At 63.3% G+C, this 230,686-nt stretch carries 208 protein-coding genes, 6 tRNA genes, 1 other RNA gene and 3 pseudogenes (2 of these 218 cut by a window edge); 107 read left to right on the plus strand and 111 right to left on the minus strand.

Translation table 11 applies throughout. From position 1 onward, the window contains the following. The 4 genes from AB0I57_RS11025 to rfbA all read right to left on the minus strand — a co-directional run. Nucleotides 1–3,471, minus strand: the start of a protein-coding gene (locus AB0I57_RS11025) for an amino acid adenylation domain-containing protein (protein ID WP_358334235.1). 5,064 nt of this gene lie to the left of the window's left edge; the window shows 3,471 of its 8,535 coding nt (coding positions 1–3,471); the start codon lies at nt 3,469–3,471; the stop codon falls past the left edge of the window. Between the two features lie 881 nt (nt 3,472–4,352). Next, complete coding sequence (locus AB0I57_RS11030; RefSeq protein ID WP_358334238.1) at nt 4,353–4,715, minus strand: CD225/dispanin family protein; 363 nt, start codon at nt 4,713–4,715, stop codon at nt 4,353–4,355. Between the two features lie 153 nt (nt 4,716–4,868). Further along, a complete protein-coding gene (gene rfbC / locus AB0I57_RS11035; RefSeq protein WP_358334241.1) occupies nt 4,869–5,453 on the minus strand; it encodes a dTDP-4-dehydrorhamnose 3,5-epimerase in 585 nt (194 codons plus the stop codon). A gap of 1 nt (nt 5,454) precedes the next feature. Continuing rightward, complete coding sequence (gene rfbA / locus AB0I57_RS11040) at nt 5,455–6,330, minus strand: glucose-1-phosphate thymidylyltransferase RfbA (protein ID WP_358334243.1); 876 nt, start codon at nt 6,328–6,330, stop codon at nt 5,455–5,457. Nucleotides 6,331–6,394: 64 nt separating this feature from the next. Between rfbA and rfbB the strand changes: the two genes are divergently transcribed. Continuing rightward, entirely contained in the window at nt 6,395–7,399 is a 1,005-nt protein-coding gene (gene rfbB / locus AB0I57_RS11045; protein ID WP_358334246.1) for a dTDP-glucose 4,6-dehydratase, read from the plus strand. 16 nt (nt 7,400–7,415) lie between these two features. Here the strand turns inward: rfbB and AB0I57_RS11050 are convergent, their stop codons facing one another. Next, nucleotides 7,416–8,348: a lysylphosphatidylglycerol synthase transmembrane domain-containing protein gene (locus AB0I57_RS11050; protein WP_358334904.1), complete on the minus strand. Its 933-nt coding sequence runs from the start codon at nt 8,346–8,348 to the stop codon at nt 7,416–7,418. A gap of 344 nt (nt 8,349–8,692) precedes the next feature. On the opposite strand from AB0I57_RS11050, the gene AB0I57_RS11055 reads away from it, so the two are divergent. The 6 genes from AB0I57_RS11055 (at nt 8,693) to AB0I57_RS11080 (ending at nt 14,155) form a co-directional block, all read left to right on the plus strand. Next, the gene (locus AB0I57_RS11055; RefSeq protein WP_358334249.1) at nt 8,693–10,195 is read left to right on the plus strand and encodes a SulP family inorganic anion transporter; all 1,503 of its coding nucleotides are present in this window, start codon (nt 8,693–8,695) and stop codon (nt 10,193–10,195) included. Between the two features lie 181 nt (nt 10,196–10,376). Beyond that, the gene (locus AB0I57_RS11060) at nt 10,377–10,649 is read left to right on the plus strand and encodes a hypothetical protein (protein ID WP_358334252.1); all 273 of its coding nucleotides are present in this window, start codon (nt 10,377–10,379) and stop codon (nt 10,647–10,649) included. Continuing rightward, a complete protein-coding gene (locus AB0I57_RS11065) occupies nt 10,646–11,599 on the plus strand; it encodes an ABC transporter ATP-binding protein (RefSeq protein ID WP_358334255.1) in 954 nt (317 codons plus the stop codon). The genes AB0I57_RS11060 and AB0I57_RS11065 overlap by 4 nt, the downstream gene beginning before the upstream one ends. Continuing rightward, nucleotides 11,596–12,399: an ABC transporter permease gene (locus AB0I57_RS11070; protein ID WP_358334258.1), complete on the plus strand. Its 804-nt coding sequence runs from the start codon at nt 11,596–11,598 to the stop codon at nt 12,397–12,399. The genes AB0I57_RS11065 and AB0I57_RS11070 overlap by 4 nt, the downstream gene beginning before the upstream one ends. Next, nucleotides 12,396–13,538 (plus strand): histidine kinase, encoded by a 1,143-nt coding sequence (locus tag AB0I57_RS11075; protein WP_358334261.1) that lies wholly within the window; start codon nt 12,396–12,398, stop codon nt 13,536–13,538. Before AB0I57_RS11070 ends, AB0I57_RS11075 begins: the two co-directional genes overlap by 4 nt. Next, the gene (locus tag AB0I57_RS11080; protein WP_358334264.1) at nt 13,535–14,155 is read left to right on the plus strand and encodes a response regulator transcription factor; all 621 of its coding nucleotides are present in this window, start codon (nt 13,535–13,537) and stop codon (nt 14,153–14,155) included. Before AB0I57_RS11075 ends, AB0I57_RS11080 begins: the two co-directional genes overlap by 4 nt. Nucleotides 14,156–14,257: 102 nt before the next feature. Here AB0I57_RS11080 and AB0I57_RS11085 read toward each other — a convergent pair whose 3' ends face one another. The 4 genes from AB0I57_RS11085 to AB0I57_RS11100 form a co-directional block, all read right to left on the minus strand. Further along, nucleotides 14,258–15,298: a DUF4236 domain-containing protein gene (locus tag AB0I57_RS11085; RefSeq protein ID WP_358334267.1), complete on the minus strand. Its 1,041-nt coding sequence runs from the start codon at nt 15,296–15,298 to the stop codon at nt 14,258–14,260. A 10-nt stretch (nt 15,299–15,308) separates the two neighbouring features. Beyond that, entirely contained in the window at nt 15,309–15,920 is a 612-nt protein-coding gene (locus tag AB0I57_RS11090; protein WP_358334270.1) for a TerD family protein, read from the minus strand. Nucleotides 15,921–16,517: 597 nt separating this feature from the next. After that, nucleotides 16,518–17,582, minus strand: coding sequence for a beta-propeller fold lactonase family protein (locus tag AB0I57_RS11095; protein ID WP_358334273.1), 1,065 nt, complete (start codon nt 17,580–17,582; stop codon nt 16,518–16,520). A gap of 234 nt (nt 17,583–17,816) precedes the next feature. Continuing rightward, a complete protein-coding gene (locus tag AB0I57_RS11100; RefSeq protein ID WP_358334276.1) occupies nt 17,817–18,542 on the minus strand; it encodes a DapH/DapD/GlmU-related protein in 726 nt (241 codons plus the stop codon). A gap of 125 nt (nt 18,543–18,667) precedes the next feature. On the opposite strand from AB0I57_RS11100, the gene AB0I57_RS11105 reads away from it, so the two are divergent. After that, nucleotides 18,668–19,768: a DegT/DnrJ/EryC1/StrS family aminotransferase gene (locus AB0I57_RS11105; RefSeq protein WP_358334279.1), complete on the plus strand. Its 1,101-nt coding sequence runs from the start codon at nt 18,668–18,670 to the stop codon at nt 19,766–19,768. Further along, entirely contained in the window at nt 19,768–20,733 is a 966-nt protein-coding gene (locus AB0I57_RS11110; RefSeq protein ID WP_358334282.1) for a Gfo/Idh/MocA family oxidoreductase, read from the plus strand. Before AB0I57_RS11105 ends, AB0I57_RS11110 begins: the two co-directional genes overlap by 1 nt. Here AB0I57_RS11110 and AB0I57_RS11115 read toward each other — a convergent pair. Beyond that, entirely contained in the window at nt 20,723–21,676 is a 954-nt protein-coding gene (locus AB0I57_RS11115) for an NAD(P)/FAD-dependent oxidoreductase (protein ID WP_358334284.1), read from the minus strand. The two genes, AB0I57_RS11110 and AB0I57_RS11115, sit on opposite strands and share 11 nt — an antisense overlap. A gap of 92 nt (nt 21,677–21,768) precedes the next feature. Here AB0I57_RS11115 and AB0I57_RS11120 point away from each other — a divergent pair, with 92 nt between their 5' ends. Further along, the gene (locus AB0I57_RS11120) at nt 21,769–22,371 is read left to right on the plus strand and encodes an XRE family transcriptional regulator (protein WP_358334287.1); all 603 of its coding nucleotides are present in this window, start codon (nt 21,769–21,771) and stop codon (nt 22,369–22,371) included. Here the strand turns inward: AB0I57_RS11120 and AB0I57_RS11125 are convergent. Further along, the gene (locus AB0I57_RS11125; protein WP_358334289.1) at nt 22,301–24,553 is read right to left on the minus strand and encodes a hypothetical protein; all 2,253 of its coding nucleotides are present in this window, start codon (nt 24,551–24,553) and stop codon (nt 22,301–22,303) included. The two genes, AB0I57_RS11120 and AB0I57_RS11125, sit on opposite strands and share 71 nt — an antisense overlap. Nucleotides 24,554–24,620: 67 nt before the next feature. Here AB0I57_RS11125 and AB0I57_RS11130 point away from each other — a divergent pair, with 67 nt between their 5' ends. Together AB0I57_RS11130 and AB0I57_RS11135 are read left to right on the plus strand one after the other, a co-directional pair. Then, nucleotides 24,621–25,424 carry a glycosyltransferase gene (locus AB0I57_RS11130; protein WP_358334292.1) on the plus strand — a complete coding sequence of 268 codons (804 nt, stop codon included), beginning with the start codon at nt 24,621–24,623 and terminating at the stop codon, nt 25,422–25,424. A gap of 82 nt (nt 25,425–25,506) precedes the next feature. After that, on the plus strand, nt 25,507–27,396 hold the full coding sequence (locus AB0I57_RS11135; RefSeq protein WP_358334295.1) for a glycosyltransferase: 1,890 nt from the start codon (nt 25,507–25,509) through the stop codon (nt 27,394–27,396). Nucleotides 27,397–27,432: 36 nt separating this feature from the next. On the opposite strand, the gene AB0I57_RS11140 is transcribed toward AB0I57_RS11135, so the two are convergent. The 5 genes from AB0I57_RS11140 to AB0I57_RS11160 form a co-directional block, all read right to left on the minus strand. Further along, the gene (locus AB0I57_RS11140; protein WP_358334298.1) at nt 27,433–28,311 is read right to left on the minus strand and encodes a class I SAM-dependent methyltransferase; all 879 of its coding nucleotides are present in this window, start codon (nt 28,309–28,311) and stop codon (nt 27,433–27,435) included. Nucleotides 28,312–28,784: 473 nt separating this feature from the next. Further along, on the minus strand, nt 28,785–29,693 hold the full coding sequence (locus AB0I57_RS11145; RefSeq protein WP_358334301.1) for a glycosyltransferase family 2 protein: 909 nt from the start codon (nt 29,691–29,693) through the stop codon (nt 28,785–28,787). Beyond that, nucleotides 29,690–30,568 carry an ABC transporter ATP-binding protein gene (locus AB0I57_RS11150; RefSeq protein WP_358334304.1) on the minus strand — a complete coding sequence of 293 codons (879 nt, stop codon included), beginning with the start codon at nt 30,566–30,568 and terminating at the stop codon, nt 29,690–29,692. The genes AB0I57_RS11145 and AB0I57_RS11150 overlap by 4 nt, the downstream gene beginning before the upstream one ends. A 40-nt stretch (nt 30,569–30,608) precedes the next feature. Next, entirely contained in the window at nt 30,609–31,481 is an 873-nt protein-coding gene (locus tag AB0I57_RS11155) for an ABC transporter permease (protein WP_358334306.1), read from the minus strand. 37 nt (nt 31,482–31,518) lie between these two features. Continuing rightward, entirely contained in the window at nt 31,519–32,100 is a 582-nt protein-coding gene (locus AB0I57_RS11160; protein WP_358334309.1) for a bacterial proteasome activator family protein, read from the minus strand. A 250-nt stretch (nt 32,101–32,350) separates the two neighbouring features. Between AB0I57_RS11160 and AB0I57_RS11165 the strand changes: the two genes are divergently transcribed. Beyond that, entirely contained in the window at nt 32,351–33,553 is a 1,203-nt protein-coding gene (locus tag AB0I57_RS11165) for a cysteine desulfurase-like protein (RefSeq protein ID WP_358334312.1), read from the plus strand. Between the two features lie 22 nt (nt 33,554–33,575). Here AB0I57_RS11165 and AB0I57_RS11170 read toward each other — a convergent pair whose 3' ends face one another. Beyond that, on the minus strand, nt 33,576–34,571 hold the full coding sequence (locus AB0I57_RS11170; protein WP_358334315.1) for an NAD(P)H-quinone oxidoreductase: 996 nt from the start codon (nt 34,569–34,571) through the stop codon (nt 33,576–33,578). 121 nt (nt 34,572–34,692) lie between these two features. Between AB0I57_RS11170 and AB0I57_RS11175 the strand changes: the two genes are divergently transcribed. Both AB0I57_RS11175 and AB0I57_RS11180 read left to right on the plus strand, forming a co-directional pair. Further along, nucleotides 34,693–35,175 carry a MarR family transcriptional regulator gene (locus tag AB0I57_RS11175; RefSeq protein WP_358334318.1) on the plus strand — a complete coding sequence of 161 codons (483 nt, stop codon included), beginning with the start codon at nt 34,693–34,695 and terminating at the stop codon, nt 35,173–35,175. A gap of 42 nt (nt 35,176–35,217) precedes the next feature. Continuing rightward, nucleotides 35,218–35,302 (plus strand) — tRNA-Ser (locus AB0I57_RS11180). Nucleotides 35,303–35,415: 113 nt separating this feature from the next. Here the strand turns inward: AB0I57_RS11180 and AB0I57_RS11185 are convergent. The 6 genes from AB0I57_RS11185 to AB0I57_RS11210 form a co-directional block, all read right to left on the minus strand. Then, entirely contained in the window at nt 35,416–36,198 is a 783-nt protein-coding gene (locus AB0I57_RS11185; RefSeq protein ID WP_358334321.1) for a tyrosine-type recombinase/integrase, read from the minus strand. 132 nt (nt 36,199–36,330) lie between these two features. Further along, nucleotides 36,331–36,540 carry a hypothetical protein gene (locus AB0I57_RS11190; RefSeq protein WP_358334324.1) on the minus strand — a complete coding sequence of 70 codons (210 nt, stop codon included), beginning with the start codon at nt 36,538–36,540 and terminating at the stop codon, nt 36,331–36,333. 62 nt (nt 36,541–36,602) lie between these two features. Further along, on the minus strand, nt 36,603–37,109 hold the full coding sequence (locus AB0I57_RS11195; protein ID WP_358334327.1) for a hypothetical protein: 507 nt from the start codon (nt 37,107–37,109) through the stop codon (nt 36,603–36,605). A 93-nt stretch (nt 37,110–37,202) separates the two neighbouring features. Continuing rightward, nucleotides 37,203–37,745, minus strand: coding sequence for a hypothetical protein (locus AB0I57_RS11200; protein ID WP_358334330.1), 543 nt, complete (start codon nt 37,743–37,745; stop codon nt 37,203–37,205). Between the two features lie 227 nt (nt 37,746–37,972). Continuing rightward, nucleotides 37,973–38,191: a hypothetical protein gene (locus tag AB0I57_RS11205; RefSeq protein ID WP_358334333.1), complete on the minus strand. Its 219-nt coding sequence runs from the start codon at nt 38,189–38,191 to the stop codon at nt 37,973–37,975. Nucleotides 38,192–38,810: 619 nt separating this feature from the next. After that, the gene (locus AB0I57_RS11210; RefSeq protein WP_358334336.1) at nt 38,811–39,200 is read right to left on the minus strand and encodes a hypothetical protein; all 390 of its coding nucleotides are present in this window, start codon (nt 39,198–39,200) and stop codon (nt 38,811–38,813) included. 272 nt (nt 39,201–39,472) lie between these two features. On the opposite strand from AB0I57_RS11210, the gene AB0I57_RS11215 reads away from it, so the two are divergent. The 5 genes and pseudogenes from AB0I57_RS11215 to AB0I57_RS11235 form a co-directional block, all read left to right on the plus strand. Then, nucleotides 39,473–40,177, plus strand: a complete 705-nt coding sequence (locus AB0I57_RS11215) for a TetR family transcriptional regulator (protein WP_358334339.1) — start codon at nt 39,473–39,475, stop codon at nt 40,175–40,177. Further along, entirely contained in the window at nt 40,104–40,685 is a 582-nt protein-coding gene (locus tag AB0I57_RS11220) for a class I SAM-dependent methyltransferase (RefSeq protein WP_358334342.1), read from the plus strand. Before AB0I57_RS11215 ends, AB0I57_RS11220 begins: the two co-directional genes overlap by 74 nt. 49 nt (nt 40,686–40,734) lie before the next feature. Further along, nucleotides 40,735–41,460 (plus strand): class I SAM-dependent methyltransferase, encoded by a 726-nt coding sequence (locus tag AB0I57_RS11225; protein ID WP_358334907.1) that lies wholly within the window; start codon nt 40,735–40,737, stop codon nt 41,458–41,460. A gap of 123 nt (nt 41,461–41,583) precedes the next feature. After that, nucleotides 41,584–42,333, plus strand: coding sequence for a class I SAM-dependent methyltransferase (locus AB0I57_RS11230; protein ID WP_358334346.1), 750 nt, complete (start codon nt 41,584–41,586; stop codon nt 42,331–42,333). Nucleotides 42,334–42,387: 54 nt separating this feature from the next. After that, nucleotides 42,388–43,185, plus strand: a pseudogene (locus tag AB0I57_RS11235) (deiodinase-like protein); the annotation flags it as partial. A 189-nt stretch (nt 43,186–43,374) separates the two neighbouring features. On the opposite strand, the gene AB0I57_RS11240 reads toward AB0I57_RS11235, so the two are convergent. Both AB0I57_RS11240 and AB0I57_RS11245 read right to left on the minus strand, forming a co-directional pair. Then, nucleotides 43,375–44,244, minus strand: coding sequence for a hypothetical protein (locus AB0I57_RS11240; RefSeq protein ID WP_358334349.1), 870 nt, complete (start codon nt 44,242–44,244; stop codon nt 43,375–43,377). Continuing rightward, nucleotides 44,241–45,239: a hypothetical protein gene (locus AB0I57_RS11245; RefSeq protein WP_358334351.1), complete on the minus strand. Its 999-nt coding sequence runs from the start codon at nt 45,237–45,239 to the stop codon at nt 44,241–44,243. The genes AB0I57_RS11240 and AB0I57_RS11245 overlap by 4 nt, the downstream gene beginning before the upstream one ends. Nucleotides 45,240–45,537: 298 nt before the next feature. Between AB0I57_RS11245 and AB0I57_RS11250 the strand changes: the two genes are divergently transcribed. After that, complete coding sequence (locus AB0I57_RS11250; protein ID WP_358334354.1) at nt 45,538–45,798, plus strand: putative quinol monooxygenase; 261 nt, start codon at nt 45,538–45,540, stop codon at nt 45,796–45,798. Between the two features lie 145 nt (nt 45,799–45,943). On the opposite strand, the gene AB0I57_RS11255 is transcribed toward AB0I57_RS11250, so the two are convergent. From AB0I57_RS11255 to AB0I57_RS11265, 3 genes and pseudogenes are all read right to left on the minus strand, one after another. After that, nucleotides 45,944–46,573, minus strand: coding sequence for a hypothetical protein (locus AB0I57_RS11255; protein ID WP_358334357.1), 630 nt, complete (start codon nt 46,571–46,573; stop codon nt 45,944–45,946). 344 nt (nt 46,574–46,917) lie between these two features. Further along, complete coding sequence (locus tag AB0I57_RS11260) at nt 46,918–47,709, minus strand: VOC family protein (protein ID WP_358334361.1); 792 nt, start codon at nt 47,707–47,709, stop codon at nt 46,918–46,920. 24 nt (nt 47,710–47,733) lie between these two features. Next, nucleotides 47,734–49,028, minus strand: a pseudogene (locus AB0I57_RS11265) (TIGR03086 family metal-binding protein). A gap of 164 nt (nt 49,029–49,192) precedes the next feature. Here AB0I57_RS11265 and AB0I57_RS11270 point away from each other — a divergent pair. Further along, on the plus strand, nt 49,193–50,194 hold the full coding sequence (locus AB0I57_RS11270) for an alpha/beta hydrolase family protein (RefSeq protein ID WP_358334364.1): 1,002 nt from the start codon (nt 49,193–49,195) through the stop codon (nt 50,192–50,194). 7 nt (nt 50,195–50,201) lie between these two features. On the opposite strand, the gene hisC is transcribed toward AB0I57_RS11270, so the two are convergent. Further along, on the minus strand, nt 50,202–51,278 hold the full coding sequence (gene hisC, locus AB0I57_RS11275) for a histidinol-phosphate transaminase (protein ID WP_358334367.1): 1,077 nt from the start codon (nt 51,276–51,278) through the stop codon (nt 50,202–50,204). A 61-nt stretch (nt 51,279–51,339) separates the two neighbouring features. Here hisC and AB0I57_RS11280 point away from each other — a divergent pair, with 61 nt between their 5' ends. The 4 genes from AB0I57_RS11280 (at nt 51,340) to AB0I57_RS11295 (ending at nt 52,588) form a co-directional block, all read left to right on the plus strand. Continuing rightward, nucleotides 51,340–52,065, plus strand: a complete 726-nt coding sequence (locus tag AB0I57_RS11280) for a dienelactone hydrolase family protein (RefSeq protein ID WP_358334370.1) — start codon at nt 51,340–51,342, stop codon at nt 52,063–52,065. A 95-nt stretch (nt 52,066–52,160) separates the two neighbouring features. Next, nucleotides 52,161–52,252: transfer RNA gene (locus tag AB0I57_RS11285), tRNA-Ser, on the plus strand. Between the two features lie 41 nt (nt 52,253–52,293). Continuing rightward, nucleotides 52,294–52,366: transfer RNA gene (locus tag AB0I57_RS11290), tRNA-Arg, on the plus strand. 54 nt (nt 52,367–52,420) lie between these two features. Then, nucleotides 52,421–52,588, plus strand: a complete 168-nt coding sequence (locus tag AB0I57_RS11295; protein WP_358334373.1) for a helix-turn-helix domain-containing protein — start codon at nt 52,421–52,423, stop codon at nt 52,586–52,588. 57 nt (nt 52,589–52,645) lie between these two features. On the opposite strand, the gene AB0I57_RS11300 is transcribed toward AB0I57_RS11295, so the two are convergent. The 3 genes from AB0I57_RS11300 to AB0I57_RS11310 all read right to left on the minus strand — a co-directional run bounded on the left by AB0I57_RS11300 (nt 52,646) and on the right by AB0I57_RS11310 (nt 54,885). Then, on the minus strand, nt 52,646–53,095 hold the full coding sequence (locus tag AB0I57_RS11300; protein WP_358334376.1) for a hypothetical protein: 450 nt from the start codon (nt 53,093–53,095) through the stop codon (nt 52,646–52,648). A 969-nt stretch (nt 53,096–54,064) separates the two neighbouring features. After that, nucleotides 54,065–54,286: a hypothetical protein gene (locus AB0I57_RS11305; protein ID WP_358334379.1), complete on the minus strand. Its 222-nt coding sequence runs from the start codon at nt 54,284–54,286 to the stop codon at nt 54,065–54,067. 56 nt (nt 54,287–54,342) lie between these two features. Further along, entirely contained in the window at nt 54,343–54,885 is a 543-nt protein-coding gene (locus AB0I57_RS11310; RefSeq protein ID WP_358334382.1) for a hypothetical protein, read from the minus strand. A gap of 822 nt (nt 54,886–55,707) precedes the next feature. On the opposite strand from AB0I57_RS11310, the gene AB0I57_RS11315 reads away from it, so the two are divergent. After that, nucleotides 55,708–56,487 carry a hypothetical protein gene (locus AB0I57_RS11315; protein ID WP_358334385.1) on the plus strand — a complete coding sequence of 260 codons (780 nt, stop codon included), beginning with the start codon at nt 55,708–55,710 and terminating at the stop codon, nt 56,485–56,487. Nucleotides 56,488–56,982: 495 nt separating this feature from the next. Next, complete coding sequence (locus AB0I57_RS11320; RefSeq protein WP_358334388.1) at nt 56,983–58,164, plus strand: cytochrome P450; 1,182 nt, start codon at nt 56,983–56,985, stop codon at nt 58,162–58,164. A 75-nt stretch (nt 58,165–58,239) separates the two neighbouring features. Here AB0I57_RS11320 and AB0I57_RS11325 read toward each other — a convergent pair whose 3' ends face one another. Next, nucleotides 58,240–58,455 (minus strand): hypothetical protein, encoded by a 216-nt coding sequence (locus AB0I57_RS11325; RefSeq protein ID WP_358334391.1) that lies wholly within the window; start codon nt 58,453–58,455, stop codon nt 58,240–58,242. A gap of 164 nt (nt 58,456–58,619) precedes the next feature. Here AB0I57_RS11325 and AB0I57_RS11330 point away from each other — a divergent pair, with 164 nt between their 5' ends. Then, nucleotides 58,620–59,090: a VOC family protein gene (locus AB0I57_RS11330; RefSeq protein ID WP_358334394.1), complete on the plus strand. Its 471-nt coding sequence runs from the start codon at nt 58,620–58,622 to the stop codon at nt 59,088–59,090. A gap of 104 nt (nt 59,091–59,194) precedes the next feature. On the opposite strand, the gene AB0I57_RS11335 is transcribed toward AB0I57_RS11330, so the two are convergent. Further along, the gene (locus AB0I57_RS11335) at nt 59,195–59,560 is read right to left on the minus strand and encodes a nuclear transport factor 2 family protein (RefSeq protein ID WP_358334397.1); all 366 of its coding nucleotides are present in this window, start codon (nt 59,558–59,560) and stop codon (nt 59,195–59,197) included. Between the two features lie 97 nt (nt 59,561–59,657). On the opposite strand from AB0I57_RS11335, the gene AB0I57_RS11340 reads away from it, so the two are divergent. The 4 genes from AB0I57_RS11340 to AB0I57_RS11355 all read left to right on the plus strand — a co-directional run bounded on the left by AB0I57_RS11340 (nt 59,658) and on the right by AB0I57_RS11355 (nt 64,872). Then, the gene (locus AB0I57_RS11340) at nt 59,658–60,554 is read left to right on the plus strand and encodes a LysR family transcriptional regulator (protein ID WP_358334400.1); all 897 of its coding nucleotides are present in this window, start codon (nt 59,658–59,660) and stop codon (nt 60,552–60,554) included. A 161-nt stretch (nt 60,555–60,715) separates the two neighbouring features. Then, nucleotides 60,716–61,972, plus strand: a complete 1,257-nt coding sequence (locus tag AB0I57_RS11345; RefSeq protein WP_358334403.1) for a cation:proton antiporter — start codon at nt 60,716–60,718, stop codon at nt 61,970–61,972. Continuing rightward, nucleotides 61,969–63,525: an MFS transporter gene (locus AB0I57_RS11350; protein ID WP_358334406.1), complete on the plus strand. Its 1,557-nt coding sequence runs from the start codon at nt 61,969–61,971 to the stop codon at nt 63,523–63,525. The genes AB0I57_RS11345 and AB0I57_RS11350 overlap by 4 nt, the downstream gene beginning before the upstream one ends. Nucleotides 63,526–63,600: 75 nt before the next feature. After that, nucleotides 63,601–64,872: a serine hydrolase domain-containing protein gene (locus tag AB0I57_RS11355; protein ID WP_358334409.1), complete on the plus strand. Its 1,272-nt coding sequence runs from the start codon at nt 63,601–63,603 to the stop codon at nt 64,870–64,872. A 46-nt stretch (nt 64,873–64,918) separates the two neighbouring features. Here AB0I57_RS11355 and AB0I57_RS11360 read toward each other — a convergent pair whose 3' ends face one another. The 4 genes from AB0I57_RS11360 to dcm all read right to left on the minus strand — a co-directional run bounded on the left by AB0I57_RS11360 (nt 64,919) and on the right by dcm (nt 67,608). Then, nucleotides 64,919–65,575, minus strand: a complete 657-nt coding sequence (locus AB0I57_RS11360; protein WP_358334412.1) for a methyltransferase domain-containing protein — start codon at nt 65,573–65,575, stop codon at nt 64,919–64,921. Nucleotides 65,576–65,638: 63 nt separating this feature from the next. Next, nucleotides 65,639–65,905, minus strand: a complete 267-nt coding sequence (locus AB0I57_RS11365; protein ID WP_358334414.1) for a hypothetical protein — start codon at nt 65,903–65,905, stop codon at nt 65,639–65,641. Between the two features lie 111 nt (nt 65,906–66,016). Beyond that, nucleotides 66,017–66,436 (minus strand): DNA mismatch endonuclease Vsr, encoded by a 420-nt coding sequence (gene vsr / locus AB0I57_RS11370; protein ID WP_358334417.1) that lies wholly within the window; start codon nt 66,434–66,436, stop codon nt 66,017–66,019. Between the two features lie 26 nt (nt 66,437–66,462). Further along, nucleotides 66,463–67,608 carry a DNA (cytosine-5-)-methyltransferase gene (gene dcm / locus AB0I57_RS11375; RefSeq protein WP_358334910.1) on the minus strand — a complete coding sequence of 382 codons (1,146 nt, stop codon included), beginning with the start codon at nt 67,606–67,608 and terminating at the stop codon, nt 66,463–66,465. A gap of 256 nt (nt 67,609–67,864) precedes the next feature. On the opposite strand from dcm, the gene AB0I57_RS11380 reads away from it, so the two are divergent. Continuing rightward, nucleotides 67,865–68,452 carry a putative glycolipid-binding domain-containing protein gene (locus tag AB0I57_RS11380; protein WP_358334419.1) on the plus strand — a complete coding sequence of 196 codons (588 nt, stop codon included), beginning with the start codon at nt 67,865–67,867 and terminating at the stop codon, nt 68,450–68,452. Between the two features lie 50 nt (nt 68,453–68,502). Here AB0I57_RS11380 and AB0I57_RS11385 read toward each other — a convergent pair whose 3' ends face one another. Next, complete coding sequence (locus tag AB0I57_RS11385) at nt 68,503–69,471, minus strand: prephenate dehydrogenase (protein ID WP_358334913.1); 969 nt, start codon at nt 69,469–69,471, stop codon at nt 68,503–68,505. 49 nt (nt 69,472–69,520) lie between these two features. Between AB0I57_RS11385 and AB0I57_RS11390 the strand changes: the two genes are divergently transcribed. After that, nucleotides 69,521–70,060, plus strand: coding sequence for a tRNA adenosine deaminase-associated protein (locus AB0I57_RS11390; protein WP_358334422.1), 540 nt, complete (start codon nt 69,521–69,523; stop codon nt 70,058–70,060). An 8-nt stretch (nt 70,061–70,068) separates the two neighbouring features. Next, nucleotides 70,069–70,527 (plus strand): nucleoside deaminase, encoded by a 459-nt coding sequence (locus tag AB0I57_RS11395; protein WP_358334425.1) that lies wholly within the window; start codon nt 70,069–70,071, stop codon nt 70,525–70,527. 91 nt (nt 70,528–70,618) lie between these two features. Here the strand turns inward: AB0I57_RS11395 and AB0I57_RS11400 are convergent, their stop codons facing one another. Continuing rightward, nucleotides 70,619–71,131: a hypothetical protein gene (locus AB0I57_RS11400; protein ID WP_358334428.1), complete on the minus strand. Its 513-nt coding sequence runs from the start codon at nt 71,129–71,131 to the stop codon at nt 70,619–70,621. Nucleotides 71,132–71,313: 182 nt separating this feature from the next. Then, a complete protein-coding gene (locus tag AB0I57_RS11405) occupies nt 71,314–74,031 on the minus strand; it encodes an HAD-IC family P-type ATPase (protein ID WP_358334430.1) in 2,718 nt (905 codons plus the stop codon). 357 nt (nt 74,032–74,388) lie between these two features. Between AB0I57_RS11405 and AB0I57_RS11410 the strand changes: the two genes are divergently transcribed. The 3 genes from AB0I57_RS11410 (at nt 74,389) to AB0I57_RS11420 (ending at nt 75,241) form a co-directional block, all read left to right on the plus strand. Further along, a tRNA-Ser gene (locus tag AB0I57_RS11410) sits at nt 74,389–74,479 on the plus strand. A 226-nt stretch (nt 74,480–74,705) separates the two neighbouring features. Further along, nucleotides 74,706–74,939, plus strand: a complete 234-nt coding sequence (locus AB0I57_RS11415) for a hypothetical protein (protein WP_358334432.1) — start codon at nt 74,706–74,708, stop codon at nt 74,937–74,939. 80 nt (nt 74,940–75,019) lie between these two features. After that, a complete protein-coding gene (locus tag AB0I57_RS11420) occupies nt 75,020–75,241 on the plus strand; it encodes a hypothetical protein (RefSeq protein WP_358334435.1) in 222 nt (73 codons plus the stop codon). A gap of 82 nt (nt 75,242–75,323) precedes the next feature. Here the strand turns inward: AB0I57_RS11420 and AB0I57_RS11425 are convergent, their stop codons facing one another. After that, entirely contained in the window at nt 75,324–75,686 is a 363-nt protein-coding gene (locus AB0I57_RS11425; RefSeq protein ID WP_358334438.1) for a hypothetical protein, read from the minus strand. A gap of 105 nt (nt 75,687–75,791) precedes the next feature. On the opposite strand from AB0I57_RS11425, the gene AB0I57_RS11430 reads away from it, so the two are divergent. Together AB0I57_RS11430 and AB0I57_RS11435 are read left to right on the plus strand one after the other, a co-directional pair. Next, nucleotides 75,792–76,061, plus strand: coding sequence for a hypothetical protein (locus AB0I57_RS11430; RefSeq protein ID WP_358334440.1), 270 nt, complete (start codon nt 75,792–75,794; stop codon nt 76,059–76,061). 25 nt (nt 76,062–76,086) lie between these two features. Beyond that, entirely contained in the window at nt 76,087–76,272 is a 186-nt protein-coding gene (locus tag AB0I57_RS11435; protein ID WP_358334443.1) for a hypothetical protein, read from the plus strand. 214 nt (nt 76,273–76,486) lie between these two features. Here AB0I57_RS11435 and AB0I57_RS11440 read toward each other — a convergent pair whose 3' ends face one another. Beyond that, on the minus strand, nt 76,487–77,011 hold the full coding sequence (locus tag AB0I57_RS11440; protein WP_358334445.1) for a hypothetical protein: 525 nt from the start codon (nt 77,009–77,011) through the stop codon (nt 76,487–76,489). Nucleotides 77,012–77,283: 272 nt separating this feature from the next. Here AB0I57_RS11440 and AB0I57_RS11445 point away from each other — a divergent pair, with 272 nt between their 5' ends. After that, entirely contained in the window at nt 77,284–77,550 is a 267-nt protein-coding gene (locus tag AB0I57_RS11445) for a hypothetical protein (RefSeq protein ID WP_358334448.1), read from the plus strand. 617 nt (nt 77,551–78,167) lie between these two features. Here AB0I57_RS11445 and AB0I57_RS11450 read toward each other — a convergent pair. The 3 genes and pseudogenes from AB0I57_RS11450 to AB0I57_RS11460 all read right to left on the minus strand — a co-directional run. After that, nucleotides 78,168–78,368: pseudogene (locus AB0I57_RS11450) on the minus strand (hypothetical protein); the annotation flags it as partial. Nucleotides 78,369–78,476: 108 nt separating this feature from the next. Continuing rightward, a complete protein-coding gene (locus tag AB0I57_RS11455) occupies nt 78,477–78,764 on the minus strand; it encodes a hypothetical protein (protein WP_358334450.1) in 288 nt (95 codons plus the stop codon). 110 nt (nt 78,765–78,874) lie between these two features. Further along, a complete protein-coding gene (locus AB0I57_RS11460) occupies nt 78,875–79,618 on the minus strand; it encodes a potassium channel family protein (protein ID WP_358334453.1) in 744 nt (247 codons plus the stop codon). 127 nt (nt 79,619–79,745) lie between these two features. Between AB0I57_RS11460 and AB0I57_RS11465 the strand changes: the two genes are divergently transcribed. Beyond that, the gene (locus AB0I57_RS11465; RefSeq protein WP_358334456.1) at nt 79,746–80,429 is read left to right on the plus strand and encodes a YceI family protein; all 684 of its coding nucleotides are present in this window, start codon (nt 79,746–79,748) and stop codon (nt 80,427–80,429) included. Nucleotides 80,430–80,498: 69 nt separating this feature from the next. On the opposite strand, the gene AB0I57_RS11470 is transcribed toward AB0I57_RS11465, so the two are convergent. From AB0I57_RS11470 to AB0I57_RS11480, 3 genes are all read right to left on the minus strand, one after another. Beyond that, nucleotides 80,499–81,275 carry an IclR family transcriptional regulator gene (locus AB0I57_RS11470; RefSeq protein ID WP_358334459.1) on the minus strand — a complete coding sequence of 259 codons (777 nt, stop codon included), beginning with the start codon at nt 81,273–81,275 and terminating at the stop codon, nt 80,499–80,501. Between the two features lie 235 nt (nt 81,276–81,510). Continuing rightward, nucleotides 81,511–82,326, minus strand: a complete 816-nt coding sequence (locus AB0I57_RS11475) for a methyltransferase domain-containing protein (RefSeq protein WP_358334462.1) — start codon at nt 82,324–82,326, stop codon at nt 81,511–81,513. Nucleotides 82,327–82,398: 72 nt separating this feature from the next. Beyond that, nucleotides 82,399–83,214, minus strand: a complete 816-nt coding sequence (locus AB0I57_RS11480; RefSeq protein WP_358334465.1) for a methyltransferase domain-containing protein — start codon at nt 83,212–83,214, stop codon at nt 82,399–82,401. Nucleotides 83,215–83,334: 120 nt separating this feature from the next. Between AB0I57_RS11480 and AB0I57_RS11485 the strand changes: the two genes are divergently transcribed. From AB0I57_RS11485 to tgt, 5 genes are all read left to right on the plus strand, one after another. Then, the gene (locus tag AB0I57_RS11485) at nt 83,335–83,937 is read left to right on the plus strand and encodes a TetR/AcrR family transcriptional regulator (protein ID WP_358334468.1); all 603 of its coding nucleotides are present in this window, start codon (nt 83,335–83,337) and stop codon (nt 83,935–83,937) included. Between the two features lie 51 nt (nt 83,938–83,988). After that, nucleotides 83,989–86,343 carry an MMPL family transporter gene (locus AB0I57_RS11490; protein ID WP_358334471.1) on the plus strand — a complete coding sequence of 785 codons (2,355 nt, stop codon included), beginning with the start codon at nt 83,989–83,991 and terminating at the stop codon, nt 86,341–86,343. Nucleotides 86,344–86,519: 176 nt separating this feature from the next. Beyond that, on the plus strand, nt 86,520–88,253 hold the full coding sequence (locus AB0I57_RS11495; RefSeq protein WP_358334474.1) for an ABC transporter ATP-binding protein: 1,734 nt from the start codon (nt 86,520–86,522) through the stop codon (nt 88,251–88,253). Continuing rightward, complete coding sequence (locus tag AB0I57_RS11500) at nt 88,250–90,223, plus strand: ABC transporter ATP-binding protein (RefSeq protein WP_358334477.1); 1,974 nt, start codon at nt 88,250–88,252, stop codon at nt 90,221–90,223. The genes AB0I57_RS11495 and AB0I57_RS11500 overlap by 4 nt, the downstream gene beginning before the upstream one ends. 106 nt (nt 90,224–90,329) lie before the next feature. Then, complete coding sequence (tgt, locus tag AB0I57_RS11505) at nt 90,330–91,574, plus strand: tRNA guanosine(34) transglycosylase Tgt (protein WP_358334480.1); 1,245 nt, start codon at nt 90,330–90,332, stop codon at nt 91,572–91,574. A 36-nt stretch (nt 91,575–91,610) separates the two neighbouring features. Here tgt and AB0I57_RS11510 read toward each other — a convergent pair whose 3' ends face one another. From AB0I57_RS11510 to AB0I57_RS11530, 5 genes are all read right to left on the minus strand, one after another. Continuing rightward, nucleotides 91,611–92,339 (minus strand): queuosine precursor transporter, encoded by a 729-nt coding sequence (locus AB0I57_RS11510; protein ID WP_358334483.1) that lies wholly within the window; start codon nt 92,337–92,339, stop codon nt 91,611–91,613. Between the two features lie 123 nt (nt 92,340–92,462). Next, complete coding sequence (locus AB0I57_RS11515) at nt 92,463–93,113, minus strand: RDD family protein (RefSeq protein WP_358334486.1); 651 nt, start codon at nt 93,111–93,113, stop codon at nt 92,463–92,465. 143 nt (nt 93,114–93,256) lie between these two features. Beyond that, nucleotides 93,257–94,189: a hypothetical protein gene (locus tag AB0I57_RS11520; RefSeq protein WP_358334489.1), complete on the minus strand. Its 933-nt coding sequence runs from the start codon at nt 94,187–94,189 to the stop codon at nt 93,257–93,259. A gap of 144 nt (nt 94,190–94,333) precedes the next feature. Then, nucleotides 94,334–95,278, minus strand: a complete 945-nt coding sequence (gluQRS, locus tag AB0I57_RS11525; protein WP_358334491.1) for a tRNA glutamyl-Q(34) synthetase GluQRS — start codon at nt 95,276–95,278, stop codon at nt 94,334–94,336. Between the two features lie 11 nt (nt 95,279–95,289). Continuing rightward, nucleotides 95,290–95,898, minus strand: coding sequence for a TetR/AcrR family transcriptional regulator (locus AB0I57_RS11530; RefSeq protein ID WP_358334494.1), 609 nt, complete (start codon nt 95,896–95,898; stop codon nt 95,290–95,292). Between the two features lie 218 nt (nt 95,899–96,116). Between AB0I57_RS11530 and AB0I57_RS11535 the strand changes: the two genes are divergently transcribed. Beyond that, on the plus strand, nt 96,117–96,623 hold the full coding sequence (locus tag AB0I57_RS11535; RefSeq protein WP_358334496.1) for a hypothetical protein: 507 nt from the start codon (nt 96,117–96,119) through the stop codon (nt 96,621–96,623). 140 nt (nt 96,624–96,763) lie between these two features. Here AB0I57_RS11535 and AB0I57_RS11540 read toward each other — a convergent pair whose 3' ends face one another. The 3 genes from AB0I57_RS11540 to AB0I57_RS11550 all read right to left on the minus strand — a co-directional run bounded on the left by AB0I57_RS11540 (nt 96,764) and on the right by AB0I57_RS11550 (nt 99,173). Continuing rightward, entirely contained in the window at nt 96,764–97,825 is a 1,062-nt protein-coding gene (locus AB0I57_RS11540; RefSeq protein ID WP_358334499.1) for a YncE family protein, read from the minus strand. Nucleotides 97,826–98,535: 710 nt separating this feature from the next. Continuing rightward, nucleotides 98,536–98,620 (minus strand) — tRNA-Ser (locus tag AB0I57_RS11545). A gap of 58 nt (nt 98,621–98,678) precedes the next feature. Then, a complete protein-coding gene (locus AB0I57_RS11550; protein ID WP_358334502.1) occupies nt 98,679–99,173 on the minus strand; it encodes a hypothetical protein in 495 nt (164 codons plus the stop codon). 140 nt (nt 99,174–99,313) lie between these two features. On the opposite strand from AB0I57_RS11550, the gene ffs reads away from it, so the two are divergent. Continuing rightward, an RNA gene (gene ffs / locus AB0I57_RS11555) (signal recognition particle sRNA small type) lies at nt 99,314–99,408 on the plus strand. Between the two features lie 45 nt (nt 99,409–99,453). Continuing rightward, a complete protein-coding gene (locus AB0I57_RS11560; RefSeq protein WP_358334505.1) occupies nt 99,454–100,752 on the plus strand; it encodes an aminotransferase class I/II-fold pyridoxal phosphate-dependent enzyme in 1,299 nt (432 codons plus the stop codon). A 66-nt stretch (nt 100,753–100,818) separates the two neighbouring features. Here AB0I57_RS11560 and AB0I57_RS11565 read toward each other — a convergent pair whose 3' ends face one another. Further along, nucleotides 100,819–101,166 carry a DUF202 domain-containing protein gene (locus tag AB0I57_RS11565; RefSeq protein WP_358334508.1) on the minus strand — a complete coding sequence of 116 codons (348 nt, stop codon included), beginning with the start codon at nt 101,164–101,166 and terminating at the stop codon, nt 100,819–100,821. Nucleotides 101,167–101,249: 83 nt separating this feature from the next. Continuing rightward, nucleotides 101,250–104,150 (minus strand): sulfatase-like hydrolase/transferase, encoded by a 2,901-nt coding sequence (locus AB0I57_RS11570; RefSeq protein ID WP_358334511.1) that lies wholly within the window; start codon nt 104,148–104,150, stop codon nt 101,250–101,252. A 290-nt stretch (nt 104,151–104,440) separates the two neighbouring features. Here AB0I57_RS11570 and AB0I57_RS11575 point away from each other — a divergent pair, with 290 nt between their 5' ends. Further along, entirely contained in the window at nt 104,441–104,851 is a 411-nt protein-coding gene (locus tag AB0I57_RS11575) for a hypothetical protein (protein WP_358334514.1), read from the plus strand. A gap of 36 nt (nt 104,852–104,887) precedes the next feature. Continuing rightward, the gene (locus AB0I57_RS11580) at nt 104,888–106,249 is read left to right on the plus strand and encodes a hypothetical protein (RefSeq protein WP_358334516.1); all 1,362 of its coding nucleotides are present in this window, start codon (nt 104,888–104,890) and stop codon (nt 106,247–106,249) included. Nucleotides 106,250–106,300: 51 nt separating this feature from the next. Here AB0I57_RS11580 and AB0I57_RS11585 read toward each other — a convergent pair whose 3' ends face one another. Then, complete coding sequence (locus AB0I57_RS11585) at nt 106,301–106,762, minus strand: PaaI family thioesterase (protein ID WP_358334519.1); 462 nt, start codon at nt 106,760–106,762, stop codon at nt 106,301–106,303. 262 nt (nt 106,763–107,024) lie between these two features. Here AB0I57_RS11585 and AB0I57_RS11590 point away from each other — a divergent pair, with 262 nt between their 5' ends. Continuing rightward, the gene (locus AB0I57_RS11590; RefSeq protein WP_358334522.1) at nt 107,025–109,301 is read left to right on the plus strand and encodes an arylsulfatase; all 2,277 of its coding nucleotides are present in this window, start codon (nt 107,025–107,027) and stop codon (nt 109,299–109,301) included. Between the two features lie 101 nt (nt 109,302–109,402). Further along, on the plus strand, nt 109,403–109,981 hold the full coding sequence (locus tag AB0I57_RS11595; protein ID WP_358334525.1) for an HhH-GPD-type base excision DNA repair protein: 579 nt from the start codon (nt 109,403–109,405) through the stop codon (nt 109,979–109,981). A 144-nt stretch (nt 109,982–110,125) separates the two neighbouring features. Here AB0I57_RS11595 and AB0I57_RS11600 read toward each other — a convergent pair whose 3' ends face one another. From AB0I57_RS11600 to AB0I57_RS11610, 3 genes are all read right to left on the minus strand, one after another. Beyond that, entirely contained in the window at nt 110,126–110,320 is a 195-nt protein-coding gene (locus tag AB0I57_RS11600) for a hypothetical protein (RefSeq protein WP_358334528.1), read from the minus strand. A 523-nt stretch (nt 110,321–110,843) separates the two neighbouring features. Then, a complete protein-coding gene (locus AB0I57_RS11605) occupies nt 110,844–111,275 on the minus strand; it encodes a hypothetical protein (protein WP_358334530.1) in 432 nt (143 codons plus the stop codon). A 176-nt stretch (nt 111,276–111,451) separates the two neighbouring features. Beyond that, complete coding sequence (locus tag AB0I57_RS11610; RefSeq protein WP_358334533.1) at nt 111,452–111,988, minus strand: hypothetical protein; 537 nt, start codon at nt 111,986–111,988, stop codon at nt 111,452–111,454. A 283-nt stretch (nt 111,989–112,271) separates the two neighbouring features. Here AB0I57_RS11610 and AB0I57_RS11615 point away from each other — a divergent pair, with 283 nt between their 5' ends. From AB0I57_RS11615 to AB0I57_RS11645, 7 genes are all read left to right on the plus strand, one after another. Then, nucleotides 112,272–113,618 carry a TerD family protein gene (locus AB0I57_RS11615; protein ID WP_358334535.1) on the plus strand — a complete coding sequence of 449 codons (1,347 nt, stop codon included), beginning with the start codon at nt 112,272–112,274 and terminating at the stop codon, nt 113,616–113,618. A 76-nt stretch (nt 113,619–113,694) separates the two neighbouring features. Continuing rightward, nucleotides 113,695–114,150, plus strand: a complete 456-nt coding sequence (locus AB0I57_RS11620; protein WP_358334538.1) for a TerB family tellurite resistance protein — start codon at nt 113,695–113,697, stop codon at nt 114,148–114,150. Nucleotides 114,151–114,229: 79 nt separating this feature from the next. After that, on the plus strand, nt 114,230–114,805 hold the full coding sequence (locus AB0I57_RS11625; RefSeq protein ID WP_358334540.1) for a TerD family protein: 576 nt from the start codon (nt 114,230–114,232) through the stop codon (nt 114,803–114,805). 239 nt (nt 114,806–115,044) lie between these two features. Further along, nucleotides 115,045–116,235 carry a TerD family protein gene (locus AB0I57_RS11630; protein ID WP_358334543.1) on the plus strand — a complete coding sequence of 397 codons (1,191 nt, stop codon included), beginning with the start codon at nt 115,045–115,047 and terminating at the stop codon, nt 116,233–116,235. 22 nt (nt 116,236–116,257) lie between these two features. Continuing rightward, nucleotides 116,258–117,802: a TerD family protein gene (locus AB0I57_RS11635; RefSeq protein ID WP_358334546.1), complete on the plus strand. Its 1,545-nt coding sequence runs from the start codon at nt 116,258–116,260 to the stop codon at nt 117,800–117,802. A gap of 126 nt (nt 117,803–117,928) precedes the next feature. After that, nucleotides 117,929–118,423: a hypothetical protein gene (locus AB0I57_RS11640; RefSeq protein WP_358334549.1), complete on the plus strand. Its 495-nt coding sequence runs from the start codon at nt 117,929–117,931 to the stop codon at nt 118,421–118,423. Between the two features lie 103 nt (nt 118,424–118,526). Next, nucleotides 118,527–119,276, plus strand: coding sequence for a class I SAM-dependent methyltransferase (locus tag AB0I57_RS11645; RefSeq protein ID WP_358334552.1), 750 nt, complete (start codon nt 118,527–118,529; stop codon nt 119,274–119,276). A 146-nt stretch (nt 119,277–119,422) separates the two neighbouring features. Here AB0I57_RS11645 and AB0I57_RS11650 read toward each other — a convergent pair whose 3' ends face one another. Continuing rightward, the gene (locus AB0I57_RS11650) at nt 119,423–120,769 is read right to left on the minus strand and encodes an ammonium transporter (protein WP_358334555.1); all 1,347 of its coding nucleotides are present in this window, start codon (nt 120,767–120,769) and stop codon (nt 119,423–119,425) included. Nucleotides 120,770–120,969: 200 nt separating this feature from the next. Here AB0I57_RS11650 and AB0I57_RS11655 point away from each other — a divergent pair, with 200 nt between their 5' ends. The 3 genes from AB0I57_RS11655 (at nt 120,970) to AB0I57_RS11665 (ending at nt 126,805) form a co-directional block, all read left to right on the plus strand. Then, on the plus strand, nt 120,970–123,123 hold the full coding sequence (locus AB0I57_RS11655; RefSeq protein ID WP_358334558.1) for a DNA polymerase III subunit gamma and tau: 2,154 nt from the start codon (nt 120,970–120,972) through the stop codon (nt 123,121–123,123). Between the two features lie 135 nt (nt 123,124–123,258). After that, entirely contained in the window at nt 123,259–124,911 is a 1,653-nt protein-coding gene (locus AB0I57_RS11660; RefSeq protein WP_358334561.1) for a GMC family oxidoreductase N-terminal domain-containing protein, read from the plus strand. Between the two features lie 241 nt (nt 124,912–125,152). Further along, entirely contained in the window at nt 125,153–126,805 is a 1,653-nt protein-coding gene (locus tag AB0I57_RS11665; RefSeq protein ID WP_358334563.1) for a GMC family oxidoreductase N-terminal domain-containing protein, read from the plus strand. Nucleotides 126,806–126,887: 82 nt separating this feature from the next. Here the strand turns inward: AB0I57_RS11665 and AB0I57_RS11670 are convergent, their stop codons facing one another. Next, complete coding sequence (locus tag AB0I57_RS11670) at nt 126,888–127,331, minus strand: hypothetical protein (protein WP_358334566.1); 444 nt, start codon at nt 127,329–127,331, stop codon at nt 126,888–126,890. A gap of 303 nt (nt 127,332–127,634) precedes the next feature. Here AB0I57_RS11670 and AB0I57_RS11675 point away from each other — a divergent pair, with 303 nt between their 5' ends. Both AB0I57_RS11675 and AB0I57_RS11680 read left to right on the plus strand, forming a co-directional pair. After that, nucleotides 127,635–128,849 (plus strand): acetyl-CoA C-acetyltransferase, encoded by a 1,215-nt coding sequence (locus AB0I57_RS11675; RefSeq protein ID WP_358334569.1) that lies wholly within the window; start codon nt 127,635–127,637, stop codon nt 128,847–128,849. Nucleotides 128,850–128,893: 44 nt separating this feature from the next. Further along, complete coding sequence (locus AB0I57_RS11680) at nt 128,894–131,035, plus strand: 3-hydroxyacyl-CoA dehydrogenase NAD-binding domain-containing protein (RefSeq protein WP_358334572.1); 2,142 nt, start codon at nt 128,894–128,896, stop codon at nt 131,033–131,035. 172 nt (nt 131,036–131,207) lie between these two features. On the opposite strand, the gene AB0I57_RS11685 is transcribed toward AB0I57_RS11680, so the two are convergent. Both AB0I57_RS11685 and AB0I57_RS11690 read right to left on the minus strand, forming a co-directional pair. Further along, nucleotides 131,208–132,509: a class I SAM-dependent methyltransferase gene (locus tag AB0I57_RS11685; protein ID WP_358334574.1), complete on the minus strand. Its 1,302-nt coding sequence runs from the start codon at nt 132,507–132,509 to the stop codon at nt 131,208–131,210. Next, entirely contained in the window at nt 132,506–133,957 is a 1,452-nt protein-coding gene (locus tag AB0I57_RS11690; protein WP_358334916.1) for an FAD-binding oxidoreductase, read from the minus strand. The genes AB0I57_RS11685 and AB0I57_RS11690 overlap by 4 nt, the downstream gene beginning before the upstream one ends. Nucleotides 133,958–134,202: 245 nt before the next feature. Here AB0I57_RS11690 and AB0I57_RS11695 point away from each other — a divergent pair, with 245 nt between their 5' ends. From AB0I57_RS11695 to AB0I57_RS11715, 5 genes are all read left to right on the plus strand, one after another. Next, entirely contained in the window at nt 134,203–134,637 is a 435-nt protein-coding gene (locus AB0I57_RS11695; protein ID WP_358334576.1) for an SRPBCC family protein, read from the plus strand. A gap of 73 nt (nt 134,638–134,710) precedes the next feature. After that, complete coding sequence (locus AB0I57_RS11700) at nt 134,711–135,028, plus strand: YbaB/EbfC family nucleoid-associated protein (RefSeq protein ID WP_358334578.1); 318 nt, start codon at nt 134,711–134,713, stop codon at nt 135,026–135,028. 9 nt (nt 135,029–135,037) lie between these two features. Beyond that, nucleotides 135,038–135,646 (plus strand): recombination mediator RecR, encoded by a 609-nt coding sequence (gene recR / locus AB0I57_RS11705; RefSeq protein ID WP_358334580.1) that lies wholly within the window; start codon nt 135,038–135,040, stop codon nt 135,644–135,646. Beyond that, entirely contained in the window at nt 135,646–136,230 is a 585-nt protein-coding gene (locus tag AB0I57_RS11710) for a TetR family transcriptional regulator (protein WP_358334583.1), read from the plus strand. The genes recR and AB0I57_RS11710 overlap by 1 nt, the downstream gene beginning before the upstream one ends. A gap of 131 nt (nt 136,231–136,361) precedes the next feature. Next, nucleotides 136,362–137,768, plus strand: a complete 1,407-nt coding sequence (locus AB0I57_RS11715) for an MFS transporter (protein WP_358334919.1) — start codon at nt 136,362–136,364, stop codon at nt 137,766–137,768. 50 nt (nt 137,769–137,818) lie between these two features. On the opposite strand, the gene AB0I57_RS11720 is transcribed toward AB0I57_RS11715, so the two are convergent. The 4 genes from AB0I57_RS11720 to AB0I57_RS11735 form a co-directional block, all read right to left on the minus strand. Further along, nucleotides 137,819–139,111 carry an MFS transporter gene (locus AB0I57_RS11720; protein WP_358334586.1) on the minus strand — a complete coding sequence of 431 codons (1,293 nt, stop codon included), beginning with the start codon at nt 139,109–139,111 and terminating at the stop codon, nt 137,819–137,821. Continuing rightward, nucleotides 139,108–140,220: a PLP-dependent cysteine synthase family protein gene (locus AB0I57_RS11725; RefSeq protein WP_358334589.1), complete on the minus strand. Its 1,113-nt coding sequence runs from the start codon at nt 140,218–140,220 to the stop codon at nt 139,108–139,110. Before AB0I57_RS11725 ends, AB0I57_RS11720 begins: the two co-directional genes overlap by 4 nt. Nucleotides 140,221–140,323: 103 nt before the next feature. Continuing rightward, the gene (locus AB0I57_RS11730; RefSeq protein ID WP_358334592.1) at nt 140,324–140,746 is read right to left on the minus strand and encodes a hypothetical protein; all 423 of its coding nucleotides are present in this window, start codon (nt 140,744–140,746) and stop codon (nt 140,324–140,326) included. 197 nt (nt 140,747–140,943) lie between these two features. Continuing rightward, nucleotides 140,944–141,342, minus strand: a complete 399-nt coding sequence (locus tag AB0I57_RS11735) for a Rid family hydrolase (RefSeq protein WP_358334595.1) — start codon at nt 141,340–141,342, stop codon at nt 140,944–140,946. Between the two features lie 102 nt (nt 141,343–141,444). On the opposite strand from AB0I57_RS11735, the gene AB0I57_RS11740 reads away from it, so the two are divergent. Beyond that, nucleotides 141,445–142,416 carry a WYL domain-containing protein gene (locus AB0I57_RS11740; RefSeq protein WP_358334598.1) on the plus strand — a complete coding sequence of 324 codons (972 nt, stop codon included), beginning with the start codon at nt 141,445–141,447 and terminating at the stop codon, nt 142,414–142,416. A 264-nt stretch (nt 142,417–142,680) separates the two neighbouring features. Here AB0I57_RS11740 and AB0I57_RS11745 read toward each other — a convergent pair whose 3' ends face one another. The 5 genes from AB0I57_RS11745 to AB0I57_RS11765 all read right to left on the minus strand — a co-directional run bounded on the left by AB0I57_RS11745 (nt 142,681) and on the right by AB0I57_RS11765 (nt 146,469). Beyond that, nucleotides 142,681–143,007, minus strand: a complete 327-nt coding sequence (locus tag AB0I57_RS11745; RefSeq protein WP_358334601.1) for a metalloregulator ArsR/SmtB family transcription factor — start codon at nt 143,005–143,007, stop codon at nt 142,681–142,683. Nucleotides 143,008–143,009: 2 nt separating this feature from the next. Beyond that, the gene (locus tag AB0I57_RS11750; RefSeq protein WP_358334604.1) at nt 143,010–143,456 is read right to left on the minus strand and encodes an SRPBCC family protein; all 447 of its coding nucleotides are present in this window, start codon (nt 143,454–143,456) and stop codon (nt 143,010–143,012) included. Between the two features lie 113 nt (nt 143,457–143,569). Next, nucleotides 143,570–144,280, minus strand: coding sequence for a glutamine amidotransferase (locus AB0I57_RS11755; RefSeq protein WP_358334607.1), 711 nt, complete (start codon nt 144,278–144,280; stop codon nt 143,570–143,572). Continuing rightward, complete coding sequence (locus AB0I57_RS11760; RefSeq protein WP_358334922.1) at nt 144,273–145,484, minus strand: MurT ligase domain-containing protein; 1,212 nt, start codon at nt 145,482–145,484, stop codon at nt 144,273–144,275. Before AB0I57_RS11760 ends, AB0I57_RS11755 begins: the two co-directional genes overlap by 8 nt. After that, nucleotides 145,366–146,469 (minus strand): EamA family transporter, encoded by a 1,104-nt coding sequence (locus AB0I57_RS11765; RefSeq protein ID WP_358334610.1) that lies wholly within the window; start codon nt 146,467–146,469, stop codon nt 145,366–145,368. Before AB0I57_RS11765 ends, AB0I57_RS11760 begins: the two co-directional genes overlap by 119 nt. Nucleotides 146,470–146,541: 72 nt before the next feature. On the opposite strand from AB0I57_RS11765, the gene AB0I57_RS11770 reads away from it, so the two are divergent. Then, on the plus strand, nt 146,542–147,435 hold the full coding sequence (locus AB0I57_RS11770) for a LysR family transcriptional regulator (protein ID WP_358334613.1): 894 nt from the start codon (nt 146,542–146,544) through the stop codon (nt 147,433–147,435). A gap of 13 nt (nt 147,436–147,448) precedes the next feature. Here AB0I57_RS11770 and AB0I57_RS11775 read toward each other — a convergent pair whose 3' ends face one another. From AB0I57_RS11775 to leuA, 3 genes are all read right to left on the minus strand, one after another. Further along, on the minus strand, nt 147,449–147,826 hold the full coding sequence (locus AB0I57_RS11775) for an SHOCT domain-containing protein (protein WP_358334616.1): 378 nt from the start codon (nt 147,824–147,826) through the stop codon (nt 147,449–147,451). 165 nt (nt 147,827–147,991) lie between these two features. After that, a complete protein-coding gene (locus tag AB0I57_RS11780) occupies nt 147,992–153,490 on the minus strand; it encodes a biotin carboxylase N-terminal domain-containing protein (RefSeq protein ID WP_358334925.1) in 5,499 nt (1,832 codons plus the stop codon). A 524-nt stretch (nt 153,491–154,014) separates the two neighbouring features. After that, a complete protein-coding gene (gene leuA, locus AB0I57_RS11785) occupies nt 154,015–155,823 on the minus strand; it encodes a 2-isopropylmalate synthase (RefSeq protein WP_358334620.1) in 1,809 nt (602 codons plus the stop codon). 370 nt (nt 155,824–156,193) lie between these two features. Between leuA and AB0I57_RS11790 the strand changes: the two genes are divergently transcribed. After that, nucleotides 156,194–156,544 carry a hypothetical protein gene (locus tag AB0I57_RS11790; protein ID WP_358334623.1) on the plus strand — a complete coding sequence of 117 codons (351 nt, stop codon included), beginning with the start codon at nt 156,194–156,196 and terminating at the stop codon, nt 156,542–156,544. A 36-nt stretch (nt 156,545–156,580) separates the two neighbouring features. Here the strand turns inward: AB0I57_RS11790 and AB0I57_RS11795 are convergent, their stop codons facing one another. Further along, nucleotides 156,581–157,546: a pirin family protein gene (locus AB0I57_RS11795; RefSeq protein ID WP_358334626.1), complete on the minus strand. Its 966-nt coding sequence runs from the start codon at nt 157,544–157,546 to the stop codon at nt 156,581–156,583. Between the two features lie 1,402 nt (nt 157,547–158,948). Between AB0I57_RS11795 and AB0I57_RS11800 the strand changes: the two genes are divergently transcribed. After that, on the plus strand, nt 158,949–159,248 hold the full coding sequence (locus tag AB0I57_RS11800; protein WP_358334629.1) for a DUF4193 domain-containing protein: 300 nt from the start codon (nt 158,949–158,951) through the stop codon (nt 159,246–159,248). A gap of 145 nt (nt 159,249–159,393) precedes the next feature. On the opposite strand, the gene AB0I57_RS11805 is transcribed toward AB0I57_RS11800, so the two are convergent. Then, nucleotides 159,394–161,031 carry an acyl-CoA dehydrogenase family protein gene (locus AB0I57_RS11805; RefSeq protein ID WP_358334632.1) on the minus strand — a complete coding sequence of 546 codons (1,638 nt, stop codon included), beginning with the start codon at nt 161,029–161,031 and terminating at the stop codon, nt 159,394–159,396. Then, complete coding sequence (locus AB0I57_RS11810) at nt 161,015–161,758, minus strand: TetR family transcriptional regulator (RefSeq protein WP_358334635.1); 744 nt, start codon at nt 161,756–161,758, stop codon at nt 161,015–161,017. Before AB0I57_RS11810 ends, AB0I57_RS11805 begins: the two co-directional genes overlap by 17 nt. A gap of 76 nt (nt 161,759–161,834) precedes the next feature. Between AB0I57_RS11810 and AB0I57_RS11815 the strand changes: the two genes are divergently transcribed. Continuing rightward, nucleotides 161,835–162,605 carry a crotonase/enoyl-CoA hydratase family protein gene (locus tag AB0I57_RS11815; RefSeq protein WP_358334638.1) on the plus strand — a complete coding sequence of 257 codons (771 nt, stop codon included), beginning with the start codon at nt 161,835–161,837 and terminating at the stop codon, nt 162,603–162,605. A 10-nt stretch (nt 162,606–162,615) separates the two neighbouring features. Here AB0I57_RS11815 and AB0I57_RS11820 read toward each other — a convergent pair whose 3' ends face one another. The 5 genes from AB0I57_RS11820 to AB0I57_RS11840 form a co-directional block, all read right to left on the minus strand. After that, entirely contained in the window at nt 162,616–163,329 is a 714-nt protein-coding gene (locus tag AB0I57_RS11820) for a hypothetical protein (protein WP_358334641.1), read from the minus strand. 210 nt (nt 163,330–163,539) lie between these two features. After that, nucleotides 163,540–164,208, minus strand: coding sequence for a DUF2064 domain-containing protein (locus AB0I57_RS11825; protein WP_358334644.1), 669 nt, complete (start codon nt 164,206–164,208; stop codon nt 163,540–163,542). Beyond that, nucleotides 164,205–164,879, minus strand: a complete 675-nt coding sequence (locus AB0I57_RS11830; protein ID WP_358334647.1) for a glycosyltransferase family 2 protein — start codon at nt 164,877–164,879, stop codon at nt 164,205–164,207. The genes AB0I57_RS11825 and AB0I57_RS11830 overlap by 4 nt, the downstream gene beginning before the upstream one ends. Beyond that, nucleotides 164,872–165,939 carry an NAD-dependent epimerase/dehydratase family protein gene (locus AB0I57_RS11835; RefSeq protein WP_358334650.1) on the minus strand — a complete coding sequence of 356 codons (1,068 nt, stop codon included), beginning with the start codon at nt 165,937–165,939 and terminating at the stop codon, nt 164,872–164,874. The genes AB0I57_RS11830 and AB0I57_RS11835 overlap by 8 nt, the downstream gene beginning before the upstream one ends. After that, nucleotides 165,936–166,742, minus strand: a complete 807-nt coding sequence (locus tag AB0I57_RS11840) for an S-methyl-5'-thioadenosine phosphorylase (RefSeq protein ID WP_358334652.1) — start codon at nt 166,740–166,742, stop codon at nt 165,936–165,938. The genes AB0I57_RS11835 and AB0I57_RS11840 overlap by 4 nt, the downstream gene beginning before the upstream one ends. Before the next feature lie 19 nt (nt 166,743–166,761). On the opposite strand from AB0I57_RS11840, the gene AB0I57_RS11845 reads away from it, so the two are divergent. Continuing rightward, entirely contained in the window at nt 166,762–168,174 is a 1,413-nt protein-coding gene (locus AB0I57_RS11845; protein ID WP_358334928.1) for a hypothetical protein, read from the plus strand. 221 nt (nt 168,175–168,395) lie between these two features. Further along, nucleotides 168,396–168,731: a WhiB family transcriptional regulator gene (locus AB0I57_RS11850; RefSeq protein ID WP_358334654.1), complete on the plus strand. Its 336-nt coding sequence runs from the start codon at nt 168,396–168,398 to the stop codon at nt 168,729–168,731. A gap of 17 nt (nt 168,732–168,748) precedes the next feature. Here AB0I57_RS11850 and AB0I57_RS11855 read toward each other — a convergent pair whose 3' ends face one another. The 3 genes from AB0I57_RS11855 to AB0I57_RS11865 all read right to left on the minus strand — a co-directional run bounded on the left by AB0I57_RS11855 (nt 168,749) and on the right by AB0I57_RS11865 (nt 173,860). After that, nucleotides 168,749–169,003, minus strand: coding sequence for a hypothetical protein (locus AB0I57_RS11855; protein ID WP_358334657.1), 255 nt, complete (start codon nt 169,001–169,003; stop codon nt 168,749–168,751). Between the two features lie 83 nt (nt 169,004–169,086). Next, nucleotides 169,087–171,732, minus strand: coding sequence for a LuxR C-terminal-related transcriptional regulator (locus tag AB0I57_RS11860; RefSeq protein WP_358334660.1), 2,646 nt, complete (start codon nt 171,730–171,732; stop codon nt 169,087–169,089). A 319-nt stretch (nt 171,733–172,051) separates the two neighbouring features. Beyond that, nucleotides 172,052–173,860, minus strand: a complete 1,809-nt coding sequence (locus AB0I57_RS11865; protein ID WP_358334662.1) for an alkyl sulfatase dimerization domain-containing protein — start codon at nt 173,858–173,860, stop codon at nt 172,052–172,054. Between the two features lie 231 nt (nt 173,861–174,091). Here AB0I57_RS11865 and AB0I57_RS11870 point away from each other — a divergent pair, with 231 nt between their 5' ends. Both AB0I57_RS11870 and AB0I57_RS11875 read left to right on the plus strand, forming a co-directional pair. Further along, nucleotides 174,092–174,523, plus strand: a complete 432-nt coding sequence (locus AB0I57_RS11870; RefSeq protein ID WP_358334931.1) for a hypothetical protein — start codon at nt 174,092–174,094, stop codon at nt 174,521–174,523. 160 nt (nt 174,524–174,683) lie between these two features. Beyond that, nucleotides 174,684–175,724, plus strand: coding sequence for a DUF3089 domain-containing protein (locus tag AB0I57_RS11875; protein ID WP_358334664.1), 1,041 nt, complete (start codon nt 174,684–174,686; stop codon nt 175,722–175,724). Between the two features lie 43 nt (nt 175,725–175,767). Here the strand turns inward: AB0I57_RS11875 and AB0I57_RS11880 are convergent, their stop codons facing one another. After that, nucleotides 175,768–175,989 carry a helix-turn-helix domain-containing protein gene (locus AB0I57_RS11880; protein ID WP_358334934.1) on the minus strand — a complete coding sequence of 74 codons (222 nt, stop codon included), beginning with the start codon at nt 175,987–175,989 and terminating at the stop codon, nt 175,768–175,770. Between the two features lie 182 nt (nt 175,990–176,171). Here AB0I57_RS11880 and AB0I57_RS11885 point away from each other — a divergent pair, with 182 nt between their 5' ends. The 3 genes from AB0I57_RS11885 (at nt 176,172) to AB0I57_RS11895 (ending at nt 181,182) form a co-directional block, all read left to right on the plus strand. Continuing rightward, the gene (locus tag AB0I57_RS11885) at nt 176,172–177,158 is read left to right on the plus strand and encodes a hypothetical protein (protein WP_358334945.1); all 987 of its coding nucleotides are present in this window, start codon (nt 176,172–176,174) and stop codon (nt 177,156–177,158) included. A gap of 323 nt (nt 177,159–177,481) precedes the next feature. Continuing rightward, complete coding sequence (gene ppk2, locus AB0I57_RS11890) at nt 177,482–178,324, plus strand: polyphosphate kinase 2 (protein ID WP_358334666.1); 843 nt, start codon at nt 177,482–177,484, stop codon at nt 178,322–178,324. A 29-nt stretch (nt 178,325–178,353) separates the two neighbouring features. After that, nucleotides 178,354–181,182 carry a cation-translocating P-type ATPase gene (locus AB0I57_RS11895; RefSeq protein ID WP_358334669.1) on the plus strand — a complete coding sequence of 943 codons (2,829 nt, stop codon included), beginning with the start codon at nt 178,354–178,356 and terminating at the stop codon, nt 181,180–181,182. Between the two features lie 245 nt (nt 181,183–181,427). Here the strand turns inward: AB0I57_RS11895 and AB0I57_RS11900 are convergent, their stop codons facing one another. After that, nucleotides 181,428–181,637: a hypothetical protein gene (locus AB0I57_RS11900; RefSeq protein ID WP_358334672.1), complete on the minus strand. Its 210-nt coding sequence runs from the start codon at nt 181,635–181,637 to the stop codon at nt 181,428–181,430. Nucleotides 181,638–181,859: 222 nt separating this feature from the next. Here AB0I57_RS11900 and AB0I57_RS11905 point away from each other — a divergent pair, with 222 nt between their 5' ends. Next, a complete protein-coding gene (locus AB0I57_RS11905; protein ID WP_358334675.1) occupies nt 181,860–182,060 on the plus strand; it encodes a hypothetical protein in 201 nt (66 codons plus the stop codon). Here the strand turns inward: AB0I57_RS11905 and AB0I57_RS11910 are convergent. Together AB0I57_RS11910 and AB0I57_RS11915 are read right to left on the minus strand one after the other, a co-directional pair. Then, a complete protein-coding gene (locus tag AB0I57_RS11910) occupies nt 182,053–182,424 on the minus strand; it encodes a DUF4345 family protein (protein ID WP_127947558.1) in 372 nt (123 codons plus the stop codon). The genes AB0I57_RS11905 and AB0I57_RS11910 overlap by 8 nt on opposite strands. 8 nt (nt 182,425–182,432) lie before the next feature. Then, nucleotides 182,433–182,789, minus strand: coding sequence for an alpha/beta fold hydrolase (locus AB0I57_RS11915; RefSeq protein WP_358334678.1), 357 nt, complete (start codon nt 182,787–182,789; stop codon nt 182,433–182,435). 373 nt (nt 182,790–183,162) lie between these two features. Here AB0I57_RS11915 and AB0I57_RS11920 point away from each other — a divergent pair, with 373 nt between their 5' ends. The 4 genes from AB0I57_RS11920 (at nt 183,163) to AB0I57_RS11935 (ending at nt 187,660) form a co-directional block, all read left to right on the plus strand. Next, nucleotides 183,163–184,428, plus strand: a complete 1,266-nt coding sequence (locus AB0I57_RS11920) for an aspartate kinase (protein WP_358334681.1) — start codon at nt 183,163–183,165, stop codon at nt 184,426–184,428. A gap of 8 nt (nt 184,429–184,436) precedes the next feature. Continuing rightward, on the plus strand, nt 184,437–185,468 hold the full coding sequence (locus AB0I57_RS11925; protein ID WP_358334685.1) for an aspartate-semialdehyde dehydrogenase: 1,032 nt from the start codon (nt 184,437–184,439) through the stop codon (nt 185,466–185,468). Nucleotides 185,469–185,541: 73 nt separating this feature from the next. After that, nucleotides 185,542–186,204, plus strand: a complete 663-nt coding sequence (locus AB0I57_RS11930) for a GAP family protein (protein ID WP_358334688.1) — start codon at nt 185,542–185,544, stop codon at nt 186,202–186,204. Nucleotides 186,205–187,351: 1,147 nt separating this feature from the next. After that, a complete protein-coding gene (locus AB0I57_RS11935) occupies nt 187,352–187,660 on the plus strand; it encodes a hypothetical protein (protein ID WP_358334691.1) in 309 nt (102 codons plus the stop codon). An 89-nt stretch (nt 187,661–187,749) separates the two neighbouring features. Here AB0I57_RS11935 and AB0I57_RS11940 read toward each other — a convergent pair whose 3' ends face one another. Beyond that, nucleotides 187,750–188,688 carry a formylglycine-generating enzyme family protein gene (locus AB0I57_RS11940; RefSeq protein ID WP_358334694.1) on the minus strand — a complete coding sequence of 313 codons (939 nt, stop codon included), beginning with the start codon at nt 188,686–188,688 and terminating at the stop codon, nt 187,750–187,752. A 133-nt stretch (nt 188,689–188,821) separates the two neighbouring features. Here AB0I57_RS11940 and AB0I57_RS11945 point away from each other — a divergent pair, with 133 nt between their 5' ends. From AB0I57_RS11945 to AB0I57_RS11965, 5 genes are all read left to right on the plus strand, one after another. Continuing rightward, complete coding sequence (locus AB0I57_RS11945; RefSeq protein ID WP_358334697.1) at nt 188,822–190,612, plus strand: multicopper oxidase domain-containing protein; 1,791 nt, start codon at nt 188,822–188,824, stop codon at nt 190,610–190,612. Nucleotides 190,613–190,797: 185 nt separating this feature from the next. Further along, the gene (locus AB0I57_RS11950; protein ID WP_358334700.1) at nt 190,798–191,088 is read left to right on the plus strand and encodes a hypothetical protein; all 291 of its coding nucleotides are present in this window, start codon (nt 190,798–190,800) and stop codon (nt 191,086–191,088) included. A 171-nt stretch (nt 191,089–191,259) separates the two neighbouring features. Continuing rightward, on the plus strand, nt 191,260–192,762 hold the full coding sequence (locus AB0I57_RS11955; RefSeq protein WP_358334703.1) for an NAD(P)/FAD-dependent oxidoreductase: 1,503 nt from the start codon (nt 191,260–191,262) through the stop codon (nt 192,760–192,762). 568 nt (nt 192,763–193,330) lie between these two features. Then, nucleotides 193,331–194,134, plus strand: a complete 804-nt coding sequence (locus AB0I57_RS11960; protein WP_358334936.1) for a metal-dependent hydrolase — start codon at nt 193,331–193,333, stop codon at nt 194,132–194,134. 104 nt (nt 194,135–194,238) lie between these two features. Continuing rightward, a complete protein-coding gene (locus AB0I57_RS11965; RefSeq protein ID WP_358334706.1) occupies nt 194,239–194,721 on the plus strand; it encodes an adenosine-specific kinase in 483 nt (160 codons plus the stop codon). 27 nt (nt 194,722–194,748) lie between these two features. Here the strand turns inward: AB0I57_RS11965 and AB0I57_RS11970 are convergent, their stop codons facing one another. Both AB0I57_RS11970 and AB0I57_RS11975 read right to left on the minus strand, forming a co-directional pair. Continuing rightward, nucleotides 194,749–195,123 (minus strand): PH domain-containing protein, encoded by a 375-nt coding sequence (locus tag AB0I57_RS11970; protein WP_358334709.1) that lies wholly within the window; start codon nt 195,121–195,123, stop codon nt 194,749–194,751. A gap of 63 nt (nt 195,124–195,186) precedes the next feature. Next, entirely contained in the window at nt 195,187–196,437 is a 1,251-nt protein-coding gene (locus tag AB0I57_RS11975) for a serine/threonine-protein kinase (protein WP_358334712.1), read from the minus strand. A gap of 465 nt (nt 196,438–196,902) precedes the next feature. Between AB0I57_RS11975 and AB0I57_RS11980 the strand changes: the two genes are divergently transcribed. After that, nucleotides 196,903–207,588 (plus strand): SDR family NAD(P)-dependent oxidoreductase, encoded by a 10,686-nt coding sequence (locus tag AB0I57_RS11980; protein ID WP_358334715.1) that lies wholly within the window; start codon nt 196,903–196,905, stop codon nt 207,586–207,588. A gap of 304 nt (nt 207,589–207,892) precedes the next feature. Here the strand turns inward: AB0I57_RS11980 and AB0I57_RS11985 are convergent, their stop codons facing one another. The 3 genes from AB0I57_RS11985 to AB0I57_RS11995 form a co-directional block, all read right to left on the minus strand. Then, nucleotides 207,893–208,780: a nucleoside hydrolase gene (locus AB0I57_RS11985; RefSeq protein WP_358334718.1), complete on the minus strand. Its 888-nt coding sequence runs from the start codon at nt 208,778–208,780 to the stop codon at nt 207,893–207,895. A 44-nt stretch (nt 208,781–208,824) separates the two neighbouring features. Further along, nucleotides 208,825–209,709: a haloalkane dehalogenase gene (locus AB0I57_RS11990; RefSeq protein WP_358334721.1), complete on the minus strand. Its 885-nt coding sequence runs from the start codon at nt 209,707–209,709 to the stop codon at nt 208,825–208,827. Nucleotides 209,710–209,788: 79 nt separating this feature from the next. After that, a complete protein-coding gene (locus AB0I57_RS11995) occupies nt 209,789–210,667 on the minus strand; it encodes a haloalkane dehalogenase (RefSeq protein ID WP_358334724.1) in 879 nt (292 codons plus the stop codon). A gap of 718 nt (nt 210,668–211,385) precedes the next feature. Here AB0I57_RS11995 and AB0I57_RS12000 point away from each other — a divergent pair. Beyond that, nucleotides 211,386–211,715 carry a hypothetical protein gene (locus AB0I57_RS12000; RefSeq protein ID WP_358334727.1) on the plus strand — a complete coding sequence of 110 codons (330 nt, stop codon included), beginning with the start codon at nt 211,386–211,388 and terminating at the stop codon, nt 211,713–211,715. Nucleotides 211,716–211,850: 135 nt separating this feature from the next. On the opposite strand, the gene AB0I57_RS12005 is transcribed toward AB0I57_RS12000, so the two are convergent. Next, a tRNA-Pro gene (locus AB0I57_RS12005) sits at nt 211,851–211,927 on the minus strand. Between the two features lie 53 nt (nt 211,928–211,980). Then, complete coding sequence (locus tag AB0I57_RS12010; protein WP_358334730.1) at nt 211,981–212,952, minus strand: metallophosphoesterase; 972 nt, start codon at nt 212,950–212,952, stop codon at nt 211,981–211,983. A gap of 99 nt (nt 212,953–213,051) precedes the next feature. Between AB0I57_RS12010 and AB0I57_RS12015 the strand changes: the two genes are divergently transcribed. Next, the gene (locus tag AB0I57_RS12015; protein WP_358334733.1) at nt 213,052–213,519 is read left to right on the plus strand and encodes a GatB/YqeY domain-containing protein; all 468 of its coding nucleotides are present in this window, start codon (nt 213,052–213,054) and stop codon (nt 213,517–213,519) included. Between the two features lie 60 nt (nt 213,520–213,579). Here AB0I57_RS12015 and AB0I57_RS12020 read toward each other — a convergent pair whose 3' ends face one another. Beyond that, nucleotides 213,580–215,937 carry a transglycosylase domain-containing protein gene (locus AB0I57_RS12020; RefSeq protein WP_358334939.1) on the minus strand — a complete coding sequence of 786 codons (2,358 nt, stop codon included), beginning with the start codon at nt 215,935–215,937 and terminating at the stop codon, nt 213,580–213,582. A 260-nt stretch (nt 215,938–216,197) separates the two neighbouring features. On the opposite strand from AB0I57_RS12020, the gene AB0I57_RS12025 reads away from it, so the two are divergent. Further along, a complete protein-coding gene (locus tag AB0I57_RS12025) occupies nt 216,198–216,521 on the plus strand; it encodes a WhiB family transcriptional regulator (RefSeq protein ID WP_005248496.1) in 324 nt (107 codons plus the stop codon). A gap of 64 nt (nt 216,522–216,585) precedes the next feature. Here the strand turns inward: AB0I57_RS12025 and AB0I57_RS12030 are convergent, their stop codons facing one another. Continuing rightward, complete coding sequence (locus AB0I57_RS12030) at nt 216,586–217,728, minus strand: ArsA family ATPase (RefSeq protein ID WP_358334736.1); 1,143 nt, start codon at nt 217,726–217,728, stop codon at nt 216,586–216,588. Beyond that, entirely contained in the window at nt 217,725–218,798 is a 1,074-nt protein-coding gene (locus AB0I57_RS12035) for an ArsA-related P-loop ATPase (RefSeq protein ID WP_358334739.1), read from the minus strand. The genes AB0I57_RS12030 and AB0I57_RS12035 overlap by 4 nt, the downstream gene beginning before the upstream one ends. Here AB0I57_RS12035 and AB0I57_RS12040 point away from each other — a divergent pair. The 4 genes from AB0I57_RS12040 (at nt 218,797) to AB0I57_RS12055 (ending at nt 220,567) form a co-directional block, all read left to right on the plus strand. Then, nucleotides 218,797–218,961, plus strand: a complete 165-nt coding sequence (locus tag AB0I57_RS12040) for a DUF4177 domain-containing protein (protein WP_358334742.1) — start codon at nt 218,797–218,799, stop codon at nt 218,959–218,961. The genes AB0I57_RS12035 and AB0I57_RS12040 overlap by 2 nt on opposite strands. Before the next feature lie 5 nt (nt 218,962–218,966). Beyond that, nucleotides 218,967–219,443 carry a RidA family protein gene (locus AB0I57_RS12045; RefSeq protein WP_358334745.1) on the plus strand — a complete coding sequence of 159 codons (477 nt, stop codon included), beginning with the start codon at nt 218,967–218,969 and terminating at the stop codon, nt 219,441–219,443. Between the two features lie 4 nt (nt 219,444–219,447). Continuing rightward, complete coding sequence (locus AB0I57_RS12050) at nt 219,448–220,260, plus strand: MBL fold metallo-hydrolase (RefSeq protein WP_358334748.1); 813 nt, start codon at nt 219,448–219,450, stop codon at nt 220,258–220,260. Nucleotides 220,261–220,396: 136 nt separating this feature from the next. Further along, entirely contained in the window at nt 220,397–220,567 is a 171-nt protein-coding gene (locus tag AB0I57_RS12055; RefSeq protein ID WP_358334753.1) for a zinc transporter permease, read from the plus strand. A 69-nt stretch (nt 220,568–220,636) separates the two neighbouring features. Here AB0I57_RS12055 and AB0I57_RS12060 read toward each other — a convergent pair whose 3' ends face one another. Together AB0I57_RS12060 and AB0I57_RS12065 are read right to left on the minus strand one after the other, a co-directional pair. Further along, the gene (locus AB0I57_RS12060) at nt 220,637–221,311 is read right to left on the minus strand and encodes a Crp/Fnr family transcriptional regulator (RefSeq protein ID WP_358334756.1); all 675 of its coding nucleotides are present in this window, start codon (nt 221,309–221,311) and stop codon (nt 220,637–220,639) included. Between the two features lie 210 nt (nt 221,312–221,521). Continuing rightward, complete coding sequence (locus AB0I57_RS12065) at nt 221,522–221,782, minus strand: hypothetical protein (protein ID WP_358334758.1); 261 nt, start codon at nt 221,780–221,782, stop codon at nt 221,522–221,524. 81 nt (nt 221,783–221,863) lie between these two features. Here AB0I57_RS12065 and nth point away from each other — a divergent pair, with 81 nt between their 5' ends. Genes nth through AB0I57_RS12085 form a run of 4 tightly spaced genes read left to right on the plus strand, consistent with a single transcriptional unit; the run spans nt 221,864 to nt 225,257 of the window. Continuing rightward, on the plus strand, nt 221,864–222,649 hold the full coding sequence (gene nth / locus AB0I57_RS12070; RefSeq protein ID WP_358334761.1) for an endonuclease III: 786 nt from the start codon (nt 221,864–221,866) through the stop codon (nt 222,647–222,649). Between the two features lie 12 nt (nt 222,650–222,661). Beyond that, nucleotides 222,662–223,324, plus strand: coding sequence for a TlpA disulfide reductase family protein (locus AB0I57_RS12075; protein ID WP_358334764.1), 663 nt, complete (start codon nt 222,662–222,664; stop codon nt 223,322–223,324). Continuing rightward, entirely contained in the window at nt 223,321–224,070 is a 750-nt protein-coding gene (locus tag AB0I57_RS12080; RefSeq protein WP_358334767.1) for a CoA pyrophosphatase, read from the plus strand. The genes AB0I57_RS12075 and AB0I57_RS12080 overlap by 4 nt, the downstream gene beginning before the upstream one ends. After that, entirely contained in the window at nt 224,067–225,257 is a 1,191-nt protein-coding gene (locus tag AB0I57_RS12085) for a MarP family serine protease (protein WP_358334770.1), read from the plus strand. The genes AB0I57_RS12080 and AB0I57_RS12085 overlap by 4 nt, the downstream gene beginning before the upstream one ends. A gap of 8 nt (nt 225,258–225,265) precedes the next feature. On the opposite strand, the gene AB0I57_RS12090 is transcribed toward AB0I57_RS12085, so the two are convergent. Genes AB0I57_RS12090 through nhaA form a run of 3 tightly spaced genes read right to left on the minus strand, consistent with a single transcriptional unit; the run spans nt 225,266 to nt 227,970 of the window. Beyond that, nucleotides 225,266–226,204 (minus strand): alpha/beta hydrolase, encoded by a 939-nt coding sequence (locus tag AB0I57_RS12090; protein ID WP_358334773.1) that lies wholly within the window; start codon nt 226,202–226,204, stop codon nt 225,266–225,268. Between the two features lie 9 nt (nt 226,205–226,213). Continuing rightward, the gene (locus tag AB0I57_RS12095; RefSeq protein WP_358334775.1) at nt 226,214–226,738 is read right to left on the minus strand and encodes a phage holin family protein; all 525 of its coding nucleotides are present in this window, start codon (nt 226,736–226,738) and stop codon (nt 226,214–226,216) included. Then, nucleotides 226,735–227,970, minus strand: coding sequence for a Na+/H+ antiporter NhaA (nhaA, locus tag AB0I57_RS12100; RefSeq protein WP_358334778.1), 1,236 nt, complete (start codon nt 227,968–227,970; stop codon nt 226,735–226,737). Before nhaA ends, AB0I57_RS12095 begins: the two co-directional genes overlap by 4 nt. A 178-nt stretch (nt 227,971–228,148) precedes the next feature. Here nhaA and AB0I57_RS12105 point away from each other — a divergent pair, with 178 nt between their 5' ends. Beyond that, nucleotides 228,149–229,534, plus strand: coding sequence for an MFS transporter (locus AB0I57_RS12105; protein ID WP_358334781.1), 1,386 nt, complete (start codon nt 228,149–228,151; stop codon nt 229,532–229,534). Between the two features lie 115 nt (nt 229,535–229,649). On the opposite strand, the gene acs is transcribed toward AB0I57_RS12105, so the two are convergent. Beyond that, nucleotides 229,650–230,686, minus strand: the 3' portion of a protein-coding gene (gene acs / locus AB0I57_RS12110; protein WP_358334784.1) for an acetate--CoA ligase. The gene runs 898 nt beyond the window's last position; only the last 1,037 of its 1,935 coding nucleotides appear in the window; the start codon falls outside the window, past its right edge; the stop codon is at nt 229,650–229,652.

Here is a 230,686-nt window from a genome sequence, read left to right on the forward strand (position 1 = left end):
TGTGTGTTGGTGCAGGTGGATACCCGTGACGAAGTCCTCGAGTGTGGCCAGGTTGCGGATGTCGCCGATGAACAGTGCCCCACCAGGTGTCAGTAACCGCATCGCCTGGGTGAGTACGTCGATCAGGTAGGCGGCATTGGGGAAGTACTGGATCACCGAGTTGATCACGATGGTGTCGAATGTGCCGGCCGGGAGGGTGTCGGTCTCGTCGGCGGACAGGGCGTACAAGTGCACCCGGTCGACCCAGGGGGCGTGGTGTGTGGTCAACCGAGCGTGCAGATGAGCGATAGTGGACTCGGAAAAGTCTGTTCCCCAGTAGGATTCGCAGTCTGGTGCAAGGTGGGAGAGCAGCAGACCCGATCCGACGCCGATCTCGAGGATGCGGGTTGGCGACAGTTCCCGGATCCGGGCCACCCTCGCCCAGCGCCACCGCCGCATCTGGTCGACGGGGATGGGCAGGCCGGTGTAGCTGTTGCTCCAGCCACGGAAGTCGTCCCCGAAACCGGTGCCGACAACCAGGTCATTGGAATGTTCATCGGGGTGGCCCGAATAGAGGTCTTCGGATACGTGGTGCCAATGGGTGATGAGTTCGGATTCGCTGTCCTGGTCGTGGGTCAGGGATACCTGGGGGTCGAGGACGACGTATCCGACGAGTTGGAAGTCGGTGCCGAGGGTGTCGGGTTCGTCGCCGGTGGCCGGGTGGTGGTCGGAGGCGGTTTTGGTGGGGCGGGCGATCACCGCGGCCTGGGTGACGGCGGGGTGGGAGGCCAAGGCGGCCTCGACTTCGCCGGGTTCGACTCGGAATCCGCGGATCTTGACCTGCTTGTCGGCCCGCCCGGCGAATTCGATCACCCCTGCGGTTGTCCACCGCACCAGGTCGCCGGTGCGGTAGAGGCGGGTGCCTGTGCCGTATGGGTTGGCCACGAATCTTTCCGCGGTCAATCCGGGCCGTCGGCGGTAGCCGCGGGCGAGTTGGGTGCCTGCGATGTACAACTCGCCGATCACCCCGACCGGGACCGGGTGTAGTCCGGCATCGAGGGCGAACACCTGCACGTTGGTGTTCGGTGTCCCGATCGGTACACCCACCCCGGTGGTGTGCGCGGAGACGTCGTTGGGCGCGGAAGGGGCGGGGAGGCTGTAGGTGGTGGCGCATACCGTGGTTTCGGTCGGCCCGTACGCGTTGATCAACGCCACGTCCGGGTAGTGCTGGGCGAAGCGTGCGGCGACGTCGGCTCGCAATACCTCTCCGGCGGTGACGATGCGCGTGAGGTGGGTGCCGAGGCGTTCGGTCATGTCCCCGGTGTCCTCGCCGGTGTTCTCTATTAGGACATTGAGCAGGGCGGTGGTGACGAAGAGGGTATCGACGTGCTCGGTGGCCACCACCTCGCTGAGGGTGGTCGGGTCGAATCGGCCCTCCGGGGCAATCACCACTTCGGTGTCGCTGAGTAGTGCGGACCAGATCTCGTATACGGAGGCGTCGAACGCGATCGACGAGTGCAGCATCAGCCGGGTGCCGGGTCCCTCCGGCCAACCGTAATATGCCAGGTTGGTGAGGTTGTGGTGGGTGACGGCAACGCCTTTGGGGATTCCGGTGGATCCGGAGGTGTAGATCAGGTAGGCGAGGTTGTCCGGGTGTAGGGGTGTGGTGCGGTCGGCGTCGGTGGGGTCGATGTTGTGGTCATCGGTGTCATCGAGGTCGGTGGTGTCGGTGTACATGCGGGGCAGGTCGCTGGGGGGCAGTGTGGTGTCGGTTTCGGTGTCGGTGAGCAGGAGTTCGGGGCGGGCGTCGGCGAGGATGAATCCGGTGCGGGCGCTGGGGTAGTTGGGGTCGATGGGTAGGTACGCGGCTCCGGTTTTGATCACGGCGAGCAGGGCGATGATCAGGTCCGCGGTTCTGGGTAGCGCGACGGCGACGATCTGGTCGGGGCCGATGCCGGTGTGGATCAGGTGCCAGGCCCACCGGTTGGCGGTGGCGTTCAGTTGGGCGTATGTCAGGGGTTGGTCGCCGTAGACGAGGGCGACCTGGTCCGGGTGTTGGTGGGCTTGGTGTTCGAAGAGGGCGGGCACCGTCGACCCAAGTATCGGCGCGTCGATGGTGGAGTGGTGGGCTCCGGCGTGGATGTTGTTCCATTCGTGGAAGAGTTGGTGGCGCTCGTGCTCGTCGAGGAGGTCGAGGACGGTGAGCCGCTCAACCCCGTCCATGGCCACAACGCGTACCAAGCCCTCGAGGCGTTCGAGAAGTTTCGCGACATCCGCGTCGGTGTACCGTTCGGCGTCCGCCTCGATCTCCACACCGATGCACTGATCACGTTCACCGCAAGTGAAAATGATGGAAAGATCGCGCACTGACCCGAAATGGACCAGACGATAGGAAGCATCGGCTTCGCCGACCCTCAGATCCGCATTGAATGTAATCACGTCGAGGGACAGCCCGAAGAGCGGCGCGGAATAGTTTGTGTTCTCACCGCTTCGCATCCATTCCATGCGAAATCTCTGGTGCGGCAGGGCGATCTTCAACGCATCTGAGACGGCGGCCACCACATCTCCGAAACGCTCGAAGTTACCGTTGTCGACGGAGATCGGGATCACGTTGGATGTCATGGTTGGCGCGCGAAGGGAGTCGGGGTGTGGTCGACCCGTTACCGGAAGGCCGAAGGGGATTGCCGCACTCCCAGACATGCGTTGACCGAACAGATAGCCAAAAGCGATCAGGGTGGAGGCGAGAGAAAACCCCACCCGGTCGCTCAGATTATGAACGGCCGAGGACATGGAAGCGGAAAAGTCTGTACGTCCATGTGTTACTGCATTGGCGACGGTGGGCCACTGTCCCGATAGTGTCACGGGTGCTGGGAGACTACGCGTCCTGGTCTCCCAGAATTCTCGGTCCCGGGCAATCTCGTCGGATCGTTCGTATTCGGAGTCCAACTCCGCTATCCGCTCGAGCGGAACGAACCATTCGGGCGGATGGGGAACGGAGTCGGTGAACGAGTTGTACAGTTCGGCTATTCTCGAAAAAACCAACGACGCGCCGAATCCATCCAATGCGATCTGGTGAAACGATACGAATAGTAACGTGCATTCACGACTTATCGTGATGAGGTCGAAATTCACAGCGAAATCGTCGGCCAGAAAACTGTGCCGATTCAGCCTGTGCACCATCCACGCTTCGGCGGCTTGAAACGGATCCGCTTCCATGGACAGATCGACATACTCGATACCTAATTTCCGTGTGTCGTGAATGATCTGGTCAATCGAATTGAGCCCGGTCCGAAAACTGGACCGCAAAGCCTCGGACTCCGTGACAACTTGACCTATTGAGGCTGTAAGTTTCTCTCGATCGATGAGCGACCGTATTTCAACGTATTCTCCGATGTTGAAGTTCGTCGATTCGGGATCAAAAAGCTCCGAAAACCAGATGCCGAGTTGGGCGCTCGTCAGTTGCAGAGTACGAAAGCCGCCGGTCGCCGTCATTTCCCCACTCCTGTTCTTCACTACCCGTTCTGCAGAGACTGGAACGAGTCAACTGGTTCTTCGGCCTGGGGTCTTCTCGATGGCGGTACGCGGCAGAACACCGCCGTCATCGCGCTCCATTACCAGATAGTCGCGCCTGTCGAGTGTCCTCATCGAAGGCTCGATCACGTGCCGGTTTTGTCGAAGGCCGTCCAAATCGCCCTTCCATAAACATGTTTGTTATGTTTCCTGTTGCGCAAGACCAACGCGGCCATTTCGTAGGTAACAAAGGTTTGTCGGCGAGGCCGATCATTTCTAATGTGAAACACTCCTCCGAGTGTTATCTCAGATTGTCGAACTGTCAACCACAGCAATTGGTTAATGAGTGAACAGTTAATTTCTGAATAGTTAATTGGTGAACAGTTAATTGGTGAACAGTCAATTCCCGAATAGTTAATTCGTGTACGGCAGAGATATGGCGGTAGCTATAGCTACCGCCATACTGAGCTAGCCATTGAGGGGTTGGTTCACCGACTCGATCCACTACCGGGGCGCGCAGCACCGACCTGCTGGCGTTCGAGCATCGCCGTGATCACTGTCCCCGATCTTCGGGTTCGCCGGCGCTCACGTGATCGGCCCTGTCGCCGGCGCACACCGGGTACAGTTCGAACACCCAAAGAGAACCTCTCGTTCTAGGTGCAGTGTCCAAAGGCATAGTGTCCGAACAGATCCGACACCCAACTGCTTTCCGAGGCATGCCGACGGCACCCGGGTGGTACCAGTGATTCACGCTCGGTGGAGCCCAGACCGTGGCAATGAGGACGTAGGGTGCGATCAGGAGGGTGTCCAGGTGGTTCCTTCGGGCTTCTCGTCACGCACCGATTCCCAGCGGCGAGGCCGGTTCAGTCCCAACGCCATCTCCGCATGCCGCCGTCGTCACCGTTCGCGAGCAGGACGATGAGCCCGATCGCATACAGCACCAGGAACAGCAGCAGGAGCCCGCCGAAGATCCACAGGGAGATCTGTCCGAGTCGGCGAGCGCGGTTCGACGCGTCCTGCGCGCCGGCCGCATCACCGCTGGCCCACAGCGGGTACACGTTGAACGCATGGTTGAAGGCCGAGAACGCTAGCGGCCAGAAGAAGATGAGCGAGGCGACCGCCCAGCCGGCGTTGCTCGGGGGCCGCAGCGCACCGGTGGGACCGGCTGGGGGCGGGGGCGATTCCATTGGCTGGTTCGGTGCCGGACCATTGGTAGGGGAGGACATTGCAGTACTCCTGACGTAGGCTTTGCGCAGTTCACAATACGTTTCGCTACAAAGATCACCTGAGATTCAGCCTACTTCAGTTCCTGTGCGCTCGAGCGCCGATCGTGTTGATCTTGCCGAGCCCGGCGCACTCTCGGCGGAACCGGAGTTCGATCAGCCGAAGCTCGGCAACACGCCTGCGTCCAATGCCTGTGCCAGAGACGGTGCGGCTGAGTCCTTCTCGGACAGCTGGAAGGTCAGCGTGTTGCCGTCCCGGCCTATCGTGGGCCAGTCGATTGCAAGGTCGGGATCCAGTGGGTGGATATCGTGATCGAGCGCGGGGGTGTATTCGATCGAACACAGGTACATCACGGTGGATGCGTCCTCGAGTGACAGGATCGCGTGACCGAGCCCTTCGGGAAGGTAGACCGCGCGCCGCTCGATGTCGTCGATGAGCACCGAATCCCACTGGCCGAATGTCGGCGACCCGACCCGCAGATCGACGACGACGTCGAGGAATGCGCCCTTCACACATGTCACGTATTTCGCTTGGCCGGGCGGACTCTCGGTGAAGTGGATGCCTCGCAGGACCCCGGCGGCCGAGACCGAGCAGTTGGCCTGCGCGAGATCGAGGTTGTGCCCGACGGCTGCCTCGAACTTGGAACCCTTGAACCATTCGAGGAACACGCCGCGGTCGTCGCCGAACTGCCGCGGCGTGATCTCCCAGGCGCCGGGGACTTTCAGTTCCCGATATTCCACGTCACCAGTCCTTGCCGAGTTCGAGGAGTTCAAGAAGGTATTCACCATACCCAGACTTTCCGAGAGCGTCTGCACGGGAACATAATTCGTCGTCAGTAATGTATCCGCGTCGCCATGCGACCTCTTCGGGAACACCGATCTTCAATCCCTGTCGGTGCTCGAGGGTGCGCACGAAATTCGATGCCTCCAGCAGGGAATCGACTGTGCCGGTGTCGAGCCAGGCGGTTCCGCGAGGCAGTACTTCGACTTTCAAGCGCCCGGCCTGCAGGTACGCCCGGTTGACGTCGGTGATCTCGTATTCGCCTCGGTCCGACGGCGCCAGCGAGCGAGCAATCGACACGACGTCGTTGTCGTAGAAGTAGAGGCCGGGAACGGAGAAGTGCGACTTCGGGGTTGCGGGCTTCTCCTCGATGGAAATCGCCCTGCCGGTGTCGTCGAATTCGACCACACCGTAAGAACTGGGATCAGACACCCGATAGGCGAACACGGCACCGCCGTCGATGTTCTCGAAGCGGTTGAGCCTCGAACCGAGCCCCGGGCCGTAGAAGATGTTGTCGCCGAGTATCAGGGATACCGACTCATTGCCGATGTGGTCGGCACCGAGCGTGAATGCCTGCGCCAGACCCTTCGGCTCCTCTTGCACCACGTACGTGAGGTTCACCCCGAACTGGGAACCATCCCCGAGCAACATACGAAACTGTTCGGAATCGTGGGGTGTGGTGATGATGAGGATGTTCCTGATGCCGGCCAGCATGAGGGTGGACAGCGGGTAGTAGATCATCGGCTTGTCGTAGACCGGGACCAGCTGCTTGCTCACCGCGAGAGTGATCGGGTGAAGCCGGGACCCGGTGCCGCCCGCCAGGATGATTCCGCGCATACGAGCAGTGTTCCAGTGTTCGTTGCGGATAGAAACTCGCGACGCGCTACTAGGCTGGGTACACATGAGGCTTCTCGTGACGGGCGGCGCCGGGTTCATCGGTGCGAACTTCGTGCACCAGACGATCGCTGAACGCCCCGACGTCCAGGTGACAGTGCTCGACGCACTGACATACGCAGGCAACCGCAACTCGCTCGAACCGGTGGCGAACCGCATCGAGTTCGTACACGGCGATGTGGCCGATGTCGCGTTGGTCGATCGTTTGGCCCAGCGTTCTGATGCTGTGGTCCACTTCGCCGCCGAGTCGCACAACGACAATTCGCTGGCAGATCCGACGCCATTCGTGCACACGAACGTGATGGGCACGTTCTCGCTGCTCCAGGCGGTGCGCGCACACGACCTCCGTTACCACCACATCTCCACCGACGAGGTGTATGGAGATCTCGAACTCGACGACCCCGAGCGGTTCACCGAGTCGACGGCATACAGCCCGTCGAGTCCCTACTCGGCGACCAAGGCTTCTAGCGATCTGCTGGTGCGAGCTTGGGCGCGGTCGTTCGGTGTCCGTGCCACATTGTCGAACTGTTCCAACAACTACGGCCCGTATCAGCACGTGGAGAAGTTCATTCCGCGTCAGATCACCAACCTGATCGACGGAGTGCGTCCGCGGTTGTACGGCAACGGACGGAATGTGCGTGACTGGATTCACGTCGACGATCACAACTCCGCGGTGTGGACGATCCTCGAGAAGGGGAGCATCGGCGAGACGTACCTTATCGGCGCGGACGGCGAGGTCGACAACCGAACAGTCGTCGAAACACTTCTGGAACTGTTCGGCCGCCCCGCCGACGACTTCGACTTCGTCACCGACCGGCCGGGCCATGACATGCGTTATGCGATCGACCCGACGCGTCTGCGCACCGAGTTGGGTTGGAAGCCGCGATACGTGGATTTTCGCAGCGGGCTCGACGCGACAGTGCAGTGGTACCGCGAGAACGAATCCTGGTGGCGTGCGCAGAAAGAGCCCGTGGAGAAGGGGTATGCGGCCACGGAATCCGTGATCAGCTGAGCCCGCGTGGCCGCGGCTATGACGCAGTAGGTACCCGCGAGCTCTCGTGGACCAGCGCGTTGCGCAGCACCCGCGACCCGGAGAGGGCGGCGACGAATCCCGCGAACACCTCGCACAGCGTGAAGACCAGGCGCGAAGCCAGGGCAAGACCGAGTGCGACGCCGCTGTCCATGAACGGGGAGAGCGCGGCAACGATGACGGCCTCGCGCACTCCGATTCCGGACGGCGCGATGACAACTAGCACGCCGGCGAACATACCGAGCGCGAGAGCGCCGATGCACTGCACGAGGGTGCCCATCTCGAACCCCGCTGTACTGGACGCCAGCAGCCACAGGTGGATTCCGTAGAGCACCCAACTGACGGCGCACCAGCCCAAGGCCAGCGCGATCTTGTGCAGGGTCAACTGCCTCTGCAGCGGTGCGCGGCGCAGAATCCGCAGCGCCAGGTTCACCAGGCGGGTGAGGACGGGCGGGTAGCAACAGACGAGGGCGACCGGAACGAGCACGATCACCGCGACCGCAGCGAACGTGCTGATCTGAAACAGGGCAGGCAGTGCGAGCAGGCCCACGACCAGTGCCGACGTGATACTCAGACCGACGGTGACGAGCACCGCGACGAATCCGTTGGCCCGTGACACACCGGCCCGACGCACGAGTTCGGTTTGCAGGACGAAGGCCCACACGCTGCCGGGAAGATACTTGCCGAGTTGGCCGACCAGATAGCACCGGGCAGCGTCGAACGCGGGTATCGGGTGCTCGAGGGCACCGAGTGCGTGCTGCCACGCGCGTACCGCAGCGCCCATCCCGAGGAAGATGAACACGGCGGAGCCAGCGAGCGCCCACCAGTTCAGGTTCGTGATCGTGTCCCGAACCTCGCTCCACTGCGACTTCACCGCGACGCCGACGGCCACGACTATTGCGAGAGTGACGAGACCGCGCACCGCATTCATCAGAACTGCTCGGCCGCTGCGAGATGGTGTGGACCGCGTCTCTACGCTCACAATCGACCACCCCTCACGTCAGGGCGCTGCGAGGTGCAGTGCCCTTCCGACGATAGCAATCATCGAGCGTTGATCCGGTGAGTGGAACTCTTCTCCGACGGGAGGGTAGAGTCGCTCGGTCGAAAGGGAACACCAAGTCCCGCCCTGTGTGCGGGCCGGCGAAGTGCGGCGCACTGTCGTGAGCACTCTCGGGTCGTACTGCCGACCCCGACAATTCCCAGTCTGCGGCGCAGCGTAGCGACGCGCGAACATCCAGCGGTATCGGCGTCCCACGCCACTTGAACGGAGCTCTTATGTCAGTAGATCACCCCGACACGCTTTCCGACGAAGGGTCGGTGCGTGCCGCACTGAGATCTCCGCGCAGGCTGAGAACCGAGATACTTGCCGGTCTTGTGGTGGCCCTTGCGCTCATTCCGGAGGCGATTTCGTTCTCCATCATCGCGGGTGTCGACCCCCGAGTGGGGTTGTTCGCCTCCTTCACTATGGCGGTGACCATCGCTTTCGTTGGCGGGCGTAGGGCGATGATCTCGGCCGCAACTGGGGCGATAGCTCTGGTGGTGGCACCGCTGGCAAGGGACTATGGCCTGGACTATCTCATCGCCGCAGTGTTGCTCGCCGGGGTACTGCAGATCGCCCTGAGCCTGCTCGGCGTCGCGAAACTGATGCGGTTCATCCCCCGCAGCGTCATGACCGGATTCGTCAACGCCCTCGCCATCCTGATCTTCACTGCGCAGTTGCCGCACCTGATCGACGTGCCGGTGTTGGTCTACCCGATGGTCGCCGTCGGACTGCTGATCATGGTGTTCCTGCCCAGGTACACAAAGGTGGTTCCCGCACCGTTGGTGGCCATCGTGCTCCTGACAGCCGTCACGGTCTTCTTCGCGCTGAACGTCCCGAACGTGGGCGACGAGGGAGAGTTGCCGTCGAGTCTGCCCGCATGGCTCATCCCGGACGTGCCGATGAACATGGAAACGCTGTCGATCATTGCCCCATTCGCCCTGGCGATGGCACTGGTCGGACTGCTCGAATCGTTGATGACGGCGAAACTCGTCGACGACATCACCGACACGCACTCGGACAAGACCAGGGAGGGCTGGGGTCAGGGGGTCGCGAACCTGGTCACCGGACTGTTCGGCGGCATGGGCGGGTGCGCGATGATCGGCCAGACCATGATCAACGTGAAGGTTTCCGGTGCGCGTACCCGGATCTCCACTTTCCTCGCGGGAGTGTTCCTCCTGGTGCTGGTGGTCGGTCTCGGCGATGTTGTCGCACTGATTCCCATGGCGGCATTGGTCGCGGTCATGATCATGGTCTCGGTCGGCACGATGGACTGGCACAGCATCGCACCGAAGACACTGCGACGGATGCCCCGGAGCGAGACGACGGTGATGCTCGCGACAGTTGCGGTGACTGTTCTCACACACAACCTGGCCTACGGGGTCGTCGTCGGCGTCGTCACGGCAATGGTCCTCTTCGCCCGCCGGGTTGCTCACCTGACCGAGGTCGTCGACATCGCCCACCCCGACGATGACACCCGGGTGTATGCGGTGCGCGGAGAACTTTTCTTCGCTTCGAGCAACGATCTGGTTTACCAGTTCGACTATGTCGGGGATCCGCGGAACGTGGTGATCGACATGTCGGACTCCCACATCTGGGATGCCTCCACGGTGGCCACGCTCGACGCGATCACCACCAAGTACGCGGCCAAGGGAAAGAACGTGGACATCGTCGGCCTCAACAGGGCCTCCGCGGATCGCCACGTGCGCCTGAGTGGCCAGATGGGCGCCGACCATTAGACGCGTCGATTGCGTGTGCGCTGACCGCCGGCGCGCATAACGGAGCTGAATCTCCGGCTGACGTAGGCATGCCGGGCCGTTGCCGTATGACTTTTGTCATCGTCAGCACGTGCAAAGTCCACATCATTTCGATGATTGCCCGCACTACCAACCGGTGCCGGCTGCCGCGAGGCTGAAACTCGTGAACAACGCACAAACAACTCCCCCATTTCGCCGCGAAGCAGGCGTCCGCGAGGCCAGCATGCGCGAACTGCTCATGGATTGCTTACGCATCGGTCCCGCACCGACGCGGTCGCGCGAGGCGTTCGTCGCCCTTTTCGCGCTCGTCGTCGTCGGCGTCCTCCTTGTAGTTATGCAACCGGAGGTGATGGTCACCGCCGTCGTGATCGCAGGATCCGTCAGTTATCTGACAATTCGCTGGATTGTCGGAACCAGGAGGTGGGGCAGGCGATGATCCCCTGCATCACCGCTCGCGGACTGCGCCGGATCTATGGTTACGGCAAGGATGCATACGAGGCGGTCAAGGGCATCGACCTGGACGTCGCTGAAGGTGAGGTATTCGCGCTGCTCGGCACCAACGGTGCCGGCAAGACCTCGACACTTGACGTTCTGGAGGGATTGGCCAGTCCCGAGGCCGGCTATGTCGAGGTCTTCGGACTCGACCCGCGCCTTGACCGCAGGAAGGTCCGCCCGCAGATCGGCATCATGCTGCAGTCGGGCGGTCTGCCCGCTGAGCTGACCGTTGCCGAGACGTTGGAGATGTGGCGTAGCACCTGCACTAACCCGACCACAGCTGACGACGTCCTCGCCCTGGTCAACCTCACCGACCGTGCCGACGTCCGCGTCGGGTCGCTGTCAGGCGGCGAGCAGCGCCGCCTGGATCTTGCGTGTGCACTGCTCGGGCAGCCGCGGCTATTGTTTCTCGATGAACCCACCACAGGGCTCGACCCAGAGAGCCGCCGCGCGACGTGGCGGCTGCTGGCTGATCTCAAGGCATCCGGTGTGACGATGGTTCTCACGACCCACTACCTCGACGAGGCAGAGGCGCTCGCCGACCGGATCGCAATCATGCATCGGGGCGAGATCGTTCGCTGCGGTACGCTCCGCGGCATTGTCGATGAGCATCCGGCGACCATCATGTTCGATCATCCTGGGCTACCGCTACCACCACTGCTCGGCGCGAGTGTCGATGCGCACGCCCGTGTCACCATCGCCACCCACACGCTTCAGGATCATCTGTCCGAACTGCTCAATTGGGCTCACGAGCACCATGTAACGCTCGTCGGCCTCGAAGCCAGAGCCGCCTCATTGGAAACGGTATTCCTCGACATCGCCAACTCCCGCGATGTCTCCGACACCACCGAACTCGATTCCACGGACTCACCGATCGGGGCTCTGCGATGACCACTGCACCTACTGTCGGCCACCGACGACCGCTCACCGGCCTCGCCAAGGCCGAGTACCTCCAATTCCGGCGAAACAAGACACTCGTGTTCGTGGGAACCGTGTTCCCGGTCGGCATTCCGCTGCTCACGTTCTTCGCAGGCCGAAGTGACGGCGATCCAATGCACACCCTGGTGGCAACCCTCGAAATGTTCGCAATAGTTGCGCTCCTCTTCGTGCAGTACTACTCGGTCCTGTCGATGGTCACAACACGCCGTGGTGAAGGGGTACTGAAACGACTGCGTACAGGCGAGGCCACGGACTGGCAGATTCTCACTGCCCCCGCCGTACCCGGGGTTCTACTCACGATCGCCGGGGCAGCGATCGTGACCGGGTTCGTCTACGGTACGGGTGCGCCCGTGCCAGTCAACCCTATTGCGATGGTGGTTGCCCTCTTCGGTGGGCTCGTCGTCTTCTCGCTACTTGCCCTAGCGACGAGTGGCGTGACGAAGAACGCCGAGGCCGCACAGATCACCGCACTCCCGGTTATGGCGATCGCGATGGTGGGAATGTCGTCGATCCGCAGCGTTCTCCCCGATCGGGTTGCGGTGCTAGCCGACTGGACACCCTTCGCCGCCGTGTCCGACCTCGTCTCGCTCGGCGTGACCGGAACGGTCGCGTCCGCCGCGGAGTCGATTCCCACGATGGATATCAACGACACCTTCGTCGGATTCGGCGTGCCGCTTGCGGTACTGGCGGCGTGGGCTGTCCTCGCCCTCGGGCTCGTATACAAGACCTTCCGATGGGACGAGCGAGGGTGACTCGGTGGTACTCCTGGTTGCGCGAGCAGTCGGGACCGGAGAAATTCCGGCTGTACTCACGCCTCATGCTTCATGGCGGCATCGTTGGCGTGGTGGTGGCGATGTCTCTTGTCGGCGGCTGGATCGGGCAAACAGTCGTGCTCGTCGTCGCGGGTCTCGCGGCCGCCGGCGCTGTCGAGGCCCAGCCTGAACTCTCCTCGTGGCCGAACACTTCGTACCGACGGTGGGCCTCGCCGGTGGGTGCGGTGGTCCTGACCGGGGTGTGGCTGGTGAGTGCTTTTGCATTCCGTTCCGGGACCGACGAGATGGTCGTCGACAGGGCGCGTATCACCGGCATCTTCGCGGCATTGCTGGCGGCACTTTCCATCATCGCCTTCGCCCAACGCAAGTGGTGGATCATCCTCGGAGTCGGCACCGCCACCGGCCTCGTCTTCAGTTCCTCGCCAGAGGAAGCGCTACTGACTTCGGTCATGGTTGTTCTCGCGGGAAGCCTCCTGATCGTCACGACCATGGTCACCATGTGGGGCCCGCGGATCATCGACGATCTCGAACACGCCAGGGAACTCGAGGCCGACCTGCAGGTCGCCGAGGAGCGCCTGCGTTTCGCACGAGATCTGCATGACGTCGTCGGTCGAAGCTTCTCGGCTATCGCGGTCAAGAGTGACCTCGCGGCGGCCCTGTCACGCTCGGGTGCGGTCGATCGCGCTGCCGTCGAGATGGACGAAGTCAAGTCACTCGCTGTCCAGTCAATGGGTGAGATGCGCACGCTGGTGCGCGGTTACCGCGATATCGGTCTCGATCGTGAGGTCGCCGGTGCCCGCTCGCTACTTTTGGCGGCCGGGTGCCGGCTGGTCGTGGAGGGCGATCCCGACGCAGTGCCGGCACGGTTCCATGAGGTTGCTGCATGGGTTGTGCGCGAGGGCACGACGAACATCGTCCGGCACTCGTCGGCGACTTTGGCGACCCTCACCCTCCGCGGCACTGGAATGACTCTGCGCAACAACGGCGTTTCCGGTGAGCCGGGTGGCGGTTCCGGTCTACGCGGACTCACGGACCGACTCACGGCCGTCGGCGCCACCCTCGACACCACCGCGTACGACGACAAGTTCTCCCTCGATATACGCTGGGAAGCAACATGATTCCAGTTCTGTTAGCGGACGACGAGACACTCATCCGCTCGGCCATGGCAACTATGCTTGGTCTGGAGACCGACATCGACGTCGTCGAACACGTCGGCACCGGTGACGAGCTCATCGCCGCCTGGCGTCGTCGCGTGAATGCCGGCGAACCCGTTGCCGTCGCAGTGATCGACCTGCAGATGCCGGGCCGCGACGGGATCGACACCGCCGCTGAGTTGTTGAAGCTCACACCCGGGGCGGGCACGCTCATCGTAACCAGTCACGGCCGGCCTGGTTACCTCAAACGGGCGCTCGCGGTGGGAGTGAGAGCATTCCTGCCGAAGACGACGTCGTCGGTGACGCTCGCCGATGTCATCCGCATTGTCCACGGCGGTGGCCGCTATGTTGACCCGGAGCTGGCCGCTGAGGCAATCAGCGCCGGGGACTCCGTCCTTACAGCGCGTGAGGCCGACGTCCTCGAGTACGCTGCGAACGGCGCGTCCGTCGAGGAGATCGCGAGGCACGTCTACCTGTCGCCGGGGACCACCCGCAACTACCTGTCGTCTGCTATCGCCAAGCTCGGCGTCTCCAACCGTTATGAAGCGGCAGTCAAGGCCCGCGAGCGTGGCTGGATCTAGGCCGTGTTTCGAGAGTGGTTCCACCGGCCAGACCATGATCAACGTGAAGGTTTCCGGTGCGCGTACCCGGATCTACACGTTCCTCGCAGGAGCGTTCCTTGTTCAGTGCAGCGCTACGAGTAAGTCAGCCAGCCCCGGGTACCCCGGATCCTCGGCGAGGACTTTCTCGATGCTCTTACGGGCGGTCGCCTTGCGGTTCTGCGCCAGATCGACCTGCGCGCGTTCGAGTAGCGCTCGGTGCCTCACCTCCGGCGCCCGACTGCGGAGGCGAAGCGCCTCCTTGAAGTTCTCGCGAGCGGCGTCGCTGTATCCGAGTTGAGCGAATGCGCGTCCACGAAGCGCGAGCAGTAGCGCAGAGGCGTCGTCGCTGTTGCCGATGCCGTTGGTCATATCGATCACCTCACGATGTCGACCGGCGTCGCTGTACAACTCGACAAGGGAGAGCGCAGCGTGCGTTGTCGGATGCGCCTGCTCCACCGTCCAGATCGCGGCAGCAAGATCGCCGGCGCTCTGGTGAAGCTCGGCGGCGGCCAGCAAGACCACGTTGTCGGTGAAGCGAAGCTCGGCTTCGACGCCGTGAACGATCTCGACTGGCCACGTCCGTTCCGCCAGGTATTTCGTGACGAACGGAAGCGTCGACAGGCCATCGTGTCGGGGCACGACCCATCCAAGGAGTGCACGCGCGCGCTCCCGGGCCACAGGGTCCTCGATCCCGAATTGGAAGTGCAGCAACCCCTCCAACGCGGCCGCGAGGACTCGTGCCGTCGGCATGGTGCTGCCGTGTTTGCGGGCGACCGCCATATAGTCGGACGGGTTCCGTGACTCGAGGACGGCGAACAAGTCTTTTTCCCAAGCCGGGGCGAACATCCCCGGCGCGACGGGTCGGTTCGACGGAGGCGGTGCAACCGCGGCTCGTCTTGATCCTGTGCCGCGTGAGCTCGCTCCTCGACGGGATCCGGCGCGCAGGGTCTGCTGGTGGGACAGCCCGGTTCCTGGGATAGACACGGTCCGGCTGACACGGCCATTGGCGTGTCTTGTCACCCGCAGACCCTTACCTCCGACCGAGTAGCCAATTCCGCTCCGGCTGAAGTTCATCCGTACCCCGGGCACGATCTGGACGCTCTTGCGCATGCGAAAACCCATGACGGTCCTCCTACAGCTCGTATCCGGCGGGAACCGGCGGGTTGGTCCAGTCGATCGGAGGGGGGCCGGCCGGCACCGGAACGGGTTCGGGTGCACCGGCCTCCACGGCGACACCGAAGTCGCGGGCAAGCCCGGCCAACCCGTCGCTGTAGCCCTGTCCGATCGCCCGGACCTTCCACCTGTCGTCACGGCGGTACAACTCCAGCGTGACCACTGCGGTCTCGGAGGTCAGCGAGGTCACCGAGAACATCGCGAGCACAGTGTCGTCGGTGTCGTGGACGGCGACGTCGATGTCGCCGAGTTCACGCAGTAGACGACCGTTCGGAGAATCGAGGCTGACAGCAAGGGCGACGGTGTCGATTCGAGGGTCTACTCGGTGCAGGTTGCAGCTGATTCGATCGATCACTCGACCCGCAGATTCCTGCTTGCCATCGTGACGTACAGCCTCGTCCGGTGAGAGTGCCTGGTTGTAGAAGACGAAATCGTCGTCGCCGCATACCTTGCCGTCCACGAGCAGGAGCGCCGACAGATCTGCATCGAGGTCGGCGGTGCGACGCCATGCACAGGTGACGGTCAGTTCGTGTGCGTCAAGGCCGGTGTTCTGCCCTTTGACGAGTTTCATGTCCCCCCGGACTTGCGTGGATAGACGGATTGGCGGATGGATTGGCTATTGGGATGTGCGACCACACCCTAAGTGGTACGTCCGACACATTCGTAGCTTGCGTCTCCGGTTGTCCGGATTACGTTGTCAGGCTGCGCTGCCCGGCTGCTATGCGGCTTCCCCTCTTGATGACGATGGTTCCCCGCCTGATATAGACCCCCGCGCTTCTGCTGGTGACGGTGATCGGGAATGATCCGGCCTCGATGGGTGTCTTGGATGGGACGCCTTCTTCGGACAAGGGTTAGTCCTGTCGGCAGCGGGCCCGTATTGGTGACCGGGCGGGGCCGGGGAGCAGGCGATCTCGAACGCCTAGCTGTAGTCGGCGCCGACTACAGTCCTGGCGTAGCCGGGTTCACATAGGGTCGATGCAGCCGTTGCGGACATGGACAGTCGCCGCGAGAAAAAATACTGCGAAGCTGTGGTTCTGATGGCTTACGGTGGTTGCTGCGAATCGAGTCGAACCCGTGGGAAACGGATGACGCCGCCACCAAGACAATCGCGGTGGCGGCGTCATTCGGTTCTGTGGTGCTGGTATCAGCTGAACACGCTGCCTGCGCTCTAGCCGCTGCCGGTCAGCGAACCGAAGTCGATGCACTGCGAACCGGCACATTGCCCGAAGGCGATCACTGACACGGTGTCGTCATCCCTGTTGGTGACGTAGGCGAAGGCCCCGTTCGGGGTGATCGCCACCCCGAACGGGTCCTCCTCGACCGCGATGGTGTCGACCTCGGTGTTGGTGCCGGTATCGATCACCGACACCGAATCGTCGAATCTGTTGGTGACGTAGGCGAAGGCCCCGTTCGGAGTGATCGCCACCCCCTCCGGGAAGTCGCCGACTGCGATGGTGTCGACCTCGGTGTTGGTTTCGGTGTCGATCACCGACACCGAATCGTCGTAGCTGTTGGTGACGTAGGCGAAGGCCCCGTTCGGAGTGATCGCCACCCCCACCGGGACTGTCCCGACTGCGATGGTGTCGACCTCGGTGTTGGTGCCGGTGTCGATCACCGACACCGAATGGTCGAAGCCGTTGGTGACGTAGGCGAAGGCCCCGTTCGGAGTGATCGCCACCTGTTCAGGGACGGTCCGGACCGCGATGGTGTCGACCTCGGTGTTGGTTTCGGTGTCGATCACTGACACCGAATTGTCGAATCTGTTGGTGACGTAGGCGAAGGCCCCGTTCGGGGTGATCTCCACCCCCTGTGGAGCGGCTCGGACCGCGATGGTGTCGACCTCGGTGTTGGTTTCGGTGTCGATCACCGACACCGTGTCGTCACCAATGTTGGTGATGTAGGCGAAGGCTCCGTTCGGGGTGATCGCTACCCCTCGTGGGGCGACTCCGACCGCGATGGTGTCGACCTCGGTGTTGGTTTCGGTGTCGATCACTGACACCGAATCGTCGAAGCTGTTGGTGACGTAGGCAAAGTCTCCGTTCGGGGTGATCGCTACCCCCCGTGGGGTGGCAGCGACAGGGACGGTTTCGATGACGGCGTCCGCGACCGAGGTACCTGCTCCCACCCCTGCAATACCGAGAACCATCAGAGAGGTGGCCGTCAATCCGAGCAACAGGCGTCGGACATGTTGCCTGGCCGTGGGGTGGTTGCGGAAACCGCTGTAGTGACTCACATTTCTCCCGCCGTACGATGAACAGAACGGATCAACCGTGCCGTGGCAAAGCCGGTGGTCGGAATGTGAGCACCGGCAGCCCGTGGAGGTTAACGACCGGGCGTCGATCTATACCTTCGAATCCGCAGGACTGTGACGGTCGCAACGACACACGGAATGTGATCGAGCAACAGGACCGCGCTGCCGCGCCGGCTGCTGCGGCCCTGGCGGAGGCAAATCGGGCGAAGGACGACCTCAATCGAAGGTGGCCAGAGGCTTGGCTGCTAGCGTCCGCCACCAGGAGAACGCCTCGGCGAGCGCTTCCGGTGGGTCTAGATGTGCACCCAGGTTTCCTGACGCGTACAGCGACTCCACCGCATCGATGTCTTCTTCGGCGATCCCGATCCGTGCCATGCCTACGCGGTTGGTGCCGCGTAGGGCGACGGGGTTGCCGAACGCTTTGGCGAACGGCGGAATGTCCTTGGCGACAACCGACCCCATTCCGACCATTGCGCGGTCGCCGATGACGCGGCGCTGGTGAATCACCGTGTTTATCCCAAGATTGACGCCGTCGCCCATGGTCACGTGGCCGCCGAACGTAGTGGACGGCGCGATGACGCAGTCCTCGCCGATCTGGACGTCGTGCGCTATCGACGAGCGGTTCATTATGAAGCCGCCGCGCCCGATGCGCGTCGTCCGCTCGCCGCCCTGGTGAACCGTGCTCATCTCGCGGATCACCGTGCCCGCACCGATGACGACCCCTTTGTGTGGGCTGGCCTCGGTCCACGTTCGGGGATGTACTTTCCCGATCCACTCGGGTGGCGCCCCGAGGGTGACATTGGCGCCGATCCAGCAGTCGTCACCGATGTCGAGCGGTCCGGTGAGGACGGCGTATGGCCCGATGCTCACCCGGTTTCCGATCGTCACTTCGTCGCCGATGACGACTGTGGGGTGGATGTCGCAGCTATCGCCGATGGACATGAAAGACTCGAGGTTCCTTCCAGTAGCCGTGCAGGCGATGGGAGCCTTCACGTTGTTGCACCATTCACGTTGTTGCACTCTGTGGAGTAACGGCGTGAACAAGACATCAATCTATCGGAGGCACTGTGATCGCGATCTCGAGCATTTCTTTCGGAGAGGACGTCGAGCGTGAAGTTCTCGATACTCTCCGATCCGGCGTGGTCGCGCAGGGGCCGAAGGTCGCGAGGCTCGAGGAGGGGTTTGCCGACCTCGTCGGCACCAAACATGCCGTTGCAGTCAACAATGGCACAACGGCGCTGGTCGCGGCCCTACAGGTGCAGGACCTCGAGCCAGGTGACGAAGTGCTCACCACCCCGTTCACTTTTGTGGCCACCCTCAACGCGATTCTCGAGTCGGGGGCGACGGCACGGTTCGCAGACATCGCGGAGGCGGATTTCGCTCTCGACCCTGACGTCGCGGCGCAGCGGGTGAATGAGCGCACCAAGGTGCTTCTTCCAGTGCATCTCTACGGCCAGACCGCCGACATGGGGGCGCTGACTCCGCTTGCCGAGTCACGGGGTCTCACCGTGGTCGAGGACGCGGCCCAGGCACACGGCGCTACCTTCGAGGGCCGCGGTGCCGGCAGCTTCGGGCTCGGGTGCTTTTCGTTCTACGCCACCAAGAACCTCACCACCGCCGAGGGCGGAATGATCACCACCGACGACGACGCCGTGGCCGATCGGCTACGAGTCTTGCGAAACCAGGGCATGCGGAGGCGCTACGAGTACGAGATGGTGGGCCAGAATTTTCGGATGACGGATCTGCAGGCCAGCCTGGCACTGCCGCAACTGGGTACCTACCGGCAACAGGTGGAGGCACGTCGGCGTAACGCCGAGGCTCTGCGAACAGGCTTGAAGGACGTCGGCGGTCTCCGCCTCCCGTCGGAACTCGCTGGTCGTGGGCACGTGTGGCATCAGTTCACGGTCACCCTCGGCGACGACGCGCCGATCGATCGCGACACGCTCGCACAGCGCCTGCTCGAGCGTGGCGTCGGCAGTGGGATCTACTACCCGCGGACCGCATACGACTACGACTGCTACCGCGAGCACCCCAGAGTGATCATCGAGGACACCCCGGTTGCCACTTCGGTGGCGCGCCGATGCCTGAGCCTTCCTGTGCACGCCGCACTTTCCTCCGGCGAGATAGATCAGATCGTGGCCGCCGTACGCGAAGCGATGGGAGCATGATGACGAAGAATCGACCGCGGATCGCGCTCGTCGGGTCCGGCAAGATGGGTTCGTTGCACGCGCGCGTACTCGCGCAGTCTCAGCTGTGCGATCTGGCCCTGCTGGTCGAGCCTGACGAGGATAGGGGACCGGCGGCGGCGGAACGGTTCGGCACCACCTGGGCTGCTGATTTCGACGGCCTCGACGGCATCGATGCCGTCGTCGTCGCGGCTGCGACTCCCGCACACTATCTCGTGGCAGGCCGGATTCTGGATCTGGGCAAGCCACTGCTCGTCGAGAAACCGCTCGCCACAACGTATGAGGAGAGTGCCGACCTCGTGAAGCGGTCCGCCGCTACCGGAGTGCCGCTGATGTGCGGTCTGCTCGAACGGTTCAATCCGGCGGTCCGGACAGCACGCGAGTTCGTGGGCGACGTGTGGCAGGTCAACGGTATTCGGCACTCGCCGTTCGTATCTCGCATCCCTACGGGTGTCGCGACCGACCTCCTGATTCACGACGTCGATCTCGCGATCGGCTTCACGGGATCGCAACCTGTAGGGGCGAAGGGCGAATTCGGTTACTTCCATGACAGCTCGGTACGCAACGAGGCGGAAGATTGTGCCGAGGCTGTGCTTCGCTTCGAATCCGGTGCGGTGGCAACCATTTCGGCTAGTCGTGTGAGCCAGCGCAAGGTTCGGCAGCTATCGCTGCTCGAGTCGGGCCGCCTGATCGAGATCGATCTATTGCGCCGTGACATCACGATCTACAAACACATCGACGACGACCTCCCGGCCGACCGGGACGGATACCAGCAGCAGACCGTGATCGAGATCCCGACTATCCGCTACAGCGAGGAACCCCTCGCCGCCCAGCTAGCGCATTTCATCGGGCTGCTCGGCGGCGAGGGCGACATCGATGCGGAACGCGATTCGATCTTGCCCGCGCATCGCGTGGTCCACGATGTGACGGTGTCGGCTAACAGCTGACGCCGGCGACAGCCAGTAGCGTGTCCTCCTCGATGAGGTTGGCGTTGATTGCCGCCGCGGCGTTCATGCCCGCGGCAGCAGCGACGATCACCTGAGCCTTCGGGTCGGTCACGTTGCCTGCCACCCACACTCCCGGAATCTCGGTGGCGCCGGTGGCGTCCGAGGCAATGGCAGTACCGATGACGTGCCCGCCCATCTTCTGATCGCTGGGCTCGAGGCCGAGGGTCTCGAGGACCTTCGAGCGGGCGGCGAGTGATGTCGCGACCACCACAGCCCTGATCGGGAACACCTGGTCGGTATCCACACGGACGCCGACCAGCCGGTCTCCGGTCACCTCGATGCCCGTCACCCTGTTGTCGACGACTGAGATGCCACGCGCGGCAAGTTGCTCGAACTCCTGGTCAGTGGGTTCGATCAGGCCTCGAAGGAACAGTGTCACGTTGTCGGACCACTGCCGCCACGTCAATGCCTGGTGAACGGTCAGCGGGCCTGTAGCCAGGATGCCGATCGGCTGGTCGCGAACCTCCCACCCGTGGCAGTAAGGGCAGTGCAGGACGTCGCGCCCCCAGCGCTTGGCCAGCCCGGGAATGTTGGGAAGTTCGTCGACGAGGCCGGTGGTGACCAGGAGTCGTCGCGCGAGCACCGCCTTTCCGTCGGCGAGGACTACCCGGAACGTCCCGTCCACGATGCGCTCGGCCGACTCGACGGTTCCGGTCATGACCTCGCCGCCGTATGCGCGCACCTCCTCGCGTCCCCCGATCAGCAGTTCGCTGGGAGGAAGGCCCTCGCGGCCCAGATAGTTGTGCATGTGCTCGGCGGGCGAGTTGCGTGGGTCACCGGCGTCGATCACCAGCACCGATCGACGTGCCCGGGACAGCGTCAACGCACCACTGAGTCCAGCCGCGCCGCCGCCGATGACCACAACGTCGTACCTGTCTTCCACCGCGTTCTCCTTCGTTCGTGGGTTCCGGGCGATTGTTCGTTGCGGCTGCCGAAGCTGGCAAGGTTGTTTGCCGATATGGCAAAGTTGTGGACATGCCCGAAGACCTGTCCCAGCTCAACGGAGTTCTCGACGCGGTGGGACCGAGACTGAAAGCGCTGCGACGACAACGCGGCGCGACCCTGTCCCAACTCTCCGACGCGACAGGGATCTCGGTCAGCACTCTCTCGCGCCTCGAGTCCGGTCAGCGCAAACCCACCCTCGAGTTGATGCTGCTGCTGGCCCGTGTCCACCAAGTCCCGCTGGACGAACTCGTCGACGCTCCTGCCACCGGAGACCCCCGAGTCCACCTGAAACCCATCGAGCGTTTCGGATCGACGATCGTCCCGCTGACCCGCAGGCCCGGTGGGATACAGGCGTTCAAGCACGTGATCCCTCCGGGCAGTCCGGCAGGGGAGCCGCGCCTGCAGACCCACGAAGGCTATGAATGGCTGTATGTGCTGTCGGGTCGACTGCGACTATTGCTGGGCGAACACGACCTGATCCTGACTCCGGGTGAGGTCGCAGAGTTCGACACGCATGTCCCACACTGTTTCAGCAACCCGGGGCCACAACCGGTTGAAATCCTCAGCCTCTTTGGGCCGCAGGGTGAACGCGCGCACGTTCGCGCTCGACCTGCGAGCGATCCTCAACCGTGAGGGCCTTGGCCGCGCGGCGCTTGCGCCTGCGCACCACCGGGTCGACGACAGCCAGGATCAGCGCCAAGAGCGTCCCGGCTCCCAGCGCGGCGATGGACAAGCGCTGCGCGGGTGGGTGGAACGTCACGACGAGTTCATGATCACCCGGCGGTACCGAGACCTCGAGTAAACCGTGCCATCCCGCGACAGCGTCCACATGCTCGCCGTCGACGGTGGCGGAGTAACCGGGCCAGGCCAGCCGTGCGAACGAGACGGTGCCGCCGCTTCCGCCTACCTGCACCGTTTCGCTTGTGGCTTCGGCGTCCGATGCCGCCACGTCGACGCCATCGGACACGTAAGAGACGGTCCCCGGCAGTGGCAGTGGTGTGTCGCGCTGCAACACCGTCCGGGAGTCGCTGCGGTCGGTGACCCGCCAGCCTGGCGGCGGCGGCGCGGTCTCGACCTCGGGTACGAGACTGTGCTGCACTACGAGAGTGGAGACGCGCAGGTAGTCGACCAGCGGAATGAGGATCTCCGCATTCACCGGCTGCCACAGCGCCGCGTAGAGCTCCTGGCATACCGCCCCGCGGTAGTCCATGCAGAGCGCATTCTGGAATTCGGTGAACCCGATGCCGGTGTAGGCGTTGATGCTGGCCTGGACCGATGACGCCATGATCTCGTTGCCGAACAGGATCCGACCCTCGGTGATGTCCTGACTCGAGGTGCCATCGAGCTCGGCGATTTGCAGGACGGTGCCCTGATAACGGTCGGTCTGTTCGGACAGTGCTGCCGTGCTGGATGGGGCACCACTACTGTCCGGGACTATCTGCGAGGTCAGTGAGTAGACCTGCGCGCTGGTTACCAGCACCGTGCCGAGAACGAGGGCCGCGACGAGCCCGGTCGTGCGCCAAGCTCGCCAGGCGGCGTAAGCAGCAGCGCATAGCGCGACTATGAGCAGCGCGAACAAGGCGTGCCAACCGGTCAGTGCCGGCGAGGAGGAGAACGCCAGGTAGAAGCCCAGCGCAATCAGTGCCAACGATGTGGCGGCCCGTTTGCGGATCGCGGTCCGGGCGAGGCCCAGCGACAGCGCCAGCGACAAACCGATCACGACGCACAGGTACAGGTACTCGACCAGCCGAATCGGCCACCGGAACATGCCCACATTCGACGGCCCGAATGTGAAGAGGAAGTAGATGAAGGCGATGATGGCGAGGCTCACAAGCGGCCTGCCGTGCGAGCGACGGAACTCGGTGGACGAAAACAGCGCGCGAATGCGTCCCCATTCCAGCCACGGCAGGAGTGGCAGCACGAACCACGCCAGGTAGAGCGACGGGATGACCTCGACAGGCCCGTCGAACGTCGTGATGACCGGCAGGTACGACGGGCTGCTCATCCCGGCCGCACCGCCGATCTGCGGTTGCATGAACGTGTCGTTGAAGATGCCGGTGCTGTCGGCGCGCGTCGTGACCTCGACACTGAGGAAGAGGGGCAGGTATGTGACCAACGCCGCAGTACCCGCGCAGGCGCCGGTGATCACCAGCACGAGAATTCGGTAGAACTTGCGCTCTACCAGCAGTCCGATCCCGATACCGAAGAGGACGATGACCGCACCGAGCGCGGCGTACGGGTTCCCCATGCTGATGGTCAACGCACCGATCACGAACGTGACCAGCGGGTTCGTGCGTCCACGGGACAGGCGCAGCGCGGACCACCAGAACAGTGTCACCCAGGCCACGGCCATCATCCCCGACGGCCATCCGCCCGCTTCGTAGAACAGGGTGAACCCGCTGAACGGGATGGTCAGGCCGGCCAGGATCGCCGGTGCGCGACGTGCGCCGTATTCACGGCACAGCAGGTATGTGGCGGCGGCGAACAACGCGAGGAATTCCGCCATGATCACGAAGGCCGCGACGGAGAGGTCCTCGAACTTCGCCGTGAGCATGTAATTGGCGAGGTTAACGGGGTTATACAGTCCGTAGGCTGCTTCGCCCGCGTAGTTCCCGCCGATCCAGGCGTCGGGATTGACGGTGAGCCAACGCCCGGCGAGGAGTTCGGTGCCGATCCGGTGCCATGACGGCACGAACGATTCCAGCATGTCACCGCCGTAGTAGAAGCGGTTGTAGACCAGGCGGGGAACAATGGCGATGAGTGTCGCCGACACAGCGACACCGGCCACGACAAGCCATTCGGGAACGCGTCGCATCGTCCTAGTAAACGACATCGGCGCGGCCGATGGCACGCGCGGACCCGGAAAAGCTAAGATCCGCCAAGTGAGTCTCTTCGGTCCTTGCCGCTATCGGATAGGCGCATCGGTGCATCCCGACCTGTCGGTCGTAATTCCGGCACACAACTCAGCCGCAGTCATCGAGCAGACGGTTCGCCGGTTGGCAGACCACTTGTCAGAGCACGATGCCGAGATAATCGTCGTCGAGAACGGGTCCAGCGACGAAACCTTCGAGATATGCACCCGCCTGGCCGAGAACTGGGTCGCCGGACCCGTGTCGTTCACGGTGCTGCAGAGTCCGAGGGGCATGGGCAACGCCCTTCAGGCCGGGGCAGCAGCGAGTAGTGGCGCGCATGTCCTGCTCACTGCCGACGATCTTCCATTCGGGTTCGACGACCTCGACGGCGCCGAAAGGTTCGCAGCCGAACACGAGGGGCGCGTGCCGGTTGTCGTTGTCGGCTCCAAGGCGCACCCGGACTCGCACGTCCGACGCGGTATCTTGCGTGGGACTCTGACTCGGGGGTTCGCCTTGATGCGCCGGGTAGTCCTCGGGATGAGAACCGGCGATCCCCAGGGCACCGTCCTCATGGACGGTGAGCTGATCCGCGGACTCATTCCCGACCTGGCCGAACCGGGATTCTTGTTCACGACCGAACTCGTTCACCTCGTGGAGCGGCTCGGCATCGTTCCGGTCGAGGTCCCGGTTCGTCTGAGCGAAGACCACGACAGTCACGGAACACGCGTATCCGGCGCAGATGTACTCGCAATGGGGACGGGGTTGTTCCGGTTACGGGGTCGGCACGGGGATCGCAACCTCGTCGTGCGGTCGGGGAGCGCACCGCGAGGTTGATACTCTGCGAACTGAAAAACACGATCGCGCAGCAGCCCTGGAGCGGTCGACCCATCTCTCGCGGGGGACAAGTAGGAGCAGCATGAAAGAGTCCACGTCGGTAGCACCTGTCGATGGGAGTACGGCCGCAGTGCGGAGTGCTCTTACCGAGCATCGTGCGCCCGATCGACTCGTTGTGGCGCGAGGTTTGTTCACCGGTCCCACTACCCGTGTCAAAGATGATTTGTACGCGAAGATCGTCCGCGGACGCGCGCACCGTGAGCGAGACGTCCTGCACCTCGAGAAGGGTGCCAAGGTCGAGACCGACACCTATTTCGGGCGGTTCCCGGCCAGTTACTTCCAGCGTTGGACGTCCGTCGCCGAGGTGACGGTCGGGTTCCGGCACGAGGCCGCCGGGAGAACAGAGGTGGCGCTGCGCGGCTCGGACTCGGGCGGCCACTCGCGCGTCCTCGCGACCGCGAAGATAGACGGATCCGGGACGACGCAGCTCTCTGCGAAGCTCGATACCTACCTCGACGGCGGCTCCATGTGGGTCGAGTTCGCAGCTGTCGACGGTGCCCTCACTGTGAGCGAACTGGAGTGGACAGTCGCCGCGCCGTCGGTGATCAGGCCGGCCGCGATCGCGATCTGTACGTTCAACCGTGCCGACGACTGTGTCGAAACCGTCTCCGCCATCGCGAGTGACCCCACGATGTTGTCGAGCATCGACGCCGTCTATGTGGTGGACCAGGGCAACGACTACGTGTCGGACCGGGCGAGGTTCACCGAGGTCGCCGAGACCTTGGGCGACAAACTCGTATACCTGCGGCAGCCGAACCTCGGTGGGGCCGGCGGATTTACTCGCGGCATGTACGAGGTGTCGGCCATCAACGAGCACGCCAACCTGATCCTGATGGATGACGACATCCTGTGCGAGCCGGAGTCGATTCTGCGGATGAACGCGTTCGAGAACGTCACGACGGAACCGACGTTGGTAGGCGCGCAGATGCTGTACCTGATGAATCCGGATCACCTGCACGTCAGCGCCGAGGAAGCCGACCTGACCAAGCTGAAGGCGGGCCGATGGGCGGCGGGATCTCGGCACGACGTCAACTTGCTCAAGAAGAAGCAGAACAAGCGCGTCGACGCAGGCTACAACGCGTGGTGGTCGTGCCTGATTCCTGCCGAGGTGGTCGCTGAGATCGGTCTGCCGCTCCCGATGTTCTTCCAATGGGACGACATCGAGTACGGCATCCGCGCGCGGTCCGCCGGATTCGTCACCGTCACGCTGCCCGGGGCCGGTGTGTGGCACGCCGACTTCCACTGGAAGGACCGCGACGACTGGGCCAAGTACTTCAGTATCCGTAACTCCCTCATCGCCGCCGCACTGCACAGCGAGTTCGACGCCAAGTCCCTGAGCAAGATGATGACGCGGGAGATCACCCAGTACCTCGTGTCCATGCAGTACGGCTTGGCATACACCATGATCCGCGGTATCGAGGACTTCCTCGAGGGGCCGTCGATACTCGAGGATGGCGGCCAGGCCGTGCTGGCCTCGATTCGTGAGGAACGCAGGCGCTTCCCGGAAACGGTCAAGCATCCGCCGACGAAAATTCCCGGAATTCGCAACTCTGACCTCGTCACCCGTTTCGCCGGGTACGAACCGGACAAGAACAAGCTCGACATCGTGCTTGCCAAGCGAGCCGCATATCAGTGGATCGGCCGTACCCAGCGCGGAGTGGCGAACATCCCGGCAGCGGAGGCGCACTGGTGGCACGTGTCACTCTTCGACACCGCCGTCATCACCGACGCTTCCCAGTCCGGTGTGCGTGTGCGCCGCCGCGACAAGGAAACCGCGCGCGAATTGACAGCGCGAACGGCGAAGCTCATGAAGCGGTTCCGTGAGGATGCGTCGGGTGCGCAACGGGAATACCGGGATGCGCTGCCGCGACTGGCGAGTCGAGAGAATTGGGCCCGGCTGTACGGGCAGTAGGGGCAACTCGGCCTCTCTGCCGGCGACGAACGTCAGTCAGTCGAGCGGTGATATCGGTGCGGTGATCCGAGCGACCACCTGTTCGTTGTTGGCGGTGTAGCTCAGATACTCGAAGCGGATGTCGGTGCGGTCGACGAACTCGCGCCACGCTCGGTAGTCGTGCTCCTGCCAGCCAGGGAAGTTGAAGAACTCGTCGAACACGATCACGGTGCCCGGGACGAGTCGATGCCCCAGGCGGTCCAGCACGGTCCTGGTGGACGAGTACAGATCGGCGTCGAAGTGCACGAACGCAACGGGTCCGGGGTGTTTGTCGAGGAAACCTGACAGTGTGTCCTCGAAGAGACCCGGAACCAACGTCGCACCGCGGACGTGCGGCAACTCCTCCTGCGCGGACTCCCCGGCCTGTGACCCGGTGCGCCAGGTCTGTGAGAGCCCGGAGAACACGTCGAAGCCGAACACCTGATGGCCGGCCTCTTTCAACTGCTCGACGATGATCTTGAGGGTGGTGCCCGACGCGACCCCGAACTCGAGGGCGAGCCCGTCGATCTCCACCTGCGACAGGCCGTAGCGCAGTGTGTCGTGTGGACTCCAGAAAACGGGAGCCTTCGGCATGTGTTCGAGCACGAACGCAGCAGACTGGTCCGTGGCTTGCTCATCCAGTGCATGGGTGATGTCGCGACGGGCCTGCCGTTCTAGATCGCTGAGCCGTTGCTGAACATCTGCAATCTCGATGCGAGCGTCCGAGAGCTCGGACAGCACCCGCGTGAGTTCCTGGTTGGTCGCACTGAGCTCGGCCATCGTCTGGTCGTGCTGGTTCTCGGTCAGCTGGCGCGAGCGGCGGTCCGATTCGGACACCAACTCGGACATTACGCGTTGAAGTTCGAGACGGTTCTTCCTCCGCATTTGATCGAACATATATCTATGTTGCCAGCTTGCGTCCTAGTTCACGGGGGGAACAGGGACGCGAGTGTTCGCATTTTGTCAGTGGCGCTTGGCGCGAGTCATCTGCCGTTGCAATCTGTGACGGCCTTCATCTCACATCGGCGTTCGGTATGGAATCGAGCGTCTGTACGCGCCCCGATTCACCTGATTTCTCGAATCAACTTGCGATAGCTGAGAAGTCGCCGATCGTGGAGTTCGCCGTCTTCCGCATGCCGGCACCTCGCAACCAAGGCTTGGCGATCAACGTTCCACCGTGTGGGAGCGGCACCAGCGAGGCGATTGATGAGCGCCTACGGGGTCACTACGGTCTTCCGGACGTCAGTGTATGACGACGGCGGATGTGCCGGGCCACTGTCCCCGACGGATAGTCGGTGATCGGCTGGCGTACGGATGGCGAGTTTGCGACCACGAAGGCCGAGTTGCTCGCTCGACTCTGACAGGCGTCTTCAGGAGCGCGTGAACCGCTCGAGGCGGCCCAGCTTCCGTAGTCGCATCCACTCGCGCAGCCCCCGCAGGTCGCGCTTCGTGACGAGGAAGTACCACCCGAACCGCACCCATTCCTGGGGTAGCAGCTTCCGCATACCCGGCTGTGACAGCAGATAGCCGCGGTTGCGGTAGGTGAAGAAGCGCTTGGTTGCGTTGTCCGGATACTGGGTGTGCATTCGGCCACCGAGGATTGGCTTGAACTCCTCCGCGCCATTCGGGTGCATGTATACGGTCTGCAGACAGGTGCCGAACGGCAGCCCCGACCGCACCAGCCTGCGATGGACCTCCACCTCGTCTCCCCGGACGAACAGGCGCAGGTCGGGAACACCGACCGCGTCGATGGTGGACGCTCGAAACAGGGCGCCATTGAACAGCGACGCGATCCCAGGCAACAGGTCGGCCGAATCATCACCGTCTGCGAACAGTTCGGAGCGCAGCCGCCGCCACTGGACGCCACGGCGTAGCGGGAAAGCAAGCCGATCCGGGTCGTCGATGTCACAGACCACGGGTGACACCTCCGCCAATCCGTGCCGCTGCGCGCAGTCGAGCAGCGTCTCGAGAACCTCGGGCCCCTCAGGGCGCCCGTCGTCGTCGGCGAGCCAAATCCAGTCGGCGCCGAGCGAGAGTGCGTAGAGGATTCCGAGCGCGAAGCCGCCGGCCCCGCCCAGGTTGTGCTGGGAGCCCAGATAGGTGGCGGGGATCCCGCAAGTCTCGACCATTTCGCGCACCGCGTCCTCGGCGGCGTTGTCCACGACGACCAGATGGTCCAGCGGTCGAGTCTGTGAACTCAGAACCTTCAACGACTCGGACAGCAACTCGCGGCGCTTGTGGGTGACGACGACGCCGGTGATACGCCCAGCAGTGCTCACGCGGACTCCGCCTGGGGCTGCGCACCGGAGTGCTCGACCGAGGAGTTCCGGGTGGCGGACGGCGCGTCCTGACCGGCTTTCTCCCGCTCCATCTCCTCGATGACGTGCCGGACATGGTCTGCGGCGTCGTCACCCTCGTAGGCCCGGACGACATCTTCGATGCCGCCGCGCTGCCGGACCTGACCGTGGTCGATCCAGATGGCGGAGTCGCAGAGTTGAGCGAGGAACTCGTTGGAGTGGCTGGCGAACACCAGGATGCCCGAGCGTTCGACGAGTGCCTGCAACCGGACCCGTGCCTTCTTCATGAACTCTGCATCGACGGCGCCGATACCCTCGTCGAGCAGCAGGATCTCAGGGTCGATACTGGTCACCACACCCATGGCGACGCGCACACGCATGCCGGTGGAGTAGGTGCGTAGCGGCATCGAAAGATATTCGCCCAGCTCGGTGAACTCGGCGATTTCGTCCATCTTCGCGAGCATCTGCTTGCGCGTCTGCCCGAGGAACAGCCCGCGGATGATGATGTTCTCGTAGCCGGAGATCTCCGGGTCCATTCCGACGCCGAGATCGAAGACGGGCGCCACACGTCCGCGGATCCGGGCACTGCCACGAGTCGGTTCGTAGATGCCGGACAGAAGCCTGAGCAGCGTCGACTTTCCTGCGCCGTTGTGGCCGACCAGCCCGACCCGATCGCCTTCCTTCAGCGACAGGTTGATGTCACGCAGGGCCTCGACCACCACGACGTCCGAGGTGTTGCGTCCGATGGCTCCGCCGGCTTTGCCGAGGAAGGCCTTCTTCAGCGAACGGGACTTCGCGTCGAAGATCGGGAAGTCGACGCAAGCGTCCCGGGTCTCAATGCTGACGTGTTTGGTCATTAACTCTCGCTTCGCTCGAGCGCTGTCATTGCAAACTCTCCTATACCCAGTAGGGCACACGAGCCCGGTACTTGCGAAGCGCAAGGATGGCGGCGGTCCATCCGACAGCGGTGATGGCCAACACGATGTACCAGTGATACGCCTGCTGGGGTTGTCCGATCATGGGCGCGCGCACGATGTCGAGGTAGTGGAACAGCGGGTTGATCTCTGCCAGTTTGACCCGCCTGGCGGCTTCTCCGCCCTGCTGCTGGAGGCTCTGCGTGGTCCACATGATCGGCGTCAGTACGAACAGCAGCAGCGTGAGGCTGCCGAGGATCGGCGCGATGTCGCGGTAGCGGGTGGAGAAGATGCCGAACATGATCGACACCCACGCGGCATTGACGACGAGCAGCATGATCGCGGGGATCGCCATCAGCGACATCCACGTCAGGTTCCGCCACACCCCGAACGCGAACAGCAAGATCACGTAGATCAAAAGGTTGTGAGCGAACAGCAACATCTGCCGCCACACCAATCGGTAGACGTGAACACTCAATGCCGAGGGCAACTGTTTGATCAGTCCCTCGTTGGCGATGAATACCTCGGATCCTTCGAGGATGCTCGCGGCGATCAGGTTCCATACGATCAGACCCACCGTGACGTACGGGAGGAACTCACTCAGCGGGATATTGAGCAGGGCGGAGTAGAGAATACCCATCGCCGCGGCCTGCACGCCGGTGGCGATCGTGATCCAAAATGGGCCGATCACCGACCGCCGGTAGCGCTGCTTGATGTCCTGCCAGCCTAGGCTCAGCCAAAGCTCGCGCTGGCCGAAGCCGTCTTTGAGGTCTTTGAACGCACGGCGGAGGGTCTGCGAATCGGACGCCGCGTGGGGGTCGCCTTCGGCCCCGGTTTCGATAGCGGATGCTGACACGGCCACTGAGCCTACCGGGAGGTCGGATCCACGGGTTCTACAAGTACTGGCCAGTACCCCCTGATTGCGATCCCTGATCGGGATTCTGCGCGGGGTGAGGGTTGCCGATGGTGACCCCGGGAGGCAGTGCACCCTGACGGATCTGCTCGAGCTGTGATCGTGCCGCCATCTGCTGAGCGAACAGGGCGGTCTGGATCCCGTGGAACAATCCCTCCAACCATCCGACCAACTGAGCCTGCGCGATGCGGAGCTCGGCGTCGGTTGGAATGGTTTCCTCGACAAAGGGGAGTGTGAGCCGATCGAGTTCGTCGCGCAACTCGGGTGCCAGACCCTGCTCGAGTTCATTGATCGACGATTGGTGGATCTGCTTCAGCCGGGTCCGGCTGGCGTCGTCGAGAGGAGCGGCGCGCACCTCCTCGAGGAGTTGTTTGATCATGGTTCCGATGCGCATGACCTTGGCCGGCTGCTCGACCATGTCCGCTACCGACTGGGACTGGGTTCCCTTGTCGCCGTCATCCGAGGCCTTGCCTTTGGCACCGTCCGGAGCCTCAGCGGCAGGGTTTTCTGCGGGCTGGCCATCAGGGCCGATCACGACGTGATCATTCTTCGAGTTCGTCATCGCTGATCACCTGCGGATTCCCCATCCGTCGGGTCGGGGGGACAGCCCTCGCATCGGGTGGGGTGGGTGTGCATGTCGCTGCTCCTGGTCGCGTTCGTTTGGACGGAAACCTCTTGTGGGTCCATCTTGTCTGGTGCCGGTCAGGGATGTGCGGCTGCATCCACTTTCCATCTTCGCGTGGGCTCGCGGTACATCACAACAACCGACGGCTCGCGTCGGTCGTATTGACTCGGGTCTTAGAGTGTCGGGCATGGCTTACGACGTTGCCCGTGTACGGGGACTCATCCCCTCACTCGGCGACGGTTGGATTCATCTGGATCCGCAGACCGGCATGCAGATTCCGGACGCGGTTTCCCGCGCGGTCTCGACAGCCTTTCGGGCGTCCGCATCTTCCTCGACCGGGCAACATGTTTCCAGCCGGCGCAGCGCGGCGGTAATCGATGCTGCTCGTGCGGCCGTTGCCGACCTGGTCGGGGGCGAGCCCGAGGGGGTCGTGCTGGGTCCCGACCGATCCATTCTGCTGGCTTGGCTTGCGGAATCGTTGAGTACTCGACTCGGTCTAGGAACCGGGTTGGTTCTGTCCCGGCTCGACGAGGAAGCCAACGTTGCACCCTGGCTACGGGTGGCCAGTCGGTACGGGGCCCAGGTGAGGTGGGCGGAGGTCGAAATCGAGACCTGCGAACTGCCCAGTTGGCAGTTCCAGGACCTCATCACCAGCACGACCCGCCTGGTGGCGCTCACTGCGGCATCACCGATCGTCGGCTCGGCACCCGATGTCCGCGTCGTAGCGGACAGGATCCATGAAGTGGGCGGACTGATGGTCGTCGACGCGGTCGGCGCAGCACCCTACGCACACGTCGACATCAACGAACTCGGCGCTGACGTCGTCGCCGTCGGTGCAACGTCCTGGGGTGGACCGCAGGTCGGTGCCCTTGTCTTCCGCGACCCCGCGATGCTCGATCGCATCCCCTCCGTGTCCCTCAACCCGCAAGCGCGAGGAGTCGAACGGCTCGAGGTCGGGGCGCATCAGTTCGCGTTGCTTGCCGGGCTCACGACGTCGATCGATTTCCTCGCCAACCTCGACGAGTCGGCCACGGGTTCGCGGAGCCAGAAGCTCGAAACGTCGATAAGTTCGCTTCAGAACTACCACGACATCCTGTTCGACCACCTCATGTCCTCACTCAACAGGATTCCGCGGGTCATGGTCCTCGGACGCTCACCCAGCCGTGTTCCTGCGCTCAGCTTCACCGTGGCCGGAATTTCGGCAGACAAGGTGGCGTCCTACCTCGCTGACAAACGCATCGCAACCGTCAGCGGCGTCCATGGCGGTTCGCGACTGCTCGACTCACTCGGTGTCAACGACGAGGGCGGAGCCGTCACCATCGGGCTCGCGCCCTACACCACCCGCTACGAGATCGACCAGCTCGTCAGCGAACTCGCTGCGCTCCACTGACCAGGCTCGATACAGGGTAGCCCTAGTCCCGCGGGATCGTGAGGATCACCTTCCCGACGGTTTCCGGTGAGTCCAACAATTCGTGCGCATGGGGTGCATCGGTGATCGGCAGCTCGGCCGACACGACCGGTTGAACGGCTCCCTCGGCAATGAGTGGCCACAGGCGTGCGGTGACGTCGGCGACGATGTTCGCCTTGCCGCTGCGGCCCGTCTCCGGGCGCATGCGCAGTCCTGTCGCCATCACGTGGGCGCGTTTGGCGATCAACTTGGCCAGGTCCAGCTCGCCCGTGCGGCCGCCCTGCATGCCTATCACTACGAGACGCCCGTCTACGGCGAGCGCGTCGATGTTGCGGTCCAGGTAGGAGCCACCCATGTTGTCGAGAATCACGTCAGCGCCGTGATCGTTTGTCGCTGTTCGGACCTGCTCGACGAAGTCGGCTTCGCGATAGTTCACGAGGATGTCCGCCCCGAGTTCTCGGCAGCGGGCCAGCTTCCCCTCCGAACCCGCCGTGACAGCGACGCGGGCACCGAGAGCGACAGCCACCTGGATGGCGTGAGTGCCGATGCCACTACCCCCGCCGTGCACCAGCATCACATCGCCGCGGGAAAGCCCGGCGCCCATGACGATGTTCGACCACACCGTGCACGCAACCTCCGGCAACGAAGCCGCAACCAGCAGATCCACTCCGTCGGGCAGGGGCATCAGCTGTGACGCGGGAACGGCCACCCGCTCGGCATAACCCCCACCGGCGAGGAGTGCGCACACCTGGTCGCCGACGGACCACGCAGTGACGCCCTCACCGAGTTCGGTGATGGTCCCGGAGCACTCGAGCCCGAGGATGTCGCTGGCTCCCGGTGGCGGAGGGTAGAAACCTTGGCGCTGCAACAGGTCGGCACGGTTGACTGCCGTAGCGGCCACGTCGAGCAGAACATGCCCGGGCGGGAGGGTCGGGTCGGGATGTTCCGCCCACTTCATGACTTCTGGGCCGCCCGGCTGATCGATCGTGATGGCGTACATGACCACGACGCTAGCGAAATATTTGCGGGGGCAGGCAGCTGTGAGCAGTCACGGCTGGCGTGTCGCTTGCCTGGGAGAGGCAAGGCTATTGGAAAGTCTCATCCGCTAATAGAATGAACCCGTGACGGCAGAGGCTTCGGATGCAGCATTGGCAACCGAGTGGCTGTCGCCTGCGGAGATGCGGGCGTGGCGTAGCTACCTGGATGCCAACCAGCGGCTGATGAATGTTCTCAACAAGGATCTGCAAGACAGGCACGATCTGTCGTTAGCTGATTACCGGATTTTGGTGTTGCTGACCGACTCTCCGGACGGTTCGCTGCGAATGAGCGACCTAGCCGATGGTGTGCTGTCGTCGCGTAGCCGCCTCACCCACCAGATACGCCGGATGGAAGCGCAGGGCATGGTGACCCGTTCCACATGCCTCGAGGACGGTCGCGGCGTTCTTGCGGTTATCACTGACGAAGGACGTGCCCGAGTGGCGGAAGCGGCGCCCACTCACGTAGCCGGCGTGCGCAGCAACCTCATAGACCTGCTCACCAGCTCGCAACTCGAACTTCTCACCGAGGTGTTCGAGCGAGTAGGTAAGACGATCGGCGACCGCTGACCAATTTCCGGTCTGTGAACCCTTACCGATAAGATCCCCCACGGAAGCGTGGCAGAGCGGCCGAATGCACTCGCCTTGAAAGCGAGCGTCGTGAGAGCGACCGGGGGTTCAAATCCCTCCGCTTCCGCCGAGGCCCCTCACCTGTAATCACAGGTGAGGGGCTATTTTGTTCCCTCTGGTGCGGTGCTCATCCTGCGTTTGGCCACAAATTGGCCACACTTGCCCGAGATGCGGCCTGATTCAGCGCGTCTCCAACGCTGTCGAGATCGTCGTCGAATAGGTCGCTGTAAAGACAGACCGTTTCAGATAGTCGCCGTCACGACTCGGGAACACCAGGTCGTCTCGTCCCTTGCCTTCGCACGGTCGTGCTAGCTCCACGACGAGGAAGCCCGGGATGGGAGTTGATCGCCCTTTGTCGCTCTTCGGCGTGCTGACGTGCATGGTCATGTTCACCTGCACCGCGCTCTCGGTGACAGTAACCCGCTTGCGCAACAGGTCCAGATCCCTCACCAGCAGACCGATTGTCTCACCCCACCGAAGGCCGCAGTATGCGAGGACCAGGACCAGCGTGCGCTTGTCGCCCGACTCGTCCGCGAGTGCCCACACCTGATCATGGGTGAGATAGACCCGCGACTTCCTCTGTTTTCGTGGCAAGTTCTCAACGCCTCGTGCCGGATTGCCGGCCAGGCGTTTCGACTTCACCGCACTGTCGAGAAGGCCGGCAAGGACGCCGTACGCACGGATCACGACTGTTGCGCCGCTGCCCTTCTTCAGAACCTTGTCGCCGTCCTTCGGGTCCCTGACTGTGCGGCCCATGTCAGCAATCCAACGTTCGACAGCATCGAGGTCGATATCGGCCAGGCGTGTCTTGCCCCAACGCGGCTCGACATGGATTCGCCACGCCGTTTCGATCGATTTGTACGCCGAAGGTTTCAGATCAGATTCTTTGCGCTCCAACCACTTCGCAGAAATCTCACCAACGGTGATGTAGCCGAGCTTTGGCGCGACGTACTGCCCGGTCATCTTCTCGACTTCGACCGTGGCCGCGAAGTCTTGCGCTTGCCGCTTGCTCGTGAAACCGCGATTCTGGGTTTGCTTGCGATCGGGGTGCGGTAGCGCACCCTGTACCGCTTGCCGGTCTCTGTCTCGTAGGGCTCAATCGTCACCATCGACGACTTCCTCGCCCGTGGCCGTGGCGCTGTCGAAGATGGGCAACTCGCGTGCGCGACGAATCCATCGTGTTGCCGTCGCCGAGGGAATGTCGAGGACTTCCTGCACATGCTTCGCCGGGCGAAGCCCAAGCGCCCCGGTCACGAGCAGGCCGGGGCGCTGTGTGCTGTACCCAGAGCTAACCCTTGCCGTCACTAAGGGTGCCTGAACATGCTTCTGGCCCGACACCGTGATGGTGCCGGGCCAGGAAGGGGCGCCTAGGAACCGCCGAGGCTGCCGAAGTCGAGGCTGCCAGGGCTGCCCGTACCGCCCTCGCCGTCATCGGTGCCGCCGTCGTCAGGGACAAAGGGGGTGGTGAAGCGGAACGGCTCGGCCGTCTTGTTTTCGAAATCCCACGACCCCCACTCACGGTCAGTGCCGCTAGGAGTTTCACACATCCAGATGATCTGATAACTGCCATCGTCGACGGTCGCCGTCAAGCGCAACTCCTTCTCGCCGCCGCGAAGGATGCGACTCCAGCCGTCCCGTGGATGGCCTCCCTGGTCTTTGTCGTCAAATACGTTCCACCAGCAGGCGATCGCTCGCGAGCTGTTGTTGGTGACGATGAATTCGACTTCGTTGCCCTTGACCTCGGCGGTGACGGTGACTTCGTCGGGTGAGCCGTGGATGGGAGAGTGTTCGGCGTTGGCTGGCGCGGCGAACACAGCGGCCAGGAGGGAAACGGCCAAAGCTGCTGTGGCAGCGACACGTACTGACTTGATCAAAGAATTCCCTTCGCTCGTTCCTCGAATGGAGTGATTGACTGCGGACGCCTTCCTGGCCCGACACCGTGATGGTGCCGGGCCAGGAAGGGGCGGTTAGGAACTGCCGAGTGCGGCGCTGCCTGCGGTGAGGGCTTCGAGGACTGCGAGGCTGCCGGGGGCAAGGTGCCAGCCGTCGCCGGTGCCGCCGTCGCCGTCGCCGTCGCCGGTGTCGCCGTCGCCGGTGCCGCCGTCGTCAGGGACAACCGGGGCGGTGAAGAAGATCGGCTCGGCCGTCTTTGTGAAGTTTCCGATATTCCCCGTCCCCCAGCTCTCAGAGATGTCGGAGTCGTGACAGAACCAATCGACCTGGTAGCTGCCATCGTCCAAGGTTGCGGTAAAGCGATCATCGCTGCCGGGCGAGGGGAGGGGGTTGTGATCCCATACAGCGTTCCAGGGGGTGGCGGCGGGCGCGACATTCACGGAACAGGACAGACGTTGCTGGCTGTTGTTGGTGAGTGTGAAGTCGACGTTATTGCCCTGAACCTCGGCGGCGAGGGTGACGTCTTCGGGTGCGGCGTTGGCCGGCGCGGCGAACACCGCGGCCAGGAGCGGAGCGGCCAAGGCTGCGGTGGCAGCGGCACGTGCTGACTTGATCAAGGAATTCCCTTCTCTCGTTCCCCGTATGGCGGCGTGCATCGGCGGCATCTCGAGAATATGAGCATGCCCCCCCGGGGTATGTGGGAGGTTATCACCGAAGACGACCATCCCGAGGGAAGCCACGCCATGCCCGTAGAGCCGAGCCCACGACGCCCTCACCGACCCAGCGAGCAATGGTGAAGGTCAAGGTGGGGTGAGGTTGCCGCTCCGAATGGCCGCATATTCGTTCATTCGAGGGTGATGTTGTTCGGCACGTACTCGGCGACGTTCACCGGCTCGAGAGTCAGGTCATGCCCGAGGTGCCAGTACACGCCGTCCCAGTCCGGGTTCTCCTCGCGCATACGGGCGTACAGCTCGGGGTTGTGCCGGAACAGGTGGTCGGCGCGGCCCGCGTAGTTGGTGTCGATCTGTCGTATGTACCTCTTGTATCCGATGGTTTCAGTCATGGTGAACATCTTCGCAAGGGGTAGGGGGTCACAATCACCACAACCCCCACCGATGACCACTCCGCCCGGTCACTGGTTCTCTCTCCCCCGGGGGCGAGGGGGGTCGCGCGCGGATATAGGGGTGTTCGGTCGAAACACGGCCCAAAACAGGCCGATTTTGGCCGAAAAACGGCGCTCATACCGTGGACACCTCGCCGAAGCTGATCGGTATTCGGCGGTATTCGGGTTAGGGCCTGCGTGGTCATCATGCCCACGGCTGGAGCCATCACCTTGCCGACGTCGACAACATGATCGACTGCCGAAGTAGGTCCTTTGCCCGCTGGGGGTATGCGGCCACACTTGCCCTCAAAACTAGGTGATTCTGCATGAACGCTCGTGATGATATTTGCAGGTCAAAGCATTCTCGAGGCCCTGACCAGGAGGCTCAGGAGAGTTCAAATCCCTCCGCTTCCGCAGTGGAGAATGCCCCCGACCTGCATTCGATAGCCAGGTCGGGGGCGTTTCTGTCTTCGCTGCCGCATTTCGCCCTCTGAAGGTCTGCGCCCAGACAAACCCGACAAGCTCCCAGCGCTGTAGGTCGGGATCGGCCGCCAGGTGAATTTGCCGTGCGTTGATTGCCTCAGCGGCTGACGAAGAGCGCGTCGGCTACTCGCTTACCCAGGACCTTCTCGACAGAGTGCCGGTCGATCTGATCGAGAGTCAGGTACCTTTCCGGTCGGGTCAGGCGTGCGAGGTCCTCCGGATCAGGTTTGGGTACTTCGAGAGCGACATCGCGTGCCTCATATGCTTCGATCTTCTCGTGGATCCAGAGGCTTTCCCCGGTCTCGGCTCGCCAGTGGTCCTCGCTGACGTACCAGTTCGCAACGAGCACACCACTGCTAGGAAGCAGCGTCCACACCTTTTTCCGGTCAATCGGGGATCTTGCCTCCGGCCGGGTGGCCCCCAACCACGCAAGTTCTCCATCCACAGTTCGGGTCAGCCGCCAAAACTCCCATCCGGTAGTTGCCATGGTTGATCCTGCCTCACTGCATCGTGATCTCGGATTGCGTCTCGCGCTTCACTATTGCACTGATCGAGTTCGATACCGCCTTGCAGGGGAGCCGCGCGTCGAGGCCGTCGTTGGAGGCATTCGAATCCACGGTCCCCTGCCGCCGCTGCGAGCGCAGATCGACCTGGCTGTGCGCGGGTTGGCGGCTGCTTTCGGGGCCTAGCTTGCGTCAGAATTCAGCGTATAGTGAATTCAGCACGTACTGAATTCGGCGGTCTAGAAGAGGTTGCGACGTGAAACGTCCTGCCAAGCACACCGGGCGCCGTCCGGGACGCAACACCACCCGGGCCCTCATTGAGGACACCGCCCGAGAGCAATTCGCAAAGCTGGGTTACGACCGCACCTCGATGCGGCGGGTCGCCCTCGAGGCCGGGGTAGACCCCGCTTTGGTGAGCCACTACTTCGGCACCAAACTCGATCTGTTCATTGCCGTGGTCGAGTTGCCGATCGATCCGGGCGCGCTGATCGATCACGTCACCAGCGGTGAGCACGACAGCGTGGGGATCCGGTTGGCCACCGCCGTGCTCGAAATCCTCGACGACGAGGTAAATCGCCGACCCACCGTGGGCATGATCCGCGCAGCGACCTCCGAACCCGAAGCCGCACGGTTGGTGCGAGAGTTCCTCACGCGCAACATCATCGTCCCCATCGCCCAGCGCTTGGAGACCGATCATGCCGAGTACCGTGCCGGGCTGGTGATGTCACAGGTCCTCGGTCTGACGTTGGCACGCTACATCATCGGGATCGAGCCGCTGGCTTCTCATCCCCGTGAGCGCATCGCCGTCGATTTGGGAGCCACACTTCAGCGCTACCTACTCGGCGACCTCAGCCACACACTTCCAATCGACCAAAAGGGGGCCGACCATGAGTTGGCGCCACGTCATGTTCGACATGCTCTACCGGCTCGGCAGGCCACTGTGGGACGCCCCGCCTCCTGACAAACTGCGCGAGGCCATTGAAGGCGAGGATGCGTTGTCGCCTGGGCACGCACTCGATGTCGGCTGCGGGACCGGCACCAACGTGATCTACATGGCCGAGCACGGCTGGCAGGCCACCGGCGTGGACTTCTCGGCCACCGCCATCCAGCGCGCGCGGCACGGTGCTGAGGGCATTGCCGGAGCGGTCTTCCTCGAAGGCGACGCGACCGAACTGTCGCAGCTCGACATAGGCAAACCCATCGACCTTGTGCTGGACATGGGCTGCTATCACTCGCTGCCAGCCGCAGCCAAACCCACCTATGTCGCCGAGTTGGCCACGGTCATGGAGGCAGGGACGTTGCTGATGATGTGGGAGGGAATCCACATCAAGCGCGGTGAGATCTCCGACGTGTTCAGCCGCGACTTCGTCGTGGAACGTTCCGAGCCCAAAGACTTCATCGTCAAGCGGCTCATGTTCCGCCACGCCATCGCCGGCACCTGGTACCGGCTACGGCGTCGCCGGCAATGAATCGACACTGCCCAGAAAAAACTGAGGAGTAGGAAACGTGTCTCCACGAATAAATTTCGACGCCCTGTACCGCAGCGATGAGGCGAGACACAGCGCGTCTACGTTGATACCTTGGGACATCGGTGGTCCGCAGCCAGTGGTGAAGGAGTTGGTGGCCTACGGCGCTCTGCGCGGTGAGGTGCTCGACTCGGGGACCGGGCTAGGCCATCATGCGATCTACTTCGCGTCCAAGGGTTACTCGGTCACGGGGATCGACTCTTCGCCCGCGGCGATCGAACAGGCCAAACGCAACGCGCAGACTGCCGGGGTCGCAGTGGACTTTCGGTTGGCCGACGCCACCACACTCGAGGGGTTCGAAGGTCGGTTCGACACCGTCGTCGACAGCGCGCTCTACCACACCTTCCAAGAAGACGAAGACACCCAGAACCGGTATGTGAAGGCTTTGCACCGGGCCACGAAACCCGGAGCCCGGCTATTCATGTTCGAGTTCGGTCGCCAGAACGTCAACGGCGTGGAGCTTCGAGGGTTGTCCGCGGAAGACTTCCAGCAGGTGCTTCCGGCTTCGGGCTGGCGCATCGACTATCTGGGGACCACCACTTACCAAGACCACTTCACCCCTGAGGTCTTTGCCAGCCTGTCCGCACAGATCAGCGACCCGCAGTGGGTAGAGATGATGAAGCCCCTCCAGGAGCAATTCCAAGTCATAGCACCGCTGCTGAAAGAGGACGTGGTGCACATGCCGTTCTGGGCCGTCCACGCTACACGTATCGACTAATCCTTGCTTTGGTCAGCGCATTTGAAGCGCTCTTGGGTCTCGAGGGTTGGGGTGCTCAATCGGATTGTCCAGACCGCGTCCGACAGCAAGCCGGTAACGAACCGACACTGAGGAGTAGGAAACATGTCTAGTTCTCAACGACCAGATTTCGACGCGTTGTACCGCGAGCAGACGACGGAGGGAAAGGTAACGTTGACGCCGTGGGATATCGGCGGCCCGCAGCCCGTGGTACAGGAGTTGGCGGCCTACGGCGCCTTGCGCGGCGAGGTGCTCGATCCGGGGACCGGGCCCGGCCATCATGCGATCTACTACGCGTCGAAAGGCTACTCGGTCACGGGGATTGATGCTTCGCCCGCGGCAATCGAACAGGCCAGGCGCAACGCGCAGACGGCCGGGGTCACAGTGGACTTTCAGGTGGCCGACGCGACCTTGCTCGAGGGACTCGAGGATCGGTTCGACACCGTCGTCGATTGCGCCTTCTACCACACCTTCGAGGAAGACGAGCACACCCAGAAACGGTATCTCCGGGCCCTGCACCGAGCCACCAAACCCGGAGCGCGACTCCATATGTTCGAGGTCGGCCGCCACAACGTCAACGGCGTGGAGTTGCCAGGGTTGTCAGCAGAGAACTTCGAGCGGGTGCTTCCGGAGGCAGGCTGGCGCATCGACTATCTGGGGACCACGACTTACCAAGCCCGCATCGCCCCCGAGATCTTTGCCAAGATGTCCGCACTGATCAACAGCCCTGCGTCGGTAGAGCGGGTGAAGCCGATCATGGAGCAACTCCGAATCATAGGACCGCTGCTGGAAGACCACCTGGTGCACGTACCGTTCTGGGCCGTGCACGCCGCGCGTATCAGTCCGGACATCTGAAAGTTCTTTTGGGTATTAGTTTTTGGGTTGTCAAACAACTAGTGAGGAGTAGTGATGACCACATCTGATTCGGCCGCGACGAGTGCACAGGAACCTGGCAGCCAGACGCCTTTCCCAGTAAGGGATGCGGCACTGGTCTATAACTACACTCATTTCAACCCGAGTGCATATCCGCTGCACCAGGAATTCGGCGGTCCGAAGATCGGCGATCCGGCGCCGGATTTCCGCGTCACCGACATCGACGGAGCTGAGGTGGCGTTGTCAGACTTCCGCGGCCGGTTCGTCGTGCTGGAAACCGGTTGCGCCACTTGCCCGATGTTCGGCAAAGGCATCACCACGATGAACGCGCTGGCCTACCGATTTCCTGACGTCGTGTTCTTGGTGCTCTACATCCGCGAGGCCCACCCCGGTGAGAACCTCGGTCCACATCGCTGCCTTGCGGACAAGACAGCCGCCGCCAACCTGTTGCGCCGGGAGGAGCGGGAAGGGCGTCGCATTCTCATCGACACCCTCGACGGCCAGGTCCACCAGGCCTATGGGGGTATGCCCAACATCGTCTATGTGATCGATCCACAAGGGACCGTGGTGTTTCGCAATATGTGGAACGACCCCTCAGCCGTCGAAGAGGCCTTGAAGCAGGCCATGGCCGGAGGTGATCCCAGCCGGTTGCAGCCGCGACCTCGCCCGCCGCGGCCAGCGGTGATCCGGCGTGTCCTGCGACGTGCCGGCAGGCAAGCCGTGTTGGACATGGTTGTCGTGTCCCCCAAGATTCTTCCGATCGTCCGCAGGCTGATCCGGGGAGATCTCACATCAGCCCGTGACGGTCGGATCGCACGTTGGAGGGCATCCAGGGTGGTTGCAGCTACGCCTTTGATCAGGTCGTTTCGACAGCGCGACAAATCACGTCAGCCACTCGAACCTGGGACGCAACGTGGTTCAGAATCCTAGGCTCGAGCCGGACGAGTTTGGCCACGCTTCGGTTCGAACTGGGTGATTGGACGTGGTTACGGGTGTCGGGCCGTTGTTGCCCGCACTTCGTCCCTATTGGTCGTCGGTGTCTGCGGGGCCCGCAGTCTGGAGGCGTGTGCCCGACGTCTGCTCGTTGAGCCACCCAAGAAAAATCGTCGATAGATTGAGGCTTTCGGAGCTAACCCGGTCGGTGTAGTAGAGGATTCGGGCAGCAGCCGTGGCGTGCAAAGTGATCTGGTGCAGCTGAAGCCATGTCATCGGGAACCAGCTATCGGGGCTGTCGTCCGGCAGCGGTGCGAACAGCCGTCTGCTCTCCTCGGTACTGGCGGAGTCGGTGCTGAAAACGCCTCCACCTTCGAGGGCGAAGACCAATGTGGGTTCCTCAATATCGTAGAAGAGCTCGCAGGCTAGCCGGCCATCGGAGTGGCGGTGAGTCGCGCGGACTCTTGCTCGGGGTCGGGGGTCATCCTGCGGCGTGAACGTCACATGTGGATGCTGATTGGGACCACGTAGGCGACCCGAGCGGAATGAGCTGAAAAGCGGGACGAGTCCACCCACACCATAGTCGGGGCGTGTTCCTGTCGTCTTCCACCACTGGTCGAACATGAGGATTACTTCCTCGGGGCCGATCCCAACAATGTCATGACCTTCGGCACTCTCGGTGAGCATGGGGAACCCGTCGTCCCAGGCGAGCTCGTTCAGCTGATCCCAACTGACCGGGAACCAGGTGTCAGGGGAGTCGTCAGGCAAAGGCACAAAGAGCGTGCCTCCCCATCCCAAGTACTGGCTGGCCAAACTGGAGTCGAGGCTGACCACGCCGCCGACGCCTTCGACGACGAACACGTTCTCGACGATCTCGCAGGCTATACGTCCTTGATCGTGGCGGTGGGTGGCGCGGACTTCAGCCCGTGGCCGTGGGTCGTCTCTTGGTGAGAGTGTCACACGAAGCTCCTGGTGGATAGTGCGGCGTCGGCAAGCTGTGCGCAGTGGACCTTGGTTTGCGAGCAGGGGCCCTTGCGCATCAGATCGAGGTTGAATGAGGCTGCAGCACGGGTAATCAGTGGATCGGCCAGCGCCTTCGCCAGGGCGTCGCGTGTACGCACGATCAGGTGGATCTGGTGTGCGCCGCCGCGCTCGAACCAGACGAAGCCCCGACGGATCCCACGGCGACGAAGAAACCAGGTGCGCGCGATCGGATTGCTCGGCAACTCGTTCTTGTCGACATGGAACCACGCTTCGATTTCGTCGCCGCGATCGAACAAGACGAACGTCTGCATCCAGTTGACGGTGACACACATGATTCGCCGACGATCAGAGGTCGGGTAGCAGCTGACAGCCCAGAAGGCTGCCTCTGTGCGGACCGGGAGCGGCATCGTGCGGTGCAGGTAGGTGTCCAGTGCATCGATGAGCTGCCGATGGTCGGGCCGGTCCACGAGTCTGCTGAATCGGTCTGCGTAGGCTTCGATCTGCGATGCCGGCAACTCCACGGGTGTGGCGGTATCAGTCGCCGTGACGTCGGCGGGGTTCTCGAGCCATTCCGTTTGCAGATCGACGTCGACGATGCGGTCGAGCGAAGATTCGCCCTCGAACCGCAGGGCGTGTTCACGGTTGCGGACCACGATCCCGTTCTTCTCGGCGGCATGAACCAGCTCCCGCTCGCGACGGCACAGTTTGGCAGTGGTGCCGTCGAACGGCATCAGCCGCACCGAGGCGATGTCGTCCCACCGCTGGCCGTGAGCCCGCAGCCGGTTTGCGCAGTCGACCGTGGAGATTCCGATGTACACCGATCCGGTGCAGAACTGCACAAGGTACAGCCCTCGCAGACCTGACGGGCCGTTCGAGCGTGCAGGCCGGGACAACCATCCCGGATCCCACTTGACCTCAGGCTCGAACCCGTGCCTGTCGGCCCACACCCGCACTGTGGCAACTGATTCCATACGTGCCCCTCCCCCTAGAGCATTGTTGACGCGTCTGCGAGCCGAGCTCAGGGCACGGTGAACAGAACCAAATATAGACATATCACGCAGACCTGACAGGTACCTCACGGCGCCGGTACAGATCGGCATGTTCCGGCCGAGGATCTCCCTCGATGAGTAATCGATCGTGTGGCTACCGTCGAACGGAATCCACGTTGACGGCCCTTGGTTCCATCCGTATAAAAAATGGGGAGTGCGCTTGCGAATTGGCGCACCAACCCGATGGGCGCACTCATTCGAGCCATGAAGGGATGCCCCCATGTCGCATTTGAGTCTCGTCGCAACACTCGAGTCGAATCCCGGATCAGAGGAAAAGACACGTACGACGCTCTCGACTCTCGAGGCAGCCACGCGACAGGAAGAGGGTTGTAAGCGATATGACGTGTTCGAATCGATCTCGGCACCAGGAACATTCGTAGTGGTCGAAGAGTGGGCAGATCCTGGCGCCCTGTCGAGTCACATGTCGTCCGCACATTTCAAGACCGCCATGGCGGCCCTGGACGGGCATCTGGCGTCCTAGCCGAGGAGAGGCTGTAGCTTCACCGGCGAGGCTGTGCCGTGACGGGCAGGTCAACGATGCAAAACGCCCGGCCGGATAGTCTCGGCCGAGCGTTCCGCACGGTTCAGCAATTATCTACAACACGGTCAGCGTTGCGGTTGGTGGGTCAGCTGCTGCCCAGCGAACCGAAGAGCTTGTCGAGGCCGAGGCTGCCGAGGGAGCCGGTTGATTCCTCGACGGTTACCTCGATCGGCTCGATCGCGGCGGGCTCACCTTCGGGGTCAGCGCAATCTGCTATGACAAGGTAGTCGCCCGGCCCGAGACCTTCGGCTGTGTAGGTCGTGGTGTCGCCTTCGCGTGTCCACTCGTACGTCTCCGGATCGAAATCCTCCGGCCACACGGCGGCGTCGGGGTCCGTGAGGTCAGCGTCGGCCTTGAAGAGAATGGCACCGCAGTAGGTTTCGACGGTGTTGGGATTCTCCAGATCAATGATCACAGTAGTGCCTTCGACCTCTGCTTCCACCAGAGGCGGCAAGATACCACCACTATCGCCGCCGGCCGAGCCGCTGACGCTGCCGTCGGCCGACCCGCTGACGATGCCGTCGACCGACCCGCTGACGATGCTCACACTGCCAAGGCTTCCTAGGGCCATGCTCCCGACGGCCAGGCTGCCGATACCCAGGCTGCCGACACTGCCGGTTTCTGCAGCGGCGATGCCGGATGTGGCGATTCCGGTGATTGCAGCGAGAGCGATGCCGCCGGTAATTCGCTTGACGATGGTGTTGGTCTTGCTCACTAAGTCCCCTTAGATTCCTTTGTTGTGGAGCTTGCCAGTCGGGCATGTTACCCGGATTCTGTGGTCCCGCAGGACTTTCACGAAATCTTTGTATTTCAGTCTAATTCGCAGCCAGCGGCCTGTTGACGAGGGGCATTGGACGGAGTGCTCGGCGGAGGATTCCCATGTTTCGGTGGGCTGCCGCTTCGTCGGCGCGGCCGCCGGTAGCGGGCCGAGACGCGAAACGCTCGACCAGGAAAATCCCGGCCGAGCGTGTGATGTCATCTACCGACCGTCTCCAACACGGTCAGTCTTGCTGCTGGCCGGTCAGCTGTCGGAGCTGCCGGTTCAGCCGCGCACAAACATTATTGTCCCGGCGATGCTTCGGGCGTCATGATGCTGAAGACGGCACCCTGCGGGTCGGCTACGCCGGCCATCCGTCCGACGGTGGGGATGGTCACCGCTTCTTCCACGATCGTGCCGCCGAGCTCGACGACTTTCGCGGCGCTCGCATCGACGTCATCGACCGCGAAGTACACCCGCCAGTGGTTCGGGGTGCCTTCCTCTGCTGGACGAGTGCATCCGCCGACCTGTTCCTCACCCGCGTGCAGAACGGTGTACGTGTCGCCCGAGCCCATGGGCATCTGCGATGTCGAAAGCCCGACGACGCTGCCGTAGAAGGCGGCGGCCATGTCGACGTCGCCTGTTACCAGCTCGTTCCAGATACATGCACCCGGATCTCCGACCAGGGTGGCGCCGATGTGCTTGTTCGCTTGCCATAATCCGAAAGTCGCGCCGGTCGGATCGGCTACGAATGCCATACGGCCCGCCTCGGTGACGTCGAATGGGGGCATCAGAACCTGACCTCCGGCGTCGGCTACTTTGCGGACAGTGTCGTCGACATTGTCGACGGCGATGTAGGTGTTCCACATCGCCGGAACACCTGCGTTCGCGGCGTTCGGTGATTGGGGTGCGATGGCCGCAACGTTCTCGCCGCGCACAGTGGCCATCGAATAGACGGGACCGTCAGGCATCGGTTGGTCGTCGTACTCCCACCCGAGGAGTTCGGAGTAGAACGTCTTCGCTGCAGCCTGGTCGGTGGTCTGCACGTCGACCCAGTTCGGTGTTCCCTGGGCGTATTCCGACTTGATGGGCATGACAATTCCTTTCCGTGTGAGAGTTCAAGCCGTCGGGAGTGGACGACCGGTGTAGGCGATCAGACGCTCGAGAGCGTCGGTTGTGTGCTCCACAGGAATCGCATCCGCGAAGCCTGTTCCTGTGCGGTCTCCCGTTGGGATTATTGTGCGAGCCAATCCGAGGACGTATTCGGCGAGGGCAGGCTCGACTACCACATCGCGATCTACTGCCTCAGCGAAATCCCATGCATGAACAAGGAATTCGAGCGATAGAACGCCGACCAACATGGTTGCGGGCATGTGGCTCGAGCCGAGCGGCGCCGCTCCCTCCAGGCCTCGACGCTGCCAAGCCTCCAATGCGGGCTGAGCGGCGTCTGCGATTCGGGTTTCGAGTGGTTTTGTCGCGTCGTCGTCGATATCGGCGCCCGCGGCACCTCCGAGATTCGTGATCGACCGGATGAGGTGTTCTGTCAATTGCGAGACCGTGAACTCGGTGCACGGGGTCTGCCTCGACATGTCCTCGTCCGTGAAATCACGCGATACCCGTTGCATGACAGCCAATGCTGCTTCAGCGCATGATAGTTCGTCCAGTGAATCGGGTACTGCTGCCCACTCGTCAGGACCGGCGTCCCCCGTTGCCGCGGCAGCGACGAGACGGCCCAGGTAGTGGTTCCAGCCCTCTGCGTGACGGGCGGCCTGAACTTCGTCGAGGCCCTGATGGACCAGTCGCACCTCGGTCCCGCCCGCGGTGGGCGTCAGCGTTACCGTGACCGTCGACGACCCAGGCGGAAGTTGGTCGTCACCTTCCCACCCCCACGTAAAGACCACGCGACGACCGGGTTCGAGTTCGCGGACGATGCCCGCGGCTGAATGTCCGGGAACGATGGTCCATCGGTATTCGCCGCCCGCACGTAGATCGACGCGGGCCGCGATGGCTTGCCATCGACGTAGTCGTTCGGGTCTGGTGATGAGGTCGAACGTGGCGTCCGGGTCCAACGGGACGATGACTGTCTTGTCGAAAGGCATCAGCTGTCTCCTTTGGATGCTGCCTATTCGGTGGCGTCCTCGACCAAGCGGCGGAGTTCGTCGATCCAGAACGAGTCGAACAACGCCCGGAGTTGCGAGAGCCCTTGGGGGTCGAGTCGGTAGTACCTGAAGCGTCCGTCTTTTCGTGAAGTCACCAACCCCGCCTCGGTGAGCACTTTGAGGTGTTGCGATATCGCAGACCGGCTCGCCGGGAAGTGCTCGGCAAGACAGTTGACGGTCTGTTCCCCCGATGTCAGCAGTTGCATCAGACGTCTCCGTGTGGGTTCAGCCGCAACTGCCAACTGATCGAGCACATCAAATACGTTAGTGACCACTAACGCATACTGCAAGGGTCTGGCATCGAAGGTGCCCAGTTGAACTGCACACCTGTCACAAACCCTCTACTCTCTTGTTGACCGCTTGCGTTCTGCATTGCGGGGTCGGGGGAACTCACCGTCCTGAGAAGAGAGGTACCTTCATGCGCCGACACGCATCCGCAGCTCTCGGTTTGGCAGTGTCTCTCGCCCTTCTGGGGCCAGGGTTCACTGCTGCCGCCGAAACTGCGCCTGCTCCGTTCGCAGCTCCGGAAAGCGGGGTTGCGAGCGTCGACGACATCGTGAAGCTCACCGACACTCGTAGTGCCATATTCGTCAACTCTCCGGCCATGGGCCGCGTGATTCAGGTACAGGTCTTGCATCCGGCCAGTGGTGGGCCGCGCCCCTCTCTCTACTTGCTTGACGGTGTCAGTGCCGGTGAGGAGTCGAATTTCCAGGAGAGCACCTGGACACAGAAGACCGATGCCGTTCAGTTCTTCGCGGACAAGAACATCAATGTAGTGCTACCGGTGGGTGGCACTGCGAGCTACTACACAGACTGGTTACAGCCCGACCCCACACTCGGCGTCAACCAGTGGGAGACGTTCCTGGCCGAAGAACTTCCTCCGATCATCGATGCGAACTTCAGCGGAAACGGAGTCAACGCTGCTGCGGGAGTATCGATGGGGGCGATGGGCGCGGCCAATCTCGTCACTCGGCACCCAGACCTCTACACAGGCCTAGCCTCCTACAGCGGCTGCCTGGACAACACACACCCGGGCACGCGCGAGTCGGTTCGCGGGACCGTCGCATACAAGGGAGGGGACCCGGAAAACATGTGGGGTCCCGACAGCAATCCCGCCTGGGTCGAGCATGACCCCCTGGCAAATGCCGAAGCCCTGCGTGGAAAGCATATTTATGTCTCGACGGGCAACGGACTCCCGGGGCCGTACGAGATCGGGACCGACCCGTGGTCGACGATTGCGATCGGCGGTCCTCTCGAGTTGGCGACGAACCTCTGCACCCCGCTGTTCCAGGATCGCCTGGCTCAACTCGGCATCCCCGCGACATTCATCTACCGCCCCTACGGCACACATTCGTGGCCGTACTGGCAGGACGAACTACGGACTTCGTGGCCCGTTCTGCAGCAGGCGCTCGGAGTCTGATCGCGCCCTAACGACCGACTGGGACGCGCGCAGTCGAGAGGGCATCGTCGCTCGCCGCAAACGCGAGGAACGCGTCGTTCTCATGGGGGTCGCCGATCGTGATCCGCACCCCGTCTCCGTCGTAGGGCCGCAGCAGCACGCCGGCTTCAGCGCTCGCCTCTGCGAACGGCACGGACTGCGTGCCCAACGGGAGGTAGACGAAGTTTGCCGACGATTCGGCGACCTCGTAGCCGGCCGACAGGAGGGCGTCGCGCACCCGGTTCCGTTCAGCGATGACGCCGTCGGTGCGGGCCAGGAGTTCGTCGGACACTCCCAGCGAGGCGATCGCTGCGGACTGCGCAACGGAGTTGACCGCGAACGTGATGTGCACCTTGCTGAGTGCGGCGATTATTGCAGGGTCCGCGACGGCGTATCCCACGCGGATTCCAGCCAGGCCGTAAGCCTTGGAGAAGGTACGAAGAACCACCAGGTTGGGGTGGTCCGGGAGCAGTGCGATGCCGTCGACATCGGAGCGGTTGTACTCGAAGTAGGCCTCGTCGAGTGCCACGAGAATGTGCTCGGGAACAGCGTCGAGAAATCGTTCGAGTTCGTCCTTGGTGAGCGCGGTGCCGGTCGGGTTGTTGGGGTTGCACACGAAGATCAACCGGGTGCGGTCTGTGATCGCGGCCAGCATCGCATCGAGGTCATGACCGTAATCCGGCGTGAGCGGAATTCGCACCGGTATGGCGCCCGCCACCAGAGTAACCACGGGGTAGGCCTCGAACGATCGCCACGCGAAGACGACCTCGTCTCCGTCTTTGCAGGTGGCTTGAACCAATTCCTGGCACAAACTTACCGAGCCGCAACCCGCAGCGATGTTTGCCGAAGGTACGCCGAGATGGTCTGCCAGTGCCGCAATCAGGGCAATGTGACCGTTGTCCGGGTATCGGTTGGCGATGTCGACAGCGCCGTCGATGGCCTTCCGCACACTGGGTAATGGGCCCAGAGTGGTTTCGTTGCTGGCGAGCTTGATCGCACCCGGAAAAGACTTGCCGGGCACATAGGCCGGGAGAGTTTCGAGATCTGTCCTGGTTATCTTAGTCACCAGGCGATTATGCGCCTCTTGATAGGCTGCGCCGCGGTCTGCTTCGTGCCAAGGTGGTGGCATGTCGGGATTTTTCAAGGACACCGCAGCTCTGCGGGCGGTCGAGGACGCACCTGCAAGCCCGCAGGCCGATGTCCCGCTCACCGCGATAGAGCCGGATGGTCCTGCTCGGGGCGGGATCGTCATCCTGCACGAGTCGCGCGTCTTCGGTGAACCACTCCTCGATCTGATGCGGATGCTTGCACTCGAGGGGTGGTTGGTGGTTGCGCCGAATCTCTTCTTCCGCGAACCGGCACACGGTGAGGCCGAAGTCTTCGGCGAATCGTTGTTCGAGGATTTCGACGCCACCTTCGACTGGCTGATCTCGCGCGGCATATATTCCGATTGTGTCGGGGTGCTCGGTTTCGACGATGCGGGCACTGCGGCACTTCTCGTCGCCACGAACCGTCCTGTCGGCGCCGCCGTGAGCGTCGCTGCCCGCGGGATCGTCGAACCGTTGTCGGCGGAGGCTCCGGCGTTGGTAGAGGCGGCGCCCAGTCTGAAGGCTCCGTGGCTGGGTCTGTACGGAGAGGACGATCCGTCCACCCCCCTAGAGCACGTCGAGTTGTTGCGTGAGGCCACCGCCAAGTCCGAGGTCGCGTCGCTCGTCGTGAGTTACACCGGACTAGCGCACCGTGCGGACGAGCCTCCCCAGGTTCCCGATGGGCAAGAAGACGACCCGATTGGACAGGCCATCATCGACGCCCAACGACGGATCTTCGACTGGTTCGACAGCCACCTGCGATGAGGTTGAGACTCGGCGATGACCAGCCGTTTTGTCTTGCGCTGGAAAGGTGTGTAATCTTTCGCTCCGGCGGTCCGAAGGGATCGGAACCACCCCAGGGAGGCGTGCCAGAGCGGCCGAATGGGACTCACTGCTAATGAGTTGTCCCTTTTGCGAGGGACCGGAGGTTCAAATCCTCTCGCCTCCGCCATACCGGTAGTAGTTGACCGGTAAGCGAAAACTGAATACTTCGCGCCCGTAGCTCAACGGATAGAGCACTTGACTACGGATCAAGAGGTTAGGGGTTCGAATCCCTTCGGGCGCACACCGGAAAGCCCTGGTAGAGACTGTTTCTATCAGGGCTTTTCTGTATTTTCGGATGCTCCCAGCCCGCCGCAGTGCCACCGCGTCGGAGGACCGCGACGCACTGCGACGCCGCGTCATCGAACTGGCCGACGAGGGAATGTCGAAGCGCGCCATCGCCCGCGAAGTTGGAACCTCCGAGGCGACGGTGCGACGCATGCTCGCCCAGGCCGTCGCACTCTGACGCACCGACGAGACGCCCCGCCCTTGGGTCGGGGCGTTTCGTTGTCGTGTCTGTGGATCAGCTACCGAAGATCGAACCCAGTGAACCCAGTGAACCGGCTGCGCGGCCGACAGTGATCGTGGTCGGGTCGGCAGTCACACGCGAGGACAGCTTTTCGGTGCCCCACTCCTTGCCCCAACCACCGTTGGTCGGGGCGCACAACCAATCGATCTGATAGTCGCCGGGGCCGACCTCTACATCGTCCCAACTGGAGTTGTTGGCGAGGACTGTCCGGTGGGATTTGTACTCGAAGAAGGGTAAGGGTTCGGTGTTGCCTGTCGCGACCCAATCGCAGGACAGCATGTAGGGGGTGTTATTGGTGAAGGTCACGATGATGAGGGTCTTGTCGTAGATGGTCGCCGAGAGGGTGACGTCCTCGGGTGCTGCGGTGGCCGGTGCCGCGAAGGTGGTAGCGAGGAGGGGGGCGGCGATCACTGCGGTCATCGCGGCGCGAACTGATGTCTTCAACGTTCTTCTTTCATCGGGTGGTGCTGTGCGGGGGCTGATGATGCCATAGATACCGACAAGGTCGGGGTGTGGAGGGTCGGTGCGTGGGCGCCTCGGATACGACGACGTCTGCCGATCCGATTTCCGCGCGCAATTCTTGTGCGATTGCCTGCATTTCGGTTGGGTGCTCGAGAAAGTCCTGAAGAACTTCCTTGTCTGAAACACTCGCATTCGTGGGCCGTCCAGGGTCGAACCGGAGGGGGCGAGGTTCGCCGTTTTCCGCGCGATCCCATTCGGGTTCCGGTGCTTCGCGTTACGTTCTTCGATTGGTGAAACCGCGCTCGCTGCAATAGTGCCGACAACTCAATTACCCGGTCATCCGTCGCGTCCAGCTTTTTCCATTGGTTTTGTATGACAAGGTCGCAAAGAAGAATTGTCTCCCCTCGCACCCAGTCCAGGAGGGGTTCAGGGTGCGGCACCTCGAAGCCAAGGCTGCATAGCTTTTGCGCGACCGCTTTCCTACCTGACAACTCGTCTTGCTCAGCGGCTCTCGGCGCGTACGCCCAGTCACTGATTCTCTCCCGCCTTGGGTTGGCAGCGGATTGAGAACGGGAGCGCTCGGCCGACATGTGGCAACTCGACCTACTGTGTAGCGCGCTCGATGACTAAGGCAGCTTCAGCCTCGAGGTGGATACGAAGAAGCCCCGCTGAGTGGTTGCATCACTCGCGGGGCTTCATCGTCAACTACACAGCGTGTCGAGTTGGAGACCTGCCCGATCGAAAGGTTCGGGCTACGACGGCTTCGGCAGCACGGGGTTCTCACGTTCCCCTACACCTTCCGAACAAAGTTGCTTGTCGGAATTCTGAGGCGGTGAAAAGGGTTTCACCGCAGGGTGCGCTTCAGGGTCTCAGTCCTGTTGACCTCTGTCATCGTGTCGAGCAAGCACTATATGTTACGCAGCATTTCATGCAACCTCGACAGGGCTTGGGTCAGCTAGCGAAACTACCGAAGAGGGAGGCAATGCTGTCCCGCCACACGTCGGGCGTCGACCCCATCGGCAGCAGATCCTCCTCCGGGTTCGGCAAGTTCTCTTCAAGCGGGAACACCTGCTCGGCGTTGGCGGCAGGCGCCAAAGTCACAGCGGGGGCAACTGCCACAAGTAGGGTCGCCACGACGGTCGCGGCGCGTTGTGTCATCTTTCGGACATTCATGGCTGAGATTTCTCCTGGGAGCCTATTTGCCAGCCAACCTGGGCTTATGCCTGGCTTCAGTCCGAGCTTCCCCAGGTGAGAACCGCACTGAGCGGCGTAATGAAAGGCAGCCCCTCCAGGTCCGGGGTGTGGTCCCGGAGGCTGGTTCCGATATCGCCGGACCATTCGTACTCCTCGTCGCCGATGAATACGGTCAGCGTTGCCGGGTCCAGGAATCCTTCGGTGGCGTCGTATCCCCACATCAGCGTGACAGAGGTGTTCGGTTCGACGAACCCGTCGAACGATCCGTCGAGAGCTTCCCCGTGTACGACCCGGGTGGTTTCGATGTGCTTGTAGGTCAGTTCGGGTGGCGTCAGCTGCGATCCGTCGATGCCGTCGGGTCCGGCGGTGTATTTGATCTCGAATACGCTGCCGGGGCGGCCGATCAAGTTGCCGACGATCTCGACGGTGTTAAGCGACTCTTCCGACTGGATTTCGTCGCCGAGCTGGTACGGCTGCGCGGCGTTCGCTACTGGCGCTAATGCAATGGCAGGGGTGGTTGCCACGAGCAGGGCCGCTGCGATGGTGGCGGCTCGCTGTGTCGTCTTTCGGAAACGCATGGCTGAACTTCTTACTGGGTGCCCACTCACCAGTCAACCTCGGTATGAGATCGACCCCCGCCCGGCGCGTCGGCTTGCCAGGGCAAGCGGTGCACTACGTGTTTGCAGTGCCAACCCGCGCGGCAACATCGTGCACTACTTCGACAGCGGCAACCTCGTGGAGGCTGTCGTCGAGAAACTTCCCCGAGTCATTGGTGCTCTTGGTGTGCCCGTAATTTCGTCCCCGGTCGGCTGTTAACCTTCACCGGGCATCGGACGGATTGCGTGGAGGGAACGCTCCGGTCATCTGATCTTTGTGTAGCCCGAAGCCCAGGGCACTGAACGAGGGGGAGATCGATGAGCCATGATTCGCACAGTGGTGGGCAGGGTCCGCAGCCTGAGTGGATATGGAACGACCGCACTCAACAGTGGGACATGAATCCGGCCTACACGGGGCAGGGTCCGCAGTCTGCGTGGACATGGAACGACCGCACTCAACAGTGGGAGAAGAATCCGGCTTACACGGAGCAGGGGACTCCGCCGGTGGGGCCTCGGCAGAGGAAGACGTGGCCATGGGTCGTCGGGGCTGTCGTCTTAACTGCGCTGCTCATGCTGATGGTGTCGGCCATCGTGGACAACGAATCATCTCAAGATGGCAATCGGGATGCCAGCGGGAGCACAAATACCTCACTCGGACAACCGGCTCCAACCACTATTGAACCGACGCCATCGCCACCGAGTTCCAGTGTCGAACCGATGCCACCGCCACCGGCGTCCAGTGTTGAACCGAATCGTTCAGCGCGTGTTGATGATTCAATCTGGGTAGCACTCGACGAAGCCGGGGTGACCCAGGAGATGGTGGCAGCGTTGGGGGCTGTCGGCGACGAGACCGGCTACGGAATCAGCAAGTCGACCCCTATGACTCAGGTGCAGCGGGAAGGACTCGCATACGCGGTCATGTTGTTGTGCCGGGACGTCGCTGCTGGCGAGACTTCGTGGGATCAATCCATCAACGATGACGTCTTCGGCGGTGCGGAATGGGCGGATGCACGACGTTTCAACGATTTCGCCCGAACTGAGTTCTGTCCTCAGGTACGGCCCGAGGCGCCGACCACCGCTCCTGCACGGCCTTCCGTGTCGACCGACTCGTCTTCCATCGTGTTGACAGCGGACGTAGCTATCGATGGCAGGACTGTAACCGTTTCCGGTGCGGTACCGCTGCCCGACGGCGCCGGGCTGTCGATAGCGCTTTCGCGGATCGAATACTTCGGATTCGGCGATGAGAAGCGGTACGACAACGTCGATTTTCGTCGTGCTGTCGTCGCTGATGGGCGGTTCACGGCTGTTCTGCTCGACGATCAGGAGAAGATCCGTGGATTCGTCGATGCCTATAACGTGGGTGAGCTACCAGAACGTCAGATCCGGGTGTCCGATCTCGTCGAGGTTTCGGTGGTGTTCGATCCGCGTGAGGGTCAGCCGCCGGCGGTGGTTTCGGCGGTCGGCGGATATTCTGGGCTTGCGCTCGCTAGCAGTCCGCAGGGTTCCGAATTCGGCTCGCTTACCAATGACCCATATTGGCGTTTGGAGTATGAGTCCGAACATCAACTGCCATTCGAGTTCTGACCTGAGACGGCCGGTCGATCAACACCGGCGGAGGAGGGGACCGCAACCCGACGCCATCAGAGTCGCGATTTCTTGGATATGAGACTTCCGGCTAAACCTGGCTCAGTCTGATACCCCAACAACACTCTTGCCGAGCCGGGAAGGGGGCGTCGCCATCATGCAGCCACCTCCGCCGCAGTTAGCACTCCGCGAGTGGTGTGTCTGCGAAAAAGTAGGAATGGGGAGGCAGCGGTAGGGGATTGCAAGAGGTTAGGGGTTCGAATCCCTTCGGACGCACACCAAAAAGCCCTGGTAGAGACCATTATTACCAAGGTTTTTTGTTTCGAAAGAGATCGCGTCGCCGTTGTCGGGCCACAGGCTGGTCCGAAGCCCAAGGTCCCTCTAAGCTCTTGGGACCGCCCGGCGTGGGGCATCTCCGCGATGAGAGCAATCCCCGCGCCATTGCGCGAAAGCTGTTTGGGAACCTATTCGAGGACCACTAGCCACAGGAATCGTATGGAAGGGAAGATCCGGACAAGCTTCGGTCCCGCGCGGCCGACAGCGACAATCGATCTGACCGATCCGACGGTTGTCGCGAACCCTTACCCATACTTCTCGCAGGAGCGTGCACGTCACCCGGTGGCGTGGCATGAAGCGTCCGGCATGTGGCTGACCTTCGATCATGCGAGCGCTTCGGCGGTGCAGCGTGACCGCCGCCTCGGCCGACTATGGGTTGACAAAGAGCCTGCGTCCTATCTGGAGCCGTTCAATCTGCTTCACCGCAATCAGATGATGGAGAACGAGCCGCCGGCACACACACGGCTACGGCGCCCGGTGGCGGCGGCGTTCAGCCGCGGGCACGTCGAGCGGCTTCGACCACGGGTGAGGGCATTGGCGGCATCCATGCTCGACGAGGTGGACCCGCAGGGGTTCGACGTAGTCGGCGAGTACGCCGAGCCGTTGCCGGTTCTCGTCATCGCAGAGTTGCTTGGTGTTCCGAAGTCGATGGTGTCCTCGCTGAGGTCGTGGTCGCAGTCGATCGTGCGCATGTACGAACCGGCGCCGGGCGAGGCGGTGGTCGACGCGGCGGTGTCGGCGGCACAGGAGTTCGCGGAGTACGTGCGGGCCCTTGCTGCCGACCGGCGTCGTACCCCCAGACTGGATCTGATCTCCGACCTCACCGAGACCGAGCTCACCGACGACGAGGTTGTCGCTTCGGTAGTGCTCCTGCTGAACGCCGGGCACGAGGCGTCGGTGAACGTATTCGGCAACGGGCTTGTCGCGATGCTCGGCGCCGGTCAGATCCCTGCACCAGAGGTCTTGCTCACGATCGAGGAGATGCTGCGCTTCGACCCTGCGCTCCAACTATTCGAGCGCACCGCAATCGAGCCGGTCGAGCTGGGCGGCATCCGGATCGAGACCGGGGAGAAGATCGCCGCCCTGCTCGGGGCTGCCAACCGTGATCCCGCAGTGTTCGAGTACGCCGACCGATTCGTGGCCGACCGAGACCCCAACCCGCACCTCGCCTTCGGCGCCGGGGTGCACTTCTGCCTGGGGGCGCCCCTGGCGAGGATGGAGCTGGTGGAGTCGGTGACGGCGCTGTTCGACCGGTTCCCTCGGATCGGATTGGCGGGCAAGCCACTTCCGCGGGGCACCTTCGTGCTTCGCGGCCACCGCTCTGTGCCCGTGGCCGGATGAGTCTCGGGTCGAACCGGCCACTGACCGCCCGCCGGTTAGGCTGCGGCGCGCGGCCGGCGACTCGAGAGTTCGTTGCTACGTCGAGCGTTCGCCGTTCCGCTTGTTCTCGTACATCTCGATGCCGTTGAGAATCCAGTGCTGGGTCCGCCAGAGCACGTTGTAGAGATTCCACGGCGCGACGTCGTAGGTGTCCCACGGCTGCCCGACATGGGCGGTCCACTCGGGGATCTTGCCGCAGCAGATCCGGTGGTCGAACACGGTGAACAGGAAATGGCACAGTTCTTCACGCATCAGGTTCCTCCTGAGTCGGGGCGGCCCCGGACCGGGGCTAGCCTATGTGCGTGCTGTGCATACGAGCACAGTACACGGCTCTATCGGTGTCGGGGATCCGGTTGGCGATCTCGGACACGAAAGCAGTTGACCCCGACGTAGCGTGAGCCCATACCGTCGCACGCATGACCAATTCAGAGACCAAAATTGATCGTTCGATCTATCCCATGCCCGCTTTCGTCACGTTCCCTGTCGCCGACTTCGCACGATCCGTTCGATGGTACGAATCCCTGGGATTCGTTGTGCTGGCTGAGATTCCGGGACCGGATGGTGCCACGATGCTCGTTCATCTGAGGCGGATGCGATATCAGGACATTCTTCTGGTGCTCGGGGAGCCGGCTCCCGGCTACCGCCCGACTTTCGACGCAGGAGGAGACGATCTCGAACGTCGGGCAGCCTCACTTCTCGCCGAGGTGACTTCGATCGGCGGTCTCGGCGTGGCGCACGTCGAGGGCCCCACTCGAACACCGTGGTACACGACTGAACTCGTGGCGGTCGACCCCGATGGATACTCCGTCGTTCTGAGCGACCCGCTTCGCGAGGAGGCAACCGGAGATACGCGGTGGACCGAGATGATCGAAGCGTCCATGCGCTAGGGCTAGTGCGACGAGGGGAGCGTCGTACCCAACCCAGGCACTGATGTCGGGCGGTTGGGTCCCGTCATGAAGAAGCGCTGCGGCCGATTGCCGGTTGCACATCGTCAGGGGGCGGGCGTCACGAACTCCGGTTGATCGAGGAGGCGAAGCCAGGTGCCGTCGGGCTGCCGACGGACCACCTGTGCGCGGGCCCCGGCACCGTCCCTCGGCGGGGTGGAGGTGAGGGCGATGCCGTCGCTGATCAGCGTCGGCAAGGGTTGTTCCTGCTCGAAGCGAGGTGCGCCATCGAGCACCTTCTCCCATAGTTGCTGGATCGCGTCGCGACCGATCGTCTGACTGCCGGGCGGGTACGCCATCACGGCGTTCTCCTCGTATAGGGCAGCAACTCCGGCGGCGTCGCCGGCGTTGCTTCGTTCGACGAATAGGCGGGTGAGGTCTTCGGGGCTGAGGGCTTTCTCGTTTTCTTGCATGGAGTCCTGTCCTTTCGAAGCGGTTCGAACTACAGATTCGCTCGAAGCAAACTAGAAGTCCAACAGATAATATTTCTGGAAACTAGAATCATCTGTTATGGAACTTCGCCAGCTCGAGTACTTTGTGGCGGTAGCTGAAGAGGCCAACTTCACCCGAGCCGCACAGCGTGTGCACATCAGCCAGTCGGGGATCAGCGCACAGATCCGCCAACTCGAGCACGACCTCGGTGCCACGCTCATCGACCGCTCGACCCGCACCGCAACCCTTACCCAGGAAGGCGAAGCGGTCCTCGAACACGCCAGGGCGACATTGGCGGCTGCGAGGGCGGTGCGGCAGGCAGTCGACGACGTCCGGGAGCTCGTTCGAGGTCGGCTGGTCGTCGGGATGGTCACCGCATGCACGGTGCGAGGGCTATTCGATGCTTTGTCCGAGTTCCACCTCGCCCATCCCGGTGTCGAAATAACGCTCGTCGAAGACAACTCGGAACGACTCGTCGAACAGGTTCGTGAGGGCAGCCTCGATCTTGCGCTCGTCGGGACGGCGACGGGGCCACCAGACGGTCTGACCTCAATGACGATCATCAGCGAGGGCATCGTCGGCGCGGTGCCGCCCGACCATCCACTCGCGGGTCGGACGAAGGTGACGCTGGCAGATATCGCGGACTATCCGATCGTGTCGATGCCGCGGGGGACGGGTGTCCGGACGGTGTTCGACCGGGCCTGCGGTGTCGCCGGAATCGTGCCGAACATCGCACTGCAGGCCAGCGCCCCAGCCGCGGTTGCCGATCTGGCGGCACGCGGGCTAGGGGTCGCGATTCTCAGTGAGTCGATGTTCAGCGACATCGAAGACCGCCTCAGCGTCCTCGCGATCGACGATGTCGGCATTCCCGCTGTACTCGGTCTTGTTTGGAAGAGGCCCGAGGGACCAGCGCTGCGCGAGCTTCTGCGGCACGGGCGCAAGGCATTCGGCAAACCCGCCGCGGCACCCGCATAGTCACACCACCGATGCGTCGCGCAACAGGTCTGGGCGCTCAGCCCGTTGCTGGTGGGTGATTCGGCGGAGCGTCGTTCATCCGTCACGGATGATGACCCCGGACCGCGTCTCTGTGAGGCTCGAGCCCAGTGCTCTTCCGGCCATTCGAGATGGGGTGACGCATGCCGTCGATTGGCGCCTCGCTTTTCTGGATCGTGGCGTCCGCTGTTGTCGCGCCCCTGCTTGCGGGCCTGTTTCCCCGCAAGTTGGTGCCCGAGGTCGTACTGCTGCTACTCGCCGGGATCATCATCGGTCCGCACGTCCTCGACATCGCCGTCGAAGGCAGCGAGATCGGGCTGCTGAGCGATCTCGGGCTGGGTTTGCTGTTCCTCCTGGCCGGATACGAGATCAATACGGCCGAGATCACCGGTCGCGGCGGACGGCGGGCGTTGGTGACCTGGCTGGCGTCGCTTGCTCTGGCGTTCGGATTGGTGTGGCTGCTGAGTCTTGCCGGCGTAACCAATGCAGGTACTGCGGTGGCCATAGCCCTGACCTCTACTGCGCTGGGCACGCTGCTGCCGATCCTCCGCGATGCAGGTGCACTCGATTCCAGGCTTGGCAAGACGGTCCTCAACCACGGTGCGTTCGGAGAGCTCGGTCCGGTCATCGCGATGGCAGTCCTGCTCGGCTCACGAGGTTCGCTGGCGTCGATTGCGGTGCTGGGGTTGTTCGTGGTCGCGGCGGTGCTGGTCGCATTCATTCCCGATCGTCTACGGCGGGAGGGGTCCCGAATCGCGGCAATAATCCGGGCTGGATCGGAGACGACGTCGCAGACCACGGTTCGGTTGACCGTGCTGCTCCTCGTCACACTCTCGGTGCTCGCAATGTGGTTCGGCCTCGACGCCATTCTCGGCGCCTTCGCTGCGGGTTTCATTCTGCGGCGGGCTACTGCCGGAGGCTACGAGGTGCTCGAAACCAAGATCGACGGTCTGGCCTTCGGATTCTTGATCCCAATCTTCTTCGTGACGTCGGGGATGGCCATCGACATCGAGGCCATTGCGTCGGAACCGGGTGTGCTGGTCGCATTCGTACTGCTGATCTTGGTAGTGCGTTCCGGTCCGGTCTATGTCTCGGGGCGATTCGATCGCGGACCAGGTGGCACCGACCCGCCCTTCACCGTTCGTGAACGCACCCAGTTGGCCCTGTATGCAGGAACGGGGTTGCCGCTGATAGTGGCCGTCACGGGGGTGGCGGTCGATTCGGGGACCATGACCACCGCGCACGCTTCCGCGCTCGTCGCTGCGGGCGCGATCACGGTTCTTCTCTTCCCGCTCGGAGCCTCGCTGATCGGTTCGCCGAGAGATCGACAGGCCGATCACGAACCCGACGCGGTCGACTCGCAAGCCGCCAACGACGAGAACCGAGGAGTTGACACGTGACCCGGGCCGAATCGACGCAGGTGCCGACCAGGGCGACGATGATCTTGGCGACGCTCATTCTCGTTGCGGCCGTTGCCAACCTGAACCTTGCGGTCGCGAACGTCGCGCTGCCCGACATCGGTCGAGCGTTCGACGCGAGCCAGACGCAGCTGAACCTCGTCGCGGTCGGATACTCTCTGGGGCTCGCGGCGTCGGTACTCTATTTCGGCGCACTGGGTGACCGCTACGGACGCAAACAGATGCTGGTGTTCGGCATGGCGCTGTCGCTGCCGGCGTCGGCGATCGCGGGGTTTGCCGGCACCGTCGAAATACTCTTCCTCGCTCGTGTGCTCGGTGGTGTCGCCGCAGGATTGGCGTTCCCCACGACGCTCGCGCTCATCACCGCGTTGTGGTCGGGCCCCCCCAGGACGAAAGCGATAGCCCTGTGGTCGGCGCTGGGCGGGGCGATCTCCGCGCTCGGGCCGATCATTTCGGGTGCGCTGCTCGAACGGTTCCCGTGGGGCTCGGTCTTCCTGGTGACACTTCCCCTGGCCGTCCTTGCGCTCGTATGTGCTCTCGTATGGGTTCCCGCGCACGTCAACGAGACGACAGATCCCGTCGACAATCTTGGCGGCATGATCTCGGTTGTCTTCATCGCCGCCCTCGTCCTGGCGATCAATTTCGCACCTGTAGACGGTGCGGGGGCCACCGCCATCGGGTTGGGTCTGATTGCCCTGGCTGCGGGTGCGGCATTCTTCCTGCAGCAACACCGCGCAGCGCACCCACTGTTCGACCTGCATGTCGCGTCCCGTCCGACGTTCTGGGTGGCCGCGGTCGCCGGGTTGGTCGTATTCGGCTCGCTCATGGGCGCCATGTTCATCGGGCAGCAGTTCCTCCAGAACGTTCTCGGCTACTCGACGCTCGCTGCCGGGTCTGCGATCATTCCGGCCGCCGTCGCGATGGTCTTCGTCGCGCCCCGGTCCGCGATACTCGTCGAATCGCACGGCTCCCGGTTCACACTGTTGCTCGGGTATCTGTTCGTAGTACTCGGGTTGTTGGTCGCATTGCTGTGGTGGAACGAGAATGCGAACTACCTCCAGGTCGCTACCGCCTACACGCTGGTCGGCATCGGAGTCGGCTTCGCGGGGACCCCGGCTTCGCGATCACTCACCGGTTCGGTGCCCGTGTCGCGGGTGGGCATGGCGTCCGGTACCTCCGACCTCCAACGCGACCTGGGCGGAGCGATCATGCAGTCGATTCTCGGTGCTGTGCTCACCGCAGGCTATGCCAAGTCGCTATCGGCAGCTATCGCCGCCTCACCGGAGGCAAGTCAGGTAACCCCGGAAACGCAAGCTGCGCTGACGAAGTCGTACTCGAGTGCCGTTGTGCTCGCGGAACGCTATCCGCAGTACGCCGACCAGATCATTTCTGCAGCGCGTACTGCTTTTCTCGCCGGTGACAACCGCGCATACCTTGCCGCGATCCTGGTGGTGTGTGCCGGAGCTGCGTTGGTGTTCTTCTGCTTCCCACACCGCGACGAGGAGAAGCGGATGTTGGCCGAATACGCAATGTGATGACGGCAACACCTTGTGGCGCGAGAAGTGCCGAAAGGCGGATTGGTCCAAACATCACGGAGTAACTTTTTCAAGATGACAGCTCATTCCGTGATCAAGACGAATCGACGACGAACTCTGGCCGCGGTCGCAACCGCGTTGCTGCTGGTTCTTGGGGCGGCGTGCTCGGGCGGCTCGTCTTCGACGGATGGCTCAGCAACCTCCACCGAGGCGCAATCGAGCCCTGGCGCCGGAACGCAGCTTGACTCCGCTATTGCCGACCGCATCGACGCGGCTATCGGGAACACGATGACGATGGCATCGATTCCCGGCGCGATCGTGGGCGTCTGGGGACCGGACGGCAACTACGTCAGGGCGTTGGGTGTAGCCGACAAGACGTTGGGGTCCCCCATGGAGACCGACTTCTACAGCAGAATAGGCAGTGTCACAAAAACATTCACCGTTACCGCTGTGTTGCAGCTAGTCGACGAAGGCCTCGTCGCCCTCGATGATCCGATCTCGATGTACGTCGAGGGTGTGCCATCGGGTGATGAGATCACCCTGCGTCAACTCGCGCGGATGCAAAGCGGGCTCGCTAACTACACGGCGAGCGAGGAGTTCCAACAGGCGCTGTTTGCCGATCCCGAAGCCAACTTCACTCCGCAACAACTCCTGGACTACGCCTTTGCCCGGCCCGCGACATTCCCGCCTGGACAGGGATTGGAGTATTCCAATACGAACACGATTCTTCTCGGACTTGTCGTCGAGAACGTCAGCGGAATGCCGTTGCCGGAGTATCTGAGTCAGAAGATCACCCAGCCGATGAACATGGAACACACGAGTCTGCCTGTCACCAATGCGTTTCCGGAACCACATCCGACTGGCTACACCCACCAGACCGCTGACGGTGAGGAAGCGGTATCTACGGACTGGAATCCGTCATGGGGAGGGGCGGCGGGAGCGATGATTTCGACCCTCGACGACCTTCGCGTTTGGACTCCTGCCCTGGCTACCGGAGCGTTGCTGCAGCCGGAGACTCAGGCGCAGCGGCTCGAGATGGTGACTGTGCAGGGTGTGCCGTCCGAGATCAGCTACGGGCTGGGGATCTTCGACGTCGGGGGCTGGCTCGGGCACAACGGCAGCATCCCCGGCTACCAGACCGTATCTGTGTATCTCCCGGAGAGGGAAACGACTCTCGTGATCATGATCAACAGCGACATCCCCTACGAGGGAAACGAGCCCAGCGCGATGCTCGCCCAGGCGATCACGGAGATCATCTCCCCGGAACACGTCTACCGACTCGGCTCCGACGTCGAGGAACCGGACCTGTCGATCTCGGAAACACCTGTACCAGTTCCCACCCGCTGACCGACCTGCTCGAGCCGGACAGTCGCGCGGCAGCAGGTTGGATATGTCAGCCCCGACGAACGCCGTAGAGCACGGAGTCACGGATGGTGACCGATTTCCCTTCGGGGTTGAGCGCCTCGCGCGTCGGTTCTGCGCACACGAGGATTTCCCAGTCGTCAGGATCCAGCGCGGCAGCAATCTGATCTGCCGTGAACAGCAGATCTGGGAAATCGAATCTGCCTACGGAGGTTTGCAAGTCGGACGGATGGTGACCCACGATGAGGAGTCGCCCGCCGGGCCGCACTGCCGCTGCCAAACGTCTGTGCAACGTTTGGCGGTCCGATGCGGGCACATGAATGAAGTGTGCAGACACGAAATCGAAGCGGTGGGAGGGGGATTCCCAGGTACGGAGGTCGGTCTGCTTCCACGACGTGCGGTCCGCGATCTCGGCGCCGGCCTCCGCGGCCCGCGCGGCTGCACGGGTCAATGCGACCGGCGACACGTCCAACCCGGTGACGTTCCACCCGCGGGAGGCTAGCCAGATGGCGTCGGCGCCCTCACCGCAGCCGACGTCGAGGGCGTTTCCGGGTGCGACGTCCACCAACCGTTCGACCAGGTGCGGATTGGGTTTCCCACTCCACACTGCTGGAGTCGAGTCGTATTTCGCATCCCAGAACTCCTGGCTGCAGAGAGTGGTCGCGTCCAGTGCATGGTCCTGTGTCATGGCACCACTGTGAGTGAGCAGACCCGTGATCCGAAAATTCTATTGCCGAAATGGCAAAGAAATTCAGCGGCTCTGGAACGTGAAGATGCGGCAGCCTTTCATGTTCGCCGCCGCTACAACCCCGTCGGCTCCCATTTGATCACCCCGGGCGGCAAGGTTGTTGGCCAGAGTGGCTTGGTCGTCGCAGAAGTCCTGATCGTCTGGGTCGAAAGGGGGGTTGCTGATGTATGTTTCGTCCTGCACTGCCACTGCGACCGGCGCGAGGCTGATGAGTGGAGCCACGACCGCTGCAATCGCAATCACGGCCGACGTCAGAGTGCGGCGAATCATCATCCTCCTTCGGCGTTCGCGAGGATTTGCCGTTAACACCATCCTGCACTGATTCGTAGCCGACCACCATACCCTGCAGGTGTAGGATGCGCGACAGCTCGTAGTGCGCGGTCACCGAACCTTCGGATCGGCTTCGTTCAAGACCTCTTGAACCCTGTTCGCGGCCGTGACCGGATTCTCGTGTTCCCAGATGCGTATCACGGTCCACCCGGCTTCTTCGAGTCGAGCGTCGGTGTCGCGGTCCCTTGTCACGTTACCGGCGAGCTTGTCGGCCCACCACTGTGCATTGTTCTTGGGGAAAGTAGCGTGCTGCGGGCAACTGTGCCAGAAGCACCCGTCCACGTATACAGCCACCATTCGGCGTGGAAATACCAGGTCGGCGCGCCGTCGGATGCCCTTCACCGGGGCTCGGTCCACGAAATAGCGGACACCTCGCCGGTGCAGTTCTCGCCGTAGCAAGAGCTCCGGTGCTGTGTCGCGTCGGCGCTGCGCCCGCATCCGGGCGCTGGTCGCGGGATCGGTGGCGGGCATCGCTGGGCGTGGGACCGTCTGTGGGTCTATGCCGCGGCCACGGGGAAGCCACCCATGCGGTCGAGGTGACTCTCGACATCGTCGATGAACCCGGGAACGAACCGTAGATTGCCCATCCGCGCACGCTTGAGGAAACCCGCGGTTGCCCGGGCGGACAGCAGCCGGGAGTACTCGAGGAAGCCGCTGAGGTCCTCGTACGGTTCTTGCACCGGCCACGTAGAGGTGTGGACACGAAAGGCCTGACCGTTCCTGCCCCATGCGGCGACGGGCCAGGCATCCCCGGGTGCGAGTGGCGTCTCGATGCCCTGCTCGTACGCGTCGGATTCGACTAGCCGTCGTCCGACCCACGAGGCCATCCGCACGCTCACGGCGTTGCCGACCAACTTCCACCGATGACTGTCGCGGAATCCGGGAACGAGCGCGGCAGGTGCGGACCAGTCCGGGTCGAAGCCCTGTAGACGCTCGGCATCCACGAGGCCGGGTGTCACGATCTCGCCCGATGGCAGTCTGACGGCAGGTGGGCTTGCGATGCCGACAGAGGAACCGCCTTTGAGTGTGGGTACCGCGTTGACTGCCCAGCCGAGACCTCGGGTGCCCTCGGTCCAGTAGAATCCGCACGGAAACTCTGCAGGATCATCGACGACTCGTTCTCCCGCATCCTCGCCGAACAGGACTGCGCGCGGGTCTTCGGTGCGCGAGGCGAGCATCAGGACCCGCTGGCGACGCTGGGGGAGGCCGAAAGAGCGCGCATCGACCACCCGGTATGCCCATGTGTAGCCGAGGTCCTCGAGGGCGTCGGTGATGTGCCGCATAGCCGCCCCTCTGCCCAACTGCAGCATGAACGGAACGTTCTCGATCAGCAGCCAGCGCGGCCCCTTCTTGCGTTTGACCAACCGGAATACTTCGTCCACCAGGCCTGAGCGTTGTCCGGTGATTCCAGCGGTCCGGCCTGCCTGGGAGAGGTCCTGGCACGGAAAACCGGCGGCCACCAGTTCGATGTCCTGCGGAAGGGAGCGCAGCTTGGTCACGTCGGAATGCACGGGAACGTCTGCGAATCGGGCTCGCAGAACCGCCTGGGCACCCGGGTCGATCTCGCACAGCATCTCGGTGTTCCAGCCGTACTCCTTCAGGCCTAACTCGAGCCCGCCGATACCGGCGAACAGGCCCACCATGCTCCCGGTTGACGTCACTGCACCCTTCCTTAACAAATAAGTCAACCAAGAACGTTACTCGAGATCTGTACCGGCTTTGACCAACGACCCGCGAGATCTTCTCGAAGCGCCGTGCTACGGAAGGGAGCGCTCACGGTGGTGAAGCGGGTGTGCGTGGGAAGCCAGGGCTCCTGCGCGCAAAGGCCCGTGGCTACAGTTCCGCAGGCAAAGCAGGCCCGCTGCCACTGCAAAAGCGTTCGTCGCTTACCGTAGACGCGTGAGCATCCAAGAGTCCGGTGCCGCGACGTGGCCCGCAATATTGACTTGGCAGGCAGATAACGCTCCGCGCATGGAATCCGTGCGCGTTCAGCTCAACGGCAATCGCATCAAAGCGGCCGGCCGAATCGTCGGGGGTGCCTGCGACGAGCATCCGGCATTCAGTGCGTCCTATGATCTCGTCACCGATGAAAGCGGAGTCACCCGCCGATTGTCGCTGCGAACGGCCGTCGCGTCGGGTGAAAAGCAGATGTCGATCAGCCGGGACAACGAGGGCACCTGGATGGTCGAGCACGGCGTCAACCATCTGCGATCCAGGTTCGACGGCGCCCTCGATGTCGACATGGTGCTCAGCCCGTTCTTCAACTCCCTCCCCATCCGGCGGTACGGACTGCATTTCCGGTCCGAGGACGTCGAGGTCCCGGTGGTGTACGTCAACTTGCTGGACCTGCGTGTGGAGGGCGCCATGCTCACCTACAGCAGCCGACCGGACAGCATTCACGTCCTGTCGCCGGTGGCGAGTTCGTCGGTGAGCATCGACCCCGACGGATTCATCATCAACTACCCCGGTTTGGCCGACCGGATCTAGTCGGCGATACCGCCTGCAAGTTGGCGTTGAGTCATCGGATTCGCACACCGTTAGAGGTGGTGGAGTCTTCCGCCTCGGCGACCCGCGTCGCGCATGTCGTCGATCCAGCCGTCTTGTCCGGGGGTGATCCCAGTGATCTCCCACGTCTCCTGGTTGTCGTACAGCGCGCGTGCCTGATGCCCGGCGTTGACAAGCGTTGCGGTCGACGACCGATCCGACAATTCGGTCCGCGCATCCTGAAGCATCTCCAGAGCCTCGTCGAGTGCTACCAGTAGAGCATCCCGGTTGCCCTCGCACATGGCCTGGACGAGGCTCGGTGCGCTGCCTGCCACCCGGGTGCCGTCGCGGAACGAGCCTGCGGCGAGCCCCAACGCCAGCGGTCCTCCGTTGGCCCCGGCAACCGCGAGAGTTTCGGCCAGCAGGTGTGGGAGGTGGGAGATGCGGGCGACGGCCCGGTCGTGTTCGGCGGACTCCGCGGGGACGACGACGGAACCGCAGTCGAACGCCAGTTGGGCGACCTGCCTCCAGATTCCGGGGTCGGCGGAATCGTCAGTGCCGACCACCCATGCCGCCCCCCGGAACAGGTCGGCACTGCCGACACCCCAGCCGGATGCTGACTTTCCCGCCATCGGGTGCCCGCCCACGTAGCGGTCGGCCAGTCCCTGGCGGGCCACCGCGGCGGCGATCTCCGCTTTGACGCTCACGACATCGGTGATCGAGCAATTCGGCGCGTGGAGGGCGATCGCGGTCAGAGTTGCGGTGACTGCCGGTGCGGGAACCGCGATCACGATCAGCGCCGACTCCGACGATGCGCGCTGCAGCACGGCAGCCAGGTCAGCGTCGGCGTCGAAACCATCGGCCCGGGCCGCGTCGACAGAAGCAGCGGATCGATCGTGGCCCCACGTGCGACGGCCCGCGCGATCTGCCGCACGCAGCACAGAACCACCGATCAATCCGAGGCCGACGACGCACACCGGAGGTGCGGAAGTGCTATTAGACACCCGATCAGGTTGGCACATTCGTGTGTGGACTTCATCTATCGTCACCAATCGGGCTACCGTTGCGCTCATGGGTGCACAGCGCGCGGAAAAAAACGGCGCCACGTCGGATCGGGCAGAGGACCTGACGGGCTTCGGTGTCGCGGTGGTATACGAGGATGGCCGGTGGAAGGTCAAGGCGCTCACTCCCGCAGCCCTGACCAGCCTCAGCGTTGCCGAGAAGGAGCTGAAGGCTCTCCGCAGTACGGGAGCCCTATTCGGCCTGCTGGACGTCGACGACGAGTTCTTCGTCGTGCTGCGGCCCGCACCGTCGGGGACACGGCTGCTGCTGTCCGACGCCACCGCGGCCCTCGACTACGACATCGCCGCCGATGTCCTCGAGGCGCTCAACATCGACGTCCCGGACATCGACCCGGACGACCTCGACGACATCGAACCGTGGGGTGAGGGTGACTTGTCGCTGCTCTCCGACCTCGGCGTGCCCGAACCGGTTCTCACCGTGATCACCTCCGAGACCGACCTCTACCCCGACGAGCAACTCGCGATGATCGCGCAGCGGCTCGGTTTCGACACGGAACTGTCGGGGGTCCTGGACAAACTTCCCCGGTAGTTCGCTTGATGACTCTCCAGGACGATGAGCGGATGATTCGTGCGGCGATCGAGGTGGCTCGTACCGCTCCCGAAATCGACGTTCCAGTGGGCGCTGTGGTCTTCGATGAGCACGGTGCAGCGGTGGCGCAGGGTGCGAATTCTCGGGAGGCGACGTCGGATCCGACGGCTCATGCCGAGATGATCGCCCTGCGGGCGGCGGCGAGGGTCTACGGCGACGGGTGGCGCCTTGAGGGGGCAACTCTGGCCGTGACGTTGGAGCCGTGCACGATGTGCGCCGGTGCGCTCGTCCTGGCACGGATCTCGCGTGTCGTGTTCGGCGCGTGGGAACCCAAGACCGGCGCGGTCGGCTCGTTGTGGGACGTGGTCCGGGACCGCCGCCTGACGCACCGCCCGCAGGTCCGAGGCGGGGTCCTCGAGGACGAATGTGCAGGCATTCTGGAGGATTTCTTCCAGAACCGGAGGTAATTCGGGTTCGGCCTGTTTGGGGCTGCGTAGAGATAGCACAGCCCCTCACCGGAAGTGGAGAAGCCGGAGAGGGGCTGAACGAGACGTTGGATCAGCTACCGAAGGCAGGGATCTCCGAGCTGCCGACACTGCCCAGATCCAGGTCCGATACGAGGAGGACCTGGGGCTCGTTGAGGGTCGGAGCGTCGCCGACGTTCCACACTGTCAGGCACGCACCGAGGACGCCGTAATACCCGGGCTCGAGGTCGGGCACCGTGTAGGACTCCGAATCTCCTGGGTAGACGCCGAAGAAGGTCTCCGGCTTCGCGAGAGTCGGGTAGACGAGAACACCCTCGTCGAAGATCGTCCACGGGTCCTCGACGATGGCGGGAACGCTCGAGGCGTCGACGACCGCAGCATTGCAGTAGACGGCGCTGCCGAAGTTGTTCGGGTTGCTGATCGAGATGTTGAGGGTTGTGCCAGTCGACGACGCGGTCACCTCCGCCGGCTTCACGTCGACGGGTCCAGCCGAGGCGGTGGTCGGTGCAGCGAGCGCCACGGTGGCGGTAGCGGCCACGGTGGTCACGGCAGCGGATGCGAACTTCTTCATACGAGCAGCAGGCATGGATTCTCCTGTGAGTCTTGCGCTGTTCCTGTATCTGATCTTCTGCTATCGCCTTATTCGCCCGTTTCGTTAGGGCTGTACACCAGTGGTGTCGGTGAGGCAATCGTCACGCAAGGTAGCAGATCGATCGATGCGAGGGGCGTGTCGGCAATCCGCGCGCCTGTACAGGCGGCGAGTCGCGGTCATACCGCCGAGCGGCCCCGCAGGCGCTTGTCGACGGCCACAATGGCCGTGGCTACAACGGCGATTGCCGCCACTCGAATCCACGTGTCCCACCCGACCGGCGCCGTGTCGAATATGACGTTGGCGCTGGGCAGATAGGTGATCGCCGCCTGCGCGATCACCTGGACGGTGACCCCGATCAATACCCATCGGTTTGTGAAGAATCCCAGCCGCCACGGCGACTGCGTCAACGACCGGCAGCTGAACAGGTACAGGATCTCGACCGCCACGACGAGGTTGACGGCCGCGGTTCGTGCCTCCGCGAGTTCGGCCCCGGTCGACAGCTCCCACTGGAACAGCCACCAGGTCCCCACCACCAGCACCGTCGAAACCAGCAGGATCCGCAGTGTCAACGCCGAGGTCAGCAGGGGACGGTCCGGATCACGTGGGGGTCGGTGCATGATGTCGCGTTCCTTCGGCTCGAACGCCAGCATGAGGCCCAGCACGAGTGCGGTCGTCATGTTGATCCACAGGATCTGCACCGGCAGGATCGGCAACGTCAGCCCGCCGAGAATTGCGACCAGGATCACCGCACCCTGACCGACGTTCGTCGGAAGGGTCCACGCGATGAACTTCGTGAGGTTGTCGAAAACCCCGCGCCCCTCCTCTACGGCCGCCTCGATCGTGGCGAAGTCGTCGTCGGTGAGGACCATGTCGGCGGAGTCCTTGGCTACCTCGGTTCCGCTGCGCCCCATCGCTATGCCGATGTCGGCGCGCCGCAACGCCGGCGCGTCGTTGACCCCGTCGCCGGTCATCGCGGCTACGTGCCCCCGGCGCTGCAGCGCCTCCACCAGCCTCAGCTTCTGCTGCGGCGACACTCGCGCGAACACGGATGCCCGGTGGGCGGCCTCGGTCAACTCCTCGTCCGTCATGCCCGTCAGGTCGCGGCCCGTCAGTGTCGCGTCGTCTTCCGTGGACTCAGGGGCCAGACCGATGCGCGTGGCAATCGCGGTGGCGGTGGCGGCATGGTCGCCGGTGATCATCTTCACCGCGATGCCGGCGCGCCGGCACGCGCGCACCGAGTCGGCGGCCGAGGCTCGGGGTGGATCGACCATCGCCTGCAAACCGGTGAACGCCAAGGTTCCGGGCAGCAGGTCGGGGTCCGGGTCTACGGGATCGGTTGGGTCGTCGTCGCGGACTGCGGTCGCGAGCACACGCAGCCCCCGGTCCGCGAGCTCCGAGGTGGCCTGCAGGATCTCTTCCGTCGCGAGTGGGTCCACTTCGCCGGCCCCCGACATTTGGCCGCTGCACAGGGCGAGGACCTGCTCGACCGCGCCCTTGACGACGACGACGGGTGGGCCGTCCGGACGGGTGTGCCGCGTTGCCATGTAGCAGCGGTCCGAGCTGAACGGAATCGACCCCGTACGCGGCATGTCCGAGAGGGTCCGGTCCTGGTCGTAGCCCGCCTTCGCGGCGACGGCGACCATCGCCCCCTCCGTGGGGTCCCCGACCACCGACCATTGCCCGTCCTGTGTGCACCGTAGTGAGGCGTCATTGCACAGCAATCCGGCCAGCAATGTCCACCGCAGGGCCGCATGCAGATCCGGATCCACGGGGGCTCCGGATTGGTCGACGATGTCGCCTACGGGAGCGAACCCGGAGCCGCGCACGTCGACGACGAGTTCCGGTGTCCACACCGTTTGCACGGTCATCTGGTTCTCGGTGAGCGTGCCGGTCTTGTCCGAACAGACCACCGTCGTGCTACCGAGTGTCTCCACCGCAGGCAGGCGCCGGACCACAGCGCGCCGCCGCGCCATCCGCCCGACACCGATCGCGAGGGTAACGGTGACAGCTGCCGGCAGTCCCTCGGGAATGGCACTCACCGCCAATGCGACTGCGGCCGTGAATGTGTTGGTTCCCTCGGTGGCGCGCAGCAACCCGGCCGCGAAGGTGACCGCGGCGAGGGCGACGATGACGACGGTGAGAACTCGGCTGAACCACGCCAACTTTCGAGTCAGTGGGGTGGCAAGGGTGTCCGCTGCACCGACCAGTCGGTGGATCTCGCCGAGCTCGGTGTTCGCACCCGTCGCGACTGCGATGCCGGAACCTGTCCCCGAGGTGACCAGGGTGCCCGAGTAGAGCATGTTGCGTCGGTCGGCGACGGCCGTGTCCGGCGGAAGGGCCACTTCGTTCTTGAGAACCGGTGCCGATTCGCCAGTCAACGACGACTCGTCGGCACTGAGTTCGGTCAGAGTGACCATCCGCATGTCAGCGGGGACCCTGTCGCCGGCTTCGACGACAACCAGGTCGCCGGGCACCACCCGTTCCGAGGGCACGGACCGCACTTCGCCGCCACGGACCACCCGGGCTTCCGTGCGGATGAGGGCGCGCAGTCCCTCGAGTGCCGCCTCGGCCCTCGACTCCTGAACGAAGCCGACTATCGCATTGACGATTACGACGGCGAAGATGACGCTCGAGTCCACGACTTCTCCGAGCGCCATGGTCACGACCCCGCACACCAACAGCACGTAGATCAGCGGGTTGTGGAACTGTCTCAGCCACCGCAGCAGCAGTCCTGCCCGAGCAGGTCTCGGCAAGGTGTTCGGGCCGAAGTGGGCGAATCGTTCGTGGGCCGTCTCATGGCCGAGCCCCTGTTGGGCGTCGGTCGACAGGAGCTCGACGACCTCGTGGGGCGTCAGCTCATGGTGAGTGGTCGGGGGAGTGAGTGCACCGTACATGTCCTGATCGCACCTGTCGGTATCGCTGCGTGGCCGCAGCTCCCTCCCGCCATCGAGGCGATGGCTAGGCAGAACCCCCATGCCCACCTCGGGAGCCAGTCGGCGGAGGTGTGCGGCCAGCAAGGTTTATTACTACTTCTTGTAGTAGATTGCCGCCACAACTGCGAATTGTCGAGAGCGCCCGCGGGTTTTGCCACAAAGAAGCCGTGCGATAGTGCGCGGCAGGGTTCTCGAGGGCGAGGACGCGGGGCTCGTAGTGAGCTTCTTTCACGATCCGCGCTGACCCTTCCTTGCCGGCGAAATATTCGCTCAGCTGGCGATTTCAGTCTCGGTGGCGAGTCCGGTAAAGTCACCGGCGGTGGCGTGTCCGAGCGGCCTAAGGAGCACGCCTCGAAAGCGTGTGACGGGTAACCCCCGTCCGAGGGTTCAAATCCCTCCGCCACCGCCAAAGCCTCCCATCTGCCAGCGCAGGTGGGAGGCCTTTTTACCGGACGAAGTCGGTTCGCGGGTACCGCCGCGCTGCCGAGGTCAAGTCGGCTCAAATCATCATCGACGGAGCGAAGGCCGCTCGCCGTGACCTGACCACCGAGGAAGCGACGAAGGTCGACGAACACATCGCCGAGATCAAGAAGCTCGACGCACACCTCGCCGAGGCGGCCAAGTCCGCCGAGCTGATGGCAAACCTCGACGCCGTGGTCCCCCAGGACGGCGCACCGGGTATCGACAGCAACCGGCGTCTCGGGCTGTACGGCCAGAAGGCCGGCGGATTCGCGTCGACGATTGCAACCAAGATGGCGGCCGAGAACCCGCTCGGACTGAAAGGTATTGCGGCAAACGGGCAGGTCGTTGTCGGCCAGGAGTTCAACGGCGATCCCGTCGCGCTCGGCAAGCCCGCCCAGGGCGGGTGAGGGGTGCTGTACGACTGCGAACAGGTCGAGCAGTCGAACTCGGTGGCCCTGTCGACCGTGCCGCCCGCAAGCTCTGGAGCATGCCCGTTGCCGTCGCCAACACCGTTCCCGAGGGCAGGGCGTACGCATTCGCGGCCGACTCCGTGCTCGCTGACACCGACGCCAGCGGGGTGCAGATGCAACGGTCCGAGAACGTCTCGGACGACTTCACGAAGAACCTGGTTCGTGGGCAAGTCGAGGGACGCTACAACTTCAGCGTGACCCGTCCACTCGGAGTCGTGCAGATCGCCACAACGGCGTAGCCAGCACTAGTCACAGCGCCCCGGTCACCACGGCCGGGGCGCTGTGCTGTGCAGGGGCAGGGGGGTCGCGACCCCGGCACTGTTACGCGGCACCGATGGCGGGACGTTCACGGATGATGGTGTCATCCTGCGCGTACAACACGATCCGGTCGGGGATGACCTTCTCCAACGCATGGAACAGTCGTTGCGCGAACCCCCGTTGCCGCACATCTTCGATATCCCTATCAAAGGGGTCGCGGTAGTTGAGCACGATGCAAACCTCCGGCTCGCCGGGTTCCCAATCACGCCTGCTACGTATCGATGCCGAGCAACGCGGGTAACCGAAGTGCAGGAATAACTGCCCGCCGATTCCCTCCACGATTTTGCCGTTCAGTTCGTCGTGCAGGGCCTCCCGGATCGCATCGGGTGACGATTCGGTGTAGACGTGAACAAGGTCGTGCTTCACTCATGCCCCCACTGTCCGAACGACTTGTCGAATCCATCTCCGTGGCTCGAGCGTAGTCGAGCACAGGCTCGAGTAGGACGACACGAAGAAGGTAGGGTCCGCGCCATGAGGTGGGATGAACTACTGGATCGGTTGTTTGACCGATACACAGATGATCTGGACGAGGACGCCCTTCGGAGACTCGAGAGAAACGTCGCAGAAGATGCCCTCCCCGAGTTGATCGCATTCATAGAAACGGGCATGGATCGAGGCGACCTTCGTGACGACGAGATAGATACCGCGCTGGACCTGGCTCGAAGGAATCGCCTCTTGAAGTCGAGCCAGGCCCTAGCGAAAGAACTGGAGAAGCTGAAAGCAAGCCGATCGAGCAAATAATCCGTACTCGCCCGCGTCGTCCAGGGTGCCGAGCTTCCTTCCGGCCGGCCACCCCGACTGCTTCGAACTCGACCACTTCTACCCGGTATCCACACACCCGCACCTGATCGACGACGAGGCAGGCTTTCGTCCATCCCACAAGGCATGTAATGCGGCTACAGGGAACGCCGCAGTGAGCCCGATGCTCGGGTCACTGAGCGAACAGTGGTGAACTGCCAAGGGGTGGTGCAACTTCAGCGCGATCTGCCCCGCTCGGAGTAGTGCAGATCGCCAAAACGGCGTAGCCAGCACTAGTCATAGCGCCCCGGTCACGAGCAGGCCGGGGCGCCGTGTGCTGTACCCAGGGCTAACCCTTGCCGTCACTAGCGGCGCCTGAACATGCTTGTGGTCCGACACCGTGATGGTGCCGGGCCAGGAAGGGGCGGTTATGAACTGCCGAGTGCGGCGCTGCCTGTGGTGAGGGCTTCGAGGATGCCTACGAGGATGCCGGGGTCGAGGTCCCCGAGGCTGCCGTCATCGGCGTTGTCGCCGTCGTCGGTGCCGCCGTCGTCAGGGACAACCGGGGCGGTGAACGGGATCGGCTCGGCTGTCTTGACGTCGAAGCCGAAATCCCCCGTCCCCCAGAACTCGGAAGCGTCCACGGTCCTGCACCACCAGCTGACGGTGTAGCTGCCATCGGGGACGGTCCACCCGGTGTAAGAACGCACCTCGCCGGGGTAGATGCGACCACCAGGGGATGTGACGATCGGGCCTTCGTCGGGACGGGTGGCCCACTCGCACAGGATCTCCACCGGGCTGTTGTTGGTGATAGCGGCTTTAACGTAGTTACCCTCGATCTCGGCAGTGAGGGTGACGTCTTCGGGTGCGGCGTTGGCCGGCGCGGCGAACGCAAGGGCCAGAAGCGGAGCGGCCAAGGCTGCGGTGGCAGCGGCACGTACTGACTTGATCACAGACTTCCCTTTCGCTTGTTCCCGTGTGTTGTGGTGCACCGGTGGCATCTCGAGAAAATATGAGTATGCCCCCCCGGGGTATGTGGGAGGTTATCACCGAAGACGACCATCCCGAGGGAAGCCACGCCATGTCCGTGGAGCCGAGCCCACGACGCCCTCACCGACCCAGCGGGACTGGTGAAGGTCAAGGTGGGGTGAGGGTTTAGGTGAGGGCGGGGCGTTCACGGATGAGGGAGCCATCCGCCGCGTGCAACTTGGGTAGGGTCCGCGCCATGACATGGGATGAACTGCTGGATCGGTTGTTCGACCGATACACCGTCGACATGGACGAGGCAGACCGCCAGGAGATCCGGGAAAACATAGTGCAGGACGCCTACGTCGAGTTAGCCGCTTTCATCGGCTACGGCATAGATCAAGGCGACCTCAGCGACGAGGAAATAGATGCTGCACTGAAGTTCTCCGAGCGAACTCCCATAATGAAGAGATCGCTTATCACCGACGCGCTGGAAGAGCTGAAAGCCAGCCGCGCCAGCACATAACCACACACTCGCCCCTACCAGGCGAAGGCCCCGTGAGCATTTTGCCCCGTGGCCTCTGCATGGGTAGGGGGTCGCAATCACTACAAGTCACGGCCGGCACCACTCCGCCCGGTCTGTGGCTCCCTCTCCCCTGGGGGCGAGGGGGGTCGCGCTCGGATATAGGGGTGACCGGCCGAAACACACCCCAAAACAGCCCAAAAAGTGGGTGCTCACCCGGGGACCCCTCGCCGAAGTGGGTCGGTATTCGGAGGCATTCAGGTTGGCGGCCTGCGTGGTCATCATGACCACGGTTGGAGCCGTCACTTTGCCGACGTCGACAACATGATCGACCTCGCGGGTAGCGCTCTCCGTCCGCCGCGCTTAGGCAGTAGATCCGCACAATGACTCAAGTCAAATGGCGTGGGCACATTTTGGGCACACTTGGGCACGAATCAAGGTGTTTCAGGGTGACCTACCGTGATTCATCTACGCAGGTAGATGCAATATCGGGCCTCCGATCAGGGGGCTGCTAAGGATTCAAATCCCTCCGCCACCGCCAAAGCCTCCCACCTGAGAACTCAGGTGGGAGGCCTTTTTCATGCCGTTCACGACGGTTGAAATCGCGAATCTGACAGTTTTCAGACAGCTGCGAGAGCGGGAATCCTTCGGCGTGCCGCATCCAGGGCGTCCGCCACCGTGTCGAGGTCGTCGTCGAAGAGGTCGGCATAGATGTCCAATGTCGGCGCCGCTGCTTTGAACCACCCATGCTCGGAGTTCGGGCGGCGCAGGTAGTCACCATCCGGCCCCGGAAACACTAGTGCGTCCCGCGCCTTGCCCTGGGACGGAGTCGACGCTTGTCGCCATGCCCAAAGTCGTTGGTGTGTGCCGGATCGGGTAGACCGCAGTCCGAGTAGGTGCGCGGTGCTCGTGATCCGATGAGGTCGGCCCTAGCTCAGCGGCGCCGGCGGGAACTCTCCGTATATTCCGCGGTCCTCACCGGCGAGGTATTGCTGATGTTGAATGTCCGCACGTGCTCTCAGCGCGGACCGGCGTGCCGTCTCTCCGTTGCGGCGATCGACTGCCGCACGCTGCCGCCGTTGCCACCACGGAATCCCGAACGCGACTCCAGCCCACACCAGGCCTGCGATGATCGCAGCGGCCACGATCAACTTCCAGAACGACAGGATGAACGCTAGGACGAGGAACGCGCCGAACCAGGAGAAAGTGTTCTTCATGATTCACCTCCCACAAGCCATTGGCAGCTCTCAGCCTATGCTCTCCTCGAGAAAGTTCTCACAGGTTGGGCAACGGTATGTGTACCGCGTTGAGCCCGCACTGAGGCGCTCTAGTCGGCCGGTTGGGGTTCATGATCTGGTCGGGCGCCGCGGGCGGTGAGGAGCTCCGCGCGCAAGGCGGACACCTCTTCGGTCAGAGCCCTGACCTCGGCGCGGGTGACGGCTTGGCTGGCCTCGTCCTGTTCTGCCACACGCTGCAACAACCACGACGCCAGCGTGGCGGTGACGACACCAAGGAGGGCAATGCCCGCCATCATCAATCCGAGTGCGATGAGCCGGCCTGTATCGGTCACCGGTGAGTAGTCCCCGTAACCAACCGTCGTGACCGTGGCGACGGCCCACCACAGAGCATCGGTGAACGATGTGATGGATGCGCCCGGTTTGCCGCGCTCAGCATCCAGCATCGCAAGCGACGAGACCAGGATCATCAGGATCGTCGATCCGACGGCGAAAGAGACAACTTTGCCGCGAAGCGCTCCGCCGATCGTGCGCTGGAAGACCCCGATGAGAGTGACTAGACGAAGAAACTGCAGGGGCCGCAGCATCGGAAGAACCACTAGTACCAACTCGTGCAGATGCCGGATGAACCACTGCGTCCGGCGCTTGGCCAGTGACAGGCGCACGGTGTAGTCGATCGCAAACGCTGCCCAGGTCACGCCCATGATCATGTCGGCGAGTACTTTCGGATCGCCGGTAGGTTGCTGCAGCACCGACCACGCGTATGCGGAGAGGAATGCGACCGCGGCCGCTGCCATGGGCCATTCGGTCAGGTGGTGCCAACGTGCCTGAGTCATGTGGATCGAATATAGGTCAGTGACGAATATCGAATACAAGTCTGTGACGAATTCGGGTCAGCAGGTACCGATTACAGCGTCGCTCGGAAGCAATGACATCCTTTGAACAAGTAACTACTCTGGCCCCATGAAGAAGCGGTGGTGGATCATTGGCGCGGTTGCTGTTGTGATCCTTGCGGTTGTCGCGGGGCCTTGGATTTATGGCAGGTTCCTCGTCACGGACGACGATCCCGCGGCCACGATCTCCACCGAAGGAGCGCAGGCCGCGACAGGGACACTGGACGGCGAATGGACCGTCACCCCTGGGGGCGGGGCCAACCGAACCGCGGCGGGATACACCGTGGACGAGAACCTCAACGGCGCGGCCAACAGGGTAGTTGGCAGCACAGACGATGTCACCGGTTCGGCAACTGTCGAGTCGGAAAAGCTCACGGCCGCTGAGGTGACCGTGCAGGTCGCGTCCATCGCCACCGATGTGTCCATCCGCGACCAGGTGTTCCGTAACGGCATCATGGACACAGGCTCCTTCCCGACCGCCACATTCGTGCTCTCCTCCCCGGTGGATCTCTCCGATCTGCCGACGGATGGATCAGTGGGGAAAGTCACAGCCGAGGGCATGCTGACCCTCAGGGGCGAGACCCATCCGGTGTCCGTTGACATGGATGTGCTTCATACCGGTGACAATCTGATCGCGTCGGGCAGCATTCCCGTCACTTGGGCGGACTTTGGTGTGCAGGCGCCGTCCTTGGGATTCGTGACCGTGGAGCACAACGGGACGGTGGACTTCCTGGTCTGCCTCGCGCATTCCTGACCCTGCCTCGCCCGTTCCTGACAAGTGCCCGCGGGTTGAGCCCGGCGAACGGGCCGGCGCCACGTTTGCCTACCGTTCTCCCGACTGATCCGGCGGATATGGTTGGCAAGGACGCAAGGTGCGGCTGATCGTCCGGCCCGCCGCCCGCACCAGTGGAACCAGTGCGTTCAGCGATACGCCCTTCGCAGGCACCACCAGCGACACAGCTGCGATCGCTGTTCCCGGACATTCGAAGATCGGCGCCGCGACCGAGACCGCGTTCATTGTCACTTGGCGATCGCTGATCGCGACCTCCGAACGGCGCACTTGGGCGAGCATCCGTCGAAGCACGACGGGGTCGGTGATGGTCCGTTCGGTGAACCTTTGGATCGGCGCGGCGAGCACCTGATCCTGCACCTCCGCAGGCATGTACGCGAGCAGGGCCAGCCCGATGCCTGAGGCCGTCAATGGGTATCTGCTGCCGACTCGCGAGTGAAGGGGAGGAGCGTTCTGGCCGGTGATGTGTTCGACCACCACGACCTCTGTGCCCTCGCAGATTCCGAGTTGGACGTTGTCCCGGGTGATCTGCGACAGGTCTTCCATCACCGGCATCGCCAGTTCACGCAGCATCGTGCCGCGAGGTGCGAGCGAGGCGATCTCCCAGAGCTTGAGACCTACGGAAAAGCGACCCCCACGGTCACGTTCGAGGGCTCCCCATTCGATGAGAGCGCCGGTCAGACGGTGCACGGTGCTGAGTGGATACCCCGACTTCCGCGCTAGATCGCTGAGGGTCAGGCTAGGGGATGAGGGTGTGAAGTACTCGAGGAGACGCAACGAGCGGATGGTCACCGAACCGGTGGTCGGCATTGGCCGTTCTCCATTTCGCAGTTCCCCACAGAATCGACTGCTCGGGCGGAGTGGTGTCCCGTTCGACGGTCCCGGGTGATCGTGTACATGAAACCTCCGGGATCGGCAGGGCTGCAGCGAAACTCATAGCGCCGACCCAGGCTGTCGAGTCGCCGCCTCTTCACTACTCTGCGGCACGACTAGTGATCTGGCACACTTCGTTTCCGAATAGTGGAAGGGTAGATAGTCAGGCGGGTCAGGGTTTATTAGCCAGGTAGGCGAAATACGTCATCGACATGTGGAAGTCGCCAGTGCGGGCGAGGGAGTTCAACTTCTCCAGCAGCCTGGAGCGTTCGATGGCGGTGATAACCCGCCTCGTGACTCCCCACGCGAGAAGAGTCGCGACGAAGGGGTCGCTGTCATTCCTCGGGTCCTGGATCAAAGTCTGGGCTTCGATGTCCTGGATGACGAGTCCTGCGGCGCCGAGTTGACCGGGAAGTAATCGTGCGGAGTACGGGTTGGCGCTGTGGCTGAGAATTTCCTCGATGATCCGTTGCAGCATGTTCGAATCGCCGAGACGCATGATCGCCGTACCCCAGTCCAAGTCGATGATCATGGCGCGACCACCCGGTTTCATCACTCGCGCCACCTCTTTGGCTGCCGAATTCGGGTGGTACAGGTGTTGGAACACCGTTTCGCACCGCACGATGTCGAGGCTCTCGTCCGGGAAGGGCAGCGAGTAGATGTCCCCGACGATGAACCGCGCCGTCGAGTTCGCCTTCCCGGCCCGCTCGCCGGCAAGTGTGACCAGGCCGGGGTTCGGGTCGAGTCCGATCGCGTGACCCGACGCGGTGACCGCCTCAGCGAGAACCTGTGTCTCGGACCCGGTACCCGAGCCGATGTCCAGGGCGCGCTTGCCCGCCCGGACCTGCAGGGCGGCATGTGCCCAGTTGCGCAATCGCTGGATTCTGGGAATCTCGGCCACCGCATCCAGATGTTCTACGAGTTGGCCGAGTGCGTCGTGATCGATCTCGTGCGCTCGGAACGATGGTCGCAGCGGGGTGTCGGCCATCTCACAACACTAGTGGCCCGCGACCAGGGACATTGTTCGTCTTCCGCCACCTGCGGCGACAGCCCGGCGGGGTCAGGGCTTTTGAAACAGGTACGCGAACATCGTCAAGGACACGTTGAGGTCACCGCTGCTGGCGCCGAAGTTCAACTGCTCTAGCAGCGAAAAGCGTTCTGCGTCGGTGATCGCGCCGCGGGAGAGGGGCCACCCGGTAATGATCTGCAGGAAGGGGTCGTTGGCATCGCCGGTGTGCTGGATCAAAGCCTGCGAGTCTGAGTCCTGCACGGTGAGACCGACTGCATCGAAGAGCCCGGGAAGCAGTACTCCGGAGTGCGGATTGGCCAAGTCTTCGAGATAGTTCTGCATGATTCGTTCCACCACGGCGGGATCACCGGGATGCATGATCAACGTGCCGAGGTCGCTGTCGGAGATCATTGCCCGACCCCCCGGTTTCAGCACGCGCGCCACCTCGGCGGCTGCCCGTTCCGGATCGGTGAGGTGCTGGAACACCCGTTCGCTCCATACGGCGTCGACGCTGCCGTCCGGGAAGGGAAGTGCGTAGATGTCGCCGACATCGAACTGCGCGTTCGAGTTCAATTCCTGTGCCCGCTCGCGGGCAACGGCGACCATTCCAGGATTGGAGTCGAGGCCGATCGCTCGGCCGGAAGCGGCAACTGCCTCGGCGAGAACCCGCGTCTCGGATCCGGTGCCCGAACCGATGTCGAGAACGCGCTCGCCCGGTCGAACACGCAGGGCGTCATGTGACCACTTGCGCAGTCGTTGGACTCCGGGAATCTCGACCTGCAAGTCAAGGGTGGCGACGAGTCCGTCGAGCGCAGACCTGTCGATTTCGTCCGATTGAAACGATGGCCGGAGCGGCGGGTCGGTCATGCCCCACCGTAACTCGCCTGTGACCGGGGACACTGTTCGTCACCGAGTGTGGGTAAAGCCATGAAAATTGCGGGCAAGAGAAAATTTGCAGAAGTCTGCAACTTCTGTACCGTCGGTGTGGTGACTTCAGAGATCGGGCTACGCGGCCGCAAGAAGGCGGCTACACGCGCCGCCCTCAGTGGTGCCGCCGCACGCCTAGCCCTCGTATCGGGCATCGAATCCGTCACCGCCGACGCCATCGCGTCGGAGGTAGGGGTCTCGCCTCGGACATTTCACAACTACTTCTCCAGCAAGGAAGAAGCAGTACTTGCCCATTTCGAGGAGTCGGTCCACGACTGGGTGAGTTTGCTGAGGGCGCGCCCCGCAGACGAGCCGATCTGGGACTCCCTCGAGCATGTGGTGGTCCAGATCGTCACCAATCACGAGAGATCGCTCGAAGAAACCGCCGCGCTGGTGGAACTCGTCGAGTCAAGCCCCTCGCTGCTCGCCAAGAAACTCGAGGTGCACCTCAGGGTCACTCGCCTCATCGGTGAGGTGATCGCCGAGCGGACGGGCACCGACATCGACACGGACCTCTATCCGAACCTGCTGTACATGGCGGTCGGAGCGGCGGTAAGGGCGTCGTTCGACCTGTGGATGGGCGGCAAGTCCGGTGCGAGTGGGCCAGAAGAACTTGTGCGAGAGGCGATACGCCAACTCCGGCAGGGACTCCCGCCGCCCTAACCCTGCTGCTCCGACCATCAATTCGTAAGACTGACTCAGAAGGAGCCTTTCGTGGCCACCTATCTCTACCGGATCGGCAAGTTCGCCTACCGGCGAAAAGGCGCGGTCCTCAGCGTCTGGCTGGTGATCCTGGTGCTCATGGGCGTCGGGGCAGCGACGCTGTCGGGGCCGACCAAAGAAGCGTTCTCGATCCCGGGAACCCCCGCGCAACAGGCGCAGGATCTGATGGCCGAGCGCTTCCCCCAGGCAGCCGGTGACGATCCGATGAACAGCGTCAGTGCACGGTTCGTCTTCGCCGCTCCAGAGGGGCAGACCCTGGAGAGCCCGCAGAATCAGCAGGCGATGGACGCGGTGCTCGCCAAGGTGCGAGGCATCGACCAGGTCCAAGACGCTGCGAAGGTCGACCCGGCGACTGCCCAGGGGCCCGCTGCGGCCATGGCGCTGGTGAACCCGGTCGTGGCAGACGAACAATTCGTCGGCAGGGCGACGGCAACTGCGGCGGACCAAGGGCTCAGCGTCGAGGACGCCATCGCGAACGCCCGGGCTCTGTCGCCGCTGAGCCCCGACAAGACCGTCGGCTACGTCGAGGTTCCGTTCAAGGGCGACCTGGGCGACGTGGGCCAGGCCCTCCGGGATCAGATCGCGTCCGCGGCCGATGCCGGCCGAGATGCCGGACTGACCGTTGAGGTCAGCGGCTCCGCCGCCAACGAGGCAGAGCCGCCGGGCGGCACTTCCGAGCTTGTCGGTATCGGCGTTGCCGCCGTCGTTCTCATGTTGACATTCGGATCGCTCGTCGCCGCTGGACTCCCGCTGATCACCGCGATCATCGGCGTCGGGATCGGCAGCCTCGGCATCACAGTCGCCACCGGGTTCACCGACCTCAGCTCGATGACGCCCACCTTGGCCATCATGATCGGTCTGGCCGTCGCCATCGACTACTCATTGTTCATCGTCTCCCGGTTCCGGCATGAACTCACGCTGACCGAGGACCGTTCGGAGGCCGCGGGACGCGCCGTGGGTACCGCGGGCTCCGCCGTGGTGTTCGCCGGCCTGACCGTCATCATCGCGCTGATCGCGCTCCGTGTTGTCGGGATCTCATTCCTGTCCGACATGGGTGCGGCCGCCGCGTTCACGGTATTCATCGCCGTCTGCATCGCGCTGACCCTGCTGCCCGCCATCCTCGGGCTGTTCGGGCGCAAGGCGTTTGCTGGGAAGATCCCATTCCTGAGCAGCCGCGACATCGAGGCTGACGCGGACAAGCCGAGCTTCGCGCAGCGCTTCATCGGTGCGGTGGTTCGCCGTCCAGCGGTCCCGCTTATCGCCGGCGTCGTGGTTCTGGGTGCAGTCGCCGTGCCGGCCGCAGGGCTCAATCTCGCCCTGCCGAACGAAGGCACCGCCGATCCGGCGACGAGCGCGCGTCAGGCCTACGATCTGGTGAGCGAGGGCTTCGGGCCAGGAAAGAATGGACCGCTGCTGGTGGTCGTGGACGCCCAGAGTGCCACGGTTCCGGCCGCCCAGGCGTTCGGTGAGGTCCTGAATACCATTTCTGCTCAGGACGACGTGGCAAACGCGCAAATCGTCGCCACAAACCAGGCCGGTGACACGGCGCAGATCCTGGTGACGCCGAACAGCGCTCCGAGTGATCCGGCCACCATGGACCTCGTCAACAACCTCCGCGGGGCAGAGGCCGGTCTGCATGATTCGATCGGTGTCAACTATGGCGTCACTGGTCAGACAGCGCTGGAGGGCGACGTCTCGGAGAGGCTGCTGGAGGCGCTGGTCCCGTATCTCGCGGTAGTGGTCGGTCTGGCGTTCATTCTGCTGCTGCTGGTGTTCCGCTCGGTAGTGGTTCCGCTGACGGCCACCCTCGGATTCCTCCTCAGTGTGGCGGCCACATTCGGTGCCACGGTCGCCGTGTTCCAGGAGGGCTGGGGCGGCATCACATCGAACCCGCAACCGCTCGTCAGCTTCATGCCGATCTTCTTGATCGGTGTGGTGTTCGGTCTCGCGATGGACTACCAGGTGTTCCTGGTGACGCGGATGCGGGAGGAGTACGTCCACGGTGCAACCGCGAAGGAAGCCGTCACAGTCGGCTTCAACCACGGTGCCCGCGTGGTCTCCGCTGCGGCAATCATCATGATCTCGGTTTTCGGGGCATTCATCGCGGAGCCGAACACGTTCATCAAGTCGATCGGGTTCGCCTTGGCGGCGGCTGTGTTCTTCGATGCCTTCGTGGTTCGCATGGTGATAATCCCGTCCGTGATGGCATTGCTCGGAGACAAGGCGTGGTGGCTTCCGGCCTGGTTGGACAAGATTCTCCCCAACGTCGACATCGAGGGCGAGAAGCTGAGGAAGGACCTTCCGGACAGCCAACAACCGCTGCAGCCGGTCCGGTTGGGTAAGTGACTAGGTAAGTGACGCCGCGTGCGCCTTTCCGGTAGCCGTATGGTGACCCGGAAAGGCGCACAGGTCTCTTTGCCCGGTCGATTTCCGGGTGCCCGGTCAACTGTCAATTGACGCGCTGTTGTCCGTTTCTCTTGATAACCTGCGGTCACCATGATGACCCTTGATCGGCTCCGCGCATGCTGAGATCCCTGCTGACCACCTACCTTCGCCCGTACAAGCGGGAGTTGACGGCGGTGGTCCTGTTCCAGTTGGTCTCGACGTCAGCTGCCCTGTACCTGCCCAGCCTCAACGCCGATTTGATCGACTACGGCGTCACGCAGGGCGACATCTCGTACATTCTGACGACCGGCCTGACAATGCTCCTGGTCACCGTCGTCCAGATCACGTGCTCGATCGGATCGGTGTTCTTCGCCGCACGTGCAGCGATGGGTTTCGGGCGTGATGTGCGAGCGGCGGTGATGCACCAGGTCGGCACATTCTCGTCCCGAGAATTCGGCCGATTCGGTGCGCCGTCGCTGATCACGCGCAACACGAACGACGTTCAGCAGGTACAGATGCTCGTCGTGATGAGCTGCACAATCCTTGTGACGGCACCGATCATGTCTATCGGTGGCATCGTGATGGCGATTCGGATGCAAGCGAGTCTCGCGTGGATATTGGCCGTCACGGTGCCGGTCCTCGCATTGGCGATGGCGCTCGTGATCTCCCGAATGGTGCCGGCGTTCCGGGAGATGCAGAAGCGCATCGACGGAGTCAATCGCGTATTGCGGGAGCAGATCACCGGTATCCGGGTGATCCGGGCGTTCGTTCGCGAGCGCTCCGAGATAGAGCGGTTCGGCACAGCGAACGAGCAACTCACCCAAACTGCACTTCGGATCGGTCGTCTCACCGCGCTCATGTTCCCTGTGGTGATGATGATCGCGAATCTCACCAGTGTTGCTGTCATTTGGTTCGGTGGTCACCAGATCGACAACGGCACCATGCAGATCGGCTCACTGACGGCGATCCTCACCTACATCATGCAGATTCTCATGGCCGTGATGATGGCGTCCTTCATCGCGATGCTGGCCCCACGTGCCGCGGTGAGCGCCGAACGCATAGGAGAGGTCCTCGAGACCGAGTCGACCGTGGTCCCGCCCTCCGAACCCGTGACCGCTGTTTCGAAGTCCGGCGCGGTCGAACTACGCAATGCCGAGTTCAAGTTTCCTGGTGCCGAAGAACCGGTGCTTCGCGACATCAGCTTCAAGGCAGAGTCGGGCAAGACCACTGCCATCATCGGCGGCACCGGTTCAGGAAAGACAACGCTGCTGTCGCTGATTCCGCGTCTGATCGATGCCACCTCGGGTTCTGTTTCGGTCGCAGGCAACGATGTTCGACGCTACGACCTCGACGCCTTGCGGTCCGAGATCGGCCTGGTTCCGCAGAGGCCGTACTTGTTCTCGGGCACTGTCGCCACCAACCTGCGGTACGGCAAACCCGACGCCACTGACGAGGAACTGTGGCAGGCCCTCGAGATCGCACAGGCCGCGGACTTCGTACGTGCCATGCCCGAGGGTCTCGACACTCCTGTCGCTCAAGGCGGCACAACTGTCTCGGGTGGTCAGCGGCAGCGACTCGCCATCGCGCGGGCATTGGTTCGCCGACCGTCGATCTACCTGTTCGACGACTCCTTCTCCTCCCTCGACCTCGGCACGGACTCTCGACTGCGTGCGGCGCTCAAACCGGTAACCGCGAACGCGTGCGTCATCGTCGTCGCGCAGCGAGTGTCCACCATCATCGACGCGGAACAAATCGTCGTCCTCGAGGACGGCGCCGTCGTCGGTATCGGAACGCATGACGACCTGCTCGCCACTTGCCCGTGTTATGTCGAGATCGTCGAATCCCAACGATCGGTCGAGGAAGCCCTATGAGCGATCGCACCAGCGCAGCCACCGCCAACCGTCCGATAGGTCCGCGCATGCCGGGTTCGGCCGCTGCCCCACCCGCGTCCAAACCCGACGATCTGTGGCCTTCCATGAAGAGGCTGTTCGGGCGACTGCGCCCGCACCGATTCGCCGTGGGGGTCGTCCTATTGGTCGCCACCATCTCGGTGGTGCTCACCTCGATCGCACCGAGAATGCTCGGGCAGGGCACCAATGTGATCTTCGACGGCATCGTCGGCAAGCAGTTGCCTGCCGGGCTGTCCAAGGAACAGGCCATCGAAGGACTGCGGGCAAACGGCCAGAATACGTTCGCCGACATGGTGTCCGGCATGAACGTCGTGCCCGGCATGGGTGTCGACTTCGGTGCTCTCGGTCGGGTCCTTGCAATCGTGCTGGCCCTGTATCTGGGGTCCGCGCTCTTGATGTGGTTGTCGGGTTTCCTGCTCAACATCATCGTCCAGGGCGTCGTGAGGAACCTAAGAGCAGAGGTCGAACGCAAGATTCATCGGCTTCCGTTGCGTTACTTCGACTCCCACGCTCGTGGGGATCTGTTGAGCCGAGTCACCAATGACATCGACAACGTCTCGCAGTCGTTGCAGCAGACGTTGAGCCAGTTGCTCGTGTCGGTGATGACGGTGATCGCCATTTTCGTGATGATGATGGTCATCTCGCCGCTACTCGCGTTGATCGCGGTGCTGACGGTGCCGCTCTCGGTCGTGGTGACCGCATTGATCGCGAAACGGTCCAAGCCCCACTTCATGTCGCAATGGAAGACGACCGGTGAGCTCAACGCTCAGATCGAGGAGGCGTACACGGGACACGAGCTGGTCGCCGTGTTCGGCCGCAGCCGCGAAGTGGAGGCCCGCTTCCAGGAGAAGAACGAGCAGCTCTACCAGTCCAGTTTCAGGGCTCAGTTCTTCTCCAACATGATCATGCCCTCGATCATGTTCCTCGGAAACCTCAACTTCGTGGCCATCGCCGTCATCGGTGGTATGCGCGTGGCGTCCGGCACGATGACCCTCGGTGACGTGCAGGCGTTCATTCAGTACTCCCGACAATTCACACAGCCCCTCACCCAGATCGGGGCGATGGCGAATCTCTTGCAGTCGGGCGTGGCATCCGCGGAGCGGGTGTTCGCTGTTCTCGACGAAGACGAAGAGGCCGAAGATCTTCTCGAAGCTCCGCAGCTGTCCGGCCTGGAAGACGCGGGCGTTTCCGCAGGTGGGCGCGTCGAATTCTCGGACGTGTCGTTCAGCTACAGTGCGGACTCTCCGCTGATCGAGAACCTGTCGCTGGTCGCCGAGCCTGGGCAGATGGTGGCGATCGTCGGCCCCACTGGCGCCGGCAAGACCACCCTCGTGAACCTGCTTCTGCGGTTCTACGATCTCGACGGAGGCAAGATTCTCCTGGATGGCGTCGACATCGCGGAAATATCCCGCGACGACCTGCGTTCCCGCACAGGCATGGTGCTACAGGACGCGTGGCTGTTCGGCGGCACCATCCGCGACAACATCGCATACGGGCGGCCTGATGCCACGGAGGAGGAAATCCTCGAGGCCGCGCGCATGAGCTACGTGGACCGGTTCGTCCACTCGCTTCCGGATGGGTACGACACCGTCATCGACGAAGAGGGCAACAACATCAGCGCCGGCGAGAAGCAGCTGATCACCATAGCCCGAGCATTCATCGCGCAGCCGTCGATCCTGATCCTGGACGAGGCGACGAGTTCTGTCGACACACGCACCGAGTTGCTCGTGCAGCACGCGTCCGCAGTACTGCGCAGTGACCGCACGAGTTTCGTTATCGCCCACCGATTGTCGACCATCCGTGACGCGGATGTGATCGTCGTAATGGAGGACGGACGGATAGTGGAGCAGGGCAGCCACGAGGATCTGTTACTTGCTCGCGGTTCGTACTACCGCTTGTACAACAGCCAGTTTGCCGGCGCCGAAGTGTAAGTCTTGATCTTGGACGGTAGGGCGCGAGTGTCTCGGTGCTGTACCTGCACTTCGGGTGACGCAGTGGTGTGTCGCCGGGAACGCCGCGCGTGATTGGATACACCTCGTGAATTCCGAAGTGCCGACCCCGCCCGATCCGTTCTTCACCGTCAACACCAGGCTCGACGGGCAACTGGGCCGGACCGGCACCATCCACACCCCACACGGCGATATCGCAACTCCGTCGTTCGTTGCCGTCGGCACCAAGGCGACCGTCAAGGCCGTGCTACCCGAGGCCATGAAGGAACTAGGCGCGCAGTCACTGCTCGCAAACGCGTACCACCTGTACCTACAGCCCGGCCCGGAGATCGTCGACGAGGCCGGGGGTCTGGGTAGGTTCATGAACTGGGACGGCCCGACCTTCACCGACAGCGGCGGATTCCAGGTGATGTCGTTGGGCGTCGGCTTCAAGAAGGTCCTCGCGATGGAAGCAGTCGGGGTGCAGTCCGACGATGTGATAGCGGAGGGCAAGGAACGACTCGCAACGGTCGACGAGGACGGTGTCACGTTCAAGTCTCACCTGAACGGTTCACGGCACCGGTTCACGCCCGAGGTGTCGATGCAGATCCAACACCAACTCGGCGCCGACATCATGTTCGCGTTCGATGAACTCACCACTCTTCTGAACACCCGCGAATACCAGGAACAATCGGTAGAGCGGACGCACGCATGGGCAGAACGCTGCATCGCCGAGCACGAGAAGCTCACAGCCGAGCGCACCCACCGGCCCTATCAAGCGCTGTTCGGGGTCGTCCAGGGCGCTCAGTATGAGGACTTGCGCAGGCAGGCGTGTCGGGGACTGGAGTCGATAACCGGGGAGAGCGGCCGCGGCTTCGACGGATACGGCATCGGCGGCGCGCTCGAGAAGCAGAACCTGGGCACCATCATCCGTTGGTGCAACGAGGAGTTGCCCGAGCACAAGCCGCGGCACCTGCTCGGTATCAGCGAGCCTGACGACTTCTTCGTTGCCATCGAGAACGGCGCCGACACCTTCGACTGCGTCAACCCGTCACGCGTCGCCCGCAATGCGGCGATCTATCACCCCGACGGTCGATTCAATATCAACACCAGTCGGTACCGTCGCGATTTCACGCCCATCGACGCGGACTGCGACTGCTACACCTGTGCGAATTACACCCGTGCCTACCTGCACCACCTGTTCAAGGCCAAGGAGATGCTCGCGGCCACGCTGTGCACCATCCACAATGAACGCTTCACCGTGCGGTTGGTCGATCAGATCCGCGACAGCATCGACGGCGGGTACTTCGCCGAGTTCAAGGCCGAAACTCTCGGTCGCTACTACCGACGGTGAGGTGGCAGAGTACGTTCTGCCACCTCACGCAGCGGGTCAGAGCCGGTAGGTGGGTTCGCGCTTCTTGATGAAGGAAATGGCGCGGTAGGTGATCGGCATGACCAGCACCTCCACCAGGGTCTTCCACAGGAACCCGACGATCACATAGTTGATGAAGTCACTCCACGTATTGATTCCGATGGCGCCGGCGGCGATGGCGCAAAAGATCAGGGTGTCGGCGAATTGAGAGACGACGGTGGAGCCTAGGAGCCGCGCCCACAGGTGCTTTTCCTTGGTGCGCTCCTTGATCAAGACAAGCGTCAGCGAGTTGAGCATCTGGCCTACGAAGTAGGCGGCTAGCCCGGCCAGTAGCAGTCGTGGGTACACCCCGACGACGGACGCCAAGGCTTCCTGGTTCTCGTAGAAGTCTGCGGGCGGCAGTTCGATGAGGATCCAGAAGCAGATGGCGGCCAGAATCAGGGCGCCGAAGCCCAGGTAGATCGCCCGCCGGGTTGCCTTGAAGCCGTAAACCTCGCTGAGAATGTCGCCGAGGATGTAGGCGAGCGGGAAGAGGAAGAACCCGCCGTCGGTGATGATCGGCAGGATCTGCAGCGGACCGATGGTCAGCGAGGCATCACTGAGGAATGCGACGCCCTTCGTCGCGCTGATATTCGAGATCAGCAGGGTCGCGGTGAAGAGTGCGACGATCGCGGGGTAGTAGCTCCGGCTGACATGCGCGAATGTCGCGTGTTCGGGTTGCTTGGTCTGCTGATCTATGGCTGTCACGCCGTCATCCAAGCACTTGTGGGTACGCGTGCGCGAATCAGGTAGCGGGTGAACGTACCGTTTGCCCGATTGCTTCGGTGGCGGGGTACGTTCACCCGCAGGTGATGCGGTGAAGTGGACCCGTCAGACCTTGACGACGCGCGTGCCGCCCGCAATCTCGTCGTGCTTGCCCTGCTTGGTGGGGCTGTTGGCAATGGTTACGGAGAGCACGATCATGAGGACGAACCCGATGAACCCGAACAACAAGCCGATGATCGGGAGCGCGCCCATCGCACTGAGGAAGAAGAAGCCGTTGCGGGTCAGAGATTGCTGCTGGGTGGGCAGACCGCCCTCCGGTCCTACGACGCGCAGGCCCAGAAGTTGCTTGCCGAGGGTCTGCCCGCGCGTGGTCTCGAGGAACACGAAGTAGCAGACCACTGCCGCCACGCTGATGACTGCGCCGATGAGACTGCCGATCAGTCCGCCGAGGGACGCCGTAATCACAGAAGTGATGATTCCTGTCGGGATACCGACGATGAAACTGTCGATCAACCGCGCCGCCATGCGGGGGAGCAGCTCACCCGGTGTGGACGAGTTGAAGCCGAAGTCCGGCGCTGCGAACTGCCGCGTGTAGAACTGCTGTTCAGAACCGTACTGCGGAGGCTGTCCGCCGAACTGCTGCTGCCCGTACTGCTGCTGCCCGTACTGCTGCTGCCCGTACTGCTGTTGCCCGTACTGCTGTTGCCCGCCGTACGGTGGTTGCGCCTGGTTCGGGTCGAATCCGCCAGTGGTCATGAAATCCCCCTCGAATCGCGAGTCTTGATTGTCGGATACCGCTTGAGAACCTTACGCAGGGGTGTGAGCGACTCAACTGGTGGGACTCGGAAATGGGTGAGCGCACTCGCCGAGAGGCGAAAGTGCGCTCACCCGTGTGGACGTCAGGCCGAGACGTAGCGGCCTGTGAGCACCCTGTAGGCGTAAGTCGAGGCGATGATCGAGATCGGAATCGAAACGAGAAGTCCGACGACGAAGAGGAGCAGCCCGATGATGTTGATGCCCACGAGGGCGAGTGCCAGCAGCAGCACTGGGCCGATATTCTTCGCGATCACTGTGATGCTGGATTTGATGGCGCTGATCGCATCCTGGTTCTGGTCGACGACAAACTGCAGCGTCCACCACGTAAAGAAGATCACGATCAATGCCGGGATGATGAATAGGAACAACCCGATGGTTGTGGCCACGCTGATGATCAAGCTGGCGATGATGATGGTGCCGACGTTCGTGAATTCGAAGAATGTAGCGAAGGACGGCTTGTTTCCGTCGAGTTCCCTCAGTGAACCCCGTACGAGTGCTGCGTTGATCAGGTAGCCGATGATGGCGGTGACGATGGTGCTGAGGATGCGCCACACTGAGGATGCCCCGCTGGTGTCGGCCGTCGCACCCAATCCACCGAAAATTATGCTCAGCGCGATCTCTATGAGGACCACGATCAGCATGATGCCGACCCAGACGAGCGCATTGTCCTTGAATTTGTTCCAGCCGTAACCGATCGCGGAGCCTACCGAGAATCCGCCCGATATCTGTTCGGAATAGCCGTAATTCGGCAACGGTGGGGGTGGTGGATACCCGCCGGGCGGTGGCATTTGTGGCGGTGGAGGTGGGTAGTTACCCTGCGGCGGATAGTTTCCGCCAGGCGGCGGGCCTTGCGGCGGGGGGTAGCTGCCGGGTGGGGGCGGATATGCGCCGGGCGGTGGCATCTGTGGCGGCGGAGGTGGGTAGTTTCCGTCCGGCGGTGGTGGAGTGCCCTGTGAAGGACGATCTTCCTGGCCGCTGTCGGGTTCCTCGTTCGGATCTTTTCCACCAGTCGACATGTGATTCCCTCAGCAAGAGTTGAGTGCTCGCGGATGACACATAGACACTACTCGGCTAATCCTTTACTCGCTTCCCTTCGTCTGCACAATTCTGGAGTTGTTGTCTACGGCGGTCGGTGTGCCCGTCTGCGTCGACGACGATTGTCAGGATGTGGGGGGTCTGATGACCCACGGTTCACGTGGCAGCTCGCCGGGTTCGAAGCGATCGAGAAGCAGGTCGTGGTTCACGGACTCATCCTGAACCGTGAGCCCCAGTGACGTTGTCAGAATGTGGAGCACCTGATCGGGATTGCGTCCCAACGCTTTCAGTTGCTCGAGTGTTACGGCACCATCTCGTTTTGCCAGACGCTTACCCTCTTCGTTCAGGGCAAGCGGGACGTGCGCGTAGGTGGGTGTCGGCAAATCGAGCAGTTCGGCAAGGTATGCCTGTCGTGGTGCAGACGACAGCAGATCGTCCCCTCGTACCACCTGATCGATTCCTTGTTCGGCGTCGTCGACTACGACCGCGAGGTTGTAGGCGGGTGTTCCATCACCGCGACGCAGGACCAGGTCGTCCACCAATCCCGTGTATCGGCCATGCATGACGTCGTTGACGGTGAACGATGAGACGTCTGCTCGCAGTCGCAGGGCAGGTGTCCGCCCGCCCGAACCCCGGGCCATGCGTTCGTCGGGCGTAAGGTTGCGGCACGTCCCTGGGTAGGCGCCTTGCGGTGCGTGGGGGGCGGAGGCTGCCGCGAGAATTTCCCTTCTCGTGCAGAAGCATTCGTAGGTGAGGCCGGCGGCGTGGAGCCTTGCGATTGCGTCGTCGTAATGACGAAGTCGATGCGACTGCGACACCACTTCGCCGTCCCAGTCGAGGCCCAGTTCGGTCAGGTCGGAAAGCTGTCGCTCCCGAGCGCCATCGCGGACGCGGTCGAGATCCTCGATGCGCATCAGAAAGCGCCGCCCCGTGGACCGGGCGAAAAGCCACGCCAGCAGCGCCGTCCGTAGATTCCCGAGATGGAGATCCCCGGATGGGCTTGGCGCGAAGCGTCCAGCCCCCGACTGTCTGTGTGGGGGCGGTTCGCTCTGACGAGAAGGATGCGACATTGGCCGAGGGGTCAACTGGCGAGCTCGATCGACGGCGACAGGAACTCGGCGTCCTGCAGAATCATGGCAATCTGATTGTCGAGTGCGTGCTCGAGGTACTCGGGCGGGCACAGCTCCGGGCTGCCGATCGCGTCGAGTGAAAGACCGTCGACAGTGGCGAGGAGAAGTGCTGCACGGGTTTCCGGTTCCGGAGTGCCGATGTCGATCAGCATGGCGGACAGGCGGGTGCGGATGGTGAACAAGGTATGGCGGCGGATTTCGGAAAGAGATGGTGACGTGGCCGCCCGAACCGCGAACGCGGCCATGACGTGTGCCTCTCGCACCCTCTCTTCGTCGAGCGGAAGAAGTTGGCGCATGGCAGAGCGCAGTGCCTGTATCGGGTCTGCACCCCGGTCGACCGTCGACAGCCGTGCCAGAAGTTTGTCGACAAGGCTACGCAGAGCGAACGCGAACATCTGGTCCTTCGTGGAGAAGTGATGCTGCACGGCACCGATGGAAACGCCGGCCCTCTTTGCGACCTCGCGCACGCTCGCGCTTTCCAGACCGGACTCGGCCGCGACATCGAACAGGGCTGCGGCCAGGTGTTCTGGGCTGGTTGACGAGTATCGACGTTCACGCATGTTTGGAACATTACTTGCGTATTGAATCAATACGCGCGTCAGGTGCCACCCGACTGGAGTCCGAGATCGGTGGTAACGAGCACTTCCGGGCCTCGGTGTGGATTACATCACTCGAACTGCTGGCGCGGTCGACCAACTCGAGGTGAACTGGAGGCGCGGGTTCGTGCAGGCTCCCCGGCGGCTCGCTCCATCGCAGTTGCACAGAATGAGGACTTGCCATGAGACGAATTTGGGCAGTGGCAGCGATCGCCGCCAGCCTGACCATCTCGAGTTGCGCCTTTGACGCCCTCGACAGCGGAACTACAGGCGGAGATGCCCCGGTATCGCCCACGCCCACGTCGCCACCAGCGCTGGCGGACGAGCCTGTGCTGAAGATGGGCGCGACCACATTTGGGGAGGTCATGGTCGAGAACGGCGGCATGACCGTCTACGTGTTCGACATGGACGAAGTGGGTTCAGGTGTTAGTTCTTGCGAGGGCGCGTGCCTCCAGGCTTGGATACCGGTTACCAGCGTCACCGAAAACCCAACGGTCGAGGGGTTGCAAGGTGTCGTCATCGACACCATCCCGGCGCAGGAAGGCACCCATCAGCTAACGGTCAACGGCCGCCCTGTCTACCGCTACCAGGACGACACCCAGCCAGGCGACGCCTTCGGGCAGGCCGTCGGGGACGTGTGGTGGACCCTCGACTCCGCGGGCACCCCGATCACGACAGGCGGTTCGTAACGCAGCCGATCCCGACGGAAAACGACAGTGGCCCCGATCCTTCGATCGGGGCCACTGTGTGGCCGTCTCGACATTCGCGTTCAGCTGGGTCTTCGACACCTGTGCGCTGAGCACTGCCTTTCGTGGTGTGGAGCGTGCCGTCAGGACGAGCCCAAGGAGCCGAGGCTGCCGAAGGGCGACGTCGCCTGCTCGATCTCGATTACCGATACCGAGTCGCTGAAGCGGTTGGTGACGTACGCGCGGGTGCCGTCGGGAGTGATTGCTATCCCCGTTGGCCCTGCGCCGACGTTGATGGGGGTTCCGGTGACGAGGTTGGTGGCGGTGTCGATCGCCCATACCGTGTCGAAAGCGTTGTTGGTCACGTAGGCGCGGCTGCCGTCGGGCGTGAAGGCCACTCCGACCGGATACCCGCCGACATTGATCGGGAATGCGGTGACCAGGTTGGTTTTGGTGTCGATCACCGAGACCGTGTCGTATTCGATGTTGGTGACGTAGGCGCGGCTGCCGTCAGGAGTGATCGCTACCGCTGCAGGCCCGTCGCCGATGTTGACTGTCTCGGTGACGAGGTTGGTGCTGGTGTCGATCACCACCACTCTTTCATCGTTGGCGACATAGGCGTCACCGTCGGGGGTGATCGCAATCCCGAACGGCCCGTCGCCGACGTCGATCGGGTCTCCGGTGACGTCGTTGGTGGCGGTGTCGATCACCGACACCGTGCCGTCTCTGTCATTGGTGACGTAGACGTGGTCACCGTCGGGGGCGACGGCGACCCCCCACGGTGCATTGCCGACCTCGATCGGGTCTCCGGTGACGTCGTTGGTGGCGGTGTCGATCACCGACACCGTGTTGTCATTCTTGTTGGCGACGTAGGCGTAATCGCCGTCGAGGGTAATCGCCACACCGTACGGCCCGTCGCCGACGTTGATGGTGCCGACAATGGAGTTGTCTGCAGTACTGATTACCGACACCGTGTCGTCGTCCATGTTGGTGATGTAGACGTGGTCACCGTCGGGGGTGATCGCCACGCCGCGCGGTCCCTCACCGACGGGGATGGTGACGGTCTCGGCGTGCGCGGCTGGTCCGGCCGTGAGCATCAGGCCCGCCGTCAGGGCTGCGGCGAGCCCGGCTGTACGCAGTCGGATGCGCGACTCCATATAGGGGGTGCTGCGACGGCCAGGCGGGGCAACATAGGTGTGCGGCATCGTGCTCGGACTCCTTCGTTCAGGGAGAAGTCGACGGTGGGCCGACATCTCCACGGGTACGCGCGGGGCATCGATCGTTCGGAACCAAACAGACCTCTTGCTCGGGTGAGGACTGTACGGCACAAACCGGAACAATGTGGACATTTGTCCAGGCTGGTTGAAGTGGGGGAGTGTGCTTCGTTCGATCTCACGATTGGGGGCGGCGCTGGGCCCGGATCGGTGAGCTGGGATCGCGAACTACCCGTGGATCAGGGGATCGGCGAGGATTCGAATTCCGGCAGGGCAGAAGCCTTTTTGGCGTCTGAGATGTTGTGATCTGCGTATCCCGACTACTCGAACCTACGACCTGGAGAAGTGCGATCATGAAGTTCGATGCAACCCACCGCTTCCGTTATGCCTTGCACTGCATAGGATTACGCCACCAGCTAGAGCCTCGGGCCAAGCCGTTGATTCCACATTGAATCTTGCTCATAAGCGATGGACGTACGTGTTGAGGTCGGTGTGGGAGACGCGGCTTCCTGAAAGGTGACGCTCGTTAGGTCTGACATTTGGAACTGGCTCTACAGCACAGCTCACATCGCCTGGTCGATAGCCGGCCGCATGACCTCACCCAGCGCGGTGGTCATGGACGGACGCTTCGCGCTGCATGAAGACGGAAAGAAACCCCCGGCCAACTGCTGCGCGGCAGTTCACCGGGGGTTTCCCGAGAGCGGAGGATAGGGGATTTGAACCCCTGAGGGCGTTAACCCAACCCGCGTTCCAGGCGAGCGCCATAGGCCACTAGGCGAATCCTCCGTGCAGGAGCATACCCAACACGGCGGCCGACTGTTAAACGGCCAGGTGACCGCGCGTGCTAGATCCAGTTCAACTCGCTGAGCGCGTGCGCTGCCAGACTGACTGAACGGTCGCACGACCTGTCGGGGTTCGTAATCGCGTCGAGGCCGAACTTCGTCTCGATCGACAGCGTGCCCGCATCGGTGGTGACCTCGAGGACGCAGTGGTACTTGCTTTCGGCGAGAACTCGGCCCTCGAGTCCACCGACGTCGAGGGTGCGCAACGAGTTGCCGGGATCCGATGAGCCGGCCGTGGTGATCGTCACTGTGTTCAAGGTCTCTGCCGTCCCCCAGGTACAGGCCCGGCGGTCCTCGCGCTCGGCGGTGACACCTTCGCCGGCACCGGTAGTGATCAGCGCGGCCAGCGACGTCTCATCGGCCAACGTGCACGGCTGCGCCGTGTCCCAGTTCACCGCTGACGAGGTGTCCGCTTCATCGCTGCCGCCACCGCATGCCGACAGTGTTGCCACGACGGCGGCGAGCGCCATTGCCTGTGCTGCGCTATTCGAGTACATCCTGATTCCGTCCCGATCCTCTTGCTGCCGAAGGTGGCCGAATGAGGGGGGACGGTAGCATTGGCTGTGGTAGGCGCCGAAACTTTCGTGGCAGGACCAGGGTGGGTCTCACCGAGCGCATGGGTGCGTCTACACTTTGTATTGGATCCCGCGCGGCGCGCATCCTGTGAACTCCCCCAGGGCCGGAAGGCAGCAAGGGTCAACGGGCTCTGCCGGGTGCGCGGGGTCCCCTGATCTTTTGGATACTCCTCCCGGCGATGTCGGTGAAAGGCCGCTCCTGATGCCTAAACAAGTCCAGATCGGGTTGATGGGTCATGAGGAACTACTTGCCGAACATGCGCGACAGACTGCGAACTACGCGCAGCTGAAGGCGGAAAAGCTCACACTCGACCTCACCCGAGGCAAGCCGTCCCCCGAACAGTTGGATTTGTCGGCTGCACTGCTGAGCCTTCCCGGCGACGGCGACTTCCGCGATGGCAACGGAACAGACTGCCGCAACTACGGGGGCTTGGCTGGCCTGCCCGAACTGCGTGCGATTTTCGGTGAACTGCTCGGGATCCCCGTCGAGAACCTCCTTGCAGGAGGCAATGCGAGCCTCGAGATCATGCACGACTCGGTGGTGTTCTCGCTGCTGCACGGCAACCCGGACTCCCCCCGGCCCTGGTCTCAGGAGCCGAAGGTCAAGTTCATCTGCCCGGTACCCGGGTACGACCGCCACTTTTCGATTACGGAGTCCTATGGCATCGAGATGATTCCGGTGCCGATGCGTCCCGACGGTCCTGACGTAGCCATCACCGCGAAGCTGGTTGCAGAGGATCCAGCGATCAAGGGAATGTGGGCGGTCCCGAACTACTCGAACCCCACTGGCGTCGTGTACTCGGAGGAAGTGGTCCGGGCCCTGGCATCCATGCCTGCCGCAGCTCCCGACTTCCGCCTGTTCTGGGACAACGCCTACGCGGTACACCCCATCGTCGGTGAGGTGGCGCCATCACTGGACGTCCTCGGCATGGCTGCGGAGGCCGGGCATCCGAATCGTCCGCTCGTCTACGCGTCGACGTCCAAGATCACATTCGCCGGCGCGGGTGTCAGCTTCTTGGGCGGCTCCAGCGCGAACCTCGCCTGGTACCAGAAGCACTTGGGCAAGAAGAGTATCGGACCGGACAAGATGAACCAGTTGCGACACCTGCGCTTCTTCGGAAACGCCGAGGGAGTGCGTGCGCACATGGAGAAACATCGAGAGATCTTGGCTCCGAAGTTCGCGCTGGTACACAAGATTCTCGAGGATCGACTCGAGGCATCGAAAGTGGCCTCGTGGACGGAGCCGAAGGGTGGCTACTTCGTCAGCCTGGATGTCGTCGAGGGTACCGCGAAGCGTGTCATCGCTCTCGCCAAGGATGCGGGGATCGCACTGACCGCCGCAGGATCGGCTTTCCCATACAGAATTGATCCCGAAGACAAGAACATTCGCCTTGCGCCCAGCTTCCCTTCGATGGAGGAACTCGACAAGTCGATGAACGGTGTGGCGACGTGTGTACTGCTCGCCGCTGCCGAATCTCGTCTCTCCGAGGGCACATCCTAGAACGCCACGACGCTACGGATCGTCTGATCGACTGCGGCCGAGCTGTTCGTGGTGCTCTTTCGAGCGTCAGATCAATATCACGACGGCGATGGCGGCAAGAAAGATCACGACGCCTGCAGTGCCGATCGCGCCGGACACCGCGGGCGCGAAGACTCCGGCATCGATTTGGCGGCCGACGCTCCGGTACCGAAAGGTCCCATAGGCCGACACCAGCAGTCCCGCAACGACGAGGATGAGGCCGGAAGCTACCGCGTGGCCGCCCCTATCCGGGGCGAACTTTGCGACCGCGACGCCCACAGCCGCGACACTCATGCCGGTTCGCAACCACGCCAGGTATGTCCTCTCGTTGGCGAGATGATCACGGGCAACGCTGCCGACATTGGGTTGGGTTGTGCCGTGGATGTCGCGTTTCATGCTCCTCCTCGCTATTGAGGTGGCGGCCAGGCGAACCGGGGGACACCTCGATGTTTCGAACAGGCCAGGCGGGACCGTGATTGTCAACCAGAGGCGCCTCGCCCGACTGCCTGCATCGCCTCGTGCTCGTGCAGGGCCTTCTCGGCGTCATGGCGTGCCGGTTGGAGGTCGAACACGACCTCTCGCACGGTTCCTGTGAAAGCGTATGGTGCCTTGTCCTCATAGTCGAGGTCGACGACAAGGCCGTTGTCACGGCCTATGTCCATGCCCGCGTATGACGAGAAGGTCACGGGTACGGTCCGGGGCATGTCGCCTTCGCCGATCTGTTTTCCGTTGGCCCACAGTGACACGTGACCACCGGTGCCCGGTTCCGTTGCGTCCGCGTCGAACTGCATCTTCACCGTCACGTCCCCGGTCGGAATCTGCTGTTCAGAAACCTGTTTGTACGTCTCCACGCCGAGGAAGGAGTAGGTGTGGCGGAGTCTTCGGGTGTCGTCGACCCACAGCCCGAATCCGCCTATGAAGTCGGCGTTGGCGACGATCACACCCTCGGCTCCTTCGGGTACTTCGAGGTGCGCCTCGATGGCGTAAGAGCGTCCCAGTATGCGAGGAGCCATGCCGCGCTGCACATTCTGGACATCGCCCTTGTAGGTGAATCGGGTGGTGGTCGGCATAGGTGGTAGCAGACCGAAGAAGATCGACATCCCTCCGAGAAGTGGGAGTGCCCGGTTGCTTTCGGCCTCACGCCACCACAGTTCCTTCAGCGCCTCGAGTTTGGCCGGATTGTCGGATGCGAGATTCCTGGATTGGGAGAAGTCGTCGGGCAGGTAATACAGCTCCCAGGTGTCGTCGTCCGGGTCGTAAACTCCAGGTGCGAATCGCTTGATGGTGTCCGGCGAGAAGTCCCAGGGAGCTCTGTCCAATCTGGCGCATGCCCACCAGCCGTCCTGGTAAATGGCACGGCTGCCGAACATTTCGAAGTATTGCACGGTGTGCCGCTCGGCGGCGTCGACGTCGTTGAAGGTGTAGAGGAAGCTGGTTCCGTCCATCGGCTCTTGCTCGATGCCGTCCACGACGGTGGGTTCGGGTAGGCCGACGGCCTCTAGGACGGTGGGTGCGACATCGACGCAGTGCGTGAATTGCCCCCTGATCTGCTCGTCAGGTTTGATCCTGTCCGGCCACGAGACGACCATAGGATCGCGGGCACCACCGAGGTGGCTGGCCATCTGCTTTCCCCACTGGAACGGGGTGTTGTTGGCGTGCGCCCAGGCCGAGGCGAAGTGCGGAGCGGTGTGATCGCCGCCCAGCTTCTCGATTCCGCCGTACTCCTCGATCAGTCTCAATTGGTGTTCGGCGTCCAGGTTCACTCCATTGAGGAAGGTCATTTCGTTGAACGAACCGGTGATGGTGCCTTCCATACTGGCTCCGTTGTCACCCCAGATGTAGATGACCAGTGTGTTGTCCAGGTCGCCCACTCCCTCGATGGCATCGAGTAGTCGGCCGACGTTCCAATCGGCGTTCTCGGAGAACCCGGCGAAGACCTCCATCTGTCGTGCGAACAGCTTCTTCTGGGGTTCGGAAAGAGTGTCCCAGGCTGGGAACAGGTCCGGTCGCTCGGTCAGTTCGGTGTCCGCGGGTACGATACCGAGCCTCTTCTGACGCTCGAAGGTCTTCTCCCGGTATACGTCCCAACCGTCGTCGAATTCTCCCGAGTACTTGTCCGCCCATTCCTTCCCCACATGATGAGGAGCGTGGCTACACCCGGTGGAGTAGTACATCATCCACGGCTTCTGCGAATCCTGCGACCGGACGGCATGCAACCACTCCACCGCCTTGTCGGTGAGATCGTCGGGGAAGTAGTAACCTTGCTCGCCCTTGCTTTCGGGGACACCGAGTACAGAGTTGTCCTGGGTGATGATCGGGTCATACTGCCCAGCAGCGCCACTCAGGAAGCCCCAGTAGTGATCGAAGCCCCACCCGTGAGGCCAGTGGTCGAACGGCCCCGCGGCACCCTGCACGTTATCCGGCGTCAGGTGCCACTTGCCGAACCCTCCTGTGACATAACCATTCTCACGAAGAATTCGTGGTAGCGCTGTGCAACTTCTCGGCCGTACGGCCGAGTAACCGGGGAACGGCCCGGGATACTCAGCGATGGAACCGAAGCCCACCCGATGGTGGTTGCGGCCCGTGAGCAGCGCGGCTCGAGTCGGTGAACACACAGCTGTAACGTGAAAGCGATTGTAGGTCAGCCCATTCTGCCTGATCCGGCTCAGAGTCGGCGTGTGGATTGTGCCGCCGAAGGTGTCGGGTCCACCGAACCCTGCATCGTCGATCAGGACTATGAGCACATTCGGGGATCCCTCTGGAGCCTGTGGCCCGGGCACGATCGTCCAGTCCGCGACCGACTCCCCGACGGTGCGGCCCATCGTCCCTCCGAAGTTTCGGTCGGGAATTGGCAGAGCCGTACGGTCCGGCTCGAACTTGCCCATTGCCTCGGTCATTGCCGATTCGAGGTCTTTCAGGCTCTTGTTGTCCATCTCGACGACCGACGTCATCGACGACTCGCTCAGCACACGTTCGACCGGCAGGCGGCTGTCCGTCGGCATGACGGCGATCACCACACATGTGCCGGCGTCCAGTGCCTGGCCGATGTTGTTTTCCAGACCGCTCTTCATCCGGTGATCCACGAACTTGCCGGCCAGCGCGCCGACACCAGCGCCGACCGCGGTCGCAGCGAGCAACGGCGGCGCGAACAGGCCGACCACGACACCGACCCCCGCACCCCAACCGGCGCCTTTGCGGCCTAGATGGTCACCGGTGTCGATCACGGTGGCGTTGCCGTCGGAGTCCTTGGCCACCAGTGCCGCGCCGCGGAGTTTGATCTGCTTGTCCTTCACCTGATCGGCGAGGGCGTCGAACTGGCGGCGGCCGACGTCTAGATCCTGATAGCCGGCTACGAGGATCAGCGTGGTGTCGTCAGTCATCGTGAGCTCCATCTTCGGGATTGCCGCCCGTCGTTAATAGAGGCGCCTCAATTCGATGATTCTCCGTCGGTGGAGTCCGTGACAAGGGGTTAGGGGTTTCCGGAATTCTGCCCGATTAGATCGAGAAAAGTCGGCCCTTCTTGCTGTTGATGATGCAGCATCGGGACAAACCGAGGTCAGTTAATTTCGCGAATTCCGTTCCGCAGTCACCAGTAGTGGGTCATATTAGAAAGATAAACTGCGGTGCCGGTGATGTTTGGGCTGGTCACCGCTATCGGGAGGGGACTGTCGTGACCGAGAATTCGAGCGTCAAACAGGGTTTCGCCGAGGGAGCGTCGCTTGCCGCGGGGGTTCTTCTCGTAACAGTGGGTGTTATTCAGGCACTGCAGGGAATTGCAGCGCTCGTCAAAGACGACATCGTGGTAGTCGGCATCGACTACATATATACCTGGAATGTCACGGGGTGGGGATGGCTGCATCTCGTGCTCGGCGTTCTTGTCGCCGTGACCGGCCTGGCTCTGATCGCAGGCGCAACCTGGGCGCGGGTTGTCGCGATAGTCATTGCGGGGTTGTCGATCATCGCCAATTTTGTGTGGCTGCCCTATTACCCCTGGTGGTCGATCGTGATCATCGCACTCGATGTGGTTGTCATCTGGGCGGTCTCGACGTGGGATACCGGACGCGCCAAGGCCGAGGCCTAGAGCCCACGAGATTCGCCGCCCGATCAGGGTTGTCCGATGAAGTCTACGGAAGCTGACGGACCGCTCGACGAGTCGGAGCGTGGAGAACTCGAACGTCTTCGACGAGAAGTCGCGGAGCTTCGTAGCAAATCCGGTGGGTTACCGCCGACGGTGTCAACCGTCGGCGGTGTTTCCGGTCACACGGGATTGCGATGGACCGTCACTGTGTTGCTTCTCGTCCTGGTTGCGGCGCTAGGATTTTCCGCAGTCTTGGCACGGTTCACTCGCAGTGAGGTGCTCGATACCGATCGCTACGTGCAGACGGTCACACCTCTGAGTACGAATCAAGTGCTGCAGGACGAACTCGCCGATCAGGTCACCGACGAACTCATGACTCGACTGGACGTCGAGAACGTCACCGAGGAGGCGTTGGTATCGATTACCGAGAACGCGCCTCGAGTCCCGGATGCGGTGGTGGGTCTGGCGCCCGTGATCGCTGGTCAGGCGAAGTCATTCGTACGTAGCACTGTGGGATCGTTGGTGGCCTCCGACGAGTTCGAAGCCCTCTGGATCCAGGCCAACCGGACCGCACATCAGAGTCTGGTTGCCGTGCTGACGGGCGACACCCGGGCTGCTCTGGAGATCAGCGACGAGGGTACCGTCAGCATTTCGCTCGCTCCGATCATCGACAGGGCCAGTACGATGCTGGCCGATAGAGGGTTCGCCTTTGCGGACGATATTCCTGCGATCGACAAGTCCTTCGTGCTGTTCGAGTCACCCGAATTGGTCCGGGCGCAGAGGGCGACGTCCGCGTTGGACAGGGCGTCGGGCGTGCTGCCTTGGTTGACCCTGCTCGCGGCAGTCGGTGCTGTGTGGGTTTCACCAAAAGGTAGTCGCCGACAGGCTGTTGTACTGGTCGGGGTAAGTCTTGCCGTTGCCATGGGTCTGCTGGCGGTGGCGATTGCGATCGGTCGGTCTGTGTACCTGGGATCTGTGCCCTCGGATGTTCTTTCTCCGCAAGCGGCGGCGGAGTTGATCGACACCCTCCTCCTGCCGTTGAGAACCACGATGCGAGCTGTGTTCGCGCTGGCTGTAGTCATCGCGATCGTCGGATATCTCACGGGCTCATCGGATTCCGCAGTCGCGATACGCGGCGCGTACAGCAAGGCAGTGGATGCGGTGAGGAGACCGAAGGACGATCGTGCGCCATATCCCGTCGAGTCCGCTGTCGCCAAATTCCGTGTTCCGTTGCGAGTGACTATTATTGCGCTCGCGGTGATGACGCTCGTCTTCTGGAGATACCCATCGGGCATGGTGGTCGTGGTGACGGTTCTCGCCGCCGTGGTTGCCCTGTCGGTAGTGGAGCTGGTAGCCCGTCCTGCGCTGGGTGAACGGGACGTCGGCGAATTGAAGGTATGAGACCACGGCAGGTGCACCGCAGATCGGCCCTGACCGGCGTGGGACAGCGCTTTATGCGCTGACGGGAAAGACCATGCAAGTGGTTGTCGCGTGTGCCACCAGCTTTCCTTCCTCGTTGGTGATTCGCCCTTCGGCCGTGGCGGACCGTCTACCGAGATGCACCACGTTCCCAATCCCCGTCAGTCTGCCGCCCGTAGTCGGGACCGGCCGAATGTAGTTGACCTTCAACTCCAACGTTGTGTACGAGGTCGCTGCGGGCAAAGAGGAATGGACGGCGCACCCCATCACCGAGTCCAGCAATGTTGCGGAGATTCCGCCGTGCATAGTGCCCAGTTGATTCGCGAACAGCTCTCGAGGCTCGAGTGACATCACCACGCGGCCTTCGGCGAGCGAGTCGATCGATAATCCCAGCAGCTCCCCGATGTTTGGACGCCGGCTCTGCGTCGACTCGATATGCCGAAGAACCTCCAAACCGGTCGCGGTGGCGAAGTCGAATCCGGTGTCCTCGGTCAACGATCCCCCTCGATATGGACGGCAACACGGGCGCACCGCTGCGACATTTGGAGTCAGGCGGGGTGCCTGCTACGCGAGAGTAGCGGCAAGCGTGCGTGTTTTTGTAGTGAATGCAGTGGCGTCGACGGCAGTATCCGGGACGGTTGACACCCATCCCGATAGTTATACGATCTAAGTATCTTCGTCGAAACGCCGCTTGTGCGCAGCTCGAGCCAGCGGGATCGGCTCGACGGCGCGCGATTCAGAAATGAGGCATCACGAAATGACGCGCGCACCTCGCTTCGAGGGAAAGATAGGGCGGACCCTCGCGGAGTCCCAACCGTGGTATGACGAGCCGCCACACCCCGGCCCCGAGGCCCCCAATGTGGTGGTGGTGTTGCTCGATGACACCGGCTTCGCTCAGTTCGGGTGTTACGGCTCGGATATCGACACACCCAATGTCGATGCATTGGCTGAGAATGGATTGCAGTTTACCAACTTTCACGTGGCACCCGTGTGCTCGCCGACACGTGCGGCGTTGCTGACCGGCCGCTCCCAGCACGCCGTGGGCATGCGCAGCGTGGCGAACTTTCGGACCGGATTCCCGCACCAGCTCGGTCATATCACCAGTTCGGCCACCACGATCGCCGAAGTCCTGCGCGAGGAGGGCTACGTGACGTTCTGCGTGGGCAAATGGCACCTCACCCCGTCGGAGCAGTGTTCGGCAGCGGGCCCGTTCGACCATTGGCCTCTCGCCCGCGGATTCGATCGCTTCTACGGGTTCCTGGACGGCGAGACCGACCAGTTTCACCCGCAGCTGGTGTGTGACAACCATCCGATCGACCCGCCGGGCCTGCCTGAGGACGGCTACCACCTCTCCGAAGACCTCGTCGATCAGGCCCTCAGAATGGTGACGGATTCCAAAGGTGTCCGTCCTGACCGCCCGTTCTTCCTGTATCTGCCCTTCGGCGCCACCCACTCCCCGCACCAGGCGCCTGCGAGCTACTTGTCCAAGTACCGGGGCAAGTACGAAGAGGGTTGGGATGTGCAGCGAGAGAAGTGGTTTGATCGACAGCTCGAAACCGGCGTGGTTCCACCTGGAACGCAGCTGGCCCCGCGAAATCCCGGTGTCGATCCGTGGGATGACCTCGGCCCGGATCAACGCAAGCTTGCCAGCCGGCTGCAGGAGGCGTTCGCCGCATTCCTCGATCACACCGACGACCAGATCGGCCGCCTGGTAGAGGGCCTGCGCGACCTCGACCAGTTGGACAACACGCTGCTGCTCGTCCTCTCCGACAACGGCGCTTCGCAGGAAGGGGGCCCTTTCGGTGTCCTGCACGAAATACGGTTCTTCAACAGCATGATCGACGGCGTCTTCGACATGCCCAGCGAGCTCATTGGCCGTCTCGACGACATCGGAGGCCCACACAGCCACACCAACTATCCGTGGGGCTGGGCGCAGTGCGGTAACACCCCGTTCAAGTGGTACAAGCAGAACACCCATGAGGGGGGTGTGCACGTGCCATTGATCATGCACTTCCCCCGCCGGATCGCGGCCGAACATCGCGGATCGATCCGCGATCAGTTCGCCTACGCATCCGATATCGCGCCGACGATTTACGAACTCGTCGGCGTCACCCCACCGCAGACCTATCACGGAATCGAACAGCTCCCGGTGACGGGGCATTCGTTTGCAAGTGTCATCGATGACCCTGCTGCCCCCACGCCGAACACTGTGCAGTTCTTCGAGCAGATGGGCAGCCGCGCCATCGTCGCCGGCGAGTGGAAAGCAGTCTGTCGACACATACGCGGCGCCGACTTCGACACGGAGAGATGGGAACTGTACCATCTGGCGACCGACTGGTCCGAGTGCAACGATTTGGCGAGCGATCAGCCCGAGCGGCTGAACGAGCTCATCAAGCTCTGGTGGAGCGAGGCCGAACGAAACGGTGCGCTTCCACTCGATGACCGCACCATCGAGCTGTTCGGCGCCCGCTTCCGCCCCAATTCGCCGCACCCGGCAGACCAACGCTACGTATACCGGCCACCGATGTCGCCACTGCAAATGGGGTCGAGCGCGGCCGTCAGCGGCCGCAGCTTCGACCTCACCGCCCATGTCACCCGAACCGCGGAACAAGACGGCGTGCTGTTCGCCACCGGCGACGAAAACTCAGGTATCTCGGTGTTCGTCCAATCCGGCAGGCTTGTGGTCGATTACAACGCGTTCGGTGACCATTCGATCGTCGAGTCCGACAACGCCATCCCGGAAGGCGATGCCACACTGGTCGCGCGGGTGACGCGCGGCCCCGGCCGATCCGGCTCGATCAGCGTCGAGGTGAACGGGCAGGCCGCGGGCTCCGTCGACACGGCCGCGTTCATGCGGATGATCTCGTCCACCGGTGCGAGCATCGGCTACGACCACGGGTCCGCAGTCTCTGACCGCTACCAAGCGCCGTTCGCCTTCACGGGAAAGCTCCACGACCTCGAGATACAACTCGTCGGCGACGAAGACCCCTTAACCCGTACAGCCGAGGCGGCAGAAGAGATGCGACGGCAGTGACAATGGCTGCCCTGTCGGCATCACTTGCCTTCCGGCGCGGCTTCGCCTCCTGTCGACCCGACCGCCAGACACTGATGCACAGCGCGCCCTAGACTGATCGGATGCCGAATCTGAACTTGACGGGTGATCCAGCGGCTGACGCACTGCTGGCCAGTGACCCGTTGGCTCTGTTGATCGGAATGTTGCTCGACCAGCAGGTTCCGATGGAGACCGCGTTCGCGGGGCCGAAGAAGCTGGCCGACCGGCTCGGCGACCTGGATGTGCAACGTATCGCCGAGATGAACCCGGAAGAGTTCTCCGCCGTCTGTTCGCAGACCCCCGCCGTCCACCGCTTCCCCGGATCGATGGCAGCACGTATCCAGTCCCTGTGTGCGTTCCTGGTGGAGAACTACGACGGCGATGCCGAGGCGCTGTGGAAGGGCGGCGATCCCGACGGCAGGGAAGTCCTCAAACGGTTGAAGGCATTGCCGGGGTACGGAGATCAGAAGGCGCGCATCTTCCTCGCCCTACTCGGCAAGCAGATCGGTGTCGAGCCGAAGGGATGGCGCGAGGCAGCGGGGGACTACGGCACCGATGGCTGTCGTCGTTCGATCGCGGACGTCGTGGACGACAAGAGCCTCCACGAGGTCCGCGAGTTCAAGAAGGCCGCCAAGGCTGCGAAGGCAGCCAAGGGAAAGTAAGCCAGTTCTCAGGCGGCGCAGGTTGCTGCCGCAGGTGCGGCACTCAGTCTTTCAAACACCGTCATCGTATGCCGGATTCGAGGCCGGCGCACTGAGTCGCGGTCCATAGGGGCCGGCCGGAGTCCTCGTCGATGATGACCGGCCTCATCGCTTCGTGTCTTTCTGTGCCGTTCTAAGCCTGCGGTTCCAGAGCAGCAGCGATGCATTCAGGGCGACGAGCACCGGGGCCACGATGCCAGGCCACGTCAGCTCCCAGCCACGTTCGAGCGCGATGCTGGCGAGCATCAAGCACAGCGTCAGCCCGAGAAGCGTCCATGCGAGTCGTTCAGATCTGGGCATGTGTCGTTTCGTGTCCTTCCAGGGCCGATAGGCCAGGTGGTTGGTCAGGGTAGCTATGCCCTACCTCGACCTTCTCGGACTACCTGGCGAGCGTGGCGTTCGCTTGCCCTTGCAGTGCCTGCCCCGCTGGCCGAGTAGTACGCAAACCGGGATGACCAAGGTATGTCTTGGCGCAAGCCCGGTTCTTCAGGGCCGGGATAGCCGATCCCTCTATCGGGTCTTCGTTGCTACTCGCCATACTGCCGGATGATCGACAAGAAGGGTGCTCCACCGATGAGCAGGTCTGCCACCGATGGAGCACCACCGGGTCAGCTATCGGACAGGCTCCCCAGCGACCCGGTCCAGGGGTGACGGAACGCGGTTGCAGAGAACTGGTGTCGACGGTGCAACGAACGTTGGTCGTCCCCACCGGGAAGCTGGTGCCCGGGGTTCGATCGCAGCCTCCGAAGGTGGTTCCGGTACAGGGTTGCCGCCGCGGCAGGTGCGGCACAAAGGGGGAGTTCGTGCCGCACCGACAGCCTGGCTATGTAAGTGCGTAGTTGTATCCGCCAGGTCGGTGGCGCTCGTCCCGAGCAATCAGGGTCTCCTGCGGAGGGGCTCCGGTACTTCCCGAGAAGAGTGGATAGGAGACGCTGTAGATCGCGGCGTGAACGTAGGGCGAGTTGTCGTTTGTGATTGACGAAAAGACGTAAGAACCGGGCTCGATGTTCTCGGTTATCGTCGTGCAGAAGCGGGAACCGCCGATGTGTTCGTCCAGGGTGACGTTGAGAACCCGCTTCGGGCCGAAGTTGTCGATGTAGCCCAAGTCGTTGCCGTACCGGTTGTCGCTACAGAACACGTAGCGCACCTGCGATCCAGTGACTTGGGGGACTGCCTGAGCTGTCGGAGCCGAGACAGCGGTGATACCCGCGAACAGTGCGGCAGCGGCAGCAATGGTGGTGACACGTTTCGTCACGATTCTCTCCTGATGTTCGATGGTTGATGGTCAGCGCCGACCTGGAAGCGTTGAACAGCCAGGTCGGCGCCGGATTTCAAAGGATGCGGATAGCTGTGCTAAACGGCGCGTTTCTCACCAGATGGGCCTGGTTTCTCAGGGCCACAACAGTTCTGCGCGCAGGCCGGGGATCTGCGTCAGCTCCAGTCGATGCCAAAGCTTCCCCAGTGGATGAGGTCCAACGGATTCCTCGGCGGGAAAAGCTGGTCAGCGATTCGGCCCGCCATGTCACCGGACCACACGTATTCCTCATCCTCGATGAACGCGGTCAGGGTTCCCGGGCTCAGGGATTCGAAGTTGACCTTGTACGCCCACTTCAGTGTGACCGAGGTGTTCGGGGCGACGAACCCGGTGAACGGGTCGGACGAGTTCGCATGATCCGCTGCTGCGGGGATTCCCGAGGGGCCGTAGGTCAGCTCGGGGCGCGTCAGCCGCCGCCCCTCGATCCCTTCGGGGCCTGCGCTGTACTGGATGCGGAACGTGGTGTAGTCCTGGCCGGCGGCGTACTCGGTGACCGCAACGGTGTTCTCCGAGGCTTCCGTTCGGATCTCGGTGCCCAGTGGGTACACCTCCGCGGCGTTGGCTACGGGCGCCAGTGCTGTGGCTGGGGCAGCGAATACGAGTAGGGCCGCCGCGGCTGTTACGGCTCTTCGTGCGGTTCTTCCGAATCTCACGGGTGACTCTATAGTGGGTGCCCTGCCTGCCAGTCAAACTCGGTGTGTGGTCGGCCGCCGCGAAATCCGAGGATGCAGCGAAGGTGCCGTCGCGCATATCGAGGGCATTGCCGTAGATCCCTTGGTGTTCCTCCCCGCTCAGCGCTGCTGAGGGGCACTGTCCGGTTCGTTCAAACCACGTGTCATTATCGATGAATACCCGCAGTCGGCACGAACACGTCGCTGCGGAACCAGCGAGCTTTGCTGCGGAGCAGGCGGGCTTGCTGTGGGACAAGGGGGGAGTATGCACCTGTCGAAGGGGTCGAAGACCGACCTCGTGGACGACAAGTACGACATCAGCATTGCGCTGCCAACGGCGCTCGACACCGTCGATCTCGCGGCGGTCTTGCTTGGCACGAACGGCCACGTCCGAACCGATGACGACTTCGTGTTCTTCAACAACCCGAAGACTGCTGGTGTCACGCTGCTTTCGGACACCTCGTTGTCGGTGGATCTGGGGTCCGTTCCGGCGGACGTCGATCGCGTTCTGATCACCGCGAGCACCGAGGCCCAGGGCAAGCGGTTCCAGGACGTCCCGGAATTGTCCGTTGATATCCAGGGCACCAGCCAACAGTTGAGCTTCACACCGTCCGGCCTCACCGTCGAGACGGTGCTGCAGGTAGTTGCCTTCTACAGGCGTGGCTCGGGGTGGCGGCTGGATGCGATCGGGCAGGGCTACGGCGAGGGGCTGGCAAAGTTCGCGACCGAACACGGCATCGCGGTCGATGATCCGGGTGCCGCCGCTGCTGATGGCGAACCATCAGTTGCCGCGGGTGCACCCGCAGCGATGCCGGCGACTTCGGCTCCCAGTTCTGCGCCGCCCGCGCCCTCCTCCACGCCGATCAGCTTCGAGAAAGTGAAGATCTCCCTGACGAAGGACTCGGCGACCAAGACCGCTCGGATCGATCTGCGTAAGAGTCAGGGAGATCCGAACTGGGTGCTGACGGTCGGCCTCGAGTGGGACGGACGCAACGCCAAGTACGACCGAAACGGGAACGTGAAGCGCTACGGAACCGGCGATCTCGACGTGTACTTCTTCTGCCGCAACGAGGAAACGAACAAATACGTCGTGATCAGCGGTGAGGCCAGGCACCGCGGCAGCCTCGACAAGTGGCCGTACATGCACCACTACGGCGACAGCAAGGGTCCCGGCAGCGGCAACAAGCCGGCGACCGAGCAGGTCCGTGTTCTCCCCAAGGAGAACGGAGACCTGCTGGTGAACGTCTACCAGAGCGTCGACAACGGTACCGGTGCGATCGATACGTTCGGCAAGCCGCGCGTCGCGATCCGCTACGGCCGCGCCGGCCGCGACGGACTTCCCGGACCCGATGCAGACGAGATCTTGGTATACGTGGGAAATGGGCGGGACTCCTACTGGGCGACGATCGCACATATCGACGTTCAAGATGGTGTCCTCACCGTCGACGGAGAGACGCGCTACAGCCACCCCGGCAGCGAACGCATGCCAGTGCTGGACACCGCTGGTAAGTGGGTCCAAGAGTCGTCGAACGGACCCGTGGGGCGGAGCAAGAAGGCGCACCGCGGAATCGGTCTGACGAACTACACCGGCCGATGCCCTGCCCGCACATAGATCCACTCACATGCACGACAGTGCCTACTTGGGCACAGTCTACGGGTACTAACGAACACCGCAATTAGGAGACCACATGGGGTTCTGGGATCAGCTCAAAGCCAAGACTCACGAACTGAACGGGCAGTTGCAGACGAAGACTGCCCAGTTCAAGAACAAGGAGTTCGCCAACGGCTCGATGGCGATGTGTGCGCTGATCGCCGCTGCCGACGGCAGCATCGATGCCTCGGAGCGACAGAAGACCGCTGCGCTGATCATGTCGAACGATGCGCTCAGTGTGTTTGCCCCGGACGAGCTTCGGCAGAAGTTCGATTGGTTCTGCGACAAGCTGCAGGGCGACTTCGACTTCGGCAAGGTGGAGGCGACCGCGACGATCGGCAAGTTGAAGGCCAAGCCTGAGCAGGCGCGGGCGGTGATTCAGATCGGCATCATCATCGGCGGTGCCGATGGACACTTCGACGAGGACGAGAAGCGCGCGGTCAAGGAAGCCTGCTACGCGGTGGGGATCGACCCTGCCGAATTCGAACTCTGAGACGAACCACGAAACCACAGACCGCGTTCACCGCAACGAACCGGGAATCGACAGAGCAACAAGTCCAGGAGGACGAAACATGGGCGTGAGCCTGACCAAGGGTGGCAATGTCTCGCTGACGAAGGAGGCCCCCGGTTTGACCGCGGTTGCGGTCGGCCTCGGCTGGGATGTGCGCGCCACGACGGGGGAGGACTTCGACCTCGACGCGTCCGCTATCGCGCTAGGCGCCGACAGCAAGGTCGTGTCGGACCAGCACTTCGTGTTCTTCAACAACCTCAAGTCGCCGGACGGCGCGATCGAGCACACCGGCGACAACCTGACCGGTGAGGGTGACGGCGACGACGAGGTCGTCAAGGTCGATCTCGCTGCTGTGCCTGCCAACATCGAATCGATCGTTTTCCCGGTGTCGATCTACGACGCCGAAAACCGTAGCCAGTCGTTCGGGCAGATCCGCAACGCGTTCATCCGCGTCGTCAACCAGGCCGACAACTCCGAACTTGCGCGCTACGACCTATCGGAGGACGCGTCCACCGAGACCGCCATGGTGTTCGGTGAGCTCTACCGCAACGGGGGGGACTGGAAGTTCCGCGCTGTCGGCCAGGGCTACGCCTCGGGTCTGTCGGGTATCGCCCGCGACTACGGCGTCAACGTCTGAGGAGCTTGCGCTCGGGCGACGGCTTCGTCTGTGAGCGACGGCGCAGCCCATCCAGTTCAGCCGCGCCGTCGCGGAATGGTATGTACCGCAACAAGGAAATCGAGTAGCAGCTGCGGGGGTCAAGGCCGCACGTGAGCACGGCATCCTCTCCTGACCCGTATCCGCCCCCTGACCTCAGCGTGGTCCCGGCTCGATCCACGCGCCATCGAACACCGACACATCGAAGGACCTGTAACGCTGTGACCGCACCACTGATCAAGGGGCAGAACGCCCCCATCACCGCCATCGACGTCGTTGTCTCCGTCGATCTGACCGCCGCTGCCGATCTGTCGGCTCTCCTGGTCACGGCTAACGGGAAGGTTCGCTCCGACGCGGATTTCGTCTACTACAACCAGCCGAGCGGACCGGGTGTGCGGCTGAAAGCAGGTGCGTCGGGTCAGGCTGCGGCGCTGCACGTGTCACTCGCCGCGGTTCCAGCCGACATCGAACAGATTCGTGCGGTCATCACTCTCGATGACGCCTCGTCCACGTTCGGTCGCCATGGCGCTCCTACCGCACGCGTGACCGACACCAGTGGAAACACGTTGTACGAGTATCGGATCGACGGTCTCGATACCGAGTCCATCGTCATCGCACTCGAGCTGTATCGGCGGCAGGGCGCCTGGAAGGTGCGCGCGGTCGGGCAGGGCTACGCCGGAGGCTTCGCCGCGCTGGTCACCGACCACGGCGTCACCGTCGATGACGAACCCGCTGCCGCGCCCACGCCGCCCGCCGCTCCCTCGGCACCCCCCGCAGCACCGGTTCGTCCGGCACCCCCGGCCGCGAGTTCCGAGGTCAGTCTGGTCAAGGGGCGCACCGTCAACTTGACGAAGGGGCAGAAAGTCAGTCTCAGGAAGGACGGCGGGGTAGCTCTCACCATGGTGACCATGGGTCTCGGCTGGGATCCGGTAGAGAAGCGAAGCATGTTCGGAAGCCGAGCCGTCGACATCGACCTCGACGCCTCCGCCATCTTGATCGCCGACAACCAGATCGTCGACGCCTGCTACTTCGGGCAGCTCCGGTCCAGGGACGGCTCGGTCCTGCATGAAGGTGACAACCTCACCGGCGCCGGTGACGGGGACGACGAGGTCATGCACGTCGATCTGACCCGGGTGCCGCCGTACGTCACCACTGTCATCTTTCTGATCACTTCCTTCAAGGGGCAAACCTTCGAGCAGGTCAAGAATGCGTTCTGCCGACTCGTCGACTCCACCACGAACAGCGAACTCGCTCGCTACACCCTGCAGCAGGGCATGCCCTACACCGGCATGGTCATGGCCAAGGTGTTCCGCGGGACCGACGGGTGGAAGCTCCAAGCGATAGGCGAGGGCATCCAGGCCAAGCACCCAGGCGAGGCGGCGCCGCAGCTGCACCGCTTCATCGGCGCGTAGAGGAGGACCGACAGTGCACATGATGCCTGGACAGAACACCGTACTGTCGACCGCGGCACTGCGGTTCACCGCCGACAGCGCAACCGCACTCGACGTCTCGGCGCTGATCGCCGACTCCTCGCTCGAGGCACTGTCGTCTGAGCACTTCGTGTTCTACAACCAGCCGCACACACCCGGCGTCCGGCTGGAATCGGGTGGCGTCGAGATCGATCTCGACGCCGTCCACCCCGACGCCCATGCCGTTCTCTGCATCGCCAGCGTCGACCCAGACACCACTACCGGAGACGCTTTCAGCCAGGTCACTGCAACCCTTCACGACCACACCGGGCGATCGATAGCGGTCATCGACATCGACTGCGGGGCCGGCGAGTCGGCGGTGATCTGCTGGGAGCTGTACCGAAGGGCAGGACAGTGGAAGTTACGTGCTGTCGGGCAGGGCTACCGCGACGGCCTCGCAGGCCTGATCACTCAGCACGGTGTCGACGTCAATGCCGCCGACGGACCACCCACCTCTCCCGAGGTTGGCTCCGCCACCGAATACGCTCCGATCGAACCGCTCGACCCGGACCGGATCATTGAACGGTTCGGAATGATCCGGGAAGACGCGGCCCGTTCCGCCGCCGCCCTGATCACGGCACGTCAGTTCGCCCAGTCTCGCCTCGATGACGAGCTCACTGCGGCCGTCGCCGATCCCGCCACCCGCAACAGCCCGGCAGCAGCGCACGCGAGGACTCGAGCGCAGCAGCGACATGACGACGTCGTCGAGCAGGCGCGCATCCGATACGACCAGGACAGCGCCCACCTCGAGAAGGAACTCGACGCCATCTCGCCGATGTTGCCACGACCGTTCGCGGACTGGAACTCTCCGGCATGGACCAGCACCACCGGCGCAGGTGGGGGGACCGCGGACGGAATCCGTGTCGGCGAGGTGTCCGCGCCCCAGTGCGGTCCTCTGCAGATCCCGATGTTCTTGCGGTTCCCGCTGCGACAGCCCTTGCGAATCGTCGGCCCCGACGCACCCGCAACGGCAGCGGTGGTCTCCGCGGTCACGTTGAGGATGCTGGCCGCATGCGACGACAGCGCCCTCGACATCGTCGACCTCAGCGGCAGCCTTCAACCGCTGACGTCTGCGTTGGCCCACCTCCCGGGTAGCCTCACGATCGACGATGCCGGCGACATTACCTCCTACCTCGAATCCGTCTCCGCATCAGCAGAACTCGAGATGCTCGACCGAGCAGACCGAGAACCACGGCGCACCCCAACCCGACGGCTCATCGTGCTGAACCACTTCCCGTACGGCTACGAGCAGCGGCACTGGTCGTCTATCGCATTCCTCGCCCAGTACGGGCCGGCGACCGGTATCTCGCTGGTGATCGTCAGTGAAAGCTCGAGGCCCGTAGCGGAAATCGACTCCGATCTTGTCCGCTACAGCCAGGCCCTACCTGCTGCTGCCGAGTCCGAATGGCGCGATCCGTGGACTTCCAACCCCTGGACCTTCACCCCTGATCGGGTACCAGCCGACTCCGACCACCTCGCACAAGTACTCGCCCACTTCGCAGACCGGTAACCAGACGCTGACCATGTACGGCTTCGTAATTGGCGGGTGCATCGTCCCGATCTCCACTGGTGACCAGGTTCACGTATTGAGCGGAAACCCAGAGATTGTCGCAGGCAATGCTTAACCTTTCCGACCATGCGCTACTCGTTCATCGCGGTTGCCATCGCCGCAACCGCTGTTCTATCCGCCTGCTCGACCTCCCAGGAGACTTCCTACGAGGGCTCAGAGACCGCGACCACCACATCCACCTTCACTGAGCAAGCAGCTCCCGCTATTTCCCCGGCGGAAGAGCTGCGTGAACGTGTAGCAGAGGGTGACCTGCGCGAAGCGGCTCGCCAGCTCGACCTGAGCGTCGTTGCGATGGACCGGGACACCATGTGGGACTTCTACACACAGCGGTGTAAGGCCGAAGTAGGGGGACGGGAGGAGTGGGATCTCGTGGTCGATTTCGTATTCGCCGCCGTCGACGGGATCAACGAAGAGCCACAGCCAATTGACTGGATTGCCAGTGTGGACGGCACCTCCGGCCAGGTAATCACCGTGGACGCCAACTCGAACGGGCCTTATTATTCGCTCGAGCCTCGACCGTGGACCTTCATCGACGGCAAGTGGCAGTACGACAACTGCTAGCAGATCCAATTCAGCGGGCCGAGGCTATCGTTGTTGACGAGTATTGGCGGATCGCCCTTTGTTTCCTGATGGAGGTAGATGAGGGCAGGAACGCGAGGTCGCTGTGCCAACCGATTACAACGATGGCCGGTATGCCGAGCATTATCGGGACGCCAAGAGATCCCAAGCATGGCGCTCGCAGGTCGAGACGTATTCATTCCTGAAGTTGATTGGGGATGTCCGTGGAAAGAAGGTGCTGGACGTCGCGTGCGGTGAAGGTCATTTCACCCGCATCCTCTGTAGAGCCGGCGCCTCGAAGGTGGTCGGTATCGACATCGCCGACTCCATGATCGAGTTGGCACGCGAGCAGGAAGCGCGGGAGCCATTGGGCATCGAGTATCGGGTCGAGGATGCGCGATCGACCGCAGCTCACCAGCATTTCGATCTGGTCACCTCGGCCTGGTTGCTTTGCTATGCGCGCGACCGCGCCGATCTCGCACGCATGTGTCGCGGTGTGGCGAGCCGCCTCGAATCGGGCGGCCGCTTCGTCACAGTCACGATGAATCCCGCCCTGCGCTCCTTCCGGCCTCAGCCGGACTACCGGAAATACGGCATCGAGTTCAAGCTGGCAGACCACGTGATCGACGGGGGCCTGATCGAGGCCACTGTGCATCTGGATGGTTTGTCGTTCGCGGCTGAAAATTATTCGTTTTCGACCAGTGCCTACGAGTCAGAACTCGATGCGGCCGGATTTCGCGATTTGGCAGTGCACATGCCGGAGTCGGCACCCCATGTTGGTGCCGGCGAAGATGGCTATTGGGACGATTTCCTGAACTACCCGTTCTTCGTTCTCATGGATTGCGTCAAAGCGTAGCCGCGGCCTGCCGTCAGGTGCGGTCTTGCTCTGTGTCGCAGAAGGACCACGGACCTCGTGGATGCTTCCACGAGGTCCGCGAGTTCGACAAGGCCGTCAAGTCCGAGGCGCGAAAGGCTGCGGCGGCGGAGAAGAAGTAGGAGCAGCTACTCGACGTCGGATGCCTTCTGCTTCGGTTCCAGGTCGATGTGGCCCTGGCGCGGCCCCTCGTGCATCCACGGGAAGACGCTGTTGCCCTGCCCACCGGCCGACGGACCGTGGCCGAGTACTCCGTGCTCGTACGCTGATTCGGCGTGCAGCGCGAGGTCGATGCCCGAGGTCTCGTCTTCCCGGCTGACCCGGAATCCCACAATCCGGTCAATCAGTTTGCCGAGCATGTAGGTGACGCCGAATGCGTAGAGCCCGACGACGATTACGGCCAGAAGCTGCTTGCCGAGTTGCGCAAATCCGCCGCCGTACAAGAGGCCCGTCGGTCCGCCAGTCATGATTTCGGTCGCCAACAGCCCGATGAGGATCGTGCCGACGATGCCGCCCACCAGGTGGACGCCCACGACGTCGAGCGAGTCGTCGTAGCCGAAACGGAACTTCCAACCCACGGCGAACGAGCACACCACGCCGGCGATGGTGCCGATGGCGATGGCGCCGAGCGTGTTCACGGTTCCACAGGACGGGGTGATCGCCACCAGGCCGGCGACGACGCCGGACGCCGCACCGAAGGTAGTTGGGTGGCCGTCACGAATCTGTTCGACGACGAGCCAGCCGAGCATGCCGGTGCAGCCGGCGACCAGGGTGTTCAGGAAGACCGCCGCCGCGGTGCCGTCCGCAGCGAGGGCCGAGCCCGCATTGAAACCGAACCAGCCGAACCACAGCAGGCCGACGCCGAGGAGCACGAGCGGAAGATTGTGGGGACGCATAGCGTCGGACTTGAACCCGAGTCGAGGACCGACAACCAGCGCCAACGCCAAGCCGGATGCGCCGGAGACGATTTCGACGACGAGTCCGCCTGCATAGTCGAGGGCGCCCAACCGCGCGATCCATCCGTCCGCGTTCCACACCCAGTGCGCGACAGGTGCGTACACCGCAAGTGCCCAGATGGGCACGAAGATTATCCAGGCAGAGAACTTGGCCCGGTCGGCGATGGCGCCGCTGATCAGTGCGGCGGTGAGGATCGCGAACGTGAGTTGGAAGGTGGCGAAGAGAATCTCGGGAACCTGCCCCTCGACGGTCGTGGGGTCTATCCCGGCCATCCCCAGGTGTTCGAGGCCACCGATCAGGCCGCCACCGATGTCGTCGCCGAAGATCAGGGAATATCCGACCACCAGCCATGCGACTGTCACCAGCGCGATCGAGACGAAACTCATCATGATCATGTTCAGTACGCCGGTCGAACGGACCATTCCGCCGTAGAACAGGGCCAGGCCCGGCGTCATCAATAGGACCAGTGCAGTACTGATCAGCAGCCAGGCGGTTGCCCCCGGGTCGATTACAGGCACGACATTCTCCTCACCGCTCACGGACGAGACCCGTGAGCGGTGAGACACGATGGCCATGGGCCATTTCGGAATTGATTCCTATATGTTGCGAGCGTGTTACGCGGTGTCGGGTGTCTCCCCGAGGATCGGGCGGGGTGGGCGCGCGGCAAACGTTTCGCCCACTGGGCAAATCTGTCGGGGTTCGCCGGTAGGATTCGCGCGTGGCCCTGTATCGGAAGTATCGACCCGCAACCTTCGCCGAGGTGGTGGGGCAGGAGCATGTAACCGAACCGCTGAGTGCCGCACTAGACGCCGGACGGATCAACCACGCCTACCTGTTCTCGGGCCCGCGCGGATGCGGTAAGACGTCATCGGCCCGCATCCTGGCGCGGTCACTCAACTGTGTCGAGGGTCCTACTTCGACACCGTGTGGGCAGTGCCCGTCGTGTGTCGCGCTCGGTCCCGGTGGTGCGGGGAATCTCGATGTCACAGAACTCGACGCTGCCAGCCACGGTGGCGTCGAAGACACCCGTGAACTGCGCGACCGCGCTTTCTACGCGCCCGCCGACTCGCGGTACCGCGTGTTCATCGTGGATGAGGCGCATATGGTCAGCACACAGGGTTTCAACGCCCTACTGAAGATCGTCGAGGAACCGCCTGAGCACCTCATCTTCGTCTTCGCCACGACGGAACCGGACAAGGTGCTGCCTACCATCCGTTCGCGCACCCACCACTACCCATTCCGGCTGCTCACGCCATCGACCATGAGGGGTCTGCTCGAAAAGGTCTGTGATCAGGAGAGGGTGCCGGTTGCCGACGAGGTGTATCCGCTGGTCATCCGAGCGGGGGGTGGTTCGCCACGTGACTCGTTGAGCATCCTCGATCAACTCCTGGCGGGTGCCGGGGACGCGGGTATCACCTACCCCGGAGCGCTTTCATTGCTCGGTGTGACGGATGCGGCGCTCATCGACGACGCGGTCGATGCGCTCGCGGAGGGTAGCGGGGTTGCACTGTTCGGGACGGTCGACCGGATCATCGATGCGGGACACGATCCGCGCCGATTCGCGGTCGATCTGCTCGAGCGTCTGCGTGACCTGATCCTGATGCAAGCGGTTCCCGACGCCGCTGAGCGTGGCCTGGTCGACGCACCTGGTGACGCGCTGGAAAACATGCGCGCCCAGGTTCAGCGGATCGGTCCGGCCACTCTCACGCGGTACGCCGAGGTGGTTCATGCCGGGCTGGGGGAGATGCGTGGGGCCACGGCCCCGCGGCTACTGCTCGAGGTGATGTGCGCCCGGATGCTGCTGCCTTCGGCTTCCGATGCCGAATCGGCAGTGTTGCAGCGACTCGAACGTGTCGAACGAGGACTCCCGGCGACGGGAGCGGCATCTGCGGTGGGTGCGGGCGAGCGTCCGGCAGCGTTGCCGGATCACGCACCTGGGGAGGTCACCGAACGCGCGCCGAAGTTCGAGAGGCCCTCGAAGCGGCGGGCTGCCGCGGCAACAGTTCCTCCTCCGCCCGAGCCAGTGCCCGAACCCATGCCCCGCCCCGAGCCGGAACCGAAGCCTGTTCCGGTTCCCGAGCCGGAACCGACGCCGCAGCCCGGGCCGACTCCGGGGCCCGTTCCCGAGCCGGAACCGACACCGCACCCGGTCTCGGAACCCGAACCGAATGTCGATCAGATTGCACCGCCTGCTTTGCAGTCACCCCAGGAACCGGCACCGTCCGTAGGTGCCGAGCTGTCTGTGCTCCGGGAATCGTGGAATACGCTGCGTGAGAAGGTAGGCCAGCGAAACAAGATTCTTCCGGCGATGTTGTCGGCGGCGACGGTGCACGATGTCCAGGGGAGCCGTCTCGTCCTGGCACACCCGGTCCCCAACTTGGGTGCGCGCATAGCGTCGCCACACAATGCTCGGGTGATCGCCGAGGTGTTGTCCGAGATGTTCGGCGGCAATTGGGAAGTCGAGTATCAGGCCGACGCTTCGGCGGCTGCATCGCCGGCTGTCACGCGGGCTGCCGCTGCACCCACGAAGGCGGCCGCGGATACGCCGCGGTTCTCCCGGCGGAGTCGGGAGAACGCTGAGGGGAGCCCGCAGGAGCGCCCGAGTGCCGGTCCTGACGATTCGGTCCAGGGCCATCAATTGTCAGAACCTGACAATGATATTCCGCCGCCGGAGGCACCCGATTACCCCGACGATCCCGGGCCGGTGCTGGAAGAGGAGTCGGCGCCGCCGCCCGTGTCAACTTTCGAGGACGAGGAAGAAATGCTCGCCGAAGCTGCGGAACCCGGCGATCCGTCGGTCCGCCGCGACCCCGAAGACGTGGCATCCGAACTACTCAGGGACGTGCTCGGGGCTGAGAGGCTCGAAGGCTGACACCGGCTGTGTCGAGTCGGAGTACTTTGCCAAAGTCTTACTCCATGTCGTAGTTTCCTTTATCTGCGGTATAACCTCTGAACCCTGCGTAACAGCAAAATGCTGCTCGCCACACCGCATGACAGAGGGAGATCCATGTTCGACCGCGCGAACCGAGCTGCTCCGGCTCGGGGGAGTTCACACGTCTCACGCCGCCGATTCCTTGCAGGCGCTGGTCTTACGGCGGGAGCAGTCATGCTCTCGTCGACGACGACAGCGGCCTCGGCCTCCCCGCGCCGCGCTCTCGCGGATGGCGACCGGGTGCCTGCCCTCATCATCGGCAGCGGCTACGGCGGCGCCGTCACCGCACTGCGGCTGACGCAGGCAGGCATTCCCACGCAGATCGTCGAGATGGGGCGTAGCTGGGACACCCCCGGTCCTGACGGCAGGATCTTCAGCGGGATGGCCATCCCCGACAAGCGTTCGACGTGGTTGTCCGACATGTCGGATCCGCCGGTCAACAACATCATGGGCATCAACTTCAGGATGCCCATCGAGAGGTACACCGGTGTCCTCGACGGCGAGCGCTTCTCCGAAATCAAGGTCTACCAAGGTCGCGGTGTCGGTGGCGGCTCGCTCGTCAACGGGGGCATGGCCGTCACCCCGAAGCGCAACTTCTTCGAGGAGATTCTGCCGTCTGTCAACTCGGACGAGATGTACAACAAGTACTTCCCGCGCGCGAACGCCAGCCTGGGTGTCACCAACATCGACCCCGAGTGGTTCGAAACCACGCCGTGGTATCAGTACGCACGTTCCGGTCGCAGGAGTGCACACGACTCCGGATTCTCAACGGTCTACATACCCAACGTGTACGACTTCGAGTACATGAAGAGGGAGGCTGCGGGCGAGGTAGCGAGGTCCGCGCTCGGCGGTGAGGTCATTTACGGCAACAACGCCGGCAAGAAGTCGCTCGACAAGACGTATCTTGCGCAGGCTGCCGCCACCGGCAATCTGTCGATCACCACGCTGCACCGGGTCACCAAGGTCGAGCCCGCCCCGGGCGCCGGCTACAACGTGACGATGGAGCAGATCGACGAACGAGGCAACGTCATCGCCACCAAGGTCGTTGCCGCCGATCGGGTGTTCTTCGCGGCAGGCAGCGTCGGCACCAGCAAGCTGCTCGTGTCGATGAAGGCGCAGGGGCACCTGCCGAACCTGTCGTCGCAGGTCGGTGAGGGCTGGGGCAACAACGGCAACATCATGCTGGCCCGCGCAAACCACGTGTGGGATCCCCTCGGTTTCAATCAGTCCGGGATTCCGACGCTCGGCATCGACAACTGGGACGACCCGGCCGCGCCGGTCTTCGCCGAGATCGCCCCCCTGCCCTCGGGGATCGAGACCTTCATCGCCATGTACTTGGCGATCGCGAAGAACCCCGAACGTGGTCGTTTCCAGTTCAATCCGAGCACCGGCCAGGTCGATCTCTCCTGGACTCGCTCTCAGAACCAAATCGGTATCGACATGGCGAGGGCGGTCTTCGACAAGATCAACCGGAAGGAAGGCACCGGCTACCGGACGGATCTGTTCGGTGTGTTCAAGGAGTTCGGCGACGACTTCACGTACCACCCGCTGGGCGGCGTCCTGCTGAACTCGGCCACCGACAACTACGGACGTCTTCCCGAATACCCCGGTCTGTACGTCGTCGACGGTTCTCTCGTCCCCGGCAACGTCGGTGTCAACCCGTTCGTGACCATCACGGCGCTGGCAGAACGGAACGTGGAGAAGATCATCTCTACCGATCTCGCCTAGAACTGGTCGCGGCCCGTGTTCCGTCGATGAGCTCCCGCAGCATCGACGAAACACGGGCCGCTTCGGTTACGTTCGGCGACAGCCGAACACCGAGCTGTCATCAGGTCAGGCGTTTGACGAGATGTGATGTGATGCGCCAATTTCTCGGTATCGCCTCCTGATCGCTTCTGTCGACGGTATAACCCGGGGAGCTTTCGTAGCAGCAACAAGCTGCTTGCCCGACCACCGACAGAGGAGATCCATGTTCGACCGCGCGAACCGAGCTGCTCCGGCTCGGGGGTTTTCACACGTCTCACGCCGCCGATTCCTTGCAGGCGCTGGTCTTACGGCGGGAGCAGTCATGCTCTCGTCGACGACGACAGCGGCTTCGGCCTCCCCGCGCCGCGCTCTCGCGGATGGCGATCGGGTGCCTGCCCTCGTCATCGGCAGTGGCTACGGCGGCGCCGTCGCCGCACTGCGGCTGACGCAGGCAGGCATTCCCACGCAGATCGTCGAGATGGGGCGTAGTTGGGACACGCCCGGTCCTGACGGAACGATTTTCAGCGAGATGGTCAGTCCCGACAAGCGTTCGACGTGGTTGGCCGACTCGACGGATCCGCCGGTCAGCAACTTCATCGGCTTCAGCATCAAGAGGCCCGTCGACAGGTACGTCGGTGTCCTCGACGCCGAGTACTTCTCCGGGATCAAGGTCTATCAGGGGCGTGGCGTCGGCGGTGGCTCGCTCGTCAACGGTGGCATGGCCGTTACCCCGAAGCGCAACTTCTTCGAGGAGATCCTGCCGTCGGTCGACTCGAACGCGATGTACAACACATACTTCCCGCGCGCAAACGCCGCTCTCGGTGTCAACGACATCGACAAGGAGTGGTTCGAGTCGACGGAGTGGTACAAGTTCGCGCGGACCGGGCGGAAGACCGCTGAACGATCCGGATTCTCAACGGCTTTCGTACCCAACGTGTACGACTTCGAGTACATGAAGAGGGAGGCCGAGGGTGAGGTTACGAAGTCCGCGCTCGGCGGTGAGGTCATTTACGGCAACAACGCCGGCAAGAAGTCGCTCGACAAGACCTACCTCGCGCAGGCTGCGGCCACCGGCAAGCTGACGATCACCAGCCTTCATCGGGTCACCAAGGTCGAGCCTGCCTCGGGCTCCGGCTACAACGTGACGATGGAGCAGATCGACGAAGAAGGCAAGATCGTCGACACCAAGGTCGTTGCCGCCGATCGGGTGTTCTTCGCCGCAGGCAGTGTCGGCACCAGCAAGCTGCTCGTGTCGATGAAGGCACAGGGGCACCTGCCGAACCTGTCGTCGCAGGTCGGTGAGGGCTGGGGCAACAACGGCAACATCATGCTCGGCCGGGCGAACCACATGTGGCACTCCACCGGGTCCAAGCAGTCCACGATCCCGACTCTCGGCATCGACAACTGGGACGACCCGGCCGCGCCGATCTTCGCCGAGATCGCCCCGCTGCCCGCAGGACTCGAGACCTATGTGAGCCTGTACCTGGCGATCACGAAGAACCCCGAACGTGCTCGCTTCCAGTTCAATTCGAGCACCGGCAAGGTCGATCTGTCTTGGACCGTCTCTCAGAACCAGCCGGGCATCGACATGGCGAGGGCAGTCTTCGACAAGATCAACCGGAGGGAAGGCACGATATACCGGACGGATCTGTTCGGTGTGTACAAGAAATTCGGTGACGACTTCACGTACCACCCGCTGGGCGGCGTCCTGCTGAACTCGGCCACCGACAACTACGGACGTCTTCCCGAATACCCCGGCCTGTACGTCGTCGACGGTTCTCTCGTCCCCGGCAACGTCGGTGTCAACCCGTTCGTGACCATCACCGCGCTGGCCGAACGGAACATGGAGAAGATCATCTCTACCGATCTCGCTTAGAGCTGGTCGCGGCCCGTGTTCCGTCGATCAACTCCTGCAGCATCGACGGAACACGGACCTCATCAATGACGTTCAGCGACAGTCAGAACACGGGGGTGATCGTGGCCACGATGCGGTCGATCGCGCCGTTCTCCAGATCGAAAGTCTCGTCGATCTCGACGGTCATCAGTCGCAGGTCTCCGATTCCCGCGTCCAGAAGGTAGACGGTGTGGACGGTGTCGCCGGTTTCGGTCATGGTCAGGTCACGCACGCCTTGGATCACCCGGTACTGGATGCCGTGGTTCAGGTCGTCCGTCAATTGCTGGCCGTTGAACCCCGTCTGGAATCCGGCCTCGACGCGCGTGGCATCGGGTGTGAATCGAACGTCGCTCGCGTCGTGGCTTACGAGGGCGTCGATATAAGCGCGGACCACCGCTTCGTTGGGGCTGTCGGCCGGATTCGGTGCGGCCGAAGCTGCAGCAGGGAAAGCGACCGCTGCGGCTGTCACGGCAAGCAGGGACATGGTCGACATCTTGGCAATTCGCATGCCGCATCGTAGCTGAAACGTGTTCCCATCTCGGCGCGACGGGGTCCGAGCTGTGTCCCGCAATACATATCGCACTGTGCCGGTTCGATCTGCTCAGGGCGTCGAACCTCAGGACGTCGAACACTGCGCCGCAACAATGTGGTGGCGGCAGGCTGGGTGATCAGCTCGGTCACGATCGACGATCGCTTCGGTCCTTCCCCTCGCTCTGCAACGCGTTCTAAGGTTGAGAGCTGGGATATGCCCCGTGCAAAGTGCCCGTGTGCACGGTCGGCGTCGAAGCAGATAAGGAAGGAACACCCTACAGTGACCACAGAGGCATTCATTTATGAAGCCATCCGCACCCCGCGTGGCCGCGGAAAGAAGACCGGTTCGCTGCATTCGGTCAAGCCGATATCGCTGGTCACCGGCCTGATTGACGAGCTTCGTGCGCGGTTCCCCGATCTTGACGAAGACCGCATCTCTGATGTGGTCCTCGGCGTCGTCACCCCAGTCGGCGACCAAGGAATGGATATCGCACGCATTGTCGTCAACGACGCCGGCCTGCCCGACACCGTCGGCGGCGTCCAGCTGAACCGTTTTTGCGCGTCCGGCCTGGAGGCCATCAACACCGCCGCGCAGAAAGTGCGCTCCGGCTGGGACGAATTGGTCATCGCCGGTGGCGTCGAGTCGATGTCCCGGGTGCCGATGGGATCCGATGGTGGAGCGTGGGCACTCGACCCGGCCACCAACTACGACAACTACTTCGTTCCGCAGGGTGTGGGCGCCGATCTGATCGCCACGATCGAAGGCTTCTCCCGCGAGGACGTCGACGCGTACGCCGTCCGTTCGCAGGATCTGGCCGCGAAGGCATGGACGGGCGGGTACTTCGCCAAGTCCGTCGTGCCGGTCAAGGACATCAACGGCCTGACCATCTTGGACCAGGACGAGCACATGCGTCCCGGTACCACCCTCGAGAGCCTCGCGGGTCTCACCCCGTCCTTCGCCGGTGTCGGTGAGATGGGTGGCTTCGACGCAGTGTCACTACAGAAGTACCACTGGGTCGAAAAGATCAACCACGTCCATCACGGTGGCAACAGTTCCGGCATCGTCGACGGCGCCGCACTCGTGCTCGTCGGTTCGGAACAGGCCGGCAAGGACATGAACCTGGCCCCGCGTGCCCGTGTCGTCGCTACCGCTACCTCTGGCGCGGACTCCACGATCATGCTGACCGGGCCGACGCCCGCGTCGAAGAAGGTTCTCGCGACCGCCGGCCTGACCCTCGACGATATGGACCTGGTCGAGATCAACGAGGCGTTCGCGTCTGTGGTGCTCAAGTTCCAGAAGGATCTCGACATCCCCGACGAGAAGCTCAACGTCAACGGCGGAGCCATCGCGATGGGCCACCCGCTCGGTGCCACGGGCGCCATGATCACCGGCACGGTGCTTGACGAACTCGAGCGCCGGAATGGCCGGTACGCCCTCATCACCTTGTGCATCGGCGGCGGAATGGGTGTCGCCACCATCATCGAGCGCGTCTGACGCAGCGTCCGTCCACTACTAGGACTACCAGGAGACTTGAAGCAGTGAGCGAGCAGAACATCATCAACTGGGAGCAGGACGCCGACGGCATCGTCGTGCTCACCATCGACGATCCCAACCAGGGCGCGAACACAATGAACGACGCCTACATCTCCTCGATGAAGGCGACCATCGACCGCCTCGTCGAGGAGAAGGACTCCATCACAGGTGTCGTCGTCACCTCCGGCAAGAAGACGTTCTTCGCGGGTGGCGACCTCAAGAACATGATCAAGGCAGGCCCTGAGGACGCCGCCGAAGTCCAGAGTTTCGGCGTCGCGGTCAAGCAGGACCTGCGTCGCCTCGAGACTCTCGGCAAGCCGGTCGTCGCCGCCATCAACGGTGCCGCGCTCGGCGGTGGACTCGAGATCGCGCTTGCCACGCATCACCGCATTGCCGCGGACGTGAAGGGCGTCAAGATCGGGCTTCCCGAAGTCACCTTGGGCTTGCTGCCCGGCGGCGGCGGTGTGGTGCGCACCGTCCGGATGCTAGGTCTGCAGAATGCGCTGATGCAGGTGCTGCTGCAGGGTCAGCAACGTGGACCCGTGCAGGCCAAGGAGATCGGACTCATCGACGAGGTCGTGTCCTCGGTCGAAGAACTGGTACCTGCGGCGAAGGCGTGGATCAAGGCCAACCCCGAGGGCGGTGTCCAGCCGTGGGACGTCAAGGGCTACCGGATCCCCGGCGGCACCCCGTCCAGCCCGGGCCTCGCAGCCAACCTCCCGGCGTTCCCCGCGAACCTGCGCAAGCAGCTCAAGGGCGCACCCATGCCGGCTCCGCGCGCCATCATGGCAGCCGCCGTCGAGAGCACACAGGTCGACATCGACAACGCGTTCGTGATCGAGGCGCGATACTTCACATCTCTGGTCACCGGTCAGGTCGCGAAGAACATGATCCAGGCGTTCTTCTTCGATCTGCAGGCGATCAACTCCGGCGCCTCCCGTCCGGAAGGTATCGAAAAGACGCCGATCACCAAGATCGGCGTGCTCGGTGCCGGAATGATGGGTGCCGGAATCGCGTACGTGTCGGCCAAGGCCGGCTTCGAGGTCGTCCTCAAGGACGTCAGCATCGAGGCCGCGAACAAGGGCAAGGCCTACTCCGAGGGCATCGAGGCCAAGGCACTCTCCCGCGGCAAGACCACCGAAGAGAAGTCGAAGGCCCTGCTCGACAGGATCAAGCCGACCGCCGACGCTGACGACTTCGCCGGCGTCGACTTCGTCATCGAGGCGGTGTTCGAAAGCCAGGAACTCAAGCACAAGGTGTTCCAGGAGATCGAGGACATCGTCGAGCCGGAGGCTTTGCTCGGCTCGAACACGTCGACCCTGCCGATCACCGGCCTCGCAACGGGTGTGAAGCGGCAGGAGGACTTCATCGGAATCCACTTCTTCTCACCAGTCGACAAGATGCCTCTCGTGGAGATCATTCGCGGAGAGAAGACATCCGACAAGGCGCTGGCCCGGGTGTTCGACTATGTCCAGGCCATCCGGAAGACTCCGATCGTCGTCACCGACTCGCGTGGATTCTTCACCTCGCGCGTGATCGGCACGTTCATCAACGAAGCGATCCGCATGTTGGCGGAGGGCATCGAGCCTGCCACTATCGAGCAGGCAGGAATGCAGGCCGGCTACCCGGCGGCACCGCTGCAACTGTCGGATGAGCTGAACCTCACGCTGATGCAGAAGATCCGCAAGGAGACTGCGCAGGCTGCCGAGGCCGAGGGCAAGACGCTGCCTGCCGATCCCGCGGGCGACGTCATCAACACTCTCGTCGAGAAGTTCGACCGCACAGGAAAGCTCGGCGGTGCGGGGTTCTACGACTACGCCGACGGCAAGCGCACCGGCCTGTGGTCGGGGTTGCGGGAGACTTTCGGCTCCAAGGAACTCGAGGTTCCGTTCGAGGATCTCGTCGAGCGCATGCTGTTCATCGAGGCAATCGAGACGCAGAAGTGCTTCGACGAGGGCGTACTTCTCACCACGGCTGATGCCAACATCGGCTCGATCATGGGCATCGGCTTCCCTGCCTGGACGGGCGGTGTGGCGCAGTACATCCAGGGCTACGAAGGCGGCCAGGCCGGCTTCGTCAAGCGCGCTGAAGAACTCGCCGCCAAGTACGGTGAGCGCTTCACTCCGCCGGCTTCACTCATCAAGTAGTAGGCGGTTCTGCGGCCGGTGCACGGTCGGCGAGTACCAGTACTCGTCGACCGTGCACCGGCTCAGCTCTGTATTGGGACCAGTTTCCCCGAATTATCGGGCCATCAGGTCAAGTCCCGACCCTGGTGCGTTGCCGTGACCGGTCGGGGGTCCCGGCAACGCACCAGGTTGTCTAAGACCACCACGGGCGGAGGGGAACGTGTGATTGCCCCTTCGAGTCGAGCTTGACGGCGAGAACCTGGTGGAGTTGAATCGCGTTGCGTTCGAAGCCGAGCCGTGAGCCGGCCATGTACAGGCCCCAGACGCGCGCAGTTCCCTCCCCGACTTCGGCGACGCAGGCGTCCCAGTTGTCGACCAGGTTCTGGCACCACCCGGCGAGCGTCAGTGCGTAGTGCTCGCGAAGATTCTCCTCGTGCCGGACTTCGAGGCCCACGTTCTGCATCTCGGAGATGATCCGTCCGGAGCCGGTGAGCTCCCCATCGGGGAAGACGTAGCGGTCGATGAATCCACCGGCACGTGCCTGGCTCTTGTTGTCGGGCCGGGTGATGCAGTGGTTCAGCAGTCGGCCACCGTCGCGGAGTTTGCTTTGCAGCAAGCTGAAGTAGGCCGGGTAGTTGCCGACGCCGATATGCTCGGTCAGGCCGATGGACGAGATGGCGTCGAATCCCCTCTCAGGGACGTCGCGGTAGTCGGTGAACCGGACCTCCGCAAGTTCGGACAGGCCTTCTTCGGCGATGGCCTTCATCGCCCAGTCAGCTTGGGCACGAGACAGTGTGGCACCGATGACCCTGACGCCACGCCGGGCCGCGTACCGGACCATCGAGCCCCAGCCGCAACCGATGTCGAGCAACCGGTCGCCAGGCTGGAGGCCGAGCTTGTCGAACACGAGACGGTACTTGTTCTCCTGCGCCTCCTCGAGCGTCTGGTCCCTGTTCTCGTAACACGCGCACGTGTACGTCATGGACGGCCCGAGAACGTATTCGTAGAAAGCATTCGACACGTCGTAGTGGTGGTGAATCGCTTCGGCGTCACGAGACTTGGAGTGCCGCAGTCCCTCTGCAACCCGCCGCCACCGCGGCAGGTGCTCCTGCGGAGGGGGTGAGATGGGGCGCAGCAGATCCCACCCGAGCGACCTGGTGATGCTCGCGAGCGTCTTCGCGGACGGGCGGCGGAACTGAAGCTCGTCGCCCATGACCCTGAGGATTTCGTAGGGGTCACCGGGATGAACGCCGCTCGCCTCGAGGTCTCCGGATACGTACGCGCGGGCCATGCCGAGGTCCCCCGGAGCCGTGGCGAGATAGGTGGTGCCACGGGTGGACTTGAGATGCAGACCGTATGGGGCGTCTTCTGGACCGGCGGCACTGCCGTCGTATGCGGTGAAGCGGAGGGGAAGTTCGCCGTCGGAAAGCGTTTCCACTATTTCTGCGATTGCGAGCTTGTGGTCTGGGGATCCTGGAGATTTCAGAGTCGTCATCGACGTTGCACCGCCTTGGAGAATAGGTCCAGTAACCGTGAGTCCGGGTCGTAGCGCTTCTTGAGTTCCGTGTACCGATCGCCGCCGTAGTAAAGCCGTTCGAAGTCGTTCTGCGAGTAGTAGGAGTCGGAATAGAGGGACTTGTGCCCGTCGAATTCGGTGACCTTCTGCTCGATCAGGCGATTGGCTGCCCCTTTCGCTTGGCCCGGCACGATCGGCACGGATGACCAGAATCCGATATTCACGTAAGTGCGCTTCGGTTCCAGCGGATACAGGGGCCAAGGACGCTGTGCGGATGCCCCCGCGGAAGCGGGTTCCCGCAACCTCAACGGGCAAAGCCATATCGGTTCGATGGGAATCTCTGCCAGGAACCAGCGAAGGAAATCCGCGGTGCGTCCGACCGGGACCTCGACGTCCTGGACGACGCGTTCGCGCGGCGGATTGCCTTTACGCTTCTCGATACGATCGCCGATGTCGTACTTGTGGTCCAGGGCGACGAGTTTCCAGTAGAAACTGCTGCGGAGAAGCCTCTTGGGCCACAACCGGCGAATGGTCGGGTTTTGGGCACCGAATGCACGCGAGCACCAGAACCAGTCGGTATCCCAGCGCCACAAGTAGTCTCGAATGGTGAGTCGATCCGTCTTGGGATGCTTCACGGATGTGTGCTGGATCGACCGGTAGAAGATGTTCTCACCGGTGTAGTCGCTGAGAGGGCCGGTCTCGTCGGTCTGGTGGCCCAAGACCAGATAGCTCTCGGTTTCGGTGAAGACCACGCCGTCCAGGTAGTCGACGGGTATGCCGTCGTAGACGCGGTCGTTCACGATCCGGTCCATGACGGTCTGCAGTTCGTCGAGGGAATCGAAACGTAGATGGCGCAGCGCCACAAATTGTTTGACCGGCTCGAGTTGAATTCGCAGTCGCGTCGAGTAGCCAAGTGTTCCATAAGAATTCGGGAATCCCCAGAACAGCTCGGAGTTCTCGCCTTCGGGAGTGGCGGTGACGATGTCGCCACTGCCCGTCAGCACGTCCATTTCGAGGACCGATTCGTGAGGGAGGCCGTTGCGAAAGGACGTCGACTCGATGCCCAGGCCGGTGACGGCACCGCCGAGTGTGATGGTCTTGAGTTGCGGAACCACCAGTGGCGCCAGCCCATACGGCAGGGTGGCGTCGACAAGATCTTCGTAGGTGCACATCCCGGCAACGTCGGCGGTTCGCGCCTGCGGATCGACGGAGACGACTCCGGTCAGGCCGGACACGTCGAGGCCGGGCGCGCGGGTCCGTGCGCGGGCCCGGAAGAGGTTGGACGTCTTCTTCGCCAGTCTCACGTCGGCGTTCGAGGGTATTGCGCGGTAGGAGGCGAGGAGACGTTCGACGCCTGCGCGGTGAGCGTCGAGTCCGGTGAGGGACTGAGCGCGACGCACACGGAAGGGGTGTCCACCGTCCCGCATTCGTTTCAGTAGTTCGACCGAGGCAGCCACACCCCTGACGCTATATGTCTGCGCGGATATACGTCACGTATATTCGTCCGGACAGTGAAAGATTGCCCCAAATGTCGCTTTGTTCGATGGTGTGATCCCTCGACCGGTGAGTGCGCTCACAGTGGACATATACGAAATGGCCCGCGGGAACACTTCCCAGGCAGGATGAAAGTCGAACGTCTCGGACGAGTCGGCAAGCAAAGGGAGTTTTCACAGTGGGCCAGGTAAGCGCAAGCAGTTCGATAACCGTCGCAGCTACCCCGGAAGCGACGCTCGCGGCTTTGGCGGATTACGAATCCGTGCGCCCGAGAATTCTCAGCGAGCAGTACCTCGATTACCGCGTAGTCGAGGGTGGGCAAGGCAATGGAACGGTGGCGCAGTGGACGCTGAAGGCGACCGAGAAGCGCTCCCGTGACATCAAGGCCACGGTTTCGGTGTCGGGCAATACGATCACGGAGACGGATGCGAATTCCTCGCTCGTCACCACTTGGGTGGTTGCACCGAGCGGCAGCGGTTCGACGGTCACCACGACAACGAGATGGAACGGTGCAGGCGGTATCGGCGGATTCTTCGAGAGGACTTTCGCGCCGCGCGGGCTCGAGAAGATTCAGGCACAGGTGCTGGCGAACCTCGAGCGTGAACTCGCCTGAGGGCTTCACCGTCTACGCTGGCAGGAAACCCGCAGAAAGGACCACGTCAGTGCAACCAGGTGGACAACCCGACATGTCACAGCTTCTCGCGCAGGCACAGCAGATGCAGCAGCAGCTGATGGCCGCCCAACAGGAGATGGCCGTTGCAGAGGTCACCGGACAGGCCGGTGGCGGACTCGTGACCGCGACAGTCAAGGGGACAGGTGAACTGATCGGTCTGAAGATCGATCCCAAGGTCGTCGATCCCGATGACGTCGAGACTCTGCAGGATCTTGTGATCGGCGCGATCGAGGATGCGTCGAACAAGGCGCAGGAAATCGCGGCGCAGAAGCTCGGTCCGCTCACGGGTGGACTCGGTGGTTCAGGCCTGCCCGGTCTCCCCGGGTTCTAGAGGACAGCCGTGTACGAAGGTCCGGTTCAGGATCTGATCGACGAACTCGGCAAGCTGCCCGGTGTCGGGCCGAAGAGCGCGCAGCGCATTGCGTTCCATCTACTCGGTGTGGAGGCGCCGGAGATCGACCGACTCACGGGCGCCCTGCAGCGGGTGCGTGACGGCGTCCAGTTCTGTGGTGTGTGTGGCACGGTCTCGGACGGAGAGAAGTGCCGCATCTGCGCCGATCCGCGACGTGACCGCACGGTGGTCTGCGTGGTCGAGGAGCCGAAAGACGTGCAGGCGGTGGAGCGGACGCGTGAGTTCAAGGGCCTCTATCACGTTCTCGGCGGTGCCCTCGACCCGTTGTCGGGTGTCGGACCCGATCAAATCCGCGTTCGAGAGTTGCTCGCGCGCATCGGCAATCAAGAGGACGGCGTCGATGTCTCCGAGGTGATCATCGCGACCGATCCGAACACCGAGGGAGAGGCCACGGCGACGTACCTCGTGCGGATGCTTCGGGACTTTCCGGGGTTGACGGTCAGCAGGCTCGCCTCAGGCTTGCCGATGGGCGGCGATCTCGAATTCGCCGACGAACTCACGCTGGGTCGTGCGTTGTCGGGAAGACGAACGCTCTGATGCCGGACCAGGGGACCCCGGCCCCAACTACACCCCCGCAACCGAAGCGCACGGCCGAGCAGTCACGGTCAATGATCCTCGATGCTGCCGGTCGTGCGTTCGCGACCCGTCCTTACCGTGAGATCACTCTCAAGGACATCGCCGAGGAAGCAGGAGTCAGTGCGCCGCTGATCATCAAGTACTTCGGTTCCAAGGAGCAGTTGTTCGATACGCTCGTCGACTTCCGTTCAGCTGCCGAGTTGGTGTTCAGCGGGCCGCTGGAGGGGCTCGGCGCGCGGATGGTGTCCCTGTTCGCTCGCCCGCTCGAACCGTATAAGCCTCTGTCGATGAGCATCCTGTTCATGAGCGGGCCGAGCGAGGAGAGCAGCCGCAAACTGCGTGCCAACTATTCGTCGCAGATGGTCGACGCGCTCGCCGAACGGTTGTCCGGGCCGAATGCTCGGCTGCGTGCCGAACTGGTGATGTCGATGCTGACCGGGCTTGCGATCATGCGTCGCAGAATGATGCAAGAACATGCGACCGGCACCCCGGACGAGGTGGTGGCGCACTACGCGCCGCTGGTGCAGCAGTTGCTCGACAGCTGAGCAACTTGTTTGGTTTGCAAGGCAAATGATTGCTCACCTATTCTGGTGAACGATCATTTACCAACCGTGCGCAGGGGGGTGACGCTGTGGCGTCCTCGTCGGCACACTCCCGGTCAGCTTTCCCCGATCAGCTGGCTGCCGAGCGGGCTTCGTCGCCGGGACCACCCTTCCTTTTTCCGATTCTCGCTTTCGCAGGTGTGTTCCAGGCCGTCCTGCAGACCGTGATGGTTCCGCTGCTGCCCAGCATGCCGACGTTCACGGGGGCGAGTCAGACGTCCGTGTCCTGGCTCATCACCACCACCCTCCTGGTGGGTGCGGTGGTCACTCCGATTTTCGGCCGCCTCGCCGACATGTTCGGCAAGAAGCGGATGCTGCTCATCGCCCTGGTCGTCATGACCCTCGGTGCGGTGATCTGTGCGATGACATCGAACATCGCTCTGCTGATCTTTGCGCGAGGGCTGCAGGGAGCCGGCGCCGCCGTAATTCCGGTAGGAATCTCGATTCTTCGCGACGAATTGCCGCGAGAGAAGGTTGGCAGAGCCATCGCGATGATGAGCTCGACCCTCGGAATCGGCACCGCTCTCGGGCTCCCGTTCGCGGCTGCCATTGCCAAGTATTCCAACTGGCACGTTCTGTTCTGGGTCATCACCGCGATCGGTCTCGCGGTCACCACCATGGCGGCGTTGTTCATCCGCGAATCCGACCTGAAGTCCGGGGGACGATTCGACGGCGTCGGGGCGGTGGGCCTGACTGCGGCCCTCGTCTGCCTTCTCGTCCCGATCACACAGGGCACGACATGGGGTTGGGGAAGCCCCGCGGTGCTCGGCATGTTCGCATCCTCGGCGTTCCTGTTCGCGCTGTGGGGATTTCAGCAGATGCGGAATCGGAATCCGCTCGTCGACCTGCGTGTGTCGGCGCACCGGTCTCTGCTGCTACCGAACGTGACCGCGCTGCTCGTGGGGTTCGCGTTCTACGGAAACGCCTTGATCACCACGCAACTATTGCAGGCACCCGCCGGGGAGGCCGGCTACGGTCTGACGATCTTCGAGGCGGCGCTGGCCCAGCTACCGACCAGTCTGTCGATGATCGTTTTCGCTCAGGTCGGCGCCCGTGTGTCCGAACGCTACGGCCCCAAGGTGACGGTCCTGGCTGGTGCGGTATGTCTCGTCGTCGGTTACGGGATGCATACGGTTCCGGGTAAGCCGCTGTGGATGGTGATCGCAGCGCTTGCGATCGCGGCGGTCGGCACCGCGTTTGTGTACAGCACGTTGCCCATGCTCATCATCCGAGCCGTGCAGCCCGAGCAGATGGCCGCTGCCAACGGTGTCAACGTGCTGCTGCGGACGGTCGGCACCACCATGTGCAGTGCGGTGGTCGCGACCGTCCTCGCGGCGAGCATGGTCGGCGGGGTCGCATCTTCTGCCGGGTTCTCGCTGGCCTACGGGATCTGCGCGGCGCTGGCCGCCCTCGTATTCATGGTCGCTCTGGCGCTACCGGGACACGACCGCCCACCCCATCCACACGCAGATAGTGAGTAGATGGGGTGGGTGAGAGACGTGACCAGCCAGTTCGCCGATGGTCCCGTCGGCTAGCCGGCGGCTTTGACCTCGTCGGCGTCCTCGGTGTCGATGGCCGGGTCCGGGGGTGGGCGCAGCCCCCCGGACCGCTCCAAGAAGAACAGTACGGTCACGCAGGCAACGCCGACGCCGGCGAGGGCCACCCAGATCAAAGACCCCAGCTGTGCACCGCTGAGGAACCCGAAGACCGCACCGGTGCCGAGATTGCCGAGCAGGATCCCGATCCCGACGATGGTGTTGTAGAACCCGTAGTGGGTGGCCACCAGCCGGCCCCCGGACAGCGCGACAACGGTATCCATCTCGAACGGGAACACCGCCGCCGTGCCGACGGCGAGTAGGGCAGCGGTCAGGATCAGGACGCCCATGGCGGCCGGACCGCCGAGGGTGGCCGGCCCGGGAACCAGGATCAGCGGCACGAACGCCGCCGCCAGGATCATCATGCCGATAACAAGGGACCGCCCCGACCCCCAGCGGCGGGAGAACCAGGAGGTGATCCGCAACTGTCCTGCGATCGCCACGATGCCGGAGACCACGAACAACGACGTCACCAGCGCGGTGTCCGACCCGCCGTCGCCGACCACCACCGCCGCCTGCAGTGGCAACGCCAGATAGACCTGGAAGGTCAGCACGTAGGACCCGATCATCGCAACCGCAAAGAGCACGAAGGACCGGTTCTTTGCCACCACCCGCCAGTCGTCGAGCACGGAGGACTTCTCGGTGGCCGGTTCAGCCCGGTGGGTCGGCAGCGCCCAAATTTGTACCACCGTCAAAACAGCGAAGACCGCGGCCGCCACCAGCGCGGTGATCCGGAAGTCGAGGACGGTCAGTGCAAGGCCGACCAGCGGCCCGAGCAGGATCCCGGCCTGGTAGAAGACGTTGAAAACAGCGAACGCTTCCACCCGGCGCGGACCGGCGTCGGCGGCGAGGTAGGCGCGTACCGCAGGGTTGAACAGGGCGCCGGCGAATCCGGTGGCCGCCGACGCGATCAGGATCGCGGGCAACGACTCGACCGCGGCGAGAAGCACGAACCCGCCTACCCGCAACACGCAGCCGGCAACGATCAGCGGTTTGTACCCGAGCCGGTCGGCGAGGGTGCCACCCACCAGAAACATGCCCTGCTGGGAGAAGTTTCGCACTCCGAGCACCAGCCCGACCGCCCACGCTGCGAGCCCGAGCGGGCCCGCCAGGTATCCGGCCAGATAGGGCATCAGCATGTAGAAACCGACGTTGATGGAGAACTGGTTCACCATCAACACCTGGGCGGGCCGGTCGAAGCTCCGGAACTGGGTCACGATGTTGGTCATGCCGCGCTCTCGGTGGGGTTGATGACGGTGGCGCACCGAGTCCAGGACTGGACGACCTGGTCGGTCGGGTGGTCGATGGTGGCCGGCTCGGAAGGTGGGTTCTCATCGAGCAGGCCGTGCTCGGCGCAGTAGTCGTCGTTGTAGATGGTGTCGAAGTAGCGCTGGGGGCCATCCGGGAAGATAGCCGCGACCCGGGTCTCCGGTGCGCTCGTGCGAGCGATCCACCCGGCGGTGAGCGCCACCGCCCCCACACTCCAGCCGCCACTGGCGTAGTGGGTGGCCGCCAGGGTGCGGCACGACCAGACCGCCTCGTGGGGGGCCACCCAGTGCACCTCGTCGAAGGCGGCGTAATCGATGTTGTCGGGGTAGATGCTCGAGCCCAGCCCGCGCATGAGGCGGGTGCGGGCGGGTTGCCCGAAGATCGTCGACCCGACGGTGTCCACCCCGACCAGCTTCAGATCTGGGCAGAACTGACGCAGCACGCGGGCCACGCCGGCGGAGTGCCCTCCGGTGCCCACCGAGCAGACCAGCACGTCGACCCGCCCGAGTTGGGCGATGAGTTCGAGGGCGAGCGACTGGTAGGCGTCGACGTTGTCGGGGTTGGTGTATTGATCCGGGCACCACGATCCCGGATTGGCGGCCAGCAGTTCGGCGACCTTGTCGCGCCGGGCCTGTTGCCAGCCGCCGGTGGGGTGCGGGTCGGTGACCAGCTCCACGTTGGCGCCGTAGGCGGACAGCATCCGATGCAGGATCGGTTCGAGTCCGGGATCGGTGACGAGGGTGACCGGGTGGTGGTGGACGACCCCGGCCAGTGCCAGACCCAGGCCCAGAGTCCCGCTGGTGGATTCGATGATCATGGCGCCGGGGGCGAGGTCTCCGCGGGCCTTGGCCCGTTCGACCATGTGCATGGCGGGGCGGTCTTTCATCCCGCCGGGGTTGGAGCCTTCGAGTTTCGCCCAGAAGCCGCGTCCGGCGTCGGCGAAGGGTTGACCGATCCACAGGACCGGGGTGTTGCCGACCATCGTGCTCGGTTGGGGACAGCGGTTCGCGGTCGTCAGAAGGTGGGCGGACGAGCGCGGAACCAGCGTGGAAGAAAGTGCATTGTTCATGGAGGTGATCTCTGTATCCGACTGCAAAAGTTGCAGTGCAAAGGTGAAATGGGCAGCACGCGCAGGCCCTGCGCGAAGTTCTCGCGGGCCTACGGGCTGCCGATCAGCACCTGTTGATACAGAGTTCGTTCAAGACGGTCCGACCGAACCGCGCCGGTGGAGGCGGGGTCCTGGGGAGCCGGGGTGACCAGGTGGTCAGCACCACCACCATCACGGCGGCGAGCGCGACCGCGCCGACTACGGCAAGGGTCAGCGTCCGCAGCTGATTGTCCGAGCGAGGCATGGCCACGACCGTGTGGGCCTCGTGTGGGAGAGGAGCCGAGCCGTCGTCGATGTGCGCGTGCCCAGGTACTCCTTCCTGGGCGGGCAGCGCGGACGAGGAGGAGGCGATGTGAACGTTCTCACCGGCGTAATCGTCGCCGAAGAAGATGCCGCACTGGGCGATCGTGAGAGCTAACAGATAGAGAGCGAGGGCGACAGCGACGACCATCCGGATACCCGGGGGGCGTATCGCAATTGTGCTCACAGTTTCCCGACTGTAGCAGCGTCGACGGTTAGGTCCCGGGGGGTGTGACCGACGTAATCGGGAAATTCCTCTGTCGCCGACGCAGCAGTGGATTCATGTGTCACTTGCGGTTCGGCGGTAGGCGGCGTTCATGGTGCACTCCCCGAAGTGCACCATGACGTTGACGTTCTCCGCGATGACGGTCGAGTATTTCGCCGCTAGGGGCGGGCGGCCACGGCCTCGACCTCGAAGCGGATGTCGGGCATGGCCAGACCGGCAACCCCGATCACGGTTTGCGTGGGAGGGGTGTCGCCGCAGCGCTGCACGGCCTGGCCGATGATCCCGAGCTTCTCGAAGTCGGGATCCACCACGTACGTCCGGAGTTGAACGACGTGGCGCAGGTCGAGCCCGTGAGCGGCGAGAGCAACGCGCAGGTTCTCGAATGCCTGGCCCACCTGCGCGGCGAAGTCGGTCGAGACGACCGCGCCGTCGGTGCCGGATCCGTACTGACCCGAGACGAGCACCAGCTCCGTGCCGGCCGGGATCGCAGCGGTGTGGCTGTAGCCGAACGGGATCGGGTCGTGCAGGTCGGCAGGATTGGTGATGGTGTGGGACATGAGGGTCGCCTCTCGTGTGTAATGGTGCGCTCGGTGCGCGACCCCATCCTGCGGAAGTAAACCTGACAGTTCATGTCAGAGTTTTCGCCTAAAGTTTCCGGGGTGCGCGCGAGCCGACTTGTCGAGCTGCTGGTGCGGCTCCAGTTGCGAGGTGGCGCGTCGGCCACCGAGTTGGCAGCCGCGCTCGAGGTATCGGTGCGCACCGTCTACCGCGACGTAGACGCGCTGAGCGCGGCAGGCGTGCCGATCTACACCGAGGTCGGCCGGGGTGGTGGGATCCGGATCGATCCGGCGTACCGCATCGCAGGGCTCCCACGGCTGGACGCCGCCGAAGCCCGGGGCGTCCTGTTCGCGATCGTCCCGGCGATTGCAGACCAGCTCGGGTTCGACGCGGCTGCCGCCGACCACACGCTCCTGCCTGCGATGGAGCGGTCGACGGAGACGGCGGCCCGCGTCGTGCGTGATCGGCTGCTAGTGGAGCCGACTCACTGGTTCGTACCACCGGACGAGGCACCGGCACTTGCCGACATAGCCAAGGCGGTGTGGGAATCCCGCGAGGCCAGGCTCACGTACCGGGGCACCGATGTCGTCGTCCGGCCACTCGGCCTGATTCTGAAGGGCTCCACCTGGTATCTCCTCGGGCAGGTGCGGTTCAGTGCCGAGGAGCCGTACCGGCTGTTCCGACTCTCACGTGTCGAGGCCGTCGAGTTGCGCGACATCCCCTTCGAGCGGCCACCCGGCTTCAACCTGGCCGCGGCGTGGACGGAGCGCCGACAGGCCTTCCTCGCCTCGCTTCCCGAGTACGTCGTAACCGTCCGCGTCGCCCCAGCCGCCGAGCCGTTTCTCGCGCTCCTGGACGAAGGATCGCCCGAGCTGCCCCTCCCCGACGACATCGAGCGCGACGAGCACGGCTGGGCCAGACTGCGCCTGCGCTTCGAACGCAGTCCCGACGCCACAGCCAGGCACCTGCTGCGCCTCGGTGCGGACATCGAGATCCTCGACCCACCCGAGCTGCGCGAGCGCATGGCGGACGCCGCTGCCGGGCTCGCGGCCTTGTACCGCGATGAAGTTTGAACCAGGTTCGGGATGCCAAGTGCGTGGAATGTTCACGCTGGTACAGGGCCCGGCGATGGGGTGAATCCCATGGTCACGTGTTTCTTTTGCCTGAGCAGGCTGGCCGCGACAGAAAGTCTGGCCGAGCACTTGTGACGTGGATCGCGCGGGCGTATGCTAGGCAATGCGGATCGAGGAATGTACCTGTGAGCAGAGAAAACTCGAGAAGCAGAGATCCGGCCGAGAATGTGAAAGCATTCCCGGCCGAACCCCTGTCTGGGGTCTTTATTCCTCGATCGATTCCGCGATTTCCTTGATGGCAGCCAGGCGACGATCCCACTCGGCGCCGATTCGTTCCAGCGTCCGTGCAGTCTTGTTGAGCTCGGCGCCCAGCGCGCGGTAGCGAATCTCGCGACCCACCTTCACCGGCTCGACGAGTCCGCAGGCCTCCAGTGAATTCAGATGCTTCGCGATCGCCTGCCTCGATACGGGAAGCTGGGTGGCGAGCGACGACGCCGACTGGTCGGCGCGCCCGAGTTCGGTGAGTATCTCCCAGCGGGTCTCGTCGGACAGTGCCGCGAACACCGCAGCGAGTTCGTCGTACGTGCCCATCGTCAAGCCTTCACGCCGTGTAGGTACGTGACCAGTTCATCGAGTTCGATGTGCCAGCCTTGGACATTGGCCTCACGGGCCTGCTTCTGATCGGCGACTTCACGGTCGAGGGTGTCGAACCCTGTCTCGACGACGGTTAGTTCGGTTCCGGAGGCATGCTCGGACAGAGTGAACCGCACCAGGGTGGAGTTGCCGATCGCCGGGTCGACGTCGGTATCGGCGGCCCAGCGGAAGCCGAAGACGTTCGGTTCGTCGACCTCTGTGATGACGGCACGGGCGGTGCCGTACTCGTCCCAGGTGAAGGCGACCTTGCCGCCGACCCTTAGGTCGAGCGACGTTCGCTGCCCGAACCACTGGCTGATCTTGTCGGGATCCGTGATCGCTTCCCACACCGCCGATCTCGGGGCGTTCACGACAACGGTCCGGGTGATGCTGCTTGCTGCGTCCATGCTGACCACCTTCCCCTCCAGTTGATGTGCAATCTAATGGTTGCACATCATGTCATGATATGCAACTTTCGGGTTGCATATCATGGTGGGTGTGGAGGTGTGGCCCAAGGCGCCTAGACCCGCAGGCGCTCCCGGCGCAGTTGCTCGACCTCGGGGAGGTCGAGGGGGGCTAGTTGGTCGACGCCCAGGGCCTGCTTCAGTATCAGGTCCGCGAGTTCGGGGTTCCGGGCGAGTGCAGGTCCGTGCATATAGGTGCCGATCACCGAACCCTGGACGACGCCCTCGAGTCCGTCCCCGACGCCGTTCCCCACACCGTGTGTGACCCGGGCAAGGCCCCGAGCATCCACGCCGAGGGTGGTTCCCCCGCGGTGGTTTTCGAATCCCGTCAGCGATTGTGTCAGTCCGTCGATCTGCGGATTGGAGATCACCTCACCGATGGTGCGGGTGGCCTGAGGAGCCGTGGTGACGTCGAGCATCGAAACGCCTTCGACGCGTTCACCGTTCGACATCTCGTACCAGTTGCCCAGCACCTGGATGGCGGCGCAGATCGCGAGTACGGGTGCGCCGCGCTCGGCGGCTCGCTGCAGTCCCGGATAGCGACTGAGGTGTCGAGTAGCAAGTCGCTGCGCCGAGTCCTCCGCGCCGCCGAGGGTGTAGGCGTCGAGTGTCTCCGGGACCGGGTCGCTGAGCGTGATCTCGACGATCTCCGCGTCGTATCCGCGCATTCGGAGCCGCTGCCTGAGGATGAGGGCGTTGCCGCCATCCCCGTAGGTGCCCATCACGTCGGGGAGCACGAGCCCGATGCGTAGGGTCGAGTCAGACATTGCGAGCCTCCTTGGCGATGGCGGTGCTGAGGTCGCGGAAGGCGGTGTAATTCGCAAGCACCTCGACGCGCCCCGGTGGGCATGATGCGATGGCCCGCAGCGGGTTCGGATCGAGAGTGTGCTCGACGCCGGCGTAGGTCAGCCGGACGGCGAGGTCGGTGCCCCGCTCACCGGTGACCACCACCTTGACGCCCTCGAAGTGCTCGAACCGGACGTCCCACAGCCACGACAGGTCTTCGCCGTCCGGGACCTGACCATTGACGGCGATCACCAGTCCGTCGACGGTGGGGTCGATCATCGACAGTGCTTCCTGCCAGCCGGCCGGATTCTTCGCGAGCAGCATGTGCACGGAGTGTGACCCGATCTCCACTGTGCTGTACCGACCGGCGACTTCCTGGACGGTTGCGGTCGCAGCGACCGCGTCTTCGGCCTTCGCGCCCATCGCGACGGCGGCCGCGACGGCCTGAGCGGCGTTCCCACGGTTCGCGCGACCGGGTAGTGCCAGCGTCAAAGGGAGCTTCAACCCATTCGGGCCGTACAGGTTCTCGTCGTCGAGCCACCAGTCAGGGGTTGGGCGGGCGAAGTCGGATCCCATGCTGCGCCAGTGCGAGCCCTCCCAGACGATGGGTTCGCCGGTGCGTGGGCAACTGGCGGCGTCAGCGGCCCAGCCACCACCCGCGGCGACCCACACGACGTTGGCTGCGTCATAGGCCGCCGAGGTCACGAGCACGTCGTCGCAGTTGGCGATCACGACGGCGTCGGGGTGCGCGGCGACGCATGCGCGGAGTTTGCGTTCGATCATGTTGATCTCGCCGACTCGGTCGAGTTGATCTCGACTGAGGTTGAGGAGCACCAGCGCCTCGGGATAGATGGCGTCGCAGACGTGCGGAACATGGAGTTCGTCGACCTCTATGGCGGCCAGGGGCGCGTGGATGCGATTGCTCAGTGCCGCGACGATTCCTGCGTCCATGTTGGCGCCGTCGGCCTGAGTCGCGACTTCACCGAGTGTCGAGAGGGCCGCCGCGGTCATCCTGGTGGTGGTGGATTTGCCGTTCGTTCCGGTGATCACCGCGCTGCGGCGACCTTTACCGAGCTGATCCAACAGAGTCGGGTCGATCTTCAGGGCGATCAGTCCGCCGATCATCGAACCCTTGCCGCGTCCGGCCTTCTGTGACGCCCAAGAGGCGGCCGCTGCTGCGCGCAGGGCGAGCTTGCCGCGCGGCGTGATCGAAGTTCGAGTGCTCACTCGGCGAGTTTTTCACAGGGTCCGGTCGGACGACGACTCGCGTAGGAGCATGTGAGTCCGAAGGTTTACTCGGCGGTACGCTGCCGATCCTCTGGGCGGCGGCTGCTCCGGCGATGACAATGGCCCCGCCGACCAGTGACAAAACGCTCGGCTCCTCCCGTAGCACCAGCCAGGACGCACCGATGCCGACGATGGGGACCAGCAGCGAGAACGGCGCCACCATTCCGGCCGGGTACCGGCTGAGGAGCGCGGTCCATAGTCCGGAGCCGACGAGGGTGCCGAGGATCACTACATAGGAGAGCCCGAGGAGAGCCAACGGACCGGTCCCGTCGAATGCCGATGTCAGCGAATCCCAGCCCGCCGAGGGCCCCTCGACAGCGAACGACACCGCCAGCAACGGCAGCGGCGGTATGACGCACATCCACAGCATCAGCCGCATCGGCTGGTCCGAGGCGGCCTTGCGACTCCCGAGGTTGCCCAGCGCCCACGACAGGCCGGCGAGCAGCGTCAGCACCACCGGCGCGAGTGCGGCGGTTTGGGCGCGATCCCACCCGATGAGGACCATGCCGCACATCGCCACCAGCAGTCCGCAAACCTGGGTCACGCGCAGTTGTTCTCGTAGCAGAATCGCGCCCAAGACCACGGTGAACGGTGCCGACGACTGCAGTACCAGCGACGCCAGGCCTGTGGGCATCCCGGAGTCCATGGCCCAGAAGAGGAAGGCGAACTGACCGATTCCGAAACCGAGGCCGTACACCAGTAACCATTTCACGGGAACTTGTGGCCGGGGAACGAACAGGAGTACCGGGATCGCGATGACCGCGAATCGCAACGCTGCGAAGAAGAACGGGGGGAAATGGTCGAGGCTGACGCGAATTGCCAAGAAGTTCAATCCCCACAGAACGACCACAGTAAGCCCGAGCAACCGGTGGCGGGAGGTCATGCGGAAATCCTGGTGTAGGTCAAATAATCAGGTCAAGCGAAATGAATTGCACTGTCAATGTAGTTTTTCTACATGGATGTCAATCGGCTGCGAATTCTTCGCGAGTTGGCGGATCGCGGAACGGTGGCCGCCACTGCACAGGCGTTGTCGATGACGCCGTCGGCGGTATCGCAACAGCTCAAGATTCTTTCGCGAGAAGCCGGCGTGGGGCTGCTCGAACCTGATGGACGACGTCTGCGCCTCACCGACGCCGGGCAGGCTCTCGTCGTCCGCGCAGACGACGTCATGGCCGCTCTCGAGCGTGCGTCCGCCGAGATGGACGCCTACCGTGGATCGCCGCGCGGGCGAGTGCGGGTCGCGCTGTTCCCGTCCGGCGCAGCCCTCCTACTCCCTGCGCTGCTGGACTCGCTGTCGGACAGTGGTGTCGATGTGCAGGCTCGAGACGAAGATGTGCCGGCTTCAGCGGTGCCTTTGCTGCTTGCCGACTACGACGTGGTGTTGACGCATCGTGACGAGCGTGCCCCGGACACATCTTCGCCCCGTGTCAAAGCCGAGCCGTTGATGCGCGAACCCATCGACTTGATCCTCCCTCCCGGTCACCCACTGGCAGGACAGGATTCCGTGCGGGCCGAACAGCTGGCCGATGAGAGTTGGATCAGTGTGCGTGGCGGCTTTCCCGTCGACGACGTCCTGATCTCGGTTGCCGCAGTAACGGGCGTGCAACCTCGGGTTACGATGCGCATCAACGATTTTGGCGTCATAGAGCAACTCGTTGCCGGTGGGCACGGAATAGCGCTGTTGCCGCGTCATGCGATTACCAGCCCGCACGTCGATAGGGTGCCGCTCGCGGGAGTGCGCGCCGCCCGCATTTACGAACTGGCCTACAGGCCCGCCGCCGACAACCTACCCGCCGTGGCGACGGTGCTGCAGGCGTTCCGGGATGTCGCGAGGCGGATCGAGGATTGACCGCCGACGACCCTCAGCCCAGCGCTTTCGCCTTCAGTGCCTGGTACTCCGCCTCTGTGATGGTGCCGGCGTCGAGCAAACTCTTCGCGTTGGCGATCTCTTCTGCGGGGGATTTACCCGCGACGGAACGGATGTAGCTGTCCTGTGCCTGTTTGGCGTCCTGGGCGGCTTCCATCGACCGTTGAGCCATCCCGTCACTCTTGACGATGAGGTACACCAAGGCGGTCAGCAATGGAATGAAGAACAGGAAGAAGATCCAGACGGCCTTCGCCCAGCCTGACGTTTTGTGGTCCCGAAACAGGTCGGTGATGATCGAGAACAGCAGGATCAGATAGGCCACGAAGGCGAAAGCGACGATCATCAACCACAGGAAATCCCAGAACGAGTCCATTGCAGCGCTCCATTCACAGTCGAAGTCAGTCTGCGCTGACTATCGCACCAGGCAGCGGCGTTCGCGTCATCCGAAACAGGTGAAAAGCGCAGGGCTGGAACTCGACGTCAGCGGCTTTGGTACCCGAAGATACCTGTTCGCCGCTGACGTCGGGACGTTCCACGCCTAACGCGTCGCCTCGAAACGCGTCGACTCGACTGCCCGGCGCATTCCGCGCTCGACCGCACCGATGATGTACGGGCGCAACTCGGCGGCGGGGATAACCGCATCGACAGAGCCGACACGCTGCGCCCGCTGGATGTTGTGCACGGCCTCGAACTCGGTAGCGACCTCGCCGAGCTTCTCGTTGCGCACGGAAGCCCTTTGCGCCGCCAATTCGACCCGAAGGTGAGCCTGCTGGGCGTCACTCTGTGCGTTCGACAGCTCGGCCTCGAGTTGCCGGATCGACGGGGTGGCAGCCACACGTGAATTGACCTCACGGGTGAAAACCACCGCCGCGGCCGGGGCGCCGCCGAGCACCGAGGCGAACGACCCTTCGACCGCCAGCACTTCCATGTTGTCGTGGAGTGCTTTCGAGAAGACCACGAAGGCGCCGCCGTGGTAGCGGGAGATGACACAGAACACGATCGGGCCATCGAAATTAACTATCGCGCGTCCAATTTCGGCACCGTATTCGAGCTGGATGTGGCGCAGCGAGTCGGGGGAGCCGTCGAAGCCTGACAGATTCGCCATCACCACGAGAGGACGGTTGCCACTGGCGGCATTGATCGCGCGGGCGGTCTTCTTGGACGACTGAGGAAACAGGGTTCCAGCGGTCCACTGGTCTGGGCCGTTGGCGGGCGACCATCCCTTTCGGGCGATCGCCCGTGACTCGATACCGATGACACTGACCGGGTAGCCGCCCAAGTGAGCATCGAACACTACGGAGGTGTCGGCGTCCGCCATATCTGCCCACCGCTCCAACACCGTGTGGTCCTGGTCGACGAGTGAACGCATCACCGTGCGAATGTCGAACGGCTTCTTTCGTTCCGGGTTCGTCTCCGCGGAGAAGATGTCGCCGACGGTGGTGAAATCGCTCGACGGATGGGTGTGTGGGTACGTCCGCACGTCTCGCCCGACCGGGTCGCTGGTAGGTGCCCGACGAGGAAAGCGTTCCCCAGCGCCGACATACGCGTGGTCGTAGTGTGCGAACAGGATCTGACACGCTGCAAGCAGGTTGGGCGCCCAGTACTGCGCCTGACCGTTCGGACCCATCACACGGTCGTACCCGCCGATACCGAAATTGTCCTCTGCAGAGACTCCTCCCGAATAGTCGAGAGAGTTCTTTCCGGTGAGCACCATTGCGCTGTCGGGCGTCATCACGAGAATGCCCTTGGTGTGCATCAGCATCGTGGCTTCAGCGTTCCAATAGGGCTGCGCGCCAACGTTGATGCCCGCCACGATCACGTTGACCTCGCCGCCGTTCTGCGTGAACGTGATGAGACGGCGCAGCCCGCGCGACACCCAGTCCATGTTCTCGGTGCCGCTGTCCATCGAGATCGTCGCTCCGGACGAGAGCGCGAACCACTCGACAGGCACACCTAGTTTCTCTGCCAGGTCGACGCCTGCGACCAGTCGGGCGCACTCAGCTTCCGCAACGGTGCCGAGGGCCTTGGTCGGATCACCGAAGAGCGCGACGCGGGTCATTCCTTCGGGGTGTCGTTCGGTTCGGGCAGTGACCACACCGACCACTAGGCCCGCGCTGTTGAGGCCGTACGGTCGATCCACCGGAACCAACTGACCGGACTCGTCCAGGTCGTGCTCGACAAAGCTGCCATCAGGGCCGGTGAGCTGCGGAATCAGCTCATACGGGTACAAGGTGCCGCGGGCGTGCGAGTTGCGGACCTTCTGCGTGTACGCGTCAAGGGGCTGTAGCGGTTCGGTTGGCGGATCGGTGATTGTGATGGCCACACCGCTGCCGGTGCGATAGGAGAAGCGCAGGGCTTTCTCCTTCGATTCCATTCCGGGTTCGCCCTGCATTCGGGCAATCACCGTGACTTCTTCGAGGCCCGCGCCTGCTGTGAGCGGCGCGGCGACGCGGGCGAAGGCCTGAAGATCTTCGAGCGGAACGTCAATCTTCGGCCACACATACAGGACGACGCGGTTGGCGTCGAGCTTGCGTTTCCCACCACGAGTGGACTGCTCCCGGCGAATCCCGTCGAGGCAGGACTGCAGAACCCGTTCGGCTTCGGGGACGCCGATGACCCGGCCGTCCTCGTCACGCACGGTCGCGATATCGCGGACTTCGGCGAGCGCGATGAGGCGTTCGTCGGTGGGATTGTCGCGCGACACCAGGTTGAACAGGAAGGTGTGGGGGACGGCGGGGAGCCGGGTGCCCTCGAAGTTCTTCAGGCGCCACAGGTCGAATCGCTGGCCGTTGAGCGGGTGCATGTCCCGGATCAGCTTTGCTTCTTGCAAGGCACCGGATTTGGGGCGGAATGTGAACGTGCGGATGTTCACGTCGGCGCCGCCGAAGACGGACACGGTCGCGCGGCGGCAAGTGGTGGCCAAAGGCAGCGTCGACAGGGCCGCCTTCAGGTCGTCGGACATCGTGTCCGGGTCCGCAGGCGGTTCGGACCAGGTCAGGTAGAGGTCGAGAACGAGATTGTCCGAATCCTCCTCGGCAACCGCCGAGATCTCCGCCAGCGCGCTGGACAGTTCGTTGTAGTCCGCGACTGCGGAGACGAGGCGTCGTCTTTCCCCGCGCATTTCGAATTTGCCTGTGACGAAGCGCCATTTGCCTCTGTCGAAGGATCTGATGTCCTCGAGTGTGTGAATGTCGTAGAAGCGACGGGTGACGACCTCCAGTAGCGGCCCCACGGTGGCGCTCTTGCGGGCGATCCGCTGCCCCAGGAGTTCGGTCAGCGACTGTGGGGTCGCGATCAGTGCCTCGAGGCGCTCCTGGTAGTCGTCTGCGTCGGGGTGTTCGGCCAGATATTCGATGCTGCCGCGAACTCTGTCGTAGACCTGCTCGCGGGCCTTCCGAATCTGCGGTTCGTCGAAGTATCGGAACCGAACATTACGAGCGACGTTCCCGATCACCGGGTAGCGGACCTGGGTGGCGATGATGAGGCGGTCGAGAACCTCCCCGAGGCCACTGGGAGCGCGTCCGGGAGCGGCATCGTCGAGCCACCTGTCGAGCAGTGCGGCGACGACTGGAATCTGGTTGTCCATTCGCTGCTGCGCGAGGAAGAGGCGATAAACCGCTTCTTCCAGCTCGGCGGTGCGTTCGAGGCTGGTGACGTCGTAGTGAAGCAGCGCTCGCGAAAGCCGGGTCTGGAACGATTCCGGCAACCCCTCGAGTTCGACGTCGAGGGTGTGAAGGTAGGTGTGGAGGTGTTCGCGCGGGCTGTGCACGCGCTCGTCCACGTCCTCCTGGGCCTCCGTCGGACGGTTCCGTCCGATCTCGCAGATGTCTGCGAACGTGTTCAGCAGAGCGAGTTCTGCCGCAACCAACTCTGGATCACCGACGATGTCCGCGCACAGCCTGTCGTACTCGGCGAGGAGCACGCCTGCCCGCTTGGCGCTGACGTCGTAGCCGGTCATCAGCGCGCCGAGTGCGCCGAGACACCCGAGCGCATCCGCGCGTTTGTCGCCGCGCGAGGCCGGGATGCCGACGTCGAACTGGACGCGCGGTGACTGCTGCGTCGCCGATGTCGTAGAGCTTTCCTCGACGCGCAGCAGCGCCGTTCCGGCGTCCACCTGGGAGTTGACCATCGCAAGAACTTCTCGGACACGCCCCGCGACAGGTGCGCGGACGGCGGTCTCCATCTTCATGCTCTCGAGGACGACGAGGGTGGTGCCCGCCTCGACTTCGTCACCGACGGACACCGGGACCGCGACTACGACGGCGGGTGCCGGAGCGCGCACGACGCCGGCTTCGTCCTGGCTGATCTGATGGCTGATGCCGTCGACTTCGACCAGGTACTGGGCACGACCGGCGACCGTGACGACGTGGTGGCGCCGGTCGCCGATCACCAGCCTGCTCTCGAACTCGCTGAGCCGGTCGACTTCGACTTCGGTCTCGGGGGCGTCCCCGTCGACGCGGTAGCGGTGGGCGCCGACCTGTCCGATGGTGAGGCAGTAGCTTTGGCCTTGGTAGCTGAGCTCCACCTTGCGGCCGATTGCGTGCCCTGCGCGCGGCCGCCCACCGCGAGCGGAGGACAGGAACGACTGACGCTCGATCTTCTCCTCGGCGTCGTAGGCCGAGATGGCGGCGGCGATCAGCGCCGCGCCTGCGGTTCGGGTCGGCGAGTTCGACACACCGGCGTCGGTACGGTCGAGCCAGCCGGTGTCCGCCGACGCCGAGGTGACTTCTTCGCGATCGAGCAGTTCCAGCAGGAACGATTTGGTGGTGGTGCCGCCGCGCAGCACGACCGTGGTCTCACGTAGAGCGGTGCGCAGGCGAGCCAGTGCTTCGGAGCGGTCACGACCCCAGGCGATGACCTTGGCGACCATGGAGTCGTAGTCGGGCGGGATGATGTCACCCTGAGCGATGCCGGTGTCGACGCGCAAGCCGCTACCGAGCGGGAACTTGAGCAGCTGCACGGCTCCGGGAGCGGGAGCGAAACCGTTGTCGGCGTCCTCGGCATTGAGTCGGGCCTCGATGGCATGGCCGAACTCGGGCGGGCATTCGCCGATGAGCGGTTCACCGCTTGCGACGAGGATCTGCAGCTTCACCAGGTCGATGCCCGTGGTGGCCTCGGTGATGGGGTGCTCCACCTGGAGACGAGTGTTGACCTCGAGGAAGGTGAACGTCTTCTGTTCGGGTTGATACAGGTATTCCACCGTGGCGGCGCCGTGGTAGCCGGCCGCCCGCACGAGTTCACTGGAGACTGCTCGCAGGTGATCCGACTGTTCGGCGGTGAGGTGTGGTGAGCGGGACTCCTCGATGACCTTCTGGTTCTTCCGCTGTATGGAGCAGTCGCGCACACCGGGAGCCCAGACGTTGCCGAAGTTGTCCGCGATCACCTGTACCTCGACGTGGCGTGCGTCGGTGACCAGGCGCTCGATGAACACGACTGGGTCGCCGAAGGACCGCTGGGCCTCTCCCTGGGTGCGTTCGAGTGCGAGTTCGAGCTCGTCTTCGGACCACACCTTGCGGATGCCGCGCCCGCCGCCACCGCTTCGGGACTTGATGATGAGCGGGTAGCCGATTGCCTGTGCATGACGTCGGGCATCGGCGCGAGTGGAAACTGGTCCGCCGCTCCACGGGGCGATCGGAACGTCCACCTTCTCGGCGAGAAGCTTGGCCTCCACCTTGTCGCCCAACAGGCGCATGGCCTCGGAGGATGGGCCGATGAAGGTGATGCCGAGTTGTTCGCAGACCTCTACGAATGCGGGATCCTCGGCTACGAAGCCCCAGCCGACCCACACGGCGTCGGCCTTGCTCTCGCGCAGAGCCCGGGCCAGCTCGGAGTGGTCGAGGTAGGCAGAACCGGTCTCGAGTGTGTTCAAGCACACACCTTCGTCGGCTTGCCGCACGAACATAGCGCGGCGCTCAGCCTCGGTGTGGAGGGCGATTGTCCGGATGCCGTAGTTGTGCTCGGCATTGAGTTCGCGCACCGCGCGAATCAGGCGGACCGCGGCCTCGCCGCGGTTGACTATCGCTATTCGCTTGAACATCAATTGTCGCTCCGTTCCGTGAAACTCTTTGACTTGCAGAGTGTTTCGATGGCCAGGGCCATGTCCGCCCAGGATCGGGTGCTGCCTTTCCGGGTAGAGGTGCCGCCGCACAACCCACTCGACCGCCGACGAGGCGCCCCGAATGTGATCGCTGGTGACTGCATTGCTGCAGCGCCGACGCTCGGAAAGTGCGAGCATAGCCGCGAAAATCCGTACCCGCGCGTAACTTATGAGGTCGGCTGACTCAGTCGATGACAGTGGGGCACGACTTGTGTGTCGGCTCCGCAGGCAAATGTCCAGTCTGATTCACTCTGCCGGTGCACCTGGCGGAAACTATCTGTAACGCTTTGTCACAGAACTATTTTCGTTCGAATGTAGAGCCGCCATGAAACGGGGAGCTCCGACGGGAGTTCTTCGGGTTCACTCTCCCTTGTGTGGGGGAACGGTGAATTGTCCCCTCGATATGGCGCTGCCGCAGGTGCGCGTGGTGCGCGCCTGCGGCAGCGAGAGGTGATTCGGGGCGGTCAGTACGCCCGGTTGACGGCTGAGACGACAGCACGTAGTGAGGCTGTCGTGATCGAGGTTGCGATGCCCACGCCCCAGACTACGTTGGTAGGGCCGTCGGGGAGTGTGACTGCGCATTCGACGTAGGCGGCTGCCTGGGCGTCGTCGCCCGCAGACATGGCGTGCTCGGAGTAGTCGAGCACCCGTACGTCGAAGTCGATCGTGGAGAGCGCGTCGACGAACGCGGCGAGCGGGCCGTTGCCGGCGCCCGAAATCTCGGCCTCCTTGCCGTCGACCTTCACGATCGCGGTGATGGAGTCGATGCCGTCGTCGGTCTCGGACGCCGTGACCTTCTGCTTCATCCGTTCGAGAGGTCTGATCGGGGCCAGATACTCCTCGGAGAAGACGTCCCACATCTCCTTCGGCGACACCTCGCCGCCCTCGCCCTCGGTGATGTGCTGTACAGCCTGAGAGAACTCGATCTGCAGGCGCCGAGGCAGCGCCAGCCCGTGATCGGTCTTCATGATGTACGCGACGCCGCCCTTGCCCGACTGCGAGTTGACGCGGATGACAGCCTCGTAAGTGCGGCCGACGTCCTTGGGGTCGATCGGCAGGTACGGGACTGCCCACAGGATGTTCTCGACGTCCGCGTCCTGTGAGTCGGCGTCGAACTTCATGGCGTCGAGGCCCTTGTTGATTGCGTCCTGGTGGCTGCCGGAGAACGCCGTGTATACGAGGTCGCCGCCGTAGGGGTGGCGTTCGTGAACAGGCAGTTGGTTGCAGTACTCGACGGTACGACGGATCTCGTCGATGTTCGAGAAGTCGATCTGCGGGTCGACTCCGCGCGTGAACATATTGAGCCCGAGGGTCACCAGGCAGACGTTGCCGGTCCGCTCACCATTGCCGAACAGGCATCCTTCGATGCGGTCGGCGCCGGCTTGGTAGCCCAATTCGGCGGCGGCCACGCCGGTGCCTCGGTCGTTGTGCGGGTGTAGTGACAGAATGACCGAGTCGCGGCGGGCCAGGTTGCGGTGCATCCACTCGATGGAGTCGGCGTACACGTTTGGCGTAGCCATCTCGACGGTGGCGGGCAGATTCAGGATCACCGGGTTCTCAGGGGTTGCCTGCAGCACCTCGGTGACGGCGTCGCACACCTCTTTGGCGTATTCGAGTTCCGTTCCGGTGTACGACTCGGGGGAGTACTCATATCGCCACTGGGTGTCGGGGTACTTCTTGGCCTCTTCCAGGGCGAGGGCTGCCGCGTCGGTCGCGATCTTTTTGATCACGTCTCGCTCGGCCTTGAACACCACCCGCCGCTGCAGGATGGATGTGGAGTTGTAGAAGTGGACGATCACCTTGTTCGCGCCTTCGCAGGCCTCGAATGTGCGCTTGATCAGTTCCGGGCGGGACTGCGTGAGCACCTGGATAGTGACGTCGTCCGGAATGGCCTGGTCTTCGATGATCTCGCGGACGAAGTCGAAGTCCGTCTGGCTTGCAGACGGGAAGCCGACCTCGATCTCCTTGTAGCCCATTCGTACCAGGAGTTCGAACATGCGGCGCTTGCGCGCGGGGCTCATCGGGTCTATCAGGGCCTGGTTGCCGTCACGGAGGTCGACGGCACACCATTGCGGGGCACGGTCGATGACCTTGTCGGGCCATGTGCGATCCGGCAGCGAAACCGGTTCCACTTCCTCGGCGAAGGGGCGGTAGCGGAACGTCGGCATAGACGAATTCTTCTGGGTGTTCCACACCGGCTGGTCGGAGGGAGCGGGTTTGGAAGGCGGTGTGATGGTGCGCGTTCCAGAGGTAAAGGCGTCAGCGGGGGACATGGATTGATCTCCTGGGTTCAGGGGTGGACCTTGTGAGTCCAGTGACTGTGTCGACCGGCGCACGAAAAACCCCGCAACGGGAAGCCAGTCTGGATCAGACCCCGTCGCGGCAACCGAGGAGGAATGCACGCTGCATATGAAAAACTGTACCCGAGGCCGGCCGATCCGGCGTCGGGGCGCGAGGTTCGAGCGGGAACGAATGCGGATGGACCGCGGCAAGACGGGCGGCGCAACTGCTGCTGGCCAGCGGTTTCGCTGTCAGGATCGACGGGCGCGCACTTGTCGATCTGTCGAGGACGGCGCGCACCACCTCCGGGACGCAATTCGATATCGCTACAACGACTACCCGGCTCGGTGTTTGACTGGCCGTATGGATGAGCAGGTCGATGTTGCGCGTGCGTACCTGAGAGCGCTGCGTAGTCACAACGGCAACTCGGTGCCGATCGAGCCGCGGGCGGTTCGCTACGAGGCCGGGCTGAAGACGGCATTCTCCGGCGATCATCTACGCAGAAGCCTCTCCCGTGGTCCCCAGTATCGATTGATCGAGGCGATCCGGGACTGCGTATGGTCGGTCGACGGCGACGACGTCACCGCCGACTACCTCCTCGACGCGGGACTGCTCGGCCGTACCCTCGTCACCGTCCGGGTCGTGGAGACTTTCCGGATCCCACGCGATGACCTACGAATCCATCGCATTGATGCGAAGATCCGCCGACCGTGAGTACTCGAACCGGTTGTGGCGCAGGGCTACTTGATATCAGTCGAGCGTTTCGTATCTCGCGGGGACGGACCCCAGGCGACCAGCCTGGAAGTCTTCGAACGCCTGGAACACCTCGGCCCTCGTGTTCATGACGAATGGTCCGGCCATTGCGATCGGCTCGCGGATCGGCTTGCCACCCAGGAAGAACACCTCGAGGGACTTGGTCCGTGAGTCCTGGGTGTCGGTGGCGGAGATCGTGATGGTGTCGCCGCGCCCGTATACGGCTGTCTGACCCGTGTGAATGGGCCTGCGGTCCTCGCCGACGAAGCCCGCCCCGGCGAGCACATAAGCCAGCGCGTTGAAATCGGGGTTCCACGGCAATGTCAGGCTCGCCCCCGGTGCGATGGTCGCATGGACGAGACTGATCGGCGTATAGGTCGAGCCCGGACCGTGATGGCCGTCCACCTCGCCGGCAATGACGCGAACCAGGGCACCGCCGTCCGACGAAGACAGCAGGGCCACCTTCCGGCCGGTGATGTCCTGGTAACGGGGTGCGGCCATCTTGTTCTCGCGCGGAAGGTTGACCCACAGCTGGACGCCGTGGAACAAGCCGCCGCTCATCACGAGGTGCTCCGGAGGGGTCTCGATGTGCAGGATGCCGCCACCCGCGGTCATCCACTGAGTGTCGCCGCCGCCGATCGTTCCACCACCGCCGCTGGAATCGCGGTGCTCCATGATGCCCTCGATCATGTAGGTGACCGTCTCGAAACCGCGGTGCGGATGCCAGGCGGTGCCCTTCGGCTCACCAGGCGCGTAGTCGACTTCGCCCATCTGGTCCATGAGGACGAACGGGTCCAGCGCCGCCAAATCGATGCCGGCGAACGCCCGCCGAACCGGGAATCCCTCGCCCTCGTACGCAACAGGGGCCGTGGTCAGCGAGCGAACTGGGCGGCTGACGGCACCGGGAGCGGGTTCGGCGATGCGAGGCAGGGCAAGGACATTGTCGACCGTCACGGCAGGCATAGATGACTCCTCACGTCATGTAATTAATTTTTCAACTACACATACCAACGCTTTGGGTGAGGATCTATTCCCGCACAGTCGTCCAGGCGTCGGGCCGCGGTTCACTACCTGATGTTGGAGCGGCCACATCAGCGGTGTGCCGAGATCTTCGTTATCACTCGCCATACGGATATATGGATAGAGAAGGGGTACTTCGATCTCTGTTCGTCGCCCGCATTCCGGGCCATGAAACACTTCGGGGCCACCGTCGATCCGTTTATTTGGCGAGGGGCCGTCGGACAAACATGGCAGGCTCGCAGATCGTGATGCGGTTCAGCTGTCAAATGCATCTGTGTTCGACAGTATTCGTCGTTCGGAGATTGCCAATCATCCTTGATGGGATCTCACCGAGACGCTGCCGCGCCGGCTATCCGAACTAGAAATTCTCATGCGGGATTCATTGCGCCGCAGCAGATATCGTCGACGATCCTGCGTCGTAGTTGTCGTTCGGCGCCATTTCTTCGAACTGGCCGACGGTCGACTTCCCTGCGCAGTCATGGGGCATCGGATGGTTCTCGGTCAGCGGTTCTGCGGCTACCCCTTACGTTGTCGCGCGAGGCTGGAATTGGGCTATGGAAGATCGGTGTCGACACTCGATGATCGGCCGGCTCCGTGAAAGGCAAAAAGCGAGTATCTGACAAATTGCAACCGGCTGGATTGCCTGGCAAAAAGGTAAAGGAAACGTAGGGGCCCCTGCGGTGCCTGTACGTGTACCGGGAATCACATGGGTTTGCCCGGCGGAGCCCCCAAAGTGCATGGTGACGCTGGACTGGCAAGGTTTCCCGCAAGCGAAGGGTGGTGCGGACGTGAACGGAGAATCTGGCTGTTCCGATCAGCGGAACGGATGTGGCGACGAGAGCGAGGGCCGCAGCGCGCTCGGCGCAACTGTAGCGGGTACGATCGACGGCGATGCTGGACTCCCCGAACCACTCGCAACGGCAGCATAGGCTCGAGATCCTGAGCGTGCTGGCGGGGGAGGCTCGCTTCGGTAGGAACTCGCAGCCAGCGGGAACCTGCACCCCCACGCCGGCTATCGATGGGGCTACCCTATAGTGGGCGCCGCGATTGTGTACCTGTAGTCGGAACGGCGGGCTGGTTTCTGGAAGTCGATGCTCGAGTTCGTCGATGCTCGCTGGTCACCATCCGAGCTTCTCTTCGAGTTGTAGTTGTTCCCTGGTCGTGTGATTGAGAGGTGCTCGGACTGGGAATCCCACAAACCCGGAATGGCGCCATCGTCCCGGGAACAAAACACAGGATCGGCTCGTTGTCTAGCAGTCGCGTCTAACCACAATGAAATCTCACCGAAGTTAAAACACCTAGTCATTACCGGATTATTGGAACCCTGAGCCAACGGGAGGAAGTCATGCCAACCGACTACGACGCACCACGGGTTACCGTCGACGACGAACTCGCCGCGGACTCGCTCGAAGAACTGAAGACACGAAGGAGTGAATCCCAGTCGTCCGTCGTTGACGTCGAGGAGGCCGACACGGCGGAGTCATTCGAACTGCCCGGTGCAGATCTGTCCGGTGAGGAACTCACCGTTCGCGTCGTGCCCAAGCAGGACGACGAATTCACCTGTAGCAGTTGCTTTTTAGTACATCACCGGTCGCGTCTCGCCTCCGAAGCCGGTGGTCAGCTGATCTGCCTCGATTGCGCATAGCGGATTCGTGTCGGCTGGTTGCCAGCCGAACGTTGGCCGCCGCGCGATCGGCTCGGTGAAGTGACTGCCGGCTGGCGAGTCGATGGACCTTACCGACCCTGGATCGCCACGGCCCGAACGGTTGGTACGCCCCTGGGTTGGTCGCTCAAGATCCCACCTTCGGAGTGACGCGGTCGATGATTACTCCGGTGTCGACACCGGTCGGCAACGTCCCGAAAACGCTGCCCCAGTCCCCGGACAGTCGGCTGACGCAGAATGCGTCCGCGACCGCCGGGTTTCCGTAGCGGATCAGGAGCGACCCTTGAAGGGCGAGCGCCATGTCGCCGACAACGCGCCGGGCCCGGTGCTCGAGGGTCCCGAAGTCGCGGAAACTCGTCTTCAGATCATTGACGGCGCTGTCGAACCGTGAATCGACGCCGGTGGCAGCGTCGAGTTCGTCGAAGAAGACCTGAAGTGAATCCGGCTGCTTCGCCACTGCACGCAGAGTGTCGAGCGCGGCAACATTGCCAGAGCCCTCCCACACCGACAGCAGCGGTGCCTCGCGGTAGAGCCGCGGCATGCGCGAATCTTCCACATAGCCGTTGCCGCCCAGGCATTCCAGGGCCTCAGCGGCGTGGATCGGCCCGCGCTTGCAGACGAAGTACTTGCTCACAGCCAGAGAGATGCGACGCAGGGTAGTGGCGTGCGAGTCGCCTGCGGCGGCCAAGTCGGTGAGCGCGGCCAGCCACATGGCGACCGTGGTGGATGCCTCTGACTCGATTGCAAGATCGGCGAGCACGTTCCGCATCAGTGGTTGATCGACGAGGTGCGCGCCGAACGCCTTGCGATGGATGGCGTGGTGGGCTGCCTGCGCAGTGCCTGCGAGCATTCCGGTGGCCGTGCCGATGGTGCAGTCGAGGCGGGTCATGTTGACCATCTCGATGATCGTGGGAACACCGCGACCCTCTTCTCCGACGAGCCAGGCCACGGCGTTGTCGTATTCGACCTCGCTGCTCGCGTTGGAACGGTTGCCGAGTTTGTCCTTGAGCCGCTGCAGATGCATTCGGTTGCGGGTGCCGTCCGGCAAGATGCGCGGCAGGAAGAAGCACGACAGCCCACCGGGTGCCTGTGCGAGGACCAGGAAGATGTCGGACATCGGAGCCGAGGTAAACCACTTGTGCCCGGTCAGCAAGTAACTCCCGTCGGGCTGCGCAACTGCGCGCGTAGTGCCCGCGCGCACATCGGACCCGCCCTGTTTCTCGGTCATGGACATCCCAGCGATCAGACCGGTCTTTTCGAGCGGGGGACGCAGCGCCGGGTCGTAGGACCGAGCGGTCAACAACGGCTCGTACTGTTCCGCCAGCTCAGGGTTGTGCCGCAATGCTGGGACGACGGCGTAGGTCATGGAGATCGGACAGCTGTGGCCTGCGTCGACCCGGCCCCACACCGCCATCTTCGCAGCTCGAAACAGATGCGCGTGCGGGCTCGGGTCGGCCCACGGGGCGCCGTGCAGCCCCATCTCGACCGCCGTCCTCATCAGCTGGTGATAGGAGGGATCGTATTCCACCTCATCGATCCTGTACCCGTAGCGGTCGTGGGTGCGCAGGATCGGGGGGTGTGCTTCGGCGAGGTCACCGAGGCGCTGTGCCTCTTCACTTCCCGCGAGCCTTCCGACTTCGCGTAGTTCTTCGATCACCTCGTGCGCGCCCTCGCGTTGCAGCGCTTCGAGGAGAGGCGGGTAGTCGGCGGCGTCGAAGTTCGTGAGCGGAGGCACCTGATTGAAGACCTCATGCGTGGCATTCATGTTGACTCCCGAGAGATCGAAGTGTGAACGTGAGCAAAGCGGGGATGATCGCGGAGTCGGAGACTCCAATGCGTGCGGAGTCGGAGACTCCAATGCGTGCGGAGTCGGAGACTCCAATGCGTGCGGAGTCGGAGACTCCGTTGCGTGTGGAGTCGGCGACTCCGTTGCGTGTGGGGTTGGTGGTTTCGCGGGCCAGCGGGAGGACGAGAGCCTCGCCGATGGCGCCGACAATGCAGGCGGCGGTCACGGAGGCGTCCTGTTCGGGAATCTCTCCGGACTCGATGGCGGCCTCGATCGTGGCCGCGAACACATCGCGGAACGACTCCCGGAACAGCAGGCGCTGGGTATCGACTCGTGGGTCTACCGGTTCAACGAGTAGCGCATACGCAAGTGTCGGCGCGCGCAGAGCGCGCTCGGCGAAGGTTTGGACAGAAGCCGATACCGCTGCCACATGGGTGCCGTCGGTGTTGCGGGCTCTTTCGCCGGCTTCGACGGCGGCGCTGACTTCACGACTGCAGACGATGCGGAAGACCTCCGTGAAGAGTTCACCCTTGTTCGTGAAGTGCCTGTATACGGTGCCGGTGCCGACACCAGCTTCTGTTGCGACGGCCGAGATCGAGCACCCGCTGTATCCGTGGCGGGCGATCAGCCCGATCGCGGAGTCGATCAGCGTGCTGCGAAGCGCGTCCAGTCGTTCCTGGACCGCGGGTGTGCGCCGATAGGCCATAGAAAGAAGTGAACACGGGTTCCGTTCTTGAGTCAAGGTGCTAGCGTCGCCTTACCGGCGAGGAAAGGCGAACTCGATGACTTCCAACTTGGTGCTCGTCCAAAAGGACGGACCGGTCACCACGATCAGCCTGAACCGGCCAGCAGCGCGAAACGCGGTGAACCGGCCCACTGCGCAAGCGCTCGCGGATGCTTTTCGCGAGTTCGACGCCGATGACGACGCATCGGTTGCGGTGCTACACGGCGAGGGTGGAACATTTTGTGCCGGAGCTGATTTGAAGGAAATTGGCTCGGAAACAGGGAATCGGGTCGCGCCGGATGGCGATGCACCGATGGGCATATCCCGGATGCGTCTGACCAAGCCTGTGATCGCCGCGATCGAGGGGTACGCAGTGGCCGGTGGGTTGGAGCTGGCGCTGTGGGCGGACCTTCGGGTCGCGGATGAAGACGCCGTCCTCGGGGTGTTCTGCCGGCGCTGGGGTGTGCCCCTCATAGATGGCGGGACCGTGCGTCTACCGCGTCTGATCGGCGAGAGTCGCGCGATGGACCTGATCCTGACAGGGCGGCCCGTCGGTGCCGACGAAGCCCTGGGTATGGGTCTGATCAATCGGAAAGTCGCAACGGGCGATGCAATCACGGCGGCTCAGCAGTTGGCCACGGAGATCGCGGCCTTTCCGCAGGTATGCATGAGGCGCGACCGTCTATCGCTCCTCGAGCAGGATGGGCTCACCGAAGATCACGCCCTCATGAACGAATTTCGCCACGGTGCAATCTCCTTGTCCAATGGAACGCTAGAGGGAGCCGCACGGTTCGCAGCAGGAGAGGGCAGACATGGGGAGTTCGAATAGCCCGCCGATCTCAACGACCAGTCTTCTCGGTGATTGTGTTCATGACGAATTCGTGCACCAGCGTGGGGTCGTCGGCCATCTGGCGGTAGTCGATCTCGAGCGCAGGGATCGGCGCAGGCGAGTCGATCCGCCAGAACAGGGCGGTGCGCTTCTTTTCGTACGGCGCATTGCTGTATCCGACGATCACGGTGGTGGGATACCCGTTGTAGCCGGCTAGTGCTCCCGCCACAGAGCCCCAGGGGAGGAAGGACTCGAATGCCCACCCCCTCTGGAGAATGCCCTGCGACGTGAACGCGATGTAGCCGAACGCGAGACGTCCGATGAGGAAACTGAGTGGGAGGCTCCAGAAGAAGAAGGCGGCCAACCCGAAGAAGACAGTACCTCCGAGGTCTTCCGAAACAGTCTGCGGCCGAAGGTCATAGGAAGCAAAGGCGAGGAGCAACCCTAGTAGACCCATAATGAGACACAACGTCACTGTGGGGGTTGTGGAGTACGAGATCGACGGGACAGTCTCCCCACGCACGACTCGTTCGCGGATCTCGAGCTTCTGATGCGATTTCGGCTGGTAACTCACGCTGAAGCCGATGGCGAGTCCTAAGAACCCCAGAATTCCGACGAAGTACTTCATCGCGGCGTAGTCGCCGTCGATGATGCTCAGCCACGCGGTGATGACGCATACCACCGCGATCATCGCGAAGACTCCGTAGGAGGCACCGATCTTCATCCGGTTCCTGTGGGTTCGCCAGTGCCCAGAAGGCCATTCGGGCGGACCCTGAATATCAGAAGATGGCATCCCACGCACCGCTAGCTACTCCTCCGATTGCTCATGCTGTGTTCACAACAGCATCCTTGCCATCAACGAACGTGCCGAAACCGACCCATTCTCGTATACGGAGTTACAGATGTGCTTTCCGGTTCCGGCGACCCGAAACCCCTACACCGGTCTTGTCTGTGCGACAACACGAAAACGACTGGATGCGGAGCACGCAGCCGCGACAGGTGCGACATCGGCCGCGAAATCGACATCGCGGAGGATGGGTAAGTCCACGACCTCTGCACCGCTCGCGACAAGGGCATCGCGAGTGAGCCGACCCGTGTCCGCGCGCGACATGGGGACCGGGAGTATGGCCTCCGCTGTTGCCGCATCAGGCACGCCTAGAACCCACCAACCACCGTCCTCGGCGAGCCCCAGGACGCACCGTCTTTCCTGGATCAGGATCGCCGCCGATTCCTCGAGAAGTGCTGCGCTCACTTGAGGGGTGTCCATCCCGATCTGGAGGATTGGCACTCCGAACGCTCCGTACGCGTCGGCGTGTGCGTTCACCAGTCGCTCCGCGAAGCTGTCACCACGCTGCGGTATCACGGTGAACCTGTCGAGCGCAGCCGTGATGTCTCCGGACCCGACCGCCTGGTCCAGATCGCCGGTCATGGCGACGACTCGATGTGCGACATCGGCCGCAGCGACGGCGTCGAGGGTATCGAGCAGCGAGGCTGCCGCGAGCTCGGCGGCCCGGGTGTCGTCCGTCTCCGACGCCAGCCTGGTTTTCGCGAAACCCGGGACCGGCGCCTTCGCGACGACCAGTACCGTCACGTCGAGGGTCACCCGATCACCTTCCAGAAGTCGTGAACCGCAGTGACGGTCCCCTTCAAAGAACCCGACACCTTCGAGGTTCCCGCAGTGCGTGGACGGTAGGTGATGTCGTGCTCGACGACCCGCCACTTCGCGCGACCTGCAAGGACGAGAAGTTGCAGCGGATAACCGGATCTCCGGTCGTCGACATGCAGGTCGAGTAGGTCCTGACGACGCACGGCTCTCATCGGCCCGAGATCGTGGACCGGTAGACCGTATCGGCGACGAAGCCGTGCGGCGAGGAAGGCATTGCCCAGCCTGCTGTACAGCGGCCAGGTTCCGCGCCGATCCGCACGACGACGCCCCACCGCCAGGTCGGCTCCCGAGTCCAGCGAGGCGACGAGTCGCGGAAGGTCACATGGGTCCATAGAGCCGTCGCCATCCAGTACACAGACGACCGGCGTTTGTGCCGCGAGTATCCCGGCGTGAACGGCCGAACCGTATCCCGGGATCTGCTCGCGTACCACCCATGCACCGTGGGCAGAGGCGACGCCCGCGGTGTCGTCGGTGGAGTTGTTGTCTACCACCACCGTCCGGTAGCCGTCCGGAACCGCTGCCAGCACTCCGGGCAGGGAGCCGGCCTCGTTCATGCACGGGATGACGACGGTGACGTCGGGTGGAGTGGTCGGCTTGTGTTCAGACATTCGGCGGCCCTGCCGGAGTCGAGGATCTCAGTGGTGCGTGCGCGAAGGCTGCGATCCCAGATTCCGGAGGGATCTGCGCTCGGAATCCCAGCTTCTCGCCCGCCAGTCGAGGGCTCGCGACGATATGCCGCACGTCGCCGGGGCGGTACTCGCCGGTGACGACGGGTGCGGGGCCGCCGTATTCCCGCGCGAGAGTCGTTGCCACCTCGCCAATCGTAATCGGTTGACCTGAACACACATTGAACGCCGAGAATCCGGGAAGCGCGGCATCGATAGCTACCACGTTCGCTGCCGCGACGTCCCGGACGTGCACGAAGTCGCGCATCTGCCGGCCGTCCTCGAATATGCGCGGTGGTTCACCGGCTTCGAGACAAGAGCGGAACATCGCCGCCACCCCGGAGTACGGGGTATCTCGCGGCATGTGGTCGCCGTACACGTTGTGATATCGCAGGGCGGTCACGCTACCGCGGGTAGCCAACGACCAGGCAAAGGCGTAGTTTTCCTGCGCGACCTTGCTCGCGGCGTACAAACTCCGGGGCCGCAAGGGTGAATCCTCCTCCACGAGTTCCCAGTCGAGGGACTCACCGGTGGCGGGGTCGGTGGTGTCGAAGATGCCTGCCGCGAGCTCCTCGGCTCGACGAGCCGCCGGTTCCACGAACTCTCCTCTTCTATTGCGATACCTTCCGTCGCCGTAGACAACCATCGACGATGCCATTACCAGCCGTTGGCAACCGGTTTCGTGCATCGCGGCGAGCAGGGTCGCTGTTCCGAGGTCGTTGTGGCTGGCGTATGCGGGAGCGTCGCTCGCGTTGACGCCCGCACCGACCACAGCGGCCTGATGGCACACCACATCCACACCCCTCAGCAACTTTGTCAAGGTGGGGAGGTCGCGGACATCCACCTGCCGCACGTCTTCCGGCTCCTTCGAATCGGTTCCGTGTGCGGACGGGAGCAGTGCGTCTACGGCCACCACGTCGTGACCGGCGTCAGTCAATGCCGTGTGAACATGGCTGCCGATGAATCCTGCTGCCCCCGTTAGTAGTACGCGTGTTGTAGTCACGGCAACTCGAACGGTAGGGTTACACCCTCATGGACTTTGCAGACGTCGCAGGGGCCTTCGGGTGCAGCGGCGATCGTCGAGCGTACGAGCCTCGACAGTGCTCCAAGGTTGCGTTCTACTTCCGCGAATACATCCACGGCCCGCACACCATCACCTACCTGGATCCCTGCGTCTAGATCGGTGACCAGCGCGATTGTTGCGTAACACATCTCGAGCTCGCGTGCCAGGACAGCCTCGGGGTGGCCCGTCATATTCACCAGGCTCCAGCCTTGCCGCGCGAACCACAAACTCTCCGACCGGGTCGAGAACCGGGGTCCCTCGATCACTACCAGAACGCCACCATCGACCGTCCCCGGCTGCAATGCCGCCTTGCGAAGAACAGGGCAGTAAGGGTCGGCGAACTGGACGTGCACGGCGCCGGTATCGAAGTAAGTCTGTGTACGACCGCTTGTGCGGTCGACGAGTTGGTCGGGCACCACCATTGCGCCGTGCAGAAGTTCGGGGGTGAGGCTGCCGGTGGTGGACGGAGCGATCACCTGACGTACACCGAGCATGCGCAATGCCCACAGATTCGCGCGATAGGGGATCGTATGCGGGGCGAACTCATGGTTGGCGCCGTGTCGCGGCAGGAAGGCCACTCTCTTGCCTTCGACCTCGTCGACCGTGATCGGGGCGGTCGGACTCCCATACGGCGTGTCGATCGTGACCTCGGTGGCACCCTCGTCGAAAAACGTGTAGAAGCCGCTACCGCCGATTATCGCGATGTCCGCGGAGGGCAGGTGAGGGACGGAATGTTCGACCATGAGGTTGTCTTTCGTCGATATGCTGGGCGCGATTGCGGCGTTCACCAAGGGAGATGACGTCATCCGATCTACTCAGCATGTTCGTAAACGGAACTTTCGGTGCAGCGATCTCGTAGGCGCGGCGCTGGCGCTCGTACTCGTCGCGGTCGCGTTCGTCGTACCGTATCTGGGCAATGAGACCATTACTCCGATCATCAACCGGTCGGCGCAATCGGTCAAGGACTTCGCTGATGCCGCCCCGCTCTTCGGGTTCCGCGATGTGCACGTCGGCTGGGGCACGCCGTTCGCGGTCCTCATCGCGACTGCGGTGGTCCTGTGGGGTCCGTCGCTGGCACAACGATTGTCATGGCATCGGCTGGCTGCAGGCACATACCTGACCTCGGTGGCGTGGGCGATGGCGCTGGCAATGGTGGACGGATGGCAGCGCGGCTTCGTCGATCGGCTCACGTCCAGAGACGAATACCTGCACGAGGTGCCCGGAATCACCGATATTCCGTCGATGCTTCGTGGCTTCTCGCAGAGAATCTTGGACTACCAACCTGATTCGTGGACCACTCACGTAGCCGGGCATCCGCCCGGTGCGGTGCTGACGTTCGTGTGGCTGGATCGGATCGGACTGAGCGGTGGGGCCTGGGCATCCACACTGTGCGTTGTGGTCGGGTCGAGCGCCACAGTGGCGGTGATCGTCACGGTCCGTGCACTCGGTGACGAGGCGATGGCACGCCGGGCCGCCCCGTTCCTGGCCTTGGCGCCCGCGGTTATCTGGATCGCCGCGTCGGCCGATGCCGTCTTCACAGGTGTGGTCGCTTGGGGGATTGCGCTCCTTGCGCTCTCTGCCTCCAGCAGTGTGCGGTATCCGTGGATGGCCGCGCTCGGAGCGGGTGTCTTGCTCGGATTCGGCGTATACCTCAGCTACGGCCTGATGTTGATGGCCATACTGGCTGTTGCAGTGCTTCTCGTCGCCCGGAATGCGCGGCCGTTCTTCGGCGCCATGGTCGGGGCGCTGGCCGTCGCCGCGATCTTCACTGCCTACGGGTTCTGGTGGTTCGACGGCTACACACTGGTGCAGGAGCGCTATTACCAGGGAATCGCCTCGGACCGGCCTTTCGCTTACTGGGGTTGGGCGAACTTCGCCGCGCTCGTATGTGCGGTGGGAGTGGCAGTGCCTGCCGCTCTGCCCCGCGCTTTTTCCTGGTCGCGATTGCGGGCGCTGTCGCCGGTTCCGGTACTCGTGATATCAGCGCTGCTAATCGTGGTGATCGCGGACCTCAGCAGGTTGAGCAAGGCGGAGACCGAGCGTATCTGGTTGCCGTTCCAAGTTTGGCTTCTTACCGCGCCGGCGCTCCTACCGAGAGGTAGTCACAGATTCTGGCTGGCAGCGCAGGCCGTCGGGGCGCTCGCAATCAACCATCTGTTGTTCACCAATTGGTGACGCAGAGCAGCGAACGCCTGCCTTTGTTCACAAAAAGACGAAAGTGGGGTTTGAACAATACGGAAAGGTTCTCTACTCTCGGTGTGGCATCCCTCGCCTGACTTGAAGAGGACACGGATCATGGCCCTGATGATTGGCATCGACGTCGGTGCAGCTGACCTGGCCCGGAAACGCACCCCGGAATTCCGCCTGGAAAGTCTGCATTTGTCAGGAGGAGTGAGATGTCCAGTCGGCTGAGTCTTCCCACCCCGGTGGCGGAGGTGTGGGATTGGCAGAGGGAGGCCGCATGCCGCGGTCGCGAATCGTCTGTCTTCTTCCATCCCGATCGCGAACGAGGTCGTGCACGAGAGATTCGAGACCTGCAGGCCAAGCTCGTCTGCAGCGGATGCCCGGTACTGGTGTCCTGTAGGAGGCACGCGCTCAGTGTCGGTGAACCGTACGGGATTTGGGGAGGGCTGTCGGCCCATGAACGCGCCGAACTTCTCGATGCTCACAACGGTTCGGTGGACGACGCTGTGGCGGACTCGTTCGGTTTCGATCGCGCGCACCAAGCCTGACCCTCGACGACGGCGGATCAGTCCGGCAGCCGCCGCATCTCGATGATGGTCAGACCCAGCGCGTCGAACCGGGCCAGCATGCCACGGAGGTCTGTGGGGCTGTCCACCCGACCGTAGAGGGTGGTGTCGCCGGTGGTCACGTTCGACACGTCCAGTTCGGGAAAGGCGGCCAGCACCCGATCGGAGAGGACTCCGGAGATCAGGAACGTGTACCTGATGTTGCCGGGCCAACTCGAACCGGGACGTACCACGTCGAGTTCCTCCAATCGCATCGTCTTCGACAGCAGCGTCAGCCGCTGATCTCAGAGTGACCCACCGGATCGACCCGTGCATCACCCGCAAGTGGTGAACCGGCTCAGAGCAATCCGCTGCGCTGAGCCGCTGCGATGGCGTCGCGGCGGGATTTGACCCCGAGCTTTCGGTAAATTCCGCGCAGATGCGTCTTCACGGTATTCACAGATACGCACAGATCGGCGGCGATCTGCTCGGCGGTGCGCCACGACGGAAGTTCCGTCAGGAGTTCCAATTCGCGTCGAGTCAACAAGTCGGACGCGCTGCTCGGCTCATGCGGGAAGGATGCACGTAGAAGGTCCGCGAAGGGCTCGAGGACGCCGAATCGTCCGGTGCTCCGGACGAGAAGTTCCCGAATCTGTCGACCGCAGTCGTGGAAGGGGCGCAGGACGGATTGGGGTTCCGCAAGACGCAGGGCCTCGGTCAAGGCGCGGTGGGCGCGTGAATCATGTTTGCGAGCATGTGCGATCAGGGCGTCCACGAGCCACGCCGCTATCAGATTTGTTTCTGCCACACACTTCAGATCACCAGCGAGGACGGGTTGCAGCCGTTTGTCGGCAGCATCGAGACGGTGAGCGTGAAGATGGGCGATCGCTTCGAGAACCGCGGCGTCGCCGCTCGCTCCCAGGAAGGATTGCGTTTGTGCTACCAGCTCCTTGGCCCAAGCAGTCTCACCTGTGGTGAGGTATGCGCACAGTATTCCGGGCGTAAGCACCGCTCTGATTCCAGGTGGCACGGGTAGGGAATCAGACAGCGGCCAGTGCGTGTGCAAAGACGTCACCGATTTGTGCCGGTGCTCGCAGTCGTCGAGACCGAAAAGGGCTGCGACACTGTCGGCTAGTCGCGCCGCGTCGTTGTTCGCGGGACGGAGAGCATCGGCGGCTTCGAGGGCGATCGCTGCGGCGTCGCTGTCGATCCGGAGGTAGCGGCGCCAGGAGTCGACGAGGCTCACCAGCTGGATGGTCGGATCCTCGGCCACCGAGTGGGCCGAGCCGATCGACAGGGCCTCGTCCGAGAATTCTGACGCCTGAACTACATCCCCCCGGGACATTGCTGTTGCCGCCAGAGTTCCCAGGCAATAGATGACGCTCAGTGGGGTATCAACGAGTCTGGCGTGGGCCAGCGCTTTCGTCAGTGCGTGCTCAGATTCGTCGGTTCGGCCGAGGAAGAGGAGAGCGCGCCCCTCCTGCAGGTAGACGAATGCGTCGAGTCCCGGGTCGCCGGTAGCTTCCACCCCTACACTGCGGAGGCGGTTCAGGGCATCGTCGATGTCGCCGGTCTGAATGGAGGCCTGGACACGGAGCGATTCGCGCAGCAGGAGGTGCACACGAGATTCTGGACCATCGTCGACCAGCAGCCCCGACGGGGCACGGTCGAGGAGCTCGAGAGTTGACGTGACTACCGGTATGTTTCCAGCGTCCAGCGCCGCGGCGGCGCGAATCAACCGCGCCGACGGATGGTTCTGTGACGACCGGGGCGCCTGGGTGAGAAGCTGGTCTACGGCTTCGCTGTGGCCTTCCACGATCAGGGAAAGAGAACAGCGGCCGAGGAGTTCCACGATCTCGCCATGGTCGCAGGAGTTCACAGCGTGTTCGAGAGCGAGCAGGGAGTCGCCAGAGTCCGCGTGCCAGCGGGCGACCGCCAGTTCGAGGCGTTCGACCTCGACGTGACCGATTCGGCTGATCTCAGCTCGGAGATAGCTTCTCAGCAGCGGATGGTAGCGATACCGGGTCGGGGACTCGGCGATTCGGCTGATCAAGAAATTGCGGTGCTCGAGCCAGTCGATCTTGCTGCGTGCGTCGGTGCAATTGGTCAGCTTCTCTGCGAGTTCGACGGTGAACGAGGCGGGTACGGAGGTGCGCAACAGGAATTCACGCATGTCTTCCGTCTGGCCTGAGAGGACCTCCTCGATGAGATAATCGGCCACCGCCCGGCGATCGCCCGTGAACTCGGCCATCAAGCGGCTCGGATCCGGATGTTCTTCCAAAGACATTCCTGCTAAACGTATTCCGGCTGCCCAACCTTCAGTGCGGTCCATGAGAGCAGTCAGATCATCCGCGTTGAGGCGTACATCGTGCTCGGCGAGCATTTCTTCTGCCTCGTTGGGGGTGAAAGCGAGATCTCGCGCCGAGATTGTGAAGAGCTTGCCGTCCAGACGAAGTCGTTGGAGGGCCAACGGCGGTTCGAACCGGCCGCAGACGATCGTTCGAAGCGTAGGAGGTTGCCAACGCATGAAGGCTTCGAGGTCGGCTAGAACGTCGCCGTCGTGCAGGAGATGGGCGTCGTCGATCACCATCCAGACGCTCTCGGCGAGTTCGTTGAATGCCGCCGACAGTAGTGCGCCGAAATCGGGGGAGGTGGAATCGAGTTGTGCGCACAGCTTCTGTAACCGACGATTTCCGGATTCGGTGAGGGAACGCAGAATCGCCCGGTGAAAGGCGTCGACATCGTTGTACCTCTCCTCGATCGTCAGCCAGACGATCGTGGGAGCATGTTCGGCGGCGAGTACTTCCCGTGCCCAATCGGCGACGGCGCGCGTCTTGCCCGACCCCGCCGGCGCACAGACCAGCGCAACCGGATAGGTGTGGGCGTCGTCGGTAAGGGCTGTGGTGAGCAGGGCGTACAGGCGGGTGCGGGTGACCGTTCGCCCCCCGGCGCCGGAAGGTATTCGAGTGCTCCGATGAAACTCCTCGGTATGTATTGCCGTCACGCAGACCCCCAATTCTCGCTGGACCGAGAAACGATCTTCGACAAGCACCGATCATCGACCTGGACGGTCGACATGGCTGATATTAGCGAGAGCGTGCTGGTCTACGTGCGTGAATGTGCAGGCCCGAGACATCGGGCCTCGCAGGCATCGATGTCTCGGGCTGAACGGTTTGGTCCATCAGGGCGTGACGTTGGTGAAACTCGGTTCAGCGACAGGGGTTGTCCGTCGGTGGGGTCGGGGGTTGCCTTGCGTGTTCGAGAACGAACGAGCAACGCCCCGACTTCGTGCCCGGGGTCGCCAACGTCGTGAGCAGCGAAAACTAGGGCGTGACGATGGGGAACGCGGGATCGGGTGCGTCGATCAGATTCGTGAGAACGAGTAGCTTCGACGGGTCGCCAGTCACTGCAATTCCCTCGATTCCCGTTCCGGTGAACAGTCCGAGTAGCTGCATCTTCGTCAACGTCAGAGTGACATCGGGTGTCACAGAAGTTCTCGGCGAATCTGTCAGAATCAGTGCGCCGTTGGACAGCGTCGTACGGTAATGCGCTTCAGGCTCGGTGAAATGCCATTCGACGACAAGGGACTTGTCCCACGCGCGGGGGCCGTTGATACGCAGGGCCATCGAGTCGAAGATCTGCTCGAGGGTGAGCGCTCCCAGCACGTCGAGGGCGAGGGTGCGGATGGGGGGCGGAACGATGCCATCCCGCAGTTCGAGTGCGCCCGTGAGATAGAAATTGCGCCATATCGCGTTCTCCGAACCGAACCCGAGTCGTTCGTAGGTGCGGGCGAGCAACTCTTTGGCCTCGCTGTCCGACGGGTCGGCGAACACGGCATGCTTGAGGAGTTCGGCGGCGAACCGGAGATCGCCTTCCTCGAAGTACCGCGTCGCCTTCCTCCGGACCTCGGCCTGTCCACCCATGCATTCCACGTACCTGGCAGCAGCGCTCTCGGGTGGGTGCTGCCAGAGTGACGACGGGTTGCCGTCGAACCAGCCCATGTAGCGCTGGTAGATGGCCTTCACATTGTGGCTGACCGATCCGTAGTATCCCCTTGCATGCCATGCTGATTCGAGTGCAGGCGGCATAGGAAAGTTCTCGGCGATCTCGATACCGGTCATGCCCGTGTTCAGCATGCGCAATGTCTGGTCGTGCAGGTACTGGTATAGGTCGCGCTGCTGAGACAGGTACGTGACCACCCGGTCGCGACCCCACGTCGGCCAGTGGTGGGACGCGAACGCGACGTCGTAGTCACCGTCGAACATCTCGATGGCCTCGCCGAGGTAGCGTGACCACGTTCGGGCATCTCGGACCAGGGCACCTCGTGGAGTCAGGATGTTGTGCAGGTTGTGAGTGGCGTTCTCCGCCATGCACAGTGCTCGCTGGTCGGCGAACAGGAAGTTCATCTCCGCCGGCGCCTCGGCGCCTGGTGTCATTTGGAAGATCATCCGGATGCCGTCCACCGTCTCCACCTGACCGGTGTGGGTTATGTCGACAGTGGGTGGGATCAGCCCCGGGGCCCCGGACGACGTGGTGATTCCCAAACCGGCACTCAGGTGTCCGTCCGGCCCCTTCGGGAGCATGGCGCCGAACATGTACGAGGCTCGTCTGTTCATTGCAGGCCCGGCATAGATGTTCTCGGAGACAGCGTGTTCGAGAAAGCCCTCGGGGGCGAGGATCGGAACGTCCCCACGGCCGTTCGGCAGCACACCCCTGACGCCCCCGAAATGATCCGCGTGCGAATGGGTGTAGATCACGCCGGTGACAGGACGCTCGCCCCGGTTGCGCCGGTACAGAGCCAGCCCAGCGGCCGCGGTCTCCTTGGAAATCAATGGATCGATGACGAGTACCCCGGTTTCGCCCTCGACGATCGTCATGTTGGATATATCGAATCCGCGCACCTGGTAGATGCCCTTGGTTACCTCGTACAGGCCGTTGATCGCGCACAGCTGGGACTGGCGCCACAGGCTTGGATCGGCCGTGTCCGGGCAGTCACCGGCCAGGAACGAATACTTCTGCATATCCCAGACGATGCGACCGTCGTCGTCCGTGACGGTGCACGGGTCGAGTCGATCGACGAAGCCGCGGTTCGCGTCGTCGAAATCGGTGCTGTCCGAGAAGTCGAGTGTCATGTTCTTCCTCCACTGGGGAACTGCGCGGCCTGGGCAAGCTGGGCAGAAATGGGGCGTGGCCTGGTACCGGGGGTTGGATGACTTCCCTCGGGGTACTCGATTGAGACTCTGGCACTTGTCCTGCAGCGGCGCATCATCCTTTGCAGATGAGGATCACCCCGCAAGGATGATGTGGTCGGTTCTGCGACGTCGGACGATGTGACTGTTCGCTATCACACTTTCGAGAAGGGCATGGACATGACGACCAACCCGGAGTCCGGCACGGACAGCCCTGTCAAGCAGGGTATTGCAGCAGGTACGTCCATTGCGGCAGCCATCCTGTTGCTGACCGTCGGCGTGGTCTCGTTCTTCCAGGGCATCGCTGCGGTTGCCTCCGATGACCTGCTGGTCATTGGCGTCGAGTACACCTACCAGTTCGATACCACCGCTTGGGGCTGGGCACACATCGTTCTCGGTGTTCTTCTCGCGATCAGCGCGATCGGACTTATGACCGGTGCCATGTGGGCGCGCATCGCGGCTATCGGCTTCGCTTCTCTGTCGATTCTCGCGAACTTCCTGTGGCTGCCCTACTACCCGATGTGGTCGATTCTGATCATCGCACTCGATGTGGTCGTGATCTGGGCTGTCAGCACCTGGGACACCAAGTCGGTCAGCGAGGCATGATTCGATAAGCGCAGAATCGGAGCCCGGGGTCCGCGGATTGCGACCTCGGGGTGCGGACGAGACGATTGCAATATGCAAGTTCTCCGGGGCAACCGGAGTTTCGGGTGTTGTCGGGAGATGTTCCTAGCTGGCTGGGCAACCTCTGTTAGCGTCACCAGGCATGTCGATCGTTAGTCGTGGGCGCCCCGCAGGCAGGTTTTTTCTTCTCTTGAGCGCGCTGGTCATGGTGATCGTCGCGGTCACGGCCGCACCCGTCTCGGCCCAGCCGACATCGGCATCCGAAACAACCTGGTTGTGTCGACCTGGTCAGGCTGACGATCCTTGCGGCGGCCGGTCCGGCGCTCCGATCGACTGCTTCTACGTCTATCCCACGGTGTCGCTGCAGCCGACGGCGAATGCCAACTTCGACGCCTCGCCCGAGTTGCGTGCAGTGGCCCGCCTGCAGGCTGAACCCTTCGGTCAGAACTGCAACGTGTGGGCGCCGGTGTATCGGCAGAGCACACTGCGAGCCCTGTTCAACGGGACACCGCAGGAGCGCAGTGCAGCGGCGAGTCTCGCCTACGACGACATCGAAAACGCCTGGGACGATTATCTTGCCCATCACAACGACGGACGTGGCGTGGTCCTCATCGGACACTCCCAGGGCACTTACATGCTGCGGTCGTTGATTCGCAATCGGATCGATGGTGAGCCTGTCCAGTCACAACTGGTGTCGGCGCTCCTGATCGGCGGAAACGTGCTGGTCCGCAAGGGTGAAGGGATCGGTGGCGACTTCACTTCCGTGCCGGCCTGCACGGACCCGGCGCAGACCGGTTGCGTTGTCGCGTACTCGGCGTACTCGGCCACCCCGCCTGCCGACGCCAAGTTCGGCGTGGTACCGCAGACGGCCGGATCTGGCAGTGGCCGAGTGAGCCTTCCGTTCGGGCCCGAGTACGAGGTTCTGTGCACCAATCCGGGGTCGCTGCGTGACAACGCCGACTCCCCCATCCACGGGATCTTTCTGGGCCATGAGGTCAACGGCTTCGATGCCCGGTGCACCGACAACGGAGCGTCGAACGTGCTGATGGTCAGCGGACCCGCCGCCGCCCTGCTGCCGGCGATTCCGGGCGCCGACTGGGGACTGCATCAGATCGACATCAACCTTGCGCAGCGGGACCTGGTCGACCTCATCGGCGCTCAGAGTGCGGCCTACCTGGGCTGATGCTTGCGCGGGCGGCGGGCCCGCGCTCTGTCGACGACGTTCGTCATCGACCGGCTTGTGCGAATGATTGAGCGCCCGTCATCGAGGACGGTGGATCGACGGAGAACAAATCGCCGCCCGAACACTGTAGGACTTGGCAGATTGCGGTCAACGTGGAGAATCGGATGGCTCTGGCCCGGTCGTTCTCGAGCACCGACAGGTTCGCCACGCTCACCCTGACTAGCTCCGACAGGGTTGCCAGCGTCGTCGCAGGTTCGGCCGGCAGTTCGTCGAGGTGACATAGCTCAGGTCCGTGGACGGTTGGCGGCGTGTGGGTCTGACGATTCGTCGATCTCGGCGCGACGGTATGCTCCCGCGTCGAAGAGATGTTGTCCGTGCTCGAGCTCTTCGACGGGAGTGGAGCAGCACGGCTTCCCTGTCGTTGAACTCCAATTGCCAGGAGTTGACGTGAACCCGGTACCACCCCCACCGTTCGATGGCGCCCACCCGCCACTCGGGATTCCACAGCCACCGCACGCTGTGCCACCCCAGCCTGTGAGCAGGATGGCCGTCCCCTTCGCCTGGGGTGCCTACCTGAAACGGACACCGGCTCGCCTGGTCGGCACCGCCGATGTGATCGTGCTTGTGCTCGCGCTTCTGCCGGCGCTCATACTGGCGGCCTTAGGGGCATGGCCGGCGGCCCTCGGGGTCGCCATTGTCGGTGCCGTGATGGCGCTGCCCTTTTTGTCGACGCGCGTCAACACCCGCACGTCCGTCCTGTCGCCGCGCGTGCGCTCGGTCGACGTCGCCCCGCGCACAGGTCGCGTCCACACCGCTGACCAGTACGCATTACCCGCTCCCGGAACGGTACGGGGGGTGATCGTCCCGCACAACTGGATTCGAACCATCGCCCTCCTGTGCCCGGGAGTCGGCTTGCTGATAATTCCGTGGATCGCCGCCGCGCGGTTCCGCGACCCGGCCACCGGTTCCTGGGGGATCGACGCGTACGTGACCGCCGGAATCAGCCTTCTACCCGCACTCGTGACGATCGCCGTCGCCTTCGCGACCGCGAGGCGATACGGGGTCGTCGTCGTCGCGGACGGGGTCCTGGTGTCCAATCCGCTCTACGCCCGGATGATCCCGTGGCAGCAGATCGCCTCGGTCCGCCCGACTTGCAACACGGAGGGTCGCGGCCAGGTGGACATGATTTGCCTCGACCTCGTTCCGGGAGCCAGGCCCGTGCGATTCAAGTTCGGGCTGCTCGGCAAGTTGACCATGCTGCTCGTTTCCGAGACCCGATCGAAGATCGAGTTGCCGCTCCAGCACTTCGACATCGACCCGGTGTTGATGCTGAACCTGCTCTACGACCTGCACACGCAGCCACCGCGGAGAGCCGAGATCGCTGACGGGCGAATTTTCGAGTATCTGCGATTCATGCTCACCCAGCCGCGGTGACGACGATTTGCCCTGGTAGCTAGGTGGCATTCCCGCTGTTCGGGCGATGCCGCCCCACCACCGATCGACATAAAGCGCCCCGAGAGGGCTGGTCGTCGAAACCGCGGATTCTGCCCCCGACACGGCGCTGCGGGACGAATAATGGACAAGGGCCCGGTTCACCCTGCTGTGAAGAAGGGAACTGTCATGTGGGGGTATTCATCAATCGATCACGCACTCGTGGCACGCACATCCAGTTCTCATCCGCATCTTCGACGTCGTGATCTAGCAGCAATTCCTGGAACCCGAATCGGCCCTGACTGATCGGCCACACGGAGAGAGCCGTGGGAAAGAAATCGAAGCAGGAGAAGTCGGAGCTCGACCCGTCCCAGTCTGACGCTGCCGAGCCCGACGCGGCGATGAAGAACAAGGAGTACCGCCGCCTACTCCGTCCGCTCCATGCGGAGCTCGTTGCGCTGCAGGAGTGGGTGAAATCGTCCGGGGCAAGGATCTGCATCGTGTTCGAGGGTCGCGACACCGCGGGGAAGGGGGGCGTCATCAAGGCGATTACCGAGCGGGTCAGTCCGCGCGTGTTCCGTGTAGTCGCCTTGCCCGCCCCGACGGATCGCGAGAAGTCGCAAATGTACTGGCAGCGGTACATATCGCACCTCCCGGCCGGCGGGGAGGTCGTCATCTTCGACCGGAGTTGGTACAACCGCGCCGGGGTCGAACGGGTGATGGGCTTCTGTACCGAGGCAGAAACGCAGCAATTTCTTCAGCGCGCCCCAGGGGTAGAACGCGCGATCGTCGACTCGGGCATCATCTTGCTGAAGTACTGGCTGGAGGTGAGCGAGGAGCAGCAGACGCTGCGCCTACAGAGCCGGATCGACGACCCGCGGAAGATCTGGAAGCTGTCGGACCTGGACTTGAAGTCCTACAGCCGCTGGTATGACTACTCGCGAGCACGGGACGAGATGTTCCGACTCACCGACACGGGCTGGGCGCCGTGGTACGTCGCGGTCACCGACGACAAGAAGCGCGGTCGGCTCAACATCATCAGTCACCTGCTGAGCCAGGTTCCCTACGCCCCGCTCGAATACCCCGACATCACGCTGCCCGAGCGGCAGCGCCCGCACGGCTACCGCACGCCGGCACTGCCGTTGCACCGGATCCCCACGCCCTACTGACGATTCGTCTCCGGCAAGGAGTAGCGATCATGGCCCCCTCCGAACCCCCACCGAACTCGGTGCACCAGTCCGGCATCAGTGCCGCACAGATCGAACAGTACCCCTGGCACACTCAGCCGGCGGATGCGGTCGTCACGACGATGGCCTCCGACCGGGTGTCGGGGCTGACGACCGGCGAAGCCGATGCACGGCGCCAGCGCCATGGTTCCAACGAGATCGTCTCCGAGCCCGGACCGTCGACGTGGGCGATTGCGCTCGAACAGCTGAAGGACCCGATGAACCTGATGCTGGTCGCGGTGGCGGTCTTCAGCGTCGTCATAGGCGAGGTTCCGACGGCGATCGTGGTGGCAGTGCTCGTCGTGCTGAACGTCGTATTGGGCGCGCGACAGGAGTTGAAGGCACGTGCGAGTGTCGACGCGCTCGCAAGAATGCAGACACCGCAGGTGCGGGTGACCCGCGACGGGACGCTCGTTCAGCTGGCCGCCACAGAACTTGTGCCGGGCGACCTCGTTCAGCTCGAGGCAGGCGACCTCGTACCCGCCGATGGCCGGTTGCTCACGACAGCGACTCTCGAGACTCAGGAGGCCGCGCTGACGGGTGAAAGCGCACCCGTCCCCAAGGATCCTGAGACCCTCGGCGCTGCCGATATCGCGCTGGGCGACCGCAGCAACATGGTCTACCAGAACACCTCGGTCACCCGCGGTACCGCCATTATGGTCGTCACCGAGACCGGCATGGACACGCAGATGGGTCAGATCGCGTCGATGCTCTCGGCCGTCGCGCCGGTCAAGTCTCCGCTCCAGCGCGAACTGAACTCTCTCACCAAGGTGCTCAGCATCATCGCGTGGTCCGCGGTCGCTCTCATCGTGGTCATCGGAGTGATTCGCGGACAGGATCTGACGACGGTTCTGCTGTTGGGCATCTCCATGGCGGTGGCTGCGATCCCGACGGGCCTACCGACCTTCGTGCAGGCGATGCTCGCCTTCGGTGCCCGCCAGTTGGCCGAGGCGAAGGCCGTCGTGAAGAACCTCACCGACGTCGAGACCCTCGGCGCCACCAGCGCGATCAACTCGGACAAGACCGGCACTCTCACGATGAACCAGATGACCGTGCGGTCGCTGTACTTCCACGGCCAGTGGTACACCGTCGAAGGCGAGGGGTACAGCAAGTCGGGGAGGATCGCTCACGCCGCGGGCGAGGAAGCTCCCGACTTCACCATGCTCGCATATGGGCTGTGCCTCGACAGTGACGCCACCGTCTCCGACACCGGAGAGGTTGTCGGCGATCCGACCGAGGCCGCGCTGGTCGTGCTCGCGGCCAAGGTCGGCGTAGACGCGCCGCTTACTCGGCAAACGTATCCCCGAGTTGCGGAAGTGCCGTTCGACTCCGCGTACAAGTTCATGGCGACGTTCCATCATCTCCAGATCGACGGCAGCACTCAGTTCGTGGAACTCGTCAAGGGCGGCCCTGACGTGGTCCTTGCCCGATGTTCCGCCGCTTACCGTCCGGGCCGACGGGAGGTACCAATCGACGAGGTTCGGGAGGAACTGGTAGAAGCGAATCGGGCTCTGTCCGAGAAAGGCCTCCGCGTGCTGGCGTTCGCTGCCCGCCGGCTCGACGTGCGGGAAGAGGCCGTGCAGGCCGACCCCATGTCGTTCGTCGAGGACCTCACGTTCATCGGCATGATCGGCATCATCGACCCGCTGCGTCCGGAGGCGATCGACGCAGTACGTACCGCCCAGGCCGCAGGCATCGAGGTACGCATGATCACCGGAGACCACGTGATCACGGCATCCGCGATCGGCGCCGAACTCGGCCTCGGACCGGGCGCCATCGGCGGCGGCGAACTACGAGCGGCGACCGACGAGGAGCTCACGGCGGCGCTCCCGAACCTGCACGTGTTCGGTCGCGTAACGCCGCAGGACAAGCTCCGCCTGGCCGACGTCATGCAGAGGAGCGGCGCGGTCGTGGCGATGACCGGGGACGCCGTCAACGACGCGGCCGCCCTGAAGAAGGCCGACATCGGCGTCGCGATGGGATCGGGCAGCGAAGTCACCAAACAAGCCGCCAGAATGGTTCTCACCGACGACAACTTCGGAACCCTGATCACCGCGATCCGACTGGGCCGCAGCATCTACGACAAGATCGTGTCGTACATCCGGTTCCAGATGTCGAAGCTGTTCTCGCTGGTCCTTCTGTTCCTGGTTGCGAGCATCTTCAACATCAACGACGGGGTCGCGCTCACCCCGCTGATGGTGCTGTTTCAGAACTTCTTCATCATTCTCTTCCCGGTCGCCGTCATCATGCTCGATCCACCGCCGCCGGACCTGATGAACAAGCCGCCACGCGATACGCGAATGCCGATCACCAACCGGAAAGCCTTCGTGCAGTGGTTCGCGTACGGAGTCCTGCAGTTCGCCGTCACACTCGCCGCGATGCTCCTCGCACCGGGCGACATGAGTACGACCGAGGCAAGCGTCCCCATGACGATGGCGTTCGTCGTGCTGTCGCTCAGTTCCATTCTTGCCGGTCTCGTCATGCGGCGCGATCCCGAATCCGGTCTCGCCGCACCGATTCTCGGCGCGCTGAAAATCCTGTCGATTCCGGTCGTCGTCACGGTGTTCGCGGTCGAGGTCGGGTTCCTCCAAGGTCTTCTCATGACCACGTCGTTGACGGGTGGCCAATGGCTCGCCTGCCTCGGCTGGTCGCTGATCGTCCCGATCGCGGTGGAGGCAGAGAAGGCACTCCGTCGCCGGCGGCAAGCACGACCGAGCACACCGATCCCTGCAGAAGCCGCGGTCGACCCGCAACGGGCGCTGCGCCCCGATCCGTCGCGAGAGCGACACTTCGCTCGGTGAGGAGGCGGATTTTCGGGTTGTAGATCCGCCGTTGCCACCCACATCCTGCGAGTGTGTCCTGGTTCACCCGTGCCGATCGAGTTCCAGCTCTGTTCCGATGTCCACCGAGCCCAAACCACCGCAAAGCCACGCCGGGTCGGCCACACCAACGCAGGTATCCCGGGAATGCTCCTGCTTTTCCTGGCTCCGGGCCCAGCAAGTGCCCTATCGGAGCCGTAGGAAAGGTGATCGGCGTCAAAAAGGAGTCAACATTCCCCCGCATTGCTTCCCCGCCCCCGCCGGACACATCCGGCGGGGGCGGAGAAGCGACGGATGGAAATCTCAGTCGGTGCGTCCTTGGCGATGCCCTCGACGTAGATGCCGTGATGCTGGTGGAACGGGGAGTTCTCGCCGAGTCTCGCGTCGAGGAGAAGTAGCCTCTCCTGCACTGACGATGGATCGGTGATACCGCTCAACGGCAAAATATCGACCCCGCGAGACCGGAACGCGGCCGCCGGAAGCTCGCTGGTGTCGTAGCTTGTGACTCGCGGCGATAGGTGGCGGTGTTCTCACGTCGTCAAGTGGCGCCAACGACGAGCGTGCTGCGGCCCGCGCTCGACAACGTCGACGGTGATGGTGTTGTAGTTGTCCTGTGAGACGGATCCGCAGGCGAGACTCCGGAGAAGGAGAATGTAGGAGTGAGACTCGAAGGCTGGAACAGCATCCCGAAGGAGTACGGAGCGCACTTCGATCTGCCGAGTGCGGCCGCGATCGGGCGCGCAGCGCTGAACATGACCGAGGCGGCTGCCACCGACCGACCCATCGTTCCCGCTCTCCGATCACGGCGGCCTTCGCCGCGAGCGGGCGCCTGGTTTGCTGGGCAGGCGAACCTTAGTTGAGGACGAAGTGTGCGGCTACGAGCAGGGCGCCGATCACGAGCTCGATGAGCAGCGGTGGCAGGACTGCCTTGTCGAACCCGTCGGCCACGATCCCTACGATGCGACCGATTGCCGCAGCCCCCATCAGAATTGCGACTGCGAGAAACCAGAGGGTCTCATCGGCAGCGAGTCCCACGACGAGCATCGTGACACAGGCCAGGAAGAACCCGCCGAGCACACTTCGGATCTCGCTGAGTCCGGGTATCCCGACCGGTGACAGTCCTACGGCCTCGCCCATGTTTGTCGGCATGAACATGGATCTGAGGCCGAGGGCGACGAGGGGGACGGCGAGTAGGCCGACGATGATTCGCATTGCGAGTTCCATGCTGGTTCCTAGGTGTTGTTGGGGCTGTAGGCGTTGGTGATGGCCTCGGCGATCCGTTCGGGTTCGTCTTCTTGGAGATAGTGACTGGCAGTGTCCAGGCGGATGACCGTGGCCTGGGGGAACGCTGTCTCCCAGTGCTGGAGGATGCCGCGGAAGACGGGGTCCTTGGTGCCCCATACGAGGACCAGGGGTTGATCGCTGAGGTTGGCTTTGACCCGTTGTTCGAGTTCGGCGAGCCAAGGTTTGGCGGCCCGGATCTGTTTGGGGAACGCTGCGATGCCTTTTCGGGACTCAGATGAGGGGACGACGGCGGTGTAGTGCTCGAACTCCCACTTCGGGTTCACCCGCCCCGCCCCGGTTCCCATCACACAAGTGTGCATCCCAAGGCAGCAAAAACAGCGCAGGTGACCGGTTCTCGATTCTGAGTTGTAGATCGCCTGGGACTGAGCTGGGGTCGGGGAGATGCTCTGATACTCCGCGCGCTTGCCGACGTTGGACGCGATGATGCTCGTCTTGGTGCCGCGGCCGATCTCCTGACACGTGTAGGTCAGTATGTTCGCGATCCGGTTGTCCAGCCGACCGTTCGACAACTACGCATCGCTTGATGGCGGTCGTAGACGTTGCGGACCCGTTGTCCGGGTAGTCCTGCGTGCGGACTCACCTGGGGTGGGATTGGACCGCGCCGGTAAGCTCGACAGCTGGACCAGTACAGATTTTTCGACCTGGAGGTAGAAACGCGTGGCTCTCGTCGTCCAGAAGTACGGCGGATCCTCGGTGGCGACCGCCGAGAGAATCCGACGAGTCGCTGAACGGATCGTCGAGACCAAGAAGGCCGGCAACGATGTCGTCGTCGTGGTTTCTGCGATGGGGGACACTACCGATGAGCTGCTCGATCTCGCTCAGCAAGTGTGCCCAGCTCCACCAGCTCGCGAAATGGACATGCTGCTGACCTCTGGTGAGCGCATTTCCAATTCTCTGGTCGCGATGGCGATTCATTCGCTTGGCGCGGAGGCCCGCTCGTTCACGGGCTCACAGGCGGGTGTCATCACGACCGGCGCCCACGGCAACGCCAAGATCATCGATGTCACACCGGGCCGGGTCCGGGATGCGCTCGACGAAGGCTCGATCGTCCTCGTGGCCGGATTCCAGGGCGTCAGCCAGGACAGCAAGGATGTCACGACGCTCGGCCGTGGAGGTTCCGATACCACCGCGGTGGCGCTCGCCGCTGCCCTCGAGGCAGATGTCTGCGAGATCTACACAGACGTCGACGGAATCTTCACCGCCGACCCGCGCATCGTTCCCGATGCGCAGCGTCTCGAGACGGTCTCGTTCGAGGAGATGCTCGAGATGGCAGCCTGTGGCGCGAAGGTGCTGATGCTCCGCTGCGTCGAATACGCCCGCCGATACAACGTGCCTGTGCACGTCCGCTCGTCATACACGACCAAGCCGGGCACCATCGTGTCCGGATCGATGGAGGACATTCCCGTGGAAGAGGCAATCATCACCGGAGTCGCGCACGATCGCGGCGAGTCCAAGATCACTGTTGCGGGTTTGCCCGACACTCCCGGGTATGCGGCGCAGATCTTCCGTGCTGTCGCGGACGCGGAGATCAACATCGACATGGTGTTGCAGAATGTCTCCAAGATCGAGACCGGCAAGACCGACATCACGTTCACGCTGCCTACCGCCGACGGCCCCCGTGCCGTCGAGAAGCTGTCCAAGCTGCAGAGCGAGATCGGCTTCACGCAGGTGCTCTTCGATGACCACATCGGCAAGGTGTCGCTGGTCGGCGCAGGCATGAAGAGCCACCCCGGAGTCACCGCCACATTCTGTGAGGCCCTCGCAGACGCGGGGATCAACATCGACCTCATCTCCACCTCGGAGATCCGCATCTCGGTGCTCGTGAAGGATACTGAGCTGGACAAGGCCGTCAGGGCCATTCACGACGCATTCGAGCTCGGCGGCGACGAAGACGCTGTCGTACACGCAGGAACGGGACGGTAGATCATCTCATGACCACAATTGCTGTCGTCGGCGCTACCGGCCAGGTCGGGATCGTCATGCGCACGCTGCTCGAGGAGCGGAACTTCCCGGCAGACAAGGTGCGGTTCTTCGCCTCTGCGAGATCGGCAGGCAAGAAGCTGCCGTTCCGCGGTGAGCAGATCGTCGTCGAAGATGCGGCAGAAGTGTCCGATGAGGACCTGAAGGGCATTGACATCGCGCTGTTCTCGGCCGGTGCGACGCTGTCACGGGAGCAGGCCCCGAGGTTTGCGGCGGCCGGAGCCGTCGTCGTGGACAACTCGTCGGCATTCCGTAAGGACCCCGACGTGCCGCTGGTTGTGAGTGAGGTGAACCCGGAGCAGGCGAAGAACCCGACGAAGGGCATCATCGCCAACCCCAACTGCACCACGATGGCCGCGATGCCCGTGCTGAAGGTCCTGCACGACGAGGCGGGTCTCGAGCGGCTCATCGTGTCGAGCTATCAGGCGGTGTCCGGTAGCGGTATCGCCGGTGTCGAGGAGTTGCTGGGCCAGGCCCGTGCCGGCATCGGCGACGCCGAGAAACTCGTGCACGACGGTGGCGCCGTGGATTTCCCGGCCCCGAACAAGTACGTCGCGCCCATCGCCTTCAATGTGCTGCCGCTTGCCGGTTCGATCGTCGACGACGGCAGCGGTGAGACCGACGAAGATCAGAAACTGCGCAACGAGAGTCGCAAGATCCTCGGGTTGCCGGACCTGCTCGTGTCGGGTACGTGCGTGCGCGTGCCCGTTGTCACGGGGCACTCGCTGTCGATCAACGCCGAGTTCGCGCGTCCCCTGTCAGTGAAGCGTGCGCAGGAACTACTGGCGACGGCCCCTGGCGTCAAGCTCGTCGACGTCCCGACTCCGCTCGATGCCGCAGGCAGCGACCCCTCGCTGGTCGGACGCATCCGCCAGGACCCGGGTGTTCCCGAAGGTCGTGGGCTCGCGCTGTTCGTGTCGAGTGACAACCTGCGTAAGGGTGCCGCCCTCAACACCATTCAGATCGCCGAACTGCTGGTCTGACCGCTCGCTCCTGACGTGGGTTCACCCGCGATGTGCGAGGCGCGCATCGCGGGTGAACCCTATGGTTCTCAGGATGAGCTCAGTCATCGGAGGGGTGCTACCGCTCGCAGTGGGTGTCGCGATCTCGCCCGTTCCGATCATCGCCGTCATCCTTATGCTGCTGTCGATGCGTGCAGGCGGCGCCAGCGCGGGCTTCGGGCTCGGTTGGATTGTCGGCATTCTCTTCGCGACCGGCATTTTCGTTCTCCTTGCCGGGGTCATCGATGCGTCCGACTCGAACGGCACGTCAGCAACCGTGTCGTGGGTGAAGATTGGGTTAGGTGCCCTGCTGCTTCTGCTCGCGGCACGGCAGTGGCGAAGTCGCGATACCGGTGGGCAACCGCCCAAGTGGATGCGTGCCGTCGATGAACTCGACTTCTTGAAGTCGGCGGGGCTCGGGTTCGGTTTGGCTGCAGTCAATCCCAAGAACCTGTTGCTCTGTGCGTCTGCCGGAATCGTGATCGGCTCGGCGGCGGTGAGCGGCGGCGAACAGGTGATCGCGCTGGTCGTCTACACCGCGTTGGCCGGGACGACAGTGCTTATCCCGGTGATCGGCTACGCCGTCGCAGGGGACCGCATGCGTGGGCCCCTGGACAACCTCAAGGTCTGGCTTCAGGCCAACAACGCGGCAGTGATGAGCGTGCTGCTGCTGGTAATCGGTGCAGTCGTCCTCGGCAGAGGAGTCGGCGGCTTCTGACGCGCCCGGCGATGCAAGTTTCCAGGTGGGTTCCCGGCGAATAGCACGACACCGCGTCCTCCATTGGGGCCATAGGTACGCTACCGATTTCCGCAAAAGACCGGGGATGGCGGGCGAGCCCGCTACGCTCACCGGACGTGAAGACCCGAAACCTGATTGTTTTGATTCCGACTATCGCCGCGACTCTGGCGGCGACGGCCTGTTCCTCGTCCTAGGTTTCACCTCAGGCTGCGAATTCGACGACTACTACCACAATCGCTCGCACAATACCGGCGACAACGACGGACATGGCAGCTGGCAGCGTTGTTTTCAGATGCAGCCGCAAAACAGGAACCTCGCTCTTCAGCCGCGAGTACACCGATGTCACCCTTACCCCCAGACCGGACGGGGTCCTCGATTACAGCTCTGCCTGGGAAGGCGGGTACCTAGACTGCGAGACCGAGAATACGATTCGTCCCGAGACGGATCTCGAAAAACACGTCTACGACCTATCCGAAACGACGTACGGGAAGGGCCTGACATACGCGTACGGTTCGTGCACGGAAAACAACTCGGACGACGTCGCCTCCAGCGGACACATACCTAGCAAGGGACAAGTCCCCGAGCGCTCCGCAGCTCTCGCGCTCTGCCCAGACCACCCGTTCGCGGAAGTGTGGGCCAGGGGCCTGCAACTGGCCCAGCCTGGCAACAGCTTCGAGGACGGTACACATGTCGTAGGCAAGGACATTCAGCCCGGCACCTACGCAATCGATACACCAGGGAAAGCTGCTACTGGGAACGCCAGGACAACACCGGCAGGATCAAAGACAACAACTTCATCAACTCGGCGCCTCGCGTGGAGGTCACCATCAGCGCCTCCGACTATGGGTTCATGTCAAAGAGATGCGGCACCTGGATCAATGCAGCCGCATGATGCGAAACTTGCGGCTACCGGCAAATCTAGGGTGTCAATCTCGCAGTTTGTCGGTCTTGTCTGATTAAGTGATTTCTCCTGTAAGCCACCATGCCAAGACAGTGAACAACTATTGGAAGAGGTGCCATGAACTCGCTGAAACTCGTCGCCATTGCCACAGGGACAACAACAGCATTGCTGGGTGTATCAGGTTGTTCGTCTGATTCCTCATCTGAGGCGGCAACTGCTTCGAGCGTGTGCGCACAGATCGAAGAAGCCGGCATCGGCACGAACTGTGCGGAAAGTGAGCCCGGCGGCCTTGCAGTTGCGGCAACCGAGAGATACGAGTTCGACCTGCCTTCGGTTCCCGGAGAGGGTGGGGCGGTAATGAAATTCGACGATGAAGACCTATACCGCAAGACCGTCAAGAGTTACGACGACATGTCCTTTCTTGCGGGACCACACCGATACGGTTCGGAAAGCGCACTCATCTTCGTTCAGATCAATGAGGGACTGTCGTCGAGCGACGGCAAGAAGGTTCAAGAAATCATCCAGGGATTATAGACACCGGAAGGGGTATCGGCGGCTTCCGACGAACTCAGCGCTGCCTCGCAGGGGCGATGTTTCTCGCCAGGTGGGACCGCTGTTGCCGATCACGGACGGATGATGCACCGGAAACCGATGTGGCCGGTGGATGTCTCTTCGGTGTCACCCTGCCTCGCGGCAGGACGGTAGCGCAGGCAGTAGTTGGGCGCACAGAGGTGCGACCCGCCCTTGATGACGCGACGCGCGTAGGGCTCGGCGGGGTCTGGCATCAGAGCGGTGTCGACCCGGGGGTTCGTGGGGATGCAGCAGGAACTGGCCGGCGCGGTGTTCTTCCCGCTCGCCGAGTGATTGCCGGTGAAATGGTCGGTGGTCCACTCCCACACGTTGCCCGCCATGTCGCTGAGTCCGTAGCCGTTGGGGCGGAACCGGCCGACCGGCGACGTCCTCGCATAGCCGTCCTCGAGCAGGTTCTCCCACGGAAACTGTCCCTGCCATACGTTCCCGCCGGGCCTGCCGCCGGGTTCGTGCTCGTCTCCCCACACGAACGGCTTGCGATCCAGCCCGCCGCGCGCGGCGAACTCCCATTCCGCCTCGGTGGGAAGGTCTTTGCCGGCCCACTCGGCGTACGCGCGGGCGTCGAACCACGACACCTGCGTGACAGGATGTCGTTCGCGTCCGCCGACGTTGCTTCCCGGGCCTTCCGGGTGCCGCCAGTCGGCACCCGGCACGAACGACCACCAACGGGTGTAGTCGTTCAGGGGTACGGGACCCTCCGTCGGGGTGAACACCAGGGATCCGGGCACGAGCAGCGACGGGTCCGCACCCGGGTATTGCGCGGGATCGGGTGCGATCTCGGCCGTCGTGACGTGACCTGTGTCCTTCACGAAACGCCGGAACTCGGCGACGGTGACCTGATGCGAGTCCATCCAGAACCCGTCGACGGTCACCTGGTGGACGGGACGTTCCTCCGGGTAGAAATCTTCCGACCCCATCCAGAAGGTCCCTCCCGGAATCCATGCCATGTTCTTCGGAACCGCACGAGTCATGGCACAAGGGTTGCACGTCGGCTTGTTCACGCGCGAGCAAAGGACCTGATAGACCTCGGCCCCCGTGTGAGGTGCGGTACGGTCGGCTACTGAAGTCCGCAACTTGGTTCTCACCGAGCAGGGGGCGCACCGGATGATGAGACGGTTTCCGCGTAGATCGTTCGTTCGTGGACTGGGGTTGACTGCAGGGCTCGGTGCTGTGGCGGCTGGTTCGGCGAAGGCCTTCCCCTTCGATATCGACCCGTTGCGCCCGTTCGTCTTCTCGTCTCCGCACCTCGAGCCGTTCCGTGAGCCGTTGCCTGCGCTCCCTGCCGTTGGGGGTACCGGCATCGAAATGCACGCCAACAGTACGACGCACGTCTTCCATCCGGACCTTCCGCCATCTCCCGCGCTCGGTTACGGCGGCTCGAGCTACCTCGGTCCGATAATCGAGGCGCACGTCGGCGAGCAGACAGCGCTGACCTACCGCAACGACATTGGGGACAACCCTTTCGCCGCCGACGTCGACACACGGCTACACGGAGTCACCGAACTGGACCGTACCCAGGTTCCTACATCGCTGCACCTGCACGGCGGCCGGACGCCACCCGAGTTCGACGGGCATCCTGAGCACACGATCCGACCGGGGCAGGCGTTGATCAACCAGTACCCCAATCGTCAGGATGCCAGCACCCTTTGGTATCACGACCACGCCATGGGAGTTACCCGCCTCAACATCTACGCCGGTCTGGCCGGCATGTATCTGCTGCGGGACGAGTACGACACGGGCACCGGCGACAATCCGCTGGGCCTTCCCTCAGGAGAGTTCGAAGTGCCGTTGATCCTGCAGGACAAGAACTTCACCAACGACGGACGACAGAGTGTGCGCTCGAATACGTTGAATCCACCGGGCAGCTGGGAACCGGCTACGCCTGGCGACGTCGGCGTGGTGAACGGCAAGGTGTGGCCGGAGCTAGAGGTGGCGCGTGGCTTGTATCGGCTGCGCATGGTGAACGCCGCCTCGTTCAGTGTGTGGAATCTATTTTTCGAGAACCGGATGCGGTTCTGGGTGATCGGTGCGGGAGGTGGGCTTCTCGACGCCCCTGCGCCGGTCGACCATGTACGGCTCGGGCCGGGCGAGCTCATCGATCTGCTCGTGGACTTCGGGATGCTCGAACCTGGAACCACGGTCGAGCTGCGCAACGACGAACCCGTCCCGGAGCAGGTAGCGCAGCGCGGGGTTCAGATCATGCCACGGTTCTGCCGGTTCCGGGTCGGGTCGGCAGCGGGTTTCAAGGGGCCGGTGCCGCAAAGCCTGCGCGGCGGTAGCCGACAGCCAGCGTTGCTTCCTGCAATTGCCCAGCCAACGGTGGTTCGCAACGTATCGGTGCTGCAACTCGCCAACGGGCTGGGCCTACCGGCTCCCTTGATGTCGCTGAACAACCTGCTCTACACCAGCGATGACATCGAGATGCCCCAGCAGGGAACAGTCGAGCAGTGGAACATCGTCAACGCGACTCCTGAGCCGCATCCGATCCACCTGCACCTCGTGACCTTTCGGGTGGCTAGCAGGCAGGGCATCGACACGAACGCGCTGATGTCGGGTCACCCACTCCCGCCGATCGGGACCAGGTGGACACCGTCCCCGGACCAGTTCACCGTCGGTCCCGTCCAGCCGCCGCAGCCGTGGGAGACGGGTTTCAAAGACACCGTCATCGCCGACGCCAATTCCGTCACCCGGGTGATCGTCCGCTTTCCGACTGCCGACGAGCTCGGCTTCGACCCTGACGCGACGTTCGGGATGTCGAGGACGTCGGCGGACCATTCCGGCGGCGGGCATCTCCCTGGGTCGGCGAATCCACTGCAGGGTTACGTATGGCACTGTCACATGCTCGATCACGAGGACCACGACATGATGCTGCGATACCGACTCGTCCCTGGTTAGGGCGGGTGCCGACGGACACTGACACGGGGCTGCCGAGGGTGCGCACATCCTGACCCTGAAGCGAGGTTGGACCCTTCGGGCTGCAACCTCCCCAACCTTCTGTTGATAATTATTATGTGCAATAGTGTTCCAAGATCTGCATAGCGTCGTTGCGCTATTTCTTCGCCGCTGCGCAGAGCCATCGAGTGAGAGGCCCCGTTTTGAGCATCACCCGCAAGATCACTACAACCGCCGCAGCTACCGTCGCTGCTGCGAGCATGGGGTTCGGGGTGGCGTCTGCCGCTCCCGCGCCTGCTGCGCCTGCCGCTCCTGCGGCATCCGACCCCGTGGCATCAGGAACCGGGTCATCCGACCTCCGGCAATCCGTGGTGGGGTCCGCAATAGTGGGGTCCCTCGCGATCGGGGTTCTCGACCTGGGATCATCCCTCATCGGCGCGCTCACCCCTCCGCCACCTCCGCCGCCTCCGGCGCCGTAGCGTCCCGGCCAAACCGGCAACGACCGCGGTTGGTTTCCCTTCCCGGGTCGAACAGTCGGGGATGTCATCACCTTCTACCGATTCGAAGCCGACGAGACGTTTTCACCACAACGATCCGCAAGAAAATGAACATTCTGGACCGGTTTCCCGCTTCCGGCCTAGAGTGCATGTGTGGCCCCAGACGCGGCAGTAGTCGTACCCGCTCACGTACACACCTTGATCGTGGGAGCGGGCTTCGCGGGTTTGGGCATCGCAGCCCGGATCCTCCGGGAGCATTCACAAGCTGATGTGTTGATCATCGAACGGGGCAACGACGTCGGTGGAACTTGGCGCGACAACACCTATCCCGGTTGCGCCTGCGACGTCCCGACGTCGTTGTACTCGTTCTCGTTCGCACCGAGTGCCGAATGGACGCACACGTTCGCACGTCAAGCAGAGATCTACCGCTACCTCAGGCAGGTCGCGATCGACACCGGGGTCATCGACAAGGTGGTGACCGAATGTGAACTCCGAGAAGCGCGGTGGGATGACAGCAGGGCCTTGTGGGAGGTCAGTACAAGCCGTGGGCAGCTGACCGCTGACGTGCTGATCATCGCGACTGGAGCGCTGTCGACTCCAAGTCTTCCGGACATTCCCGGGCTCGAGATGTTCGGTGGTACCGCGTTCCATTCCGCCAGGTGGAACCACGACCACGACCTCCGAGGTGAACGGGTCGCCGTTGTCGGCACGGGGGCGTCCGCAGTGCAATTCGTCCCCGAAATAGCACCTTTGGCGAAGCATCTCACCGTGTTTCAACGTACCCCGGCATGGGTCATCCCGCGTCTGGACCGCGAACTCTTCGGTTTCGAGAGGTATCTGTATCGCAGGATTCCGTGGGTGCAGAAGGCGGTGCGCGGGTCCGTGTACAGCCTGCGGGAGGCGCTCGGCGGTGTACTCCAGCACGCAACTGAGCTGTTGCCGGTGTTCGAGGTTGTGGCCAAGACACATCTACTCCGACAGGTCCGTGACCGCGAACTGCGCCGGAAGCTCACCCCCGACTTCACGATCGGGTGCAAGCGAATTCTCTTGTCGAACGATTGGTTCCGCACGCTCGACCGCCGCGACGTATCGCTGGTCGATGCCGGACTCGTCGGCGTCACACCAGACGGCGTCGTCGACGCGGCAGGCAACGAACACAAGGTTGACACGATCATTTTCGCGACCGGGTTCATGCCGACCGAACCGCCTGTCGCGCACGCGCTGCGCGGGACGAGCGGTCGTACTCTCGCCGAGCACTGGAATGGCAGCCCGAGTGCGTACAAGGGCACTACGGTCGCCGGTTTCCCCAACCTGTTCCTGATGTACGGGCCGAACACCAACCTGGGGCACAGTTCCATCATCTATATGCTCGAGTCGCAGTCTGCCTATATCGCCGATGCCCTGAAGATGATGCGTCACAGCGAAATAGCATCATTCGAGATTGCCGAAGAAGCGCAGCACCGATACAACGAGCGGATCCAGTCAGCGCTGGAAACAACCGTTTGGAACAAGGGAGGGTGCTCGAGTTGGTATCTGGACTCCACCGGGCGCAACTCGGTCCAATGGCCGACCTTCACTTGGAAGTTCCGTACTCAAATGCAGCGATTCGATGAGGAAAACTACATCTCCCACCGCAAGACGCCTTCCTTTTCTTGACTAGTTCCAAAATAGGCGCCAAGGCCTGAGAGGGCCCTCGACCCTCCGGCTTCGATTCGGAAGGCGCCGCGATGCCTGAAATACACGCGTGAACACCAACAACGTGGGAATTCCCGCAACTAGCACTACGAAATCACTTGCCGCGGGAACTCAGGGTCTGATCGGGCCACTGGACCAGGTTCAGAGTAGGCCCCACCAATAGACCAGCAAGGCGAGAATGAACACGATCGCCGTTTCCATGACACCCTCCTTCGCCCGACTGCACACACCATGCATTTCATGACCATTCGTTATGGTGTCAACTCCATCTTCCCCCTTTGAGGCAGCGAGTGTCTGCAGGTGCGCGTTGTATGCCAAGTTGTATCCGGAGGATCTCTTCGAGGTGTTGTTCCCCTCGGTAGTCGGAAATGTCTCAGCCCACCTGACACGAGCGAGGGTCGATGCCGTCTCGTGCAACGGGCACTCGGAGTGCAAGACAGTCGTGTCGGGTGACGTTGCTAGGTTAGGCGGTGTCAGGGCACCGGCTCGGATGACCGTGTCCCGGGTCGGTCGAAAGGTGCTGTCTTCCATGGTGATGGGTCCCACACACGCGATGTCCGGTGCTGCGGTCGGTCTGGCAGTCTCAGATCTTCTTCCGCCCGACTGGGGTGGACCCACCTCGACTGCCGAGACATTCACATTCGCGGCCGTGTGTGCGGGAGCGGCATTGCTTCCGGACCTCGATACGAGTCAGTCCACCGTTTCACGCTCCTTCGGTCCGGTCAGCAATGTCCTTGCCAAAGGTGTCGATGCGCTGTCGCTGGGCTTCTACACCCTTACGAGGGGCAAACGCGACGGGAAGCGACGCGGCGGGCACCGAACGCTCACCCACACTGCGCTGTTTGCGGTCGGTATCGGGGCGGGGGTAACGGCACTGATCGTTCGGTTCGGCAAGCCCGCGATCATCGCGACGCTCTTCATCTTCTTGGGGCTCGCGCTCCGCGGCCTGGCGGGTGAGCTGGCCAAAGAAAAGGGCTGGCTGGCGGTTTCAGCTGTTGCCGCGGTCCTGTCAGCTTTGACGTGGCAGATGTATCCCACCGAAGCCGGCTCCACGGGGCTCGGTGTCGCGGTGGCTCTCGGTTGCGTCACCCATTGTCTTGGGGATGCGATCACGAAGGACGGCGTGCCGTTTCTCGCACCGTTCATCACCGTCCGCAAGGAGCGATGGTGGGAGCTGCGGCTGCCGCCCTTCCTGTCCATCAGGGCGGGTGGGCCTTTCGAGAAGGTCATACTCGGGCCTGCGCTAACCGTGGCCGTCGGCTTGATGGCTGTCTGGGCCATCGATGGTGCGCCACAGGCGATCTACGACGCATTCATGCCTGTACAGGGGTGATCAAGGTGGCAGCACCCGCGTCACCCTCGTTGTAGTCCTTGCCGAAGCGAGGCAGACTGTTTGTCAACCCTTCTGTCAAATCGCAGGCATCGGAGGAGACGATCGTGGAACTGCACATCGTGGCGGTCGACAAGCCTGACGACATGAACGTGGTCGTCGGGCAGTCCCACTTCATCAAGACTGTCGAGGACCTGCATGAAGCGCTGGCTGGGGTGAGTCCCCACCTCCGGTTCGGTGTGGCGTTCTGCGAAGCCTCAGGGCCTCGTCTCGTGCGTTGCTCGGGCAACGACGATCGTCTCGTCGAGTTGGCTACGCGCAACGCCCTTGCCGTCGGAGCGGGACACTCGTTCTTCGTATTCGTGGAGGACGGCTACCCGGTGAACATCATGAACACGCTGAAGCAGATACCGGAGGTGTGCGGCATCTTCTGCGCTACGGCCAACCCCGTCGAGATCATCGTCGCCGAGACGGAGCTCGGCAGGGGAATTGCCGGCGTGATCGACGGGGGCCCACCAGCAGGCGTGGAGACGAGTGCCGATGTCGCCGACCGCAAGGCATTGCTCCGCACTATCGGTTACAAGCTCTGAACCCCGACCCGATACAGATCCGTGCCGTCAGAGCACGTAATTCGCGATGAGGTGGTTGACGGAGCGGATGTCGGCGCCACGGCTGAATTCGAAGCGCACGTTCCCCATGCCGCTGTACCACAGGGCGAGCTCGGTGTCGGAATCGAATGTTCCCGCCGTCTCCACAGAGAACGCCTGGATTCGGCTGTGGGGTAGTGAGGTGTAGTCCTTCTTCTTTCCGGTGATGCCCTGCACGTTGAGCACCACGATGCGCTTGTTGGTGAAAGTCACCGAGTCGCGCACGCCCTTGAATGCCAGGTGGATCTCCTCGTCAGGGACGAGGATCCCCTGAAGGGCATCCCGGGCGGCAGCGGGATCCGATGGGGAGAGTTTGATGAACGTGGCGTTGTCGAAGTCGATCACGGGCAGATCCTATGGCAGCGTGGGCGGAATAAGACCTGTTCCGAGGATTTGACCGACGTCGGCTCAGGGAATGCTGCGGCACGGCCCGTCCGGTGGCGGGGTGTGCTGGTAGCCGGGGTAGCAGGGCAGTACCTGCGGTGCGGGCGGCACTTGCGCTGGTGCGGGGGATGACCCGGATCGGCGGCACGGCCCGTCCGGTGGCGGGGTGTGTTCGTAGCCGGGGTAGCAGGGCAGTACCTGCGGTGCCGGTGCCGGCGCCGGCGCCGGCGCTGGATTCGGTGCCGGTCTGGTTGGGGCAACTTCCTGCGGCGGAGGCGTTTCAGCGATCTGCGTTTCCGCTTGCGATTGCGCTTGTCCCGGTTGCGCTTGCTCCTCAGCTGTCGGATTGGTCGTGGGGGTCGGTGAAGTGTCCAGGGTGGGCGAGGACGCCTGCGCCGAGGTCGGTAACGCGGCGGGGCCTGCCACGTCGGGTGATGGTCTCGACCCGATAACTATGCCGCCGACGATCGCGACGGCGACGATTGCCGTGACCGAGACAGCGGTGAGCATGACACGGCGACTCCAGTTGGTGGGAAGAATCGCGGGCGTCACCCCGTGGACGGATTGTCTAGGTGTTGCGGCTGCGCGAGCCGCGGCGGCCAGGTCGTGCGCAGACCGGTATCGCCGTGAGGGGTCGGCTGCCGTGCCGCGTGCGATCACGGCGTCCATGTCGACAGGTACCGTCGAGATCACCGACGACGGGCGCGGAGGCGACTCGCTTCTGTGCCACGACTGAAAGGGTGTGCCGGTGAGGCATTCGAACAACACGGCGGTCAGGCCGTAGACGTCCGCCGGCCTACCTGGATTCGCGGGGAGTCCGACGTCGGTGAGGCAGATCAGCCCGTTTTCCTGCACGCGAACGTTCGCCGATGTGACGGCCTGCTCGGTCACTCCGGCAGCATGGACGGCTTCCAGTGCCGTCGACAGTTGCTCGACGACTTCGACCGCGCGAGGTACGTCCATCGCTCCGGTGGACTCGAGCATCGTCTGCAGGCTGACACCTCGCGTGTGTGGTGTTGCGAGGAAGAGGTGGTCTCCGATCTGCCCGAAGTCGTGGATCGGTATCACATGCGGGTTGCGGACGTTTGCCGCGATGTTGGCTTCTCGTTCGAAACGATCGCGGTAGTCATCGTTCTCAGTAGTTTCCGGCGGCAGTGCTCGCACGGTGACGTGCCGATGCGTGATCGTGTCGAATGCTGCCCAGACCTCGCCGTTCGCATCCGCCGACAGCGGAAGGTCGAGGCGGTACTTGCCGAATTGGGCTCCAACTTGCATCGTCGTTCTCCGCCGCTTGAAATGGGCGCATCTGCTGGATTGCGCACCGGGGAGGTCGATCGCCTCCTCAACCGGAAATTCTACGGCCTGGCTTTCGGTCGTGTAGTTAACGATTTGCGAACTACCTTCGTACGCTGCACCTTTCGTTCCAGGGCGACGACTGTCTCGCGACACGGCAGCTCAGGGAACCGTGTTCGAACCACCGCGGACCCGCACATGTCAGAGGCCACGCTGTGATGTGAGCAAGTATCGACTTGCTCCCCAGGTGTCGGGATGCGGCAATTCAAGCGTCCAGAAGCGGGGTCTGATCTTGCTTCGGCCTGGGCAGAATCATGCGAGGACGGCGGGATCTCGTGGTCTGAGCGCGTCCACACTGACTGCTGATCAATGCATCCGGGTCGCGGTCGCAGATACAATCGAGTTCTTACGCTGGTAAGGCAGATCTTGGATGGGAGCTGGTCTCGAATGGCCGATCAGGCGAAGCTCCTCGACTATCTGAAACGAGTGACCGCAGACCTGTACCAGGCGCGGGAGAAGCTTCGTGAGGCCGAGGGGGTGAGCCGCGAACCGATCGCTGTCATAGGGATGGGCTGCAGGTTCCCCGGCGGGGTGCGGTCACCTCAGGACTTTTGGCAGTTGGTGGAATCGGGAGCGGATACCGTAGCCGAGTTTCCCGACGACCGGGGCTGGGACCTGGGGGAGCTTTACGATCCGAAGGCAGAGCAGGCCGGCAAGACTTACACGGCCCAGGGCAGCTTTCTCGACGAACCTGCGGAGTTCGATCCGGAAGTTTTCGGTATCTCTCCCCGTGAGGCGCTGGCCATGGATCCCCAGCAGCGCCTACTACTCGAAACGAGTTGGGAAACGTTCGAACATGCCGGAATCGATCCACGATCGGTGCACGGCAGGCAGGTCGGGGTCTTCACCGGGCTTTCCGGCATCGACTACGCGGCACGGGTCGGCGGACGGCCGCCCGAAGACCTAGAGGGTTACTTCATCACCGGCAATTCCATGAGCGTCGCGTCCGGACGAGTGGCGTACAGCTTCGGTCTGTCCGGTCCCGCGATCACCGTAGACACCGCTTGTTCGTCGTCGCTGGTCTGCATCCACCTCGCGATGCAGGCTTTACGCAGCGGTGAGTGTGAACTAGCACTGGCCGGTGGGGCGACCGTCATGGCGACGCCCGCAGTGTTCGTAGAGTTCAGTCGTCAGCGCGGACTGGCCCGAGACGGGCGGTGCAAGGCATTTTCCGCCGCTGCCGACGGCACTGCTTGGGGCGAAGGCGCGGGGATGATTGCGCTCGAGCGCCTCTCAGACGCAGAGCGCAATGGTCGCCGAATATTGGCCGTTCTCCGAGGCAGTGCGGTCAACCAGGACGGTGCCAGCAACGGCTTGACCGCTCCGAACAAGCAGGCCCAGGAGCGTGTGATACGGCTGGCGCTGGACAATGCCGGTCTGGATCCGGCCGATGTCGACGTTGTGGAGGCGCACGGTACCGGCACCAAGCTGGGTGATCCGATCGAGGCGTCCGCATTGTTGGCGAGCTACGGACGTGATCGCCCAGAGGACCAGCCGCTATGGCTCGGTTCGGTGAAGTCGAACCTCGGTCACACTCAGGCGGCTGCCGGGGTCGCTGGGGTGATCAAGATGATCATGGCCATGCGGAACGGCGTCCTACCGAAGACGTTGCACGTCGATCAACCGACCCCACACGTCGACTGGTCGGTTGGATCGGTGTCCTTGCTCACCGAGAATCAGGATTGGCCGGATACAGACCGGCCCCGCCGCGCCGCTGTCTCGTCGTTCGGCATCAGTGGTACCAACGCTCACGTCGTTCTGGAACAGTCTCCGCCGGTCGAGTTGCAGTACGGTCCGCTGACCCCGGAGCCGGATGCCCCAGGCGAAGTCTTGGCCTGGTTCGTTTCGGCCCAGACCGAACCCGCGCTGCGCACTCAGGCAGCGCGGCTACGCGAGTACGCTGCCGACCACCCCGAACTGCCGCCCGCGGTAGTGGCAGGTGCACTGCTGAGTTCGCGTGCGACCTTCGACCAGCGTGCGGCGGTGATCGGTACAGAGCTCGAGGGCCTGCTATCCGCCCTGGATGCGCTGAGTCGAGGCGCGCCCAGCCCGGACGTGGTCGCCGGCGCGGCGTTGGAAGCGGGAGACCGGCCGGTGTTCGTCTTCCCCGGCCAGGGTTCGCAATGGGTGGGCATGGCAACCGAGTTGCTGGATTCGTCTCCGACGTTCGCGGACGCGGTGCACAAGTGTGCCGAAGCGCTGGCTCCGTACACGACGTTCTCGCTGCTCGATGTCCTGCGTGATCCCGATCCTGCCTCGCTCGACCGGGCCGACGTGGTGCAGCCGGCCCTGTTTGCGGTGATGGTGGGTCTCGCGGAGTTGTGGCGTGCGCACGGCGTCGAACCGGCCGCAGTGGTCGGGCATTCGCAGGGTGAGATTGCCGCCGCCTACGTGTGTGGTGCGCTGAGCCTTTCTGACGCGGCGCTGGTGGTCGCGGCACGCAGCAAGGTGATCGTGGAGTCGGCCCGGCGCGGCGGCGGGATGGCCTCGATAGGTCTGCCTGCGGAGACTGTGCGAGCAAAAATTGAACCCTTGGCCGGAGCGGTCGAGGTGGCGGCGATCAACGGGCCGTCCGCAACGGTGGTATCCGGCCCCGATGACACCCTCGATACTTTGGTGGGGCAGTTGCAGGGCGAGGGGGTCCAGGCCAGGCGGATCGATGTCGAGTACGCCTCGCATTGCGCGGATGTTTCGGTCCTGCGACAGCCGATTCTCGATGCTCTCGCTCCGATTACACCCCATCCGTCGCGGATTCCGTTCTACTCGGCGGTGACTGGTGGAGCGCTGGACGGTGCCGCCCTCGATGCGGGCTATTGGTACCGAAATTTGCGCCACCCAGTTCGGTTCGAGGAAGCGACGAGGTCGCTCGTCGCAGACGGGTATCGATTGTTCGTCGAGTCATCCAGTCATCCGGTCCTGACCGTGCCGATGCAGGAAACCCTTGACGAAGCGGGCATCGCCGGCCGGGTCGTCGGCAGCATCCGGCGCGACCGCGCAGGCATGCGTCAGTTCACAACCGCACTCGCCGAGGCGCGGGTACACGGATTGGATGTCGACTGGGATCTGGTGAGCTGGGCTCGACGCGACGATCGCCAGCCGTGGGTCGAACTGCCTACGTATGCCTTCCAGCACCGCCACTACTGGTTGGACAGTCCGGCGCCGCTGGGTGACTTCGAGTCCGCCGGCATGGAAGCGGGCGGACACCCGATGCTCGCCACGTCTGTCGAACTCGGAGACGGTCGAGGTGCGGTGTTCACAGGCTTGATTTCGCCAGAACGTTTTCCATGGCTGAACGACCACGCCGTACGCGGAACCGCCATACTGCCCGGCACAGCTTTCGTTGAGCTCGCCCTACACGCAGGTAACCGCGTCGCGTGCAACCGGATCGAGGAACTCGCCATCGAGGCGCCCCTCGTCATTCCCGCCGAGGACGAGGTCGCCATACAGGTCAGCGTGCTCGACGACAGGGAAGCCGGCCGGGCCACGGTGGCCGTGTACTCGAGGGCGGCAGATGCCTCGCAGGAAACTCCCTGGACGCGGCACGCAAGCGGCACCCTCACAGGGGCTACGGACGTCGGCGGTTCTCTCGAGCAGCAGTGGCCGCCGGCTGATGCCGTACCGATCGACGTCGGCGGACTGTACGGAATGCTCGATGAAGTCGGCTACGGGTACGGCCCGACCTTCCAGGGTCTGCGTGCAGCTTGGCACCGCGACGGAGAGCTGTACGGAGAGGTCCGGCTCGGCGGAGACGACCCAGCTGCCGCGGTAGCGGGATATGGGATCCACCCAGCGGTGCTGGACGCGGCGCTGCACGTGATTGCGCTCGGGGCCGCAGCGACTGGTGCACGGGATATTCGGCTGCCGTTTTCCTGGGACAACGTACAGCTACACGCCGAGGGTGCAACCTCGTTGCGTGTGCACATCACAATGACCGAGGCGGAACGGTACCGGGTATCTGCGTACGACGCCGTTGGTAAACCGGTGCTTACCGCGGATTCGCTGGCACTTCGACCACTTAGGGATGCGGGCGCGTCGGCTATTGAAATCGGCAACAGTCTCTTCCGTGTGAAGTGGTCGCCGACTGTGCCATCTGCCACCGCCCCGGCGGACTTGATGCCGTTCGGGGAGGCGCTCGCCCACGGTGACCATGCCGGTCGCGTGCTGTGGTTGGACCTCGAACCGAGCGATGAGTGGGACATGCCTGCTCGGGCACACGTTGCCGCGCAGGACGCGCTGCAAGCAGTCCAGTCCTGGCTGCGTGAGGGACACCTGGACGGAACCCGACTGGTGGTCACCACCAGGCTCGCGGTGGCGGTACTCGACGACGAACCGATCGACGAAGTGTCTGCCGCACCCGCGTGGGGACTGATCAGTGCCGTACAGAACGAGCATCCGGATCGCATCACGCTGGTGGATCTCGACACAGCGGCTGGTGAATCGCCAGATCTTTCATTGCTGGCAGCGGCATCGACCTGCAAGGAACCGCAGTTGGCGGTCCGAGGAGGCACACTGCTTGCACCGACGCTCACCGCGGCACCGGTCAAGTCCGCACGAGAGTCAGACCCTGCACCCTTCGGTCCGGATGGCACCGTCATGATCACCGGGGGCACGGGAACGATCGGCGGACTGATAGCCCGTCATCTCGTTACGAAGTACGGGGTGCGCCGGTTGGTGTTGACCGGCAGACATGAGCTCGACGCCGAGAGGGCGGACGAACTGCGAGCCGAATTCGCAGAGATGGGGGCCGAAGTCAGCGCTGCGGCGTGCGACGTGGCCGATCGAGCAGCGCTCGCTGCGCTGCTTGCCGACATTCCCGACCTGTCGGGCATCGTCCACGCCGCCGGGGTACTCGACGATGGAATCGCGGCCACGTTGAGCCAAGACCAGTTGCACGCCGTCCTTCGCCCGAAGGTGGACGGTGCCTGGCATCTACACGAGCTCACGCAAGACCGGGACTTGTCGGCGTTCGTGCTGTTTTCCTCGGCGGCGGGTGTGCTTGGCGGTGCCGGCCAGGCGAACTATGCGGCGGCGAACGTTTTCCTCGACGCGCTCGCGCAGCACCGCCGGGTCCGCGGGTTGCCGGCGATCTCGATGGCGTGGGGTTTGTGGGACAGACCCAGTGGGATGACGTCACACCTGAACGCAACCGATCTCGATCGGTTGCAGCGCAGCGGTATCGACACCATCAGCCCGGAGTCGGGTCCGGCGCTTTTCGATGCGGCGATGGTCTTGAACCGACCCTTGATCGTGCCGATGCGTCTGTCGATGCGTGCTTCTCGAACCGACGGTGAGTCGGTTCCTCCAATCCTGCGCCGAGTCCTCGGTATCCGTCGTCGTCGCACCGCAGCCGCCGACGACTCACCCACCGGCCTTGCCGACGAGTTGCGCGCACTTGATCCGGGCGAGCGCCACAGCCGAGTGCTCGACATCGTCACCAGCAATGTGGCTGCAGTACTCGGCCACGACGGAAAAGAGGCGATCGACCCGGAACGTGCCTTCAAACAGCTCGGCTTCGACTCGCTGACCGCCGTTCAGCTTCGCAATCAGCTGGCCACTGCCACGGGTGTAAGACTTGCTGCAACAGTGGTTTTCGACTATCCAACCGCCGATGCGGTCACCCAGGAACTGCTGGCTCGCCTACTCGGTAGCAGTACACCTGCGCAAGAGACCCGCCCGGCGCGCACTCGCAGGGACGACGACCCGATCGTGATCGTCGGTATGGCCTGCAGGTACCCGGGCAAAGTGTATTCCCCCGAAGATCTGTGGCAACTGGTCAGCGATGGCCACAACGCCGCAGGCGCGTACCCCGACAACCGAGGTTGGAACATCGACGAGGTTTACGACCCCGATCCAGATCGCAGCGGCACGACCTACATGCGTGAAGGGGGGTTCCTCTACGACGCCGACGAGTTCGATGCTGCGTTCTTCGGTATCGGCCCACGTGAGGCGATCGCAATGGATCCCCAGCAACGACTGCTGCTCGAGAGCGCCTGGGAAGCCTTGGAGCGGGCGGGGATCCAACCCGATTCACCCGATCTCACCGGAACAGGCGTGTATATCGGGCTGATGGGAGGCGACTACGGCTTCCATTTGATGGCGCAGCGAAATGTCGACGCCGAAGGCTACTTGATGACCGGAACCAGCGACAGCGTGGCGTCCGGCCGGATCTCCTACTCGCTCGGATTCACCGGTCCGGCAGTCACCGTGGACACTGCCTGCTCGTCGTCACTGGTGGCCATGCATCTCGCGGCGCAGGCGCTGCGCGACGGCGAATGTCCGCTTGCGCTGGCCGGCGGAGCGACGGTGATGGCCACACCCGGTGTGCTGGTCGAGTTCAGCCGCCAGCGCGGACTTGCCCCGGACGGAAGGTGCAAGCCCTTCTCCGACCGGGCAGACGGCACCGGGCTCAGTGAGGGCACGGGAATGGTGGTGTTGGAGCGTCTCAGCGACGCGGTACGCAACGGTCATCGTGTGCTGGCGGTCGTTCGTGGTTCGGCGGTCAACCAGGACGGGGCTTCCAATGGATTGACAGCACCGAACGGGCCGTCCCAGGAGCGGGTGATCCGGCAAGCGTTGGCCAACGCCAGGCTCACACCGACCGACGTCGACGCCGTGGAGGCGCACGGCACCGGCACGACGCTGGGCGACCCGATCGAGGCGCAGGCGCTGTTGGCCACCTATGGGCAAGATCGGGGGAACCGGCCGCTATGGCTCGGTTCGGTCAAGTCGAACATCGGGCATACTCAGGCGGCCGCCGGAGTGGCCGGGGTCATCAAGATGGTGATGGCAATGCACCATGGGGTGTTGCCGCCGAGCCTGCACGGCGACGCACCGACCCGGCACGTTGATTGGACAGCGGGCGAGGTCTCGCTCCTCGCCGAACCCGTCGCCTGGCCGGATACTGGACGGCCTCGTCGAGTGGCTGTTTCTTCGTTCGGCATCAGTGGCACCAATGCACACATGATCTTCGAGGAGCCGCCCGCTGAAGAAATACCGGAAGCAATGCCGGAGATCTCACCTGCGCCGTCTACGTCACCGATGGTCTGGGTGATTTCGGGTAAGTCCGCGGATGCGTTGCGTGCGCAGGCCGCACAGTTGGAAGAGTTTCTCGACAGGAGCGAGGCAGACCTCCCGGATCCGGCCGATCTCGCATACTCCCTGGCCACCACTCGATCCCACTTCCCGCATCGCGCCGCGGTGATCGGAGACACCGTAGCCGACCTACGCGAGGGGCTGGCTCGTATCGCCCAGGGACGGTCGGGCCGCAACATCATCACCGGGGTGAGTGCTCGCGGCAAGACGGCATTCATGTTCACCGGTCAAGGCGCACAACGGATCGGGATGGGTCGTGGCCTCTACGAAACCTACCCGGTATTCGCCGATGCCCTGGACGAGGTATGCGCCGTACTTGATGAACATGTGAAAACACCTGTTCGGCAAGTGATCTGGGATGAGGCTGATGACGGAGACGCGAAGCTCGACAGTACCGAATACACCCAACCGGCTCTGTTCGCCGTCGAGGTGGCGCTCTATCGCCTGCTGCGGGATTGGGGCATCACCCCCGACTACCTGATCGGGCATTCGATCGGAGAGATCACCGCCGCACATGTCGCCGGTGTGTTCAGCCTGCCCGACGCGGCAGCATTGGTGGGTGACCGCGGTCGGCTGATGCAGTCGACCGAACCTGGCCTGATGATCGCCGCGCGGGCATCTGCGGAGGATGTCCTCGAGCAGATCGATGGCCGAATCGACCTGGCGGCGGTCAACGGTGCCGAGTCGGTGGTCCTCGCGGGCGGCGAACGCGACGTGCGAGCCATCGCATCGGAGTTGGCGGACGCCGGCGTGAAGACCACGAGCCTACGAGTCGGGCGGGCCTTTCATTCCGTGCTGATGGAACCGATTCTCGACGAGTTCAAGAACGTGGTGTCGAAGTTTACGGCCCAAACACCGAAGGTTCCGGTCGTCTCCAACGTGACCGGACAGATCGCGACCGCCGCCGAACTCACGTCTCCGGATTACTGGACGCAACACATTCGGCAGCCAGTGCGCTTTCACGACGGTATCCGTGCCCTCCAAGAAGTAGGCGTCTCCCGATTCATCGAAGTCGGTCCAGGCGCAGCCCTGGCCGCATATGCCGCCGAACTCGCCCCGGACACGATTGCCAGCCTGCCCGGACGTGGAGACGAGGCGCACGGGATCCTCGCGGCGGTCGGTGCCGCGTATGTGCGTGGCATACCGATCGAGTGGGATCGAGTGCTTCCCGATCGTCGCCGCGTGGACCTGCCCACCTACGCGTTCCAGCGGCGTTCCTTCTGGCCGGCGGAGCCCGCCCGAAATGCCGGCGATCCGACCGAGCTGGGGCTCAGCGCAGCGAATCATCCGCTGCTCGGCGCGGCGGTGAAACTCGACGACGACTCGACGTTGTTCACCGGACAGCTGTCGCTTCGGCGAGATTCATCGCTCGTGACAGCTCCGGTCGATGAAGAGGACTCGCCCTCGTCCGAGGATCTGAAGATACTGCCGCCGGCGGTGCTGGTCGAACTAACATTGCATGTGGCACACCAAGTCGGTCTCGACCACATTCAGGGACTCACCCTGCACCATCCGCTGGCCCTACCGTCGTCGGGGGCGGCACTGATCCGGGTGCTGGTGTCGCCGACCGGTGACACCGGTGAACGCACTGTCGCAATCTCGTCGAACCTGGGCGAGGATGATACCTCGGACACGTGGGTTCGAAACTCGTCGGCCACGATCGACGATGTCGTCGGTGTTGCCGCCGAGGCAGCGCAACAGGTTTCGGGCGATGCCGACTCGAGTCTCGACGAAGGCGCTGATGCCGAGGTGAGCTTCGACGAAGGCACCGAGATCGAAGTGAGTCTCGACGAAGGCACCGACACAAGCGGTTTCGGCATCCACCCGTTGCTGCTGCAGGCGATGCTGGAGCCCATCCTCGGGTGGGACGACTGGCCGCAGGCCTGGTCTGGAATTCGCCTGCACTCCGACGGCGCACAGGCGCTGTCGGTGCGGTTCGACAAGAGGGAGGACGGGCGTTATCGGGTAGTCGCCTCCGACGCCGAATCCAAGCCGGTGCTGACCATCGATGCGCTGCAAGTCGTGCCACGGGTGGCCGACGGTGAAGGAGTAAGCCGTTCAGCCGCCCGACGACTACACCGACTTTCCTGGATTCCGGTCGAGATCGGATCGCCCGAGACGAGTCCCGGTCCGATGGTCGTCCTCGGCGCCGAGGTATTCGGCGACAATGGATTTGGTTCGACATTCCCGAGCTATCCGGACGTGGAAGCTCTGCGAACTGCGATGGAGTCCACCACGGACGAGGGCGACCAGCGTCCTCAGGCGGTGCTGGTCGAGTGTGGCACCCAGGGCGAGCAAGGCGCGGGTGCGACTCACGAACTGTGCGGCCGGGTGCTGAACCTGCTGCACACGTGGCTCGAAGACGATTTCGCCGGCTGCCCCCTGGTGATAGTGACCCGCAATGCGATCCTCACCGATGACGATCTGCACCAGGACGATCACACCGACCTTGCGGCTGCGGCCGTTTGGGGTCTCGTCGGCTCCGCTCAAAATGAGAACCCTGAACAGTTCGTGCTGATCGACCTCGACGAAGGATCGGATCCGCAGGTCGCGGTCACGTCGGCACTGGTGAGCGGGGAACCGCAACTGGTAGCGCGGAACGGAACCTTGCTTGCCCCTCGGTTGCGTCGTCTACGCGCAGTTGACCGTTCGGATTCGGCATTCGACCCGCGCGGCACCGTTCTCGTCACCGGCGGCACCGGAACTCTGGGGTCGTTGGTCGCTCGCCACTTGGTGACCGAGCATGGTGCCCGACACTTGCTGCTGACCAGCAGGCGCGGACCTGAGGCCGATGGTTGCGATGAGTTGCGCCGCGAGTTGGACGAAATGGGAGCCGAGGTGAGCATCGTCGCCTGCGATACGTCCGACGAGCCTGCGCTCGCCGATTTGCTGGCAGGGATACCGTCCGAGCACCCGCTGACGGCGGTGATCCACGCGGCCGGAGTGATCGACGACGCCACCTTGCCTTCGCTCACTCCGGAACAGCTCGACGAGGTGCTGCGACCGAAGGTCGACGCGGCGTGGCACCTGCATCGGCTGACCGCAGACTGTGACGTGCAAACCTTCGCCATGTTCTCGTCGCTAGCCGGCATCCTCGGGGCGCCCGGGCAGGCGAACTACGCGGCCGCGAACATGTTCCTCGACGCCCTCGCCCGTCACCGCCACGCCCTCGGCCTGCCTGCGCTGTCGATCGCATGGGGCATGTGGGCACCGCCGAGTGCCATGACTGACAACCTCGGTGCAATCGATCTGGTCCGTGCGCGCCGCAGCGGAATGGTTCCGATGACCGCAGCCGATGGCCTGGCGTTTCTCGACAGCGCGTTGACCGCCGATGCGCCCGCGGTGGCGGCCGCCCGGTTCGACTACTCCGGTTCGGCGGCACCCTATGTCCCCGCTCCGCTGCGTGGCCTGATTCGCGAATCACGCCCGCGAGCGGCGGGATCGGACGGAGCAGGGACCGGGTCGAGTGGATCCGGGACGGCGGATTGGGCTCAGCGCCTTGCGAACCGGTCGATTCCTGAACAACGGCATCTGATGCTCAATCTGGTACGGGCTGGAGCCGCTGAAGTTCTCGGCTTCCCCGCTTCGGACTCGGTTGACCCGGATCAGGCGTTCAAAGAGCTCGGTTTCGACTCGCTCGCGGCCGTCGCCCTTCGTAACCATCTCAGTGCCGCTACCGGACTGCGGTTGCCGCCGACCATGGTGTTCGATCACCCGAGTTCGCGTGCCGTCGCCGAGTTCCTGCGTGCGGAGCTCGCTCCGGACCCCACGTCGGTTGCCCTTGCCGACATCGACCGGCTCCGCGCGACCATCGCGCAACTCGGCGAAGACGGCGACACGCGCTCGGCGATCGCGCAGCGACTGGAGAAGCTGTTGGCCGAGGTCGGTGGTGGTGCCGGTGATGCGCACACCGACGCGGTAGACAAGATTCACGCGGCGACCAGCGAGGAAATCCTCGACCTGATCGATCGGGGTCTGTGAACCCAACTGCGCACTCAGGGTACGTTCCCCGAAACGCGATGACACTCAGATAGAACCGGATGATTCCAAGAAAGAGTCAGGTTCCCCGGGCACGCCGGGGAACCTGACTCGTGAATCTCTGGAAGGATGATTCACCCTGAACGCTACAAGCGGCGACTTCTCTGCGTCAAGTCGGGCGACGCGTACCGGAATCTCGAAAAGGCAAGCTTCGCATGTAGATCGAAAGAGTGACCATCCTGCGCGATACTCGGGGGAGTCACACTCGATTGCTGAACGGCGTCAATCGCGTGCATGAATTAATTCATTACTGAGCCCCCCGCCTCAACAGGCTCACGACGGATGCGGCATCGATTCCTGTTGCGACCCGATGGTTCCCCGAACCCCCGCACCGCAGTGTCGGCCCCGCCTCGGTGTCGACCACAGCCATTCTTCCGGGCGCTGTCACCAGGCCCGCCGCCGACTCGTCTGCCAAGCACACGGCTGCCACGCCATCATGCGCCGGAACGTGCCAGCTCATATCCGCATACCCGTACGCTCTCGCCCGTTTTTGCCCATAGTCCTGATGAATTCGGCGAAGAACCCGACCGACCTTCCCGTCCCCGAAATCACCTTCCGTCAGCAACACGGACCGGGTGACGTCGATGCCTACCCATATCGCGGGGATCGATGAGTCCGCAACATGCTGGGCGGCAGCAGGATCGTGCCGGGTATTGGTATCGCCGGTCTGCCGCAACCATTCACTATCGCTCACACCGTGGCCTGCCACGATGACCACGCGCCGGAACAACTCTGGTATCCATGGCGCGCGTCCCAGAGCCGCCGACAGATTCGTCAGCGGTCCGATGCACAGCAATTCCGCTTCACCGGCGTGGTCGAGAGCGAACTGCACGATCGCCTCCGCTGCACCCGATGGACCGGCCCACGGTGGTCGCGGTGGCTCGCTTCCACCGAGACCATCCGGGCCATGAGCGGTGCCCCGGTGCCACGAAGGATGTGGTCTGGACGACCCGGCAACTATCGGCACCTGGTCAGCGTCGACGGTACTCAGCACGTACTGTGCGTTCGCTGCCGCTTCATCGGCCGTGCAATTCCCCCAGGTCGACGTGACTTGCGTCAACTCGAGGTCAGCCGACTTCGCGAGAACGGCCAGTGCGAGAGCGTCATCCACGCCGCAGTCAGTGTCCACGAGCACTTGCCGCAATTCCGATCCTCACGATTAGGCATGATTTACGTGATCTAGCTCGACCGCCCCAGGCTTGGTAGCCAGGCGGCGATCGCCTCGCCGATCTCGTCCGGGCTGTCCTCCTGGATGAAATGAATTCCGGCGACGGTCGTTTCGGTTTGGTTCGGCCAGGTGCGGGCGAATTCGCGTTGCGGTCCGGTCAGGATCGTGCCCGGCTCGGCATTGACGAACAGCTTGGGCACCTCGGAGGTCGACAACCAGTCGGCGTAGGACTGCACGATCTCGACCACGTCGGCCGGCTCGCCGTCGAGCGGGATCTGGCGCGGCCAGGTCAGCGTCGGGCGGCGGTCCTCACCCGGTTCGGCGAACGGGCGCCGGTACTCGTTCATCTCCTCGTTGCTGAGCTTGCGGATGATCGACGCGGGCAGGATCGCCTCGACGAACAGGTTCTTGGTGAGCACCATCTCCTCGCCCGCCTCCGAACGCAGCGACTCGAAAATGCCGCGCGCGGACTCCGGCCATTCCTCCCACGTCACGGGGCGAACGATCGCCTCCATGTACGCGATTCCTGCGACCCGGTCACGGTGGCGGTTGGCCCAGTCGAACCCGAGCGCCGAGCCCCAGTCGTGGATGACGAGGGTGATCCTGTCGCCGAGTTCGAGTTGATCGAGTAGACCGTCGAGATACTCGCGATGCTCGACGAATGTGTAGGAGCCAACTCCCGGGTTGTCGAGCTTGTCCGAGTCGCCCTGTCCGATCAGATCGGGCACGACGCATCGCGCCTGCCCGGACACGTGCGGCACGATGTCGCGCCAGAGATACGACGACGTCGGGTTGCCGTGCAAGAAGACGACAGGGTCACCGGTTCCGACGTCGTGGTACGCCATTTGCTTACCGTTCACAGTCTTGTACTGCTTGCTCAACGCTACGGTGGTCATGCAGGCGAGTTTTGTAGCGCACGCCAAAACGTGTCAAGAGCGGCCGCGTAACAGTCAACACGTCGGCCGCTCCGTCAATTCAGGATCGCTCCAGGCTCGGTAGCCAGGCGGCGATCGCCTCGCCGATCTCGTGGGGACTGTCCTCCTGGACGAAATGAATTCCGGCGACAGTCGTCTCGGTTTGGTTCGGCCAGGTGCGGGCGAACTCGCGATGGGGTCCGAACATCGTGCCGGGTTCGGCATCGATGAACAGCTTGGGCACCTCGGAGGTCGACAACCAGTCGGCGTAGGACTGCACGATCTCGACCATGTCGGCCGGCTCGCCGCCGAGTGGGAGCTGGCGCGGCCAGGTCAGCGTCGGGCGGCGGTCCTCACCCGGCTCGGCGAACGGGCGCCGGTACTCGTTCATCTCCTCGTCGCTGAGCTTGCGGATGATCGACGCGGGCAGGATCGTCTCGACGAACAGATTGTTGGTGAGCACCATCTCCTCGCCCGCCTCAGAGCGCAGCGCTTCGAAGCTTCCGCGCGCGGACTCCGGAAATTCCTCCCACGTCACGGGACGCACGATCGACTCCATGTACGCGATTCCTGCGACCCGGTCACGGTGGCGGTTGGCCCAGTCGAACCCGAGCGCCGAGCCCCAGTCGTGGATGACGAGGGTGATCCTGTCGCCGAGTTCGAGTTGATCGAGTAGACCGTCGAGGTATTCGCGATGTTCGACGAATGTGTAGGAGCCAACTCCCGGGTTGTCGAGCTTGTCCGAGTCACCGTGTCCGATCAGATCGGGAACGATGCACCGCGCCTGCCCGGACAGGTGCGGCACGATGTTGCGCCAGAGATACGACGATGTCGGGTTGCCGTGCAGGAACACTATGGGGTCGCCAGTTCCGACGTCGTGGTAGGCCATTTGCTTGCTGTTCACAGTCTTGTACTGCTTGCTCAACACTGCGGTAGTCATTAGGGCAAGTTTACTCATGGCGTTTCGAGATGCAGCAGAGGCCACGCCCATTTCGTCCCGAACGACATTTCCAGGGCGTTTGTGGATGTCGGCGAATAGGAGCAATTGGTGGGATGTGCTCTGTGCCAGGAGATTCGAGAATTGTGATCGTTGGCGGCTATTGATGGTGTGTGGACTCGGGGGAGAGAAAACCAATGACCGGACACATAATGAGGACGAGAAGCTCACTCCACCAGGAAAACTCGGTACAGGGGCGCATCTATTCCGTACATATCCAGAAACGAATCAACGCACTCTGAGTATTTCTGGACCTCTCCGGAATGAATGAGCGACTGCAGGGGGCGAAAAGCAGTGCGATCAACTCGATGGGAGTGTCAAAACGCACTGTCCACCAACGCCATTCGTCCCCTCCGCCTTGACAGTCACCCGCTCTACATCGAAAGTCGTAACCCCGGTCGTTAGAATCGACTTATCTCGGTTCTTGCCGAATTCTCCCGATGTGCCGGTTGTGACGGTCCCATCCTTCTGCCGAATTTCGTAGTTGTAGACGTCGCCTTCCTCCCCGGTGACGACGAGCTCGAGCCTGAAGTCGTGCTTGGTGTAGTCGAAGCCACCCGCGACCGTCGCTTCGCGCCGTCAGGGGGCGGTTTCTCCTCGACTCCCCGGAGGTCGGTGCCGGCCTCTACCCTGCGTTCGACCGCCCAACCGAAGGAGCTCCATGTTCACCACCCAGGATTACAATGTCGAGGTAACCATCGACTTCGATCTCCAGACGATTACCGAAGACCAGGCCCTCTACTTGGCCGGCAGTCTGCCCTCCGACTGGTTGCCTGCCCTCCTCAAAGGCGATCTCGATGGCACCGTAATCTCACTCTGCATTCCCGAGGCGGACTGGCACGCGGCGGTTGTTGCCGGCATGAACGCGGTTCGGCCGCTGCTCTCGGAGTCTGGGCCTATCCCCGCTGAGATCACTTCGATTGAGGCGATGCCCAATGAGGAGTACAGCCGCCGCTCCTACCTGTACCCGCCGCTCGAGTCGCGCCGTTAGGGCTCTTGGTGGCAATAGAGCAGCCCAGGACAACGCGCCCGGCAGGGGTGTCTGCCCAGGCGGACGCACAGCGGACAGAAACGCATTAGAGGCCCTACCGAATTCCTCGGATAGGGCCTCTACCTGCGCTAACACTGGTCGGGGTGGCGGGATTTGAACCCACGACCTCTTCGTCCCGAACGAAGCGCGCTACCAAGCTGCGCCACACCCCGTGTTGAACCTCGGCTAGCCTACAGGATCGCGATTGTGGAATTAAATCCGCAGCTCAGTTGCGCAACACTTCGCTCTGAGAGGGTTGAGTGCGGGCCCGCTCGCCGTCTGCGTCGGACTTGTCTCGCTTTGCCGGAACCAAGGTGAGGAGCGTGGCCTCCGGTCGGCAGCAGAAGCGAACCGGTGCCCAAGGCGATGTTCCGATTCCGGCCGACACGTGCACCTGGGTGTGCGTGCCCCACTGGGACGGGCCTTTGACGCGTGAGCGGTCGATGCCGCAATTGGTGACCAGCGCGCCGTAGAACGGCAGGCAAAGTTGACCGCCGTGCGTGTGGCCGGCGAGCACGAGGTCGTATCCGTCGTCGGCGAAACGGTCGAGCACCCGGGGCTCGGGGGAGTGGGTCAGGCCCAGACGAAGGTCGGCCTGCGGGTTGCGAGGTCCGGCGATGGTGTCGTACCGGTCGCGCCCGAGGTGCGGGTCGTCGACACCGGCCGATGCGATCTTGACCCCCGCTACCTCGAAGTCACGCCGCGTGTGGGTGATGTCGAACCAGCCTCGTTCGGTGAACGCCGCGCGCAGGTCCCCCCATGGCAGCGGGTCACCGAGAACACGCCCGTGGTCCTTGCGGAAGTACTTGAGGGGGTTCTTGGGAGTGGGTGCAAAATAGTCGTTGCTGCCGAAGACGAACAGTCCTGGACGGGACAGCAGATTCCCCATCGCCTGAACCACAGCCGGAACCGCCCGCTGATGCGACAGGTTGTCGCCGGTGTTGACGACGAGGTCGGGGTCGAGATTGTCCAGTTCCCGCAGCCAACTCTGTTTGAGCCGCTGTCCGGGCATCATGTGCAGGTCGCTGATGTGCAGAACCCGCAGCGTTGACGACCCGGGTTCGAGGACCGGCATCGTCACTTCACGAAGCGCGAACGCGTTGCGTTCGATGAGCGAGGCGTAGCCGATGCCTAGGGCGGCAGCACCCGCGGTACCCACGGCAGCACGGGTCAGGTTGGTGCGGAAGTCGTCAAACACCCCCTCAGGATACCGATGAGCGCAATCGAGATGCAGTGCCCGATAGGTGCGGAAAATTCCAATGGCTCATTCAGATTGCGAACGCGTAGCGTCTTGCTCATGTCTGACTCACTGAAAGAACGACTGCGCTCCGACATGACGGCCGCCATGAAGGCGAAGGATTCGCTTCGCACTGCCACGATCCGCATGCTGATGGCCTCCGTGCAGACCGAAGAGGTATCCGGGAAGCAGGCCCGCGAACTCACCGATGACGAGGTTCTCGCGGTCCTCGCGAAGGAATCGAAGAAGCGCGGCGAAGCCGCCGAGATCTACACCGAGAACGGGCGAGGCGAGTTGGCGGCGAAGGAGCGCGCCGAGGCCCAGATCATCGACGAGTATCTTCCGACGCCGTTGAATGACGCCGAACTCGTCGACGTCGTCGATACTGCGATCGCTCAGGTGGCCGAGCAGATCGGGGAGCGTCCCGGGATGCGTCAGATGGGTCAGGTCATGCAGGCTGCTTCAGCACTCGCCGGCAGCAAGGCGGACGGGAAGCGACTCTCACACGCGGTCAAGTCACGACTTTGAACGGTGCGGTGTGGGGACGGTACGCATCGGTGCGTACCGTCCCCACCCACGTTCGGTCCGTCATCGAGGCAGGGGCGGCAACTGTATCGGCGGCAAGCCGGGTATTTGGAATGGCAGTTGAATAGGTGGAATGGGAATCCCTTGGCCTGGCAGGTCCTCCGGATCGGGCCGCGCCTCTCCATCGCTGACGTAGATCGTGATCGTCGAACCGGGGACGGCTGAACCGGACGGGGACGACCTGGTGACCGTTCCTCTCGGCGCTTCTGACTCGGTGGTCACGGAGTTCACCGAGAAGCCCGCTTGCTGAAGGAGGGAGATCGCGGCCGACTGGCTCAGGCCGGTGACACTGGGAACCTGGCCGTTTTGCGACCCTCGAACGTACTTCTGGTCGAGCGGCGGTAGCTCCGTCGGCCCGAACTTGTCGGCTACCGGCTTCAGTGCAGCGAACCAGGTCTGGGCGGGTTCGTTACCGCCGTAGAGACTTCCGCCGCTGCAGGGGCGCAGCGGAGCCGAGCAGATCCGCCCCGGGGTCGGTGAGTCGCCGAACACGTAGGTGGCTGCGGCGAAGTTGTTGGTGAATCCGAGGAAGCCCGATGACATGTTGGACTCGGTGGTACCCGTCTTGCCCGACATCGGGAGCGTCCAACCGGCAGCGCCCGCTGCTCGGGCGGCCGTACCGCCAGGCTTGTCGTCCTTGCTCATCGCATTCGCCAAGGTATCGGCCAGGCCGGGTTCGACGACCTGCTCGCATGCCTGCTCCTTGATGGCGACAGGATTGCCCTGACGATCGACCACCGAGTCGATCGGGGTGGGCGGGCACCACATGCCGTGTGAGGCCAGCGTCGCCGCGACGTTCGACAACTCGAGCGGATTGATCCAGGTGGGGCCGAGTGTGAACGAGCCCAGATTCTGTTCCTTCTGGAAGTCGGCCATGCTTCGGTCGTCGAAGCCCGAGGTGTTGGGATCGGTGTACGAACGAAGGCCGAGGCGTACGGCCATATCCACCGTCGGTGTGACGCCGGTCGCCTGGATCAGCTTGACGAATGTCGTGTTGGGCGACTGTGCGAGTGCATCCGTCACCGAGAGTGCTGAGGGGTACCTGCCCGCGTTCTCGACGCAGTACGTGTTCGGAGGACAGCCGCGCGCGCCACCGCTACCCAAGCCTCTTGCTTCGAATCGAGCGGGGACGTCCAACGTGGCGCTGGTGCCGAGACCCTGCTCCATCGCGGCCGCCGTTGTGAACACCTTGAAGATTGATCCGGCGCCGTGGCCGGCCAACGAGTACGGCTGCGGCTGGACGGTTTCACTGGCGTTCACGTCGAGGCCGTATGTGCGACTGCTGCCCATCGCGAGGATCCGGTGCGAATCCTGTCCGGGCTGAATCACATTCATGACGTTGGCGATCCCGTCGAGAGTGGGGCTCGCATTGGCGTCGAGTGCCGCCTTGGTCGAGTCCTGGACCTCAGGGTCGAGCGTCGTCTTGATCAGGTAGCCGCCCTTGTCGATCTGTTCGCGGCTGAGGCCGACTGAGGCCAGGTAGTCCAGGGCGTAGTCGCAGAAGAAGCCGCGGTCACCGGCCGCGATACACCCACGGGGCAGCCGGTTGGGCTCGGGCAGCACACCGAGAGGTGTTTCCTTGAGCTGTTGGAATTCCTCGGCGCGGGAGGGGATGCTCGAGATCATCGTGTCGAGAACGACGTTGCGGCGGGCTAGGACACCCTCCGGGTTCGTGTACGGGTTCAGTGCCGAACTCGACTGAACCATGCCCGCAAGCATCGCGGACTGCTGCGCGTTGAGTTGCGACGCGTTGATGCCGAAGTAGGTCTGGGCAGCGTCCTGCACACCGAATGAGCCGTTGCCGAAGGGCACCAGGTTCAGATACCGGGTGAGGATCTCGTCCTTGGTGAGTTCCTTGTCCAGGGCGAGCGCCATCCGGATCTCGCGGATCTTGCGTGCCGGCGTCGTCTCGATGGCGGCCCGACGCTCGGCGTCGGTCTTGGCGACGACAAGTAGCTGATAGTTCTTCACGTACTGCTGGTCGATCGTTGAGGCGCCCTGTTGGACCTCGCCGCTCGTGGTGTTGGTGAGGAATGCCCGTAGGGTGCCCTGCCAGTCGACCCCCTTGTGTTCGGGGAACCGACGGTCCTCGACGGAGACGATCGCGAGTTTCATCTCGTTCGAGATCTGGTCGCTAGGGACCTCGAATCGTCGCTGATCGTAGAGCCAGGCGATCGGGTTGCCCTCCGAATCGACCATTGTCGAGACGGCGGGGACGGCTCCGTCGACCAATTCGGCGGAGACGTTGTCCACCGTATCCGCCGCCCGATTGGAGGCGTAACCGAATCCTCCGGCAAGCGGAAACATGACGCCGGCGAGGAGGGCGCCTGCTAAAGCGGAGGATCCCGCCAGCTTCCCCACTGTTTTTGCAATCGACACGTTCTACAGGGTACGTGGGGTCTGGAGGTGCACTAGCCGGGTGCAGATTGCCACCCGGAAACTGCCCTGAGCACGGGGTATGGACGCGCGTACCAAAAATGTGCGAATCCCATCTTGCATATTGGAGGTTCTTTACCTAAATTATGGGAACGGTGTGATGGATATAACACCCCATCGCTTTATGTGGAGCAGTCTCAGCGTGATAGCGCGGGGGGACTTGCAGACTCGAAGAGGGGAACCGAATGCACATGACCACCCCAACCAGCCGTTTGGATGTCGAGCAAGCTGAAGCGCGAATCGCCTGGGTGACTCAGGCTCGTTGTCGGGAAGTCGATCCCGATCAACTCTTTGTCCGTGGTGCGGCGCAGCGCAAGGCCGCGACTATATGCCGGCATTGCCCGGTCTTGATGCAGTGTGGAGCCGATGCCCTCGACAATCGTGTCGAATTCGGCGTGTGGGGCGGCATGACGGAACGTCAGCGCCGAGCACTACTCAAGCAGCATCCCGAAGTCGAATCCTGGTCCGACTTCTTCGAAGCCCAGCGGCAGCACCAGTCCGCCGTCTGAATCCGGAGGCTGATTCGCAGCCGGGTCGATACGCGGGCCGGGTGACCAGTAAACGGTGGTGAGCTCACGAGTTCTTGTGGGTGAGCTGGTCACCCACCGCCCTCAAAGCCTCGAGGTCGGACACCTCGAACGGTAGCGAGGGAACGCCGACGATCGGCACCCGCGGGTGGGCCGCTGTAAATCGGCTCAGCAACTGGACCTCACGCTTGGCGATCACTGCCCGATGTGCATGAATGCGCAGAACGGCAGCTGTGAGGGGGTCCTGGTCTTCCAATTGATCAGCGGCGGTGACCGCATGATCGGCCGACAGGGAGGCGAGGGTGGGATGCGTCCGGTTCAGGACCAGGCCGGAGAGCGGCATGTTGTCGCCGAGCAGTCTGTCCACGAAGAACGCGGCTTCCCGCAGTGCGTCCGGTTCGGCCGCCGCGACCACCAGAAATTTCGTTTTCGGCTGTCGAAGCAATTCGTAGGTGCTTCTGGCGCGTTCGCGAAATCCGCCGAACATCGAATCGAGTGACTGGACGAAGCTCGAGGCGTCCGAGAGCATCTGACTGCCCACGATGGTCGACACCCCGCGTAGTGCGAGACCCATTGCTCCCGTCACGAATCGGGTTATTCCACGACCGGGTGCCGTGAGCAGTCGGATCATGCGACCGTCGAGGAACGCGCCGAGGCGCTGAGGTGCATCGAGGAAGTCGAGGGCGTTGCGGGACGGCGGCGTATCGACCACGACCAAATCCCAGTCGGAACTCGAAGCAAGTTGCCCCAACTTCTCCATTGCCATGTACTCCTGCGTCCCGGAGAAAGAGGTGGCGACGGTCTGGTAGAAGGGGTTCGCGATTATCTGTTCGGCCTTTTCCGGTGTCGAGTGTTCGATCACCATCTCGTCGAACGTGCGCCGCATGTTGAGCATCATCGCGTGTAGCTCACCGGTTGCGTTTGCCCCGAGTTCCACCGGCTGTGGAGAGTTGTCGAGCTCGGCGACGCCGAGAGCCTGTGCGAGCCGGCGAGCCGGGTCGATGGTCAGTACGACCACCTTGCGTCCCTGCTCAGCAGCGCGAAGGGCGAGTGATGCTGCCACGGTGGTCTTTCCCACACCGCCTGCGCCACAGCACACGATAATTCGGGTGGCTCTGTCTTCGAGCAGGCCCGCTACGTCGAGGGCCGAAGCGGTGTGGCGACGCTCGTGTTCAGCTGTGTGTGTCATCGGACACCCTGTTCCATCAGTATTTCCGCGAGTTCGTACAACCCGCCCAGATCGACACCGTCGGCCAGCGAAGGCAGATGCAGTCGTGCTCCATCCACATCTCCGAGTTGCCCGGCACTCTCTTCCTCGGTTTCCAGCACCGCCGCGTGCTCGATCGTTTCGGTGAGCAGCCCGGCGAAATCTTCTTCGGTCAAGGTGATCCCAGCCTTGCTCAATCCGGCGCGAATCCTCTCGGCGTCGATACGGCCTTTGGAGACGTCGGCGAGCACCTCGGGCGGCAGGAACGGCGGGCTGGTGCGATTGACTACGACGGTTCCCAGCTGGAGTTTGGATTGGGCCAGGTCCTCCGCGGCGTCGGCTGTCTCCTGCACTGGAAGAGCTTCGAGCAGTGTCACCAAGTGGACGACGGTCTCCTCCGAGTGCAGCAGCCGCACCACGCCCTCGCTCTGAGCGTGCACCGGTCCACCCTTCGACAGGTCGGCCATCGCCTTCGTGACGTCGAGGAAGTTGCCGATACGACCTGTAGGTGGGGCGTCGACTACAACAGCGTCGTACACCCGCTTGCCGGACGTATCGGTCCGCACGACGCATTCCTTGATCTTGCCGGTGAGCAAGACGTCTCGGAGACCGGGAGCGATGGTGGTGGCGAACTCGATGGCGCCGAACCTCCGCATCGCCCGACCGGCGAAACCGAGGTTGTAGAACATGTCGAGGTACTCGAGGAACGCGGTCTCGATGTCGATGGCCAGCGCCACCACCTCACCGCCCCCTTCTGCAGCCGCGACCTTCGTGTCCTTCGGCGGCAGAGGGGGTACGTCGAAGAGTTGGGCTATTCCTTGCCTGCCCTCGACTTCCACCAGCAGGACACGACGACCCCCCTCGGCGAGGGCCAGTGCCAACGCCGCGGCCACCGTGGACTTGCCTGTTCCGCCCTTGCCGGAAACAAAGTGCAGCCGAGCCCGGGCTGCCTTGTCCGGCCATGCGCGGGTGAGCTGATCTGGAGATGCAACCACGGAGTCGAGCCTATAAGTCTGGGAGTCGGAACGTGCGGGGGATAGGCTCACCGGCATGAGTGAATTGATCTCCTGGGAGTACGCCACCGTTCCACTGCTCACGCACGCGACCAAGCAGATCCTGGACCAGTGGGGCGCGGACGGCTGGGAATTGGTGACGGTTCTCCCCGGGCCGACGGGTGAGCAGCACGTCGCCTACCTGAAGCGACCGAAGGGCTGAAGGCGATGGCGCAGACACACGGGTGGTCGGCCCGCCTGACCGAACTCGGTATCACCTTGCCATCCGTCGTCCCGCCGGTGGCCGCATACGTGCCGTCGGTGCGAACGGGGAACCACGTGTACACCTCCGGGCAGCTACCGATGGTCGAGGGCAAGTTGACGGCTGTGGGCAAGGTTGGTGCAGACGTGTCGGCCGACGACGCCACGGCCGCGGCCCGGATCTGTGCGCTGAACGCATTGGCGGCTGTTGACGCCCTCGTCGGAATCGACTCGGTGGTGCGGATCGTGAAGGTCGTCGGTTTCGTCGCGTCCGCCGAGGGGTTCACCGGCCAGCCCGGCGTCGTGAACGGCGCGTCCGAGCTGCTCGGTGAGGTGTTCGGTGAGGCGGGTGCCCATGCGCGCTCGGCCGTCGGTGTGGCGGCGCTGCCGCTAGGCGCGGCCGTCGAGGTGGAGTTGATCGCAGAAGTCGAGCCGGAGCAGTAGGGCCATGGCTCTTGTCCACCCCGCTTACGCCCAGCTGCGAGAGGTCACCCCGACCGTATCGGTGATGCTCCAGAACAACCCCGGCATGATGACGCTCGACGGCACCAATACGTGGGTACTGCGTGCGCCGGGCCGAGCGGAGTGTGTGGTGGTCGATCCTGGTGAGGACGACGAGGAGCATCTCGCTCGTATCGCGGCTGTCGGTCCCGTGGCCTTGACGCTCATTACTCATCGTCATTTCGATCACACCGGTGGGGTGCAGCGGTTCTTCGAACTGACCGGCGCGCCTGTGCGCGCGGTGGAATCGGAGTTTCTTCGCGGTGGGGGCGAGAATCTCGTGGACGGTGAGACCATCGATGTCGCGGGCCTCACCGTGTCGGTGATTGCAACGCCCGGTCACACGCGGGATTCGATGTCGTTCGTCGTCCACGCCGCGGGCGTCGAGGGTGGGCCCGCCGTCCTCACCGGCGATACGATCTTGGGCCGCGGCACCACGGTGCTCGACGACACAGACGGCGATCTCGGCGACTATATGTCGTCGCTTCGCCGCCTGCGCGACCTCGGAACTGATCATCGGGTCATGCCCGGGCACGGACAAGAACTTCCTGATCTGACTTCCGTGGCACAGCAATACCTGGCCCACCGCGAGGAGCGACTCGACCAGGTGCGCACTGCGCTGGTGGAACTCGGTGGGACTCCCACTGTGCGAGAGGTTGTCGAGCACGTCTATACGGATGTCTCTCGCGAGCTGTGGCCGGTGGCAGAGAAGTCAGTCAACGTACAACTGGCCTACCTGCGAAACACCAACCAACCCTGACGCGCTGCTCGCCACGCCGGGCACCCGAGAGTGTCGGCGGAAGGAAATCGAAGCCCTGTACCACCATGCCTCGGGGCGTTAAATTATATGCGTCAGTATTTATACGAGATCTATACGAGTGAGAGGTAAGGTGCGCATGACCAGTTCAGAGCACCGTCGGCACGACCCGTCCGATCATCCGCACGTCCACGGCGAGAAGTGCGGACACGAGACGGTTCAACACGGCGACCACGTCGACTATCTCCACGACGGTCATCGGCACGCCGAGCACGAGGGCCACTACGACGAGCACGGCGAGGTCGCCTGAGCCGTCCGAGTCGATCCAGCATGACTTCGGCCACCCCTGCAGGTAGGGGTGGCCGAAGTTGTGTGCGGACTATCGTGCGCGACGTGCGAGGCGTTCGGAGTCGGAGATCAGCACACTCTTGCCCTCTAGCCGAAGCCATCCGCGATGTGCGAAATCGGCCAGTGCCTTGTTGACGGTCTCGCGGGACGCACCGACGAGCTGCGCGATCTCTTCTTGCGTGAGGTCATGCGTGACACGCAACGAGCCTGCCTCCTGTGTGCCGAAGCGCTGAGCTAGTTGCAGCAGTGCCTTGGCGACACGGCCGGGAACGTCCGTGAAGATGAGGTCGGCCAGGTTGTTGTTGGTGCGACGGAGACGGCGGGCAAGCACCCGGAGGAGCTGTTCTGCAATCTCGGGGCGGTGGTCGATCCATGCCTTTAGTGCGGTGCGGTCCATGCTGACAGCGCGGACTTCCGTGACCGTCGTGGCGGTGGACGTACGGGGGCCGGGGTCGAAAATGGACAGCTCGCCGAACATGTCGGACGGACCCATGATCGTCAGCAGGTTCTCACGGCCGTCCGGTGAACGGCGGCCGATTTTGACCTTGCCCGACACGATGATGAACAGGCGGTCACCGGGCTCACCTTCGTTGAAGATGACATGACCGCGGGGGAAGTCGACGGGTTGCAGCTGTTTGGTCAGCGCTGCTACCGCCGAGGGCTCGACCCCTTGGAAGATGCCGGCTCTTGCCAGGACGTCGTCCACTTACGCTCCTCGAAGATTCGTTCGTCTGAATGCAATGTTGTGTGGTTTGCTGCACGTCGACGACGCCCCGTTTTGCGGCGGCGCGGCCTTCATGTAACAGGTTCGTCACTGAAGTCTACGTCGCGCTGAGTAGGTCCGAGTGACCGATACCACCGAAGCGAGGGAAGTTGCCCGGAAAGCCCGATTTTGGTGTGGAATTGTGAGGGGTGATCAGCCTGCGCGCTGAGAATCCACCTCGTCGTCGGTTTCGAGCCCCGAACGGGCCTTGCGGCGCCGATTGAAGCGCGCGAGTGCCCGGGGGAAGCCTTCTTTGGCGAGGGTGGCCACCTCGTCGTTACTCGCCTGGTCGAGAAACTCTTCCACCTCTTGCTGGCGAACGGTGAGCTGGCTGAGTCGGACTTCGACTCGCTCCATAGCTAGTGCAAACAGCATGAGGAGCACTGGGAAGAGGACCACAGCGAGACCTTGCATACTCGGAAGTAAACACTGCAAATGTCTCAGAAGCGACACAGCCGTGAGTCGGATTGGCGGGGTATACGTAGAGTTGACCTCGTGCATGAGACCCTCAGCGACGACTCCGAAGCACGTGGGCTCGAGCGTCCGCGGGCCGTCAAACAGGGCGAGACCAGGCTCGGACTCGTCCGGCGCGCCCGCAGAATGAACCGCCGACTGGCGGAGGCATTTCCGGACGTCCACTGTGAACTCGACTTCGTCACACCTCTGGATCTCGCCGTTGCCACCATCCTCTCCGCGCAATGCACCGACGTCCGGGTGAACATGGTGACTCCGGCACTCTTTGCCCGATACCCTGACGCGAAGGCGTACGCGTCCGCCGACCGCACGGAACTCGAGGAATACATTCGATCGACGGGTTTCTATCGGAACAAGGCGAGCGCGCTGATCGGGCTGGGGCAGGCTCTGCTGGAACGCTTCGACGGTGAGGTGCCGAACAAACTGGTGGATCTCGTGGCCCTCCCAGGGATCGGTCGCAAGACCGCGAACGTGATCCTCGGCAACGCGTTCGACGTCCCCGGGATTACGGTGGACACCCATTTCGGCAGACTTGTCCGGCGTTGGAGGTGGACCGAGGAGGAGGATCCGGTGAAGGTCGAGCACGCGGTTGGTGCGCTGATCGAGCGCAAGGAATGGACGCTGCTCTCGCACCGGGTGATCTTCCACGGCAGGCGCGTATGTCATTCCCGCAAACCTGCATGCGGGGTTTGCGTGCTCGCCAAGGACTGTCCGTCGTATGGCTTGGGCCCAGTCGATCCCGACGTCGCCGCCAAACTTGTTCGCGGACCGGAGACAGAGCATTTGCTGCGTATGGCAGGTCGTTGAGGGTTGATAGGTTTGTCCAGTTCGGCGCGGTGGAGTCTGGCCGCTCTCGTTGTAGTAGTGGCCCTTGTCGTGGCGATTTGGCCCCGGGGTGACGATTCTCAGGTGGCAACGTACGACGGTCGTTTCGGGTCGGGTCGTATTACCACGAACTCGGAGGGCACCGACTCCGATGCGCTCGCCGCACTACGCTCGCGGGCGAACCTGGCGCCTTGTCCGGCACCGGCAGTCGCGCTCGATCCCTCGTTCGATTCGGTGCTGTCCGGCATCTCGCTGGACTGTATGGCGGACGGTAGTCGGGTAGACCTCGCCGCGGCCCTCGCGGGAAAGCCTGCCTTGCTCAACTTGTGGGCCTATTGGTGCGGCCCCTGTGCCGAGGAGCTGCCCTATCTGCAGCAGTTCTCCGATCGTGTCGGGGACGCAGTTACTGTGCTTACGGTGCACACCGATCCCAACGAGTCCAGCGCGCTCTCCCGCCTGGTCGACTACGCTGTGACGCTGCCCGGAGTACAGGATGGCGACGGGCGAGTTCAAGCCGCTGTCGGAGCGCCCGCCGTTCTGCCAGTGTCCGTACTGATTCGATCCGACGGCACGGTGGCAAAGATCCTGCCGCAGCCCTTCGACAGTGTCGACGAGATCGCCGCTGTCGTCGAAGAGAATCTGGGGGTGGCGACATGAGGAACTCCTCGGTCGACGGAGGGGTTCCGTCCTGGTTGCACAGGGTTGCGAACCGCACTCTTGCCAACCCTCGACGGTTCAACTCGATCATCAATCGGCGAGCACCCCAAGGCGCGATCACCCGCGAGGCGGCTGTCCTCATATTGTTCGGTGGCCCCTTCGAGTCGGATCCGCTGATGGCAGGAGGACTTCCCGCGTCCGCAGACGTACTCCTGACCCAACGTGCGTCCACGATGCGTCAGCACGGCGGTCAGGTGGCGTTTCCGGGTGGCGCCAGCGATCCGGGTGACGAAGGACCTATCGCCACCGCGCTGCGCGAGGCCCAAGAGGAGACAGGACTCGACCCATCCGGGGTCCGTCCCGTTGCCGTGCTCGATGAGATCTTCATCCCACCGTCCGGATTCGACGTCACTCCCGTGATCGCGTATTGGGAAAAGCCCAGTGCGGTCGGTGTGGTCGATCCCGCAGAAGCTGAGAGGGTTGCCCGGGTTCCCATGCACATGCTGGTCGACCCGAGGAACAGATTTCAGGTGCGACACCCGGCCGGATTCCAGGGGCCGGCGTTTGTCGTCGACGGGATGCTCGTGTGGGGTTTCACGGCCGGGGTACTGGCAGCGCTGATCGCGATCTCCGGCTGGGAACAAGACTGGGACAGCCACGATATTCGTGACTTCGACACAGTGGTGGCCGAACTCGACGCCGACCGATTGATCCGAGGCGATGCCGATTGGGCGTCAGAGCGATGACGGGCTCACTCTGGATTGACATCGCAATCGTGCTGATCGCCTTCCTCGCCGCCACCTCCGGTTGGCGTCACGGCGCCGTCGCGTCCATCCTCGCGTTCGTCGGGGTGGTGCTCGGGGCGGTGGCGGGCATCTTGATTGCACCGCATGTCCTCGAACACGTCGACGAGGGAGTCGGCCGCATACTGGTCGGGATCACCTTGATCGTGGTGTTGGTGATCATCGGCGAAGTAGCGGGCATGGTGCTGGGACGGGCGGCACGCGGAAGCATGCACAGCCCGGCCACTCGTTCGGTCGACAGCGCAGTCGGAGCCGGTGTACAGGCTGTTGCCGTGTTCATCGCTGCGTGGCTGCTGGCGATTCCGCTCACCTCGTCCTCCCAGCCTCAGGTGTCGGCCGCCGTGCGGGGATCGAGTGTGCTCGAAGCGGTCGACAACGTCGCTCCAGCATGGTTGCGACAGCTGCCCAACGAGTTCACCGCCCTCCTCGACACGTCAGGGCTCCCTGATGTCATCGGCCCTTTCGGTCGGACACCGATCACAAATGTCGAGCCGCCCGACGCCAGTGTCCTGGCCAGCCCCGTCGCCTCATCGCTGCAGTCGAGCGTGTTGCGAATCCGCGGTGTGGCCCCTAGTTGCCAGCGCGCTCTGGAGGGATCCGGCTTCGTCATTGCGCCCGAGCGGGTGATGACCAACGCTCACGTCGTTGCCGGAACGACCGGCATCTTGGTCGACACCCAGAACGGGCCGATGGATGCAGAAGTCGTGCTGTTCGACCCGATGGCCGACATCGCGGTCCTCGCGGTCCCCGGACTCAACGCCCCGGTTCTGAACTTCGCGCCCGAACCGGCGCAGACCGGTGAAAACGCCCTCGTACTCGGATACCCGGGTGGCGGTCCCTATACGGCGAGCGCCGTGCGGGTCCGGGAGGTCCTGGATCTCGACGGCCCGGACATCTACCGGACCGCCACCGTCGAGCGCGAGGTGTTCACCGTCAGGGGTTTGATCCAGCAGGGGAACTCGGGCGGACCTCTTGTCGATCCCAACGGACAGGTGCTCGGTGTCGTGTTCGGCGCAGCCGTCGACAACACCGACACGGGGTTCGTCCTCACTGCTGACGAGGTGTCGCGCCAGGTGCAGGAGGCTCCCGGAGCGACCGTCCCCGTACCTACCGGGGCGTGCATCCTCTGAGCTGAGCGTTAGGCGCCTGGCGGGCTCACGAATTCGAGCAGTGCGGCATTCACTTGTTCCGGAGACTCCCAATGGGCGTAGTGACCGACGCCGGTGACCGTGTGCAGCCGCTGGCCAGGTGCGAACCGGTGACTTCGCCGCACCGTGTCCGCAAGTACATATGGGTCCAGATCCCCGTGGATGTGCAGAACTGGAATCCGCAACTTTTGGTCCATCGACTCCATGAACCGGCTGCCATCGGCCCTGAATTGGCTGCGGAACGCCCATCGCTGGTATTCGAGAGTGCAATGCGCGGTGCCGGGAATCTGGATGGCGGACCTCATCCGCGAGAGCACATTTTCGAACTCCGGGTCGTCAATCCACCCGGGACCCGATCGTTCGCGGATCAATCGCTCGACCTCAGCGCCCCCGTCGCGGGTGAGGCGACGTTCGGGACGCCACGGCAATTGGTACGAGACGAAGGACGGCAGCACAGCTTTGCGCTGGTAGCGGTCCTGTAGAACAGCCTGTTTGAGCGCGATCGGGTGAGGGGAGCTGACCAGTGCGATCGATCGCACGAGACGGGCGTGAAGGACGGCGGTAGCCCAGCAGACCAGGCCTCCGTCAGCGTGCCCGACGAGTGTCGCCTCGGCGTGACCCAGTGCACGGATCAGTCCTGCAATGTCACCGGCCAGTGTCCACCCGTCGTATCCGCGTGGCGGCTTGTCGGAATCGCCGTATCCCCGGAGGTCGACGGCGACGGCGCGGTACCCCTGCGAAGACAGTGCTGTCAGTTGATGACGCCACGACCACCAGAAGTCCGCGAAACCGTGCAGCAATACGACGAGCGGCGCATCCGGCGGCGATGCGCCGACCTCGACGGTGTGGAAGCGAATTCCGTTGGCGTGGATGTCGCGATGAATCCAAGGGCCGTCGAAACGGACCGAAGATGGATCGGGTGGTGCCACAGGTAGGAGTTAGCGCGCGTGACGCCCGGTGGGAGATGCGAGATGAGCCTCCGCATCCGAATACGAGGTCGGCACGACTTCTCTCGCCTGCTTCAGCGAATCGATGGTCTTCTCGGGCGCGCGTAGTTTCCGTACCCGCATGTAGCCGAGTAGGCCGAGGATCGCTGTGGCCACAACCATGATGAGGAAGACGATCAGGAACGCCAGCCAACGGGGGATCCACACGTCGAGGAGTTCGGCGAGGAAAAAGAAGAAGAAGAACGAACTGAACAGCAGCACGGTGAGCGCGAGAATGAAGAACACGCCACCCTGCAGGCCCTTCTTGACCTGCCCGGTCACCTCCGCCTTGGCTAGTTCGACCTCGGCGCGGATCAGGGTGGATACCTGGGCGGTCGCGTGTTTGACCAGCGTGCCGATGCTCGCATCGCCGGGCACCTGAGAGTCCACGTCGGTGAGCGGAATTGACGACACCGTGTTCGGCACCCCGTCTCCGGTGTATCGCGGGCTGTCTCCCTTGCCGTGAGTGTTGCTCACTTGTCGACCCCTCCAAGTTGCTCTAGCACGTCCGAGTCTTCCTTCCTGACCGCATGCGCGCGACCACGCCGCCACAGCAACGCTGATCCAATCAGTGACGCTGCCAACGATGTCACGAGTACCGCGACCTTAGCGATTTCGGCCTCGCTGCCGTCGCCGACTCCCGCGAGCGCGAGATCTGCTACTAGAAGGCTAACGGTGAACCCGATCGCGCCGAGCACTGACAGCGCAAACATGTCGTGGAACTCCAGAGCACGTGGTTTCTTCGCAATGCCGAGGCGAATAGCCAGCCAGGCGACACCGAAGATTCCAACAGTCTTGCCGACGAGCAGTCCCGCGATCACGGACAGCGAGATGGGGTTGGTGAACAGCTGCCCGAGAAGGTCGCTACTGAGGGGCACGCCGGATGCGAACAGGGCGAACAGCGGGACGCACACTCCGGCCGACCACGGTTGGATGCGGTGCTCGAGACGTAATGCGGGCGCTTCGTCCTCGCCGGGGTCGGGTCGTACTCGGGTTAGGAGTCCGAGGGCGACGCCGGCCAGTGTGGCGTGGATCCCGGCGTCGTGAATGCAGTACCACGTCAGTAGTGCGAGTGGAACGTAGAGCAATGGTGTGGTGATCCGCTTGTGTTGTGCGAACGCATAGACGGCGAGGCAGGCCACGGCGCCCAGTAGCCACATCATGGCGATCGAAGTGGTGAACAGGACCGCGATGAGGATGATGGCGAGAAGATCGTCGACGACTGCCAAGCTCAGCAGGAAGACTCGGGCGCTCGCCGGGATCCGGGAACCTGTCAGGGCGAGAATGCCGAGCGCGAAGGCGATATCGGTTGCGACCGGGATGGCCCAACCGCGATCCATGCCGGGGGCTCCGAGCCCGATCGCCGCTGCGATGGCTGCGGGAATCACCACGCCGCCGACGGCGGCGATGACCGGGAGCAGAGCTCGCTGTCGGTCGGCTAGCTCGCCGACCACCAGTTCACGCTTCAGCTCCATACCGGCGACAAAAAAGAAGACAGCCAGAAGCCCGTCCTGCGCCCAAGTCCCGATCGACAGGTCCAGATGGAGCGCCTCTGGACCGATTTGCCAATCGCGTAATGCGAAATAGCTCTCCGAGAAAGGAGAGTTCGCCCACACGAGAGCCGCGGCGGCGGCGACCAGGAGGATCGATCCACCGATCGTCTCGGTACGGAGGTATCTGGAGAGTTCGGAGCGCAAGGGCAGGGTCAAGTGTCTTCTCGCTAACGACATGGTCCGGGCATGGCAACAGAGCTGCCGACCAGACTTCCCGGCGCACCAGGCGGAGAGCATATCCAACGCGTCAACCGGAAGGCACGCGGCATCACCTCCCCAGGAGGTGGGGCTCTAGTCTCATCGTCTGAAATCTGACCTAGGAGGGGAAAGTCGAGTGAGTAGGGCAGTCGATACGACGAGGCTGGAAGTGGATGCGGGGACAACCGTCGCCGACATCCCACGCCGCCGGATCGTCGTCGCGAGCATGGTGGGCACATCCATCGAGTTCTATGACTTCTATATCTATGCCACCGCAGCGGTTGCGGTGTTCCCATATCTGTTCTTCCCCGAAGGAAACGACACGACTGCGCTGTTGGCTTCGCTCGCCACGTTCGGTCTTGCCTTCGTCGCCAGACCGCTCGGATCCATTCTGTTCGGGCACTTCGGTGATCGTGTCGGCCGCAAGGCGACACTTGTCGGCTCGCTCCTCACGATGGGTATCGCCACGTTCGTGATCGGGTTGCTTCCGACATACAGCCAGATCGGCATCGCAGCGCCTGCTCTGCTGGCGTTGATGCGCTTTTGTCAGGGTCTCGGGCTGGGCGGTGAGTGGAGCGGCGCAGCACTTCTCGCGACCGAGACCGCGAAGAAGGGCAAGCGTGCCTGGGCGGCGATGTGGCCACAGCTCGGAGCGCCGATCGGGTTCTTGCTCGCCAACGGCTTGTTCCTGACCATCGCATTGCTCATGGACCACGACACATCCAGTGCCGACTTGAATGGCGCCTTCCTCACGTGGGGCTGGCGTATTCCGTTCTTGCTCAGCGCGATCATGGTGGTGATCGGCCTGTATGTGCGTTTGCGGCTCGAGGAGACCCCGGTGTTCGCGCGAGCAGTGGCGAGGGGCGAGAAGGTGAAGACCCCGCTGGCCCAGGTGTTCAAGAGCAGTTGGCGTCAGCTGATCATCGGTACGTTCGTGATGCTCGCCACGTACACGCTGTTCTACGTCATGACCACCTGGGTGCTCAGCTACGGCACGGGCAAGATCACCCCTCCAGGAGGCAGCGGTCCGAGCTTCCAGTACACCGACTTCCTGGTTCTCCAGTTGATCGCGGTCTTGTTCTTCGCCGCCGCGGTTCCGGTGTCAGGATGGCTGGCCGACCGTTTCGGTCGCCGTATCACGTTGCTGGTCGTCAGTGGTTTCATCATGGTGTTCGGACTCTCCTTCAACGTGATGCTGAATCAGGAGACGATGGGCACTGGTCGCATGCTGGTATTCCTCGCAATGGGAATGGTGTTGACGGGCATGACCTTCGGTCCGATGAGTGCTGTTCTGCCCGAGCTGTTTCCGACCAACGTCCGCTACACGGGGTCGGGGATCGCCTACAACACCGCCAGCATTCTGGGCGCGGCCGTCGCTCCGTTCATTGCCGCCTGGCTGGCCACCTCGTACGGCGTCGGCTGGGTGGGTGTATACCTCTTGGTCGCAGCAGCGATCAGTTTCGTTGCCCTGCTTGTGATGAGGGAAACGAAGAACGAGTCACTCGACGACGTGGGGGTCTAGCCCCTTCCGCAATCGGAACAGATTGCGGGCGAAGCGAATCGAATGGAGAGCATGAGATAGGCCGGTGGTTGGCGAGTCCCTCGGCTCGCCAACCACCGACCGCGTGTAGAGCGTCTTACTTGCCCCGAATGGCGTCGAAGACCTTGGGGTCGACCAGAGTTGACGTGTCGCCGAGGTCACGGCCCTCAGCGATGTCGCGGAGCAGTCGGCGCATGATCTTGCCCGACCTCGTCTTGGGGAGTTCGGGAACGATGGTGATCTGCCGGGGCTTGGCTATGGGGCTGATCTCCCGGGAAACTTCAGCTTTGAGTTCGGCGATGAGGTCTTTGCCGGTGTTCTCGACCCCTTGACGCAGGATGACGTATGCGACGATGCCCTGCCCGGTGGTCTCGTCTGAGGCTCCGACGACCGCCGCCTCGGCCACACCGTGGTGGCCCACGAGGGCGGATTCGACCTCTGAAGTGGAGATTCGGTGCCCGGAGACGTTCATGACGTCGTCGACGCGACCGAGGATCCAGAGCGCACCGTCTTCGTCGTACTTGGCGCCGTCGCCCGCGAAGTACCACCCCTGCTCGGCGTAGCGAGCCCAGTACGTCTCCCGGTAGCGGTCCATGTCGCCCCAGATGCCACGGAGCATCGCCGGCCACGGCTCGTCGAGCACGAGGTATCCGCTCTCGCCATTGCTCAATTCGTTGGCGTCGTCGTCGACGACCTTGGCTGAGATGCCTGGCAGCGGTTCCATCGCGGATCCGGGTTTGGTGGAGGTGATACCCGGTAGCGGCGAGATCATGATGGCCCCGGTCTCGGTCTGCCACCAAGTGTCGACGATGGGGGCTTGATTTGCGCCGATCACCTCGCGGTACCACTTCCAGGCTTCGGGGTTGATGGGTTCGCCCACCGAGCCGAGGAGGCGGATCGAGGACAGGTCGTGGGCGTCGGGAATCTCGCGCCCCCACTTCATGAATGTGCGTACGAGGGTGGGCGCGGTGTAGTAGATCGTGACGCCGTATTTCTCGATGAGCTGGAAGTGGCGGTGCTCGTCCGGAGAGTTCGGGGTGCCCTCGTAGACCACCTGGGTCACGCCGTTCGACAGCGGGCCGTAGACGATGTAGCTGTGTCCGGTGACCCATCCGATATCGGCGGTGCACCAGT

This window comes from Rhodococcus sp. NPDC049939 (assembly GCF_040656415.1).
Taxonomy (GTDB): domain Bacteria; phylum Actinomycetota; class Actinomycetes; order Mycobacteriales; family Mycobacteriaceae; genus Rhodococcus_F.

Coding starts and splice junctions, on each gene's coding strand:
- AB0I57_RS11030 (WP_358334238.1), bottom strand. CDS start 4,715: ATGTCCTCCCCTACCAATGGTCCGGCACCGAACCAGCCAATGGAATCG.
- rfbA (WP_358334243.1), bottom strand. CDS start 6,330: ATGCGCGGAATCATCCTGGCGGGCGGCACCGGGTCCCGGCTTCACCCG.
- rfbB (WP_358334246.1), top strand. CDS start 6,395: ATGAGGCTTCTCGTGACGGGCGGCGCCGGGTTCATCGGTGCGAACTTC.
- AB0I57_RS11050 (WP_358334904.1), bottom strand. CDS start 8,348: ATGAATGCGGTGCGCGGTCTCGTCACTCTCGCAATAGTCGTGGCCGTC.
- AB0I57_RS11055 (WP_358334249.1), top strand. CDS start 8,693: ATGTCAGTAGATCACCCCGACACGCTTTCCGACGAAGGGTCGGTGCGT.
- AB0I57_RS11065 (WP_358334255.1), top strand. CDS start 10,646: ATGATCCCCTGCATCACCGCTCGCGGACTGCGCCGGATCTATGGTTAC.
- AB0I57_RS11070 (WP_358334258.1), top strand. CDS start 11,596: ATGACCACTGCACCTACTGTCGGCCACCGACGACCGCTCACCGGCCTC.
- AB0I57_RS11080 (WP_358334264.1), top strand. CDS start 13,535: ATGATTCCAGTTCTGTTAGCGGACGACGAGACACTCATCCGCTCGGCC.
- AB0I57_RS11085 (WP_358334267.1), bottom strand. CDS start 15,298: ATGGGTTTTCGCATGCGCAAGAGCGTCCAGATCGTGCCCGGGGTACGG.
- AB0I57_RS11090 (WP_358334270.1), bottom strand. CDS start 15,920: ATGAAACTCGTCAAAGGGCAGAACACCGGCCTTGACGCACACGAACTG.
- AB0I57_RS11100 (WP_358334276.1), bottom strand. CDS start 18,542: ATGTCCATCGGCGATAGCTGCGACATCCACCCCACAGTCGTCATCGGC.
- AB0I57_RS11110 (WP_358334282.1), top strand. CDS start 19,768: ATGACGAAGAATCGACCGCGGATCGCGCTCGTCGGGTCCGGCAAGATG.
- AB0I57_RS11120 (WP_358334287.1), top strand. CDS start 21,769: ATGCCCGAAGACCTGTCCCAGCTCAACGGAGTTCTCGACGCGGTGGGA.
- AB0I57_RS11125 (WP_358334289.1), bottom strand. CDS start 24,553: ATGCGACGCGTTCCCGAATGGCTTGTCGTGGCCGGTGTCGCTGTGTCG.
- AB0I57_RS11135 (WP_358334295.1), top strand. CDS start 25,507: ATGAAAGAGTCCACGTCGGTAGCACCTGTCGATGGGAGTACGGCCGCA.
- AB0I57_RS11140 (WP_358334298.1), bottom strand. CDS start 28,311: ATGTTCGATCAAATGCGGAGGAAGAACCGTCTCGAACTTCAACGCGTA.
- AB0I57_RS11150 (WP_358334304.1), bottom strand. CDS start 30,568: ATGACCAAACACGTCAGCATTGAGACCCGGGACGCTTGCGTCGACTTC.
- AB0I57_RS11160 (WP_358334309.1), bottom strand. CDS start 32,100: ATGACGAACTCGAAGAATGATCACGTCGTGATCGGCCCTGATGGCCAG.
- AB0I57_RS11165 (WP_358334312.1), top strand. CDS start 32,351: ATGGCTTACGACGTTGCCCGTGTACGGGGACTCATCCCCTCACTCGGC.
- AB0I57_RS11170 (WP_358334315.1), bottom strand. CDS start 34,571: ATGTACGCCATCACGATCGATCAGCCGGGCGGCCCAGAAGTCATGAAG.
- AB0I57_RS11185 (WP_358334321.1), bottom strand. CDS start 36,198: ATGACCGGGCAGTACGTCGCGCCAAAGCTCGGCTACATCACCGTTGGT.
- AB0I57_RS11205 (WP_358334333.1), bottom strand. CDS start 38,191: ATGACTGAAACCATCGGATACAAGAGGTACATACGACAGATCGACACC.
- AB0I57_RS11210 (WP_358334336.1), bottom strand. CDS start 39,200: ATGGCAACTACCGGATGGGAGTTTTGGCGGCTGACCCGAACTGTGGAT.
- AB0I57_RS11220 (WP_358334342.1), top strand. CDS start 40,104: ATGAGTTGGCGCCACGTCATGTTCGACATGCTCTACCGGCTCGGCAGG.
- AB0I57_RS11230 (WP_358334346.1), top strand. CDS start 41,584: ATGTCTAGTTCTCAACGACCAGATTTCGACGCGTTGTACCGCGAGCAG.
- AB0I57_RS11245 (WP_358334351.1), bottom strand. CDS start 45,239: ATGGAATCAGTTGCCACAGTGCGGGTGTGGGCCGACAGGCACGGGTTC.
- AB0I57_RS11250 (WP_358334354.1), top strand. CDS start 45,538: ATGTCGCATTTGAGTCTCGTCGCAACACTCGAGTCGAATCCCGGATCA.
- AB0I57_RS11260 (WP_358334361.1), bottom strand. CDS start 47,709: ATGCCCATCAAGTCGGAATACGCCCAGGGAACACCGAACTGGGTCGAC.
- AB0I57_RS11270 (WP_358334364.1), top strand. CDS start 49,193: ATGCGCCGACACGCATCCGCAGCTCTCGGTTTGGCAGTGTCTCTCGCC.
- AB0I57_RS11280 (WP_358334370.1), top strand. CDS start 51,340: ATGTCGGGATTTTTCAAGGACACCGCAGCTCTGCGGGCGGTCGAGGAC.
- AB0I57_RS11295 (WP_358334373.1), top strand. CDS start 52,421: ATGCTCCCAGCCCGCCGCAGTGCCACCGCGTCGGAGGACCGCGACGCA.
- AB0I57_RS11305 (WP_358334379.1), bottom strand. CDS start 54,286: ATGAATGTCCGAAAGATGACACAACGCGCCGCGACCGTCGTGGCGACC.
- AB0I57_RS11310 (WP_358334382.1), bottom strand. CDS start 54,885: ATGCGTTTCCGAAAGACGACACAGCGAGCCGCCACCATCGCAGCGGCC.
- AB0I57_RS11320 (WP_358334388.1), top strand. CDS start 56,983: ATGGAAGGGAAGATCCGGACAAGCTTCGGTCCCGCGCGGCCGACAGCG.
- AB0I57_RS11325 (WP_358334391.1), bottom strand. CDS start 58,455: ATGCGTGAAGAACTGTGCCATTTCCTGTTCACCGTGTTCGACCACCGG.
- AB0I57_RS11330 (WP_358334394.1), top strand. CDS start 58,620: ATGACCAATTCAGAGACCAAAATTGATCGTTCGATCTATCCCATGCCC.
- AB0I57_RS11335 (WP_358334397.1), bottom strand. CDS start 59,560: ATGCAAGAAAACGAGAAAGCCCTCAGCCCCGAAGACCTCACCCGCCTA.
- AB0I57_RS11340 (WP_358334400.1), top strand. CDS start 59,658: ATGGAACTTCGCCAGCTCGAGTACTTTGTGGCGGTAGCTGAAGAGGCC.
- AB0I57_RS11345 (WP_358334403.1), top strand. CDS start 60,716: ATGCCGTCGATTGGCGCCTCGCTTTTCTGGATCGTGGCGTCCGCTGTT.
- AB0I57_RS11355 (WP_358334409.1), top strand. CDS start 63,601: ATGACAGCTCATTCCGTGATCAAGACGAATCGACGACGAACTCTGGCC.
- AB0I57_RS11360 (WP_358334412.1), bottom strand. CDS start 65,575: ATGACACAGGACCATGCACTGGACGCGACCACTCTCTGCAGCCAGGAG.
- AB0I57_RS11365 (WP_358334414.1), bottom strand. CDS start 65,905: ATGATTCGCCGCACTCTGACGTCGGCCGTGATTGCGATTGCAGCGGTC.
- vsr (WP_358334417.1), bottom strand. CDS start 66,436: ATGCCCGCCACCGATCCCGCGACCAGCGCCCGGATGCGGGCGCAGCGC.
- dcm (WP_358334910.1), bottom strand. CDS start 67,608: ATGGTGGGCCTGTTCGCCGGTATCGGCGGGCTCGAGTTAGGCCTGAAG.
- AB0I57_RS11385 (WP_358334913.1), bottom strand. CDS start 69,471: ATGTGCCAACCTGATCGGGTGTCTAATAGCACTTCCGCACCTCCGGTG.
- AB0I57_RS11390 (WP_358334422.1), top strand. CDS start 69,521: ATGGGTGCACAGCGCGCGGAAAAAAACGGCGCCACGTCGGATCGGGCA.
- AB0I57_RS11395 (WP_358334425.1), top strand. CDS start 70,069: ATGACTCTCCAGGACGATGAGCGGATGATTCGTGCGGCGATCGAGGTG.
- AB0I57_RS11400 (WP_358334428.1), bottom strand. CDS start 71,131: ATGCCTGCTGCTCGTATGAAGAAGTTCGCATCCGCTGCCGTGACCACC.
- AB0I57_RS11405 (WP_358334430.1), bottom strand. CDS start 74,031: ATGTACGGTGCACTCACTCCCCCGACCACTCACCATGAGCTGACGCCC.
- AB0I57_RS11415 (WP_358334432.1), top strand. CDS start 74,706: ATGGCAAACCTCGACGCCGTGGTCCCCCAGGACGGCGCACCGGGTATC.
- AB0I57_RS11420 (WP_358334435.1), top strand. CDS start 75,020: ATGCCCGTTGCCGTCGCCAACACCGTTCCCGAGGGCAGGGCGTACGCA.
- AB0I57_RS11430 (WP_358334440.1), top strand. CDS start 75,792: ATGAGGTGGGATGAACTACTGGATCGGTTGTTTGACCGATACACAGAT.
- AB0I57_RS11445 (WP_358334448.1), top strand. CDS start 77,284: ATGACATGGGATGAACTGCTGGATCGGTTGTTCGACCGATACACCGTC.
- AB0I57_RS11455 (WP_358334450.1), bottom strand. CDS start 78,764: ATGAAGAACACTTTCTCCTGGTTCGGCGCGTTCCTCGTCCTAGCGTTC.
- AB0I57_RS11460 (WP_358334453.1), bottom strand. CDS start 79,618: ATGACTCAGGCACGTTGGCACCACCTGACCGAATGGCCCATGGCAGCG.
- AB0I57_RS11465 (WP_358334456.1), top strand. CDS start 79,746: ATGAAGAAGCGGTGGTGGATCATTGGCGCGGTTGCTGTTGTGATCCTT.
- AB0I57_RS11470 (WP_358334459.1), bottom strand. CDS start 81,275: ATGCCGACCACCGGTTCGGTGACCATCCGCTCGTTGCGTCTCCTCGAG.
- AB0I57_RS11475 (WP_358334462.1), bottom strand. CDS start 82,326: ATGGCCGACACCCCGCTGCGACCATCGTTCCGAGCGCACGAGATCGAT.
- AB0I57_RS11480 (WP_358334465.1), bottom strand. CDS start 83,214: ATGACCGACCCGCCGCTCCGGCCATCGTTTCAATCGGACGAAATCGAC.
- AB0I57_RS11495 (WP_358334474.1), top strand. CDS start 86,520: ATGCTGAGATCCCTGCTGACCACCTACCTTCGCCCGTACAAGCGGGAG.
- AB0I57_RS11500 (WP_358334477.1), top strand. CDS start 88,250: ATGAGCGATCGCACCAGCGCAGCCACCGCCAACCGTCCGATAGGTCCG.
- AB0I57_RS11515 (WP_358334486.1), bottom strand. CDS start 93,113: ATGACCACTGGCGGATTCGACCCGAACCAGGCGCAACCACCGTACGGC.
- AB0I57_RS11520 (WP_358334489.1), bottom strand. CDS start 94,189: ATGTCGACTGGTGGAAAAGATCCGAACGAGGAACCCGACAGCGGCCAG.
- gluQRS (WP_358334491.1), bottom strand. CDS start 95,278: ATGTCGCATCCTTCTCGTCAGAGCGAACCGCCCCCACACAGACAGTCG.
- AB0I57_RS11530 (WP_358334494.1), bottom strand. CDS start 95,898: ATGCGTGAACGTCGATACTCGTCAACCAGCCCAGAACACCTGGCCGCA.
- AB0I57_RS11535 (WP_358334496.1), top strand. CDS start 96,117: ATGAGACGAATTTGGGCAGTGGCAGCGATCGCCGCCAGCCTGACCATC.
- AB0I57_RS11540 (WP_358334499.1), bottom strand. CDS start 97,825: ATGCCGCACACCTATGTTGCCCCGCCTGGCCGTCGCAGCACCCCCTAT.
- AB0I57_RS11550 (WP_358334502.1), bottom strand. CDS start 99,173: ATGTACTCGAATAGCGCAGCACAGGCAATGGCGCTCGCCGCCGTCGTG.
- AB0I57_RS11560 (WP_358334505.1), top strand. CDS start 99,454: ATGCCTAAACAAGTCCAGATCGGGTTGATGGGTCATGAGGAACTACTT.
- AB0I57_RS11565 (WP_358334508.1), bottom strand. CDS start 101,166: ATGAAACGCGACATCCACGGCACAACCCAACCCAATGTCGGCAGCGTT.
- AB0I57_RS11570 (WP_358334511.1), bottom strand. CDS start 104,150: ATGACTGACGACACCACGCTGATCCTCGTAGCCGGCTATCAGGATCTA.
- AB0I57_RS11580 (WP_358334516.1), top strand. CDS start 104,888: ATGAAGTCTACGGAAGCTGACGGACCGCTCGACGAGTCGGAGCGTGGA.
- AB0I57_RS11590 (WP_358334522.1), top strand. CDS start 107,025: ATGACGCGCGCACCTCGCTTCGAGGGAAAGATAGGGCGGACCCTCGCG.
- AB0I57_RS11595 (WP_358334525.1), top strand. CDS start 109,403: ATGCCGAATCTGAACTTGACGGGTGATCCAGCGGCTGACGCACTGCTG.
- AB0I57_RS11600 (WP_358334528.1), bottom strand. CDS start 110,320: ATGCCCAGATCTGAACGACTCGCATGGACGCTTCTCGGGCTGACGCTG.
- AB0I57_RS11615 (WP_358334535.1), top strand. CDS start 112,272: ATGCACCTGTCGAAGGGGTCGAAGACCGACCTCGTGGACGACAAGTAC.
- AB0I57_RS11620 (WP_358334538.1), top strand. CDS start 113,695: ATGGGGTTCTGGGATCAGCTCAAAGCCAAGACTCACGAACTGAACGGG.
- AB0I57_RS11625 (WP_358334540.1), top strand. CDS start 114,230: ATGGGCGTGAGCCTGACCAAGGGTGGCAATGTCTCGCTGACGAAGGAG.
- AB0I57_RS11635 (WP_358334546.1), top strand. CDS start 116,258: ATGCCTGGACAGAACACCGTACTGTCGACCGCGGCACTGCGGTTCACC.
- AB0I57_RS11640 (WP_358334549.1), top strand. CDS start 117,929: ATGCGCTACTCGTTCATCGCGGTTGCCATCGCCGCAACCGCTGTTCTA.
- AB0I57_RS11660 (WP_358334561.1), top strand. CDS start 123,259: ATGTTCGACCGCGCGAACCGAGCTGCTCCGGCTCGGGGGAGTTCACAC.
- AB0I57_RS11665 (WP_358334563.1), top strand. CDS start 125,153: ATGTTCGACCGCGCGAACCGAGCTGCTCCGGCTCGGGGGTTTTCACAC.
- AB0I57_RS11670 (WP_358334566.1), bottom strand. CDS start 127,331: ATGCGAATTGCCAAGATGTCGACCATGTCCCTGCTTGCCGTGACAGCC.
- AB0I57_RS11685 (WP_358334574.1), bottom strand. CDS start 132,509: ATGACGACTCTGAAATCTCCAGGATCCCCAGACCACAAGCTCGCAATC.
- AB0I57_RS11690 (WP_358334916.1), bottom strand. CDS start 133,957: ATGCGGGACGGTGGACACCCCTTCCGTGTGCGTCGCGCTCAGTCCCTC.
- AB0I57_RS11700 (WP_358334578.1), top strand. CDS start 134,711: ATGTCACAGCTTCTCGCGCAGGCACAGCAGATGCAGCAGCAGCTGATG.
- AB0I57_RS11710 (WP_358334583.1), top strand. CDS start 135,646: ATGCCGGACCAGGGGACCCCGGCCCCAACTACACCCCCGCAACCGAAG.
- AB0I57_RS11720 (WP_358334586.1), bottom strand. CDS start 139,111: ATGACCAACATCGTGACCCAGTTCCGGAGCTTCGACCGGCCCGCCCAG.
- AB0I57_RS11725 (WP_358334589.1), bottom strand. CDS start 140,220: ATGAACAATGCACTTTCTTCCACGCTGGTTCCGCGCTCGTCCGCCCAC.
- AB0I57_RS11735 (WP_358334595.1), bottom strand. CDS start 141,342: ATGTCCCACACCATCACCAATCCTGCCGACCTGCACGACCCGATCCCG.
- AB0I57_RS11745 (WP_358334601.1), bottom strand. CDS start 143,007: ATGGGCACGTACGACGAACTCGCTGCGGTGTTCGCGGCACTGTCCGAC.
- AB0I57_RS11750 (WP_358334604.1), bottom strand. CDS start 143,456: ATGGACGCAGCAAGCAGCATCACCCGGACCGTTGTCGTGAACGCCCCG.
- AB0I57_RS11755 (WP_358334607.1), bottom strand. CDS start 144,280: ATGTCTGACTCGACCCTACGCATCGGGCTCGTGCTCCCCGACGTGATG.
- AB0I57_RS11765 (WP_358334610.1), bottom strand. CDS start 146,469: ATGACCTCCCGCCACCGGTTGCTCGGGCTTACTGTGGTCGTTCTGTGG.
- AB0I57_RS11770 (WP_358334613.1), top strand. CDS start 146,542: ATGGATGTCAATCGGCTGCGAATTCTTCGCGAGTTGGCGGATCGCGGA.
- AB0I57_RS11775 (WP_358334616.1), bottom strand. CDS start 147,826: ATGGACTCGTTCTGGGATTTCCTGTGGTTGATGATCGTCGCTTTCGCC.
- AB0I57_RS11780 (WP_358334925.1), bottom strand. CDS start 153,490: ATGTTCAAGCGAATAGCGATAGTCAACCGCGGCGAGGCCGCGGTCCGC.
- leuA (WP_358334620.1), bottom strand. CDS start 155,823: ATGTCCCCCGCTGACGCCTTTACCTCTGGAACGCGCACCATCACACCG.
- AB0I57_RS11790 (WP_358334623.1), top strand. CDS start 156,194: ATGGATGAGCAGGTCGATGTTGCGCGTGCGTACCTGAGAGCGCTGCGT.
- AB0I57_RS11795 (WP_358334626.1), bottom strand. CDS start 157,546: ATGCCTGCCGTGACGGTCGACAATGTCCTTGCCCTGCCTCGCATCGCC.
- AB0I57_RS11800 (WP_358334629.1), top strand. CDS start 158,949: ATGCCAACCGACTACGACGCACCACGGGTTACCGTCGACGACGAACTC.
- AB0I57_RS11805 (WP_358334632.1), bottom strand. CDS start 161,031: ATGAATGCCACGCATGAGGTCTTCAATCAGGTGCCTCCGCTCACGAAC.
- AB0I57_RS11810 (WP_358334635.1), bottom strand. CDS start 161,758: ATGGCCTATCGGCGCACACCCGCGGTCCAGGAACGACTGGACGCGCTT.
- AB0I57_RS11815 (WP_358334638.1), top strand. CDS start 161,835: ATGACTTCCAACTTGGTGCTCGTCCAAAAGGACGGACCGGTCACCACG.
- AB0I57_RS11820 (WP_358334641.1), bottom strand. CDS start 163,329: ATGAAGATCGGTGCCTCCTACGGAGTCTTCGCGATGATCGCGGTGGTA.
- AB0I57_RS11830 (WP_358334647.1), bottom strand. CDS start 164,879: ATGTCTGAACACAAGCCGACCACTCCACCCGACGTCACCGTCGTCATC.
- AB0I57_RS11840 (WP_358334652.1), bottom strand. CDS start 166,742: ATGGTCGAACATTCCGTCCCTCACCTGCCCTCCGCGGACATCGCGATA.
- AB0I57_RS11845 (WP_358334928.1), top strand. CDS start 166,762: ATGCTGGGCGCGATTGCGGCGTTCACCAAGGGAGATGACGTCATCCGA.
- AB0I57_RS11850 (WP_358334654.1), top strand. CDS start 168,396: ATGTCCAGTCGGCTGAGTCTTCCCACCCCGGTGGCGGAGGTGTGGGAT.
- AB0I57_RS11855 (WP_358334657.1), bottom strand. CDS start 169,003: ATGCGATTGGAGGAACTCGACGTGGTACGTCCCGGTTCGAGTTGGCCC.
- AB0I57_RS11865 (WP_358334662.1), bottom strand. CDS start 173,860: ATGACACTCGACTTCTCGGACAGCACCGATTTCGACGACGCGAACCGC.
- AB0I57_RS11870 (WP_358334931.1), top strand. CDS start 174,092: ATGGACATGACGACCAACCCGGAGTCCGGCACGGACAGCCCTGTCAAG.
- AB0I57_RS11875 (WP_358334664.1), top strand. CDS start 174,684: ATGTCGATCGTTAGTCGTGGGCGCCCCGCAGGCAGGTTTTTTCTTCTC.
- AB0I57_RS11895 (WP_358334669.1), top strand. CDS start 178,354: ATGGCCCCCTCCGAACCCCCACCGAACTCGGTGCACCAGTCCGGCATC.
- AB0I57_RS11910 (WP_127947558.1), bottom strand. CDS start 182,424: ATGGAACTCGCAATGCGAATCATCGTCGGCCTACTCGCCGTCCCCCTC.
- AB0I57_RS11915 (WP_358334678.1), bottom strand. CDS start 182,789: ATGGGAACCGGGGCGGGGCGGGTGAACCCGAAGTGGGAGTTCGAGCAC.
- AB0I57_RS11925 (WP_358334685.1), top strand. CDS start 184,437: ATGACCACAATTGCTGTCGTCGGCGCTACCGGCCAGGTCGGGATCGTC.
- AB0I57_RS11930 (WP_358334688.1), top strand. CDS start 185,542: ATGAGCTCAGTCATCGGAGGGGTGCTACCGCTCGCAGTGGGTGTCGCG.
- AB0I57_RS11940 (WP_358334694.1), bottom strand. CDS start 188,688: ATGACTCGTGCGGTTCCGAAGAACATGGCATGGATTCCGGGAGGGACC.
- AB0I57_RS11945 (WP_358334697.1), top strand. CDS start 188,822: ATGATGAGACGGTTTCCGCGTAGATCGTTCGTTCGTGGACTGGGGTTG.
- AB0I57_RS11960 (WP_358334936.1), top strand. CDS start 193,331: ATGGTGATGGGTCCCACACACGCGATGTCCGGTGCTGCGGTCGGTCTG.
- AB0I57_RS11975 (WP_358334712.1), bottom strand. CDS start 196,437: ATGCAAGTTGGAGCCCAATTCGGCAAGTACCGCCTCGACCTTCCGCTG.
- AB0I57_RS11980 (WP_358334715.1), top strand. CDS start 196,903: ATGGCCGATCAGGCGAAGCTCCTCGACTATCTGAAACGAGTGACCGCA.
- AB0I57_RS11990 (WP_358334721.1), bottom strand. CDS start 209,709: ATGACCACCGTAGCGTTGAGCAAGCAGTACAAGACTGTGAACGGTAAG.
- AB0I57_RS11995 (WP_358334724.1), bottom strand. CDS start 210,667: ATGACTACCGCAGTGTTGAGCAAGCAGTACAAGACTGTGAACAGCAAG.
- AB0I57_RS12000 (WP_358334727.1), top strand. CDS start 211,386: ATGTTCACCACCCAGGATTACAATGTCGAGGTAACCATCGACTTCGAT.
- AB0I57_RS12015 (WP_358334733.1), top strand. CDS start 213,052: ATGTCTGACTCACTGAAAGAACGACTGCGCTCCGACATGACGGCCGCC.
- AB0I57_RS12025 (WP_005248496.1), top strand. CDS start 216,198: ATGCACATGACCACCCCAACCAGCCGTTTGGATGTCGAGCAAGCTGAA.
- AB0I57_RS12030 (WP_358334736.1), bottom strand. CDS start 217,728: ATGACACACACAGCTGAACACGAGCGTCGCCACACCGCTTCGGCCCTC.
- AB0I57_RS12040 (WP_358334742.1), top strand. CDS start 218,797: ATGAGTGAATTGATCTCCTGGGAGTACGCCACCGTTCCACTGCTCACG.
- AB0I57_RS12035 (WP_358334739.1), bottom strand. CDS start 218,798: ATGCCGGTGAGCCTATCCCCCGCACGTTCCGACTCCCAGACTTATAGG.
- AB0I57_RS12045 (WP_358334745.1), top strand. CDS start 218,967: ATGGCGCAGACACACGGGTGGTCGGCCCGCCTGACCGAACTCGGTATC.
- AB0I57_RS12050 (WP_358334748.1), top strand. CDS start 219,448: ATGGCTCTTGTCCACCCCGCTTACGCCCAGCTGCGAGAGGTCACCCCG.
- AB0I57_RS12055 (WP_358334753.1), top strand. CDS start 220,397: ATGACCAGTTCAGAGCACCGTCGGCACGACCCGTCCGATCATCCGCAC.
- AB0I57_RS12065 (WP_358334758.1), bottom strand. CDS start 221,782: ATGCAAGGTCTCGCTGTGGTCCTCTTCCCAGTGCTCCTCATGCTGTTT.
- AB0I57_RS12080 (WP_358334767.1), top strand. CDS start 223,321: ATGAGGAACTCCTCGGTCGACGGAGGGGTTCCGTCCTGGTTGCACAGG.
- AB0I57_RS12085 (WP_358334770.1), top strand. CDS start 224,067: ATGACGGGCTCACTCTGGATTGACATCGCAATCGTGCTGATCGCCTTC.